This window comes from Bradyrhizobium sp. USDA 4541 (assembly GCF_024171085.1).
Classification (GTDB): Bacteria; Pseudomonadota; Alphaproteobacteria; order Rhizobiales; family Xanthobacteraceae; genus Bradyrhizobium; species Bradyrhizobium australafricanum.
Genome location: NZ_JALJZF010000001.1, coordinates 4,540,621 through 4,771,306, shown reverse-complemented (window position 1 = coordinate 4,771,306; position 230,686 = coordinate 4,540,621). Strand labels below are relative to the sequence as shown.

The following is a 230,686-nucleotide window of genomic DNA, read 5'->3' as shown; positions in this document are numbered from 1 at the left end:
GAGCGGCCGAGGAACGCGCCCGCGACATCGCCCGCGTGGTGGCGGAGACCGCAGGCGCCGGTTCGGCTGCGATCAGCAGGCAGTTCGAGGCGGTGCGCCTGGCGGCCGAGAACGAGCGTCAGCAGACCGTCGACGCCATGAACGACCTCTACCAGCAGAGCAACGCCGAGACCGATGCGATGTTCAAGGAATCGACGGAGAAGTTCTCCGCGATGGTCACGGCGATGAAGCAGATGGCGAGCGAGATGCATAACGAGCTCGAGGCCACCCGCAACGAGCTTCGCCGCGGCGTGCTCGAGATGCCGCAGGAGGCCGCCGAGAACACCGCGCAGATGCGCAAGGTGATCGTCGACCAGATCGAGGCGCTGGCCGAGCTGAACCGCATCGTCGCTCATCACGGCCGCGGACTCGACGTGGTCTCGACCAACCGCGCCAGCGTTCGCCACGAGGAGCCGGTGGTGGCTGCCGCCGGCGGCCGCGGCGATGTGCGCATGCGGGACAACGGCAACAGCGCCTCGACGCTGCCGCCGCCGGATCTCGGCATGGCGAGCTCGCGCCGCACCGAGGCCCCGTCGGTCAGCCCGGCAGGCTCCGACAACAACGGCGACGGCTGGCTGTCCGACCTGCTCAACCGCAGCGACGCACCGCCGCCTGCCCCGCAGAGCCGCGACGCCCAGCAGCGCCCGCGTCCGCAGCAGCAGCCGGTCAATCCGCTGGAGTCGCTGTCGCTCGACATCGGCCGGCTGATGGACCGCACGCTTGCGGCCGAGATGTGGGATCGCTACCAGCGCGGCGAGAACAAGGCGTTCTCCAAGCGCCTCTACACGCCGGCCGGCCAGAAGGCCTTCGATGAGGTGGCCCGCAAGTATCGCGCCGACCGCGGCTTCAAGCAGACGGTCGACCGCTACATCGCGGAGTTCGAGCGCCTGCTCGACGAAGTCGCCCGCGACGGCCGCGGCCAGCAGGAGCTGAGCAGCCACCTGACCTCGGAGACCGGGCTGGTCTACACCCTGCTCGCGCACGCCGCGGGACGGCTGGGGTAAGCCGGCAAAGTAAGCGTGTAGCGAATGGAAACGGAGGCCTCACGGCCTCCGTTTTGTTTTGGGTGGGATTGGAAAATTCGCGTCGACGAAGACTCGACAGGGTCATTCCGGGGCGATGCGAAGCATCGAGCCCGGAATCTCGAGATTCCGGTTCGGTCCTACGGACCGCCCCGGAATGACTGTGCGACCAGAGGGCAGCGAACCTGTTCGCCATTCGCCCTTTATTGCCGCCGCCGCGGCCCGGGCGCGGTCGCCGGAGCCGGCGCGGGCTCGGGTGCGGCGTTGTTGCTGCCGCCGAAGATCACCCGGCTCGGGTTGCGGTCGAAATTGTTCACGGCGCGGCTGATGTCGGACAGCGTCCTGCGGCCGTCGTTGATCAGGAGATTGGAGCGCTTGTCGAGATCCTCGGCGAGTTCGCGGATCGACTTCACCATCAGGTTCAGCTCGCTGCCATTGTTGCCGCCCGCGATCGCATTGAGGCCAAGCATCAGGCTGTCGGCCTTGCCCATCACGCCGTCGACCTTGAGCATGACGTTGTCGATCTTCTCGGAATTGCGCGCTAAGGCCTGGGTGAAGACCTCGAGATTCTTCAGTGAATTCTTCACCGACTGCTGATTGTCGGCGACGATGCGGTTGACGTTTTGCAGGGTGGCGCGGATCGCCTCGGTGACGTCCTGCAGCGCATTCGGGTCGGCGGTCAGAACCGGGATGCCATCCTCGTCCAGCGGCACCGGCGGGGCGGCCTCCTCGCCGCCCTTGAGCGAAATCGCGGCGACGCCGGTGAGGCCCTGGAACTCGAGACCGACCAGGGTGTCCTTGCGGAGCGGTGCGTTGTTCTCGATCATCGCCAGCGCAACCACGCGCCGCGGGTTGTCGAGCTTCACCGAGACCACTTCCCCTATCCGAATACCGTTAAAATTGACATTGCCGCCGTTGCGCAGGCCTGACGCGGGCCCTTCGAAGATCACCCGCAAGGGGCTGCGCTGCTTGGTGGTGTGGAGGCTCTGGAACCACAGCACGAAGCCGAATGCGGCGGCGATCACCGCCAGCGTGAAAGCCCCGATCAAGACGTAGTTCGCCCGCGTTTCCATCAATTACTCGCGTTAATCACTCTTGGGCCCTCGCGCAGCCGGCTGCGCTCGAGCCGGTCGAATTCCTGTTGGCGCATGATCTCGTCCGAAAATCGGCTCCAGGTTTCGGGATCATGGGCTAGGTGGTGTGGACTCTAAGGATTCCCTTTTGAGAGCAAATCAGATTCAAGGCTTCTTTTTGGGAGGCGGCCTTGGGTGTGATGGAGCGTTTGGTGTTGAGCGACGCGGCCTGGGAGCGCATGGCGCCGCTGATCATAGGCCGGCCCGATCAGAAGGGCTCGACCGGGCGGGACAACCGGATGTTCGTGGAAGGTGTGCTTTGGATCGTGCGTACGGGCTCTCCTTGGCGTGATCTTCCGGAGGCTTTTGGAGATTGGAACAGCGTGTTCCGGCGGTTCAGTCGATGGAGCCGCAAGGGTGTCTGGTGCCGCATCTTCGAGGCGATGTCCGAGGATCCGGACTTCGAATATCTGATCGTCGATTCCACCATTGTCCGGGCGCATCAGCACGCCGCCGGGGCGAAAAAAGGGGGTCTGAAGATCAAGCGATCGGGCGCTCGCGCGGCGGCCTGAGCACGAAGATACATATGGCCGTACGCGGCTTGGGATGCCCCGTGCGGTTCACGCTCACCGCGGGCCAGAAGGGCGATGCACCACAAGCCGCTGCATTAATCGAGGGGCTGCCCGCCGAGGTCGTCATCGCCGATACGGCTTATGACGCCGATCGTTTGCGCCAAGACATCGCCGCCAAAAAGGCGCTCGCCGTCATCCCCAACAACCCCTCGCGAGCCCTCAAATATCCGCTCGACAAACATCTCTATGCCCAGCGCCATCTCGTGGAATGCTGCTTCAGCAAGCTCAAGCAGTTCCGACGCGTCGCAACCCGCTTCGAAAAGACCGCCCGGAATTACCGGGCCGTCGTCACTCTCGCTGCCATCGTCCTATGGCTGCGATAAGTGTCCACACCACCTAGGCCACAACGGCACGGGCGCGCTTGCCGTTGAAATATTGCTGCAGCCATGGATGCTGCGACGCCTTCATGTCGGCGATCGATCCTGCAGCAATGATCTTACCGTTCCCTAAAACGGCGATACGGTCGCACGCGGTGTAAAGACTGTCGAGATCGTGGGTTACCATGAAAACGGTCAGCCCCAAAGTGCGCTGCAGGGTGCGCACCAGCTCGTCAAACTCGCCGGCGCCGATCGGATCGAGACCCGAGGTCGGCTCGTCGAGAAACACGAGCTCGGGATCGAGCGCGAGTGCGCGCGCCAGCGCGACGCGCTTGATCATGCCGCCCGACAATTCCGACGGATAACGATCGGCGACTTCCGGCTTCAGCCCGACCATCACGAGTTTTGCCACCATGATCTCGTCGAGCAGCCGCTGCGAGACGCGCAGATATTCGCGCGCCGGAAACTGGATGTTCTGGCGCACCGTGAGCGAGGAGAACAGCGCGCCCTGCTGGAACAGGATGCCCCAGCGGCGTTCGACGGCGCGGCGCTGCGAGGTGCTCGCGGCGTCGAGATCGACACCGAACACTTCGATGCGGCCGGCGACCTTCGGCACGAGCCCGATGATGGTGCGCGTCAGCACCGACTTGCCGGCGCCCGAGGGCCCGACGAAGCCGAGGATCTCGCCGCGCCTGACGTCGAGGTTGAGGCCGTCGAGCACCCGCGTGTTGCCGAATTGAACCGTGATGTCGCGGACCCGGATGATGGCGTCGTTGTCCTCTTCCGCCATGATCACATCCCGATCGAGGCGAAGAAGATCGCGAACACGCCGTCCATCACGATCACGAAGAAGATTCCTTTCACCACCGATGCGGTGGTGTGCTGTCCGAGCGACTCCGCCGAACCCTGTACCGCTAGGCCTTCGACGCAGGCGACGATACCGATCACCGCCGCCATGACCGGCGCCTTGACCATGCCGACGATGAAATGGTCGATCGATATGGCATCACGAAGGCGGAGCAGGAAGGCCTCCGGATCGACGCCGCCATAGAGCCAGGCCACCAGGCCGCCGCCATAGAGCGCGGCCATCGCGCCGAGGAAGGCCAGGATCGGCAGCGCCAGCACCAGCGCCAGCATGCGCGGCAGGATCAGGACCTCAATCGGATCGAAGCCCATAGTGCGCAGCGCGTCGATCTCCTCGCGCATCTTCATCGAGCCGAGCTCGGCGGTATAGGCCGAGCCTGAACGGCCCGCGACCATGATCGCGACCAGCAGCACGCCGATCTCGCGCAGCACCAAGACGCCCAGCATGTCGACCACGAAGATGTCGGCGCCGAACCTGCGGAAATGGAAGATGCCCTGCTGCGAGATGATGCAGCCGATCAGGAAGGTGATCAGCACCACGATCGGCACCGCGCGCCAGCACACCTGCTCGAGGTGATGCACCGTCGAGGTCAGGCGGAAGCTGCGCGGATGGATCAGCACCTTCCCGGCGGCTGCCAGCACCGCGCCGAGCATGTCGACGAGGCCGATGATGGTGCCGCCGATCCCGGCCACGGTGCGCCCGATCTGCCCGAGCATGCCTGAGATCGACAGCCGGTCGCTGACGACCCCGGGCGCGGGGCCGACGCGGCGGACCTCGTCGACCAGGCTGGAATAATTGGCCGACAGGCCCGCGATCTCGGCTTCGGCGGTGGCGTCGCTCAGGCTGCGGCGCAGCCGCTCGATCAGCCAGGCGCCGAAGGTGTCGAGGCTCGCGACCTGCGACACGTCGATGAAGATGTGCGGCCGGCTGCCGCGCAGCTTCTCCGCGTCGGAGACGATCCGCTCAAGCGCAGGAGCAAAGCGGGCCGTCCAGTTGCCTGCCGCGCACAACGCCAGTCCTTCGCCTTGGGCTATCCGCTCCAGTGTCGGGTCGCCGCTCACCTCTAACCCACCCCTCAAGCCGGCTGGCTGCCGCTAACGCTGATCTCCGGCGCTGCCGGATCGGCTTGTCGAATCTGTCGCTAAACAGCCATAGTTGGTTGCGCGTCGCAAGCTACGGTTCAGGAAATAGTAGACTTTAAAATGACTTCCACCCCTCCCGGAGCGATTTCCCTGAGCAGTCGGATCGAGCGCTGGCCGATCGCGGGGACCTTCACGATCAGCCGCGGCACCAAGACCGAGGCTGTCGTCGTGGTGGCCGAGGTGAGCCAGGGCGGCCTCACCGGCCGCGGCGAATGCGTACCCTACCCGCGCTATGGCGAAACGCCCGAGGCGACACTGCAGGCGATCCAGGCCCTACAGGCGCCACTCGCCAATGGCATGGACCGGATCGCCTTGCAGGCCGGGATGGCTGCCGGCGCCGCCCGCAATGCGCTGGATTGCGCGCTGGCGGACCTTGAGGCCAAACGCGCCGGCAAACGGATCTGGAACCTGCTCGGCCGGCCCGCGCCGGAGCCGCGGACCACCGCCTATACGATCTCGCTCGGGACATCAGAGGCGATGGCGGAGGCCACCGCGAAGGCCGCGCATCGTCAGTTGCTCAAGATCAAGCTCGGCGGCGAAGGCGACGGCGCGCGGATCGCCGCCGTGCGCAAGGCGGCGCCTCGATCCGAGCTGATCGTCGACGCCAACGAGGCCTGGACGGAGGACAACCTCGCCGCCAATCTCGCTGCCTGCGCCGATGCCGGCGTCACCCTGATCGAGCAGCCGCTGCCCGCGGGCAAGGACGCGGCGCTGGCGCGGATCAGGCGCCCGGTTGCGGTCTGCGCCGACGAGAGCGTGCATGACCGCGGCTCGCTCGCCGGCCTGCGCGGCCGCTACGACGCCGTCAACATCAAGCTCGACAAGACCGGCGGATTGACCGAAGCGCTGGCGATGGCGGACGCCGCCCGCGCGCACGGCTTCGAGATCATGATCGGCTGCATGGTCGCGACCTCGCTCGCGATGGCGCCGGCGATGCTGATCGCGCAAGCCGCGCGCTTCGTCGATCTCGACGGCCCGTTGCTGCTGGCGAAGGACCGCGACCACGGCCTGCCCTACGAGGGCAGCCTGGTCTATCCGCCCGACGCCGCACTCTGGGGCTAATCGGTGAGACGCTTGCGCGCCAGCCACATCACGAGCCCGCCCGTGGCCGCCATCGCGGCCATCATGTCGTAGACGCCGAGCCCGAAGCGCGCATAGACCATGCCGCTGACGATGGCCGTGGTGCTCGCGACAATGCCGCCGCAGGCGGTGAGATAGCCCTGCGCGCGCGCCATCACGTGAACCGGCACGTGATGCACCATCAGGCCCATGATGCCGACCTGGGTCAGGCCGAAGCTCAGTCCATGTCCGAGCTGCACAACTGCAAGCACCGCAAGCGGCGGGTCCTGCGCGGTGATCGCCCAGCGCGCCGCGGCACTGGCGGCCGCGATCATCACCAGCACAGCCGACGGCAGCGTGAAGCGCGGCGAGGCCGCAAACAGCACGATCTCGGCGATCACGCCGAGCACCCAGAGACACGCGATCGTCAGGCCGCTGAAGCCGGCCTGCTGCCAGGCAATCGATGCGAAGATATAATAGGCGCCGTGGCTGCCCTGGATCAGCGCCGAGGAGACGATGATAGCGAGGAAGGTGGGATTACGCAGCAGTTTTGGCGCGCCGGCCGCAGGTGTGGCGGCTGCCACCGGGCGGCCCAGCGGCCGCAGCGTCAACCCGACCAGCGCGCCGAGCACCGTCACGGCCGTGATGATCCAGATCAGGTCGACCTCCGCGACATAGCGGAGCAGGAAGCCGCTCAGCAGCGCGCTGACCGCGAAGGCGGCCGAGCCCCAGAGCCGCAGCGGTCCGTAGCTGAGGCCGAATTGCCTGACGCCGCGCAGCGCATAGGCGTCTGTGAGCGGCACCATTGGCGTCCAGACGCAGCAGGTCAGCGCATAGATCGCCAGCAGCACGAACGGCTGGTGCTGGGTGCCGATCACGGCAAAACCGAACGCCGTGGCGAATCCGGTGGCGATGATCGCCCCGCGCAGCATCTGGCGCCGCTCCGCCGCCGCAGTGACCAGCGGCAGCACGGTGAAGCGCGTCACCGGCGGCACCGCGGTGATGATGCCGATCCAGGTGGCGTCGATGCCGACCGCCTTCAGCCACACCGTGAAAAACGGCAGGTGAACCCCGGTCATGCCGAACAGCGTGGCATAGAATGCCGCAAGGCTGCGCGCGAATCGCCGCGATGCAACCTTTGCTGCAATGGGGATTTGTGATTCGGAAGACATCAATTCAATTGCGATTCGCGCGATATCGTGGTGATCGTTACCGTAACGCGCAGTGATTTGCGCGGAGAGATTGTGATGGCCGAAGAAGCATTCGCCCTGTCGCCGATATCCGCCCGCGCGGCCCTGCCGAGCGAGGAGGACTATGCCGCGATCAGCGCGGCCTTCATGGAGACCTCGCGGGGCCGCTGGTTCCTCGGCGAATACGCCAAGCGCAACCGCAATGCCGATACCCGCATGGTGCTCGATGCCGTGGCGCGGATCGAGGAAAGCCTCAGCGCGCAGCGGCAAGCCGCCGCGGCGGCGATCAGGGACGAGCAGCTGGCGCAGGCGCTGGCCGCCCTGCGCGGCGCGATCGAGGCCGCCCAGGCCTCCGCTATCGCCGCGCTCGACGGCATCAGCTTCGAGCAGAATCTCGCGCCGGTGCGCAAGGGCGTGCGGGTGATCAGGGAGATCTCCTGGCGGCTGCGCGAGATCGGCAATGACGGCCGGATCTGCGACATCATCGATTCGCAGGTCAGCGCGATCGAGGCCGGTGCTGCCGAGGTCTCGATGGACGACGCCAAGGCCGTGCTGGATGCCGCTTTCGCTGCGCTGGCCCGCCGCCTCAGCGAGTTCGATCCGGACAAGGCGGCGACGCCTGCGGCCGAGCCAGATGTGGCCGAGGCGTCGGTTGCGGAGCCGCCGGCAGCCGCCCCTGTACCGCCACCGGTGGCCGAAAGTGCAGCTCCCGATACGGCCGCTACGCCGCCAGCGCCGCCTCAGGAGGCCGCTGCGGCGCCGATCGTCGAAGCCGCGATTCCCGCCGCTGTGCCCGGCACTGAGGCCGCTACGGCCGTGATGCCGCAGCAGAGCGAAGCATGGCTCAAGGCTGAAGCCGCGCTGGCCGAAGCCGAAGCCGCGGAACTCGCCCGCGTCACCGACGAAGCGACGGCCGACGCCCACGACGAAGCGGTGCTCGACCTGATTGCGATGGAGATGGGCGCGCCCGATCCGATCGACGAAGAGGCGATCGCCGAGGAAATGCGCGCCGCCGAGGAGATGCGCGTCGCTGAGGCGATGGCGGCCGAGCCCGAAATGGTTGCGCCGGCCATTCAGCCCGAGCCTGCACCGGCGCCCGCGCCGAAGGTCAAGGTCGAGCCCGCACCGGTCGCTGTAGCGGCGGTTGCCGAAGCGGCAGCACCCGTGCCGCCGCCTCTCCCGCCCGTCGTTGAAGCGGCCCCTGCTGCAGCGGCGGTTTCGCTCGGCTCGACCATCATCGCCAGCGGCCTCCTGAAAAGGCCGAGCGTCGCGGCCAACGATCCACTCGCGCCGATCCGTCGCATGAGTCAGGCCGAGAAGATCGCGTTCTTCTCGTAAGGCGGTGGCGTTCGTCCCTCACATAGCGCAGAGCCATCGCATACGCACTTGCGACCTTCTGCAGCTCACATGTCTACGTCGTCATGGCCGGGCTTGTCCTAGCCATCCACATCTCCCTGCGGCACAAGCCCGGGCATGACGAGCTATGGAATGTGGGCAGATGGGCAATGCGAGGGCCTGCCGTCGCAGGGGCGCTTTGCCAAAATATCGAAAAAACAACCCCATGCAAAGTAACCGGCGGCCGCGCGCTCGAATACTGGATCCCCGCGGAGGACTTGCCGGCGTTCAATGCTGCGATTGTCGGTCCAATCGAGATCATCAGCCGCTTCCCTTGAGTCCACGGCTGGCGCGAACGACGCTTGCAACAAGCAGCTCGACGAATTGAAGCGGCTTTAGTGAACTCGCTCGCGTCCCGACAAAACCGAAATCGTCAACTCACAAGAGGAACTTGGGGCAAACTGCACGAACTCAGTTCTGGTGCGGGTCAAAATAGCCGAGCTAAGCCAATCCAAAAAAATTTTGCTGGCGCCCTTGAAACTGATTGCCGCTTTTCTAATTGGATTTCTGCCGCTTACGGCGGTGCCGGGCGCCAGGTCGGGCTCGGCAGAGCGAACAGGGCGCCGGACAGGTGTCTTGCACCGAATGTCTTGCGCTCCTTCGTACCCATCTTGCTCTCAGGAGGATTTGGCTATGAGGACGTACGATTTCACTCCCCTGTGGCGTTCGAGCATTGGATTCGACCGCCTCTTCGGTCTTCTCGACGAGACCCAGCATCGGTCCGAAGACACTTACCCGCCTTACAATATCGAGCGGCTCGGAGAGGACCGTTACCAGATCTCGGTGGCGCTGGCTGGCTTTAGTCAGGATGAGATTCTTGTGACGGCCGAGCAGAACGTCCTGACCGTGGAAGGTCGCAGGGGCGACAAGGACCAGCACGAATACCTCTATCAGGGTATCTCGGCGCGTCCGTTCAAGCGACAGTTCAACCTTGCCGACTACGTGCAAGTAAAGACGGCAACGTTCGACAACGGTCTGCTACGGATCGAGCTCGTGCGCGAAATCCCTGAGGCCATGAAGCCTCGGCGCATTGCCATCGGAAGTGGCGCTCCTGCCGGACAAATCACGCAGAAGGCGGCCTGAGCCCGCTTCATGATGTTGGGTCAAGTTACGCACGGACGATAGCCGTCCGTGCCGTGATCAGCTGCATGTCAAGGAGGATATCATGGGTATTCGGGATCTTGTTCCCTGGACGAAAGGTCAAGAACTCTCAACGGGACGTGAGGCGTTCGATCCGTTTCTCACGCTTCACCGCGAGATGAATCGCCTGTTCGATGACGCCTTCCGCGGCTTCGGCTCATTCGGTCGCGTCAACACTCCGTTGATGGAGGGCCAGTTTAACTGGCCACGCCTAGAACTGAATGAGACCGATAAGGAGGTCACGGTTTCCGCCGAACTCCCAGGCCTCAACGAAAAGGATGTTCGGGTTGAAATCACCAATGGCGTCCTTTCGATCCGGGGCGAGAGGAAAGCCGAACGCAGCGACGATTCAAAGTTCGTCAGCGAGCGGTACTACGGCGCTTTCGAGCGCCAGATTCCGCTAAATGGCGTCGAGGAAGACAAGGCGAAGGCCGACTTCAAGAACGGCGTCCTCACCGTGACGCTGCCGAAGTCTGAGCAGTCAAAGTCGAATGTCAAGCGTATCGCGATCAACAGCAACTGAAGCCAGAAGTCGGCGGCGCATAACCGTCGCCGACCTCTATCCCGGCCTCTATCAACCCCGTCTCTGGACGAAAGGAGAAAGCAGGAGACACTGCCATGAGCCAGGTCAATCGTAACGCCAACATCAATGAACCGCTTTTTCATTCAGTATCCCACTACAATTCACCGGGCGATGTATTGAATGACTCTGGGCTCTCGACGGACGAGAAGCGTGTCATCCTCTCGTCCTGGGCGTCGGATATGTACGTCGTCGAATCCCAACCGGCTCTTCGGGAGGTGCCCGGCATTCCGCACCGGTTGCGCCTTGCCGAGATCCTGGCGGCGCTGAAACGTCTGGACGACGAAAGTGATCCGCCGCCGCGCGCCGGTATGGCCATGCGGACACCTCGTTTCAGCAAGCCTGTATGTGCCGTTTCCGATTCCGAACGACATGCTGCGTCGAGGCGGCACGGCCCGCTGAGGATATCTCGCGCGAATGCTCGGTGGACCCGCGAAGCAAATGTACGGCGGTACCGAAGGCTGTTAGACACTCAACTGACGGACGCCGAACGTAGCTTCATCAAGCGGCGTCTTGTCGAGGAATTAAAAGGGTTGATCGCCTCCAAGAGCGAACATCATCATACAAACTGAAGCCCGGAGTCGACAGCGGACGATCGACAAGGCGGCGTGACTTCGACACTGTCCGATGAAAGGCGAGAGAGATGGCGGCAGATCCATTAGCCCAAGCAAAGATAGGCACGGAGGCCCTTGCGCTGTGTATCGCAGGGGTCTTGTGCGAACGCGATCCATCGCTCTTGTCTGGATTGCAGGAGAGTGCGAAGGCGCTTCATCGGATCCTCGATGATCGTGGAGATCATGAGGCGGCAGCAATGGTCAGCGCATTTAGCCGGGCGCTAACTGATCCGGCATTCAAGCGTCCTTCAAACTAAGCATGATCCGGAAAAGTGCGAAGCGGTTTTCCGAAAAGATCACGCTCAAACAAAGAGCTAAAGCGCGATGATGATTCAACCCAATCTCATCGCGCTCTAGCCAGCCGACTGATCACTTGCGGTCGGCCGTCATCGTGGCTGCCACTGCCAGGATTGAACTGGCAAAGACATTTCCAAACAAAAGAAGCCCAACGACGTTTCGATCTAGGCGCTAACGAGATTCGAACAACAACGCGGATCACCAACGCGCCCTGCCGCTGGCGCGCAAGCCCAATCTGCCGATCGAGCAGCCGTTCAAGCGCGTTCGCCTCGAGGTCAACTCAACGACCGACGGTCGGCATGCGCCGTGGGAAAGCTCGTCGCTGACTTCTGATTTCTATTTCTTCGGCGATACCGCGGCAGGCACACCAATCAGCCGGACGAGATCAGGTGACGGCCACACCGCCGTCCGTTCAAGTTCATCAAGCTCGCACTTCGGCCGAGTTGGCGGCGGCCATCGTGGCGGCTTCAGGCACTGATCCGTCGTGCAGCGCAACGAAACGGGGCAGAAGCGACCACCGCCCTGCCCGCGCCTCTTCTCAACATGCTGGCGTCAGGCGACGAGTTTCGCGAACAGGTCGGCGTCGACATTGCCGCCCGACAGCACGATGACGACGTTCTTGCCCTTGGCGTCGATCCGCCCGGCGAGCAGCGCGGCGAGCCCGACCGCGCCGCCGGGCTCGACCACGAGCTTGAGTTCGCGGTAGGCAAAGGCGACGGCAGCGCCGACCTCGTCGTCTGAGGCGCTGACGCCATTCGCGAGCAGCTTGCTGTTGATGGCGAAGGTCAGTTCGCCCGGCATCATCGCCATCAGCGCATCGCAGATGGTGCGCGGCGCAACCGCATGCGCCTCGCGATGGCCGACCTTGAGCGAAAGCGCATGATCGTCATAGCCCGCGGGCTCGGCGACGATCACCTGGGCCTGCGGATATTTCGCCTTCACAGCGGTCGCAACACCCGCGATCAATCCGCCACCTGAAGCCGGCGCGACCACGATGTCGGGCGTCAGTCCGAGCGCGGCCATGTCCTCGGCGATCTCACGGCCGGCGGTCCCCTGGCCCGCGATCACGAAGGGATCGTCGTAGGGGCGCACCAGGGTCGCGCCGCGCTTGCCGGCAATGCCGTTGGCGATCGCTTCGCGGTCGTCGCGATCGCGGTCGTAGAGCACGACTTCGGCGCCGTAGGATTTGGTGCGCTCGCGCTTGGTGATCGGCGAGTCCGCAGGCATCACGATGGTCGCCTGCATGTTGAGGATCTTGGCCGCCGCGGCAACGCCTTGGGCGTGGTTGCCCGAGGAGAACGCGACGACGCCGCCGCTCCGCTTGTCCTGCGGGATCGAGGCGAGCTTGTTGAAGGCGCCGCGAAACTTGAACGATCCGGTCCGCTGCAGCATTTCGGGCTTGAGGAAAACCTGGCTGCCGACGCGTTCGTTGAGAACGGGGAAGGTCAGGAGCGGCGTGCGCACCGCGAACGGCGCGACCACCCTTGCGGCGGCATCGATGTCCGCGGCAGCGACGGGTGGATTGAGAACGGTGTCCGTCATTCGCGATTTGTATCGCGGCGGGGCGCAGCCCGGCAAGACGATTTAGCGTGAGTTTGTCTAGTGCGAGATCGGCTGGCTGGCCGGCAGGGCCACAAAATGGTGCTCCTCGGCACCGAATTCGAGCGCCTCCCCCTCGCCGTCCGGCGGCGCGGGGCGGACGTTCATGCAGCGATCGATGAACACCCGGGCCGACGCCTGCCAGGTGTGGAGCGCGGCAAAATCGACGCAGGCCTGCCGCGGGATGCTGAGCGCCTCCAGGCAGGCATGGCGCAGATCCTCGTCGAGCACGCCGACCGGCGCCGCGCCGATCACGTCGCGGGGACCGGTGACCGGAAAAGCGGCAACCGGCAGGCCGCTCGCCAACGCCTCGAGCAAGACCAGACCGAACGTATCGGTCCGGCTCGGGAAAACGAACACATCGGCCGCGGCGTAGATCTCAGCCAATTCTTCCCCATGGCGGGCGCCAAGGAACACGGCATCCGGATATTTCCGCTCCAGCGCCGCCCGCGCCGGGCCGTCGCCGACCACGACCTTGGTTCCCGGCAGATCGAGATCGAGGAAGGCCTCGAGATTCTTCTCCACCGCCACCCGGCCGACGCTGAGATAGACCGGCTGCGGCAGGCAGAGATCGACGTCGCGCGGATGGAACAGTGAGGTATCGACGCCGCGCGACCACAGCACCACGTTGCGGAAGCCGCGCTGACGCAACTCGGCCGCCAGCGCCGGGGTCGCCGCCATCACCGCCCGGCTCGGCCTGTGGAACCAGCGCAGCGCCCGCCACACCCAGGCTTCGGGGACGGGCGTCCGCGCCGAGACGTATTCGGGGAAGCGGGTGTGGAAGCTCGTCGTGAACGGCAGGCCGCGCTTGCGGCAGTAGCGGCGAACCGCAAGCCCGATCGGGCCCTCGGTCGCGATATGTATGCTGTCGGGCTGCGCCGCCTCGATCAGACTTGCGACCTTGGCCCGGTAGGGCAGCGCCAGCCGGAGATCGCGATAGCTCGGCATCGCGAAGGTGCGGAACTCGTCCGGCGTCAGGAAGCTCACCTCGACGCCGAGCGATTTCGCCGCCTGTGCCATCATGGTCAGCGTGCGGACAACCCCGTTGACCTGGGGATGCCACGCATCGGTCGCGACCAGGATATGCGTCATGCAGCGCGTGCCGTCACTCGCGGAACCGGCGCGATCCGGCGCACCGGGTCGGTCCAGGTGATGATCTCGAAATGGCCGTCCTCATGCTCGGCGAGCGCGGTGCAACTCTCCACCCAGTCGCCGCAATTCATGTAGCGGATGCCGTGCTCGTCATGGATCGTCGCGTAGTGGATGTGGCCGCAGATCACGCCGTCGCAGCCGTGGCGCCGCGCCTCGCCGGCGAGCGTCGCCTCGAACGCGCCGATATAGTTCACCGCCTTCTTGACCTTCAGCTTGGCCCATTGCGACAGCGACCAGTACGGCACGCCGAACATCTTGCGGAAGAAGTTGACGAAGCGATTCATCTGGATCGCGAAATCGTAGGCCTTGTCGCCGAGATGGGCGAGCCAGCGCGCGTTCTGCACCACGAGATCGAAAATGTCGCCGTGGATCACGAGGTAGCGCTTGCCGTCGGCGCCGGTGTGAACGGTGTTCTCCACCACGTCGATGCCGCCGAAATGCGTGCCGTAATATTTGCGCAGGAACTCGTCGTGGTTGCCCGGGACGTAGATCACCTTGGCGCCCTTGCGCGCCTTGCGCAGCATCTTCTGCACGAAATCGTTATGGGTCTGCGGCCAGTACCAGTTCGACTTCAGCGCCCAGCCGTCGACGATATCACCAACGAGGTAGATCGTGTCGGCATCGTGAGCGCGGAGGAAGTCCAGCAGGCGGTCGGCTTGCGAACCGCGGGCTCCGAGATGGACATCGGAGATAAACAAAGTGCGAAAGTGCCGCTCGGGACTTTCTTCACTCAAGGAGTCACTTCCCATGCCTGTGCACCTAACAGATTCCTGTGACAAGGCGATGACGATCCCCGCGACCCGAGGCCCCACAAATAGTTAACGAGAATCAGCAGTACGCCGCTTCTCTGCGGATAACAGCAGCGTGCGACAATCTGGCGACATCAGGCTGTGGGGAAGAGGCGTTGTGTTGCCTGCACAGCGCGATGGAACAACGCGCGGTGCGTAGCCCGGATGAAGCGCAGCGCAATCCGGGAGACCGTTTCAGCGGTTGGCGCTTTCCCGGATTTCGCTGCGCTTCATCCGGGCTACAGAGCTACGAAGCTTCAGTAGTACTTGTGGAAGTGATGCACCGGCCCATGGCCGTGGCCGACGGCGAAGCGATCGGCTTCGGCGATCGCCTGCGTGATCCAGGCCTTGGCGTTGCGCACGGAGGTCTCCATGCTCTCGCCCCTCGCGAGCCCTGCTGCGATTGCCGAGGACAGCGAGCAGCCGGTGCCATGCGTATTGGCGGTCGCAATCCGCGGCGCAGCCAGCGCGATGCTGTGCTCGGCATCGATCAGATAGTCGATGCTCTCGGCGCCGTGCCCATGGCCGCCCTTGAGCAGCACCGCGCGACATCCCATTGCCAGCAATCGCTTGCCTTGTCGCTCGACGTCGGCCTCGCTTGAGGCAACCGGCTCGTTCAAGAGCGCCGCCGCTTCCGGCAGGTTCGGCGTGATCAGCGAGGCCAGCGGAAACAGCAGGACCTTCAGCGCATCGACCGCCTCGGCGGCAAGCAGCCGATCACCGGAGGTTGCGACCATCACCGGATCGAGCACGACATGGCGCGGCGCCCAGCGCCTCAGCCCACCGGCGATCACAGCGATCGTGTCGGCCTGTGCCACCATGCCGATCTTGACCGCGCCGACCTCGAGGTCGGAGAACACCGCATCGATCTGGGCGGTGACGAATGACGCGGGCACCGGATGGATGCCGCTGACCCCCATGGTGTTCTGCGCGGTCAGCGCCGTGATCGCGGCGGCGCCATAGACCCCGAGCGCGGCAAAGCTCTTGAGGTCGGCCTGGATGCCCGCCCCGCCCGAGGAGTCCGAGCCGGCAATGGTGAGCGCGACCGGCGTCATCTTGCAGCGCCAGTGGTTGATACGAATGAGACCATCACGAACAAGACCATGGCCTGTCCTAGCCCAGCCGCCGATCGGCAGCAAGTTCGCCTGACTTTACCGCAAGTTGGCCTCACCTTGACCCCCTGCCTCGCCCCCTTGCCTTGGCCGCCCGTTTTGGGCCTATAGTCGCGGAAATCCCCGGAGACGACTTTGATGGTTCCTTTCTTCGTCCAGATCAAATGCAAGCTCGGCCAGTCCTACACCGTCGCCAACGCACTGGCGGAGGCCGAGATTGCGTCCGAGATCTATTCCACCGCGGGCAACTACGACCTCCTGGTCAAGTTCTACGTCGACCACGACACCGACATCGGCCATTTCATCAACGAGAAGGTTCAGGTGATCCCGGGCATCCAGGACACCCTCACGATCATCACCTTCAAGGCGTTCGGCGCGAAGTAGGACGCGCCCGCGAGAGTATGATGAGATCAGGTCGAGCTTGAACGGCGTCGAAAGTTCACCTCTCCCTTGGGAGAGGTGAACCGAAACCGCGGCGAGCCGGTTCAACCAAACCCATCCCGCTTTACAATTCCTTCTCCTTCTTGACCGGCTTCGGCGGTCCCTCGACCGGCGGCAGCGACTTGATGTACTCGGCGATCGCGTCGCGGTCGGACGACGACAGTTGCGAGGTGTTGCGGATCACGCGCACCATCGACCCACCGGCCGAGTCGCCGTCCGGCGTCTGGCCGCTCTCGAGAAAATAGGCGATATCCTTCACACTCCAGTCCGAGATCCCCCTCGGCGTGATGTTGGGCACCCAGCCTTCGCCCTCCGGATTCGGACCACCGGCGAAGCGCTGCGCGGTGACGATGCCGCCGAGGACATTGCGCGGGCTGTGGCACTCGGCGCAATGGCCGAAGCTGTTGACGAGATAGGCGCCGCGGTACCAATGCGCCGAGCGACTTGCATCCGCGATGAACGGCTTGCCGTTCATGAACAGGAATTTCCAGACCCCGACATTGCGCCTGATGTTGAAGGGAAACGGCAAATCGTGGTCGCGCACCTTGCCGGCGACCGGCGGCAAGGTCTTCAGATAGGCGAACAGGTCGCGCACATCGCTGACCCTGGCGTGCTGATAGGACGGATACGGAAACGCCGGGAAATAGTGCGCGCCCGATGGCGAGGTGCCCTTCATGACCGCGGTGACGAAATCGGCCTCGCTCCAGCGGCCGATGCCGTCGTTCGGGTCGGGCGAGATGTTCGGCGCATAAAAGGTACCGAATGGCGAGGGGATCGCGAGCCCGCCGCCGAGCTTCGTGCGGTCGTCCTGCTTCGGCACGGCATGGCAGGAGGAACATCCCCCCGCATTGAACGTTGTGAGGCCATTGGCCAGGTCAGGCTGATAGGCAGGCAGCGCGTCGGCGGCAACGGTCGCGGGGATCGTCAGCCACCAGAACACGCCAAAGCCCATTACGCCGGCCAGAATCGCCAGGAGGAAAATTCGTCGCAGCATTCACCGATCCGTCATTGGTCGCGTCAATTCATGGACCAGTATGATGGCAACCAGTCGGACAAGCTCGCATCAAATTTGCCGCACCCACGATCATTTGGGGAATAAATCCGAAAAGCTGCTGTTTGAAGATTGCAACCATCCTGTGACGTCAAAGGGGAGAGAACCATGTCGAACAAGACCTTGCTTGCCACGCTGACGCTCGGCGCCGCCATCGCCTTCGCCGGTCCGGCCTTTGCCGAGAAGTTCACGGCGAAGCTGGATGGCAAGAGCGAAGTGCCGCCGAATACCAGCGCCGCCACCGGCACCGCCGACATCGACTACGATGCCGCCAGCAAGAAGCTGAGCTGGAAGCTGACCTATTCCGGCCTGTCGGGTCCGGCTACCGCCGCGCATTTCCACGGCCCCGCCGAGGCCGGCAAGAATTCCGGTGTCGCAGTCGCGATCCCGAACGCGACGTCGAGCCCGGTCGAAGGCAGCGCCACGCTGACCGACGCGCAGGCCGCCGATCTGCTCGCCGGCAAGTACTATGTCAACGTTCACACTGCGGCCAATCCGGGCGGCGAGATCCGCGGCCAGGTGACCAAATAACAAGTGACGAAGTAATCGTTCGCGACGCAACGCCAACAAGAAACGGCCGACACAAAAAGGGCGGACGCCCTAAAGCGTCCGCCCTTTTCGTTGATGGAATGGCGATCAGCCCTTCTTGACGCGATAGGTCTCGTGGCAGCCGCCGCACTGCTTGCCGATCACGCCCAGCTCGGCCTTCAGCGTATCGACGTCCTTGATCTTGCCCTTGGCATCGGTGACGACCTTCGCGAAGCTCGCGGACTGCTGCGCGAAGCCCGCCTTGTCTTCCCAGATTTTCGGCGAAGGGGCGTAATCGCCTTCCAGCTTGACGCCTTTCATGCTCTCGGGGAACAGCGTCGGAAGCTGCTTGGCGGTATCCTCGAACTGGGCCAGCGCGGCATTGACGGTCGCCTGGTCGTAGGGCTTTTCGCCCTTGATGATCGCCGACAGCGCAGCCGCATTCTTGCCATTGTCCTTCATCATGGCCTGGGTCTTCTTGACTTGATCCTGCTGTGCAACGACTGCACCGGCACCGAACGCCAGCACCGCAGCAACGACGACAATCCGCTTCATCGGCAAAACCCCTCAATTCCGCTCTGTCCCGGTCCGCGATCTGCGGCCGGCCTGGTTTGCAAAACACCGCAGGCGGAATCTTCATTCCGCCTGCGACAATTTTTCAGAGATTATGGCGGCGCTGCGCCTCGCGGATCGCGATCCAGACCCGTTCCGGCGTGGCGGGCATGTCGATGTGGTCGATCTTGTACTCGCGATGCAGCCCCTCGACGATCGCGTTGACGACCGCCGGGCACGAGCCGATCGCGCCGGCCTCGCCCGCGCCCTTCACGCCCATTGGGTTGGTCGTGCAAGGCACGTTATGGGTCTCGAACACGAAGGACGGCCCGTCGGAGGCGCGCGGCAGCGCATAGTCCATGAAGGTGCCGGTGACGAGCTGACCATCGGTCGGGCTGTACACCGCCTGCTCCATCAGCGCCTGCCCGATGCCCTGCATCGCGCCGCCGTGAACCTGGCCGGCGAGCATCAGCGGATTGAGCGTGACGCCGAAATCGTCGACGATGACGTAGCTGACGATCTTGATGATGCCGGTTGAGGGATCGATCTCGACCTCGGCGAGATGGGTGCCGTTCGGATAGGTGCCGTCGGCGCTGGCGAAGGTCGCGCTGGCATTCATCTTCGACGTATCGCCGCCCGGACGTTTGGCGAGATCGGCAAAGCTGATCGAGCGGTCTGTGCCGGCGATGCGGATGCGGCCGTCGGCGAATTCGAGGTCGCCGGCGCCGGCTTCCAGCGCCTGCGCCGCGAGCTCCTTCAGCTTGTTGCCGAGATCATGCGTCGCCCGCTGCACGCTGACGCCGCCGGACGGAATCGATGCCGAGCCGCCGGTGCCGAGGCCGGTCGCGATCTTGTCGGTATCGCCCTGCAGCACATGGACGCGCTCGGGCGGCACGCCGAACTGCTCGGCGACGATCTGCGCATAGGCGGTCTGGTGGCCCTGCCCGCTCGACTGCGTGCCGATCAGGATCGAGATGTCGCCGTTGGGATCGAGCGCCACATTGGCGGTCTCCTCGCCCATCGTGCCGCAGACCTCGACATAGCTTGCCATGCCGATGCCCCGCACCAGGCCCTCCTTCCTGGCGGCCTTGGCGCGCTTCGGAAATTCCTTCCAGTTGGCAATCTCCATCGCGCGCTTCATATGCGCGACGAAGTCGCCGGAGTCGTAGACCTTGCCGGTCGCGGTCGTGTAGGGCAGCGACTTCGGCGGAATGAAGTTCTTCCGCCGGATGGCGTCCGGCGTCATGCCGAGCTTGCGCGCAGCGGCATCGACGAGGCGCTCGATGACATAGGCGGCCTCCGGGCGGCCGGCGCCGCGATAGGCATCGACCGGCACCGTGTTGGTGAATACGGTGCGGACCCGGCAGTGGAAGGCCTGGATGTCATAGAGGCCCGGCAGCATGCCGGCGCCGCCATGCGGGATGTAGGGCGCGAAGGTCGAGAGGTAGGCGCCCATGTCGCCCATCAGGTCGACATCCATGCCGAGGAATTTGCCGTCCTCGGCGAGCGCCATCTTCGCGGTGGTGAGATTGTCGCGGCCCTGCGCGTCGCCCATGAAATGGTCGGAGCGCTCGGCCGTCCATTTGATGCTCTTCTTGAGCTTGCGCGCGGCCACCGAGATCAGCGCATATTCGCGATAGGGAAACAGCTTGGTGCCGAAGCCGCCGCCGACATCCGGGCAGATCACCCGCATGTTCTCCTTCGGCATCTTCAGGACCATGTCGCAGAGGATCTCGCGCAGGCGGTGGCTGCCCTGGCTGCCGATCGTCAGCGTCAGATGATCCTTCTTGGCGTCGTATTCGGCGACCGCGGCGCGCGTCTCCATAAAATTTGTGATGACGCGCGGATTGACGATGGTGATCTCGGCCACCGCATGCGCCTTGGCGAACGCGTCCTCGGCGGCCTTCTTGTCGCCGATCGAGACGTCGAACAGCACATTGCCAGGCTTGTCCGGCCAGACCTGCGGCGCGTCCTTCTTCACCGCATTGACGAGGCCGACCGCCGCCGGCAGCGGCGTCCATTTGACGTCGATCGCCTCGATCGCGTCACGGGCATGATCGACGGTGTCGGCGACCACAAAGGCCACCGCGTCGCCGACATGGCGCACCTCGTCCTTGGCGAGGATCGGATAAGGCGGTGCGGTGAACGGATCGGTTTCGAGATTGAACAGGCACGGCAGGCCGCCGAGTTCGGCGACGTCGGCGGCGGTCAGGATCAGCGCCACGCCGGGCATGCCGCGGGCCTTGCCGGCATCGATCGTGTAGGTCGCGTGCGCGTGCGGCGAGCGCAGCATCAGCGCGTGCAATGCGGGAGACGGTGCAACGTCGTCGGTGTAGCGGCCCTTGCCGCGAATCAGAGCGTCGTCCTCCTTGCGCCGCACACTTTGTCCGACGCCGAATTTGATGGGAGCTGCCATCGTCTCTCCAATTGCCTTGGTGTGTTTTGCGCATATTGGCGTGGTTGTCGCCGAAGCGCAAACCGCTTTCCGCCGCGCGCGGCGCTATCACACAGCGGCCTCCTATGCATTTGATTTGACAGGTAAAACTATACGCGGCGGAGCGCGAACAGCCAGCCGCGGCCGAACAGCATGAGGATCAGGAGGGCGTAGACGAAGACGCCGACCGCAATCAGCAGCAGCAGGATCAGTTCGTCGCGAAAGATCTGCATCGGCGCGAACCACACATAAGCGAAATGCGAGGTCAGCCACAGTGCGACCGCGAGCAGCACGCCGCACAGCGCGAAGGTGCCGAACGAGCGGATCAGCGCCCGATCGAGCGCGAGGTAGCCGCGGCGCACGGCAAACGTCAGCACCAGCAGCAGATTGACCCAGGCCCCGACCGCGGTCGCGAGCGCGAGGCCGACCTGCGCCAGCGAGCCGACCAGCGCGATCTTCAGCGCGACGTTGACCGCGACCCCGGTCAGCGCCGCTTTCACCGGCGTTGCGGTGTCCTTGCGAGCGTAGAAGGTCGCGACCGCGCTGCGGATCATCACGAAGGGAATGAGCCCCACCGCATAGGCCGCGAGCGTGGCCCCGGCGCTTGCCGCATCGGCCTTGGAGAACGCGCCGCGGGCGAACATCGCGCGCATGATCGGATCGGCGACCGTCAGGAACGCCGCCACGAACGGCACCGAGAACAGCAGCGTGAAATCGAAGGCGCGGCGCTGCGCCGCCATCGCGCCGGCGTGATCGTCGGCGCTCAGGCGCCGCGACATCTCCGGCAGCAGCACGGTGCCGATCGCGATCCCGATCACGCCGATCGGCAATTGATTGAGGCGGTCGGCATAATACAGCGCCGACAGCGCGCCGGCGGGCAGGAAGGTCGCGATGATGGTGTCGGCGAACAGCGCCACCTGGGTGCCCATCGAGCCCAGCGTCGCCGGTCCCAGCGCGCGAAAGAAGCCGCGGACGTCCTCGTCGAGCCTCAAGGGCGCGAACCGCGGCAGGCCGCCATGGCGCGCGAGGTCGCCGGCGAGCAGGAAGAATTGCAGGAAGCCCGAGATCAGGACGCCCCAGGCCGCGGCATGGCCCGCGCTCGGGAAGAACGCCGCAAGCGCCAGCGTCATCATCATGGCGAGGTTGAGGAAGATCGGCGCCGCGGCGGCGCTGGCGAAGCGATGCATCACGTTGAGCATGCCGCCATAAAGCGTCACCAGCGTGATCAGCAGCAGATAGGGAAACGTGATCCGCGTCAGCTCGATCGCGAGCTTGCGCTGCGCCGCGTCCTCGGTGAAGCCCGGCGCGAGGATGCTCATCGCCTGCGGCATGAACGCCATCGCCACCGCCAGCAGGATCACCTGCGAGGCGAACAGCAGCGTGAAGATGCGGTCGGCGAACAGCCGCGCCGACGCTTCGCCCTTCTCGCCATGGACATGGGCATAGGCCGGCACGAAGGCGGCGTTGAAGGCGCCTTCGGCGAAGATCGCGCGGAAATGGTTGGGCAGCCGCAGCGCCACGAAGAAGGCGTCGGCAACCGGCCCGGCACCGAGGATCGCCGCGAGCATGATGTCGCGCGCGAACCCGGTGACCCGCGATAGCAGGGTATAGCCGCCGACGGTGAAGATGCGTCCAAGCATGCGCTGCTTCTAGCGCATGATTGCGGTCTGAAAAAGTTTCCTATCAGGCTGAAAGCGCGCTGCGCACAGCCGCGATGACGCGGTCCTGGGCCGCCTCGTCGAGATAGGCGTGCATCGGCAGGCTGATGACGTCGTCGGAGAGGCTTTCGCTGATCGCTAGGCCGCCGTCGGCGACCGGGAAATCACGGTAAGCGGTCTGCTGGTGCATCGACTTCGTGTAGTAGATCGCCGTCGGAATGCCTTGGGTCTTCAGCGTCGAGGCAAAGGCATCGCGGTCGGCCCCTTTCGGCAGGCGGATTGTGTATTGCGCCCACACCGAGGTGCAACCTGGCGCAAGGCGAGGCACGGTCACGATATTGCCGAGTCCGCGCGCGTAGCGCTCCGCCACTTGGTTGCGTGCCACGATCTCGTCGTCAAAAATCTTCAGCTTCTCGAGCAGGATCGCGGCCTGCATGGTATCGAGCCGCCCGGTGAGGCCGAGGCGGACATTGTCATATTTGTCCGACCCTTGCCCGTGCACACGGATGCTGCGTAGCGCGTTCGCAAGTTCGTCGTCATTGGTAAAGATCGCGCCGCCATCGCCGAAACAGCCGAGCGGCTTTGCCGGGAAGAAACTGGTCGCGGTCGCAAGCCCGAAGGTGCCGAGCTTGCGGCCCTTGTAACTCGCGCCAAAGCCCTGGGCGGCGTCGTCGAGCACGAACAGGCCTTCGGCTTCGGCAACCGCAGCCACCGCGTCATGATCGGCGCTCTGGCCGAACAAATCCACTGGAATGACACCAACCGGCTTTAGGCCACGCGACATCGCGGTGGCGACCCCGCGCTTGAGCGAATTGATATCGATATTGAATGTCGTCTCGTCCACATCGACGAAGAGGGGTGTCGCGCCGGTGAGCGCCACCGCTTCGCCGGTCGCGCAGAACGTGAAAGACGGGCACAGCACGGCGTCACCCGGCCCGACATTCTTCGCCATCAGGACCATCAAGAGCGCGTCAGTGCCGCTGGAACAGCTCACCACATGCTTTGCGCCGCTATAGTCCGCCAGCGCCTTCTCCAGCGCGGTCACTTCCGGGCCATTGACGAATTGGCAATGGTTGAGCACGCGGGCGACTGCATCATCGACCGATTTGCCGAGCCGCTGGCGCTGCGCGGCAATGTCTATGAAGGGAACAGGCTCTGGACGCATGTGCTGGTTCATGAAGCTTTCGCGCGTGTTTTCAAGTTGCAATTAGCTGGCAACGCGGCGCGGCCCCTTGCGCATCGTCGAGGCGGCGGGCCTGGCGGGTGATTCCAGGCAGCGGATCGCGATCTCGAGGCTCGCCACGCCCTCGTCGCCGGACACCGCCGGCAGCTTGCCGCCGCGTACGGCGTCGAGGAAGGCGATCAGTTCGGCGCGCAGCGGCTCGTCATGCCCGACCGGCAGGTGACGCATCGAATAGCTGCCGTCCGGCTTGAAGCCGAAACATTCGGTGACCTGACGCGTGAGCAGATCGCCCATCACATACTTGCCGCGGGTTGCGACCGTCACGTTGCGCGCCTTGAACGGCGTCAGCCAGTTGGTGTTGATGTGGGCGAGCACGCCGGAAGCGGTGCGGAACTGCAGCAGCGCGATATCCTCGCGCTCGGCGACGGCGCTCGAGAGCTGCGGCTGCACCTCGACGATGTCGGACTCGGTGAACCAGCGGATCAGGTCGATGTCGTGCACGGCAAGATCGATCACGACGCCGACATTGGACATTCGCGGCGGGAACGGGCCGACCCGAGTGATGCCGATCGACAGGATGTCCTCGCCCGAGATCGCCTTCTTGATCGCGGCGACCGCCGGATTGAAACGCTCGACATGGCCGACCATCAGTGTGACGCCGGCCCGCTCGGCGGCCGCAACGATCTCGCGGCCCTCTTCGACCGTGGATGCGACCGGCTTCTCGACCAGGATGTGAATGTTGCGCGCGATGCAGGCGAGCGCGATCTCGTGATGCAGATGGGTGGGAGCTGCGATCGTCACCGCATCGATGCCCTCGGCGAACAGCTGATCGAGGCTTTCGAAGGCGCGGCAGCCGACCAGGTCGATGGCGCGGGTGCGATGTTCCGGCAGCGGATCGACGATGCCGATCAACAGCACCCCGGGCAGTCCGGCCAGCACGCGGGCATGGTTGCTGCCCATCACGCCGGCGCCGATCACGCCGACGCGCAATGCGCGGCCGATATCGGCCTTCGCGCCGGCTGCGGACACTTTTGCATTCATATCGTAGACCCCAAGTAACGTTCTGGCGGTTGTCCCGGCTTCTCAGGGAGCCATCCCGGCTCCGAGAGAATCAGCACCAAGGCCCCTCTGCCCGATCCGCGCCTTTGGCGCAAATCACGACCCGCTTCGTTGGCAGCCGCTATAGCACGGCGTCACAAATGTGGCGAATGCCAACGGCGAAATCCGGACACGTTTTGATTCAAAGAGTTACATCGCCCGCGACTCGATCTTGAGCGCGGGGCCCGTTCGCCTCAGGTGCGCCGATAGTCATCCTCGATGCGGATGATGTCGTCCTCGCCAAGATAGCTGCCGGTCTGCACCTCGATCAGCTCGAGCTGGATCTTGCCCGGGTTCTCCAGCCGGTGCACCGCGCCGATCGGGATGTAGATCGATTCGTTCTCGTGCACCGTCTTGATCAGCTCGTTGACGGTGACCTGCGCGGTGCCGCGCACCACGATCCAGTGCTCGGAGCGGTGATGGTGCTTCTGCAGGGACAGCCGTCCGCCGGGCTTGACGACGATACGCTTGACCTGGTGGCGATCGCCATTGTCGACCGACTGATAGGAGCCCCAGGGGCGATGCACCTTGATGTGATTCTCGGTCACCTCCGGCGCCGCCACTTTCAATTTCGCGACCAGCCGCTTCAGCCCGTTGGCGTCCTTCTGGCGTGACACCAGCACGGCGTCCTGGGTCGCGACCACGACGAGATCGTCGACGCCTTCGAGCGCAACCAGCGCCCGGTCGGTTGAGACGTTACAATTGCGGGAGTCCTCGAACACCGCAGTGCCGCGCGCAGCGTTGCCGAGGCTGTCCTTGTCCGACAGCTCCCAGACCTGGCGCCACGAGCCGATGTCGGACCAGCCGCACGCCACCGGCACCACCGCGGCACGCGATGTCTTCTCCATGACCGCGTAATCGATCGAGATCGCCTTTGCCGCGCCGAAGGCCTGCGCATCGAGCTTGACGAAGCCGAGATCGCGCGCCGCCGACGCAACCGACTGCTCCACCGAGGCCACGCTGTCCGCATCGACATTGCGGTACTCGTCGAGCAGCACGCCGGCGCGGAACATGAAGTTGCCGCTGTTCCAGAGATAACCCGCATCGATATAGCCCGCCGCCGTCGCGGCATCCGGCTTCTCGACGAATTTCGCCACCGCGCGCACCTCGCCGGCGACCACCTCACCCGGGTTGATGTAGCCGTATTCGGTGGCCGGCCGCTCCGGCTTGACGCCGAACGTCACGATGCGGCCGGCGTCCGCAGCCACCAATCCGCCGCGGCACGCGGCGACGAAGGCCGCGGTGTCCCGCACAAGATGGTCGGCGGCCAGCGCCAGCACGATCGCTTCGCTGTCGCGGCTCTGCGCGAACGTCGCACCGGCCGCAATCGCCGGCCCCGAGTCGCGGCGCATCGGCTCGAGCAGCACGTCGGCCTCGCGGCCGATCTCGGCCAGCTGCTCCAGCACCATGAAGCGATAGGCCTCGTTGGTGATCACGATCGGACGCTCGAACAGGTCGGCGTCGGAAACCCGCAGCAGCGTCTCCTGGAAGGTCGAGCGGGCCCCGAACAGCGACAGGAACTGTTTCGGATGCACCTCGCGTGACGCCGGCCACAATCGCGTGCCTGCGCCGCCGCACATGATCAGGGGAATAATTCGTCGATCCATCGATGCCTCAAATCCTGTCGTGCAAGTCCTGTCGTATCCGCCTGCGGACGACACACCAAATCGGCCCGGGCTGTCGCGGCCGGCGGCCCTGTCGCCTCGGAAGCACTATCCAAGCAGTAGCACGCGCCCCCCGCGCGTCTGGTCGGATTTTACCGGTAACGTAAACCCCCGGTGAGTGGCCGGCCGTCCCCCGTTCCGGCCTCTTTAGCCACCCCTTCGCGCCTGCCGCAATAGGGACCAGTACGGGTATTGCCAGATCGGCGCGGAAACCATACCAAGGCGGCGAATTTGGGCGCGCGAAAGCGTTTTGCGCTGTTTTTGACACATTCTGAAACCTGGCAGCCGAACGGAAATGCGCCGAATCCTGCTTTCGACCGTCAAGATCCTGATCTCGGCAGCGCTGCTCTATTTCTCGCTGCGCAAGGTCAATCTGTACGACCTTGCCTTTCGTATCCAGGTCGAGAGCCTGGGCTGGCTCGGCCTCGCGATCGCGGTCACGTTCCTGCAGATCTTCCTCGGGGTGTTGCGCTGGCGGGAGATCAGCGTGGAGTGCGGAGCCCCGCTGGAGACAGGCCAGGCCATGCGCTTCAACGTGATCGGCACCTTCTTCAACCAGACACTGCCGTCCTCGATCGGCGGCGACGCGGTCCGGCTTTGGCTCGTCGCGCACGCCGGTGCGGGCTGGCGCGCAGCCACCTATTCGATTTTCGTCGACCGCGCGATCGGGCTGATCGCCCTCGCCGTCGTCATCGCCGCCACCCTGCCCTGGAGCTATCGGCTGATTTCTGATTCCCACGGCTGGATGGCGTTGCTGCTTCTCGACCTCGCCGCACTCGCGGCCGGATTTGGCTTCCTGCTGATCGGCGTGTTGCCTTGGGTCTGGCTGAAGCAATGGTGGGCGACGCATCACATCCACGCCTGCGCGGTCATCGCGAACCGGGTGTTGTTCAGCCGCAAGCGCGGATTGAGGGTCGCAATTCTCTCGATCGCCATTCACGTCGTGACCGTCGTGATCGCCTGGTGCGTGGTGAAATCGATCACCGCGCCCGTCACCTTCGGCCAGATCTTCCAGTTGTTGCCGCCGGTGATGCTGATCACGATGATGCCGATCTCGATCGCAGGCTGGGGCGTACGCGAGGCCACGATGGCGCTGGCCTTCGGCTACGCCGGATTGATCGCCAATGAAGGCGTCAACATCTCGCTGTTATTCGGCGCGGTATCGTTCGTGGTTGGCGTGTTTGGCGGCCTGGTCTGGATCCTGAGCCCGGAAAAGGCCGCCAAGGGCACAAAACCGATCGAAGTCCCGGGATCGCAATCGCGAGTCCCGGGATCGCAATAGCCGGACCAGAATGAGCGCTTTCGAAATCCTCCTGTCATTGATCGCGGCGGTTCTGGCTGCGTCGATCTCGGCTGTCCTGATCCAGGCGACGCGGCCGCTGCTGCTGCGTGTGGCGCTGGCGAAGCCGAATGCGCGCTCGTCGCACCGTATTCCAACGCCGCAGGGTGCCGGCATCGCGGTCACGGCGGCGACGCTGCTGGCGGGCGGAATCGTCATCGTCCTGGCCGGATCGCAGAACCTGACGATTCCCTTCATCGTCTTCGCGGCCTGCCTGTTCATCGCGGTGGTGGGTTTTGCCGACGACATCCGCTCGCTGCCCGTCGTCCCGCGGCTGCTGCTGCAGGCCGCCGCCGTTGCGGCCGTGGTGTTTTCCGCGCCTGATGGTCTCAGACTGGTTCCGGCCGGCCCGGTCTGGCTCGAACGCGGCCTGCTGCTGATCGCCGGCCTTTGGTTCGTGAACCTCGTCAACTTCATGGACGGGCTCGACCTGATGACCGCGGCCGAGGCCGTGCCGATCACCGTGGCGATCGCCCTGCTCGGCAGCTTCGGCTATCTCCCCGCAGCTCCCGCGCTGGTCGCGGCGGCGCTGTGCGGCGCGCTGCTCGGCTTCGCGCCGTTCAACCGACCAGTCGCAAGGATATTCCTCGGCGATGTCGGCAGCCTGCCGATCGGCCTGCTGCTCGGCTGGTGCCTGCTCGAGCTCGCCCTGCACCGGCAGTTCGCCGCCGCGCTGCTGCTGCCACTGTACTATTTGACGGATGCGACGGTCACGCTGTTTCGCCGCATGGCGCGGCGCGAGCCATTCTGGGCCGCGCATCGCTCGCACTTCTACCAGCGCGCGACCGACAATAGATTCACGGTGTGGCGCGTCGTCGGCGAGGTGTTTGCGCTTAACGCGGTGCTGGCGCTGCTCGCATTCACCTCGGTCGCCCTCAATTCGCTCACTGCGGACATCGCGCTGCTGCTGGCCGGCGCGCTCGCCGTCGCCTGGCAGCTGCGGCGGTTCTCCCGACCGCTCTGATCGCCTCAGCTGTCCATTTGACGCAGCGCGCGCCGCAGCCCCTCGTCGAGGCTGATCGGCTGCTGCCATCCGGTGCCCGCGATCTTGGAAAGATCAAGCTCGAGCGAGGCGAACAGGCTGTCATAGGCTTCCTTGCGGCCGCTGATCCCGAGCGCCATCTTCAACAGCAGCGGCGGCAGCCAAAACAGACGCGGCGAGGTGTCCGCCGCCCGGGCCAGACGCTCGACGAATTCCCGCGTCGAGACCTGCTCGCGGTCAGCCACCAGGAACACGTCGAAATCATCTCCCGGGTGCGACAACCGGTGCAAGATGAACGACGCGAGGTTTTCCGCCGACAGGAACGCGCGGCGATTCTTCACATAAGCGAGCGGCAGCGGCAAGCCATTGAGCACCGCGCGCTTGAGCAGGGCGAAATTTCCCTTCGCACCGGCCCCGTAGATTAGCGGCGGCCTGATGACGGTCACCCTCATGCCGCTGCCCGGCACAATTTCCTTCAAGCCGACCTCGGCGGCCGCCTTCGAGTTTCCGTAGAGGCCGCGCGGCGTCAGGACATCGTCCTCGCGAAACGGAGGACGCCCGTAATTGCTGCGCCCATGCACCAGGATCGTGCTGACGAAAATGAAATCGCGAATGCCCGCAGCGACCGCGGACCGCGCCAAATGCAGCGTGCCCTCGATATTGACGTTGCGATAGAGCTCTATCGCGCGTTCGTCGGACTGCTGATGAACGCGGGCCGCAAGATGCACAACCGCCTCCACCCCGTCGAGCGCGGCGCGCCAATCGGTGGCGGGACTGAGCGAGCCGATCATCACGTCGTTTGCATCGCGCGGTGGAGTTCGCACCGCGCGTCGCACCACCCAGCCGCCGCGCGCCAGCGCGGGCACCACATGGCGGCCGACAAAGCCGCTGGCGCCCGTGACCAGAACCGTCCGGTGACCATTATTCATACCGTCCGCTCCACATCGCGATTGGATAGCAGCTCCCGGACCAGCGCAGCGTAGCTCGCGAGCGCCCGCTCGGGACTGAAGTTCCGCGCGGTCGCGACGGCGCGCTCGGCCATCGCGGCGTCCCGCGATCGCGACGCCTGGCGGATGGCTTCGGCGAGTTGATCGGGCCTTCCCGGCGTGACGACCCAACCGAGCCGGTTTTCGCTGACGGTGAGCGCAGCCTCGGCCTCGGGCTCGGAGACGAGAATGACGGGCCGGCCGGCAGCGAGCAGATTGTAGAACCGGCTCGGCACCGACACGCCGGCGACGTCCTTGCGATAGGGAATGAGCCAGACGTCCGCGCTGGAGAGCAGCGCATCCAGCTCGCTGTCCGCGACGCGGTCGACCAGCGTGACGTTGGCAAGCCGCGCGGTGGCCCGGAGCTCCTTGAGCCGCGCGAAGCCGATGCCCCATCCCGAGAGCAGAAAATGGATCTCGCCTTCGTCACGCAACAGCCGCGCGGCCTCGAACACGATGTCCGGATCGTGGGTGAAGCCGAGATTGCCGGACAGCCCGACGACGAAGCGCGCGGCGATGGCCTTGCGAAACGGATTGTCGGGGCTCACGGGACGGTTGCCGGGCGCGAGCGTGGCCCAGTTCGGGATGAACCTGATCTTGTCCTGTGTCATTCCGCCATAGCGCAGCAGCAGCTTCTCGGCGTCGCGGCCGATCACGATGACAGCGTTCAGGGCCCGGAACATCAGCGCGTTGATCGCGCGCATCGCCCGCGCGACCAGCGAGGACGGCCGCAGCAGCCCGGCCATCACGAGCACATCGGGAAACAGGTCGTGCAGGATCAGCGCCGACTTGGCCCCCTTCAACCTTGCCGCGGCGGCAACCGCATAGGGCAGCGCGAAGGGAGCGGTCACCGTCAACGCCACATCACCCCGCTTCAGGCGCGACAACAGCGCAAAAAAGATCCGGCCGGTGAACAGCGCCTCAGCCAGCGCGCGCTTGATCAGCGCCGCCTTTCCAGGCAGCCAGTTCCTGATCTCGACGACGGCGGGACGCCCGGGCGCCGGCGCCCGCGCCGAGCCCGGCATCCCGGAGACCACCATCACCTCCGACTCCTGCGCGATCCGTTCGGCGATCGCAGACATGATCGCGGCGGTCGTGCTGTGGTCCGGCGGATAGTGCTGGCTGACGACCACGACTTTTCGAGAACTACGCATCAATGGCTTTCGAAACGGTCCTGTCTCGGCGTCCGCAGAACGGCGCGGTCAGGCGGCATTCGATCCGAACTCGGGCACGGCGTCCTGAAGGACGGCGCGGATGGTCACACGGTCATCTCTCTCGATCGCATCCTCCAGCGCCGCGAGCCACTTGCGCAGCGTCGACATCGGAGGCTGGTTCGGCTTGGCCGCCATGACGCCGGCGACCCCGATCTCGAGCGTCGGCTCCTGGCTTGCGAACAGGATCTCGTTCAGCCGCTCGCCGGGGCGGATGCCGCTGAATACGATCTCGACGTCGACGCCGGGTTGCAGGCCCGACAGACGGATCATCCGCTCGGCGAGATCGACGATCTTCACCGGTTGCCCCATGTTCAGCACATAGACCGAGACGTCAGGCCGCGCCGGCGTCACGGCGTGCGTCGCCGCGGTGATCACGAGATCGCAGGCCTCGCGGATCGTCATGAAGTAGCGAACCATGTCCGGATGGGTCACCGTGATCGGTCCGCCGGCCTCGATCTGCGCCTTGAATTTCGGCACCACCGATCCGTTGGACGCCAGCACATTGCCGAACCGCACCGAGATCAGCCGCATGTGCGGCTTGCCCTTTGCCTCTGTCATCAGGTCATGGTCCAGCGCCTGGCAATACATCTCGGCGAACCGCTTGGTCAGGCCCAGCATCGACACCGGCTCGATCGCCTTGTCGGTCGAGATCATCACCATCGCGCTCGCGCCCGCGGCATGCGCGGCGTCGGCCACGTTCACCGACCCGAAGATGTTGGTCTTGACCCCTTCGCTCCAGTCGCGCTCCAGGATCGGCACATGCTTGAGCGCCGCGGCATGGAACACGATGTCGGGCTTGAACTCGCTCATCAACCGCGTGATGCGCTCGCGATCCCGGATATCGGCGATCCGGCCCTCGATCTCGGGGCCGGAGTCGCGCGCGGACAGCGCCTCGGTAACCGCATAGAGCGCCGGCTCGGAATTCTCCACGACCAGGAGGCGCGCGGCGCCGAAGGTCGCGACCCGTTCGCAGATTTCGGCACCGATCGAGCCGCCGCCGCCGGTCACGATGACCGACTTGCCCCTCACCAGCGTCTCGAGCCGCGCGTAGTCGATCTTCTGGCTTGGGCGCAGCAGCAGGTCCTCGACGGCGACGTTGGTCAGTCGCGGCGCGTCGCCGCCCTCCAGCGACGGCAGGCGACTGACCATCACGCCGAGCCGCCTGGCGCGCATCAGCACGCTTTCCGGATGCGCTTCGGGTTCGAAGGCCGACGGTGTCATGACCACGCGCTTGATCGGCCGCTGGCGGGTCTCGAAATCCCGAATCACGGCCTCGATGTCGTCGACGCCGCCGACCACGGGAATATTGCGGATCATCTGGCCGCGGTCCGCGTCCGACGGCGAGAGCACGCCGACCGGCCAGAGCCGCTTGATGGCACCATTCTCGATGCCGCGCAGCACGACTTCGGCATCGGCCGTACGTCCGACCAGCAGCGCCGGCGCGGCGTTGTCGGATCGGGCATGCAGCCGCGTGCGCGAATAACGGAAATAACGGTAGCCGAGGCGCAACGCGCTCAGCGCGAACACCTCGAGGAAGAAGAACAGGATGATCGTGACCCGGCCGAGGAACACCGGGCTTTGCGAATTCGTTCCGGTGAAGAAGTAGACGTAGTCCAGCACGACCAGTGCCAGCGTCAGCACGGATGCGACCCGCAGGATATTCACCGCGTCCGGCAGCGAGGTGAAGCGCCATTTCGCCGTGGTCAGATTGGAGAAATAGCTGACGAAAATGCTGAACAGCACGAACCAGGGCAGAATCAGCAGCAGATGCGGCAGTCGATCGGTAAGGAGGCTGCCCTCAAAACGCAGATAGAAGCTCGCCAGCAACGCAAACGTCGTCGCGAGCGCGTCATGCAGCAAAATCAGGAAGTTGCGCAGGGTAAATTGTGAAAGACGCGTCATCTAACGGACGGGTTGCCGGAAACTGGGAGTTTGCGGTGAGACATTTGGCAGGCTGATAGCGTATCTGCAGCGCCCTTGCCAGCGATCATGGACGAGCAGGAGGTTCGGGTTCCATATCGGCCCCCAATTGCCCCTTCAACGCCATGCCGCCCGCGACCCCGACACCCAGCACATACATCCAGCCTTCGTGAAAGTCGAAGATGTGTGAATTAAACAACGAACTCGTAATATTCTGTACTACGACGAGAAGCCCGATCCAGTTGACGAGACCGTCGCCGCGGAACAGCAAGAGGTGCAGCAGCCACATCGCATACAGGATCGCCACACCCACAATGCCCCACTGCACGGCGACGTTCAACGTTTGATTGTGAGGGTTGCCGATCACTTCGCCTGAGGCCTGGGTCACACCACCCGTTGCCACGCGCTCGAATAGGCCCCGGGTCGCTCCGGTGCCATGGCCGATGACCGGGGCCTCGGCGAAGAAGCCGAGCGACTTTCGCCAGAATTCGAGCCGCAGACCGACCGAGGTCGGCTCGTTGCGCTCCATGTAGAGCTTGTAGTCGCGCTGGAATGAATCGGCCGTCCAGCGCAATTGCGGCGAGCCATACCACGCCACCACGGCTAACGCGGCGGTCGCGCAAAGGATCAGGACGATGCTGCGCCAGCGCAGATGGAGCAGCGCAAACACCGCGAACATAATCGGAACCGTCACCAATGCAGTCCGCGACACCACCACCATCGCCATGTTGGCGAACAGGCTGAGCGCAATCGCAATCAGCAACATGGCCGGCAGGATGCGTTTGGCCCGCAGCAGCATCACGACCGGATAGGCCAGCGCGACCGCGCACAAGGTGAATTCCTGGCTCTGGTCGATGTAGTTCTTGACGAAAACTCCCTGCTCACCCGGCGCAGGCGCCCTCAGCGCGAGGTGCGGATAGGCAAGCACCAGCCAGGACATCAGCATCAACAGCGTGCAGGAGACCAGGAAAGCGACGAACACCCAGGTCCCGCGGGCCGAGCGCTGAAAATGATAGAGCAGGACCGGCAGCACGAGGAGCTTTGCGGTCGGCCCGACCGCGTAGAATCGCGCGCCCCAGGCCGCGTCCGACCAGAGCGTGCCGACAAGCGCGAGGCAAAACAACGCGACTGGCGCCAGGCAGATCGGCCGCTTCAGCAGCGCCCAGAACGCCTTCAGATCGACCGTCGGCGCAATCGCGATCAGCAGCACCACGCCGAAGATGCCGACCAGCGAGGTCGACCACGGCAGCGACAGCGCGATCAGGACCGCGACCACATCGGTCGCGGTCTGCCAGCGCGCCGGATCGCGCCAGGCCGGACACGCCGCGGCGCCTGCCGGGGATGCCATGCTTGCGCTCACGCCTTGCCCTCACGGGCCCGCGCAACCAGCGACGTCGTGCTGTGGCCGGGCAGGATCTCGACCAGCACCACCTCGCCGCCGGCGGCTTCGACGATCTCGTGGCCGACCACCTGCTCGCGGGTATAGTCGCCGCCCTTGACCAGCACGCTCGGCCGCACCTGCGTGATCAGATTGATCGGGGTGTCCTCCTCGAAGATCGCGACGAGGTCGACGGCTTCCAGCGCCGCCAGCACCTCGGCGCGGGCGCGCTCGTCCTGCACCGGACGCCCCTCGCCCTTCAGCCGCTTCACCGAGGCGTCGTTGTTCAGCCCGACGACGAGGCGATCACAGGCGCCGCGCGCGGCGGTCAGCACCTTGACGTGGCCGGGGTGCAGGATGTCGAAGCAGCCATTGGTGAAGCCGATGCGCAGATCCTGCCTGCGCCACTCCTCGAGGCATGCATCGATGTCGCCGCCGGCCGGGACGATCTTCTCCTCGGCCGCCAGCGAAGCGTGCGGCAGGATCCTTCGGCGCAATTCGGCGGACTTGACGATCGCGGTACCGGTCTTGCCGACCGCAACCGCCGCCGCCGCGCTCGCGATCCGCAGCGCGCCCTCCCAGTCGGCGCCGCCCGCCAGCGCCAGCGCCAGCGCCGCGGCAACGGTATCGCCGGCGCCGGAGACGTCGCGTACCTTGACCGGCAGCGCCGGCACATGGATCGACTCGCCGCCCCGCGTCACCAGCGTCATGCCGCGCTCGCCCTGCGTCACCAGCATCGCCTCGCAATCCGCGAGGTACATCGCATCGGGCGCGGCCTGCGCGATGCTGCCCTGGCTGTCGGCGCGGCTGCGGGTCGCCTCGGCGAATTCCTTGCGGTTCGGCGTCAGCACGGTCGCGCCGCGATAGATCGCGAGATTGGCGCTCTTGGGGTCGACGATGACGCGCTTTTGCGCCTGGCGCGCCGCGTCGATCACGTTGCGGATCACGCGCGCGGTGAGCACGCCCTTGGCGTAGTCCGACAGCAGCACGATGTCGGCCCGCGCAAGCCGCGGCAGGATCGCGTCGATCAACTGCTGCTCGATGGCCGGCGCGGCCGGCGCGGCGAACTCCCAGTCGGAGCGCAGCATGTGGGTCGAAAATTGCTCGGAGACGAAGCGCACCTTGCGCGTGGTCGGACGCGCGGCGTCGCGCACCAGCACGGTCTCGATGGCGGGCTCCTTCGCCAGCGCTTCGGCCAGCACCGCGCCGGCGGCGTCCTCGCCGATCAGGCCGACGAAGATGCAGCGCCCGCCAAGCGCGGCGATGTTGCGCGCGACGTTGCCGGCGCCGCCGATATTGGTCTCGCTGCGCCTGACCGCGATCACCGGGGCCGGCGCCTCCGGCGAGATCCGCGACACCTCGCCGTAGACGAACTCGTCGAGCATGAGGTCGCCGACGCACAGCACGGTCTGGCCGGACATCGCACGCGAGATCGCTTCAAAATCGAACATCAGTCACCGTCATCCGCTCTAGCGATAGCGATCCGCGCGGTCGAGAAAGCCCTTCACATAGGCCCCGACTGCGTCTTCCAGGCGGGTGAAACCGCCATTGTATCCAGCGCGCCCGAGACGATCGACGACGCTCTGGGTGAAGTACTGGTAGCTGCCGCGAATCTGCTCGGGCATGTCGACATACTGGATGTTCGGCTGCAGCCCGAGCGCGCCATAGGCCGAGACGATCAGGTCCTTGAAGCTGCGCGCCTTGCCGGTACCGACATTGAACAGCCCGGAGACCCGCGGCGTCGCGATCAGCCACATCATCACCCGCACGACGTCGTCCACATAGATGAAGTCGCGACGCTGATCGCCGTCCGCGATGCCCTCGCGATGCGACTTGAACAGCTGCACGACGCGGCCCGCCTTGATGTCGTCGAAGCGGCGCGCGAGCACGCTCATCATCGGGCCCTTGTGATATTCATTAGGGCCGAACACGTTGAAGAATTTCAGCCCGGCCCATTGCGGCGGCAGAGGCTCGCCCTTCGCCGCGCGCTCGGCGACCGCAAGGTCGAACAGGTTCTTGCTCCAGCCGTACAGGTTCATCGGCCGCAACCGCTTCAGCGCCTCGACCGATGCGTCATCGTCAAACCCCCGTTCGCCGTCACCATAGGTCGCGGCCGAGGAGGCATAGATGAACGGCGTGGCATTTGCCGTGCACCAGTCGAGCAGCCGCATCGAGAGACGGAAATTGGTCTCGATCACCAGGTCGCCGTCGGTTGCCGTGGTCTCGGAGATGGCGCCGAGATGGATCACGGCGGTGAGCCGCCGCCCCTTCAGCCAGTCGCCAAGCTCGGCCGGCGGAACGACATCGGCAAGCTGGCGCTTGGCCAGGTTCCGCCACTTGCCATCCTGCCCAAGCAGATCGCAGACCGCGACGTCGCTGCGCCCGGCGTCGTTCAACGCGGCCACGACGTTCGATCCGATAAAACCGGCGCCCCCGGTTACCAGAAACATGATGAAATCCCGCCAGATTCCTTTGCAGCCGTCAGCTTTGCCCCACTCCCGCGTCGCAGGCAACGACGGCTTTACCTCTCATCGCGAACCGGTTACCGACTTGGCCGCACCCGATCGGCCTTGGCCTATTTAGAAATGAATATTGATTCAATATCTGATATCGAAACACAGGATACCGGGGATACCAGACCTATCCTCGTCGTGCCCTATGTTTGGATCGGCGATTTCGTGCGCGGCCACACCGTGGTCAGGGTGCTCCGCAAGCGTTGGCCGAACCGGCCGATCGACCTTCTGACGTCCAGGCTTTGCGCCCCTTTGGTCGATTATATGCCCGATGTTCGCGCCGGGATCGTGTCTGACCTGCCGCGCAGCCGGCTGGCGCTGGCCCAGCAGCAGGCCCTCGCGGCCGAGCTTCGCCGACGGAACTACGCCACCGCGCTGGTGCTGCCGCGGACCTGGAAGGCCGCTCTCGCGCCGGCGCTGGCGGGCATCCCGGAACGGGTCGGCTTCTTTGGCGAGGTGCGATTCGGCCTGATCAACGCGATGCGATGGGGTGAAAAGCAGCAGCCGCGCTTCATCGACAAGAACGCGATCCTGGCACTGCCTGACGGCACTGCCCGCCCGCCGGAATGGCCGGTGCCGCAGCTTCGGGTTCCCACGGACGAAATCGAACGCTGGCGGCAGGCTAACGGCCTCGGCCGCGGTCCCGCCATCGCGCTCGGCCCCGGCTCGGTCGGCGCCTCGAAACGCTGGACCTATTATCCGGAGGCCGCGCGGCTGTTCGCCGAACATGGCTTCGACGTCTGGGTGGTCGGCGGCCCCGGCGAGAAGGCGCTGGCGCAGGAGATCGCGGCCGTCGGCGGCGCGCGGGTCCGCGACCTCACCGGCAGCGATCTGCGCAACGGCATCGTTGCGATGGCCGCGGCCAGCGTCGCTGTGACCAACGACTCCGGCCTGATGCACATCGCCGCCGCAATCGGCACGCCGACCATGGGCATCTTCGGCCCGACCGATCCTTATCTCTGGGCGCCCCTCAACGGCCTCGCCGCGACGGTGCTACAGACCAGGAGCAAGCTGTCGTGCCAGCCCTGCCAGCGCACGGTCTGCACCATGAACGATCATCGCTGCATGCGCGACATCGCCCCCGAAGAGGTCGTGGAGATTGCGCAGCGCGTGCTGGCTCAGGTCAGCGCGCGGTAGACCTTGGCGATCGCGTTCGCCTCGGCATCGAGGCTGAACTTATCCACAACTCGTTGCCGCGCCCGCGCCCCCATCGCCGCGGCCGTAGCCGGATCGCGCATCAAGGGCTCCAGCGCGGCCACCAGCGCATCGGCGTCGCCAGGCGGCGTCAGCACGCCGGTGACGCCGTCCTCGACGACGAACTCGGCGGCGCCCGCGCGCGCTGCCACCAGCGCCGCGCCCGCAGACATCGCCTCGATCAGGGTCAGGCCGAAACCTTCATTGCGCGAGGTGAAGGCGTAGATCGTCAGCCGCTGATACCAGCGCATGACGTCCTCGATGGGCAGTTCGCCCGTGATGATGATGCGCGATTGCAGGCCGGCGGCCCCGATCTTCCGCTTCAGCTCGTTGGCAAAGGCGAGTTGCTCCGGCACCACGGCGCCGACAATGACGGCGGTGAAATCGGGATAGCGCGGCAGCAGCCTGCACATCGCCTCGACGAAGACGTCGCTGCCCTTCTGCGCGCGCACCCGCCCGAAACAGCCGATCGCATAGCGTCCCGGCAATCCGCTCTCGGCGAAGGCGCTCGCGCGATCGGCCGGCGGCGCATAGCGGTCGGTGTCGACGCCGTGCATCACCACTGTCGCGTCGCGCTTCAGATAGGAGGCCGACAGCGGACTGGTGGCGATGATCGCATCCATGTTGCGAATCAGCCAGCGCGTCAGCCAGGTGTGATGGCGCTGCGCGGCCGAGGTGAAGATCAGTTTCAGCGGCCAGCCGAGCGCGCGCAGCGCGAGCCCGACGATCATCTCGTCGTTGCGCCGCGCATGCCAGATCAGCGGCGATGCGCGCCGCCACAGGTGCAGGAGATCGGCGAATCCGATCGCGTCGATGCCGTCGGGCCGATGCGAGCCGAGCCAGGCTGCGCGAAGCATCTTGGCGAGCTTCGGCGCGACCATGCGGTTGGTCGCGGTGACACCCGAATAGCGTCGGTGCAGATTGGGCACGATGAGCTCGAGCTCGCCGGCAGGTGTGTTCTCGATCGGCACTCAAGTCTCCGTTTCGTGCCTGTTCCTATACGCAACATTAAGCATAGTGGCCAGTTCGGCCGCGGCGAAACCCCCTCTTCACCGCACTCCCGCTAGCATCACCGGTTAAAGAACATCGGGAGAGCTCTATCCATGACCGTGCTCGTGACCGGCGGCGCCGGCTATATCGGAAGTCACATGGTTCATGCGCTGGTCGATGCCGGCGAGAGCGTCGTCGTGGTCGACAACCTTTCCACCGGCTTCTCCGCGTTCCTGCCCGAAGGCGTGCCGCTGTTCATCGGCGATGCCGGCGACGAAAATCTCGTCGAGGGCGTGATCGCCCAGCACGGCATCGACAGCATCATCCATTTCGCGGGCTCCGTCGTGGTGCCGGACTCGATGCGCGATCCGCTCGGCTACTACCGCAACAACACCATGACGACGCGCAGCCTGCTCAACGCGGCGGTGAAGGGCGGCGTCAGCCGCTTCATCTTCTCCTCGACCGCGGCCGTCTACGGCAACCCGGACCAGGTGCCGGTGCCGGAGATCGCACCGACGCGTCCGCTATCGCCCTACGGTTCGTCGAAGCTGATGACCGAGATCATGCTGCACGACGTCGCATCCGCTCACGGCATGAGCTACGTCGTGCTGCGCTACTTCAACGTCGCAGGCGCCGACCCGAAGGGCCGCGTCGGCCTTGCCACCATCGGCGCCACCCATCTGCTCAAGATCGCGGTCGAGGCCGCGACCGGCCAGCGCGCCAAGATCGACGTGTTCGGCACCGACTATCCGACCCAGGACGGCAGCTGCATCCGAGACTTCATCCATGTCAGCGACCTCGTCGAGGCGCACCGCTCGGCGCTGTCCTATCTGCGCGCCGGCGGGCAATCGGTGACGATGAATTGCGGTTATGGCCGCGGCTATTCCGTGCTCGAGACGATCGAGGCGGTGCGCCGGGTCTCGATGCGCAACTTCGCGGTCGCCTACGCCGCGCGCCGGCCCGGCGACATCATGACCATGGTGGCCGACACGACAAGGATCCGCTCGCTGCTCGACTGGACGCCGCGCTTCGACGATCTCGAGACCATCGCGAGCCACGCGCTGGCCTGGGAGGAGAAGCTGTTCCGGGAGCGCGCGGGCTCCGCGCGACAGGCGGAATCGGCCTAAAAAACAAACCGTTATCAAGCAGTTATTGTGCTTGAAAAAGCCCCGCCAAGCGGGCAAGGAGGTCCCGCAACCCTGACGGCCGGCGCTGCCCGCCGTCAATGGAACGCGGATGGCCCAGTTTCCAAAGAAAATTACCGACGATCCCTATGGCGCGGCGATCCTGATTCGCCGCCTCGTCATGGAACAAGGGATTACCTATTGGCGGCGCTATCTGACGGCGTTCGCCCTGATGGCCGTTGCGGCCGGCTCGACGGCCGGCGCCACCTACGTGCTCGGCCAGGTGATCAACCAGGCCTATGTCGACAAGAACATCCCCGGCATCGCGATGTTCGCCGGGATCACGGTGGTGTTGCTGTTCATCAAGGGCGTGGCGACCTACGGCCACATGGTGATCCTGAACAAGATCTCCAACGCCATCCTCGCCAGCAACCAGCGGCAGCTATTCGCCAAGCTGATGAGCGAGAGCATCGGCTTCTTCTCGCAGCGGCACTCGTCGGAATTCCTGGCGCGGCTGACCGCCGGCGCCAAGTCGATCACCGACGTACTCAACATGCTGGTCAATGCGATCGGCCGCGACTTCCTGATGCTGATCAGCATGGTCGCCGTCATGGTCTGGCAGGACCCGCTGATGTCGTTCATCGGGCTCGTGGCGGTGCCGCCGGCGATGCTGATGCTGCGCAGGCTGGTGAAGCGGATCAAGGGGCTCGCCTACAACCAGTTCACCGGCACCGCCGACATCATGGAGACGATGCAGGAATCGCTGCAGGGCATCCGCACCGTGAAGGCGTTCACGCTGGAAGGCGCCATGCAGCAGCGGATCGACGAGCACATCGCAACCGTCGAGAGCAATGCCAACAAGATGGCGCGCGTCGCCAACCGTTCCAATCCGCTGATGGAAATGCTCGGCGGCTTCGCGGTCGCCGGCTGCCTGATGTATGGCGGCTACAGCGTGGTGGCGCTCGGTTCCACGCCGGGCCAGTTCTTCACGTTCCTGACCGCCTTCCTGATGGCGACCGAGCCGGCCAAGCGGCTGGCGCGGCTCAACATCGATCTCAACAGCCAGCTGGTCGGCGCGCGGATGCTGCTCGAGGTGGTCGATAGCCCGGCGAGCGAACAGTCCGATGACGGCAAGCCGGCGCTGAAACTCTCCGACGCGCGGATCGAACTGCGCGACGTCAGCTTCGCCTATCGGCCGGGCGAGCCGGTGCTGAACCGCATGAGCTTCGTGGCCGAGCCCGGCAAAGTGACTGCGCTGGTCGGCCCCTCCGGCGGCGGCAAATCGACCGTGCTGGCCTTGCTGCTGCGCTTCTACGAGACGCGCGAGGGCGACATCCTGATCGACGGACAGCCGATCTCGTCAGTGTCTCGCAAGTCGCTGCGGCAGCAGACCGCCTATGTCGGACAGGACGTCTATCTGTTCCGCGATACCATCCGTGCCAACATCGCCTTCGGCAAGCAGGGCGCCAGCGAGCAAGAGATCGTCGACGCCGCCAAGGCCGCCTGCGCGCACGACTTCATCATGAGCTTCCCGCTCGGCTACGACACGCCGGTCGGCGAGCACGGCACCCAGCTGTCCGGCGGGCAACGCCAGCGCATCGCGGTCGCCCGCGCGCTGATCAAGAACGCGCCGATCATCCTGCTCGACGAGGCCACCGCCGCGCTCGACTCGGAGTCCGAAAAGCAGGTGCAGGAAGCGATCGAGCATCTCTGCCAGGGCCGCACCACGATCGTGATCGCGCACCGCCTGCACACCATCATGCATGCCGACGCGATCCTGGTGGTCGAGGGCGGCGAGATCGTCGAGCGCGGACGGCACGAGGAGCTGCTGCGCCGCGGCGGCCGCTACGCCTCGTTTTTCCGCCTGCAGCACCACCACGACCCGTCGCCGCTGGCGCTGGCGCCGATCAGCGCCACCGGCTAGGGCGTCTCACCCCTTCGGGGCCATGCCTGCGCGCAGCACGCGCAGGACATTGCCGCCCATGACCTTGCGGATGTCGTCCTCCGAGAACCCGCGCGACATCAGCGCCTGGGTCACGGCTACGATCTCGCTGGCATCGAAGCCCGTGGTGGTCGAGCCGTCGAAATCCGAGCCGAGGCCGACATGGTCGATTCCGACCAGGTCGCGGACATACGCGATCGCCCGCGCCACGTTGTTCGGATCGAGCGAGCAGACCGCGCCTTGCCAGAAACCGATGCCGACCACGCCGCCGGTCCGCGCGACGCCGCGGACTTCGTCGTCGGTGAGGTTGCGGTTGACCTTGCAGGTCGCCTGAACGCCGCCGTGGCTCGAGACCACCGGACGCGTCGCCATCGCCAGCACCTCGGCGACCGCCGCGTGGCTCGCATGCGCGAGGTCGACGATCATGCCCATCGCCTCCATCCGCTGCACCACCTGCCGGCCGAGCGGCGTCAGCCCGCCCTTTGCGACGCCGTGCATTGAGCCTGCGACATCATTATCGAAGAAATGCGCGAGACCGGCCATTCTGAATCCGGCGGCATAGAGCACGTCGAGATTGGCGATGTTGCCCTCGATGTCCTGCAAACCTTCGATCGAAAGCATGCCGCCAACCACCGTCGCGCCGCTTTTGCGGTCGGCGAGCAGGCGGTCGAGGTCGGCCGGCGTTGCGATCAGGCGCAGCCGCCCGGCGGACTGTTCGGCGAAGCTCCGCAGTTTCTCGGCATGCCACAGCGAGCGCTGCAGCAACGAGAACCACGTCCGCGGCGGCTGCAGATCGATGATGGCGAGGTTGGTGATAGTGTCGGTATCGGCGCCGTTGGCATCATAGTTCTGGCCCTTGGGCGACTTGGTGACAGACGAGAACACCTGCAGCGCGTAGTGTCCCTCGATCAGGCGCGGCAGATCGATATGGCCGCGATCGGATCGCGCGATCAGGTCACGCTTCCACAGCAGGCTGTCCGCATGCATGTCCGCCACGTCGAGCGTCGCCTGCAAGGCCGTTGCGGCGGGCGTGATATCCTGCGCCACGCGCTGGACCCTGTTCTGCGCCCGGTCGATCCGCTCCGGGGCGACCGTGAAAAACCGAACGGCGGCGGCGATCAGGGCCACAACGATCAGCACCACGCCGATCGAAAGCCATTTCCTCATGGGCCCCACCGCCATTGTCGACCAAAGGCGGCCGCGCTCGGCGGAAAGCTGGCCTCACCTCTGCGCCGGATGCAGCCGCGGCCACTAGCCCTGAGCGGCGTAAGCGCGTAAATACCGCCCGCGCTCCCTCCTTCAACCCTCCGGGACCCGTTCATGAACGCCGCATCCACCGTCATTCCGCTTCCCCCGCAGCCCTCGCTTCCCGTCGTCGGTGAATCCGGCACCTATCCGGTCCGCCGCATCTGGTGCGTTGGCCGCAACTATCTCGAGCATATCAGGGAGATGGGCAATGACGAGCGCGCGCCGCCGTTCTTCTTCGGCAAGCATGCCGACATGCTGGTGCCCGACGGCGCGACCATCCCCTATCCGCCGCTGACCAAGGACCTGCATCACGAGGTCGAGCTGGTGGTGGCGATGAAGAGTGGCGGGCTGAACATTCCCGCCGACAAGGCGCTCGAGCATGTCTACGGCTATGCCGTCGGCATCGACCTGACCCGCCGCGACCTGCAGATCGCCTCGCGCAAGAAGGAGCGGCCCTGGGAGATCGGCAAGTCGTTCGACTATTCCGCGCCCTGCTCGGCGATCCAGCCGGCCGCGAAGATCGGCCACCCGACCGCGGGCAAGATCTGGCTCACCGTCAACGGCAAGGAAGCGCAGAAGGGCGACCTCACCGAGCTGATCTGGAACGTGCCTGAGATCATCTGGCAGCTCTCGCAGCAGGTGAAGCTCGCCGCCGGCGACATCATCATGACCGGCACGCCCGCCGGCGTCTCGCAGCTGCAGGTGGGCGACAAGCTCGAATGCGGTGTCGACGGCGTCGGCAAGCTCGCGGTGACGATCGGCAAGCCGGAATAACCGCCTCAGCAGACGAGGCAAGGCCCAAAGCCCCGGACCTCGAGTCCGGGGCTTTTTGCTGTGCGCGGTCAGCGCATCGTGCCGGGCATGCAGGGCGGCTCGGTGAACGGGGCGGTCGCGAACGATCCGACCTTCGGCGCGCGCACACAATCGGTGGTCTTGCTGCTGACCGTCGTTGTCGTCATCGAAGCATTGGCGCGCCGCACCGCAGCGTTGTTGCCGGCGGCCGACGCCTGCGCCGAACAGGCGGCTGCGGCAACCAGCGCAAGCGCCGCGAAGGTCAATTTGGTCATGGGATTTCTCCGTACGGTGGGTGAAGCCGACCTAGCTCGGCTCCTGTGATCAAGGACCGCGAGCGCCCGGAAATTATTTCATCACGCGCGATCACCGCGCCGCGAGCGCCTGATCACTTCAGATGGAGCGGGGAATACCGGAACGACCGGGGCACTCCATGTCATCAAGGCCGCGCGCAAACGCGGCGATGACGGCATGGAGATTTTCATGATCGATCTTCGACGACCCGGCGTACGGCTTGGCTTGGCTGCGATTATGTCCGCGACGATGGCGACCGCTTGCTTCGCACAGGCAGCGGTCCAGCAGCCCCGCGCCTACGCGTCAAACGAAACCGCGAGCAGGCCGTGGTCGGCGCCGGTCGGCCATCGCCAGCCGCGCGCCGCCGATATTCCGGCGACGACATCGACATCGCAGCAGATGATCGATCAGGAGGACGCGATCGTCGACCGCAAGATCAAGGGCATTTGCCGCGGCTGCTAGAGCATGATCCGGAAAAGTGCGAAGCGGTTTTCCGAGCAGGTCATGCTTAAAGACAAGGAGCCACACCTCGGTCTCGCCAGCGGCGGATCCTACTGCCTTTCGGCGGCCTGCGGCGCCGCCGGGCCGAGATGCGTCTTCTCGTACTCGAGCCACAGTTCGAGCAGCGCCATGAATGCCACCACCGCGCCGGCGGCGATGGCAAAATGCATCGCGCGGGTATGCGTGAAGCCGAGCAGCCAGGGCGAGACGATCAGCCAGCATCCGACGGCCAGGTTGATCCATTGTTCCCAGATCGAGAACGCGACGATCGCCGCCAGAGACATGATCGCGATCGCCGCGCCGCTGATCCTGAGATCGATCGCCGCCGTCGGATTGGCCCGCACGAACAGCCACGGCGCAGCGAGCAGGAAAATCGCTGCGATGAGGTTATAGAGATCGAGCGCGGATTCTTTTCGCCACTTCATCATCGATTGCTCCCTTGCTACTCAAACCCGCTGCTGATGCGCCTCGGGCGCATTGATGTCCCTGCCCGTGTAGTCGGTCATCATCGCGGTCGCGACCAGCGTGATGATTGCGCAAGCCGCGATATAGGCCGCGATCGCGGTCGCCGAATGGAACGTGCCGAACAGCCAGGTCGCGATCAGCGGTGCCGGACCGCCGGCGATCACGGAAGCAAGCTGATAGCCGAGCGAGGCGCCGCTGTAGCGCAGGCGACCAGTAAAGCTCTCTGCGATCAGGGCCGCCTGCGGGCCGTACTGCATGTCGTGCGGAATCAGCGACAGGAAGATCGCAAGGAAGATGATCGTTTCCGATCCGGTGTTAAGCATCGCGAAATAGATGAAGCCGAACACGCCGGTCACGGCAGCGCCGATCATGTACATGTTCTTGCGGCCGATCTGATCGGAGATGTGCCCGCACAGCGGGATCGAGACGAACGACAGCACCGAGGCCGCGAGCACCGCGGTCAGCAGGAAGTCACGCGAGACGTGCAGCGTTCCGACGCCGTAGGAGAACACGAAGGCGGTGAAGATGTAGAACGGCGCCTGCTCGGACATCCGCGCGAAGGCGGACAGCAGGATCTCCTTCGGATGATCGCGGATCACCGTCAGCATCGGCGTGCGGTCGAGCTGACGCTCGGCCAGCAGCTTGCTGAACACAGGCGTTTCCAGAATGCCGAGCCGGATGTAGAGGCCGACACCGACCAGGACGATGCTGAGCGCGAACGGAATGCGCCAGCCCCACGCCAGGAACTGGTCGCCCGACATCTGGCTGAAAGCCAGCACCGCGAGATTGGCGAGGAACAGTCCGCAGGGCACGCCGAATTGCGGCCATGACGCGATCAGGCCGCGGGAGCGATCGTTGCGCGCCCATTCCATCGACATCAGCACCGAGCCGCCCCATTCGCCGCCGACGCCGACGCCCTGGATGAAGCGCAACACGGTCAGGATCACCGCGCCCCAGATGCCGATGCTGGAATAGGTCGGCACCAATGCGACCGCCGCGGTCGCCAGTCCCATCAACAGCAGCGTCGCGATCAGCGTCGACTTGCGGCCGATGCGGTCGCCATAGTGCCCGAAGATCGCAGCCCCGATCGGCCGCGCGACGAAGCCGACCGCATAGATGGCGAAGGCCTCGAGCGTGCCGACCCAGGGATCGGAATGCGGAAAGAACAGTTTTGCGAAAACCAGGCCGGTGACGGTGCTGTAGAGAAAGAAGTCATACCACTCGATCGCGGTCCCGACGGTAGAGGCGATCACCGCACGGCGCATCTGCAGCTGATGCTCGGATGGTGTGAGCCGGTTGGCGTCGAGGCCGGGGGTCGGACCAAGCATTGGGCCAAATCTTGCCATGGAGGTGTCTCCCTCGCAGGCCCCCGGACGGATATTGACTGTGGTTTGTTTGAGCACAAACGATAAGGCGCGCCGGAAAGTTCCACCGGAACGGACCGTCGAGGCTTGAACTTTAGTCGGCCTTCAGTCGGCCACGGCGAGCGACGGATCGCAACGCGTCGAGGGCGTCGTCCGCCACCGCTCGCCCACCGGCGGACCATGCTTCGCATATGGCTGCCGGATGCGCCCGGCAGCCGCCGGGCGGCTTCGTCAATCCACCGCGCTTCGTCTCATGACAGCCCGAGCGCCCGCCCGTCGCTGCGTGGATCATGCGCCCCGGTGATGCTTCCGTCAGCGTCGATCCGGATCGCACCCGGATGTCCTGCGAGCGGGCTCTGGGCTGGTATCGGACTGATTTCGTGGCCGCGCCCGGCGAGCGCCTTGAACACCTCTTCACCGGCATCCTTCTCCAGCTTCAAGCTGTCGCGCGCATCGGAGAACGTCTTGCCGAGCAGGAAGCGCGGTCGCGACAGCGCGGTGAGCGGATCCATGTTGTAGTCAATCAGCCTGGTCAGCACCGCCGCGAGCGTCTGCGGCTGGCCGTCGGCTCCCTGCGTGCCGTACAGCAGATGCGGCCGTCCGCCCTTGAGATAGATTCCCGGATTGAGCGTGTGGAACGGCCGCTTGCCTGGCTTGAGGCAGTTGGGGCTCGCCGGGTCGAGGTTGAACGAGGCACCGCGGTTGTGCCAGATGATGCCGGTGTCGCCGGCCACCATGCCGCTTCCCCAATCGTAGTAGACGGTTTGCAGCATGCTGACGCAATTGCCGTCCCGGTCGGTCGCGGCGAGATAAACCGTGTCGCCCTTCTTGAACACGTGCGGCCACGGCATCGCCTTCTCGAGGTTGATCGCCTTCGCGCGCGCGTCGAGGTAGCTCGCCGAGAGCAGCTGATTGACCGGAACGTCGACGAATTCCGGATCGCCGATGTAGCGGCTGCGGTCGATGAAGGCCTGCTTCACCGCTTCGACCAGCAGGTGATAGTAGTCCGCGCTCCCTTCCGGATATTTCGCGAGCTCGAAGCGGTCGAGGATACCCATGATCTCGAGTGTCGTGAGACCCTGCGTCGGCGGGCGCAGCCCGAGCAGCTCGCCGCCGCGATAGCCGACGCGCAACGGCGTCTCGTCGCGCGCGCGGCAGCGTGCCAGATCGTCGGCGGTCAGCGGCGAGCCGATCTGCTTCAGTCCGGCCGCAATGTGCGCGGCGAGCTTTCCTTCGTAGAAATCACGCCCGCCATTTGCCGCCAGCATCTCCAGCGATTTCGCGAGTTCAGGCTGGACCAGCGGCTCGCCGATTTCAGGCATCCGGCCGGCGGGCATGAAGATGCGCTGGATGTCGGGCCAGTCCTTCAGGTTCTTCGCTTCCATGTCCTGCCAGAAGCGCTGCGACGGCGTGACCGGGAAGCCCTTGCCGGCGTATTCGATCGGGCGCTCGAACAGCGACGCCCAGCTCTGCTTTCCGGCCCAGGACTTGCGGCTGAAATCGAACGCCTGGTCCCAGACGTCGACGGTCGTGGCCGCGGTCAGCGCCGACCCAGGCCCCCGGATCGGGACCGAGCCGCTGTAGTTCGGCAGGTTGAGCGCAGCCTGACCTGCACCGGACAGCGTCCGGACATTTCCCTTGCGGTCGCTGATCACCATGAAGCTGTCGCCGCCGAGGCCGCTGAAATGCGGATAGGTCACGCACAGCGTGGCACCGATGGCGATGACCGCCTCGATCGCATTGCCGCCCTTGCGCAGCACCTCGAGCCCTGCCTGCGTGGCGAGCTCGTGCGGGCTCGTCACCATGCCAGTCTTCGATCGCGCCAGCGCGCCCGTATTGTCGAGGGCCCGGAGCGGTCGCGGCGCCGCCGCGGCGACCGCCGCGAGCATGGACCCGATCAGCAACTCCCTGCGCGACATGCCAAGATTGGCCATTCGACTTCCCTCCCCGTTTCCTCGTTGTGTCGATGTTGTGCGATCGCGGGCTGCGGACACCGCGACGTCCAAATCCCCGAAGCACCGCCACTGGCATTTGGCATACCAAGATTGAAGAAAATTCTTACTTCGGTCAAGCCCGTTGAGAAGGCGTAAGCGAGGTCGAGCCCATCCTGACCCGATCATGATGGTCATAAAATCGATGCGGGGCCGCGCGCGGCCCGGAGGATCGCCCCGCGCCGACGCGCCGAGCTCTAAGCCCGATCGCTGCGGCGGTACGGCACGTAGCGCGGCGTCCAGACCTTGGCGTGAATCCGCGCCTCGACCTGGTCGATCGGAACGTTGCTCGCCAATCCCTCCTTGTGCGCCTGCAGCGCGACCGCAAGCGCCACGGTCTGCGAGACGTCGCGCAACGCGCTGACCGGCGGCAGCAGATTGTGCTTCGGGTTGTCGCGCGCCGGCGAGACGCTGGCCAGCGCCTTGGCGGCGGCCATGAACATGCCGTCGCTGACCCGGCTGGCACCGACCGCGAGCGCGCCGACGCCGACCCCCGGGAAGATGTAGGAGTTGTTGGTCTGGTCGACCTTGAAGCGCGCGCCGTCGCGCATGATCGGCGGGAACGGGCTGCCGACACCGATCAACGCCCGCCCCTCGGTCCACGCCTCGATATCGACCGGCGTCGCCTCCTCGCGCGAGGTCGGGTTGGACAGCGGGAAGATCACCGGCCGCTTGTTGCACTCGGCCATCGCGCGGACGATCGGTTCGGAGAACGCGCCGGCCTGGCCGGAAACGCCGATCAGCACGGTCGGCCTGGCATTGCGCACGACGTCGAGCAGCGCGATCTTGTCGGGATGGCTGAGCTGCCAGCCCGCGATCGCCTGCCTGTCCTGCACGAACGGAAGCTGGAACGGGGCGAGCCCGCCCATAGCCTCGAGCAGCAGCCCGTCGCGGTCGACCATGAAGAAGCGCTTCGCCGCCTCGCTCTCCGACAGGCCGGCATCGACCATCGCGGCGCGGATCAGGCTGGCGATGCCGCAGCCGGCCGAGCCTGCGCCCAGCACGGCGACGCGCTGCTCGGTGAGCGGCACGCCGGTGACGTTGATCGCGGAGAGCAAGGCGCCGGTCGCCACCGCCGCGGTGCCCTGAATGTCGTCGTTGAAGGTCAGGAGCCGGTCGCGATAGCGCTCGAGCATGCGCGTCGCGTTGCTCTTGGCGAAATCCTCCCACTGCAGCAGGACGCGCGGCCAGCGCTTCACCACCGCCGCGACGAAAGCCTCGATGAAGTCGTCATAGGCCTGGCCGCGGACGCGCTCGTTGCGCCAGCCGACATAGAGCGGATCGGCGAGGCAATCGGGATTGTCGGTGCCGACGTCGAGCATGATCGGCAGCGTCGTCGCCGGATGCAGGCCGCCGCAGCCGGTATAGAGCGCGAGCTTGCCGATCGGGATGCCCATGCCGCCGGCGCCCTGGTCGCCGAGGCCGAGGATGCGCTCGCCGTCGGTCACCACGATCGCCTCGACGTGATCGAAGCGCGGATGGGCGAAAATGCGGTCGATCCGGTGCTGATGTGGGATGCTGAGGAACAGCCCGCGCGGCTTGCGGAACAGCCGACTGAATTTTTGGCAGCCCTCGCCGACGGTCGGCGTGTAGACGATCGGCAACAGCTCTTCCAGGTTGCCGACCAGGAGCGCGTAGAACAGCGTCTCGTTGGTGTCCTGCAGCTCGCGCAGAAAGGCATAGCGCTCGATGTCGGTCTCAAAACCGCGCAGCGCCTCGAGGCGGCGCGAGACCTGCTCGTCCAGCGTCAAAATATTGGGCGGCAACAGGCCATGCAGGTCGAACGCCTCGCGCTCGGCCTCGGAGAACGCTGTGCCCTTGTTCAGCTGCGGATCGGCCAGCAGCTCGTAGCCGCTCAGCGCAGTGGTCGCAAAAGCTCCTGATGACTCCGACATGGCAAGGTCCCCTCAATGCGAAACGCCAGATCGACGTTATCACGCCCACGTAACGGATCGGAGCGCGAAGGCGCGCCGCCGCGCAAAGTTGAACGGCCCCGACGCTGCGGCTGCACCTCCTGATCGACACCAACATACCTTGGTATAGCCCGCCTGATTCCTTGTGATGGCCCGTGCTTACGCCCGTACAGTTGAGCGATGGCGAGAGATTTTTACACTCGCGGCTACTCCAACGTGATCAGGATCACTGCTCCGAGCCGTCAATCGCAAGACTGTCACGCGTGGCAGGTGTCGACTGGAACGCGGGTTTCGAGGACCACTCAGATGATCGTCAACATTCAGAAGCTGAACGGCCTGTGGCACCTGATCGTCGGGTCGTGCAAGATCCGAACTCCGTTCCTGGAGACCCAGGACAGGGAGTGGGTCGTCGCCTATGCCAGGCGAATTTACCCTGGCGCCAAGGTTTTCGAGCGCGACTGACGCTGTTCCGCCTCACAGCTCTCGTCCCAGACAAAAAGCCCCGGAGCATGCTTCGGGGCTTTTGCTTCCAACGCGGCAACGCCGCCGCGGTCAGTGCAGCGCCGACATCACGATCAGGCCGAGGATCAGCGCGGTCGCGGAATATTTGAGCGTGTAGTACACGTTCCGATTCCACTCCTTCACCTTGCGGCTGGCGAGATGGATCTCGTAGAGCTTGCCGAACACCTTGTTCAGCGCGCCGACGTGCTCGCCGTCAACGTTCTGGGTCGCCGACGCCTTGACGATGTTGTGGCTGACCCAGCGGTTCATCGCCGTCATGAAGCCGAACTTCATCGGGCGCTCGACGTCGCAGAACAGGATGATGCGGTTGACGTCGGTCTTGTTCTCGGCACTGTGGATGAAGGTTTCGTCGAACATGAAGGCCTCGCCGTCGCGCCAGACGCATTCGACGCCGTCGACGAGGATGCGGCACTGGTTCGAGTTCGGCGTCACGAGGCCGAGGTGATAGCGCAGCGAGCCGGCGAAGGGATCGCGGTGCGCCCCGAGCTTACCGCCCGGCGGCAGCATCGCGAACATCGCGCCATGCACGTTCGGAATCGAGTTGAGCAGCTCCACCGTCTTCGGGCACAGCGTCCGCGCCGACGGCAGGAAGTCGTCGTACCATTTCAGATAGAAGCGCTTCCAGCCGCTCTTGAAGAAGGAGTAGAAGCCCCAGTCGTTGTTCTTGGCCGCGGCACGGATGAAGCCTTCGTCGAACAGGCGCGTGGCCTCGTCGCGGATCGTCTCCCAATTGTCGGAGAGCTTCTTGAGCTCGGGAAACTGCTCGACCGGAATCACCGGCGTGTTGGGCACGGCGGAGCCGGCATACATCAGCACATTGTAGGGCGCGAGGTAGGTCGAGTGATCGCCGAGCTGGCGAGCGAAGCGCAACCGATGCTTGCCGCGGAAGTGGACGTAGAGCGTAGAGGCCACCAGCACGTAAAGAATGACGAGCTGCGGCGCGAAGAGCTGTCTCAACATGATCCGTCTATGATCGCTGCCCGCCGACGCCCTTCATGCCCCGCCCCGCAGGAGCCTTGCCCTTCACGGGTGGCCCAGTCCGGGCGGCGAAACGCGTCGCCGTCCGCGAAAATTCCCCTGTTTCATAGTGACTTGGCACTGCGGCGCGGTCTGGCAAATGAGCCGGACTCGTTGCCGCGGTGCCGTCCCGGACGACCCAATGTAAGCGTTCGCTCACCAAATGTGAAGCATCGCGCCGCACTGGTGCCAACCTTGTGACACTATTCACACACCTAATTCGCCATTGACAAACTGATTAGACAATTCCTAATCCTGAGTGACCCGCCGAAGAGCGCGGACATCCAAAGGGAGGAATGATGAGACAGTTTCTGGCGGCAGCCCTTGTCGCGGCGATGACCACGGCCGCTCACGCCCAGGTTTCCGATGACGTCGTGCGCATCGGCGTGCTGACCGACCTGTCGAGCTGGGGACGCGACAATTCGGGCCCGGGCTCGGTCGAGGCGGCCAGGATGGCGGTCGAGGAATTCGGCCCCACCGTGCTCGGTAAGCCGATCGAGATCATCTCCGCCGACCACCAGATGAAGACCGATGTCGGCGTGCAGGTCGTGCGCGGCTGGTTCGACAACGGCAAGGTCGACGCGGTCGTCGACATCCCGAATTCCGGTATCGCGATCGCCGTGCACAACATGGTGCGCGAGCGCAACAAGATCGCGCTCTTGTCCGGTCCCGGCGCGAGCTCGCTGACCGACGAACTGTGCAGCTCCAACACGGTGCATTTCGCCTACGACACCTACGCGCTCTCCAAGGTGACGGCCTCGGCCGTGATCAAGGAAGGCGGCAAGTCCTGGTTCTTCGTCACCGCGGATTACGCCTTCGGCCAGCAGCTCGAGAAGGACGCGACGCGCTTCATCAACGAGATGGGCGGCAAGGTGCTCGGCAGCGTCAAGCATCCGACCAACACCGCCGACTTCTCCTCCTTTGCGCTGCAGGCGCAGAGCTCGAAGGCCGACGTGGTGGCGTTCGCCAATGCCGGCCAGGACACCGACAATTCGATCAAGCAGTCCGGCGAGTTCGGCCTCGTGCAGGGCGGCCAGAAGCTGGTCGGGCTCTTGATGTTCGATACCGACGTGCATGCGATCGGCCTCAACGCCGCGCAGGGCACCTACATGACGACGGCGTCATACTGGAACATGGACGAGAAGACGCGCGCCTGGTCGAAGAAGTTCTACGCCCGCGCCAATGTGATGCCGACCATGATCCAGACCGGCGTCTACGGCTCGGTGCTGCATTATCTCAAGGCGATCCAGGCCGCCGGCACCGACGATCCGAAGGCGGCGATGGCCAAGATGCGCGAGCTGCCGATCGAGGACACCTTCGTGCATGGCGGCAAGCTGCGCGAGGACGGCCGCGTGATCCGCGACATGTATCTGGCGAAGGTGAAGAAGCCTTCGGAGTCCAAGGAGCCGTGGGATTATCTCGACATCGTCAAGACGGTGAAGGGCGACGATGCCTATCGTCCGATCTCCGAGTCGAAGTGCCCGCTGCTCAAGAAATAGGATCGATCGCGTGGCCAACGAACGAACCCAGGAAACGTATCATTGCGACGCGCTGGTCGTCGGCTCCGGCTGCGCCGGGCTGTCGGCGGCGGTCACCGCCGGCCATCACGGCCTCAAGGTCCTGGTGGTCGAAAAGGAGCCGCGATTCGGCGGCACCACCGCGCGCTCCGGCGGCTGGCTGTGGATCCCCGGCACCTCGCTGGCCAAGGCCTGGGGCATCGAGGAGAGCCCCGATCAGGCCAAAACCTATCTGCGCCACGAGGCCGGCAACAGCTTTGATGCCGCGCGCGTCGATGCGTTCCTGACCGAAGGGCCGAAGGCGGTCGAATTCTTCACCACCAGCACCGCGGTGCGCTTCGACATGCCGCTGACCTTCCCGGACTATCATGCGGAAGCGCCGGGCGGCGCGCAGGGCGGCCGCTCGATGGTGACGCGGCCGTTCGACGCCCACGAGCTCGGCGACGCCCTTAAGAATCTCGGCAGCCCCCTGCCCGAGCTCACCGTGTTCGGCATGATGCTCGGCTCCGGCAAGGAGATTGTGCATTTCATGCGCGCGACGAGATCGCTGACCTCGGCGGCCTATGTCGCCAAACGGCTGTCGAAGCACGCCATCGACGTGATGCGCAACGGCCGCGGCATGACGCTGACCAACGGCAACGCGCTCGCCGGACGGCTGGCGAAATCCGCCTTCGACCTCAAGATCCCGCTTTGGCTCAACTCGCCGGTGCGCGAATTGATCGTCGAGAACGGCGCGGTGCGCGGCGCGGTCGTCGTGCGTGAAGGGCGCACGATCCGCGTCAACGCCAAGCGTGGCGTGGTGCTCGCCTGCGGCGGCTTCCCGCATGACGTCGCGCGACGGCAGAAGATGTTTCCGCACGCCCCCACTGGAAAAGAGCATTATTCGCCGGGCCCGACCGGCAACACCGGCGACGGCTTGCGCCTTGCGGAATCCGCCGGCGGCCGCGTCGACGACTCGCTGCCGAACGCCGCGGCCTGGGTGCCGGTCTCGGTCACGACGCGCAAGGACGGCTCGAAGGGCGTGATGCCGCATTTCATCGATCGCGCCAAGCCGGGCGTGATCGCGGTGATGGCCGATGGCAGGCGCTTTGCCAATGAAGGCAATTCCTACCACGACTTCGTGCAGGCGATGATCAAGGCGGCGAAGCCCGGCGAGGAGATCGCGGCGCATCTCATTTGCGATCACGAGACGCTGCGCAAATACGGCCTCGGCTGCGTGCCGCCGCGCCCGATGCCGCTCGGCCATCATCTGAAGACCGGCTATCTCAAGCGCGGCGCGACGCTGGCGGAGCTCGCCGCGCAGGCCGGCATCGACGCCAAGGCGCTCGAGGCGACCGTCGCGAAGTTCAACACCACCGCGGCGGAGGGACGCGATCCCGCCTTCGGCAAGGGCTCGCGCGCCTATAACCGCTACCAGGGCGATGCGCTGCACGGGCCCAATCCCTGCATCGCGCCGATCCAGCACGGGCCGTTCTACGCCATCAAGATGGTGATCGGCGATCTCGGCACCTATGCCGGCATAAGGACCGATGCCAATGCCCGCGCGCTCGACGCCGACGGCCGGCCGATCGTCGGCCTCTATGCCGCCGGCAACGACATGGCGAGCATCATGGGCGGCAACTATCCCGGCGCCGGCATCACACTCGGGCCTGCGCTGACCTTCGGCTACATCGCGGGCAGGCACATCGCCGGCGTGGCGGCGGAAGGAAGCGCGCCATGAGCGCAATGGCGACTCTGCTCGCAGGCAAGCGCGCGCTGGTGACCGGCGCTGCGCACGGCAACGGTCGCGCCATCGCGCTTGGCCTCGCGGCGCATGGCGCGGACGTTGTAGTGACCGACATCGATCGCGCCGGCGCCGAGCAAACCGCGGCCGACATTCGCCAGCACGGCCGCGCGGCATGGCCGTTCGAGCTCGATGTCACCGATGCGGAGGCGTGCTCCGCGCTGGCGCAGCGTGCGGCGCGCGAGGTCGGGCCGATCGCGATCCTGGTCAACAATGCCGGCATCATCATCCGTGAGGGCATCGGCTCGCCCCGTGCACGCGAGAATTGGCGGCGGGTGCTCGACGTCAACCTGACCGGCACATTCAACGTCACCCACGCCTTCCTGTCGGCATTGCGCGAGACGCGCGGCACGATCATCAATCTCGGCTCGATCGCGTCCTTCCTCGGCGTTGCCGATACGCTGGGCTATGCGCCGTCCAAGGGGGGCGTCAAGCTCCTCACCCAGGCGCTCGCCCGCGAGCTTGCCGCCGACGGCATTCGTGTCAATGCGATCGCGCCCGGCGTGATCGAAACGGCGATGACCGAAGCGACCCGCAACGACCCTGGCCGGCTCGCCGGATTTCTGGGCCGCACACCGCTCGGCCGCGTCGGGCAGCCGGAGGAGCTGGTCGGCCCGGTGGTGTTCCTCGCATCGGAGCTGGCATCTTATGTGAACGGCGTGACCATGCCGGTCGACGGAGGGTTTCTCGCCGTATAAGCACATTGTCGGAGCTGGCAGGGCCACATGACGAGAGAGAGCCGCGGCATACAGTCGATCGAGGTCGGCGGAGAATTGCTCCGCGCGCTGGCCCGCAGCGGCGAACCGATGATGCTGCGCGATCTCGCCCGCGAAGCCGGCATGCCGCCGGCCAAGGCGCATCCCTATCTCGTCAGCTTTTCCCGCATCGGCCTGATCGAGCAGGACGAGACCACTGGCCGTTACGAGATCGGGGCGCTGGCGCTCGAGCTCGGCCTGATCAGCCTGCGCCGGCAGTCGGCGGTACGGATCGCAACGCCGCGGATCGCAGCGCTCGCCGACAGCATCAATCACGCGGTGTCGCTGTCGGTCTGGGGCACCCACGGTGCGACCGTGGTGCGGCTCGAGGAGCCGAGCCATCCGGTGCATATCGCGATGCGCGTCGGATCGGTGGTGGCGCTGCTCGAGACCGCGACCGGCCGCGCCTTCGCCGCCTTCATGCCGCCGAACGCGATCAGGACTGCGCTCGACAGTGGCCTCGATCGCCTCGGCGTCGGCTACAATCCGAAGCGTCCGCCGGCGGACGCGAAGACGGCCGATATCCTCGCCGAGGTCCGCAGCCGCGGGCTGGCGCGGGCGATCGGCGATCCCTTGCCCGGCGTCAACGCCTTCGCCGCGCCGGTGTTCGATCACGCCCGCCACGTCGCGCTGGTCATCACAGCGATGGGCCCGGAGGGCACCTTCGACGCCAGCTGGGACAGCGCAATTGCAACTGCGCTGCGCGATTGTGCGGGCGAGATCTCACGGCAACTGGGGCACGGCACAGCGCCGGCGACCGAAAGACCGTGACCTAAACACGCTCGTCCGGCTCCCTCCTCGCGCGCAAGTGACCACTGAGTTGCCCTACATGGCAAGTCCTCCGGTGCTTATCCGGAGCACAACTCAGTGTATGATGTGTCCGTCTCACCCGATCGAGGGGGGCTGCGCATCGTCACGGATGTTACGCTGAGATGCGGTTGACGCCCGAGCGCGCGTAGTGGCTGGTGTCTTCAAAGCGCGCAGCGCCTTTACGAAAGAAAGTACGTCCGATCGGCGCATCAAGCTAACATCGAACCAGATTTAAGACTTGCGGCAAAACTCTCCGAATCGGCGCGCGGCACTCCAGCCTCCACGACCTCCCGGGATACTGCGCGGCTGCATCCAACAGCGAAACACGACACCGACCGGTGACGAAATGACACGATTGATGAAATCAGCGACCATCACCAGGTTCATGAGCGAGCTGTGCTGCCGTTCACTCATGCTCTGTTCAAGCTATTTAGATTAGGACTGCGAACGGATCGGGAAGCAATATCGATACGTCCGCAGCCAGAGACGGTGCTTCATCAGGTTCTTCCAGTAAACTCGTCCGCGTGACCAATATATAGCCGACTCGCTCACAGCTTGCAGAGGTATTGACGTCCATTCGTATTTGGATCGGATCCGTCGCTAGACGACAAGAAGAGCGCTCCACCCCAATGCGAATATGCGCCTCGCCCAATTTTCTGGATCGTGTCATGAGCTGAGTGGGGTGGTCCAAGGAGCTTACCATCCTCGAACAATGCGAGGCTAGAACTTATGGGGCTCGTACTGTCGTCACCCCGCGGAAGATAATCCGGCAGTGTCGCACCCCACATTAAGCCGCCGTTGCTCGCAAACGACTCGATACGAAACTCGGTCGGTTTACCGGACTCGATCCGGCGACCGTTCTCAATCTCGAAGGGACTGAACCACTCGATCGCGTCGGATAGATGGCGTTGACCTGTAAATTTCCGGCCGTACAGGCTTTGGATTGGGATTGCCCAATCGAGGGAATCGGGACGCTTGCGGGCGACGAGCATGTGGAAGGCGATTCTTTGGTCGAAGGTGCCGATAAGGCCTTCGCCGTACGAGCCGAGCAGGGCTGGTTTAACGAGCCAGCGCGGCGACTGCGGAGAGAAGTGAAGCGAAATCGAGTTGAGCAGGTCGAATTTCGCCGCCGCATAATAGTCAAGCATGAGCGTAGGGCTGAATTGATAGAAGCCATGGTCAACGCAATTGCTCATCGGCAAGATATGGACGGCAAGGCCGCCGGGACGCAGCATGCGCGAGATGTTGGTGAGCGCGTTCGGAACGTGAAAGACGTGCTCCAGCGTCCCGCCGTTAAGCACCACGCCGAAGCGGCCGATCAATTCAGGTGGAAGACTTTCATTGTTTAGATCAAACTCGAAATCGGCGCCCTCGTATTTGCTGATGTCGATGCTTGACAGATCATTTAGCCCTCCGCACATTTGAAAATAACGAGCCGCGCTCATAGGGCGATCGGCGGATGCCCATAGCGAAACCTTCTCTATGGCTTTAGTAAAGGCCTTCTCTGAGAAGCCGCAGTCCATCACACCAAGCGTTGCGACCGGCCCGTTGGCATGGTGTGCCAAAAGCCACCCGCGCAATAGGACTGCAACGTTGAGCGCCAAACCCATGATGATGCCTCACTTTGGAGGGGCAGCGCATTTGCCTCCCCTACTGACTAGCCGATTGCGGGGCAAGAGCCGCAGGGCAAGTAGCTCTGTAACCCGAGAGAGCCGACCCTAGCAACCCGAGCCTTGGCAGGCCATCTCTGATTTCCCGAATCCGAAAAGGACCTTATTGCACGGCCCATTTTGGTATGACCGGTCCTCGACCGGTGCACGGGCGATCAGTCAAATTGCGTGCGGCATCCCAGCTTGATGCACGAGCCTGCCTAGCAAAAAGCCCCGGGCGAGGCCGGGGCTCTTCACGTGATCGATTGCTGCGGGCGCGGATCAGTAGCGGTAGTGATCCGATTTGTACGGACCTTCCTGCTTCACGCCGATATAGTCGGCCTGATCCTTGCGCAGCTCGGTCAGCTTGACGCCGATCTTGGCGAGGTGCAAGCGGGCGACCTTCTCGTCGAGCGTCTTCGGCAGCACGTAGACCTTCTTGGCGTACTTGCCGTCCTTGTTGTTGGCGAACAGCTCGATCTGCGCCAGCGTCTGGTTGGTGAAGGACGCCGACATCACGAAGGACGGATGGCCCATCGCATTGCCGAGGTTCACGAGGCGGCCTTCCGACAGCATGATGATGCGGTGCTTGTCGGGGAATTCGATCTCGTCGACCTGCGGCTTGATGTTGGTCCACTTCAGATTGCGAAGGCTCGCGATCTGAATCTCGTTGTCGAAGTGACCGATGTTGCAGACGATGGCGCGATCCTTCATCGCGCGCATGTGCTCGATGGTGATGATGTCCTTGTTGCCGGTGGCGGTGACGAAGATGTCGGCGCGCGGCGCCGCGTCTTCCATGGTCACGACCTCATAGCCTTCCATCGCCGCCTGCAGCGCGCAGATCGGATCGACCTCGGAGACCATGACGCGGCAGCCGGCCTGGCGCAGCGAGGCGGCCGAGCCCTTGCCGACGTCGCCGAAGCCGGCAACCATCGCGACCTTGCCCGACAGCATCACGTCGGTGCCGCGGCGGATGCCGTCGACCAGCGACTCGCGGCAGCCATAGAGGTTGTCGAACTTCGATTTGGTGACGCTGTCGTTGACGTTGATCGCCGGGAACAGGAGCGTGCCCTTGTTCGCCATCTCGTAGAGGCGATGCACGCCCGTGGTGGTCTCCTCCGAGACGCCCTTGATGTTCTTGGCGATCTCGGCGAAGCAGCCCTTCGGCTTCTCCTTCAAGAGGCGCTTGACCAGCGCGTAGAAGATTTCCTCTTCCTCGGAGCCCGGCTTGTCGAGGAAGGCGGTGTCGCCCTGCTCGGCGCGGTAGCCGGCATGCACCAGCATGGTGGCGTCGCCGCCATCATCGAGGATCATGTTGGGCGTGCCGCCGCCGTGCCAGTCGAACAGCTTGGCTGTGTAGTCCCAGTACTCGGTCAGCGTCTCGCCCTTGACGGCGAACACCGGAATGCCGGCCGCGGCGATCGCGGCGGCGGCGTGATCCTGGGTCGAATAGATGTTGCAGGAGACCCAGCGGATGTCGGCGCCGAGCGCAGCGAGCGTTTCGATCAGCACTGCGGTCTGGATCGTCATGTGCAGCGAGCCCGCGATGCGCGCGCCCTTCAGCGGTTGCTTGGGGCCGAACTCCTCGCGGGTGGCCATCAGGCCGGGCATCTCGGTCTCGGCCAGCGAGATCTCCTTGCGGCCGAAATCGGCGAGCGCAATGTCCTTGACGATGTAGTCGGTGAAGCCGGGCTTCGTGGGGGCGTTCATTTGAGCGTCCTGTTGTTGAACTGGTCGTTCCGGGGCGCCTCGAAGAGGCGAACCCGGAATCTCGAGGTGATGATTAGGGATTCCGGGTTCGCTCGCTCCCGCGGGCGCCCCGGAATGACGCAAGTATCAGAGCGCGCGCTTCAGCTGCTCGACGAGATCGGTCTTCTCCCAGGAGAAGCCGCCCTCATTGTCGGGCGTGCGGCCGAAATGACCGTAGGCCGAGGTGCGCGCGTAGATCGGGCGGTTGAGATCGAGATGGCTGCGGATGCCGCGCGGCGTCAGATCCATCGCCTTGGCCGCCGCCTTCTCGAGCTGATCCTCCGACACCTTACCGGTGCCGTGGGTGTCGATGTAGATCGACAGCGGACGCGCCACGCCGATGGCATAGGCGAGCTGCAGCGTGCAGCGCTCGGCAAGACCGGCCGCGACGATGTTCTTGGCGACATAGCGCGCGGCATAGGCGGCCGAGCGGTCGACCTTGGTCGGATCCTTGCCGGAGAACGCGCCGCCGCCATGCGGAGCCGCGCCGCCATAGGTGTCGACGATGATCTTGCGGCCGGTCAGGCCGGAGTCGCCGTCGGGACCGCCGATGAAGAACTTGCCGGTCGGATTGATGTGCCAGATCGTCTTGTCGGTGATCCACTCCTTCGGCAGCGCCTCGCGGACGTAGGGCTCGACGATGTCGCGGATCTGCTTGGACGACAGGTCCTCGACCAGATGCTGGTGCGAGACCACGATCTCGCGGACGCCGACCGGCTTGCCGTTCTCGTACTGCACCGTGACCTGGCTCTTGGAGTCCGGACCCAGCACCTTCTCGCGGCCGGAGTGGCGCGCTTCGGAGATCAGCCGCAGGATCTTGTGGGCGTAGAAGATCGGCGCCGGCATCAGGTCCGGCGTCTCGTTGGTGGCGTAACCGAACATGATGCCCTGGTCGCCGGCACCCTCTTCCTTGACCTCGCCCGGTTGCAGCGCGTCGACGCCCTGCGCGATGTCGGCCGACTGCGGATGCAGCAGGATCTCGATGTCGCAGTTCTTCCAGTGGAAGCCGTCCTGCTCGTAGCCGATGTCCTTGATTGCAGAGCGAACCACGCTCTCGATGTGGTCGTTGGTGACCGAGCTCGGGCCGCGCGTTTCGCCGGCGATCACCACCTTGTTGGTGGTCGCGAGCGTCTCGCACGCCGCGCGGATCTGCCACGGGTCGATGCCCGCTTTCGGTCCCTCGCGATAGAACAGATCGACGATCTCATCCGAAATACGATCACAGACCTTGTCCGGATGGCCTTCCGAGACCGACTCGCTGGTGAACAGGTAAGACGCGCGCATCAAGCAAACCCCTTGTTAAGTCGAAGTCCGACGTTGGTTGGTGAATATGTCCCCGGCATGTCAGTCTCGTCGCCGCGAGATGACGTAGGATTCGTCGTAGAACCACAGCCCGTTGTGTTTGCGGAGAACTTCGCGCGTGGCCTCGAGAGCTCGTCCGTTTTCGGTCGTTTCGGTCAACCGCTCATCTTCGATCTGCGCGACATACACCGCCGCATTCCACGCAGCAAAGGCCGTCGAGGTTCCGATCGAGCCGGTTACCTCATTGGGCAGCGCTTCCATATCATATCGGAAGATCGAACGGTTATCGGCGTAGGCGTTGAAGTTCAGCTCGCGGCCGGCGGAGCCCAGTTCGTATTTCACCGCGCGCAGTATCTCATGGCGGCTGACGGCGAAAGGATTTTCTCCGGGCCAGACGGCTTGAATTATTTCAAGCCCGGGATCGCCGCCGTGGGAGTGGATTCCTATCAGCCGCCCGCCGCCGCGCAGCGCGCGGGCCAGCGGCGCGATAATCCGCTTGGCGCGGAAGTTCACCGAGGATTTGGCACGGTAAGGTTGCGAGGCGATCACAAGATCGAAATTGGCTTCGGTGCGGCCGGCCCGCGGAATGATGGAATCGAGCAGGAACCGGTGATCGTCCCGGTACAGGACCAGCGCCACCGGCCGCTCATAGATCGGCATCGCATTGCCGGGGCTGAGATTGGCGCGCCAGTTCTGCTCCAGAAACGGACCGAGTTCGGCGATCTGGGCCTCGAACTCACCCGAGGAAGCGCCTCGCAGGGCCACCTCGTGCCAGATCATGCTGGCGGCCGCCGCGGAGTTCTTGGGCGTCAGCCACGGCGCCTCGGCGTAATACATGTTGGTGAACACGAAGACGCTGGCCGGATGCTCGAACAGGCGGTCGGGGACCTTGTCGAGGGTGAGGCGGACGTCCTCGAGGCTCAGTTCCTTGCCGGCGACATAGAACGGCATATGTGGGAAGCGGCCATGCATGGCGCGCAGGACCCGGGCCAGTACCGTGCCGTCGCCCATCCCGGCATCGAACACCCGCAGCGCCGGCGGCCGCGGGTGGATGGCCGCCAATTCCAGCGCAACCCGGTCGGCGATCACCCGCTTCTCGCTGCAGGTGTGGACGAACAGCAAATAGCGCTGGCGGTTCTCGAAGAACCGGAAATTGCCCCGCGGATCGCGCTTTTCCGGCGGCACCACGAGGCCGCGCGGCGGCGCCACGCCGCCCGGCGTCGAGGTCGCGATGAAGGCGTTGATACGGTCGAGCGTATCGATGGTGATGCGCTTGCCCTCCCGCAGCCGGTACACCAGCTTGCCGTCATTGACGGCGCGGCGGCCGAACGTCGTCTCCGCCATGTCGGAGCGGCGGCAGAAATCCGTGATCTGGCTGAGGATTTCGTCGTTCTTCATGGCGCCTTGGGTGGGCAGCGGCGAGTGGGACGAGAGTGGGCAGAAATGATGACTGGCAGCGTCTTATCACCATTTTCCCACCAGTTGAACCCCCTCTGCTGCCCGATCACCAAACAGTCATGGACCGTCCCTGGACCGGTCTCTTGGACCGCCGTGCCGTCATCGATCGCCATGACGGCCTTACCCGGATGACCGATGCGCCGCCTGCTCCTGATCCCCACCCTCCTTACCGCTTTGCTCTGGTCGGCGCCCTGTTTCGCCCAGGCGCGCTCCCAGCTCGGTCCGCTCTGCACGACCGAGACCACGCCGGCCGACCAGATGATCGACGCCTGCACCAAGATCATCGCTTTGAAGGTGCTTTCCGGCGAGAAGCTCGCGACCATCTATTTCTGGCGCGCGGTCGGCTGGAACAAGAAGGGCAACTACGCCCAGGTGATATCCGACGCCACCGAGGCGCTGCGCCTCAAGCCCAGCACCGCCGTCTACAATTTGCGCGGCTCAGCCTATTTCGACAAAGGCGAGTACGACATCGCGATCGCCGACTTCAACGATGCGCTGCGCCTGGGGCCGCCGAGCGGCATCATCTTTCACAACCGCGGCAACGCCTTTCGCAGCAAGGGCGACTATGCCAAGGCGATCGCCGACTATGACGCCGCGATCAAGGCCGGTCCGAAGTCAGCCTTCTCCTATCAGAACCGCGGCGCCTCGAAGCGGGCGCTCGGCGATCTCGACGGCGCGCTCGCCGACATCAACGAGGCGGTCAGGATCGACCCGTCGCTGCCGCAGCCGCTGATCAGCCGCGCCGTGATCTGGCGCGCCAAGGGCGAGATCGAGCGCGCGATTGCGGACACGACGGAAGCGATCCGGCTCGCCAAAGCCAAGGCGCCCGTCAACGTCATGACGCCGCCCGGCAGCGTGCTGATCTCGGCCTATACCCAGCGCGGCCTCAGCTATGAAGCGAAGGGTGATGCTGCGCATGCCAAGGAAGATTACGCCTCGGTGCTCGAAGGCGTGGCATCCGATGCCGGCAGCAAGGCCAACCAGGCCACCGCGAAGGTACGGCTCGCGCTGCTCAAGGAGGCCGACGCGGCACCGCGCAAGACCGCGGCAGCGCCGGCCGCCGAGAGCAGCCCGGCCGCGCCACCGGCCGCTTCCGTCAAGACACCGGCACCGGCGCCGCCCGCCGCGGCGGCCCCGGCGGCAGCAACCGGCCGGCGCGTCGCGCTGGTGATCGGCAACGGCGCCTATGCGCATGTCAAGGCGCTGCCCAATCCGCCCAACGATGCGCGCGCGATCGCCAGGAGCCTGCGCGACATCGGCTTCACCGTCTCCGAGGGGCTAGATCTCGATCGCGGCACGATGCAGAAGACGATCCACGATTTCCTGCGCGAGGCGGCGCGCTCGCAGATCGCCGTGGTCTACTATGCCGGTCACGGCGTGCAGGTCGACGGCCGCAACTATCTCGTGCCGGTCGACATCGAGCTAAGCCGGGCAGCCGCGCCACCGACGCGATGGTCGACATGGACACCATCATGGCCGGGCTCGACGACCAGATCCGCACCAACATCCTGATCCTCGATGCCTGCCGCAACAATCCGATGGCGCCGCAGCTGGCCTCCGCCGGTCCAAGCCGCGGCATCGAAGCGGGCTCCGGCCTCGCCGCGCCCGCCTCGCTCGGATCGGGCTCGACGCTCGGCGCCGGCACGCTGATCGCGTTTGCGACCGCGCCGGGCCAAGTCGCGCTCGACGGCGAAGGCGCCAACAGCCCGTTCTCGGCGGCGCTGTCGCGCCACGTCGGCACGCCCGGCCTCGAGGTACAGCAGATGCTGACCCGGGTCCGCGCCGAGGTCGTCGCCGCGACCAAGGGCAAGCAGGTGCCGTGGTCGAACTCGTCGCTGCTCGGTGAGGTCTATCTGGCGGAGCAGTGAGGGTGCGACGCGACAGCGTCACTCCGGGCGACGCGCAGCGTCGAACCTCAGGGGCGCGATTATGCCCCGGGGAATCTCGAGATTCCGGGTCTGGTGCTCGCGCACCATCCCGGAATGACGCTAGGACCGATCGACATTCATTGCATCCAGATCATTGCGGCAGCGAGATGGATGAAGCCGGTAAAGTTGTCAGATCGCCTGTCATAACGGGTTGCCAAGCGTCGGAAGTGTTTGAGCTGGCAAAAGCAGCGCTCGATGCGGTTGCGCTGTTTGTATGCGTCGGCGTCGTGCGGAATGATGATCCTGCGGGTGCGGTTTGACGGGATCACCGCCGTTGCGCCGATTTCCGCGATGATCGCACGCAGGGCGTTGCTGTCATAGGCCTTGTCGGCGAGCACGGCATCGCCGCTCTGGCCGTGGAGCAGTGCGGGCGCCTGGGTGATGTCACTAACTTGCCCAGCCGTGACGATGAAGCGGAGCGGACGGCCGAGCGCATCAGCCAGCATGTGGATCTTGGTGGTCAGTCCACCTCGGGAACGCCCCAGCGCCTGATCTTTGGCCCCCCTTTTCCGCTCGTCGCCTGCTGGTGGGCGCGAACGATGGTGCTGTCGATCATCAGATACTGGTTGTCGCGATCGGCGGTCAGAGCAGCGAACACGCGCTCCCAGACGCCGGCATGGCACCAGCGGCTGAAGCGCTGATGCACCGTTTTCCACTTGCCGTACCGTTCCGGCAGGTCGCTCCAGTGTGCGCCCGATCGCAAAACCCACAAACATCCGTTGACGAACAGTCGATTGTCCGCAGCCGTACGTCCCGGGTCGCCAGCTTTCCCCGGCAGCAGTGGCGCAATCCTCGCCCATTGCGCCTCCGTCAGCTCATATCGTTTCGCCGCCACCATCTGCTCCGTGTCTCGAATCACGGAACTCTATGAATCAGCGATCAAACCGCTTGGGAATCCTGAATGTCGATCGGTCCTAGCGCGTCACTTCCCCCACACTTCGTTCGCGACCTCGACCGCGAGCCGCAGCTTGGCCCACTGCTCTTCCTCGGAGAGGATGTTGCCTTCTTCAGTCGAGGCAAAGCCGCATTGCGGCGACACTGCGAGCTGCTCGATCGGGGCAAATTTGGATGCCTCTTCCAGCCGCCGCTTGATGTCGTCCTTCTTCTCGAGCTCGCCGAACTTCGAGGTGATGACGCCGACCACCACGACCTTGTTGCCCTTGGGCAGGAAGCGCAGCGGCTCGAAGCCACCGGCGCGGTCGGAATCATATTCGAGGAAATAGCCGTCGTAATTGGTGCCGGCGAGCAGCGTCTCGCCGACCGGCTCGTAACCGCCGGAGGAGATCCAGGTCGAACGGAAATTGCCGCGGCATACATGGGTCGTGATCACCATGTCGGACGGACGGTCGGCGATCGCGTAGTTGATGACGCGGGCGTAGATCTCCTGCAGGCCGTCCGGATTATCGCCGCGGTCGCGCGACTTCTGCAATTCCTCCTGCGAGCACAGATAGGCCCACACCGTGTCGTCGAACTGCAAATAGCGGCAACCGGCATCGTAGAACGCCTTGACCGCCTTGCGGTAGGTCTTGCCGAGGTCCTGATAGAATTCCTCGAGGTCCGGATAGACCTCCTTCGAGATCAGCTTGCGGCCGCCGCGGAAATGCAGCACCGCCGGCGAGGGGATCGTCATCTTCGGCGTGACGTGCGCCTGGTCGGCGTACTTCTTCAGGAACCCGAAGTGATCGAGCATCGGGTGATGATCGGAGAAATCCAGCTTGCCGATCACCCTGATGGCGTCGTGCCGGGTCTGCACGCCGGCGAACTGGATGCCCATGTCGGGATGGAACAGCTCGCAGCCGGTCAGATGGCTGAGGAAATCGAAGTGCCACCAGGAGCGGCGGAACTCGCCGTCGGTCGCAAGCTTCAGGCCGACCGAGGCCTGCTTGTGCACAACCTTCTCGATCTCCATGTCCTCGACCTTGCGCAGCTCGTCGGCGGAAATCTCGCCCTTTTCCAATCTGGCGCGGGCCTCCTTGATCTTCGGCGGCCGTAACAGGCTGCCGACCTCGTCGGCGCGGAACGGAGGCTTGGTTCGCTGCATGGTCAACTCCCGGACGTTTCTAACGTGCCTTCTAATGTGCCTTGGCCCCGGAGACGCCGAGGTGGCGCTCGAGGACGGAGGGATCGGCTTTCAGCGCGCTGCTTGCGGCATCATGCACGATCGTGCCGCGTTCCAATATCACAACGCGGTCGGCCAGCCCCAGAATCTTTTGCGCGTTCTGCTCGACGATGATCGAGCAGATGCCGCCTGAGCGCGTGATGGTTCCGATCGCCCTTAACAATTCCTCAACGATGATCGGCGCGAGGCCTTCGGTCGGCTCGTCGAGCAGCAGCACTTTCGGATTCAGGGTCAGCGCGCGGCCGATCGCCAGCATCTGCTGCTCGCCGCCGGACAGCTGGTTGCCGAAATTGCGTCGCCGCTCCTTCAGCCGCGGAAACATCTCGTAAACCCGCTCGACCGTCCACGGCCCGGGCTGCGCCACCGCGGTCATGTTCTCTTCCACCGTCAGCGAGCGGAAGATGTTGCGCTCCTGCGGCACCCAGCCGATCCCGGCGCGGGCGCGCTGGTCGGGCCGCATCGCCGTGATGTCGCGGCCTGCGAGCGCGACGCTGCCGCCGAAGCGCCTGACGATGCCGACGATCGAATTGATCAGCGTGGTCTTGCCGGTGCCGTTGCGGCCGAGCAGTGCGAGCACCTGGCCCTCCGTAAGCGCCAGCGACATGTCGGGCAGCACCACCGCCTCGCCGTATCCGGCACGCAGGCCCTGGATCGAAAGAAGCTCAGGCATCGGCGGCCTCGCCGAGATAGACCGCCCTCACCTGCGGATCGCGCGCGACCTCGTCGGGCGCGCCCTCGGTGAGCAGGCCGCCATTGACCAGCACAGAGATGCGGTCGGCGAAGGAGAATACGAGGTCCATGTCGTGCTCGATCAGCAGCACGGCGACGTCGCGCGGCAATGCCGCCACCGCCGCCAGGATGTCGTGGCGCTCGCTCTCGGGCACGCCGGCCGCGGGCTCGTCGAGCAGCAGCACCCGCGGCTTGGCGGCGATCGCGACCGCGATCTCGAGCAGTCGCTGCTTGCCATAGGGCAAGGTCGAGGTGAGTTCCGTCATCACGTCGAGCAGATGGAAGCGCGACAGGATCTCGGCGATCTCGGCATTGACGTCGCTCCGGGTCCCCATCCGCCGCCACCAGTCGCCGCCGCGGCCCATCCGTTCGGAGACCGCAAGCCCGATGGTCTCGAGCGGGGTCAGGTCGGGATAGAGCTGGTTGATCTGGAAGGTGCGCGACAGCCCGCGCAGCACCCGCTTGTGGACGGACAGGCCGGTGATGTCGCTGCCTTCGAGGAGAATGCGCCCGCTGTTCGGCGTCAGCACGCCGGTCAGCTGATTGATCACAGTGGTCTTGCCCGCGCCGTTCGGCCCGATCAGCGCGTGGCGCGCGCCCTGCATCACCTTGAGCGAAAGATCGCGGGTGACGCGAAGAGCGCCGAAGGATTTTTCGAGGCCGCGTGTTTCCAGCGCGATCGTCATGACGCGTCGCTCTCCGGCACGGCAACGGCGGCCTTGCGGCCGGCGAACTGGCGGATGATCAGGTTGGGCACGAACAGCACCCAGCGATGGATGCGCGCGCGGCCGACCAGCACGATCACGACCAGCACGAGGCCGATCCAGAACAGCCAGTATTGCGGGGTGATGCTCTGAAACAACTCCTGCAGCATCTTGAACACGACGGCGCCGATGAGGCCGCCATAGAGATAGCCGGTGCCGCCGATCACGAGCACCAGCATCAGGTCGGCCGAGCGCTCGAAGGAAAACACGTCGAGCGAGGCAAGCGCCGTGGTCTGGGTGAACAGCGCGCCGGCGATCCCGGCATAGAAGGCGGCAAGCGTATAGACCGCGATCAGGCGGCGGTTGACCGGCACGCCGATCGCGGCCGCGCGCAGCGGATTGTTCCGGATCGCGCGCAGCGACAGGCCGAACGGCGAATGCACAATGCGTCGGGCGAGCAGGAACAGGATGAACAGCACGATCAGCGAATAGAAGAACCCGGTCTTGCCGAACATGTCGAAGGTGAACAGACCGAGGATCGGCTGCATCTCGATGCCTTGCAGCCCGTCAGTGCCGCCGGTGATGTTCGAGAAGCGTTCGGCGAGCGCTTCCAGCAGCAACGCGATGCCGAGCGTCACCATCAGCCGCGTCAGGTCGACGCCGCGGATGACCAGGAAGCTGGTCAGGAAGCCAAGAACCGCCGCAACCAGACCGGCGGCGACCAGCGCGATCACGGGCTCGTTGATGATGCCGTGCAGCGCCAGCAAGCCGGCCGAATAGGCGCCGACGCCGAAGAAGGCCGCGTGGCCGAGCGAAACGATCCCGGCGTAGCCGAGGATCAGGTCGAGCGACAGCGCGAACAAACCGAGCCGTACGATGTCGGTCATGATCAAATAGCGCGACGGGAACACGAAGGCGCAGGCGAGCGCCAGCGCCCAGAACGCGACCTCGCTGACCCGCCAGCGGGCGCTGGCCATCGCGTGAGTGGAAACGTCTGATAGCGCCGTCATGAGCGCCTCACCGCGCAGCGGTGCGGCCGAACAGGCCGTTCGGACGCCAGAGCAGGATCACGATCATGACGGTGTTGATCACGAACGGACCGAGCTTGGGCACGTAATACTTGCTGGCGACATCGGCGATGCCAAGCAGCAGCGACGCCAGGAACGGACCGGTGATCGAGGACGAGCCCCCGACGGTGACGACGATCAGGAAGTAGATCATGAATTTCAGCGGGAAATACGGATCGAGCCCGAGGATCTCCGTACTCAGCGCACCGCCGAGGCCGGCGAGGCCGCAGCCGAAGGCAAAGGTGAAGGCGAACACCTGCGGCACGTTGATGCCGAGCCCGATCGCAGCGCGCGAATCGTCGACCGCGGCGCGCAGCCGGCTGCCGAACCGGGTCTTGGCGAGGATCAGTTGCAGCGCCAGCGTGAGCAGGCCGCAGATCACCACGATCATCAGCCGGTAACGGCCGATGCCGACGCCGAACAGGTCGATCTGGCCTTCCAGCGCCGCCGGCAGCTTGATGAACACCCGCGACGATCCCATGATGTAGTCGACCGCCGCGACCGACATGAACACCAGGCCGATCGAGAACAGCACCTGGTCGAGATGGCTGCGGCTATAGAGATGGCGGTACAGCGTGCGCTCTAGCGCGATGCCGATCACCGCGCTGCCGACAAAGGCGAGCGGCAGGCCTGCGAAGAACGGCCAGCCGGAATTGTTCACCAGCACGGCGCAGATATAGCCGCCTGCCATGGCGAAGGCGCCATGCGCGAGATTGACGAAATTCATCAACCCGAGCGTCACCGCAAGCCCGCAGGCGAGCACGAACAGCAGCATGCCGTAGGCGACGCCGTCGAACAGGTTGGTGAGGATAGAGGCCATGGAAAGAGGAGGAATCCCGATATTTACGCGCCATTCCGGGCCAGCGCGCATGCACTGAACCCGGAATCTTTTTCACCAATTTCGAGATCCCGGGTTCGCGCTAATGCGCGCCCCGGGATGACGCACTTTCGCGCGTTACTTCTTGGTCTTGCCGGAATCCTTGACGGCCTCGAAGGCCGCGAATTCGACATTGTAGAGCTCGCCGTCGACCTTCTCGACCTTGCGAATATAGATGTTCTGCACGATGTCGCGGGTTTCCGGATCGATCGAGATCGGGCCGCGCGGGCTCTCCCACTTCATGCCCTTCATCGCCTCGATCAGCTTGTCGCCATCGGTCGTACCATTGGTCTTCTTGAGCGCCTCATAGATCAGATGGATGCCATCATAGCCGCTGACCGCCATGAAGCCGGGGCGGTTGCCGAACGCCTTCTTGTAGGCGGCGACGAACTCCTTGTTCATCGCGGACGGATGCGCGGCCGAATAGAGATGCGCCGTCACCGCGCCGAGCGCGGCATCGCCCATGTTGTTGAGCAGATCGTCATCCATGACGTCGCCGGGTCCGATCACCCTGATGCCGCTCTTGTCGAGCCCGCGCTCGGCATATTGCTTCATGAAGTTGCCGCCCTGCCCGGCCGGCACGAATACGAACATCGCGTCGGGCTTGGAATCCTTCATGCGCTGCAGGAACGGCGCGAAGTCCGGATTGGCGAGCGGGACCTTGACCTCTTCGACGATCTCGCCGCCGCCGGCGGTGAAGTGCTGCTTGAAGAAGGTCAGCGCATCGTTGCCGGGCGCGTAGTCGGAGGTCAGCGTCGCGACCTTCTTGATGCCGTTCTTTACCGCCCAGTCGCCGATGATGGTGGAGGACTGCGCCAGCGTGAAGCTGGTACGCACGATATAGGGCGAACGCTCGGTGATGATGGAGGTGCCGGCCGCCATCACGACTTCCGGGATCTTGGCCTGCGTCGCCAGCGGCGCCGCGGCGAGCGCCGCGGGCGTCACGCCGAAGCCGGCGATGAAATTGACCTTGTCGTTGACGATCAGTTCCTGCGCGAGCCGCTTGGTGTTGTCCGGCACCGCGGCGTCGTCCTTCAGGATGATCTCGATCTTCTTGCCGGCGACGGTGTCGCCCTTCTGCTGCATGTAGAGCTTGATGGCGTTATCGATCTGCTTGCCGGTCGACGCCTGACCACCGGTCATCGGCAGGATCAGCCCGATCTTGACGACGTCGCCCGCCCACGCCGGCACGCTGGCACACAACCCGGGAAGCACGGCGGAAGCGGCGCCCCACAGCAACATTTTGCGACGATTGAACATCGACATCCCCCTCCCCCTTTTGATCTTCGGCGCTGAGCTTTAGTTCCGGTTGTTGGCTTATCTTAACCCAACCATGTCACCGCCAAGCCGCAACGCGACAAGGCGTCTCCCCGTGCCCTCTGTCAATCGGACGATGGATGTGTGCCGCGCGGGACGCGATCGGACCCAACTCAGAAGATGGTATTAAAATACCAAGAACGCCACGAAACTCAATGCCCAAGAACCGCTCACGCGCCACCAGAGCACCTTGGCGGCCCCGATTCATTTGTACGATCGTGCAAACAGCGCCGCGATGTCAACAAACAAGCACAATTGCAGCCGAACGGTCGCGCCCAAGATCATCATCCATAAAGACCAAGGCTGTATCCTGCCTCACATGCCGATCTTCTCGCGCCCTATCTCTGTCCTGACTGCCCTCGCGTTCGCGGCCTGTACGCTCGGAGGATGCGGCACCGTGAACCGGAAGCTCTCGGCCGGCATGGCCGACTACATTCCGGCCTGGGCCGGCGGCCTGCCCGCCGACGCGCCGCCGCGGGCAGGTACTCCCGAATACGACAAGTTCATGCAGGAGCGGGAGCGCAAGCGCCTGATGCCTGCGGCCGAGCGCGGCGATGACGCCAAGCCGGCAACGCCACCGCAGAACGCTGCCCACTGAGCGTACGGCCGGACCAGGACAGGCACCGGGTTGTGCCGTGCACGGGATAAGCGACAGCCCGACAGACTAGCTGGAGCGATCCTCGCGGATGATTTCGCCGCGGTAGCCGAACTCCACCATGTGGACAGTGACGTAGTCGTCGCCGACGAACGCGGTCCGCAGGACTCCGGCAATTCGGCGACGGTCAGCACCTCGGCGAATACTAGATAGCTGTCGTGGTTCGGCGCAGCGAGGGTCATGGGAACGCCCGCACCGAACCGCCCGGCACGATGTGGCAGTGACCGAAGAAGATGTGCCTGATCTTGCTCCGTTGCTTCGTGACGATCGATCGGAACCTGCATCATCGAGCAGGCCGATCCGGTCCACCGGCGCGATGCGGGTCGGGAATAGATTGTGATGCATGACCAGGAAGAACGGGCCGTCATGCTCCGATAGCTGGCGTTCCAGCCAGGCCGGCCGCGCCGGGCAAAAGCTGCCGGCTGCCGTCTGCAGGTCGTAGGTGTCAAGCAGCAGGCAGCGGCCGAACGAGGTGTCGTGAACGCCTTGCGCGAACCCGTCCGCGTCGGCGCATTTGGGAAACACGCTGAGACACCTCTCGCTATGATCATGATTGCCGATGCAGGGCCGCACCGGGATTGGGAACCCGTTCAGGCGTTCGCGCGGCAAGTGATAGTCAGCGAGCTCGCCGATACCCGAAAGATCGCCCGAGATCACCATCAGCTCGGCGTCGCGGTGATCGGCAATCACCTGATCCAGCGCGCTCGAAGTTCTGCATGGGATCACGGCCAAAGATCGTTCTCCCCGACGTCGTCAAAGGATGTCGCTCATGTGGATGAGTTTCATGCAGCACCTCGATGCAGGGCGACACCCTAGCCGTCAAAGCGCGACAACCGGGGTGAACGCGGATCAATCCACGAATACCACGGTCTTGCGTCCGTTGAGGATGACGCGATCGGCGAGATGGTAGCGGATCGCGCGCGCCAGCACCCGGCGCTCGATGTCGCGCCCCTTGCGCACGAGATCCTCAGGCGTATCGCGATGGCTGATGCGCTCGACGTCCTGATCGATGATCGGGCCTTCGTCGAGATCGCTCGTGACGTAATGCGCGGTGGCGCCGATCAGCTTGACGCCGCGCTCATGGGCCTGGTGGTAGGGCTTGGCGCCCTTGAAGCCCGGCAGGAAGGAATGATGTATGTTGATGCAGCGACCCGACAGCCGCGCCGACATCTCGTCCGACAGGATCTGCATGTAGCGGGCCAGCACCACGAGATCGGTCTTGGTGTCCTGGGCCAGCTTCCACACCGCGTCTTCCTGCTGCCGCTTGGCCTCCTTGGTCACCGGCAGATGATGGAACGGGATATCGCCGAAATCGAGCGAGCCATAGGTCTCGCGCGGATGGTTGGAGACGATCGCGGTCGGAATCATCTCGAGCTCGCCGGTGCGCCATCGGTAGAGGATGTCGACCAGGCAGTGATCGGATTTCGACACCAATAGCATCACCCGGCGGCGGCTGGCGCGGTCGCGCATCTGCCATTCCATCCCGAAACGTTCGGCGATCGCGGCAAAGCCGGTCTGCAGCGCCGCGAGCTCGACCGCGAGGTCGGCCGCGGTGAACACCACGCGCATGAAGAACTTGCCGGTCTCCACATCATCGAACTGTTGGGCGTCCAGGATGTTCTGGCCGTTATGGGCGAGAAACGTCGAGACCGCCGAGACGATCCCTGGACGGTCCGGACACGACAGGGTCAAAACGAACTGATGGTCGGGCATGCCAATTGACCAAAGCTTGAGCAGATTGATGGAACGGTCATTTTCGGCCCCCGTCTACACCGCAGGCGGCCTTGCGCCAATCCCGGCGCGGGGGTCAAATCGAACAAATGACGACAATGTTTGTTAGGATCCATCATGGCTGAACGGCTGAACGGCTACCGCATCCTGATCCTCGAGACGCGCGAGGAGGCGCAGTTTTCCCGCCTGCTCGCCGAACAGGGCGCCGACGTGCTGCAATGCCCGATGTTCACGATCCACGATGCGCCTGATCCGGTGCCGATCGAGGCCTGGATTCGCCGCGCCATCGAACGGCCGCTCGACGACCTCGTGCTGATGACCGGCGAAGGCCTGCGCCGGCTGATGAAAGTCGTGCGCCGGATCGGCGTCGAGCGGGAGTTTGTCGATAGCCTCGCCAAGGCGCGCAAATTCGCCCGTGGCCCCAAACCCGGCCGGGCACTGCGCGAGATCGGCCTGGAACCGCAAATGACGACCGAGAAGCCGACCTCCGAAGGCGTCGCCGGGATGCTGTCGAAGCTCGACCTGACCGGCCATCGGCTCGGCCTGCAGCTCTATCCGGACAAGGATCACGCCAGCCTGATCGGCGCGATCAAGGCACAGGGCGCCGAGGTCGATACGGTGCTGCCCTACGTCTATGATGCGCAGGCCGCCGACGCCAACATCGTCACCGCGATCGAGGAGATGGCGCAGGGCCGCATCGACGCGATCGCTCTGACCAATCTCGGCCAGGTCCGCCGCCTGATCGAGGTGGCACGGGCGCGCGGTTGCGAGGACAGGTTACGCGAGGGGTTCGAGCGTACGCGGATCGCGTCGGTCGGACCGGCCGTATCGGACGAACTCAAGTCCCAAGGCCTGCGCACCGACATCTACCCGGCCGAAGACGCCTTCTTCATGCGGCCGCTGATATCGGCGATGGCGGCGGCGCTTTCAAAGAATCCGCCGCGCGCGACGGCGCGAAGCTAGAGCCTTTTCCGTTCCGATCGAATCGGAACGGAGTTCTAGATTCTAGTTTTGACGCGCTTTCTTCACGCGAACCGGCGTCCACTTCGCTCGAAAACGCTCTAATCAACCTTGGCGCCGGCGAACTTGACCACCTTGCCCCATTTCTCGGTCTCGTCGGCCACCAGTCTGCCGAAGTCGGCAGCCGAGCCCGGCAGCATGATCGCGCCGATCTCGGTAAAGCGCGCCTTGGCCTTGGGATCGGCGAGGATTTCATTGACGGCCTTGTTGAGCCTGTCGACGATTTCAGGCGGCGTGTTCTTCGGCGCCGCGAGGCCGTACCAGGCGCTCGCCTCGTAACCCGGCAGGAAGTCGCCGACCGGCGGCAGGTCCGGAAGCACGTCCGAACGGGTCGTGCTGGTGACCGCCAGTCCGCGCAGCTTGCCGGATTTGACGTGCTCGGCGCAGGTCGGAAGATTGTCGAACATCACCTGCATCACGCCGGACAGCATGTCGGTGAGCGCCGGCGCGCCGCCCCGGTAGGGCACGTGCTGCATGTTGATGCCGGTCAGCATCTTGAACAGTTCGCCCGACATGTGGATCGTCGAACCGTTGCCTGAGGACGCCATGTTGAGCTTGCCGGGATTGGCCTTTGCATAGGCGATCAATTCGGGAATCGACTTGATCGGCAGCGAGGGATGCACCACCACGACGTTGGGAAAGCGAATGATGCCCGCGATCGGCTCCATCTCGCGCATGAAATCGAACGGCAGCTTCTGGTAGAGCGTCGCGTTGATCGCATTGGCCGGCGCGACCAGCAGCAGCGTGTAGCCGTCGGGCGCCGCGCGCAGCGCCTGCTCGGTGGCGATGTTGGTCCCGCCGCCCGGCCGGTTCTCGACAATGAAGGATTGCCCGAGCTTTTCCGACAGCCACTGTCCCATCAGGCGCGCCGTCAGGTCCGCCGAACCGCCGGGCGTATAGCCGATCACGAGGCGAACCGGCCGCGCCGGATAGGCCTCGGCATTCGCATTCCCAAATGTGAGCGGAAGCGCAGCCGTAGCGGCTGCAAGTTGCAGGAACTGGCGGCGTAGAACCTTCATAATGTCTCCTCCGACGCACTGGCGGCTCTTGCGGCACGCTTGGGCACGGGCATCCTAGCCGCGCGGCGTCGCCAAGCCGACAGATATTCTCGGTCGGAGGGCGGGAGGTTCACCGCGTCACTTCGTCTCGCGCAGATAGGCCTGGTACGCGAGGGCGATGCCATCCTCGAGCGAGGTGGTGGCGCGCCAGCCGAGCCTCGCCAGCCGGCCGACGTCGAGCAGCTTGCGCGGCGTGCCGTCCGGGCGCGACGTGTCGAAGCTGATCTCGCCGCGATAGCCGACGGCGGCCGCGACGACGCGCGCGAACTCGGCGATGGTGATGTCCTCGCCGGTGCCGATATTGACCAGCTCGGGCGAGGAATAGGTCTTCATCAGATGGACGCAGGCGTCGGCGAGATCGTCGACATAGAGGAATTCGCGGCGCGGCGTGCCGGTGCCCCACACCGCGACGTTGCCGGCGCCCGAAACCTTGGCCTCGTGGAAGCGGCGGATCAGCGCGGCGACGACGTGGCTGTATTCGGGGTGATAATTGTCGCCGGGGCCGTAGAGATTGGTGGGCATCACGCTGATGAAATCGGCGCCGTACTGGCTGCGATAGGCCTCGGCCATCTTGATGCCGGCGATCTTGGCGATGGCATAGGGCTCGTTGGTCGGCTCCAGCGGGCCGGTCAGCATCGAATCCTCGCGCAGCGGCTGCGGCGCCAGGCGCGGATAGATGCAGGACGAGCCGAAGAACATCAGCTTCTCGCAGCCATTGGCGTGCGCTGCCTGGATCACGTTGCTCGATATCGCCAGATTGTCGTAGAGGAATTCGGCCCGCAGCGTGTTGTTGGCGACGATGCCGCCGACCTTGGCCGCGGCGAGGAACACGGCCTGCGGCCGCTTCGCGGCAAACCAGGCGTTGACCGCGGTTTGGTCGCGCAAATCGACCTCGTTGCGCGACACCGTCAGGAGATCGGACTCCTCGCGCGCCAGCCGGCGCATCAGCGCCGAGCCGACCATGCCGCGATGGCCGGCGACGAAGACCGTCTTGCCCTTCAGCTCAAAGGCCGTGCTTGCCATTGGCCGCGTCCTGCCTGGCCTCGACGAGATCGCTGGCGACCATTTCCTTCACCAGCTGCGCGAACGGCGTCTTCGGCGTCCAGCCGAGCTTGGCGCGCGCCTTGCTTGCGTCGCCGATCAGAAGATCGACCTCGGTCGGGCGGAAATAGGTCGGATCGATCTGCACCAGGGTGTTGCCGGACGCCTTGTCGACACCGATCTCCTCGACGCCCTTGCCGCGCCATTCGATGCTGCGGCCGACCTCGGCAAACGCCAGCTCGACGAACTCGCGGACCGACCGCGTCTCGCCGGTCGCGAGCACGAAGTCGCCGGGCTCGTCGACCTGCAGGATCCTGTGCATGCCTTCGACATAGTCGCGGGCGTGGCCCCAGTCGCGCTTGGCGTCGAGATTGCCCAGATAGAGCTTGTTCTCGAGGCCGACCTCGATGCGGGCGACGGCGCGGGTGATCTTGCGCGTCACGAAGGTCTCGCCGCGGATCGGGCTCTCATGGTTGAACAGGATGCCGTTGCTGGCGAACATGCCATAGGCCTCGCGGTAGTTCACCGTGATCCAGTAGCCGTAGAGCTTGGCGACGCCATAGGGCGAGCGCGGATAGAACGGCGTGGTCTCCTTTTGCGGCACCTCCTGCACGAGCCCGTAAAGCTCCGAGGTCGAGGCCTGGTAGAACCGCGTTTCCTTTTCCATGCCGAGGATGCGAATCGCCTCCAGCAGCCGCAGCACGCCGATCGCGTCGGCGTTGGCGGTGTATTCCGGGCTCTCGAAACTGACCTGGACGTGGCTCTGGGCGGCGAGGTTATAGATCTCGGTCGGCCGGATCTGCTGCACCAGGCGGATCAGATTGGTCGAATCCGTCATGTCGCCGTAGTGCATCACGAACGGCACGTTGCCGGCATGCGGATCCTGGTAGAGATGGTCGACGCGCGCGGTGTTGAACGAGGACGACCGCCGCTTGATCCCGTGCACGGTGTAGCCGAGACCGAGCAGATATTCGGCGAGATACGCGCCGTCCTGCCCGGTCACGCCGGTGATCAGCGCAACGCGCCGCTTTGAATCCTGAGCCGCCGAATCTTTAACCGCCATGTCATCTCCAGAGAGCGCGAAAACCGCGCGATCCCGACGAGGCCGGTCTGTAGCATCCAGCCTGCCCCAAGTCTAATGGCTTAATCGTTTGAAATCAGGACTTTAGGACAGCGAAAACGGCTCAATGCGCCCGGAACCCGTCACTCGCCGTAGTGCCGCAGCCGGTCGAGGTTGAGGATGGTCACCCCGCCATATTCGAGCCGCAACAGCCCTTCCCGCTCAAGCCGCTTCAGGCACTGGTTGGCATTCTGCCGGGAGATTCCCGACAGCGCCCCGATCTCCTCCTGGGTGATCTCAAGGTGCAGCGTCAGATCGGGATAGAGAATCGGATTGAACAGCGAGGCGATCGAGCGCGCCAGCCGTGCCGTGGCGTCCAGCGTGCGGCCATATTCGAGCAGCGCAATGAACTGGCCGAGCCGCTCATTGAGCGAGCCGACCAGGAACCGGTTGAAGCCGACACTATTCTCGAACAGCCAGACGAAGGTCCGGCGATCCATCATCGCGAGGCGCGTGTCGCGCAGCGCGACCACATCGTAGCGCCGGGGCTCATTCTTGAGCACGGTCCCCTCGCCGAACCACGCGCCTGCGGTGAGACCCGCGAAACTCGCCGCCTTGCCACCGCGCGAGACGATGCCCATGCGCGCCAGGCCGGTGACGATGCCGGTCCAGTACTGAAAATTGTCGCCGCGCATGAAGATGAATTCGTTGGCGCGATAGGATTTCTCGGAAATGCCGGCGCGCGCGATTTCGATTTCTTGCTCGCTCAGTTCGCGCGACCAGGCCGCGATGCGCCTCAAGTAATCAGCAGCAATCATTCTAGCGACGGCGTCCTACCCGAAGAGACTGCAACGATATTGCACCGCAGCAACGCCGTGCACGAAGCCAGGGACCCGAGGCCTGGAATGCCAGCGAAAATTCCTGACCAAATGTCGGGCACATGACAATTCAACCTATCGCTTTCTCGTATTCAGAGCCACCTCGCGTAACGTCGCGCAGCTCCTTGATGGATCGCTGAAGGCGGACGACGCGAGGGACGGGCTTGCAGGCGGGTGCGGCGTTACCGCGCATGACGCAGGCGATCGGGTCAAGCGATGCTCCCGAACGCCGGCATCATTAGTCGGATGGTCTCCCTTCGGCGGCCCATGTAAGATCGAAGAGTAAGATCGAAGCGAAGATAAAGAGCGCGCCAAAGCGCCCGTATCTGGAGGGAACAGGGTGGCTAATAGTCTCGAGGTGCGCGGAGTCTCATTGCGCTTTGGCGGCGTCGGCGCGCTGACCGAGGTGAGCTTCGGCGTCAACGAGGGCGAGCTGTTCTCCATCATCGGCCCGAACGGCGCCGGCAAGACCTCGATCGTCAACTGTATCTCCGGCCGCTACCGGCCGACCGAAGGCCAGCTGTTCTATCGCGGCCAGGACATTACCGGCCTCAACCCGAACGCGCGGCCCCGGCTCGGCATCGGCCGGACCTTCCAGAATCTCGCGCTGTTTCACCACATGAGCGTGCTCGACAACATCATGGTCGGCCGCCATCACCTCCTGAAGAACAACTTCATCACGGGATCGCTGTACTGGCTGACCGGCGCGCGCCGCGAGGAGCTCGAGCACCGGCGCAAGGTCGAGGAGATCATCGACTTCCTCGATCTGCAATCGGTGCGCAAGGCGACCGCCGGCACCCTGCCCTACGGCCTGCGCAAGCGCGTCGAGCTCGCCCGCGCGATGGCGCTCGAGCCGCAACTGATCCTGCTCGACGAGCCGATGGCCGGCATGAACTTCGAAGAGAAGGAAGACATGGCGCGCTACATCGTCGATCTCAACGAAGAGTTCGGCATGACGGTGATGATGATCGAGCACGACATGGGCGTCGTGATGGACATCTCCCACCGCGTCATGGTGCTCGACTTCGGCCGCAAGATCGCCGAGGGCGATCCGGCCACCGTGCTCGCCGATCCCCATGTCAAGCGCGCCTATCTCGGCGAAGAGGATGAGGCGCTGGTCGATCCCGACGACAAGCCGGCGGTGCAGGAGAGCGCGGCATGATGGACTATGCCGGTCGCGCCGCGCAGGCCGACACCTTTCCCAAGATGCTGCGCCTCAACGCCAAGGAGCATGGCAGCGAGATCGCGCTGCGCGAGAAGGATTTCGGGCTGTGGCGCGAATTCACCTGGAACGACTACCAGACCCGCACCCATGATTTCGCGCTCGGCATGGTCGAGCTCGGGCTTGGCCGCGGCGACGTGATCGGCATCATCGGCGACAACCGGCCGGACTGGGTCGCCGCCGAGATCGCGGCCCACGCGATCGGCGCGATGAGCCTCGGTCTTTATCGCGACGTGCTGGACGAGGAAGCCGCCTATCTCCTGACCTATGGCGAGGCCAAGCTGGTCTTCGCCGAGGACGAGGAACAGGTCGACAAGCTGCTCGGCCTGGCCGATCGCGTGCCCCACCTCAAGCACATCGTCTATTCCGACCCGCGCGGCATGCGCAAATACGACGATCCGCGATTGATGGAGGCGAGCAAGCTCGTTGCGCTGGGCCGCGACCGCGCCGCGCGCGAGCCTGGGCTCTACGAGCGACTGGTCGACACTACGAAGGGCGAGGACGTCGCGATCCTCTGCACCACCTCGGGCACGACGGCCAACCCGAAGCTTGCGATGCTCTCGGCCGGGCGCGTGCTGCGGCACTGCGCGACCTATCTCGCCTTCGATCCGAAGGGGCCGGACGACGAATATGTCTCGGTGCTGCCGCTGCCCTGGATCATGGAACAGATCTACGCGCTAGGCAAAGGGCTGCTCTCCCGGATGAAGGTCAACTTCGTCGAAGAGCCCGACACCATGATGCACGATTTCCGCGAAATCGCGCCGACCTTCGTGCTGTTCGCGCCGCGGGTTTGGGAATCGATCGCGGCCGACGTCCGCGCCGGGGTGATGGACGCCTCGCCGTTCAAGCAGCGGCTCTATGACCTCGGCATGAAGACCGGGCTGGCGGCGCTTGCCGAGGGCAAGCGTTCTGTGTTCGCCGACCAGCTCTTGTTCCGTGCGCTGCGCGACCGGCTCGGCTTCACGCGGCTGCGCTCGGCGGCGACCGGCGGCGCGGCGCTCGGACCGGATACCTTCAAGTTCTTCCAGGCGATGGGCGTGCCGCTGCGCACGCTGTACGGCCAGACCGAGCTGCTCGGCGCCTACACGCTGCATCCCGAAGGCAAGGTCGATCCCGACACCACCGGCGTGCCGATGGCCGACAACATCGAGATCCGCATCGACAATGCCGACGTCAACGGCGTCGGCGAGATCGTGGTGCGGCATCCCAACATGTTCCATGGCTATTACAAGAACCTCGAAGCATCGGTCGCCGACATCAAGGACGGCTGGATGCATTCGGGCGATGCCGGCTACTACAACGACAACCGGCAGCTTGTCGTGATCGACCGCATCAAGGATCTCGCAGAGACCTCGCGCGGCGAGCGCTTCTCGCCGCAATATATCGAGAACAAGCTGAAGTTCTCGCCCTATGTCGCCGAGGCGGTGGTGCTCGGCGCCGGCCGCGACGCGCTCGCCGCGATGATCTGCATCCGCTACTCGATCATCTCGAAATGGGCGGAGAAGAACCGGATCTCGTTCACGACCTACACCGACCTGTCCTCGCGGCCCGAAGTCTATGCGCTGCTGAAGAAAGAGGTCGAGACGGTCAATGCCACCCTGCCGTCGGCGCAACGCATCTCGCGCTTCCTGCTGCTCTACAAGGAGCTCGATGCCGACGACGGCGAGCTGACCCGGACCCGAAAAGTCCGCCGCGGCGTCATCAATGAGAAATACGCCGACATCATCGATGCGATCTACCGCGGCAAGGCCAGCATCCCCGTCGACACCGTGATCCGCTTCCAGGACGGCTCGACCCAGCGCGTCCGCACCACGCTCGAGGTCGTCGATCTCGGCCGCGCCGTGCTCGCGGAGGCCGCGGAATGAGACCGTCGATGATAGCAAGCTCGATCGTCATGCGCGGGCTTGACCCGCGCATCCATCCTCTTCGCGAGGACGGCTTTCTTGCGCGATGGATCGCCGGGTCAAGCCAGGCGATGACGAGCCACAAATTCGGCGAGACCCCATGAACACCCAGTTCCTGATTCAGCTGATCGTCAACGGCCTCGTGGTCGGCACGCTGTATGGCGTGGTCGCAATGTCGTTCGTGCTGATCTACAAGGCGACACAGGTCGTGAACTTCGCGCAGGGCGAATTGCTGCTGGTCGGCGCCTGGGTGTGCTGGGCGCTGCTGACGAAGTATCAGGTGCCGTTCTGGGTCGGCATGCCGATCACGCTGGTCTTCATGTTCATCTTCGGCATCGCGATCCAGGTCGTGATCCTGCGCCCGATGATCGGTGAGCCGATCATCTCCGTGATCATGGTGACGATCGGCCTGTCGACGGTGTTCCAGGCCGCGCTGAAGTGGATCTTCGGCGTCAACCCGCAGCCGTTCCCGCGCGTGTTTCAGAGCCAGTCAGTCAGCCTGTTCGGGCTGCAGATCCAGACCGTCTATGTCATGAGCCTCGTGGTCTCGCTCGCCATGATGGTCGGCATGGCCTGGTTCTTCCGCGCCTCCAAATATGGCCTTGCGATGCGCGCCACCGCCTTCAACCAGCAGGTCGCGCAGTCACTCGGCATTTCCGTCAAGAGCGTGTTCGCGATGGCGTGGGCGATCTCGGCCACGGTCTCGGCGGTCGCCGGTGTCGTGGTCGCGGTGGTCAACGGCGTGTCGTCCGGCCTCTCCGCCTACGGCATCAAGGTGTTTCCGGCCGCGATCCTGGGCGGGCTCGACTCGGTCGGCGGCGCCGTGCTCGGCGGCATCATCATCGGGCTGTTGGAAAACGTCGCCCAGTATGTCGACAGCCAGTACCTGCACTGGGGCAATCTCTACGAGATCGCGCCGTTCTACGTCCTGATCATCATTCTGATGATCAAGCCGTACGGCCTGTTCGGCACCAAGGATATTGAGCGGGTCTGATCAATGGCGACAAGCACACTCATCCCCTCGGGCGATTTCCGCACCAGCTATGCGGCCGACACCACGATCTTCCCGACCGCGACCAGCCGCAATTTCGCGATCCTCGGCATCGTGCTCGCCTGCTTCGCGCCGATGCTGCTGTCCAACTACCTGCTCTCGATCGCGATCCAGATCGGCATCTTCGCGATCGCGGCCCTCGGCCTCAACGTCCTGGTCGGCTTCACCGGCCAGATCTCGATCGGCCACGCCGCGTTCTTCCTGTTCGGCGCGTTTACCTCGGCCTACATTTCCAACAACGCGCCGATCCCGGTGTTCTTCGCCATTCCCCTCGCCGGCGTCGTCACGGCACTGGTCGGGCTGATCTTCGGCGTGCCGGCGGCGCGGCTGAAGGGACTCTATCTCGTGATCGCAACGCTCGCCGCGCAGTACATCCTGCTCGACTTCTTCTCGCGCGCCGAATGGTTCTCGGGCGGCTCGGTGCCCGCCAGCGCCAACCCGTTCTCGATCTTCGGCTACACCCTGCGCGGCGACCGCCAGTATTTCTACGTCGTGCTCGCCTACATGGTGGTCAGCTATTTGCTCGTCACCAATCTGATGCGCACCCGCGACGGCCGCGCGCTGGTCGCGATCCGCGATCACTATCTCTCCGCCGAGATCATGGGCATCAACCTCACCAAGTACCGGACGCTGTCGTTCGGGCTTGCCGCCTTCTTTGCCGGCATCGCCGGCGCGCTCTACGCACACTATCAGCTCGTGGTCTCGCAGGAAGGCTTTGGCATCGAGCGCTCGGTGCTGTTCCTCGCCATGGTCATCATCGGCGGCACCGGCTCGGTGATGGGCACGCTGATGGGCACGGCCTTCGTGGTGCTGCTGCCGGAATCGATGGAATGGCTGAGCGCCTGGCTGAAGGGCGGCGCCATCGACAAGGCGCTGCAGCTCAACAACAACATCACCTTCCTGCGCGAGATCGCGATCGGCCTGATCATCATCGGTTTCTTGATGTTCGAGCCGGACGGCCTCGCGCATCGCTGGCGGCAGATCAAGGCTTACTGGAAGCTCTACCCGTTCTCGCATTGACGCAAGGCACGGAACGCAACTCAAAATTCGGTTCAACGAATAGGCAGGAGGAAAGAAAAAATGACGATTAGATCCCTTTTGAGCTCGGTCTCCGTTGCGCTGCTGATCAGCAGCGCGGCCACCACCGCGCAGGCGCAGATCGCCATCGGCCATCTGCAGGACCTCTCGGGCGGCACGTCCGACGTCGGCACCCCCTATGGCCAGGGCGTCGCGGACACCTTCGCCTGGGTGAACAAGAACGGCGGCATCGGCGGCAAGCAGCTCAATGTCGACAGCAACGACTATGGCTACCAGGTGCCGCGCGCCATCGCGCTGTACAAGAAGTGGTCGGCGCCCGACGGCAAGGTCGCGGCGATCATGGGCTGGGGCACGGCGGATACCGAAGCCCTCACCGGCTTCCTGGCGCAGGACAAGATCCCGGACATCTCCGGCTCCTACGCCGCCGCGCTGACCGATCCGGAAGGCACCAGCGGCAAGGCCAAGCCCGCACCCTACAATTTCTTCTACGGCCCGAGCTATTCGGACTCGATGCGCGCGATGCTGACCTGGGCCGCGGAGGACTGGAAGGCCAAGGGCAAGCCCGGCAAGCCGAAATTCGTCCACATGGGCGCCAACCATCCGTATCCGAACGCACCGAAGGCGGCTGGTGAAGCGCTGGCGACCGAGCTCGGCTTCGAGGTGCTGCCGCCGCTGGTGTTCGCGCTGTCGCCCGGCGACTACTCGGCGCAGTGTCTCAGCCTGAAGAGCTCGGGCGCAAATTATGCCTATCTCGGCAACACGGCGGCCTCCAACATCTCGGTGCTGAAGGCCTGCAAGACCGCCGGCGTCGATGTCCAGTTCCTCGGCAATGTCTGGGGCATGGACGAGAACGCGGCCAAGACCGCCGGCGATGCGGCCGACGGCGTGATCTTCCCGCTCCGCACGGCGGTGAGTTGGGGCGGCAACGCGCCCGGCATGAAGACGGTGATGGAAATCTCCAAGATGTCCGACCCGTCCGGCAAGGTCTATCGGCCGGTGCATTACATCGCCGCGGTCTGCAGCGCGCTCTATCTGAAGGAAGCGCTCGACTGGGCCGCCAAGAACGGCGGCGCCACCGGCGAGAACGTCGCCAAGGGCTTCTACCAGAAGAAGGATTGGGTGCCGGCCGGCATGGACGGCGTCTGCAATCCGTCGACCTGGACCGAAAAGGATCACCGCCCGACCACGAAGGTCGACCTGTATCGCTCGAAGGTCTCGGGCGCGACCGATGGCGACATCAACGACCTGATGGGCAAGGGCACGATCAAGCTCGAGAAGGTGAAGACCGTCGACCTGCCGCGCAAGCCCGAATGGTTTGGGTGGTGAGGCGGCAGCCGAACACGTCCACACATCGTCATGCGCGGGCTCGACCCGCGCATCCATCAAGCGAAGACGTATTCCGATCGATGGATTGCCGGGTCAAAGGCGAGCGGAAGCGACGCCGTCCTTCTGACGGCTATGCTCGGCAATGATGTCGAAGGGTAACACAGGCCATGAACGAAACCCTCGAAGCCACCCGCCCGGGGCCGACGGCAGTCCCGCCGCCGCCGCTGCTCAGCGTCAACAACATCGAGGTCGTCTATGACGACGTCATCCTGGTGTTGCGCGGCCTCAGCCTCGAGGTGCCGAAGGGCGCGATCGTGGCGCTGCTCGGTGCCAACGGCGCCGGCAAGTCGACCACGCTGAAGGCGATCTCCGGCCTGCTCAAGACCGAGGACGGCGAGGTCACCCGCGGCGAAATCCTGTTCGAGGGCCAGCGCATCAACGGCATCGATCCGGACAAGATCGTCCGCCGCGGCATCTTCCAGGTGATGGAAGGCCGCCGCATCGTCGCCGATATGACGTCGCTGGAGAACCTGCGGCTTGGCGCCTTCACCCGGCGCGACGGCGAGGTCTCCGATGACATCGACATGGTGTTCAAGTATTTCCCGCGCCTGAAGGAGCGCACCGGCCTCGCCGGCTATCTCTCCGGCGGCGAGCAGCAGATGCTCGCGATCGGCCGCGCGCTGATGGCGCGCCCGAAGATGATCCTGATGGACGAGCCGTCGATGGGGCTATCGCCTCTGCTCGTCAAGGAAGTGTTCGCGATCATCAAGGAGATCAACCGCGACCTCGGCGTCACGATCCTCCTGGTCGAGCAGAATGCGCGCGCCGCGCTCTCGGTCGCGAGCCATGGCTACATCATGGAACAGGGCAAGGTCGTGCTCGACGGCTCCGCCGACGAGCTGCGCGACAATGAGGACGTCAAGGAATTCTACCTCGGCGGCGCCGGCGACCAGCGCAAGAGCTTCAAGAACCTGAAGAGCTTCAAGCGGCGCAAGCGCTGGCTGTGAGGATAGCGAGCGTTTTCGGGCGGAGTTGCGTGTGCAGAAAACGCGTCAGACCAGGAAGGCGGTTCTATCCGAGCACCTGCTCGGCTTCAGTGACCGCGCAAAGCACATGATAGAACGACGACGCCGGGATCGTGGCGACCAGCGAATTGCCGTCGCGGTCGAACTGATCGTACCAGCCGCCGGCCACGGCATGGCCGAGATAGTGCCGCTCGAGCAGCACCAGCGCCGCACGCACCTCGTCCGCCGCGCCGGCTTCGCCCGACTCGGCTTGCGCGATCCACGCCTTCGCCAGCTCGCTCTGCGGCCACAGCCGCCGTGTGTAGCGGCGGATATTGCCCTCTGCGTCGCCCTCGTCGACCAGGCAGCCGGTGGCCGCATCGCGATAGCGCAGCGCCGACGCCAGCAGCTCGCCGCGCGGGCGCCCGGTCGGGCAGCCGGTGATGCGCTCGAATCCCTTCAGCAGCCAGACCCATTCCGCGAGGTGTCCAGGCTCGACGCTGACCGGCGGGATCTTCGACCAGTCCTCCTCGAAATATTCGCCGAGGGTGCGCGTCTGCTTGTCGTAGAGGTTGGCGAGGAACAGCGCGAAGAAATCGCCGGCGCGGTTCTGGAACGACAAATCGTGGGTCGCGTCGAAGCAGGCGATCATCGCCTCGAACAGATGCATCTGCGGGTTCTGCCGGCGCGGCATCGAGGGCGGCAGGCCCTCGTGGAAGCCGCCATGGGGCGAGCGCAGCTGGGTATCGAGGAACGACAGCAGCGCGTCGATCTCGGCGCGGATCTGGGCGTCCTGGTCGAGGCCGTAGACGGTCGCGAGCGCGAGCAACACGAAGGCGTGGCTGTAGGTGTCGCGCAGCGGATCGTGCACGCCGCCCTCCGCGGTCAGGCTGTAGACGAAGCCGGGCCGGCCGTCCGGCGCCTTGGCCTTGGCCAGCAGGTAGTCCAGCCCCTTCAGCGCGATCGCGCGTCCTTCCGGATACCAGCCGAGCTGGGCCGCCTTGGCGTAGCAATAGATCTGGCGGGCCTGCACCATGATCCGGCGCGGGGCGGCGCGGTCCGCTGTCCCGTCCTGGTGCAGCCGGTCGACAAAGCCGCCGGCGCTGCTGTCCCAGCCTGCGGTCGACCACAGCGGCAGGGCCTGGTCGACGATGCGGCGCTTCAGCCTCGCGACGACGTCGGCGGCCCCGTCCGCCGCAACGCTCTCTGCCTCAGCCATTGTGCTCCCTGGAACCGTCCCAATGTCAGCGGTCATCGTCTGATAGCACGGGCGGACCGGCACGCAACCCGCGCACAGCCTCTCAAGGACCTGCCATGACCGACCATTACGACGCCCTTGAAACGCTCGATCCGGCCGAGCGCGAGGCCGCGTTGTTCGCCCGGCTGCCCGAGGTGCTGCGCAAGGCGATGGCGGCGCCGGCCTATGCCAACCTGTTGAGGGGCACCGACCCCGCCTCCATCACCAGCCGGGAGGCGCTGGCCGGGCTGCCGGTGCTGCGCAAGTCGGAACTGCCGGCCCTGCACAAGGCCGCCCCGCCGTTCGGCGGCTTCGTGGCCGACACGCCTGGCTCGTTCGCTCGGCTGTTCACCTCGCCCGGACCGATCTTCGAGCCCGAGGGCCGTCAGGCGGACCCCTGGCGCGGCGCCCGGGCGCTCTTTGCGGCGGGCTTTCGCGAGGGGGATGTGGTGCTGAACACCTTCAGCTATCACCTCACCCCCGGCGGCTTCATCTTCGACGCCGCGGCGCGGGCGCTCGGCTGCGCGGTGATCCCGGCAGGCCCCGGCAATACCGAGCAGCAATTCGAGCTGATCGAGGCCTATCGCCCGATCGGCTATAGCGGCACCCCGGACTTCCTGAAGATCCTGCTCGACGCCGCCGCTACCGCCGGCCGCGATGTGTCCTCGATCAAGCGCGCGCTGGTCTCAGGCGCGGCATTTCCGAAATCATTGCAGGAGGAGATTAAGTCGCGCGGCGTCGAGGCTTACCAGGCCTTCGGTACTGCCGATCTCGGCTTGATCGCGTTCGAGACGGCGGCGCGCGAGGGAATGACGGTCAACGAGGACCTGATCCTGGAGATCGTCAAGCCCGGCACCGGCGATCCGGTTGCGCCGGGGGACGTCGGCGAGATCGTGGTGACCTCGCTCGATCCGCACCATCCCTGGATTCGCCTCGCGCTCGGCGATCTGACCGCCGCCCTGACCGGCCCAAGCCGCTGCGGACGCACCAACATGCGAATCAAGGGCTGGATGGGCCGCGCCGACCAGACCACCAAGGTGAAGGGGATGTTCGTGCGACCCGACCAGATCGCGGAGATCGGCAAGCGCCATCCCGAGCTCGGACGGCTGCGCCTTGTCGTCACGCGCGCCGGCGAGGCCGACGCCATGACGCTGAGGGCCGAATGCGCCTCGGCGGCGGATGCCCTGCAGAGCGAGGTCGCGGCAACGCTGCGTGCCGTGACAAAGCTCGGCGGCACCGTCGAGCTGGTCGGCACCGGCTCGCTGCCAAACGACGGCAAGGTGATTGCAGACGAGCGTTAGGCCTTGAGATCACCCGGCGTTTGATCAGTCCGCATTTGTCGCGCGCGGCGTTGTGAACTATTGAGCTAGCTCGTGCCCCGTGGAGATGGACGGATCATCACCTCATGAGCAGCGCTTCCGGAGATCAGCCGCGAAAGCCGGCCGTCTTCTTCGATCGGGACGGCGTCCTGAACCAGGACATCGGTTACCTGTTTGAAAGCCACAGGCTGGTCTGGATCGACGGCGCGCGCGAGGCGGTCAAGGCGGTCAACGACATGGGGTATTTTGCGTTCGTCGTAACCAACCAGTCAGGCGTCGCAAGGGGTCTCTACGAGGAGACACATGTCCAGGAGCTTCACGGCTGGATGGCCGATGAGCTTCGCAGGATCGGCGCGCATATCGACGCCTTTGAATACTGCCCGTTCCATCCTGAAGGGACGGTTGAACGATATCGGCAGGTCAGCCACCGGCGCAAACCGTCGCCGGGCATGATCAATGATCTGCTGGAACGCTTTCCGGTCGACCTCGAACGCAGCTTCCTGGTCGGCGATCAGCCGACGGATCTCGAGGCGGCACGAGCGGCCGGGCTGAAGAGCTACCTGTTCTCAGGCTCCAATCTGGAAAAGTTCCTGAGGCCTCTGCTGCTCGGGAGCTGAAGACCACAGCGTCAAGCGCGTGGCCGCGCGATCGCGGTCAGAACTTCCGGATCAGCTCAATCACCTCGTCCTGCTGCCGGCGCGTGATCTCGGCGAACATCGGCAGCGAGAGAATCCGGCCCTGATCGCGATGCGCGTTAGGGAACTGCTCCGGCCGATGATCGAACCGCGCATAGGCCGGCAGGAACGGCAGCGCAGTGGGATAGTTGATGGCGGTCTGCACGCCATTGGCGTTGAGATGAGCGGCGAGCGCGTCGCGGCGCGGATGCCTGATCGTGTAGAGGTGATAGACGTGGCTGCGCGCCGGCGCGACTTCGGGCACCACGACATCCTCGATCTGATTGAGGCCGGCATCATAGATCTCGGCGGCGGCCTGCCGGGCCTCGGTCCAGGCGGCAAGATGCGGCAGCTTGGCCGAGAGGATCGCGGCCTGCATGCCGTCGAGCCGGCTGTTGATGCCTTCGATGTGGTGCTGGTGCTTCACCAGTCCACCATGGCGCGCCAGCATGGCCATCTGCTCGGCGAGCGCCGCGTCGTTGGTGACGACCGCGCCGGCATCGCCCATCGCGCCGAGATTCTTGCCTGGATAGAAGGAATAGGTCGCGGCCTCGCCGAAGGTGCCGACCATGCGGCCCTTGTAGCGCGCGAGATGGGCTTGGGCGCAATCCTCGATCACCCACAGCTTGTGCTTCTGCGCGATCGCCATGATCGCGTCCATATCCGCGGGCTGGCCATAGAGATGCACCGGGATGATGCCGACCGTGCGCGGCGTGATGGCGGCCTCAATGGCCGCCGGATCGATCGTGAACGTCGCCTCGTCGGTGTCGCAGAAGACGACGGTGGCACCGGAGTGGGTGATCATCGCAGCGGTCGAGATCCAGGAATGCGCCGTCGTGATCACCTCGTCGCCCGGCTTCACCTTCAGCGCGCGCATGGCGAGGTAAAGCGCGTCGGTGCCGTTGGCGCAGGACACGCAATGAGCGACCTCGGCCGCCGCCGCAAATTCGCGCTCGAAGGCGTCGACATAGCTGCCGCGAATGAAGGCGTTGTCACGGATCACGCCGGCGATCGCAGCGTCGATCTCGCCCTTGATGGACTGGTATTGCAGTTGCAGGTCGGCATACGGCACCGCCATCGATATTCCCCTATTGCCCTATTGGCTTGTCAGCAGCCGGCGCGCCGGATTGCCGGCATAGGTGCCAGGCGTCGTGATGTGCTTGGTCACCACCGATCCGGCGCCGATGACGACGTCGTCGACGATCCTGACCGGCATGATCGTCGCATTGGAGCCGATCGACACCCGGTTGCCGATCACCGTCTCGCGCCACAGCTCCTTGCGTCCACGCGCCGGGCCGCCGGTGGAGAACGTGTCGTTGACGAACATCACACCGTGCCCGATGAAACAATCCTCGCCGATGGTGACGAGCTCGCAGACGAAGGCATGCGACTGCACGCGGGTGCGCGCCCCGACGATCACGCCCTTCTGGATTTCGGTGAAGGGGCCAACGAAGCAGTCGTCGCCGAGCTTGCAGCCATAGAGGTTGCAGGGCTCGACGATCTTGACGCGTTCGCCGAACGCGACATCGCGCACGTTGGCCTGATGCACGTCCGGCCGGTTCACGAAACGACGCCCAGCCGGCTTAGCCGTGGCGTGAAGCGCAGCGCGACTTCCTCGCCGGTCTCGATCGACTCGTAGAGGGCCGAGATCAGCTCCAGGCTCTTGCGGCCCTCGAGCCCGTCGACCAGCGCGGCGCGCTGGTTCTCGAGGCAATCGACCACATGGTGATAATAGGCCTGATGGCCGAAGCCGTAGACGTTGGGCGGGTTGACCGAGAACTTCTCCACGACGTCCTTGTCGGACGGCAGCTCGTCGACAAAGCGCCAGTGCCGGATCTGGTTGACCGCAAAGCCCGAAATCTCGACCGTGCCCTTTTCGCCCAGGATCGACAGCGAGCCCTCGAGATCGGTCGGGCGCGCCGCGGTGGTCGCCTCGATGATCCCGAGCGCGCCGTTGCGGAACTTCAGCGTTGCGACGGCCGTATCTTCGGTTTCGATGTTGGCCAGCGCCGTTGCCGCGCGCGCATGCACGCTCACGACGTCGCCGAAGAACCACTCTAGCATGTCGACATGGTGGCTCGCCTGATTGGTCAGCACGCCGCCGTCATAGGCCCAGGTGCCGCGCCAATCGTCCTGGTCGTAATAGGCCTGGTCGCGGCACCAGCGCACCCTGACCGTCCCCAGGATGAGCTTGCCGAAGCGGCCGGCGTCGAGCGCCTCGCGCGCCTTGACTACCGGCACGTTGAAGCGGTTCTGCTTGACGATGAACATCTTGACGCCGGCCTGGTCGCAGGCCCGGATCATGTCGTCGGCGTCCTGCAGACGCAGCGCCATCGGCTTCTCGACCACGACGTGCTTGCCGGCCCTCGCGCAGGCGATCACATGCGCGGGGTGCTGACCGCTCGGCGTCAGCACGGCGATGGCATCGATGTCCTTCCGCGCCAGGAATTCGTCCATGTCGTAATGGGCCGCAACGCCGAACTTCCCGGCAACCGCATCGGCGCGCGCGCGGATCGGATCGCAGACCGCGACCAGGCTCGCTCCTTCGATGTGATTGCCACCCAGGAGATCCGAGTGACGCTTGGCGATACGCCCGCACCCGAGCAGGCCAAATCTGATCATGCAACAGGCCCTGTCTTGTCTCGTGGCTGGCCAGTGCAACCAGCCGAAGAGCCGAGGGAACAAGCGGCCTTGCGAGCCGCACGGTAGCGTTCCATTACCCAGAAAACCCGGGATAAAGCAAGGCCATGCGCCGATCAGGTGGCGGACGGCACGCCGATTCCGCCATGTTCGTCGCCGGGCAGTGGGGAGCAAGCCCGATCCGCGCCGACGCCCGAATGTCGGCTCCCTGTCAAACCTTGTGGTACTCGCGGTACCACTTGATAAATCGCGCGATCCCATCCTCGATGCTGGTCGCAGGCCGAAATCCGATGTCCCGCGCCAGATCTTCAATGTCTGCATAGGTCGCCGGCACATCGCCGGGCTGCATCGGAAGCAGTTCCCTGATTGCTTTCCGGCCGAGCTCCTTCTCCAGCAGAGAGACGACGTGCAAGAGCTCCTCGGGGTTATTGTTGCCGATATTGTAGATCTTCCAGGGCGCCCTGCTGCTCGAAGGATCGGGCGTGGCTGTGGGGGGGATTGATTGCCCCTGAGGTGGCCGCGCCATGAGGCGGATGATCGCTTCGGCGATATCGTCAACAAAAGTGAAGTCACGGCGCATATCACCGTTGTTGAACAATTTGATCGGCGTTTCACTCAAAATCGCTTTCGCGAAAATGAACATGGCCATATCCGGGCGGCCCCACGGACCATAGACCGTGAAGAACCGCAGGCCGGTAGCAGGGATGCCGTACAGATGGCTGTACGAGTGCGCCATCAACTCATTGGCCTTCTTTGACGCGGCGTACAGGCTGATCGGATGGTCGACATTGTCATGCACCGAGAAGGGCAGTTTTGTATTGCTGCCGTAGACCGATGACGATGATGCAAACAGCAAGTGTCCGCACCCGTTGTGGCGACATCCTTCAAGAATATTGATGAAGCCTTCCAGGTTTGCATCCACATAGGCATGTGGATGCTCCAGCGAGTAGCGCACGCCGGCTTGGGCGGCGAGATGGACAACGACAGGAAAACGATACGCGGCAAAGAGCGACTTGATACCCGCGCGATCAGTCAAATCGAGCTTCACAAAAGTGAAGTTCGGGTCGCGCTTCAGGATCTCGAGACGTGCTTCCTTCAGTTGAGGATCGTAATAGTCGTTGACGATGTCCAGGCCGACGACCTTGCGGCCCGCCGCCAAGAGGCGCTGGGCAACATGAAAGCCAATGAACCCGGCAGCTCCAGTGACCAGTGGTGTATCGTGCGACATCGCTTTCTCAGCCATTGTTCTATAGCCGCCAGAGCTCGATGCCGGCGGGAGCTACGCTACGGTCGAGCTTCGCTTTGACATCCAGAATGAGGCCCGTGCCGCCATCCAATAGGCGCTGAAAGAGCGGCCAGCCACCGGCGAGATAGCTATCATGCGCGACGGCCAGGATAACCGCATCCGCCGGGCGCAGGTCATCGAGATCAGTCAGCGTCAGCCCATATTCATGGCTTGCATCCTCCGCATTCGCGAGAGGATCGTGCACCTGAACGTGAATACCAAATGTCTCAAGCTCACGAATGATGTCGACCACACGGGAGTTGCGCGTATCCGGGACATTTTCCTTGAAGGTCAGGCCAAGTACCGTGACGGTGCTTTTGCCCCCCTTGCCCTTCCCGCGAAGCAGCATTCGAACACATTCACGCGCAATGCGCTGACCCATGCCGTCATTGATCCGGCGACCGGCCAGAATCACCTCCGGATGGTAGCCCGCCCGCTCGGCACGAAAAGTCAGATAGTAGGGGTCGACGCCGATGCAGTGGCCGCCAACGAGGCCGGGCTGAAACGGCAGAAAATTCCATTTTGTGCCCGCGGCCGCCAAAACGTCGCCAGTGTCGATATTCAGCACCTGAAAGATCAGCGATAGCTCGTTCATAAACGCGATGTTCAGATCGCGCTGCGTGTTCTCGATGACCTTGGCAGCCTCGGCCACCTTGATGGAAGGTGCGCGATGGATGCCGGCCGTTACGACGGACCCATAGACATTAGCAACGATGTCGAGCGTTTTCGGATCCTGAGCAGAGACGACCTTCATGATGGTCTCGAAACGGTGCAGTTTGTCACCGGGATTGATCCGCTCGGGAGAGTACCCGACCGTGAAGTCCACGCCCGGCTTCAAATGGGAGACCTCGGCCAGGATGGGGATACATTCCTCCTCGATCGCGCCCGGATAAACCGTCGATTCGTAGACGACGATGTCACCCTTCTTGAGCGCACCGCCGACCGTGCGCGATGCGGCAATCATTGCCCCCAAATCCGGCCGGTGCGCATCGTCGATTGGCGTCGGCACAGTGACGATGAAGAAATCCGAGTCCCGGATGGCCACCGAATCCACGGAGAACGTCAGCGACGGATGGCGAAGATCTTCGGCGTCGACTTCACGCGTACGGTCATATCCCTTGCTGAGCTCGGCAACACGGCTGCGGTCCACGTCAAAACCAACGACGGGTATTCTTTTGCGGGCGAAGGCAACCGCAACGGGAAGGCCGACATAGCCCAACCCAATAACTGCAATCTTTCGGAAATGTGACATAAAGGAAGTTCCGGCTCAGGCGTACCATCGAGGCCGGTTGTTTAGCCGCCATACAGCCGACGTCGCAAGAGCGAAAGTCCTTAAGATACCAAGGATTCTGCCGCAAAAGATGAGCGCTATTGCCAGGGCGACCTAAAGAGAATACGAAGGCGTATTAACCTCTGAGCTTCGTCGACCCAATACCGGCGTCGCCAACTTTGCCTTATCCGGTTCCCTCGGGATAACCTTCGCGCCTATTGGTTCGCGCCTGAGCCAGGTCATCAACCGTGGATGCCGTCTTATTGTCGTGGTTTAGATGCGATATGAGCTAATTCTGCTGGACGGGCAATCTTCCTGGCTCGGCCCCTGCCCGCTGACCGATTTGCAAGCCTTCCAGTAGGGCACGATGTGCGGAATCGCCGGATTTCTCGCGGACCCCAGCAGTCGGACATCGGTCGAACAGCTTAAATCCATCGCCGACGCCATGGACGTCAGCCTGGAACATCGCGGTCCCGACGACCACGGCATATGGGTCGATGCCGAAGCTGGTGTTGCCCTCGTTCACCGCCGCCTGTCGATCGTGGATCTTTCGCCCGCCGGACACCAGCCCATGCACTCGGCCGATGGCCGCTTCGTGATGGTCTACAATGGCGAGGTCTACAGCCACCTTCCAATCCGAGCCGAGATCGAAGCGACCGGCCACCGTTTTCGCGGACACTCGGACACCGAGGTCCTGCTCGAATCGTTCGCGCGATACGGAATCCGCGCCACGGCTGACCGACTGATCGGCATGTTTGCGATCGCGATCTGGGACAGGCAAGAGCGAACCCTGAAGCTCATTCGCGATCGACTCGGCATCAAACCGATCTATTGGGCCAAGGTCGGCGGGCTGTTCATGTTCGGCTCGGAGCTCAAGGCGCTGCGCCGGCATCCGGGATGGACGCCGCGGATCGAACCGGCGGCGGTCGCCTCGTTCATGCGACACAACTATATTCCGGCTCCGCACACCATCTATCGGGATGTCTACAAACTCGAGCCGGGGACTATTCTGACCCTGGAATTCGGCCGCGAACAACAAATTGATAAGTTCTGGGATGCCCGGCAGGTGGCTCTCGACGGCCTGAGCAACCCGCTCTCCGGAGACGAGGCGTCGCTGGTCGAACAACTCGAGACGCTTCTTGTCGATGCCATCCGCAAGCGAACGATGGCGGACGTGCCGCTCGGCGCATTCCTTTCCGGCGGAATCGATTCATCGACCGTCGTCGCGTTGATGAAGGCCGCAAACGTCGGACCGGTAAAGACGTTCTCGATCGGCTTTGAGCAAAAGGCCTTTAACGAGGCACCTCACGCCGCTGCGATCGCCAAGCATCTCGGAACCGAGCACACCGAACTCATCGCAACCTCGCAGCAAGCGCTCGAGGTCGTACCGAAGCTTTCCGAAATCTTCGACGAGCCGTTCGCTGACTCGTCACAGATTCCGACCTACCTGGTTTCGGCGATGACACGCAAGCACGTCACCGTCGCACTTTCGGGCGATGGCGGCGACGAACTCTTCTCGGGCTACAATCGATATCAGCTGACCCGGCGTTCCTGGAGGATGCTTTCGCTGGTGCCGACCCCCGCGCGAAAGGCACTCGCAGCGGGCCTGACTTCGGTAAGCTCGGAGCGATGGAACGCGATTTTCGACTACCTTCCGGAGCACAGCTATCCACGACTGCCGGGCGACAAGCTTCATAAATTCGCGAACGTGCTCGGGTTGAACGATGCCGATGAGCTGTACAGAAAGCTGATCAGCCATTGGGACCCGGATAGCATTGCGCCCGGCGTGGCGGAAGCCCGTGGGGTCTTGTGGGACAATTCCGTACGGACCGACTTTCCGAACTTGCTCGATCGAATGCAATTCCTCGACTCGGTGACCTATCTTCCCGACGATATCCTGACGAAGGTCGATCGTGCGAGCATGGCGGTCGCTCTTGAAGCGAGAGTGCCGCTGCTCGATCACCGCGTTGTCGAAATGGCCTGGCGGCTCCCGCACTCCGTCAAGATCCGGCGCGGCGTCAGCAAATGGCTGTTACGTCAGGTTCTGTACCGTCACGTCCCGAGAAATCTCGTCGAGCGTCCAAAGATGGGCTTTTCTGTTCCACTCGACGAATGGCTGCGCGGGCCGTTGCGGCAGTGGGCGGAAAATCTGCTTTCCGAGAAGCGGTTGCGGGAGACGGATTTCTTCGACGTCGCGCTCATTCGCCGGCACTGGACCGAGCATCTGTCGCGCAAGCGCAACTGGCAATACGCGCTCTGGGACGTCTTGATGTTCGAAGCCTGGCGTGAACGGTGGGGATAGATTACTTCGAAAGCCGGATGCTCGGGATATCATTCGGAATCTTGCCCTCCAGCAAGCCGCGATAAAGATCCTCATAGCGCGACACACAAGCATCCAGGCTGAAGGTCTTTTCAGCCCGGTCTGCCGCCTTCATGCCCATTCTGGCGCGCAATGCCCCGTCCGCGGAGAGAAGAAGTATTGCCTTGCTCATCGCTTTGGGATCACGCGGCGGCACGATGAACCCGGTTTCTCCGTTGATATTCGCCTCGGGATTTCCTCCCACGTCGGTTGCGATCACCGGAAGTCCGGCCGCCATGCTCTCGAGCACCGCGTTCGAGAACCCCTCCTCGTGCGAGGACAGAACACCGATGTCCGCGCCACACAGGAGATCAGGCACGTCGCTTCTTGAATCGAGAAAGAGCACGTTGTCGGCTATTTTGAGATTCGTCGCTTGCTCACGCAGCGCCCCGCCGATTCCGTCGTCGCGCCCCACCACTAAGAGCCTCCAGCCGGCGGGCAAATGAGGGCAAGCCATCGAAAAGGCCACGAGCAAATCCTGATGTCCTTTGTAAGGGATGAGGTTTGCCACCATAATGAAAACAAGCGCGTCTTGATCGATTTCGAGGGAGGCACGCACGCCCTGCCGCACCATCGAAGACTTTTGATACTTTGCGAAATCGATGCCGTTGTAGATCAGGCCGAGCCGATCTGCCTGGACGTTTTCGTCATCATGCAGTTGGCGCACCACGCTGTTTGAATTGCCGAGAATGGCCGTCATATGGGGATGCAGCCAGCCTTCGATCGCAGGACTAAAGCGAATGTTGCGCTGATAGTAATTGAGGCTTCGTCGGCTCATGATCCGAACGGGAACGCGAGCCAGAATCGACGCCGGAGCCCCCAGGATGTATGCCCCAGGCAAAAAGAAATGAGCGATTGCCGGACGAAATCGGCGCATGACCCGGCAAAGCCAGAGTACCGTCTCAGCGAGACGCACGAAGCTTCGTATCCGAGACGCGCCGCCGGAACGCCGCGCGACCGGACGGGCTATCACCTCGAAGCCGGCCGCCTCCAGACCGTCTGCGAGCTTGCCTCTTTCGGTCATGCAACAAACGACCGGCTTCCATCGGCCGCGATCAAGTCTCGGGATGATCTGTGCCAGATGCCGCTCGGCTCCCCCGACATCGAGGGAGCCGATCACGTATATGATCGGGAGTGGGCTCATTGTCTGAAAATCAATGACATCCTCGCCGCGACCGCGAACGCCTTGTCGCGATCCCATGCGGCAGAGCACGTAGCATCGTTCCTCTACGCATTCCGAACAAACAGGAATTCGGAATTTGCTTCGCCGGTTGCGATCTTCTCGAGCTTGAAGCCCATCTTCTCGACAAAATCGATGGCGTCCTTGTCGTAGACGAACTCCATGGGCCAGCCGCCGAGCCAATCGCGGATGTCGGTAAACTTGTTCATGCCGCGCATTTTCTTGTATTCCCGCACCCGCCGCAGGAACGCGGGCAAATTGCGCGGATCTCGGTACATCTCGAAACGCCAGACGTACCAACCGTCCATGAGCCTGCGCCGCAGCCAACCGGAAGCAACGTATCGGCGCTTCACATCAAGCCAGAACTCCGGAGTCGGGTCTTTCTGCACGTCGGCCGAGTAGAGTGCGATGTAGAACAGTCCTCCCGGCTTCACTCGGCTGGCTGCATTTTGAATCGCATGCCAGACCTCGCCCGTGTGATGCAGCACACCCCACGAATAGACCAGATCGTAGAGCGGCAATTTGGCGACGTAGGCATCGTCGAGAACCGACCCCTGCTCCGCGGTCCAATTGGCAGGGTTGCCAGCTTGCGACTGGACAAATTTGCTGGCCCGGACCGAATCCGGATCATAGTCGAAGCCGTCCACCCGGGCGGCGCCTGCATCCAGCATGGCAATCGAATGCAGCCCGCTGCCACAGCCAATATCGATAACCGTCAGGCCATTGAGATCGGAACGCCCCATGAACTGAAGGATATGACGCTTCGAAGTCTGAACCTTCTCCGCGTCAAAATTCTTCTGAATGAAGTCATGCCAATTCTTTCCGAACTCGAAGCGCTTCTCTTCTACCTGGTCCATCAAATTGTCCTCTGGAATCCGTTTAACCATACACCGCGAGCGTTTCATCGATCGCACGCTGAACCCCGAAGCGCTTGAACGCGAACTCAGGACCATCTTTCGCCGCGGCTTCTCGCCAGTGGCCGTCTCGCAAAAGGCGCACGATTTGGCAAGCACTCGATGCCGCGTCCCAGCCTTGGAGAACCCACCCTGACTTGCCGTGATTGACAGCCTCTGGCGCGCCGCCGGCGGGCGTCGTCACGGCGGGCACCCCCAGGAACTGCGCTTCGACCAAAACGTTCGGAAGCCCCTCCGCACGGGAGGTCAGAAGCATCAGGTCCATGCTGGCAATAGCGGCCATCGACTCCTTCAGATGGCCCGCGAAAAACACGGTTCCTGCCAAATCGTCAGCAGCCGCGCGAGCCTCCATGACCGCGCGCAAAGGTCCATCTCCAACGATCAGAAAGCGCACATCAGGCAGTTCCCGGCGGATGAGCGCTGCGATCTCCAGCCACAGCATGGGGCACTTTTCCTCGGTGAAGCGCATCACGGTCCCCACAACCTGCGCGCCGGGTTCAATCCCGACGCGCTGTCGGAGCTTGGCGCAATCCGCCTTGTACCCCGCCAGCTCGGACTCATCAAAGGCATAACCATTGCGGACAACGCCAATCGAGTCCTTGGCCAATCCAAGCCACGCCTCGTAAGCCCTCGCGCCGGCCGCACTGTTGTTGATCATCTTGACACCCGGCTGACGCGCGAGCCAGCGGTAGCTTTCACGCATGTATGGCTGATGAAAAACGAAATTGATCGGCGGCAAACTACGTTGCGAGATGATGATCTTTGGCACGCCGGTCAGCACCGCCGCGATACCCCCTTTGATGTTGACTTCGTCGAGCCACAGATGGGCAATCTCGGGGTTCTGCGCCGCCAATGTCTTGGCATAGAGGGCCACGTCGTCCCGCAGTTCCGGCGGTAAGGCATCGACGACGGCCCGCCGCGCCGGTTCGAGGTTGCTGTCCACCTCAGTGCCGATGACGCTGGCTGCAATATCCCTGGACTCCAGCTCCGGCAGAAAAAACCTGCTGACTGGGGAGGATAGATTGACGCATGCCACGCGGATGCTTGGCTTCCGGCCTTCGCGAAGCCCCCGCGCCGTGACCACCAATTGGCGCTCTGCACCGCCTGGGCCAAGCGTGCCGATCATCATCGTCACACCGTGCTGCTGCGCAATCGATCTCCCCGCGGCCGAGACACCTTGCCTCTCCAGCTGGATACCGAACTGCCTGAGCGCGCGACGATGTCGTCCATCAGGCATCGCCAGGACGAGCTTGAGAATTCCACGCTCGACCCGCTCCACCATGCTGAGTTCTGCCGGATCGCGCGCCAACAAGGGACGACAGCGAGCCATCTTCGACCAAGCGAACAAATACGCATCTTTGAACGTGACGGTTGGAGGTCGACGCGGCCGGTACTGCCGAATACGAGCCATCTTCGACCAGGCGAACAAATACGCATCTTTGAACGTGACGGTTGGAGGTCGACGCGGCCGGTACTGCCGAATAAATGCAATCGTGCGGTGCGGCAGATTGCGACGGACCGCCGCGGCGAATGCCCTCGCCACGATTTTTGGACCCATTGCAAACATGGAAGAAACGGTCCGCGCCGGCGGCCGCCATGCAGCATTGCCCTTCGATGTCGCTTGTTCCTCCTTGCCCACGTTCTTCGCCCCCTAGACAAATGGCCTGGCCGGCCCCCGTTCAAATCTTGCGGTCATGGGTTTGCTCGATCCTGCTTAATACGCACGATGGGTTCGGCACTACCTTCGGCCCGGTCGCCCGCTCACGATCGATAGATCCAGGACGGGAGCTTGGCTGCAAACCACCGCAGCGCCCAAGGTCGTTGCGGTCGATCTGCCTTCTCCACAACAGGATCAGCCGACGGACCCGCCTCAACAACCTCGCTATCAACTGCCGAACCGACCGCAATTTCATCGCGGGCGGCCAGCATCCCGTCGGTCATGAGCTCTATATTAAAAGAAGTCTTGACCTGTCGCGGGGCCAGTTGCGCAGCTTTTTCTCTCCAGCGCAAGTTGCCTAGCAAGTCAACGATAGTATCAGCCATAACCCGCGCTGTCGCATCGGGCTTGAATATCTGCCCCGTCTTGCCATCCAGCACAGCCTCGGGAGCGCCTCCAGCGGAGGTCGTAGCGACGGGAACCCCAAGGGCCTGAGCTTCGAGAATGACGTTTGGAAGACCCTCGATACGAGACGCCAGAAAGAACAGGTCCATTGCTGCGATTGCCGCGGCCGGGCGCAGTTCCAGATCGGCAAATATCAATGCGCCGGTCAACCCAAGCTGCTCGGCGCGAGCGCGAACATCATCGAACCGCGCACCATTGCCCACCAGCAGGAAGCGCACATTCGGCATCTTCTCACGTATCATCGCAGCGACATCGAGCCAGAGGAACGGACGTTTCTCCGTCATCATCCTGAAGACACCGCCAACAATCAGCATCTTCTCATCGATGCCCAACGCGGCTCGGTATTGTTTTCTCAGGACCTTGGGTGCAGCATCATTGTCGAGGTCAATTCCGTTGTGCACGACCTTGATCGCTCCCTCTGGGAGCTCCAGCCACGCGGCATACGCGCGCGCACCAGCATGGCTGTTATTTAGCATCTGCAGGTTCGGTTGCTCTGCCAAGAACCGATAACAATCACGATGGTACCCGTGATAGTAAGGGAAATTGTAGGATGGCATATTGCGAAAGCAGAGCAATGTTCGGGGGATCTGCAGTACGGTCGCTGCAATGCCTCCTTTGATGCACACTTCGTCCATCCAGAGATACACCGTCTCGGGATTTACACCCGAGAGAACGTCGTAGTAGGCCCTTACGTCAGCGAGCTCCGGCGACAACACTTCAAATGGATCGGGATCCGCCGTCTTCCCGGATCCGGTCGGAGATTTGGCGGCAGAGAAGCCGTCGATGATTTTGACGCCCGCCTTCTGCAGCCTGGCTCTGAAGAAATTCTCCCGTTCCGTCGCCGGCGGATGGACGAGCGCCACAGTAACTGAATCAATCCCTCTCGATACGATCTGTTCGACCAAGGCGACCATTTGCCGTTCGGCGCCACCCGGGCCCAACGAACCAATGATCATCAGGATTCCACTGCGATGCGGCGACGCCTTTGCCGACGCGCTCGACATCGCCTGCGCAGCAAGGGCCTGAAAGGCCGTTAATTGCTCCTGATAGTCGGTCGCTCGCCCCTTCTGCCCAATGTACAGAAGTCGATTCCCCGCCCCAGCCTGAGTTGGCTTGTTCTGGCGCATGTTCTCAAGCCAATCCGGCAGAGGATCAACGAGCGGCTTTCCGCTCCAGAAGGCATCGTTCGGGACAAAGATGTTGTCGTCGAACCCCACCTGATGCGTCACCACCTCATCGAAGCCGAACCGGGAGAGAAGCGCTTTCAGTGACGATTGATCGAGTGAGCGAACGTGCTGCCAGCGATGGAACAGCAAATTGCTGACTGGACAGTACGCCATGTCCAAATCGAGATCTTCGTTGTTGGGCGTCGTGATGACCAACACGCCCCCGGGCCGCACAAAGCGCGCCAGACGATCGAGCGTGACGTCCATGACCTCGTCCAGAACATGCTCGATGACCTCGGACATGATTACGACATCAAAGGTCTCCGTCGAGTCGTCGCCCACGACGCCCAGGAATCCATCGAAATTCTCCAGCGCACGCTGCAGATTTGCCGCGCGTCCTTTCGACGGCTCGTATCCCGCCACGGTCAGGCCCCGCTGGGCCATGAAGCGAAGAAGGTGGCCATCGCCGGCACCGAAATCGAGAATGCGTCCGTGCTTTGGAAGTATGTGATCAATAGCCGTAATGACACTACGGCCGCCAAGCTTCGCGAAACTGAGTTCGGTCAGCCGGGTTTGCCCCACATTGTCCCAGAACCGGTTGACCAGTTCGGGGGTCCACTTCAAGCGTTCCGCAGCCATGTCAGAGCTTTCTCACCATTGTACGAAGCAGTTAAGCCCCACCCTACTGCTTGATCGTGAAGGCCTGCCCCGTTGGCAAAAGCGCGAGATTCTCGGCCTTCGATTCGAAGAATTCGTCAGCTGCTTGTTTCGCACCTGGGCATGATTTGAACCCGTGGTCATCAAGCAGGATAATGCCACCCGCAACCATGCGAGGATAGAAGAACTGAAGCGAGTCGAGCGTGGGCTGGTAGAGATCGACATCGACGTGCACAAAGCGAAACCTGCAGTCGGCCGCTTCGGCAAATCGCGTGGGAATCCAGCCCTTGTAAATCCGATAGTTGTCGAACTCTCGCAAGCTCTGCGTCAACTCATCTTCGGCCGCGGTCAGAGAGCCCTTTCGCCAGTACGTGCCATCGACGGAAGCCGGCTCGGACAACCCCTCGAAACTGTCGAAGAGATGAATCAACATCGGTATCTTCCTGAAGGCCTGGCACAGCAAGTAGGCCGTAGCGCCCCTGTACGTGCCGCATTCGGCGGCATCGCCTTCGAGATGAAGCACGAGCTTCAGCAACTCGTTCATCGCATATTTGCGATCAAGCGAATGCCAGTTCCCTACATCCATGAACCTCATGTAGTAGGCAAGGAATGCTTCATCCTCGAGGAATATCCGAGCAAATTCGGAGAATTTGAACTTCGGATAGATGGCTGTCGTCAGCGCCTCCGCCGAAAGATAGCGTTCGAATTCGGAGGATTGAAACTCCAGCCCACGCTTCAAGAGCGTAAGGAGCTGAACAGCCTTGTCCGGCGCAAGGCTCTCGATCTCCGCCGCCAGCCGCGCAGCATCAGAACTGTAGACCGGGGCCGGAGCGGGTTGCACCGGGGCCGCGCTCTCGGTCTTCGCGCGCTGTCCCAGCAACGGCGCCATTATTCGCTTCAACATCCTGCGACAGCTCCGCTTACCCGGGCGACATCCTCTTGTTCAGAGGAGATCACGATTTCACTCTCCAGATTGACCAAGGCTGTCGTGAAAGCCCCTTTTGTGCCAACAACCCGGAATTGAATGGCATCCTCGACGAAATCGATTTTTGCACCATCGTGGAGATGCGCGGCGCCGAGCGTCAGAAAGAAGTCGCCCGCCGCCAACCACATCGTGCAATCGCACGCTATCGTCAGAACATCACCGGCACGGGCTTGCCACGCCACGCCATGGCTGGTCAGGTTGGTTGCCCCCCATACGACAGTTCCCCTGCGGTCCTTGATTGCAAAACCACAGGACAGTGCCGGAATGTCCGCATCGCACCGAAACCGCATCGAAAAGCGATAGTTACTTCCACTCTGAAGGAGCGTTGCGCGCCGTCCGTGCTCATCGAATACCCCCCAATCGAGCAAACGCCCCTCACCCGATCCATATCGAACCTTCGGCGCGATCTCCTCCGCCGGCAGCTCGGAATCGTCGGCATTCTCGACGGTTCTTTGACTGATCGCGTTCTCCAGCCCCGGCGACGGCGCCTCTTCGGCCGCGGTCGCCGTGCTCGCTTCCGATTTGCCAAACAGCAGATTGTGATAGACCACCGATATCGGCCCGGCCTCGCCTTCCGCGAAGACTCGTCCGCCTTCCAGAATCAGGGCGCGATCGCAGAAAGTCGTAATCGTGTTGGTATCATGGGACACGAGCAAGATCGTCGCGTTCTTCTGCTTCAGCCGCTGGATCCAGCCGAAGCACTTCATTTGAAACCGCGCGTCGCCAACCGATAGAGCTTCGTCAACGATCAGGATATCAGGCTCGACGCTGATCGCCGTGGCGAACGTGAGACGCGCCTGCATCCCGGTCGAATAGGTCTTGAATGGCTGGTCGATCACGTCCCGCAACTCGCTAAATTCGATGATCGAATCGAGCTTGCGTTCGATTTCCGCCTTGGGCATGCCGAGGCACAGCCCACCCATGAAAATGTTCTCTCGGCCGGTGTAGTCCGGGTGAAAGCCGGTTCCCAGTTCGAGGATGGCGGTGATCCGGCCGTTGACGTCCAAATCACCCGACGAGCGCTCGAGTGTTCCAGCGATGATCTTGAGCAGCGTCGATTTTCCGGCCCCATTGCGCCCAAGAATTCCGACAATCTCTCCACGCTTGAGATCGAGATCGACGGCCTGAAGGGCCACGCGCTCGGTGTGGCGCGGAACGCGGCGAATAACTTCCACCAGCGGATCGATTGCATGCTCATAGACGCGGTACGCCTTTCGCAGCCCGCGCGCACGGATGGCGATTTCGGATCCGGTCATAGCGCGTCACCAAAGCCGTGCTGCAGGCGAGAGAATACCGCGTAGCCGATTGCCAGGCAGGAGACCGCCCCAAAGGGAAAAACAATCCAAGCCGCCGGATGTTGAAAGGCTCCGAAATAGAGCGCGTCCTGCCAGCACCAAACCTGGTAGCTGAACGGATTGAAATGGAAAACCCAATTCATCCAGCTCGGCGTCACATACGGGTTGAACAAGATGGGTTGTGCGAACAGGTTGACCGCACAGAAGATCGTCACGATGTCGCGCAAATCGCGAAAGAAGATACCGAGGGCCGATAGCATGAGAGCAACGCCGGTCATCGCAATGAGTTGGATCGCAATCAGGAACGGGACGGCCAGAACCATGAAGGTCAGGGTTCCGCTGACCGCAGCGTAGCCGATCGTGAACAGAAGCGCGATTGAGTATGGAAGCGCCGAAGCGATCGCAGTCTTGATCGGCAATACCACGACCGGAAAAATGATCTGCTTCACGAGGCTTGCATGAGCGGTCAATATCGTGGTGGAGCGCGCCAGCAAATCCTGAAACGCCAGCCAGGAGACTATTCCGATCAAGACATTGACGGCAAAATCGGGATGCCCGCCGCTGCTACCGACGCGGGTCGGGAATACGTAGGCGAACAGGAGCGAGTACATCAGCATGAGCAGCAGCGGATGGCCATAAGCCCACAGTGCGCCCAGCAGCTGTCCGGTGTGACGATCACGCAACTCACGCTTCACGAGTTCAGCAACGAGCTCGCGGTGTCCGTACACCGAACCAAGAAGTGACTGCGCCGCGATCACAGCGAGACCTCCGGATTGGCCGACAGCCACGCTTGCGCCATCAAGACATTCCACAGCGGATAGGCCCAGTTCGCGCCAGCCAGATGCGCTTGCCATCGCTCTCGGATCGGTGCGGGAGTGAACAATTCCTGGTCCTTCAATCTTTTCTCAGCCAACAATTCTTCCGCCCAGTCCCTCAGCGGTCCCCTCAGCCACTCCGCCAGCGGCACGCCAAATCCCATCTTTGGACGGTCAAGCAGTGCACGCGGGACACGGCGATAGAGCACCTCGCGCAACGCCCATTTGGCAACGCCATCGCGATACTTCATATGCCTTGGAAGGGTCCAGGAGAATTCCACGACCCGGTGATCCAGTAGCGGAACCCGCGCTTCGAGGCCGACGATCATGCTGGCGCGATCGACCTTCGTCAGAATGTCGTCAGGTAGATAGGTGAGAGTGTCGATAAGCATCATCCGGTCGAGAAAATTCGGAACGCTGGCCGGGAGATGCGTATCCCAAAGCACCCCCTTGGTCTCGGAAGCTCCGATCACCAGATCGTCCGGCGTGTGCCAATGGCTCAGCATCCCGCGATAGAGCGTGTCGGGATCACCCTCGAGAATGGCCGGGGCGTACCGTTCAACCTTCGAACCAAGACCGTTTATCCGCCAGCGGCCCGGCAGCACCTCGCCGATCTGATCCAAGGCACGCCTTGGAACAGCACGGAGACCTCGAGCCAACACATTGCGCAAAGCCCCTGGGGCGGGGCTGGCGACCTTTCGCATATCCAGCGCGTAGGCATAGCGGGAGTAGCCCGCGAACAATTCATCGCCACCATCTCCCGAAAGCACGACCTTAACATGCTGACGGGTCAGCTCGCACACCAAGGCGGTCGGCAGTTGAGAGGAGTCGGCGAACGGTTCGTCGTACCATTGCGGGAGATGCTCAACCATATCCAAGGCATGCGAGGCATCAGCATACAATTCGGTGTGGTCAGTTCCGAGATGGCGCGCGACCTCGCGCGCAAAGGGCGCCTCGTCAAATCCCTTCTCCGCAAAACCGATCGAGAATGTATTGATCTTTCGATCTGCGGTCTCTGCCATCAGCGCAGTCACGAGCGAGGAGTCTATCCCTCCCGACAACAGCGAACCAATCGGCACGTCGGCAACCAGCCGGCGCCTCACCGCATCGGACAGCAGAGCATCAAGGCGATTGATCGCCTCGCCCTCGTCGATTTTCGATTTGCCGCCTACCGACGTCTCAACGAGGCCTCTGAGATTCCAGAAACACTCAGTCGAAACTTCGCCGCCAAGCTTGGTCTTGAGCATGGTGCCCGGTTCAAGCTTGTAGGTATCCTTATAGATCGTAAAAGGCGCCGGGATATAGTTGTGGCGCATGAACGAAGCCATCGCGTTGCGATCCAGGGCTGGCGCCCAGCCCGGAACAGCGCGCAGCGCTTTCAATTCCGAGCCGAAGGTCAGCACCCCGTCAATTACGCTCCAGTAAAGCGGCTTGATTCCAAGGCGGTCGCGCACAAGAGTCAGATCGCCAGTCTGCTTGTCATAGAGCGCGATGGCGAACATGCCGATCAGGCGCGGCACCACGTTTTCGATGCCCCATTCCGCGCAGGCCTCGAGGATAATTTCAGTATCCGAGTGACCTTTGAGCCGACGATTGGTCCGCTCAAGATCGGCCGCAATCTCGTTATGGGAGTAAACCTCACCATTGTAGACGATGACGAACCGCCCACATCCCGACGTCATCGGTTGAGCGCCCGTGGGGGTCAAATCACGGATCGCCAGACGTCGGTGACCGAAGCCCACACCTCGTTCGCTGTCGAGCCAAGTGCCGCGCGAATCCGGCCCACGATATGCAAGGCTATCGGTCATTTCGTCGAGGACCCGCTGCGATAGAGGCCCGCGGCCGCCTGGCCGAAGTCGCATGAAACCCGCAATGCCGCACATTACTGCGCCCCTCTCCCCCTGGCCGTAGACACTGTTCAGATCACTGAAAAAAGCAGAGCAGCAAGGAACGTGTATTTGACGCAATCATTGCGCTGCATCCTGATGCTCCCGGTGATTCAAGCCCAGCAAGCTTGGAGCCAGTACACGGCCTGGTCCGTAGAGGCGTACCGCTTCATCGAAAGCCCGACTGGGATTGGCTACATCGGTGATCATCACAGCATCAAATGGAATGGCAACACGATCGTAGCCAGCAACGACCTGGACCCCGACGAAACGCGTGTCGCCTGCATTTTCATCAACAATTGCGACGATCGAGACACCGCAATCGACAGCCGACAGCATGGCAATCTCGGCCAAGTCCGACCTTCCACAAAGCACCAGATTCTGGAAATGCTGCGCCTTCGCCAATTGAAGGACCTGCGCACAATCGGCCTTGGCCTGACGAAAAAACGAGAAAGAGGACGACAGATATTCCACGGTCAGGCGCGATTTCTCAGCGAAGCCCTTTGGCGTCAGGTAATAGGCGTAGCGACGCGCCGGCGCCTGGCTGACTTTGACAAGGCCCTTCTTGATGCATCGCTTGAGGTAGGCGTTAACGAGGCCAAGCGCGATACCAAGCTCCTCCGCAATGCGGCGCTGCGATTGCGCGCCATCATCGACGGAATTCAGCAAATTAAGGACGATCCGTTCATCCTCCCCGCTAGAATCCGGCAACGTGTGGTCCATTGAGACTCCCCCTCCGCCGGCGACAGATAGTCCGTTCATGCCGTGAACGTCAAGTCGAACGTTCACGATGTGAACAATTCAATCCATTGAATTTGTTGAAGAATTTTATGGCTAGCTAATTGAGCCTGCAAATTGGCATGTTCGGACGGGCGCCTTTTCTTAGCCTGGATGCAAATGCCCACTCACTACGGCGTACCGATAGTATTCGCTCGGCGCTGCCACCGGCCGCGTTCGAACGCCGCCAAATGGACTGACCATACCCCTGCCCCCAGTAGTTGCGTTCGATGAATAACATTCCAGAGTGCGCTGACCGCAATGTCGACGAACAACGACGCCTCGGAATGAGCGGTCACCACATCCGATAGGTGCCTGTACTGGGCGGTTGGAGCTTGCGCAAATCAAGAGCAACCGCGTCGAATCGTCCGCGCAGCAGCAGCCGGCTGCTGTGATAGACCCAGGCGGCACAAGCAGCGCATCGCTCGAACTTCGTACCCATCTGATGATGTTGCACCCGAACCATGCGGCAGGCCGCCGCACTGCTGGTGGACGTGCGTCATCCCGTGGTATGACTGCGGCCCTTCGTGACGTTGGCGACGATGCTGATGGCCTACTTGCGGTCCTGCCGCTCCCTTCGAGACGACACAGATTTTTCATGCTCCCGATTACCCATGACATCCGGGCTTCCGACAATCCTGCTTCGACTGATCAATGAATCCCCTAGAAATCAAGCTGAAGGGTCGCATCCTCTACATCGCTAACGAGGACTGGGCGTTCTTGCTCAATCGCCTGCCAATGGCGCGGGCAGCGCGTGACGCCGGCCTTGAGGTTCATGTGGCGACCAATGTAAGCAGCGGCGCCGCCTCCATCAAGGCGGAGGACTTTGTACTTCACCAGATCCCCTTCCAACGTGGTCAACGGGCGATGCTCACGGCTGCTGCGGCGCTGAAAGCTATCCGGGAGGTGGAGCGCGCGATCAAGCCAAGCATCGTGCACCATTCCGGGGTGCAATGCTGCGTCTTTGGTTCGCTGGCTGCGCTCGACCGGGGATTCCCCGTCGTCAATGCGATCACCGGGCTCGGCTATATCTTCACGTCATCGAGTTCGCAGTCACGTCTGCTGAAGCGCGTCCTGACCCGACTGCTGCCTTGGCTGCTCAATCGAAATCGCAGCTACACAATCGTGCAAAATCCCGACGACCGCGAGGCGCTGATGGCGCTCGGTGCCAAGCCCGACCGCATGACGTTGATTCCGGGATCTGGCGTTGATGATGAATCATTGCAGCCGCTACCTGAGCCGGCAGGCCCGATCACGATCGGATTCGCGGGGCGGCTGCTGGTCGACAAAGGCATCCGCACTCTGGTTCGCGCCCACGGTCTACTGCGCGATCAAGGACACGATATCAACCTTATCATCGCAGGAAATCCTGACCCGGCGAATCCATCGTCCGTGTCACACGAAGAGATCGAAGCCTGGATCGCACGACCGGGCATCACGTGGCTCGGGCACATCGACAACATCGCCTCGCTGTGGCGCGCTTCACACATCGCGGCATTGCCTTCGTATCGTGAAGGGCTTCCGGGATCGTTGATGGAAGCAGCCGCCTGCGGCAGGCCCCTGATTGCGACGGACACGCCTGGCTGCCGCGAGATTGTGCTTGCTGATCAAACCGGCCTCTTGGTACCACTCGAGGACCCAATAGCCCTGGCAAGCGCAATTCTGCGGCTTGCTGAAGCGCCTGAGTTGCGGGCGAGGTTCGGTGCTGCGGCGAGACGACGCGTGTCGGAGCGATTCTCTGCAAGGATCATCGGCTACACGATCACTCAGCTCTACGGTGACATATTGGCGCGCAGTGAGACACCACTGACCGCTTCGAACGCCCGAACCGATCGATAACCGCGACCTCGCCGATCGCGGCCCACTGAACAAGCGAACTGACGCAGCCGGCGTCAAAGCGATGTCCCTCACTGGCTGCGGCCAACGTGTCGTGCCGTGCTTGATATCACCACTATTCTCCGGGCTCCAGCGCCGGCGGCCGGCCTGTGAATGCGGCAGTTGCCAAGGAAATCTCATGAACTCCTCCATGGGACTCGCCCACAGAAACGCCCGCGCAAGCGGAGGCTGGCTGAATTGCTTTGCTGCTCGTTCGACAATTGGCGACTTGTCAACCTGCTTCCTAGTGTTTACAGGACAACGCAATCGTCAAGCACGACCAGAGAGTTCCGCTCTGGAAGCAACTCGGCTCACTCGAAATCTTGGGTGCCTTCGGTCCTGGGACCAGCCATACCTGTGATGACCGGGAGAGCCCAAGCGAACGAAGCAAGCACGGCGTCGCCGCGGAATTGCGGCGCGGTTCGTTGATCCGGCCCAGCCGCGCAGCGGCGCCGGCCGAACTCAAGATACGCTGCACCATGTTCGCAAGGCTCCGCATCCGCGAAAGATGACGAACGTCATCACGGCAATTGTTGGCAATTGTTGCTTCGTTGAGATAACAGAGGCTTACTCTTGGCACCAAGCAGGTTAAGTTCTCGAATCTTCGAATCCGCAGGCCGCCAGCCACACTCACCGGCCGCGTATGACCTGCAACGGGACTGGCAGCATGAATACGAACGAGATCGCGGTAGCGGGCAAGATTTCAACGCGCGTGAGCTTGGGCGTATTGATCAGCTTCCATATCGTCGCCTGCTGCATCTCGCTCGGCTATCTCAGCCGCAGCTACGGCAACTTCCATATTTTTTATGATGCCGAACTGCTCAACGGGGCGATTGCAACGATCGCCGCGTTTGCTGCTCTCTCCTACCTTTTCCTCCTCGTTCCATTCAGCTTTGGTTATTTTCTCAGCTTTTATTTTTACACCATGATCCTTGGATACCTCTGGCTAAATTGTTTCTCCCGCTTCGAGTACAATCACTGGCTCAGCGGAGCCTCTGCCGTCGCGTCCATGATAGCATTCATGGCGCCATCACTCCTCGTGACATCTCCGATCCGACGAGTGTTCACGATTAGCGAAACAACCTTCTACCGCGCATTGACAATTATCTTGGCAGTCGGCGTGGCCACGATCCTGATAGCCGCAAGCTATAGCTTCAAAATGGTCTCGCTCGGGCAGATGTACGACTTCCGCGACAAGATCAACATGCCCTCCCCGCTCGTCTACTGCATTGGCGTCGTTTCGAACGCCCTGTTGCCCTTCACCTTTGCCTGCTTTGTGGAGCGGCGGAATTACTGGCGAGCTGGACTGACGCTTGTCCTATTGCTGCTTGTCTACCCAATCACGCTCAACAAGATCGCGTTCTTCACACCAGTGTGGCTTCTGGCCATGGCTGTACTGACGCGCCTGCTCGATTGCCGAATTGCAGTTGTGCTCTCGCTATTCGTACCGCTGATTATCGGCGTCGTCTTGTACGCCATCCTCGGCATAAGCGACACGCGCTATCTCGATATCGTCAATCTTCGAATGATTGCTACGCCTTCAAATGCGATGGATATCTACAACGACTTCTTCTTCAACCACCCTCTCACATCCTTCTGCCAGATTACATTTGTCAAAACCCTCGTCTCTTGTCCCTATCCGGTTCAGTTGGGAGAAGTGATGCAGCAGGCCTACCGGCTCGGTAATTTCAATGCCTCCCTTTTCGCGACCGAAGGGATCGCTTCGGTCGGCGTTCTCCTGGCGCCGATCCCGGTTTTGGCATGCGGACTTGTAATCGCTCTCGTCAATCGATTTTCCTCGGGCCTTCCTCCTCGCTTCGTCCTTGTATCTGGTGCGATCCTTCCTCAGATCCTCTTGAACGTGCCATTCACGACAACCCTCCTCTCTCACGGCGCCGCCGTACTTTTTCTGCTATGGTATCTGACGCCGCGCTCAGTCTTTGCATCGCAGAGTGGGTCTGTCGCCGTCGAGAGGAAGCTTGAAGAGCACCTCGCATGACCATCAAGCGGTCGATGTTGGTTAGCGATCGCATTTGGTGCGAGCCAACACTGCATTTTGCCCTGATCCACGCCGCATCCTGATCTGCAAACTGGACACGACATGTCGAAGCGATTTCAGCGGAGGCTCGTTCTCGCGACCATTTTTGGAGCGATCTTATACATTCCGCTCGGGCTCTACCTCGATACGCTTCCGCCTTGGCGTGAGCCGGACCCGGGCCTCATCCGCCCGCCATTCAAACATTTTGGCGGCAACGCTTGGCAATATCTGACACTTATCCCAGGCGCCGTCTCGGACAGCAATGAGGCACCCAGTCGGTCTCGGCTTGAAGTGACAGAAGATCGTCACGCTCTCGGACCAGCTCATACGACGCACGTCGATATCGCCGAGAAAGGAAACGGACGATACTCTCATTGGCAATCGTCCTTGATTTTCTCGACGAGCGACAACAGCGACCCGAATACAAACGGGCGAGCCTACCGAGTCATTGATCCAGACGCGAAGGACCCCTTCGTTTCGCTCCGAATTCCTCATCGTCCAAGTTTGTTGAGCCGGCTATTCCCATCGAGGTTCGATCACTGAACCGCTCGCCCCTCCAACTTGCGCGTTTTGCATATGGAAGCAGATATTCACGAGCGGTCAGAACACGAGGTGACCAAGAAGCGGATCGAGCGATCTTTGACCGAACACCAAAAGCAGCGCACGGAGCCAGCAAGATCAGTCCTATTGCGATTGCATTGGCATAGTGGAAAACGACGTCCTGCATGTTCTCAATGTGCAAAACGTACTCGGGATTCAAATAGTCCTCATTGTCGGATCGACTCGATACGTAGCGGTAGATCTCGTTGGCGTTCGCCCAACCTGCTTTTGTGTACTTCGCGGCAATCTCCGCTCGCAAGACGCCGCGCCGCACGTCGTACCTGTAAGCCGAAATCCCATAGTCTGGATCAACCAGGTAGTCGTGCCCACCGGCAGCAAACTTTACGAGCACATGGCCACCGACACCAAACGCCCACGCTTGAATTCCATTTTTGCGAAGAATCTCGGAAGTGATCACTGCGCGCTGGCCACAGAAGCCGCATATCAGCGTACGTTTCCGAAGAAGGCCCTCGCTCCAAATTAGGCTCGCGTCGATTAGTGCTAACTGAGCAAGAGTTGCAGAAAGAACACGCTCAATCGGTGTCAACGAGAAGTCGCCCGGTTCGCAGTTGTAGCTAGTGTAGTGCACCGCGAGCGCGATCCGGTTCGCGTAGGCGACATCGTCGGTCTCAGAAGGACGTCGGATGAGTTCGGCGTCCGGAATCTCGCTAAGTGTGCGCCCGCTCACATAGTCGTATCCGGGTACACCAACTTGCCTGCCTCGCGATTGCCTAGGCAGAAGCTGCGAAGCAGAGACGGCCACCAGCAAGATAGCGACGACGGTCCGCAGCAGGGTCGGCCTTCTGAGCCTCGGCAGGGTCCTCAGCCAGTTCATCGCCGGCGACGCTCTTTGTTGGGGGCGCTCTTAAGCTCCGTACTGCACCCGCATGAGACGCAAGACGCTTCTTGTGCTTGAACACATTATTTTCAAACGGTGAAAGCGTGAATAGCTCAATTGAGCTATTCACCGTGCAGAATTGGCCAGCCAGAAACCTACAGAAACACTGGTGCAATCTGAAACCCAAGAACCACATTGGCTAACCAGGTGACGGAGCGCTTGGTGACTCTGCCGGCGCGCTTGGAAAATCGTGGAGGGCTAGCAGGCAGCAAGGATTGCTGCCGAGCGCAACTCAAATATCAATCGATGAAGGGCAAGCTATCTTCCTGAATTGCGAAGCTCAGCAGCGTCTATGGCCGGCTCGGCGATCATGGTGGTCGCTTATGAGGTAGCGTGGGGTCACGTCTTGCCGCCCCCAGGAAGCTGGCCTTCAACTCACGGCGGTTTGCCGGATAGCGTCCGAAAAGCTTCGCGCGAACGCACGGACATTGTCGTCCTGATGCGGGACAATGTTTCGTACCGTCGGAGGGCTATTCATCTCCGAAATCTGCATCAGATGATCCGCCAGCGCGACCGGGTCATCGACGCCGAAATAGCGGGCGGCACCTGAGGTCTGCTCGCGGTGCACGTCGATATCCGACAGGATCACTGGAACGCCAAACGACTTCGCCTCCTCGACGGTCGTGCTCCAGCCCTCGAAGCGCGATGGGTTGATCAGGGCTGTTGAAGCGCGCAGCAGCGCGTAGACATGCGGCAGCGGGATAACGCCAAGGTGGCGGAACTGCGCTTCAAGGCCGCGTTTTTGGATCTCGGAGTTTACCAGATCATAGTAGCCCGGCTCGCGCCGGTCTTCCTTGCTGCCGGATGCACAGATCACCACGTCGATCGCCCGCCCCTTCAGGATCGTCAAGGCGTCGACGACGAGCTGGTGGTTCTTGTGGCGATAAAACTGATTGGGCAGGTAGAAATAGTTCGCTGGCAGATTATATTCCGCGATTACGTCCGACGGGTCGGTGTTCAGGAACGCGGCCGGTGGCTGGGTCGCGAAGCGAACGACGCAGACCTTGTTTCTTGCGCCTGGATAGTAGGCCTTGAAATCACGCAGCGCGCTCTCGCTGCTCAGCATGATGGTTCGGCCCGAGGCGATTTGCATGCGAAAGCCAAGCTCGCGGCGCCAGCGTGCCGTCGTTGGAAACAGTTGCGGCAGCGAGCGGTGCTGCAGATCCGGAATCCACGCCACTGCCGGATGCGCGAGCCGCCAACCAAAGAAACGTGCCGATTCGACGACGACATCAATCCCGGCGCCTCGAAACGCCGCCGCGGCTCCCCGATCCAGACCGATCCCGAGTGCCGCGGCCAACCCTGGCTGTCCATCGAATGCCTCCGATCGAACGACCTCGACACCCGGTATTGCGGCAAGCTCCGCGAGCTCATTCTCCTCGGCCCTGTTCCCGGCAAAGACGATCGGAACAAATTCGCCGGGCAGAAACCTGGCAAGCGCCGCAAACAGATTGCGCTGATAATTGTAGCCGCCGGCCCATAGCCGTCGCGAAATGTGACTGAACGCGAACCGCAATGGGCGCGGCGTCACGAAGCTTGGCCCTTGAACCACGCCACGTAATCGGCAAGGCCCTGATCGAGCGAAACGCGCCAATCGAACCCGACCTGACGCAGCATTGCATCGTCGGCCAACAGGCTCACGGGATCACCGGGCCGGCTCACTCCGGAGTGCCGCACAACGGTGTTGCTGCCCCACTGCCGGATAAGGCCGGCGGCGATATCGGCAACGCTGGTCCCTCGGCCTGAACCGCCATTGATGACCCGGAAGCTCTCTTGCGACGGGTCCGCGACGCTCGCAAGCAGCCTCGCGACATCGCGCACGTCGGTCCAGTCGCGGATTTCGTTGCCCGTCCCGCCGAGCGTGAGCACCTGCTCCCTCGCTTCCAGCCGTGAGCAGATGTCCCAGAGCAATTGTTTGCGCAAATTGGGGCCATAGACCGAGAACAGCCGCACGATGGTGCAGCGGATGCCAAACGACTGCGCGTAGCTCCGGCACAATTGCTCCATCATGAACTTGTGCTGCCCATAGGGCGACATCGGAGTCGGGATGACACTTTCAGGGATTGGGCCAAAATGGTCGGCGCCATAAACGGCCGCACTCGACGCCGCGATCACTGCGCAGTTCGGCGCGGATCCGCGTAGCCATTCGAGCAGCCGCGCCGTGCTCACGACAGTCCGCGAGAAATCCTCGAATGGGCGTTCGATCGAGACGCCGACGGACGATGCGCCGGCCAGATGAAAGACGTGCGTCGGCAGCCCGTGCGCAGCCGCAAGCGCGTTAAGATTGGCCGCGTCGATTTCACCATTGGTCCAGCTCGCCAAGCCAAGCCGCCGGGCTTCCGCTGCGTCAAGCGCCCCGTGTCCGACGCCATGCACCGCACGGTCCGCCCCCGCCAACGCGTGCGCGAGATAGCGGCCGATGAATCCTTTCGCGCCTGTAACCCAGACGATCATCCTCAGGCCTTGCGACAGACAAAGGAGTAGAGCCGGCCCGGCCGATTGTCGAAACGTTCGGCCATCGATAGCAGCGAGATAAAGATCGAGCGTGACCCGAGCGCGGTTCGCCACAGCGGCGCCACTGGAATCTTCTGCGTCAGCTTCGTCACGATCGCCGTCCTCAGGCTCTCCAGCGTATAGGGAAACAGGTTGATCGGGCTTTGGAGCGGCGCCAGTGTGTCGACCGAGGAAAATCCTGCGGTGGCCAGCGCGCCGGTGTAGCGATCGAGCAGGAAGGCATGCTCGCCGCCGTAAAGGTGGTGCAACGGATGCTGTGCAAGGAACTGCGGAAGATCGGCCTCCTTGCTGATGACGTGCTCGCGCGCCGCGATCATCATGCCGCCGGGGCGCAGCACGCGAAACATCTCCCGGCACGCGCCCTCGAGATCGCGCGTGTGATGCAGCACGGCCCGGGCAAAGACGAGATCGAACGTCGCATCGGCGAACGGCAACCGCTCGGAAAACTCCTCAACCACCTGGATCGGCAATTGCGCCTGTTGCGCCAGCCCCCGGATCGCCGCAGCCCCCACGATTGCGCTGGGATCCGGCTCGAGCGCCGTCACGGCAAAGCCGCTTCGGGCAAGCGCGTAGCTTGCAATGCCACGGCCGGCGCCGACGTCGAGTGCGGTGCCGGTCCGGCCAGCCAGCAGCGCGGCGACCGCCTGCCACTCGGAGCTCAGGAAATAGCGTTCAGCAGCGCCAGCCAGGGGATCGTCGTAAAATGCGTCGAGCACAAGCTGGCCCTGGTCGGGCTGATTGCGCAGCCAGACGACCGCTTCCTCCCAGGTGGCAAACTTGCGCTCACCGCTCATCGGGGCCAAGCTCCCTTACCTGCACGGCCGGATTGCCCGCCACGATCGAAAACGCTGCGACGTCCTTCGTCACGACCGCGCCGGCCGCGACGATAGCGCCCTGCCCGACCGTCACTCCGCGCAACACCATCGCACCCGCTCCGATCCAAGCGTCATCGCCAATTCTAACCGGGCTCTCGTTAAGCGAGATATCGCTCGGATGCCCACGCGTGAAAATCTGCTGGACCTGCCGGTGCCGCTCCGCCGCGCGCAGCGGATGCGTGAGATTGTCGAAGACATTTGCCGAATGCGAGATCAAAACGCGGTTGCCGATCTCGATCGAGGCAGCAGACCAGATCCGGGTTCCCTCTCCGACGTAGCACCACTCGCCGATTCTCAGCTCGCCACCGTGCGCGAAGGTCATCAACTCCCCGCGGATGATGCTATTTTCGCCAATGACAATCCGATCGCTGTCGCGACGAGTGTTGCGGATGCGCGCAGTCCGCATCAATTTCGCGCCCGCTCCAAGCCGGCACGTCGCACGCCCCACCAGCCGCTGCAGGCAATAGTCGAGATTCATTTGCTCAGCTCGATCTACGCAAAGGCGTCAGCATGGTTTGCTCTCTCGTCGAACGCCCGCGTGCGGGTCAAACGGACTTGCATCGGAAACATCGCCTCCCACCGCCGCGTAACCTGTACAATGCGGCAGGGCAAGCGGGACGGCCACCCTGCACCGTCTAGCACGGCTCAATCCGCGCGACGAGATCGATAAACTGGGCCCATTGCGAGGCCTTGCTGTAGGTCTCCTGCACGCGGCGCCGGCCGGAACCAGCGATCCCGGCCCATTGCGGCCAATCCTGCAGGCTGCTTGAAATCGTGGCGGCGGCCTTTTCCGGCGCGTCGTAGGTACGCATCGTGACCCCGTCCCGCATCGCCTCCGGATAATTACCGGCATCCGACACCAGCAGCGACCCGCACCCCATCGCCTCGAAGCAGCGCATGTTGCCGCGATCGTTGCCGGCCATGTCGATTGCACCGTTGAGCACGATCTTCGCCGATCCGAACAGCTCGTAGAGGTCCCGGCCGAACAGCGGCATCCTTGCGATTCGCGCGATGGCGTCGGGGCGGCGGTGCTTCCCCAGCGGCAGCAATCGCCCGACCGCGCTCTCGGCAAGCCGTGTCAGCCGCGAGGCATCGAGGCAGAACACGATGTTGCGATTGGTCGCCAGGGCGGCGACCTGTTCGAGGGTCCTGCCCCGCGCGCTATGATGCCGCGAATATCCCCCGACAAACGCCACGTCGATCGGCCGTTCGCCGTGGCCGTACTGCTCCATGACGGGGTCGATCGCGGGAAAGAAGAGCTCCGCCCGGCACCCCTTGCTGCGCCACGCCTCGAGGATCGAGGGGAAGTTTCCAAGCACCGCGCCATAGGCGGTGAGATCAGCATTTCCGGAAGGCGCGGCGCGCCAGCACAGCGTCTTCTTCACGCAGCCGGGAAGCTTGGCGACAAACGCACTCGGATAGCGCACCGGATCGAGATTGTAGAACACCTCGGTTCTATGATGCTCGATCTGCGCGAGCAGAATGGCCTCGAGCGTCGGCGATTCCTTCATGCCCTGCTCACGCGCCCACTGGCGCTGCAGCACTTCGTCGTCGCCATTCGTGAAGAAGGCTTCAGCTGCGCCGTCGAGCACGGGCTTGAGAAAATGCGCGGCGCCAAACCGATCGTGCAGAAACACGTCGCGGCGCGCGTCGAAACTTGACGCCTTTGCCGCGAGCTGGTTCAGCCTCGGCAAATAGGACGGATAGAGACCGCTATTCTGGAACAGACGCATTGGTTACGCGGACCTTGCCAACATCCATTTCATGTTCAGATAAGGCCAGATCCGGCCGACACTCTTCCAATCCCAGCTCTGCGACGCCGTCAAGCGGCCGACCGCCTTTCGAAGGGGCGTTTCGTCGACGAACTCGGCAAATGCCGGAACATTCCGCTCGAGCAGCTCTGCTGTCCAGCCCGCCAATGGCCCGTTCAGCCATTCCGGCATCGGCGAGTTGAAGCCTACCTTGCGGCGCGCGGTGCGGATGCTTTCGGGCATCAGGTTCGCCATCGCCTGCCGCGCCACCACCTTGGTCTGGCCGTCTGCCGACTTGCTCGTTTCCGGCAGCGCCATCGTGTAGGTGACCAACCGCCAGTCCATGAACGGCATGCGGACCTCGATCCCGTGCGCCATCGAGAGCCGGTCGAAATTGCGCAGGATGGTGGGCAGCGTGGTCGAATGGAACATGCGGTAGAGGCGCCGGTTCAACGCACCCCATGTATCAGGCAATTCGTCATCCTCGGCGACCAGCGGCAGCGGCGCGGGCGCGGCCGTAGCGCCTCCGCGCAGGAAGTAGTGCCCCTCGCGCCTGATCATCTGCGCGCGCAGGAAGTCGATGCCGCGTTGCGCCAGCTGCGATCGTGAGGTGAGCGCGGCTGCTGCGTTCCGGATCCGGAATGCGGCCGACTGTCCCTCCTGCAGGTAGGCGCCCATCAATTCGTCCGCGCCGTGGCCGTCGAGTGACACGGTGACGTTCTGGCGCCGGAGTTCGCGATAGATCAACCACGGCGCGCTCGGCAGTCCGATATAGACGTCGTCATTGTCGTCGAGGATGCGGTCAAGGTCGGTGAGCGCGTCGGAGCGCCCGATCTCGAGGAAGCTCGGTGCCACCTCGGCCCACGCGGCCGCTTCCTCCGCCATCGGCCGCTCGTCATTGCTGGCGCCGGGAAAGGTCGCGACAAAGGCGTGCCGCCAGGCGGTCGAGTCACGCGGCCCCATGCCGGCTTTCTCATGGGTCGCCATGGCGCAGATCACCGCGGACGAATCGAAGCCGCCGGACAGGCAGGTCCCGATCGGAACGTCGCTGCGCATCCGCAGCGCGACGGAATCCTGAAACAGGTCGCGAAAGCGCTCGACGCGCGCGGTCTCGGTGTCCGGGATTGCCGGCAGATGGTCCACGGTTCGCCACCAGCGGCGCACCTGCACACGCCCCTGGCGCAACCACATGCAGTGGCCGCCCTGCAGGCGGCGCAGTTGCGCGAACAGCGTCCGCTCGCTGCCTTCGATCCCGAACGGATCAAGCAACAGCCGCCGCGCCACGTCGACATCGAGCGACGTCTCAACCAGCCCACTCCGCGCCAGCGCGCGCTGCTCGGACGCGAACACGAACCGCTCGGATGAAAACGCATACAGCATCGGCTTGATGCCGAAGCGATCGCGCGCCAGGAACAAATCATCCGTGGCCGTGTCGTAGATCGCCAGCGCCCACATGCCGTTGAAGCGCAGCAGCATGTCCTCGCCCCACGCCTGCCAGGCGGCGAGGATCACTTCGGTATCGGACTGGCTGCGAAAGGCTGCGCCCTTCGCCTCGAGTTCGCGGCGCAATTCGAGGAAGTTGTAGATCTCGCCATTGTAGACGATCACATGGCGGCCGTCGCCTGATGCCATTGGCTGATAGCCACCCTCGCCTGGATCGATGATGGCGAGCCGGCGATGGCCGAAGGCGACGTTTCGCTTGGCATTGAACCAGGTGCCCTCGCCGAACGGACCGCGATGCGCGATCAAATTGGTGAGCCGCGAGATGTCAGCCGGCTCCACGGGAGCGCCGCGCAGATTGACGATGCCTGCGATACCGCACATGTCTAGACGGCCTTGAAGGGCAAGAAGCGAGTGATGATGACGTGGAGATCGCGCCAGCAGACGGCGCGGTAGGGACCCAGTTGCGACACGGCAACGGCGGCAACAAAGATCGCCGCCGCCGACATACCGTACAGCGACACCACATACCACCATGACGGCGCCTGGTCGAATGGCACATGGCCGAGCTGCGAGCGCAGCGCCAGCGCAACGGCGATCCCCGTCCCGAGCGGGATCAGGACGAAATGCAGCATCCGTGACCACATCCCCGAAAGCCTGAAGGTACGCCGCAACAGCAGCACCGTGATCACCATCTGCGCAACCATCCCGACACAGGAACTCCAGCCGGCCGCCTGCCAGCCGAAATACGGCAGCGCAATGGCGCTGGTCGCCAGCGTGAAGATGCCCGTGACGAGCGAGATCAGCGCGTTGGAACTGGAGCGCCCCTGCGACAGCAGATAGAACGCAAACACATTGGCGCTGGACCCCAATATTCCGCTGATCGCAAGCACCACCAGCACCAGCTGGGCCTCGGCGGCGACCTCGGCGCCGGTCCATCGATGCAGCAATGCGCCTGCGACCGGGATCAGGCCACCCAGCGCGCTCGCGGCAAGCACATTGAGAATCCAGGACGAGCGAAGCAGGAGGTCGACCTTGCGATCGTCATCCTCTCTCTGCAGGGTGCTGAAGAACGGGAACAAGATCTCGCCGATCTTCAGCACACCGATATAGACAGCCTCCTCCAGCCGCTGCGCGACGCTGTAGAAACCGACGAATTGCGGTTGCAGCAGCGCGCCGAGCAGATAACGGTCCGCCTGGCCTGCGAACAGCGCGCCGCTTTGCGCCACGACCTGCCAGCCGCCAAGCTTCACCAGTGCACGCAACGCGCCGCGATCGAGCTCCGGCCGTGCCAGCCAGTCACTGATTGCGCGTCGCGACCAGGCGACGACCATCAGGAGATTGGTTGCAAAGCCCAAGGCCTGACAGCCGATGAAGGTCGAGGCGCGCGGTGCGTGCGGGATCAGCAGCAGCATCGACATCGTCGTCACCACCGTGCCCGTGATGCTGATCGACGCGATCCGCCGATAGTCCTGACGCGCCGTGAACAGCGAGAGGAAGACGGCGAACAGGCACTGGAACAGCCAACCGGCGCCCGCCAATGCGAAGGCGAGCCCGAGGTCGTCGGCGGCCGGGCCGCCGAGGTGGAATCCCAGCCGTGCGAGCGGCGCGCCGGCAAAGGCAAGCAACGCCGCGATCAGGCCGCCAAGGACGATGGCAAGCGCGAAAGCAGTCGCGAAAAATCGCCGCGCCTGGTCGTGGTCGGACGGTTCCAGCCTTTGCGCGAGTTCCCGCGCCGTCGAAAGGCCGAGCGCATTGCTGAACATCAGCGCCGGCGCGACACAGGCCGTCACCAGACCCGCAACGCCGAACGCGGCGAGACCGAGCCGGAAAATCACGAACGGCAGGATCGCGAGGTTCAGCAGCACCGCAACCGCGAAGGCGGTCGCGTTCCATGCCGAGTTACCGAGCAGATGGGATGGACCCTTTTTCACCGCCATGCCCGCTTTCGGTCCATCGCTCCGATACGCCTCAAGTGCCTCTTCCGTAAGGGCAAAACCCATTCGGCATGACGACGGGCTAGCAGCCGGCGCGGTGATTGTCGAGGGTTGGCAGACGGCGGGGAGCCGTGGGACCAGGCCAGGGCCGCAGCAAAGGCACGAGCCGATCTCCACGGAACCATGGCTGGTTGCTTGCGGCCTGGCTTGTCGTTCAAGCAACAATTGGAAAGGCCTGTCTAAATTCTAAAGCAGATAAGCACAGACCCAAAGCCGCCCGTTCAAACAAGAGGTATCTAAATGCCCTTTCCGCCACATCCCGAGCCTGTCGGGCTTCGGCATGCTCGATCTGACCCAGGCACGTTCCGGGCTCACTGCGTGCGCCAGCTCGAGCACCGTCATCACGCGGCGGGCCTGCGCGCGTGACGAAGGTCTCTCGGCCGCCGCGCAAGGACCGCCGTGAGGCCGTAGAGGCCGCCGGATGATGCAGAGATAGAACGAGAAGTGACCGGGTTCGAGCCCGGTCGCATCCCAGGACGCGCCTGTACGCCAATTGTCGTAGCCGCGCGCTGACGCGAGCGCGCGCAGCAGAACGGCCATCGGCCTAACGGCAGGTCAAGCTGGCGAAGCGCCTCAAGCCCAACCGCTCATCGAGGGGCTCTCAGCCAATGTGCTGACGGCGATGCGACCTACGATTCGGATGCGTTGCGATCCGCCATCGGCGCAAAAGGCACACAAGCCATCGTGCCCCCTCATGGGCAATCAAACATCCGTTCAACAAGCCTCTCCATGCCGAGCGTCACGTGATCGAACGCTGCTTCTCAAAACTGCAGCGGTTCAGACGCATCGCAACGCGCTACGAAAAACCTCCCGAAATTACTTCGCCATCTTAACGATCGCTACCGCTCCGCTCTGGCTAAGGCAACTGTCCACACGGCCTAATGGACAATGAAGTAGCCCGTGTTCAGGTCGGCCATACGTACGTTGGTTGTATCCCGCCCCATGACGGCATCATGAAAATCGCTCCCTAACTCGGACATGGCGTGGGATTGATCGCTCGGCGTTTCGTGCAAGAGCTCCATCAGCTGTTTACAGGTAGTAACCAAAGAAAATCCATCAGGTGCGACAATTTCCGCGCTTCCGGCATTCACTACACCGCCCCCATCGATGTCCCGGTGAAATACGAAACTATCATTGCTAGCTGCGATCCAGGCCCCTTGCGATGCAGGACATGGAGTCACCGATGTCTGGCCGGTTACAGCAATCATAAGCGTGGAAATGCCAATCACTCCGTTGCCATCCAAGTGCTGTTGGACATTTGGCTCCAAGTGTTCCAGCGCGGCGCTACTTCCGGACACCACACCAATAGTATCGGAGATAGCGTTGCCGCTGCTGTCCGTGTTCCAAACGGTATGCCGATCGGCGCCCGAAACTTTCCAAGCAATTTCATATCCGTTTGCCGTCTGCTCCGCCCCGGTCGGCGTCCAGGCTCCGACCTGAGTGGATGCAGCAAAAGGCGTCCCGGCATGTTTGACTGATGGGCCCGTACCGCCGCTGACCGCATCGAGAAAATAGTAGCTGCCGATCTGGTCCAGTTTGGTCGAGCCGGCGGCTTCGACCACGGTTACGCTCGCCGCAGGTATGCCGCTCACGCCGTCGGCGTTGAGGTCCTGATGGAAGCTGCTCTCAAATGCTTCAAGGATTGTACTGCTTCCTGAGACAACCGCGGTCGCAGAGGAGACATAGTTGCCGTTGCTGTCGGCGTTCCAGACCAAGTACTGATCCGAACCGATCACCTTCCACGCAATCTGATATCCGTTTGCCGTCTGCTCCGCCCCGATCGGCGTCCAGGCTCCGACCTGAGTGGATGCATCAAAAGGCGTCCCGGCATATTTGACTGATGGGCCCGTACCGCCGCTGACCGCATCGAGAAAATAGTAGCTGCCGATCTGGTCCAGTTTGGTCGAGCCGGCGGCTTCGACCACGGTTACGCTCGCCGCAGGTATGCCGCTCACGCCGTCGGCGTTGAGGTCCTGATGGAAGCTGCTCTCAAATGCTTCAAGGATTGTACTGCTTCCTGAGACAACCGCGGTCGCAGAGGAGACATAGTTGCCGTTGCTGTCGGCGTTCCAGACCAAGTACTGATCCGAACCGATCACCTTCCACGCAATCTGATATCCGCTTGCCGTCTGCTCCGCCCCGATCGGCGTCCAGGCTCCGACCTGAGTGGATGCATCAAAAGGCGTCCCGGCATATTTGACTGATGGGCCCGTACCGCCGCTGACCGCATCGAGAAAATAGTAGCTGCCGACCTGGTCCAGTTTGGTCGAGCCGGCGGCTTCGACCACGGTTACGCTCGCCGCAGGTATGCCGCTCACGCCGTCGGCGTTGAGGTCCTGATGGAAGCTGCTCTCAAATGCTTCAAGGATTGTACTGCTTCCTGAGACAACCGCGGTCGCAGAGGAGACATAGTTGCCGTTGCTGTCGGCGTTCCAGACCAAGTACTGATCCGAACCGATCACCTTCCACGCAATCTGATATCCGTTTGCCGTCTGCTCCGCCCCGATCGGCGTCCAGGCTCCGACCTGAGTGGATGCATCAAAAGGCGTCCCGGCATATTTGACTGATGGGCCCGTACCGCCGCTGACCGGATCGAGAAAATAGTTGCTGCCGATCTGGTCCAGTTTGGTCGAGCCCGCGGCTTCGATGACGATCGGCGGGATCACCGAGGAGCCCGCGATCGTGCGATCGGCAAACTGGAAATACTCAACGCCAGTGACGTCATCAATGCCCTCCGGTGAACCGGCGCGCTGGTCGCTTATCGTGAAGGTCTGCGAACTTGCGTTGTAGCTAACTGTGTAGTTCGCCCTGTTGCCCAAATACACAGCGGTGTCGGTGCCGGAGCCGCCGAAGATGGTGTCGTTGCCGCCGCCGCCGGTGATCGTATCGTTGCCCGAGCCGCCGTTCAGGACGTTGCCAATTGCGTTGCCCAAGATCGTGTCGTTGCCGGACCCGCCGTTGGCATTGTCGATGTAGGAACGCGCGTCGCCGTTATAGAGATAGGCGTTGTAGACGTTGCCCGATGCGTAATGGCCATCGCCGAGATAGGCTAGTTGAACGGAGGAGAATACCGACGACGCACCGGGGTTGAGGTTGATGCTCAGGTTCGTCGTGTAGTTCGACAGATCGTAGGTGTCGACGCCGCCGCCGTCCCACACAGTCTCGTAGATCCGGTTGGCCGAGCCGCCGACGCCCCCGCCGGGCGCGAGCTGCCCGACACCGTTGATGAACTCCTGCCCCGTGGTCGGATTCCAGGTGTAGACAGTGTTGCTGCTCTGGGTCGTGAAGTTCGCGCCGTACATCGTCTGGAGCGCGAGGATATCGTTGGCCATAAAGGTCTGAGGATATCCATAGGCCTCATTGGTGTAGCCGCTCGTCGCGGACGCCCCGACATAGCTGCGATAGCTCATGACCGTGTATTCGCTGTCGTCATGTGCGCTCGGCACGGCCACGTTGGCAACTCCGCCGGTCTCCTGGCTGTGCTTGAGACCAACGGCGTGGCCGAGTTCGTGGAGCGCGGTCGTGAAATAGTAGTTGCCAAGCTTGGCGAGCGAGTAATTGTATTGGGTCCCGAACCAGATGTCGCCGCCGGACGCATAATTGCCGGGGTAGTAGGCGTAGGAAGTCGGGTTAGCCGACGGCGATTGCGCGATCATGATGTCGGCGCCGTTCGTGCCCGCGTATTGGATGTTGGCGTTGGCGTAGCCGTTGATCAATCCAATGGCGTAGTTGACCGCAGCCTGCATTTGGGTCGGCGCCGAGGCAAAGCCCGACGTGGTCGGCTCGCTGCTGCCGCCAGCGTACGGATTGGCGTAGTCGCTGGGCGAATCCGGGAAACTATAGGTTATCGGGCCCGACCATTTGTAGCCCGACAGCAGGCCGTCTATGTCGGCGTCGTTGGTCTTGGTGACCGTGACAGCGGTAGCCAAAGGGAAACTCCGAAGCAGCAAGCCCATCCGATGCGAGGCGTTAACAGATGATTCTAGCTAGAGAGTTGAACGTTTGGTTTAAATGCGGCGAGAGCGCCCGGACCTCTGCCATAATGCGCGGTTAGCTATCAAACCCCGTACTCATACGAGGCGCAAGCAAGAACCTCGGTTCCCGCGGCGCCGGTAATTTGCAGGGTTTCATGAAACGATCTTCACTCGCGGCCGGCCTGTTTGGCGCCCTTGCGGCGCTCGCCGGATACAATCACACGCCCTTCGGAGGACTGCCCGTCATGGTGGAGAAGGCCAATGCGGATGACAGCGGCAAGGCGGGACGCTCGCCCACCATGCCAATGGCCCGCGATCCTGCTGCCGCGGTGGCCGAGGAATACGAAGCCGCCCGCCGGAAAGGAACGCGGGAGGCCTTTGAGCTTTTCATTGCGCGCTACGGCGATGACCCGCTGGCCGAGAAGGCGCGCTTGGAACTGAAGCGCCTGTCGCGCTGATCCCTTCACGCAGCGCAGCAAACCGCGCCAGCCATTGCATTTCGACAGGCGGCATCCGCGCTGGCCCAGACTTGCCGCAGGGTCTTTCGGCGCTATGGTAGGCCCGCAATCTGTCCCGGAGCCCTTTCACAATGCCCTTTCCGCATGCCTCGGAAGCCCTGTCGCGTTTAACCGTGCTCGATCTGACCCGGGTCCGCTCCGGGCCGACCTGCGTGCGGCAGCTCGCGGATTGGGGCGCCAATGTCATCAAGATCGACGCGCTGACCGAGGATGCCGGTGGCGAGCAGCCGGGCGGCCCCCGGCGGGGTTCCGACTTTCAGAATCTGCACCGCAACAAGCGGGCCATGACGCTGAACCTGAAAGACGAGCGCGGGCTCGCCGTGTTCAAGCGCCTCGCCGCCAAGGCCGACGTCGTGGTCGAGAATTTCCGCCCCGACGTGAAGAAGAAGCTCGGCATCGACTATGAGAGCCTCGCCGCGATCAACCCGCGCATCGTCTATGGCAGCATCTCCGGCTTCGGCCAGGACGGCCCCTATCACAAGCGGCCGGGCTTCGATCAGATCGCGCAGGGCATGGGCGGCTTGATGTCGGTGACCGGCGCGCCCGGCGGCGGACCGATGCGGGTCGGCATTCCCGTCGCCGACCTCACGGCGGGCCTGTTCTGCGCCATGGGCATTCTCACCGCGCTCCTCGAGCGCGAGGTCTCCGGCAAGGGCCAGTGGGTGCAGACCTCGCTGCTCCAGGCACAGATCTTCATGCTCGACTTCCAGGCCGCACGCTGGCTGATGGAGAGAGAGGTGGCCAAGCAGGCCGGCAACAACCACCCGACCAGCATCCCGACCGGCGTGTTCAAGACCTCGGACGGCTACATCAACATCGCCACCACGGGCGGGCGGATCTGGGAGCGTTGCGCGCAGGCGATCGGTGCGCCGGAGCTCTTTGGCCATCCCGACTACGCGACGGCCTCTGCCCGCTCAAAAAACCGCGACGCGCTCAACGCCGAGATCGAGAGGTGCACCGTGACGAAGTCGACCGAGACCTGGGTCCGCGAGCTCAACGAGGCCGGCGTGCCCTGCGGGCCGATCTATGCCATCGACCAGATGTTCGAGGACGCGCAGGTCAAGCATCTCGGGATCGCGCAAGACGTGCCGAACGATGAAGACCGCCCCATCCGCCTGGTCGGCCAGCCCGTGACGCTGTCGCGCACGCCGAGCAAGATGGTGGTGCGGCCGCCGGAATTCGGCGAACAGACCGACGAGGTGCTGAAAGAATTCGGCTTCGGCTCCGACGAGATTGCCAAGCTCAGGGACGCCAAGGTGGTGTGAGCCAGGTCAGAAACAACAATGCCCGGCAAGATTGTCGGGCATCGAAGGGAGTTCGCGCTGCGCAGCTCAGTATTTTGCAACGACCGGTGTTGGAGTGAACGCATAGTTGAAGCCGACACGCAGAATATGATTGTGGAAAGCTGACGTCCGCCTGGTTAGCGGCTCCGACGAAGTAAGTCTTACTTCCGAAATGCGTATTCGAGCTTCGCCGACCAATTCCGGGTGAACTTGCGCTCGACGTCCGATCGAACCGACTCGGGTATCGGTGCTACTCACCGCCGCACCGATTGAAAAGCTGAACGCGCCGAACGGAGTCGTGCCGCCGAGATCCGCCCCGAAGACTTGGATCCCAAGGTTGACCGCGGACGAATACTTGAGCTCCCCAACAGCGAGACCACCGGTCGCATACCAGAGAGTCTGCGGACTAGATAGAAATCACCATTTGAAAAAGATAAGAAGTCCCACAAGAATCCAGAGGGGAGAGAAACTGAACAACAACGATGCCCAATAATAAAACTCTTTTCGAGTAGTCGCACGCCCACTCATACTCTTACTCCCGCTCACCGATTCACCGTAAAAATACGGTAGTGACCGCCTCCGCCAAGGGATAGGAGTCCTTATATTCAAAAAACTCTTTCACCGCTATTATGTTCGAGCTGCCGTCGACGTTGGTCGACGCCTTACCATTGGCTGGCCTGCATGATAACTTGGCTCATTCTCGCGGCAATTTCGATTTTGATCCTCGCACTGTGCGTCCGGGCGACATATCGATTTGCCTTTCGCGAGGGCCGCGAGCAGGGTTTGTCGGAGTCGTTTCAACTCTACGGAGGTACCCGGCGGGCACTCGACAAGGCTCCCCCACAGCGAGATCCTGATTGAGGTGTCGTTCTCTAAAATTTCACGGTATGTCATACAGCGCTGGTGGCGACCGGCTCACACCGTTCGCTTTTGCTGCTGTGGTCTACCTGATCGCCTTGCTGCCCTCGATTGCCGTCATTGCGCATCTTCTGCCTCGGGCAAGGAAACTGTTCATGACAATTTCTACGCGAGCTATCGTTACTGCTGCCGTCGTTATTAATATCATCTCGATTGGCTTCTCTGAGGTGCAGCGAAGGCAATTGGGCTCGACAGCGATAGATGCCACACTCGAGCTGCGTCGAATTGAGCAACAGCGGCTAGCCCAGCAGAGCATTGAGTTGGACCGAACCTACAAATTGGTTGCAGAGGTCAACAATCGCATTAGCATGATCCAAGCTCAATTGCTCGGCCTTCAGGCGAGGGCGCAAGCCGTAAATGATGCCAAATAGCTATCAAGTGAGTGCCCTGCTTTTTGATTGGGAGAAGATGGTTCCGGCTCTCATGATCGCCGCGGGCCTCGCGCTGGTGCTGATAGGGTCTATTGCCGCGGCCCGGCACAAGCGATCGGAGAAGACTTGGGAAGACGGGGAAGCTGCAGCGCCGCGCCCCCGGATGGCGCCACTGCCGCGCCTGCTATCCACTCAACGGGACCGGGGCGAGTAAATTGCCATTTTTTCCCGTTCTCGTAATTTCACGGAGATGCTTCTCTAAGTTGCATCGTGTTACGAGCAATCCGGGCCGGATACGGGACCACCGGCGCAGGTGTTGATAGACCAAAGTTATTGTTGTTCAAGGGGTGGAAAACAATGCCTTCATTCAAGCTGCTCGCGCCATTTTTCCTTATCTACGCGCTGGGCATACTGGCCACGGCGGGGCACTTCTACCGCAAGCACGAAGGACGCTTAGGTGCACGCCAGACCTTGTGCGTACTCTTTTGGCCGGCTTGGTGGTTCCTGGAGCATAGTGTCCGAGAGACTATTGACGTCATTTCAGACGCGACCATAGGAACGGACGAGCGAGCGACACTTTCGTTCGGAGTTGGATTATTTGCGGCAGGACAATTTTTGTTTTCTAATTGGGAAATGTGCAGTGGGCTAACATGCACCGGCGTTCTACTGAAAAGCTCTGCCATGCTCTTCCCGCCGGTCGGCGCAATGTATCTGACTTGGCTTATCGCGCAGCTTGCATAGCACTCAGATGACGACACGGATCATGAACACGCCTGAAGAACTTCGGGGCAGACCATTTTCAGGGCACTTGATCCGACGATTCAAAGCCTTTCGTCTACGGACCACTCTGGAAATCCCGTGCCCCCCCCTCTTCAGGACGTGACGACGCGGATACTGAAACTCAACAAATGGCACGCGCTCGCCGCGGTGCTGATCATGTACATCCCGATCGGGCTCTATCTGGACACTCTACCGCCCACCGATCCAACAATCATGTACGGGCCGTTCGAGTACTATGGCGGCTACGCTTGGCGCTACCAGCCATCCGTTTCGCGAGCAATAGCCGATACCGCTGAAGCACCCCATCAATCGCGACTTGAACTGACCGAGGATGGCCGTCCCCTCGGGCCGGCCCACTGCGCGGACATCGAAATTGGAGACATAGGACACGGTCGGTTTTCCTACCGGAAGGATGATTGGGTTTTTCTCTATTTCTCGACAAGCGACAACAGTAATCCAAACACAAATGGCCGCATATATCGCGCCGTAGAACCGGCAGATGTTGACCCGTTCCAGTCGATTAGAATTCCTCCGCGTAAGCCCTGGATCTTCTGGCTGCTAGAAAAGATCCATTTTCATTCTTGAAGGTCAATATCGAAGCGAAGCACTAACGGCACCGCTAGAAGCGCGTATTATGGCGCAAACGCCACAAGCCAAAGAATCGTGTCACCCCGGCGGGAGCACTTGGCCTAGTTCAAATTTGAAGTCGGCTTGTTTTGAGACGAGCGATTTGACCGGATCAACAATACTATTGTCAGAGCAACCATCAGAGCCAGTACCGGCAGACCAATCGTCAGCACGGCGAAAACCGCCGGGTTGACAGTACCGAACAGCCACATAGCGCCTATTACCAACTCAACCGCGGCCATTCGCGTAGCCGAGCCCATTGTATTGCTCGACCATCGTCAATGTGCCGCCGATCGACCAATCCTTGTTCTTCCCCGCCCGCGGCGCGCAGTTGACCAGCGCATCAATGGCAGCCTCTTCCCACGACGAGAACGGCCCTCTCCCCGCCGGCACATGCGTTGAGACCTTGTTCCATGGATCGCCTTGGGCGAGAGAACCGGACCAGTCCTGCGAACTCTCCCGCTCGTGGGCGACCGAGATGAAGGCCCAGGGAACTCCGGTCTTCACCTCGACAGCTTGGTAACGAGCCTTCGCCTCCCGGAGCGACAAGCCGCTTCGCCACGCCGGTAAAGTTCCGGATCAGCTTGGCTTTGGCCCAGCGAGCCTCATTCGCCGCCTTCAAGGCTGCGAGGTCGGTCATTGATGCACCTGTCAAAGAAAAAGCCGCTCGAAAGGCGGCTTGGTGTGTCTTAGTGGTCACGCTCAGCGCTTGCTCGGGCGGGTTGTGCCGAGTAAGTTGCCGCACCCAGTTAGGAACGGGCGGGCACTAATCTTGAAATACCGCGCTGACATCGATGGCTTGCGATCCATCGCCGTACTGTCTGTGTTGGCCTTCCATTACAATTTAGCTCTGGCGGGCGGCTTTACTGGCGTCGATGTTTTCTTCGTAATCAGCGGGTTCCTGATAACGCAGCAACTCGCTGGCGAGATCGCGAACGGAACCTTCTCTATCCTCAACTTCTACGACCGTCGCATTCGACGCATCGTGCCTGCGCTTGCCGTCGTACTGCTGACGACTCTGTGGCTCGGCAAGTTCCTGCTGTTGCCAGGCGACTACAAGGCGACAGCTGCGAGCGCGGCCTACGCGGCGTTCGGCGCCTCAAACTTCTTCTTCCTGTTCAACACGAGCTATTTCGATCAGACCTCGGAGCTGATGCCGCTCCTGCACACATGGTCGCTCGGCGTCGAGGAACAATTCTATCTTGCGTGGCCTATTCTGCTCGCCGCATTCGCCCCAGCGGTCAGGAATCGCACCGTTGCGTTCGGCATCGGAGCTGTGGCCGCGCTCGGCTTCGTGACTAGTCTGTTTTGGCTCGGCGCCGATTCTAAGGGCGCATTCTATTTGGTACTGCCGCGGGCGTGGGAGCTTGCACTCGGCGCGCTGCTGGTGTTCCTGACTCCTCTTTCGCAACGCCTCGGCGCCGTGGCAATCGCGACAGGCCTCGCGTTGATTGGCGCCGGCTTTGTCTTCGCCCACGCCGACGCGTTCCCCGGCGCAGCAGCATTATATCCGTGCGCTGGTGCCGCGCTCGTAATCTGGCCGCGCCGGAACGAACCATGGCTCAGCCATTGGCTCGGCAAGCTGCGCCCGATCGGGCTGATTTCCTACAGTCTGTATCTCTGGCACTGGCCGGTGTGGGTGCTGTTTCGCCACTACATCAACAACGGAGAGCCCAGCCGCCTTGAGGCAGTCGCGCTCGCCGGCATCTCGATCGCCTTGGCAGTCCTTTCATTCCGCTTCGTTGAGAAGCCTTTCCGACAACGCCGATGGTCGCCGACTCGCACCGTGCAAACCGGCCTCGCGACCGGCGCGGCTGTCTTCTGCTTCGGCATGTACGTGCACAGTGCTGATGGGCTTCCGGAGCGCATGTCGCCCGCCATCTACCCTCTACGCAGCCTAGATGCGATGTGGGGATGGGACTGCCCCAAGTACGAACAACTCCCGCAACTAAACGGCCAATACTGCTCCTTCGGCCACGAGTGGGCGACTGCAAAGACGAAAGCCCTTCTGTGGGGCGATAGTCACGCTGGGCATCTAGCGCCGGTAGTTCAGGCCGCGGCTCAGCCCAACGAAGGAATTTTGCTGTACACGAACTGCCCCGCCTCCTTTGGTGGCCGTGTTCAGCGCCTAGACTTCGAGGGCTTCCCGAATTTTGCCGAATATTGTACTGACCAGCGCAAGCGAGCCATTCGACTGTTGCGCGATGATCCATCTATCAACCTTGTGATCCTGGCTTCTTCTTGGAGCCCGATGTCACATCAGATGATCGGCGATGCCAATCTGAGCCCAGAAAAGAGAATATCTCTGGTCGCCTCAGGACTTGAGGACTTGATCGATGAGACCTCAATTCCAGGCCGCCGCTTTCTCCTTGTCGGCAGCGTCCCGCAACTCAACAAGGACCCTGTTCCGTGTGCAGTGAACTCGCTGTCCGGTCTCTTACGACGGCCATGTAACCTTGACGCAACAACTGTCGGCTTTATGAAAACGTACACGATTCAAACCGACCGGATGCTAGAGGGTATCGCAAAAAGACACGCCAATGTGACTACTCTTATCCCACGAGACGCGATGTGCGATTCCGTTAGTTGCAAAACCTACATCAACGATGAATTTATCTACCGCGATGCAAGCCATATCAGGCGCAATCTGGAGCCGGAAACCCTGCATGAACTCGCAGGGCTAATCGGCCTTCCTGCCGCTCTCAACAACCAGATTAGCTCCGCATCTCAAGATTAGATATATCCCTTCGCACTCCACGCAACGAGAACCGTTGAAGCGCCAGGGTTATTGATCTGGAAACCCGTTGTCGAAATTGACGCAGCATTGATCGGCACCGCGGTTCCACCGTACGCATCCGGCCAGCACCCCGGGCAGTCGCGCCGGTCTGCCGCGGCGCCTCAGGCAGCAGCCGCTTGGGACTGTTGGGTCGCCTTCCAATTCCACGGGAGCAGGTCGGCGACTCTGTTGAGGGGGTGATCTGGAAGCCTGGCCAACACGTCAGCGAGCCAGGCTTGCGGATCAACGTCGTTCATCTTGCAGGTTTCGATCAGGGTATAGACAGCGGCGGCACGATTGCCGCTAGCATCTGAACCGGCGAAGGTCCAATTTCGTCTTCCGACAGCCACACCGCGTAACGCTCGTTCGGCAGCGTTGTTCGAGAGGCAGATGCGGCCATCGTCCAGGAAGCGGGTGAACGCCGCCCAGCGGTTGAGCAGGTAGTTGATCGCCTTTGCAGTATCGTTGCCTGATGAGAGCAAGGTTCGCTGCTGGCGCATCCAGATTTCGGGATCGGCGACGATCGGCCTCGACTTATCACGACGTGCCGCAAGCCGCTGTTCCGGCGTTTGGCCGTTGATGGTGCGCTCGATCTCGAACAGGATATCGATGCGCCGCACCGCCTCGCTGGCAATCGGCGCCTCTCCAGATTTCGCCAGGTCGAAGAACTTTCTGCGGCCGTGGCTCCAACACGCCGCTTCCAGGATCGGAGCCGGCTTCCTTTGGGCCTTGTAGAGCTGGTTATATCCATCAAAGGCGTCGGCCTGCATAAGGCCGACGTAGCCGGCAAGATGGCTTTGCGGATGCTCTCCAGCCCGGTTGCGTGAGTAGTAGAACAAGGCCGCCGGCGGATCCGTGCCGCCAAACGGCCGGTCATCGCGAACATAAGTCCAGATCCGGCCGGTAACCGTCTTAAGCTTGGCCAGTACCGGCACCGTCGGGTGAGTAGGCCGGAGGGATCTCACCTCCAGCACCGGGTCACCGGAGGCGGTCGCCCGCCCCCGGTTCCCACAGAACGTGGCGTGCGGATTTCCCGCACCGACGCTCTTCGACAGTTGGTTCACAGCACTGCAAGCGCTTGCAGCTCCCGATAAGGGAGGCGCAGCTTAGGCTTCAGCAACGGTGTCCGTTCTTTGATTTGGTTGAAGGCGTCCCAAGTGAGGCGTCGGCCTGCCCAGCTGCGGCTGCGCAGCATTCCGCGCCAGTAACGCTCCACGGCCCGATAGACTTTTACGAGGCTCCGGAGATTTCCGGCGACGCCGTAATAGCCATAGTGGCCGCGCAGGACGAGGTTGATTTCATCGGCCTGGTCACTGATCTTGTAATGCCGTATTTGCCGCATCAGCTCCTGCAGAGACATAAGGCTGCGCTTTAGCCGAGATTTCTCGGTGCGCATCCCAACCTTGAAGTTGCCTTTTTGGTTTCGCGTGCAATAGAGCGTCAGCCCCAGAAAGTAGATTGTTTCCGGGCGGTTTCTGCCGCGTTTGCCCGCATGTCTTTGCGCGAACCGACCAAACTCGACCAACTTGGTCTTGGTCGGCTCTAGAGTGAGGCCGAACTTCCCCAACCGAAGACGCAAGGCCTCCTGTACGCGGGTGGCGTCCGATCGATATTGGAAGCAGATCACAAAGTCGTCGATATAGCGCACCAGTCGGGCTTCGCCCCGCAACCGACCCTTCACCACGCGTTCGAACCAGAGGTCGAGAACGTAATGAAGGTAGAGGTTGCTCAAAAGCACACTGATCGATCCGCCTTGTGGCGTTCCTTGTTCGCTCGGGTGCACCGCTCCGTCTTCCAGGATGCCCGCTTTCAACCAGCGCCGGATCAAGCTGATCAGGCGCGGATCACCGACTCGATGTTCGACAAACCGGAGGACCCGATCATGATCGAGACTCCCGAAGAAGTTCTTCAAATCCGCCTCCAACACCCAGCTGATCATGCCGCCGGCGATCACCTCATTGAGGGTCGCCAAGGCATGATGGGCGCTGAGCTTCGGCCTGCCGCCGAACGAGCAGGGTAAGAAGTCCTGCTCGTAATAGCGGCCAGCACCTCAGCCGTGCTGCGCTGGAGCGCCCGGTCGGCGACAGTTGGAACCCCGAGGGGGCGCTTCTCCGTCTTACCGGGCTTGGGGATATAGACCCGCCGAATGTTCGGCGCCCGATATCCCTGGCGATGGATGGATTGGAGCATTGGCCCTATCCAGTCCTCGAAGCTCTCCTTCGCCGCCTCCACCGTCTGTCCGTCCACCCCGGCGGCGGAGCGCTTCGGAATCTGTAATAGATTCTTTTGCACTCGGTCGCGCGTGATGTGATGGGCCAACGAGGTGAAGCGAAGATTTGTCTCGCGCCGAGCTTTCACTGCTATTTGTTCAAGTTTCGTTTCCATGGTCAGCTGATCTTCTCTTTGCATAGAAGGCCGTAACTCCCGTTGAATGGAGCCCATGTCGCCCAAGAACAATTCAACTACCGCTGACCGCTTCCCCATGTGGCCGGCTCTCCCGTCCTCGGAGTACTATCGGTCAGTCTGACTTCCACCCGGTCGTCAGACCCTTCTCACCTCAGCGGCTTGGCAGGTCTTACAAGCTTGTGCTTGAACCGGATGGATCTCCCTTGTTCACGCTGCTTCCTTTGATTGCATGCTGGCGGTACGAACCCCGGGAGCACCTCTGACCGCTCGCGTTGTCGCGGCCTGCGGTTCCGCCTTCCCCTTTGAGAGACAGGGTCGGCTACTCCGATCACGTTCGATTTCGGGGCTATTTTCCCGTTCACTTCATTCCGGCCTACAACCTCCCTGTCTACGCTTCGCAACGGCCGTTACCGGACGCCACGCAAGACTCGGTTCGCGGCTGCTCGCTAGGCTTTGCCGCGGCCGTCATCTCAGACGGCAGACTTCAACGCGCTTGCAAGGCGCAACTCTCGCAGAACCGGGCGTGAGACTCTCGCCTCACCCGGCTCCCATCAGGCAAGCTTTCCGCCATCGCCGAGCTGCCAATGCACAAAGAGCCTGCGCTTCTCACGCGCGATCTTCTCCAGGAAGAGACGCGCGCGCCCTAAACGGTGATGGAAGCGCTTCTACTTTCGCTTCAGCCAAATAGCTAACGTCTGGTTGATGTAGCGTGCCAAAGGATAAAGCGCTGAGCGCGTGTATCCCATAATAAGCGATCCACCTGTCGCGCGGCGATCAGGATGGAAGAGCGCGTCAATCAAGGAGAGAGAGTTTCGCCGGGCTCGTGACGTAGGGAGGGCGTAGCCCGACCGGAGTTACGAGCCCGGCGTCGGCGCGATCCACGAGGGACCGCGCCGATTGGTGATCGCGGCCGGCAGGTTATGCAAGTGGTTCTTCCGCCAAGAGGAATCACTCGCTTGCCCGGCCGACACATCACAGATCACCAAATGAGGCTCTACATGAAGTACCGTCAGACCGATAGCCCGCCAGTGGCGGCGGCCAAGGCGTCGTTCAGTGCGTCGACCGGTTATCGGATCGAGAGAGATCCCGACGTCCATCGCAAAAGAAAGCTCCTCGCGGCCGACGACGGCCGGATCCGTTGAGCGAGGTGTTCGAGACCGAGATCGTCCCGATCCTGAAGTCGGCACCTGGCTTACGCCCGGTCCCGGTCTTCGAGGAGATGCTCCGACGTCATCCGGATCTCGGCACTCGTATCCGTCGCACCCTGGAGCGTCGGATCCGCGCCTGGCGGGCGATCCACGGCGAGGAGCAGGAGGTGATCTTCCGCCAAACCCACGAGCCTGGCCAATAATTCATACAGGAGATGAGTTATGTTTCGTGTGGGGCAGAAGGTGGTTCGGTTTAGTGGTGGCCCAGGCTGCGTCATCACCAACCATCTGAGCAGGAAGGACTATACGTATCCACAGCTTGTCTGGCCGGCATCGCGCAGCGGCAACATTTGGAACCAATGACGAGGCGCCTGGATAAGACTATGGCGACATAAGAGAACTGGGACACTGATCTAATTCAGTTCTCATGGTGTCTCCGTTTTGCTCCGCTGCCTCCAACTGACACGGCCGACCAAACCATCGATCAAGGGCCAAAACAGCAGCACGATTGCCAACGTCGTGATCGAGCCGACCAGTCCGTTCGACCAGAACACCTTCATGTCGCCGCCGGAGCCGATCATCGAAAGGCGGAACGCATCCTCGGCGCGGTTGCCGAGCACCAATGCGAGGGTGAACGGCGCGAGCGGGATCCCGATCTTCTTGAAGACATAGCCGACGACGCCGAAGCCCAGCATGAGCCAGATATCGAACATCGCGTTCTGGATCGCATAGGCGCCGATCGCGCAGGACACCACGATCATCGGGGCTACGGCCGCGAACGGCACGCGCAGGATCGAAGCGAAGATCGGCACCGTGGTCAGCACAAGCACCAGGCCGACGACATTGCCGAGATACATCGAGGCGATCAGGCCCCAGACGAAATCCTTGTGCTCGACGAACAGCAGCGGCCCCGGGTTGAGGCCCCACACCATCAGGCCGCCGAGCAGGATCGCAGCAGTCCCCGAGCCGGGAATGCCGAGCGCCAGCATCGGCAACAAGGCCGAGGTGCCTGAGGCATGCGCGGCGGTCTCCGGCGCGAATACGCCCTCGATCCGGCCCTTGCCAAAGCTCTCCTGATCCTTGGCGAAGCGCTTGGCGAGGTTGTAGCCCATGAAGGAGGCCGCGATCGCGCCGCCCGGCGTGATGCCGAGCCAGCAGCCGATCACCGACGAGCGCAGCAGCGTCACCCAGTATTTAGGTAGGTCCTTCCACACCGAGAGCACGACGCGCAGGCTGATGCCGGCGGCGTGTCCGCGCAGCGCGAGGCGCTCCTCCATCGTGAGCAGGATCTCGCTGATGCCGAACAGGCCGATGACCGCGACAAGGAAGTTGATGCCGCGCAAGAGCTCCGCGGAGCCGAACGTCATGCGCAGCTGCCCGGACACCGTATCCATGCCGACGCCGGCGAGCAGCAGCCCGAGCGACATCGAGATGACAGTCTTGTGCTTGGCTTCGCGGCCGAGGCCGACGAAGGAACAGAAGGTCAGGAGATAGACGGCGAAGAATTCCGGCGGGCCGAACCTCAGCGCAAACGACGAGATCATCGGCGCCAGGAAGGTGATCAGCAGCACCGCGACCAGCGAACCGACGAAAGACGAGGTGAACGCCGCGGTGAGCGCTTCGGCCGCCCTGCCCTGCTGCGCCATCGGATAGCCGTCGAAGGTGGTCGCGACCGACCAGGCCTCGCCCGGAATATTGAACAGGATCGAGGTGATGGCGCCGCCGAACAGCGCGCCCCAGTAGATGCACGACAGCATCACGATGGCGGAGGTCGGATCCATCGTGAAGGTCAGCGGCAGTAGGATCGCGACGCCGTTGGGGCCCCCAAGCCCGGGCAGCACGCCGACGAAGATGCCGAGCACCAGTCCGACCATCATCAACAGCAGCGTCTTCCACGTCAAAAGGACGGCAAAGCCGTGCAGCAGGAGACCGAAAGCTTCCATGGTTCGACTCGGTTCGCTAGCGGCCGAGAGCCGCTTCGAGCGGCCCCTTTGGCATGATGACGTCGAACGCGACGTCGAACGTTATGAACATCGCGGCGGTGAAGACGAAGGCGGTCAGCAGTGACTTCCACAGCGCGATCTTGCCGACGAGGCGCATGAAGCCAGCGATCAAGAGAAAGCTCGCGACGTAGAGGCCGAGATATTGGGTGGCGAGGCAGAACAGCAATGTCGGCACGAACACCGCCATCACCCGGCGAAGCTGGGCCCGGGTGACAAAGGTCTCGGCGGCTTCCCGGCGCGAAAGAAAGGCGGCGCCGAGACCATAAAGGCTCGCACCGCCGAGGATGACCGAGAGGTAGAACGGAAAATAGCCCGGCTGCGGCCCAGTCGAGTCCCACGACGCACCGGTGCGCCAATTGTCCCAGCCGAGCACCACGGCGAGCGCAAGCAGAAGCAGCGACACGACGACGTCGACGACGCCGGTGCTGACGACCGCCGGCGAGTTATCTTCAGGTGCGGTCGGATCGTCGACGACGATCTCAAGTTCGGTATTGGACATGGATGAGACGGTCTGGGTTGCGAGGGCAACGATTGGGATAGCGTGCAGATGCAACCACCGTCAATGCAGCCTTCAGTTAAACGGTGGAACGTTCGGGAAAGGCGCTCGCAAGTGCAGCACGCTCCGGCTTGAGAACGCCGCGCTCGGTGATCAATCCGGTCACCAGCCGCGCCGGCGTGACGTCGAAGCCGAAATTGGCCACCGACGAGCCGTCCGGAACCACGCGCACGGTCTCGATCCGGCCATCCGCCGTGCGTCCCGTGAGGTGCGTCACCTCAGCGGCCGCGCGCTGCTCGATCGGAATCTGCCTGACACCGTCATCGATACTAAAGTCGATGGTCGGCGACGGCAGCGCAACATAGAACGGCACGCTGTTGTCGCGGGCCGCGAGCGCTTTCAGATAGGTCCCGATCTTGTTGCAGACATCGCCATTGGCGGCGACGCGATCGGTCCCGACGATCGCGAGATCGACCATGCGATGCTGCATCAGATGGCCACCGGTGTTGTCGGGGATCACGGTGTGTGGCACGCCGTGGTGCCCGAGTTCCCAGGCGGTGAGCGAAGCGCCCTGATTGCGCGGCCGGGTCTCGTCGACCCAGACATGGACCGGAATGCCGCGATCGTGCGCCTGATAGATCGGCGATGTCGCCGTTCCCCAATCCACGGTTGCAAGCCATCCGGCGTTGCAATGCGTCAGGACGTTCACCACCTCGCCCGCCTTCTTGGTCGCGGCGATCGTCTCGATCAGACCGAACCCGTGACGGCCGATCTCGCGGTTGATCTCGACGTCCTCATCGGCGATCTCGCGCGCGCGGGCATAGGCCGCCTCGGCGCGGGCCGAAGCCGCGAGCGGCGCCAGCGCGCGGTGCATCTCGTCAACAGCCCATTTCAGATTGACCGCGGTCGGCCGGGTCGCCAGGAACATCCTGCCGGCGCGCTCGAGCGCCGCGTCGGAGGCATCGGCGCGCATCGCAAGCGCCATGCCATAGGCTGCGGTTGCGCCGATCAGCGGCGCGCCGCGGACCAGCATCGAGCGGATCGCCTCGCCGGCCTCGTCCGCGGTGGTGAGTTTGGCGACGATGAATTCATGCGGCAACCGGCGCTGATCGATCGCGCCGACCGACCAGCCGTCGGGCTCGAGCCAGATGCTGCGAAAATGTCGTCCATCGACTTTCATGTCCTACGCCCTTCGCGTCGCGCGCTCGCTGGAGGACTTGCTCACGACCGCAGCACCCGTCCGGCGACGGCATCGAGCTTGGCCAGCAGCTGCGGATCGCGGGCCGCGGGCGCCGTGATCAGCGCGGTATCCAGCACCCGATCCGAACCGACCGGACACGGCTCGTGCTCGCGCGGGAAATCCCGCGCCAGCCGCGCGACCAGCGCCTTTGCCTTCTCGGCGTTCGAATTCAGCACACGGATGATATCCTGCACCGTCACGGCATCATGCGCCGGATGCCAGCAATCGAAATCGGTGACCATCGCCACGCTGGCGTAGCAGATCTCGGCCTCGCGGGCGAGCTTGGCTTCCGGCATGTTGGTCATGCCGATCACCGAATAGCCCTGCGCCTTGTAGGTCAGGCTTTCGGCGAGCGAGGAGAACTGCGGCCCCTCCATGCAGAGGTAGGTGCCGCCGCGGGCGAACGCGATGTCTTCGGCCTCGGCAGCGGCGGCGAGATGGCTTGCCAGCAACGGCGACACCGGATGCGCCATCGAGACATGCGCGACGCAGCCCTTGCCGAAGAACGAGCTCTCGCGCTTGTGGGTGCGATCGACGAACTGGTCGACCAATACGAACGTGCCCGGCGGCAGCTCTTCCTTGAACGAGCCGCACGCGGACAGCGCGACGAGGTCGGTGACCCCCGCCCGCTTCAGCACGTCGATATTGGCGCGATAGTTGATGTCGGACGGCGACAGCGCGTGTCCATGGCCGTGGCGCGGCAGGAACACGATCGGGAGTCCCGCCATCTCGCCGCGGCGGAGCGGCGCGGACGGCTCGCCCCAAGGGCTTGTGATCGCCTCCTCGCGGACATTTTCCAGGCCCGGCAGATCGTAGATGCCGGATCCACCGATGATCCCTAACACGGCTTTGGTCATGATCGCTCCTCACGGTCCCGCACGGCGCCGGAGGGGTGACCCAGCCCGATCGGGCTCGCCGGACGTTCGGCCATATTGCGGCGCAGTAATCACTGCACGGCTGCCGCTTGCAAGGCAATTCCAAGCTAACAGGAAAGCAGCCGGCCCAGGCACCCGAAGGGTGAACCCGGAATCTCGCGATTCCCCGATGCGCAATTGCGCATCTGAGGTTCGCTGCTTCGCATCGCCCCGGAATGACGGCGAATCCGCTATTTTGCGACGAACCCTGCCGCATTCATCAGCGAGGCATTCTGCTTGTCGTCATCCTCGAGGAACTCGACCATGTCCTTGCCGGTGAGGAAGATCGGCTTCAGCGCCTGCTTCTCCATGTAGTCCTTGTATTCAGCCGTCTGCGTCACCTTCTGAAACAGGTCGACATAGAACGCCTGCTGCTCCTGCGTGACCTTGCCCGGCAGGAACATCGCGCGCAGCATCAGGTACTGCACGTCGAGCCCCTCCTCCTTGCAGGTCGGGATGTCGTTCCAGGATTGCGTGTCGGTGACCTTGCTCTTGTAGGAGATCCGCTCCTTGTCGAACACGCAGAGCGCGCGAACCTGTCCGGCGCGCCAGACTTCGAGGTTCTCGCTGGGATTGTTGACGTTGGACTCGGTGTGGCCGCCGACCAGCTGGGTCGCGGCCTCGCCGCCGGACTTGTACGGCAGGTAGGAGAATTTTGCGCCGGTCTTCTGCTCCATGAACACGGTCAGCACGTGATCCTCACGCTTGGAGCCGGTGCCGCCCATCTTGAACGGCGCACTGGCCGCCTTCGCGGCAGCGACGAACTCCTTCACGGTCTTCGGACCGGAGGCGTTGTCCCACAGCACGAACTGGTCGAGTGCGATCACCGACACCGGGGTGAGGTCGCGCCAGTTGAACGGAATCTTAGCCGACAGCGGCAGCATGTAGATCAGCGAATAGGCGATCAGCACCTTGTTGGGATCACCCTCGCTGGACTTCATGTACATCAGCGCTTCCGCACCCGACGCGCCGCCCTTCAGCGATACCACCATCGGCTGCTTCATCAGATTGTTCTTCTGGATCGCCGCCTGCATCATGCGCGCCATCTGGTCTGAGGCGCCGCCGGCACCGGCCGCGACCACGATTTCGACCGGCTTGCTCGGCTCCCAGCCGGCAAAGGCCGGCGTGCTCAGCAAGAGGGCCGCGATTGCAGCCGTGGTTTTTACAATCTGTCCCACGTGTTTCTTCCCTATCTATTTGTTCGGCTTGGTAAAACCTGCGAGGTGCCGGGCTCGCGTCATTGTGCCGAGAATGAAGGTGAGTTCAAGCAGCGAACTGCCGCATGGCCTATGACTTTGGAATGAGGTGGGGACGCTCAGGACCAACAATCAAAACAGCGCGGAGTCTGTCTCGGGCCCATGCTTTCTGACAACGGGGATCAATGCGAAAAGCGCGCTTTCCGCCAGGAATCCAGGACGACCGTTACTTCCCTTTGAAGTTGGGCGCGCGCTTGTTGAGGAAGGCGTCCATGCCCTCGCGGAAATCCTCGCTCATATAGGCGCGCAGGATCAGGTCCTCGCCCTCCTCGCGCGACAGCGTGCGGCGGATGCGGCGCACCGCTTCCTTGGTCACTTCGAGCGTGATCGGCGCATGGCCGGCGACAAGCTTCGCCGTCTCGTTGGCGCGGCGCTGCAACGTCTCCACATCGGGGACGACTTCATTCAACAGCCCGAGCGCCAGCGCTTCGGGTGCCTCGACGAGGCGCGCCTTGAAGATCAGATCCTTGGTGCGCGCCGGACCGATCAGCGAGACCAGCCGCGAGATGTTGGACATCGAGAGGCAGTTGCCGAGCGTGCGGGCGATCGGAAAGCCGATCCGCGTCGCCTCGGTGCCGATCCGGATATCGCAACAGGCGGCGATGCCGGCACCGCCGCCGGTGCAGGCGCCGGCGATCGCCGCGATCACGGGCACACGGCACTGCTCGAGCGTACCCAGCACGCGGTCGATCCGCGCCTCATAGTCCAGCGCATCCTGCGCGGTCTTGAACGCGCGGAACTGCGAGATGTCGGTGCCCGAGGCGAACGCCTTGTCGCCGGCGCCGGTCATGATCAGTGCCTTGATGGAGTGATCCTGATTGATGTTCTCGCAGATCGCCGCCATCTGCTCGTACATCGCAAAGGTCAGCGCATTGCGCGCCTGCGGGCGGTTGAACGTGATGCGCGCGATCCCGTCCTCGACGGAATAGATCAGGTCTTCGGTCGAAATGACGGGCGCGTTCATGTCTCGCTCTTTCTGTTGTTTGCGATTCGATTTCAGGCGACAGGCTTTTCAAGCGACAGCCTTCGACTGCGCGGCGTCGTGACCCTTCAGGACCTCCATCGCCGCCAGCACGCCGCCGCCGCGATGCGGCACCTTGGCCAGATCAAGGCCCATCTCGACGCCGGATAGCGTGCCCATCAGCATCAGGTCGTTGAAGTGCCCGATATGCCCGATCCGGAACACCTTGCCCTTGACCTTGTTGAGGCCGGTGCCGAGCGACATGTCGAAATTCTCCAGCACGACCTTGCGGAAGTGGTCGGCGTCGTGGCCGTCAGGCACCCGCACCGCGGTCAGCGCCGGCGAGTGTGCACCCTGCTCCTGGCACTGTGTCTCGAGGCCCCAGACCTTGATCGCCGCGCGCGTCGCCTCGCTGTGGCGCTTGTGGCGGGCGAAGACGTTCTCGAGGCCCTCTTCCTCCAGCATATTCACGGCCTCGCGCAGGCCGAACAGGAGGTTGGTGGCGGGCGTATAGGGCCAGGTGCCGGCCTTGTTGATGTTGATGACTTCCTGCCAATCCCAATAGGAGCGCATGCCCGGATTGGCCTTGGCCACGGCGAGCGCCTTCTCCGACACGGCATTAAAGCCGAGGCCGGGCGGCAGCATCAGGCCCTTCTGGGAGCCGGCGATGGAGACATCGATGCCCCAGGCATCATGCTCATATTCCAACGAGCCGAGGCCGGAGATGGTGTCGACCATCAAGAGTGCCGGATGCTTCAGCGTGTCGAGGATCTTGCGGACGTCGCGCGGATAGGTGACGCAGGCGGTCGAGGTCTCGTTATGGACCACGCAGACCGCCTTGATCTTGTGCGCCTTGTCGGCGGACAGCCTCGCCTCGATCTGCTCGAGGTCGGCGCCGTGGCGCCAGTCGCCCGAGATGAAATCGACGTCGAGCTTGAACTTGTCGGCAATGCCATGCCACAGCACCGCGAACTGGCCGGTCTCGCACATCAGGACCTTGTCGCCGGGCTGCAGCGTGTTGACGATCGCAGCCTCCCAGGCGCCGGTCCCCGACGACGGGTAGATGATCACGGGTTGCTTGGTGCGGAACACGCGCTGCATCGCAGAAAGCACGGCAAAACCGATCTCGGCAAACTCGGGACCGCGATGGTCCATGGTCGGCATATCCATGGCCCGCAGCACCCGGTCCGGCACGTTGGTCGGTCCCGGAATCTGCAGAAAATGCCTTCCAGTATGCACGGTCATGAGCGTCTTTCCCGGTCTCGTCTTGGTCGTGGTGAGCCGCTCGCATATCACTATTCGCCGGGTTTGTCCTAGGCCCGGCGGGGGTCCGTCATGCATATCTGACGGCGCTCCGCCGGGCCGGCAGCGCCTCATTCGGCGGCTACCACCTTGCCCGGCACCACCGATTCGTTCGTCTCCTCGAACGGCCTTTCGGGATGCATCAGAAACGCCGAGAAGCCGCCGACCAGCAGCAGTCCCATCGACATCAGGAACGGCAGGTACCAGTTTCCGGTGGCGTCGATGACGAAGCCGGCGACCAGCGGCGAGACGATGGCCGCGAAGGCCGAGCCGGTGTTCATGATCCCGGCGGCGGTGCCGGAATATTTCGCCGCGATGTCCATCGGGATCGACCACATCGGCCCGATCACGAGTTCGGCGCAGAAGAAGCCGGCCGACAGGCAGAGCGCCACCAGCGTGATGTCGTGGACGAACAGGATCGGCATCAGCGACAGCAGCGCGCCGGCGAAGCCCACGACCGTCACGCTGAGTCGCGCCAGCCGTATATTGCCGGTGCGCTCGAGAATGCGATCGGAGATGACGCCGCCGATGCTGTCCCCGACGACGCCGGCAAAGAACACGCCGGATGCGAACAGCGCCGAGTTCTTCAGATCAAGGCTGTAGTTGTTTTTGAAGAACAGCGGCAGCCAGTTGAGATAGAGCCACAGGCACCAGCCGTAGCAGAAATAGGTCAGCGTCACCGGCCACATCCGCTGCAGCAGCGGTCCCCACGGCACCTTCGGCCGCTCGCCTTTCGGCCGCGGCGGCAAGGTCGCAAGCTCGGCCGCGGTGATCGAGCCATGGTCCCGCGGCTCGTTGCGGAAGTACCAGACCCACGCAACGCCCCAGATCAGACTGACAAAGCCAAGCACGACGAACGCGCCGCGCCAGGTCAGCCAGAGGATCAGCAGCGCGACCACCGGCGGAGTGATGGCATTGCCGAGCCGCGCGAATGAATGCGTCAGGCCTTGCGCGAAACCGCGGCGGTTCGCCGGCGTCCAGTACTGCATCGCGCGCGTCGCGGTCGGAAACGTCGCGCCTTCGCCGAACCCCAGCGCGAAACGCGCGACGAACAGCGCGGCAAGGCCATGGACAAAGCCGGTCATGATGGTCGCCGCGGCCCAGATCATGCCGCACCAGAACAAGGTCTGGCGCGGCCCGAAGCGATCGCCGACCCAGCCGCCGATCACCTGGAACAGCAGGTATGGATAGGCAAAGGCCGAGAACACCAGGCCGAGTTCGGTGTTGGACAGGCCGAGCTCCTTCTGGATCTCGCCGGCCGCGGTGCCGATGTTCACCCGGTCCACATAGGTGATGAAATACATCACGCAGAGCATGGCCAACACGACATGGGTGGCCTTGAACCGAAGCCTCATATCCCCTCCCCCGCGATTTTTTTGAGTTTGTTGAGGCGCTGGCTGCTAGGTGCCGACGACTTTCAGATGCGGCGGTGTATTGCGCTGGTCGCGCTGTTCGAGAAGCTTCATCGCCGCCTCGACGCCGCCCGAGCGGTGCGGCACACCGGCGACCGACAATCCCATCTCGACTCCCGTCAGCGCGCCAAGCAGCGTCAGCTCGTTGCACTCGCCGAGATGACCGATGCGGAACACCTTGCCTGCGACCTTCGACAGGCCGGCACCGAGCGACATGTTGAAATTGTCGAGCACGACCTTGCGGAACTGATCGGCATCATGTCCGGGCGGCATCATCACCGCGGTCAGCACCGGCGAGAATTCCGAGGGCTCCTGGCACAGCACCTCGAGCCCCCACTGATTGACGGCGGCGCGCGTGGCGGCGGCCAGCCGCAGATGGCGGGCGAACACGTTGTCGAGCCCCTCCTCCAGCAACATCGCGATCGCCTCGCGCAGCCCGTAGAGCAGATTCGTCGCCGGCGTATAGGGGAAGAAGCCCTTGGCGTTCGGCTTTAGCATTTCCTCCCAGTCGAAATAAGAGCGCGGCATCTTATTGGTGCGCGACGCGGCGCGCGCCTTCTCCGAGATGGCGTTGAAGCCAAGGCCGGGCGGCAGCATGAAGCCCTTCTGCGAGCAGCTGACGCTGACGTCGACCTTCCACTCGTCGTGCCGGTAATCGACCGAGCCGAGTGAGGAAATGGTGTCGACCATCAGGAGCGCCGGATGCGCGGTGCGGTCGATGGCAGTACGGATGTCCGCGATCCGGCTGGTCGCACCGGTCGAGGTCTCGTTGTGGACGACCATCACCGCCTTGATGCTGTGCGCGGTGTCGGCGGCAAGCCTTGCTTCGATCTGCGCGGGGTCCGCGCCGCGGCGCCAGTCGCCGGGTATGAAATCCACCTCGATGCCGAAGCGGCCGGCCATCTGCCGCCACAGTGTGGCGAAGTGGCCGGTCTCGACCATCAGGACCGTGTCGCCCGGCGACAGGGTGTTGACGATCGCGGCCTCCCAGGCGCCGGTCCCGGACGACGGGAAGATCACCACCGGCCCTTTGGTCTGAAACACCTTCTGGCTGCCCTCGAGCACGGCACGGCCGAGCGCGGCGAATTCGGCGCTGCGGTGGTCGATGACCGGCATGTCCATCGCCCGAAGAATGCGATCCGGGACCGGGCTTGGCCCTGGAATCTGCAGAAAATGGCGCCCTTGATGCATGAGAACCTCCCAATCGCCGGATTTCGGCTCCTCGGAGAGCTATTTTGCATTCATTTTTTGTCTTTTCAATCCAATTTTGGTATTCGATCGAGAGCATCGACGCGACCGCGCCGGCAAATTATTGTTCAGAATATGAAATCCGCGATTCCCGAAGCCGGGGTTCCAATCACCCCGCCCGCCGCCGGCAATGGCAGCGACCGCCAGGAGGCCTCGCTACACGGCGAGATCCTGCTGCGGCTCCGCGACTATGTGGTGGAGGGCAACATTCCCGAGGGCGCCCGCGTTCCAGAGCGCCAGCTCTGCGAGATGCTGGGGATCTCAAGGACGCCGCTGCGCGAGGCACTCAAGGTGCTGGCCGCCGAGGGCCTGATCGAGCTCTTGCCCAACCGCGGCGCGCGGGTGCGCCGGCTCAGCCCGCGCGACCTCGAGGAACTGTTCGACGTCATGGCCGGGCTCGAGAGCCTCGCCGGACGGCTGGCATGCGAGATCATCACCGACGAGGAAATCGTCGCGATCGAGCGCCTGCACTACGAGATGTACGGTCATTATCTGCATCGCGATATGCACGGCTATTTCCAGACCAACCAGCAAATCCACGAGAGCATTGTTGCGGCCGCGCGCAACGAGACGCTGAAGGCGACCTACGCCAACTTCGCCGGCCGGATCCGCCGCGTGCGCTATTCCGCCAATTTCGCCCGCAAGCGGCAGCGCTGGGCCGAGGCGATGCGCGAGCACGAGGCGATCCTCGATGCGCTGCGCCGGCGCGCGGCAAGCGAGCTCAGCGACATCCTGTTCCAGCACCTGCGCAACAAGCGGGCCGCCGCCATCGATCACCTCGCGGAGGGGCCGGACAGCGGCCTGGAGACAACGCCCCAGAACGACTGAAGGGGCCGGGACAAGGATGATTGGAGGGCAGCCATCCTTGCCCATTATGAATTCATAATATAATTCTCACGTCGAGAGAATGCATAATCCATGAGCAATCAACGTGGCGTCATGGATCACATCGGATCTGGGATGAAGAACGCCTCCTCGCTCGAACAGCGCCTGCGGTCCGAACTGGCCGGCGACGTCTTTTTCGACGCCTTCAACCGCGGCCGCTACGCGACCGACGCCTCGTTCTACCAGATCATGCCGGCCGGCGTGGTGGTGCCGCGAACCGTCGACGAGGCATTGCGGGCGCTTGCGATCGTCCGCGACGCCGGGCGGATCGTCACCCCGCGCGGCGGCGGCACCTCGCAATGCGGCCAGACCGTCAATGACGGCATCGTGGTCGACCTGTCCAAGCACCTGAATCGGGTCCTCTCGCTCGACGTCGAGCATCGGACCTGCGTGGTCGAGCCCGGCATCGTGCTCGACGATCTCAACCGCCAGCTCAGGAAGCACGGGCTGTGGTTTCCGGTCGACGTCTCGACTGCATCGCGCGCCACGATCGGCGGCATGGCCGGCAACAATTCCTGCGGCGGCCGTTCGCTGCGCTACGGCACGATGCGCGATAACACGCTGTCGATGGATGCCGCGCTCGCCGACGGCACGCTGCTGCATTTCGGCGAGGTGCCGCGCGACCTGACGCGGGTCAATCCGTCCGACAGCGGATTGAAGCTGTTTCGCGACATGCTCGATCTCGGCGAGCGCGAGGCGCTCGAGATCGCCGACAAATTCCCCAAGGTGCAGCGCCGCGTCGGCGGCTATAATCTCGACGCGCTGGCGCCGCGCAACGCGCCGAACAACCTGGCGCATCTGTTGGTCGGCTCGGAGGGCACCCTTGCCTTCACGACGCAGGTCGAACTCAAGCTGTGGCCTGTGATCCGCAACAAGGCGCTCGGCGTCTGCCATTTCGGCAGCTTCTACGAGGCGATGGACGCGGCCCAGCATCTGGTCAAGCTGCGGCCCATTGCCGTGGAGCTGGTCGATCGCACCATGATTGCGCTCGGCCGCGAGATCGCGATGTTCCAGCCGATCATCTCGGCAGCCGTGCGCGGCGATCCGGACGCCATCCTGGTGGTCGAGTTCGCCGAAGAGGACCAGGCCGACAACCTCACCCGTCTCAAGCAGCTCGGCGAGCTGATGGCCGACCTCGGCTTCGGCTGGGACAAGCCGCAGCGCAAATGGGGCGGCGTGGTCGAGATCGTCGAGCCCGCGCTGCAGACCGGCATCGCCGATTTCCGTGCCGCCGGCCTCAACGTCATGATGTCGATGAAGCAGGAGGGCAAGCCGGTCTCGTTCGTCGAGGATTGCGCGGTGCCGCTGCCGCATCTCGCCGACTACACCGAGCGGCTCAATGCCGTGTTCGCCAGGCACGGCACCCGCGGCACGATGTATGCGCATGCCTCCGAAGGCTGCCTGCATGTGCGCCCGGTGCTCAATCTCAAGCTCGAGAAGGACGTCAAGGCGATGCGCGCCATTGCCGAGGAAGCCTTCGCGATGGTGCGCGAATACAAGGGCTCGCATTCCGGCGAGCACGGCGACGGCCTGGTGCGCTCGGAATTCCACGAAGCGATGTTCGGGCAGCGCATCGTGGCCGACTTCCGCGAGGTCAAGCGACGCTTCGATCCGACCAACACGCTCAACCCGGGCAAGATCGTCGATCCGCCCAGGATGGACGACCGTTCGCTGTTTCGTTTTTCGCCGGATTATCGCGTCGGCGAATTGAAGACGGCGCTGGACTGGTCGGCCTATCCCGGCGCCGGCCGCGGTTTCCAGGGCGCCGTCGAGATGTGCAACAACAACGGCGCCTGCCGCAAGCTCGAAGGCGGCGTGATGTGCCCGTCTTATCGTGCCACGCGTAACGAGAAGGACGTCACCCGCGGCCGCGCCAATACGCTGCGGCTCGCGATCTCGGGCCAGCTGGGTGCGGACGCGCTCGCCTCCGACGAGATGATGGAGACGCTGAAGCTCTGCGTTTCCTGCAAGGCGTGCCGCCATGAATGCCCGACCGGCGTCGATATGGCCAAGATGAAGATCGAGGTGCTGGCCGCGCGCGCTGCGACGCATGGTCTAACGCTGCGCGACCGGCTGGTCGGCTATCTGCCGCGCTACGTCGATCTCGCCTCGCGCTTTGCGCCGATCGCGAACTGGCGCAACCGCAGCCCACTGTTGCGCAGCCTGTTCGAGAGGCTCGCCGGGATCAGCGCCAAGCGCGCGCTGCCGGCGTTTCGCCGCGACACCTTCCGGCCGGACGCCGAGGTGCTGGGTCCAGCCGACGGCCGCGAAGTGGTGCTGTTCGCCGATACATTCAACCGCGGCTATGAGCGGGAAAATCTCGACGCCGCGATCGAAGTCCTGGTCGCCGGCGGCTATCGCGTGCATCTGCCGAGGCCATCGGACGGCGGACGGCCGCCGTGCTGCGGGCGAACCTTCCTGTCGGCCGGACTGGTGGAGCAGGCCCGCGCCGAGCTTGACCGGCTGGTTGCGACCTACGTCCCGTTCGCGGCCCGCGGCGTGCCGATCATTGGTCTCGAGCCAAGCTGCCTGCTGACCTTGCGCGACGAGCTGCTGTCGCTGCGTTCGGATGAGGCCGCCAAGACCGTCAGTGCGCACGCGCTGCTGTTCGAGGAATTTCTGGTGCGCGAGGCCGAGGCCGGGCGGCTCGCTTTGCCGCTCGGCGCGGTCGCCGGCAAGGCCGTGGTGCACGGTCATTGCCACCAAAAATCCTTCGGCGCGTTCAAGCCGGTGGAGAAGGTGCTGCGCTTGGTGCCGGGCCTCGATGTCAAGACCATCGAGTCGAGTTGCTGCGGCATGGCCGGCGCGTTCGGCTATGGCGCCGAAACCTACCAGGCCTCGATCGAGATGGCCGAACTGTCGCTGCTGCCGGCTGTCAGAGGCGCCGATCAGGACACGCTGATCGTGGCTGACGGGACCTCATGCCGGCACCAGATCAAGGACGGCAGCGGCCGCACGCCGCTGCATGTCGCCAGCGTATTGGCGATGAGCCTGAAACGTGCGAAATCGAATTCCGACAGATTGTTACCGACAAAGGAAGAGGCCTATGGCTGAGCTCACTCTCGAAACTGCCCGCAAGATTCTGGATGCCGCGCTGGCCAAGGGGGTCGAGAAGAAGTTCAAGCCGCTGGTCGTCACCATCCTCGACGCGCGCGGCGCGGTGAAGGTGACGGCGGCACAGGACGGCACCAGCCTGATGCGGGCCGAGATCGCCCATGGCAAGGCCTATGGCGCGCTGGCGCTCGGGATGGGATCGCGGGCGCTGTTTCAGCGCGCCCAGGAGCAGGCCTATTTCGTCGACGCCGTGAACACGCTGGCGCAGGGCCGGATGGTGCCGGTCCCCGGCGGTGTCCTGATCATGGACGGCACTACCCTGCTCGGCGCCGTCGGCGTCAGCGGCGACACCTCGGACAATGACGAGATCTGCGCCGTCGCGGGCATCGAAGCTGCCGGCCTGAAGGCCAACATCGGATGACAACAACTGTTTGGTCTTCGCCGCTCTCGCCGCTTGGTTCAAACAAGTACAGCTTCAATTTTAGGACGATGACCGACCGGATCGTCAATCCGGTTCCACGGGAGAAGTCCTTCCCGCCGCCGGGAATCTCCGCGCACCAATGACCTATCCACAGGGGCTGCGATGCGAGGCCCGATCCGATCGGATAGACTTGCGAGCTACCAAACAAGCTCAATGTTCTCAGACGGCCCAATATGACCGTTCAACCGACTCTTGCCGACATCGCCGGCATGCTGGAGCAGTCACCCGATTACCGGGTGCTGCGGCGGCTGGTTCCCCGCTCCGAATTTGCTCCAAGCGACGGGCAATCGACCAAGATCGCAATCCTGCTCGATGTCGAAACCACCGGACTAGATACGGCCAAAGACGAGATCATCGAGCTCGGGATGGTCAAGTTCACCTATCTGTCCGACGGAAGGATCGGCCGGGTCATCGATACTTTCAGTTGCTTCAATCAGCCGTCGATCGCAATTCCCATCGAGATCACTGCGCTGACCGGTATCACCGACGAGATGGTCAGGGACCACGGCCTCGATAAGGAGCGCATCAACGCCTTCGTCTCCGATGCGGTCGTGGTCATCGCCCACAATGCCGGCTTCGACCGCAAGTTCATGGAGCGCTATGCACCCCTGTTCACGCACAAGGCCTGGGCCTGCTCGGTGAGCGAGGTCGAATGGCGCGGCCTTGGCTTCGAGGGATCGCGCCTGTCCTATCTCCTGATGAAAGCCGGGCTGTTTCACGAGGCGCACCGGGCGGTCGACGATTGCCTGGCGCTGCTCGAAATCCTCGCCATGACCCTGCCCCAGCTCGATCGCACCGTGCTCTCCCTGCTGCTCGAGCGAGCCCGCCGCAAGACGATCCGGATCTGGGCTGAGCAGTCGCCGTTCGAGCTCAAGGACGAGCTCAAGCGCCGCGGCTATCGCTGGAGCGACGGCGCCGATGGCCGGCCGCGGTCCTGGTACATTGACGTCGATGAGCCCAATCAGACAGCCGAGATCGAATATCTGCAGAGCACGATCTATCAAAAGGAAGTTGAGGTGCGGATCCAGACACTCACCGCATTCGACCGCTTTTCGGCGAGGGCATAGGGCGCTTTCGAGCGCAAAAAACGCTCCAGCCCGAACGTTGACCATGTGGGAGTTACCAGGCGAAGCGTTATCGGATGCCCTTCCAGGGGCCGCCGGCGCCTTGGGTGGCAGCAACGGCTTCGGTCGATGTCCGGCGCGCAACGGGCTTCGCTGCTGGAGGGCGTGCCGGGGTGGCAGGAGCCACCGCCTGCGAAAGATCCGTCAGTGCCAACATAAGGCCCCGCAAGCTCGCCATTATCGTGATGGGCTTGCCAACTCGCTCGAACACGATCGTGGCGCGGTCCTCACGTCCCAGCAACGAGATCAAAGCGGCGTCCGCAGGAAACGTTGCGGCGCATAGCGCCTGGTCGCAGATCAGCGGCTTGATGACGCGCGTGAAGCCGCCAAAGGAGACTGTGACACCGACCTCCACACTGCTGTCGCGTGGCAGCATGATCAGCGCCATTGATCGTCCATCCTTGGTGAGCGCGATACGCCAGTTCAATCGCGCGGCATCACCGTGCGAGATCGTTTCCAGATAACAGACGCGCCGCGCGTTGCGGACCTCATCGCAAACCTGGATCCAATCGAGGAAAGGCCTGATCGTGCGGGTGTAGTCGCCCGCCGCGGCCGGTTTTCCTGGCGCGAAGACGCTCGCCCACTCGAATCCAAGCGAAGTTGCCTTTGTCGGCTCGGATACAATGCTGGCAGGGGCCGCTCCAGTCAGGCTCGAAGGCCGGGGTACAGGGTCGGACGCGATCGCCGCCGACAAGCCGGCCAAGGCCAATGGCAAGAGCCAAGCAGCAACACGAGGCAAGCGTGATCTGGGCATGGCTTGTTTCCGGATTGATGGCGGCGGATTCGAGCGACAATGGTGCTGCGCCGAGGAGGTCAGAATCTGACGCCGATTGAGCCGGAAGCTCCAACGTCGCCCGTGTCCGGCGTGTAGGACACACTTGCCTTGAGGCGCACCGCATCACTCGCGCGGTAGGCAAGGCCTCCCGCCAATGAGACTGAGTCCCGGAAGGCGCCGACCGCGATTGCTACGGAGCGGTCGCCTTTGGCCTCATCCGAGAACGCAAGTCCCGCCGCTGCCATCGCTGCCGAACCAGCCGCTCGCGCGCGCCGGTCCACCGCGGCCACCTTTCGATCTGTATACATCCGGTCTTCAGTGCCCAGCGCGGCGAGACCATCATTCAGTTGCTTCAGGTTGGTCGCATCGTTCGCCGCGGTACCCGCGGCCACATTGTGCAGTGCTACAGCGCCGGGAGAGCCGCCCTGCAAAGTTACCGAATTCAGGCGATGACCGTCTGCTGCGACGTCATATCGGATGCTGTTCATAGACGCAGCATTCAAGGCAGAGGCGACGTCATGATAGGTGCTCCCGAGGATCGTATACGAGGGCTGCGACACGGTTCCGTCGGAATTGACGTGCGAGCCCCCGCCAAGCCAGGTCGCGACCGAATCGGCTGACCGGTACAGCTGCTGCCCCGTGAGCGCATCAGACGATTGCGCTGAGACAATGCCATTTGTGATGCCCGTCAAGGTCCGACGGCCGTCGCTGCCGGTCAGATCGACGAGCTTGCCACCCGTCTTGGCAGCTATGGTCACGGCCGCTGTTGGGTCCCTCTGCCGGACCAGCCCGACCGCGCCGCTTCCGATGTCGTTGATCATGGAGGAGCTCATCGTGGCAATCTGCTGCTCGATCGTTTCGAGCGCGCCGCCGACATTGGTGGAGGGCATTCCATTCACGAGTGTCGAAAAGTGAGTAACCTGTCCGGTCGTGGGGTCAAAGATGGCCCCTCCTCCGAAGGTCGAAGCTGTCGATCTGCCGAGATTATCATTATTGGACGTGACAATGTCCTTCGGACTTGGAGGTTGGATCACCGGCTGCGGCGTCGACACCGGCTGCGGGGCCGGGATCGATTGTGCAGTCGCGGGTGGGGCCGGCACCGGCACCGGCTTCTGTTCGGCGCAGTCCAGTTCGCCGCCCATCGCCTTCCACTGCTGCCTGAGCTGGTCTGTGCAGCCGCCGGGCGGCCGAAATTTCTGCACTGCCGGTGTTACCACGCCGTGTTGGACCTGCGCCATTGCCGGTGCAGAAAGCCAAATAGCCACCCCCGACAGGAACAGGGCGGATCCCAATACCGGTCTCAACATGTCACGATCTCCTTTCGCGTGAAGAATTACAAATGCGGCTGAGCTCGGCGCACATGGCCGCGAAGTCACGTCGCCGAGCGCTCGCGCTCTACAGCGCGGCGCGGCCTTGACCGCTCATGTGATGGGCAGTTCGCCAAGCAGCTCGTGCGCCATAAGCAATTGCGAAACGTTTGGGGTTATCCGTCGAACCGCAGCGCATTTGATCGATCCGGCGATCGACCATTCAGTCTGAGCGTCGCCTCGACGATTGACGCGTGCGCGATTGAGAGAAATCGCAGGATTGAGCGCGGGACAAATCGTCCGCGCGCCGCGCGAGATCGCTTCCAAGCTAAGTGAATAGAACTCATCGCCATCCTCACTGAAAAGGGCAAGGAATGCCCTTCGATGGGGATGATTAGAGAGAGCAGAATTTTACTGATTGCAACGAGACGTCGATGTCGGTCGTAGATTGGCGTAGAAAGAGAAGCGATTGGCAGAGGGCCGGTCGATTCAATATCGACAATACCGTTTTTAGGCCGAGCATTGGCCGTCCGAACTCAAGAGCAAACGTAAGCCCCCCTCGAGGACCTCGTATCAGTCATCGTCGGACGCCGCGTGCCGTAGGTTTGCTCAAGCTGATAGCGATAGCTCAGCACCAATCTCCTCGGCGCGAGCGAGCGGGTCGACGACGACTTCATGCACGGTCCCGATTTGGTGGGCACGCGGTCCCGTCACGGTCAACCTCAGAAGAATCATCTCGACCGCCTCGGCCTCACCAATGATCCCGGGCAAGCGTTTCGTGCCGCTCGCCGCAATGGCTTTGCATCCGGTACGATACGCGGATCGGCCGAGCAAATGCCGTCGACCTCTTTGATGATTTCGCAGCGCTCGGCTTTCAGTGCCGCCGCCATCGCAACGGCCGCGGTGTCGCCGCCGCCCCGACCGAGCGTGGTGATTCCCTGATCGCCGGGTTAACACTCAGCGCGCTCTTTGCGTCGGCCCGCAATCTTAAGGGAATGTCGCTGCTTGCATGCTCGTGGTCGCATTCTGACCGGCGCGGTAGATGCGGCCCTGTCTGTTGGCCAGCATCTCCGCAAACGTCCGCCCACTGAGGTTTGCCTCACCCATGATTTCTCTTCGGGATCCGCCCCTTCCGCTAACCACCTTTCGGGCATTAACGCCCACGGCTAGCAAGATGATAGGCTGAACACCCGCATGTGCAGCCACAAGGATTTCGGCACCGGTTCCGTCGACGGAAAATCGTTACAGCCGAATTAGCTCAGTGGCAGAAATTGGGGGAGCGGCTGCGGGTCACCGCACGTGCCCCAGCCAATCCGGGTCTACCAGAACCGGCCCCTCGACACCAGCGCTCCGACGCATCGCGGCCAGCGCCTCGTCGCAACGATGCAAGAAGCCTGCAAGCGCCATGCTGCTCCCCAGCGGATGCGGAGCCGCGATGCGCTCAAGTGGCCATCCGGCACGCCGCAAGATACGCTCCAGCCTGGTGTCCGTGACGGTTACAATAGCCTCGGCATTCGCGATTTGCAGGTACTCGATCATCGCGGCGAACAGCATGAGGGTCGCACGATTGAGACCGTTCCGCGCAAGCTCGCCCGCCTGATTGGCGTCAATGCAATACCGAGAGCTCTCCAGCACCTTCTCGTTGCGCGGCGCCGGCCGACCACCGAGCAGACTTGGAAACGTGTCGGCGAGCATTGTCGGGCCGGTGGTCGGAAGCAGGCGAACACTTCCCACAACGTTACGTTCTTCCGATATGCACAGCAGATAGACGGGCTTGAGCACATCGTAAATATCGAGCTCAAACTCGCCTGACACGGAGACATTCCAATCAAGGCGATCTTTGAACACACGCCGACGCAACCGGAACATCGCCTTCAGAAGATCGAGATGCTGGCCAAACCGGGAACAACTTAGCGCAATAACGTACATGGGTGACCTCCTGCTTGACGGGAGCGGTCACCAAATCAAAGCGTCGCAGCGGCTTCGCCTGTCGAATTTTGCGGGTCGAGGCCATGGAAATGACGTCGCGGCGAACCGGAGCATGGGTGCAACGGCCAGCAAACATGGGTCCTGACTGCGAACAGGTACATCAATAACCTCGGTCACCACCGAGCGGTGGTAGCCGGCGAGCTCGATCAGGGCAACAGGCCCCGGCGCAGCGCTTCCGCCACGCATTGCGCGATCGATGCTGCGTCAAGTTTGCGGCGCGCGTTTTCGAGATGGAAGACCACGGTGCGCGGCGCCGTCCCGACCAGCAACGCTATGTCGGCGACGGTCTTTCCCCGCGACGCCCATGCGAGACACTGCCGCTCGCGCAGCGTCAAAACCGTCTTGATGAGCGGTGCCTCGGCGCCAACAGTGAGCTTCGCCGTCACGTGGGTATCGAAATAGAGCCCAACGAGCTGAATGACGTCCCGGACTTCCGCAATCAATTGCTCGCTTTGGGCAGCCGATTCGCCGGTTGCGAGCGTAAATGCGGCCATTCGTCCGAAGCCGCCTCTGATCGGCACCGTGACGCCAGAGTTGATGCCAAACGTCATGGCTTCATCGAAGAACCGGCGCTGCTCGGGCGTACCCATTGCCTGCGGGCTCCCGCCTCCCCAGTTAAAGACATCATGCTCGCGGCGCGCCCGCCGCACCACCGGATCCAGATCCTGATAACGAAGATCGAAATACCGCCCGGTCCAGGATTTCGGATAAGAGGAGATTAGCGTCGGTACATTGTCGCTCAAGCGCAGATAGGCGAACCATTCGAAGCCCAGCCGCTCCGTGATCCGCCTCGCGACACGCTCGAAGTCGGCCGCGCCATTGGCCATCTGGATGGCGTCGACGAACTCCTGAAACCAATGCTCTATCCGCCTCATGGTTTGCTGCTCGTATGTGGCGCAGAGTTGAGCGCGCAGTGTGGACCCGTACCGACAAGCGCCGCGCGGCCGAGCGCCGTTCCTGCAGGATTGCGTGGGCACCGCCTGCAACCTGCAACGGCGCCGCGCGCGCCAGCTTCGCGGGGCTCGATAAGCGTCCAAAGCCATGGGACCAAGCGCGGAATACCGCAACCGGGAGAGTTGGACACCCGCTTCAGCCCAGTTGCATCATGCCCAGTAAAGACAGCAAACGGTTGCTTCATCCTACAATCACGGGAGCCTCATAGAAATTGACCGACGGGTAGATCGAGATCGATGGTCGCATTCGTGAAAATCGACCCTAGACCGCGGGCCTTCGTCGAAAGGAGCCGCATGAGGACAACTTTTTTCAAGGTCGCGCTGGAAAGTGCTTCCTCATCCCGGCTACCAATCAACACGACATCCGGAACGACGGGCCAGGCGCCCGCCCGTTCGTAGAACTGCGCCAATGGTGGATCGCATGTGAAGAGGCCGATATCTGCACTGCTTCGCTCAATACATCGGGTTGCTGCAGCAACGGTGCGCAAACCCAGATGTCGCCCCCGATAGGCGGGGTCCGTCATCACGTGGCTCAAGCCGGTGATGCTGAATGTGTGCACACCATGCCGGATTGTCTTGCTGACCACGGCCGCATAGCTGATGACCCTGCCGTCGTCCGCGCAGATGTAGAACGAGAGTGCATCGAGAGCCGGATCGTGAAGAGGCGCTGGATCTGCGTCCTGCTCCGGTTCCGCGTAGACGCGACACTGCAGCAAGTCGAATTCCTTCCGCAGCGCGCGAGAAGCTCGATTGTAGGCGATCACCTCGACAGCCATCGTCGGATTTGGGGCGAACGTCGCTTGCCCGCCTCCACCGCATGAGTCGGTTCGACGATCGCCTTTGGTCACAGACGCTTGTGGCGCCGATTCGGACGGCTTGTGTGACACGGTCTTCCTCCTTCCATCTCTCGAGCGGTGGCGTTCCAGGCGTCAGAACGCGCACGTCTCTCCGGACTTCGACTACACGACAGCGATCGCCGGGTTGAGCGACCAACTCTTTTATGCGAACACCCGGTTCGCCACGGCATTCTTCCTGATAAAATCCCAGTCGTAGGACACGCCGAGGCCCGGCCCGGTCGGTACCGGCACGCATCCGTCCTGGCCCACGCAATCGAGCTGATCGCTATAGCCGCAGGTAAAGACCGGAGCGATCACGTTGGGGCATTCCGGTCCGACGAGGGCGAGCTCATAATAGTTGCTGTTGCGCATGGCCGACATCAGGTGGCGGTGTGCTGGGCCACATGCATGTATTTCGACATCGAGGCCAAACGCTTCGCCAAGACGGGCTACGCGCAGCGCCCCCGTGATCCCGTGATCGTACTCCGGATCGACACGCAGAAAGTCCGTCCCTCCCGCAACGATGAAGTCTGCCTTGGGTTCGATACCTCTCACATATTCCGTGAGGAGTAACGGCGTTGTGATCTGGCCTGGCAGATCCGAGCGAATACCCGTGATGAGGGCGCCGGGAATGACTGTCCCGGCCTGGACCACGTAGGGTGACGCTGCCCTCGTGACCCGATCCGGGCTCGTGGTGCGGCGGTCGACTGGAGCATTGACGAAGGTGAGCTTTCGCTCCTGCTCGTTCCGCGGGCCTGCCTCGTCATTGTTGAATGCTGTCGTCGTCGGTGCGGTACCGCGGCCGTCTGCCTGTACCGAAGTGGCGGCCGGCTGTTCCCGGATATTGGTTGACGCAAACAGACGGCTGACGCGCGCCGCCTCGGTCTCCTGCTCCCGGCGCTGCTGCTCCTGGTCAGGCACGGCCGCGGCGGTTACTGGCAATTGCCCCTGAGCGGAAAGGATCGGCCTGCCGAGATCGCCGGGGAGAGGCGGGCCGAGTTGCGGCACCTGGCGCTGAACGGCCGAATAATCGCGCGGCAGCGTCCCAAGACCTTCGGCAACGTTGTGGTGCTCGGTGCCATAAGGCTCATCGGACGTTGGGCTAACGGATCTGTTCTTCTGCAGTGCCCACACTGTAGCCCCGCCAACGATGGCCAGCCCGAGCGCACTTGCTGTCGCCAGGACTTTTCGCGAAAGCCGCGTGACGCGCGGGTATTCGGGCCTCAGTCGGAAACCCCTCACCAGTTCATCTGACGTTCGTTCCCCGGCGGATGATGCACCGTCCTGATTCTGGGTCATCATGACGACGGCCTCCCTTCAGTCCGGACAATTCTGACCTTCTGCTGGTGCTCGCCTCCCAAACGCAATTCAGCAGCCGCGAACAGCCGATCGACGATCAACACGTTATTGTAAGCGCGGTAGTTGACGATTTCGGTGTTGCCGTCGGCACCGAGCACAAACAGCGGCGGCATCTCGCCCTGAACGATCCCCCGCGGGAACTCGACATAGACTTTCCGGCCGTCGTCGTAAGCCACAAGGGGACGCCAGGGCGGGCTGTCACCTTCGATGGCGTAGCGAAAGCGGCGTTGCGACGCGTCGGGCAGAACCGGCGTCGGCGGTGCCGATCGCGCCTTGCCTTGCCTCTCTTCCGGATAGTACCAGGCAACCGAGGGCATATAGGGTTTTTCTCGGGAGCGGAGTTCGATCAAATACGTCCGCCGGGCGGTATTGATGACGAGGTTCGTTTCGATCGAGGCGCGCGTCGGTTTGACGAGGACGTGAACACGTCGCGTTTCCCCGCTGCCGCTCTCCGTGTCGCCGACCACCCAGCGCACCGTGTCGCCTGCGGCGATTGGCCCGCTGCCTGTCAGCAGCTCCCCCTCCTCCAGCGCGATGTCGGTAATCTGTCCCGGTGCTGCGTAGACCTGGTAGAGCGCCCCGGGACTAAAGCTGTAAATCTGCGCCGCATTGAAATACCCCGTCCTGCGGGGTTCAACCCGGGCCGCGCTGTTCGCCGTCTCGATTCTGCTGACCGGCTCGGCCTCTTCCTTCGCCCCTGACTTGCCGCCAAGCGCCGGCTTCCAGGATGGCGGAACGTGGAGCGGCCAGGGCCGCTCACTGTTCGGTGCTGGCGCTGCAGGTAATGGCGGCACATCGGCGTCGTAGGTGATTTCGGGCGGGATGAATGTCGAGCAACCACCCAGCATGCAGCTGAGAATAACCATCACGGAGACGAGACCGCTTGTTTGCAATGCGGCTCTGAAACCGGTTGCCTGAGTATCGACGATTTTCCAGCTCATTGCCCCAGCTCCTTCGACCAGTTGATCGAATTCACGTAGATACCGAGCGGGTTTTTGCGCAGCCGATCGGCATCGTGCGGCGTCCGGATGACCACCGACAGAATGGCGGTCCACCGCTCGGTCGAGGCTAGCGATCCGTTGTCGTAAGCGCGCTGCACCCACGCCACCCGAAAACTGTCCGGTGATGCGCGGATGACGCTTGAGACCTCGATTGAGACCTGCGCCTTGCCGAGCTTCGCGAAGGGATCGTTGCTCCGCGCATATTCGTTGAGTGCCGCAGCGCCGCGATCAGTCGTGAAGTCATAGGCGCGGAGCCAATTCTGCCGCAGGACGATTGCGTCGGATGGCAGGCCACGAACGTCCTCGATGAAGCGTGCCAGATGATAGGCGATCTGCGGATCGGTCGGGTCGTACTCCGAATTGGCCGGAGCAACTCTCTGGGCCTGACCGAGTTGATCGACCTCTACGATCCAGGGCGTGATTGTGCCCTGCGTCGACTGCAAGATCAGGCCTCCGCCAAGGCCACACGACAGAATGAGACAGCCAAAGGCCATCATCCTCCAGTTCCTGGCCTGGACGCGCGCCGTCCCGATTCGCTCATCCCAGACCTGCGCCGCCTTCTGATACGGTGTCACCGGCTCGGGTGTGCGCCCGTAATGAACGGAAGATCGTTTGAACATCACCACTTTCCCCGAAAGAAACAGAATTCAGATTCCGGCCCCCTGCTGAACCGAAGTCGGCGGTCGTTCACCGCCCTCCCTCGGAGACATCGACCGAGCTCCCGGCACCGCCGTGATCGCCGGATCGAACAGCGTGGCTCGCGGCGGATACGCCGTGGCTGATGGTTTGCGCCCGCTTCATGCGCTGTGCCCATGCGGGCGGATGCTCGGTCAAGCCCTGCGATGCCTGAGAGCCGGACTGAGCGCCGCCGCCAGCTGCGCCCGCGACCCGACGCAGCGGACTCGCGGCGGCCGATAGGCCAGCCTCGGCAACGCCGGCCACGCCGCCGCTGCGGTAGGCCGCAGCTGCGCCGCTTGCGATCGCGCTGCCACCGCGCACAGCGCCTGCGACCGCTCCCCCGGCAAGCCCGGCTCCGCCCGCGGCGAGGCCTGCTCCAGCGGCAGCGATGCCGCCGGCAGCAAGACCGGTCCCAACCGCAGCGCCGGCTCCGAGTTGCGGCCCGCCAGATACGAGCCCGTTGGCAATACCGGGTCCAAAGATGCCAAGACCCAGGAGCGACAACGCCGCCAGCACCAGCGTCATGGCATCTTCGATGGTCGGCTGCCCGCCGTTGAAGCCGGAGGTGAACTGCGCGAACAGGGTCGAGCCGATGCCGACAATGACGGCCAGTACCAGGACCTTGATGCCTGATGAGACGATATTGCCGAGAACCCGTTCGGCGGCAAACGCGGTCTTGCCGAATAGGCCGAACGGGATCAGCACAAAGCCAGCCAGCGTCGTCAGCTTGAACTCGATCAAGGTGACAAACAGCTGGATTGCCAGAATGAAGAAAGCGAGCAGGACGACCGCCCAGGCGAACAGCAGAACGACGATCTGGACGAAATTTTCGAAGAAGCTGATGTAGCCCATCAGATTCGAGATCGACTCGAGGATCGGCCGGCCCGCATCGAGACCCACCTGCGCGATCTTGCCAGGGCGAACGAAATCGCCTGCGGAAAGGCTCGTGCCTGAGACCTTCAGCCCAAGGCCAGCGAAGCTTTCGAAAACGATGCGCGCAAGATTGTTCCAGTTGCCGATCAGATAGGCGAAGACACCGACGAACAGCGTCTTCTTGACCAGCCGCGCGATGACATCGTCCTCCGAGCCCCAGCTCCAGAACAGGGCTGCAATCGTAATGTCGATCGCAGCCAGCGTGGTCGCAAGATATCCGACCTCGCCGCCGACAAGGCCAAAGCCGTTGTCGATATAGCGGGTGAAGGTTTCGAGGAACTGGTCGATAACTCCGGTGCCCGTCATTGATCGCCCTCTCCCGATATCCCGATGGAGGGATAGGCTTGTGGAATCCGACCCTGGTCCTTGGGCGCCAATTGCTGTGACGAACCGCCTGGATCCCCATCCGCGCCACGCACCGGCCCGGCCTTTTGACCGAAGAACCGCCGGCGGTTTTCAGCCCAAAGTCTTCGGCAACGCTCAAACTCCGTCGCTTGCTCTGGCGTCACGGTACGGCAACGGGCGAGATCAGGAGAGAAGGCTCCTGTCATCTGCGCATCCGCCTGCGTCTGCGCTGCGTCCTTGTCGGCTCCGCGCAATTGAATCGCACAGGCGGCAGCGACGAGCGTTGCTCCCAGTGCCATGGAGGCCGGAAGCCACTTGGTGACACGGATGCCCATCAGTGAAACATCTGCACATTGGAGGATTGATAACCCTGGCCCGGCGTCAGGAAGCGCCGGAGCTGCTCACGTCCCTGGTCCTGCGCGGCGGCGCGTTGGGCGGACTCCAGAGCCTGGGCCCTGCCCTGCGATGCGATAGTTGCAGTGAGATCGGCAAGCTGCTGTGCCTGAAGCGCAAGGATCTGATTGCCGGCCTGGGTTGCCTGAAGGGCGCCGCTCGCACTCTGGCTTGAGGTCACCAGGGCCGCGCTCTGGATCCGGTTGGTATCGAGATTACCGACGACGCCGGCTTGCACGCGAAGGGCGTCCTGAAGGGCTGCCACCGAGTTCTGCCAACGTCCTTGCGCACCGGCGATCAGCGCAGCATTGGCCTGGCTCCCTGTTGCCGGCGCATAGCTGGTGGCGAAGGCCCGATCGATCTGCTGCACGTCATAGGCAATGCGCTGGGCCTGAGCTAGGAGCTGCTGGGTGCGCTGGATCGATGACTGAAGCTGCTGCAGCGAGGAGTATGGCAAGCTCGCCAGGTTCCTTGTCTGATTGACCAGCATCTGCGCCTCGTTCTGCAACGAGGTGATCTGATTGTTGATCTGCTGCAGCTCGCGCGCAGCGGTCAGAACATTCTGAACGTAGTTGTTGGGATCGAAGACGATCAGTGCCAGCGCTGGCCTGCTGGCCACCAGTGACAAGGCAACGATACTGGCGGCCAGGAACGAGCGATAACGGCTCATTGCGACTTCTCCAGATTCTTGAGGTTGGGAATGAGATCCGCGGCCCAGCCCACGCCGCGGTGGTGCAGCCAGGCCAACACAAAATCCTCGCGACCATGCTCGGCGAGCACCCGGTCGATTGCGGCCTGGTCGGACCTGGTGGAGACAGCGGCAAAGGCGAGCGCGACCTCGCCAAGGCCGAGCTCGAACATCCGGTTGCCCCGGCGGGACTGGCAGTAGTAGTCGCGCTTCGGGGTGGCGCGGCTCAAGAGCTCGATCTGCCGATCATTGAGCCCGAAGCGGCGATAGATCGCCGTGATCTGGGGTTCGAGCGCCCGTTCATTTGGCAGCAGCAGGCGCGTCGGGCAGCTCTCGATGATGGCGGGCGCGATTGCCGAGCCGTCGATGTCCGACAGCGACTGGGTGGCGAACACAACGGAGGCATTCTTCTTCCGCAGCGTCTTCAGCCATTCGCGAAGCTGACCGGCGAAATCCGCATCATCCAGCGCAAGCCAGCCTTCATCGACAATGATGAGCGTGGGCCGGCCGTCGAGACGATCACCAATCCGGTGAAAGAGATACGTCAGCACAGCTGGCGCGGCACCGGTGCCGATCAATCCTTCGGTCTCGAATGCCTGGACAGAAGCTTCGCCAGGGCGCTCGAACTCGGCATCGAGCAGGCCGCCATAAGGTCCGCCCAGACAATAGGGTTGCAGGGCGCGCTTGAGAGCCGTCGACTGGAGCAGAACCGACAGGCCCGTCAGCGTCCGCTCCTGGACCGGCGCCGACGCAAGGGACGTCAGCGCCGACCACAGATAGTCCTTCGCATCCGGTGTGATCTCGACCTTTTCCCGCGCCAGGATGGCCGCTACCCATTCCGTAGCCCAGGCCCTCTCCGATGAGTCGTTGATCCAGAGCAGCGGCTGCAGGGCGATACGCTCGGCCGCATCATGAGACAGGGCTCCGCCCAGATCGTGCCAGTCGCCGCCCATTGCGATCGCGGCCGCGCGAATGGAGCCGCCGAAATCAAACGCGAACACCCGGGAATTGCGGTAACGGCGAAATTGCAATGCCATCAGTGCCAGCAGCACCGACTTGCCGGCGCCGGTCGGCCCGACCACAAGCGTATGGCCGACGTCCCCGACATGAAGCGAGAACCGGAACGGGGTCGCGCCTTCGGTCCTGCCATGGAGCAGCGGTGGCGCATCGAGGTGATGATCCCTCGCCTCTCCCGCCCACACTGCCGATAGCGGAATCATGTGCGCGAGGTTGAGCGTCGAGACCGGCGGCTGCCGGACGTTGGCGTAGACATGTCCAGGCAGGCTGCCGAGCCACGCTTCGGCCGCATTGACCGTCTCGGTCATGCAGGTAAAATCGCGGCCCTGGATGATCTTTTCGACCAAGCGAAGTTTCTCGTCGGCCGCGCGCGGATCGGTGTCCCAGACCGTTACCGACGCCGTGACAAAGGCCTGGCCGATCTGATCTGACCCCAGATCCTGAAGCGCGGCGTCGGCATCCATTGCCTTGTTGTGGGCATCGGTGTCGAGCAGCGATGACGCCTCGTTGGTCATCACCTCGTTCAGGATTGCGGCAATCGATTTCCGTTTGGCGAACCACTGACGCCGGATCCTGGTCAGGAGCCTTGTGGCCTCCAGCCTGTCGAGCATGATGGCCCGGGTCGACCAGCGATACGGGAACGCGAGGCGGTTCAGGTCGTCGAGAATCCCGGGCGTGGTCGCTGTCGGAAATCCAACCACGGTCAGAACGCGCAAGCTGGCTTCCCCCAGCGTCAGCTCGAGACCTGCGGTCAGCGGCTGGTCTGCGAGCAACGCATCGAGATACATCGGGATTTCGGGCACGCGGACCCGATGCCGATTGGTCGAGATGGTTGAATGGAGGTAGGTCAACGTCCCGGCATCATCGAGCCAGCCGCAGTCCGGCATAAATCCTTCGAGGAGTTGCAGCACCCGGTCGGTGCGATCGACAAAAGCCCGCAGCACCTCGCGCGCGTCAGCTGTTTCGGCGGGATCGCGCCCCTCATACAGAAATCGCTCGGCACGCGCCGCATCCTCTGGCGGGGGCAGATACACGAACGTCAGGAAGTAGCCGGATTCGTAGTGAACGCCCTCCTCCTCGAACTGTGCCCGGCGCTCGGCATCAACCAGCGCGGATGCCACATCCGGAAAGGAGCATGAGGGATAGGCTCCAGCCGCATGGCGCTGCGCCTCGACGAAGACGGCCCAGCCCGAGCCCAGGCGGCGCAAGGCGTTGTTGAGGCGGCCGGCGATAGCCACGAGTTCGGCGGGTACGGCGCTTTCGAGATCCGGCCCGCGGAATCCGGCGGTCCGCTGCAACGAGCCGTCCTTGTTCAGGATGACGCTCTCGCCGACCAGAGCTGCCCAGGGCAGGAAATCGGCAAGACGGGTGCTGGACCGGCGATACTCGGAAAGATTCATCATGGAGCGAGCTCAAACGCAAAGATGTCCGGGAACACGAAGGTGGCGGCGCACGACCTCAACGAAGGCCGGATCGCGTTTGGCGGCCCAGACCGCTGCCAAGTGGCCGATGAACCAGAGGAGAAGGCCGGCAATCCAGAGCCGCAGGCCAAGCCCAACTGCGACGGCAAGCGTTCCATTCACGATCGCAACCGACCGCGGTGCACCGCCCATCAGGATCGGTTCGGTCAGCGAGCGATGCACGGGCGCGACAAAGCCTGCGACGAGTTGATCCATCAGACCACCAGCCCGCCGCCAAAGGAGAAGAACGAGAGGAAGAAGCTCGATGCCGCAAAGGCGATCGACAGCCCGAATACGATCTGGATCATCCTGCGAAAACCGCCGGACGTATCGCCAAAAGCAAGCGTCAGCCCCGTGACGATGATGATGATCACGGCGATGATCTTCGCGACCGGTCCCTCCACCGATTGCAGGATCTGATTAAGCGGCTGCTCCCAGGGCATGTTGGAGCCGGCTGCCCAGGCTGGCGCAGTCGCGAACAGGACCGTTGCCGTTACAGCCACCGGGAGCGCACGCGGTGGAAGCGAGATTCGAAAGCTCATATGAGATCTCCTGCTGGTGAGAGGCTGTAGTCGCCGGTTGCTCCGAGCCCGTCGACGCGCGCGAGCTCGGCGAGGCGACGGTCGGCGCCGCGGCCGGAAAGCACGGCAATGATGTTGATGGTCTCGGCAATCAGGGCGCGCGGTACCGTGATGACAGCTTCCTGGATCAGCTGCTCCAGTCGCCGCAGCGCGCCGAGCGCGGTACCGGCGTGAATGGTGCCAATGCCGCCGGGGTGACCAGTGCCCCAGGCCTTGAGTAGGTCGAGCGCTTCGGCGCCGCGGACCTCGCCTATCGGAATGCGATCCGGCCGCAAGCGGAGCGACGACCGCACGAGATCCGAGAGCGAGACCACCCCGTCCTTGGTGCGCAGCGCAACCAAATTCGGCGCCTTGCACTGCAGTTCCCGAGTATCCTCGATCAGCACCACGCGATCGCTGGTCTTGGCGACTTCCGCAAGAAGCGCATTGGTGAGCGTCGTTTTGCCCGTTGAGGTGCCGCCCGCGACCAGGATGTTCCTCCGCGCGGCCACCGCCCGCCGCAGTGCTTCGGCCTGGTCTGAGGTCATGATGCGCGAGGCCGCATAGTCATCGAGTGTAAATACGGCGACTGCAGGTTTGCGAATTGCGAAGGCGGGCGCAGCCACGACAGGCGGCAACAGACCTTCAAACCGTTCTCCAGTTTCAGGCAATTCTGCAGAAATGCGCGGCGATGCGGCGTGGACCTCGCTGCCGACATGGTGCGCCACCAGGCGAATGATGCGCTCGCCATCGGCGGCCGAGAGCTGCTCGCCGGTTTCCGACAGTCCGCTCGCCAGCCGGTCGATCCATAGCCGACCATCCGGGTTCAACATCACCTCGATGACCGCAGTGTCGTCGAGATAGCGCGCGATCGCGGGCCCCAGCGCGCTGCGGAGCATGCGTGCGCCGCGCGAAACCGCCTCCGACTGAAAGGACTGGAATGTCACTGCCACACCCATCTATCGAGGACGGATTAGACCGCGCCCTCAGATGGGGATGGATAGAAGAGCCACCACTCCCTTCGTGCAACAAGGCGCTCGCGACGATCGTAGCGTAGCGTGGAAAAAGAAAACCCTGCGGAAGCCATGAGGTCGATCAGAGACGGGACCATGCCCTCCAATCGGCCGGACGCATTGGCGCGGAGACACAACCTGATCGACGCAGGTCGGGCGATCGCGGCAGTCTGCAACCGCGTTGCGCACCACCGGATACCCCTCAGCATTGCCGGCGCCGAAGCAACCTCTTGCCCCTGAACTCCCGCAGGCGTCATCGCGAGGATCTTGCGTGCGCCGCGTCAACGCATCGAGAGAGAGAGAGAGAGAGAGAGAGAGAGAGAGAGAGAGACACACATGACCGAGTCTACGAGAGTTCGCTTCGGTCAGGTAATTGCCCGGCAAAGGCTGCGACGACGCGCCCCGTATTGAAGCGGGAAAGAGCTGGCAAGCCGAAGACTTCAGCGGACGCAAGGCCCGCACATAGCCCAAGCCAGGGGCACGGGGCGATCGCCGGCGTCCGGCAGTCGGGGCCGCCATCTGTGGAGCCTGACCATTAACAGCAGAACCCGCCTGACGTGCGCCAGCCGGGGCTATTAGGCCTGAGCAGCACATCAGACGGGACCACCACGTTGGGAACGTGGGGGATGCCAACGGAGCGAGACTACTTGTTTACGAAAGCGGGCGGTTGATCAAATAAGGGTGCTTACCGATCAAATCAGGACCAAACTGGCTCCCGCCGCCGCGCCTGGCGCTACGTCGGAGATTGGTCGATATTGGGTGCGCGAGTGACGCCGTTTGCGCTCCAGGCAGTTTTCTACGCCAAGCAGACGGTGGTGACACAGCTCGAGTCGAGCCGTCGATGGCGTCATAGCCAGCCCACGGAAGAGAGTTGCGCAAGCGCGCTCTTGCTATTGTTCAGCTTCACATTAGGTCCTGCAAGGTAGCGAACCGTGGCGGGACTCCACCGACGGCGAACGGTAGGTGCCCCACACTGCTCGAACCGCAAGCACAGACGCGCTAAACTCTCCATCGTCCTGATCAGGCATTAAGTTCCAGCCGCCCGCACCACCAGGCGGTTCGACACCCGCGAAAGGAGCTGAGCATGAAGGGCGACAAGACGGCTATCGAATACCTCAATAGAGCGCTGCGTCACGAGCTCACTGCGGTGACCGTATTTTCCCGGTGAAGTCGATGATGTTGACTGGGGTTCACTTCATTGGTCACCTTGACCTCCTCGGAGTCGACCGATGAAATGAACGAACGTTGCCCGGACGGGAGTCTGAGGAGTGGGATCGCCGGTACATCAAAGCGCGAAGACGCCGAGACGGCTGGCACTCGGCCTATTGTTGCTGTTTGCGTTCACGATTCTTGGCTTCAGCGGGCTGTACTTTGTGGGCGATTTGTCGAGATATCAGGAAGCTATCTCAAAAAGTGACGCCTATGTTGCCATGCGCGACGTGAGCAATCCTGAACAACTGGATCAAGCTCTAAAGCGACATCCCTCGAACGTGATTCTGAAAATGATCGCACTCGCAAACCTGGATGCGATCGAGATGAATGCTGCCGCTCGAAGGCTACTAACCGGCGCCGAGCAAAAGGAACTCCCGAAAGCAATCGATCCGACTTTCAGCCGCAGTGATCTAGACGCAATTCTTCGCGATCTGAAGGCCGCCGAGGGTCGTATCGCTACCTTTGAGCCCCGCTATATCGCTCTCGCAAAATTCGAGCGCGACAAACTGGAAGACGAGGCCCGCTCACTCCTTGTTGGAAACGACACAATTCGCAGATTCATGAGCATGATCGATGCGCAGCACACCGAAACAATTGCCGTAGCGGCCGAATTGTCGACCGCATACGCCGAATATTACAAGACCTATGACAAGTGTGTAACGCTCCTGCTGAGGGAATTTGGCATCTACAAAGTGAAAGACGGTCAGTTCGTGTTCCCGTTTCAAATGACTGCAGACAACTACAATCGTGCAGCGGCGGCAATGATCGCTGCCGCAAAACGCATTGCCGAGCTGGACGATGAACTGACCGCCCTGAGGCCCCTCCAGTTGAACAGATGGAAGGCCTTCGTTGAACAATAATTGAGAGGAAGCAGTGGTGCTGCTGCATCGATCGGATCTACCGACCCAATATCCGTCCCTTTTTCAACGCTTGGCCGTTCGACTGCTTTCTGGGTTGAACGCTTCCAGAGTGGTTTAAGCGTCCGAGGGATCCGTTAAGGATATGACGGCCGCCCAGGCTAATCCTCCTCCCGATTCGAACTTCGTAGCGCCGATCATCAACGAGCACACTAGACCATCCACCTCGGCTAGCGCGTTTGCTCATGAACCCGCTCCGCAGTTTGGGCGGGATCACCGCTGTTCTTGAAGAATCGGTACTCCGAGTTCATCGAAACGAAAGAGCTGAAACGCCCGCTGACCGTTGAAGTCGAGCACTCTCAAATCATCAGTCTCGTGAAGATCGCTCTCAACGGCTTGGAAATGCCCGCCGTAGCGCTCCCTGGCGAGTGGCACGGGAACCTCAAATGCGACGAACTTGCCAATTCCCTTGTGCTTGAGCTTCTCGAGAAGCTCCTGATCGTGTACGGACTCGTGCGACGTGAGAATGAGCAGAGGACCGCTCGCCGTTAGCAGCAAAAGCGCTTTCATCGGATCCTCCTTCGCGGTTGGACTGATTTCATGGATGTCCAGTCCGGATACTCCCAGTATAAGCCGGTTCACCGCTCATAACGATTCCACAGTGGACGTGATCTGCACTGTTTGGACCGTCCTGGGTCCTGAGATGCTCGGTCGCATCGAGGCCGGTGACGTGCGGCCCAGGGCTCGCTATTCCGCCATTCCCTGCCAGCTGGCGCTGACGAGCGATCGAATGATTACGTTCGCTTCAGAGATGGCCGAATACCAACTCCCCACCGCCTCCGAGGTTGTCTAACTGAGCTCGTCTGGAAGTGGCATGCCTGGAATGACGCGATTGGACCATCGCGGAAGCAGGCCCTAGTCCAGCAGCGGCCCTATATGCTTTGATGCGCAGGACCGGAATTGAGATGCAAAGGTGGCCAGATGTATATGTTCGTTAGAAAGTACACCAAGGTTCGTTCGGTTGCGGATGCTGCCCGCCGCGCGAAGAGCGGCATCGGCCAGATCCTGAAGGATTCGCCCGGATTTAAATCTTATTATGTATTGGATGGGGGCCAAGGCGTTGGTGTCGCTGTGATGATATTCGAGGACCGCGAAAGCGCCAATGCGGCGAACGAAAAGGTCCTGCAGTTTGTTCAAGCAAGCATGCATGACCTTCATCTTGGCGCGCCCGAAATTATCGCAGGGGAAGTCTTGGTGAACATAGAATCTGATGCGTAGTTGATCGCAAGCGCCGCTAATCAGCGAGGGGAGCGAGCATGGCGTCAAGAAGCTGCTTTGGCGTTCGGCAAAACGTTTCAATGTCACTGCACATGTATGGCCGGCATATCAATTGCACGAGCCGCTCAGAGTTCGATGTGGAGCTAAGGCGCGAGAAGCCATACGTGCTGAAGGTCGTTGTCGACGAGCACGCGCGGACTTAGTCTTTTTCGTCAGGCGGGAGCGTCGGCACGTCCGCTGCTGACCCAAACGCGAAGGCCGGACCACCTCTGAGGTCGTTCGGTCATCGGGCCAGACCGGAAGTGGTTCGCCCAGCGACCGGCACGATTCGTGTCCGACATATAACCAGTACAGAAAAGCCAGGCGGCGATGCTGGGCCTCTCTTTCTTTGAACGCTGAACTTTGGACCTAGAAGTCCACACCACCCATGCCGCCCATGCCACCACCCCCTGGCATGCCGCCGGGTGCGTTCTTCTTCGGCAGCTCGGCGACCATGGCTTCCGTGGTGATTAGGAGTGCCGCGATGGAGGCGGCGTTCTGGATCGCGGTGCGCACGACCTTGGTCGGGTCGATGATGCCCTTCTTGACGAGGTCGGCATAGTCGCCGGTCTGGCCGTCGAAGCCGTAATTGTAGGTCTTGTTCTCCAGGATCTTGCCGACGATGACCGAACCGTCTTCACCGGCGTTGATCGCGATCTGGCGAGCGGGAGCCGACAGCGCCTTGCGCACGATCTCGACGCCGGTCTTCTGGTCGTCGTTCTTGGTGCGCAGGCCCTTGAGCTGCTCGGAGGCACGGAGCAGGGCGACGCCGCCGCCCGGGAGGATGCCTTCCTCGACAGCCGCACGGGTCGCATGCATCGCGTCATCAACGCGATCCTTGCGCTCCTTCACCTCGACCTCGGTCGCGCCGCCGACGCGGATCACCGCGACGCCGCCCGCGAGCTTGGCGAGACGCTCCTGCAGCTTCTCACGGTCGTAGTCCGAGGTGGTCTCCTCGATCTGCGCCTTGATCTGGGCAACGCGGGCGTCGATGTCGGCCTTCTTGCCGGCACCGTTGACGATCGTGGTGTTCTCCTTGTCGATCATCACCTTCTTGGCGCGACCGAGCATCTGCAGCGTGACGTTCTCGAGCTTGATGCCGAGGTCTTCCGAGATGGCCTGACCGCCGGTCAGGATCGCGATGTCCTGCAGCATGGCCTTGCGGCGATCGCCGAAGCCCGGAGCCTTGACGGCCGCGACCTTCAGGCCGCCACGCAGGCGGTTGACGACGAGGGTGGCGAGAGCTTCGCCTTCGACGTCTTCGGCGACGATGACCAGCGGCTTGCCGCTCTGTACCACGGCCTCGAGCAGCGGCAGCAGCTCGTTCAGCGAGGAGAGCTTCTTCTCGTTGATCAGGATATAGGCATCGTCCAACTCGGCACGCATCTTGTCGGCGTTGGTGACGAAATAGGGCGAGATGTAGCCGCGGTCGAACTGCATGCCCTCGACGACGTCGAGCTCGGTCTCGAGCGACTTGGCTTCCTCGACCGTGATCACGCCCTCGTTGCCGACCTTCTTCATGGCGTCGGCGAGGAACTTGCCGATCTCGGCATCGCCGTTGGCCGAAATGGTGCCGACCTGGGCGATCTCCTCGTTCGAGGTGACCTTCTTCGAGTTCTTCTGAAGGTCGGCGACCACGGCTTCCACCGCCATGTCGATACCGCGCTTCAAATCCATCGGGTTCATGCCGGCGGCGACCGACTTGGCGCCTTCCTTCACGATCGCGGCCGCGAGCACGGTCGCGGTGGTGGTGCCGTCACCGGCCGCGTCAGCGGACTTGGAGGCGACTTCGCGCACCATCTGGGCGCCCATGTTCTCGAACTTGTCCTCGAGCTCGATCTCTTTGGCGACAGCGACGCCGTCCTTGGTGATGCGGGGAGCGCCGAACGACCTCTCGAGCACCACGTTGCGGCCCTTCGGACCGAGGGTGACCTTCACCGCATTGGCAAGGATATCGACGCCGCGCAGCATCCGGTCGCGGGCATCGACGCCGAATTTGAGTTCTTTGGCTGACATGTCTGTCTCCCCTGAGTTGATCTCTGCTCCTCGTCCTGAAGTGCGTGCTCTTGAAGTGGGCGTCTCGAAGAACGAGACAGTTGGCTCTTGGCTCATCTTTCGAGACGCCGGCAGCGCCTGCTCCTCAAGGGAGCGGGCGTACGGCTTAAGCGGCCTTCTTGCTGGCGGAGGTGCCAGTAAGAACACCCATGATGTCGCTCTCCTTCATGATCAACAGCTCCTTGCCGTCGATCTTGACTTCGGTGCCCGACCATTTGCCGAACAGCACGCGGTCGCCGACCTGAAGGTCAATCGGGATCAGCTTGCCGCTCTCGTCGCGGCCGCCGGGGCCGACGGCGATCACTTCGCCCTGCGAGGGCTTTTCCTTGGCCGTGTCGGGAACGATGATGCCGCCAGCGGTCTTCTCTTCGGCGTCGATGCGCTTGACCACGACGCGGTCGTGAAGCGGACGGAATTTCATGTGATCCTCCCTGGCCTTGTGCACAACTCGGGATTGGCACCCACAATGAGCGAGTGCTAATCGCAGCTCACTTATACCTGTGACAGTTGGGCGCAAGAGCGTCCGCCTGTGATATTTGGCTGCAACTTTGCTCTCGGAGGGGAATGCCGGCGACGATCGCTGCCGGGCGAAGCAATAGGCCGCCAGCAGTGTCTATGTCCGATCTGGGCCCTCGCGACTTATTGCACCGCCACACGACTTCGGTGCGGACGGGACTAAACGGACACGCCATCGTCGCGCACCCACAAATTCTCAGGTACAGACCTAGGAGTGTGCCTGGCCCGAATGATCGTCGCCACCGAGATCCTCCGCAATCTCCTGCAGCAGCTTCGGTCCCCTGGCGAGCCTGCGGCCAAGTGCGGTGACGAAGGAATCGTAGCGTTCACCTCCCTTGGCGCGCGCGGCTTGCGCGGCCGGCTCCGGCAATGCCGGGGTCGTGGTCAACCAGAACCGGACGAATACGGCAAGCGTCTCGACCGCGATGCCGACGTCGCGCTCAAGCCGGATCATGCGGCGATCGAGCTGGTCGAGGCGCTTCGCGATCACCGCTTCCCGTCGTTCGGCCGCATCCGGAGACAGAAAGGAGGCGATCGCGGCCTCAGCGATCAGCGATTGAGGTTGGTCTCGGCGCGCGGCATAGTCCGTCAGCGCCGTCATAACGGCCGGGTCGAGGTAGACCGAAATCTGGACCTTCTTCTTGCGGACGGTCATGGCGGTCACAGCTCCGTGCCATCGCCGGAGTCCAGCGAGACCTGCCGCGCTACGCCTTGCATGATCCGGGTTATGCGGCTGTTGCGGACGGCCTCATCGTCCGCATCATCGACGGGATCGGCTTCGAACTCGTTCTCGATCGGCGCCCTCCTCTCGACCAGCGTCACGCGGCTGAGCTCGGGCTGCTGGCGGCGTTCGGATCCGGTCGGATCGTCATCTTCGGTCGCGGTCGTCGAGCCGGCATTGCCGATTTCCGCTTTCGGCGGCAATGGCCGGCCCGTCCAGTCATTCGGCCGCCCCTGGTTGGGAATAGTGAGTGCCGGCACCGGCAGAATGCGTTGCAGGAGGCGCGCGTCGTCGTAATAGCGCGCCTTCTTCGCCCGGATCGGCGAAGCGCCCGCAACCATGACGATCTCGTCCGTCGGTGGCAGTTGCATGACTTCGCCTGGGGTGAGCAGCGGCCGGGCCGTTTCCTGCCGGGAGACCATCAAATGACCAAGCCACGGGTTTAGTCGGTGGCCGGCATAGTTCTTCATGGCGCGCATTTCGGTCGCGGTACCCAAGGCATCGGAGACACGCCTGGCGGTGCGCTCGTCGTTGGTGGCGAAGCTGACGCGGACATGGCAGTTGTCGAGGATCGAATTGTTCGGGCCGTACGCCTTCTCGATCTGGTTCAGCGATTGGGCAATCAGAAAGCCCTTCAGTCCATATCCTGCCATGAACGCCAGCGCCGACTCGAAGAAATCCAGCCGCCCCAACGCGGGAAACTCATCGAGCATCAGGAGCAGCCGGTGGCGCTTTGCCTTGGCCTGCAGGTCCTCCGTGAGACGCCGGCCGATCTGGTTGAGGATCAGACGGATCAGCGGCTTGGTCCGGTTGATGTCGGAGGGCGGCACGACGAGGTAGAGGGTCGCCGGTTGCTGGTCGCCCACGATGTCGGTGATGCGCCAATCGCAGCGCCGGGTCACCGCGGCGACGATGGGATCACGGTAGAGCCCGAGGAACGACATGGCGGTCGACAGCACGCCCGACCGTTCGTTGTCGGACTTGTTGAGCAGCTCGCGCGCTGCGCTAGCGATGACGGGATGTGGACCGGCTTCGCCGAGATGCGCGGTCTTCATCATCGCGACAAGCGTCGATTCGATCGACCGCTTCGGATTAGAGAGGAACACGGCGACGCCCGCCAGCGTCTTGTCCTCTTCGGCATAGAGGACATGGAGGATGGCGCCGACCAGCAGCGCGTGACTGGTCTTCTCCCAATGGTTCCGCTTCTCCAGGCTCCCCTCGGGATCGACCAGGATGTCGGCGATGTTCTGGACGTCGCGGACCTCCCATTCGCCGCGGCGAACCTCGAGCAGCGGATTATACGCCGCTGACTTCGGATTGGTCGGGTCGAACAATAGGACCCGCCCATGTTTTGCGCGGAAGCCCGCGGTCAGCTGCCAGTTCTCGCCCTTGATATCGTGAACGATCGCCGAGCCCGGCCAGGTCAGGAGCGAGGGCACGACCAGGCCGACGCCCTTGCCCGAACGGGTCGGGGCGAAGCACAGCACATGCTCCGGCCCGTCATGACGGAGATAGTCACGCTCGTAGCGGCCGAGCACCACCCCATCGGCGCCAAGGAGCCCGGCCGCCTTCACTTCCCCCGTCTTGGCCCAGCGGGCAGAGCCGTAGGTCTCGACGTTCTTCGCCTCGCGCGCCCGCCAGACCGACATGCCGATGGCGGCAACGATCGAGATGAATCCGCCCGAGGCCGCGATGAACGCGCCGCGCACGAAGATGTCGGGCGCATAGGCGTCGTAGAAGAACCACCACCAGAAAAACGCCGGCGGATAATAGATCGGCCAGCCAAAGACGCTGAACCATGGGGTGCCCAACTGCCCCTGAAATCCGAGCTGCCAGGCGACATATTCCGTCGCACCCCAGGTCGTCAGAAGCACGATCGCGAGCACGGTCAGGATCTGTCCCCAGAGGATGGTGGTCGCGGACATGGCGTTGGTCCTTTCTGCGCGATCTACAGTCCAAGTCCCCGCTTTCGGCCAAAGCTCCAGTCGATGCCACCGTCGTTGCGCATCGTTCCGGTGACGTGGCGGCCGAGCTGTTTCTCGAGCGAGGGCGTCCAGGGCACGAGCTGGAAGCCGAGTCCGTCGTCGATCATGGCGAAGCGGCCGGAGGCGAGCGTGAAGCGCCGGCGGTAGCTGCCGGCGACATGGTCGCCGCTGCCGGCTTGATGGAATGGCTGGCCGGTTCGGGACGCGAGCCTATCGCCCAAGGCCTCCAGCTCCCGGCAACGCAAGGTGTCGATCAGGTTGCGCGAGAAGATGATGCGCTGGCCCCGCCGCTCGGCATAACCGCGTTCGACCAAATGCTCGGCGCGCCGCTCCATGGCCTGCCGCACCTCGGCGCCGAAGCCGCCATCCGAAAGCGCGGCCGGCGTGCGAGCGACCGCCTGCCGGTCGAGCCAAGTCGCCCCCGATGCCGAGACCTGCGCAGCGAGGTTGAGATCCGACCGGACGGCGAGCGCCACGCGGCGACGTCCTTGCGGGTCGTCGAACTTGCGCAGCTCGACGATTGCGCCCGGCGCGCCGTCGCCGGCGGCGTCGAGATCGGGCAACCTCAAGTGATGGGTTCGCCCGTCCACGCCGTCGACCACGGCATAGGCCGTGCCCTTCAGCTCGTCGTCGAGGCCGCGATCGACCAGCCGGCCGATGATCGGCGCATCGAGGCTTTCAGCCGCGAGCACATAACTCGCCGCGCCGCGCTCAATGCCGCGTTCGGCTAATGCCCGGTGCATGCGCCTGATGATGTCATCGCGCTCCTCCAAATCGCGTAGCGTGGTCTCCGCCCGGTCGCGGATCACCCACTGGCCTGGATCGACCTGATCGGCGAGGCCGAGGGATTCGAGCTTGCGCAAGCGACCGACCTTCAAGGCGTGATATTCGTCCGGCTGCCGCTCGCGATGGGGCGCGAGATCGATGACGCCGGTGGACCAACCATCGCGCACAAGCTGACTATCCAGCTTGGTCCAGCGTTCGGCTTCAACCTGGCGCTCGAGATTGCGACGGATGTCGAGCTCGGTGCGCGGACCGAGTTCCTGGGTGACCAGATCCTGCGCGCGGGCACGCATTCCCTCCCTGATGTAGTCGCGCGAGATCACGAGGTCCTGGCCATCGTCACCCCGGCCGCGGAGGATGACGTGAACGTGGGGATTGTCGGTGTTCCAATGATCGACACCGCCCCAATCGAGCTTCGTGCCGAGATCCGTGGCCACCTGGCCCATCAGCTCGCAGGCGAAGGATTTAAGGTCCGCCAAGTCCACCGCGTCCTCGGGCGACACGATGAAACGGAAGTGATGACGGTCGCCCTCGCACCGCGCGGCGAAGCCACGGCCATCAGCGTCCTCGGTCTGCGGCCCGAACAGGCGCGCCTTGCCCCCGTCGCGGGTCACCCCCTCACGACGGAGATAATTGAGGTGCGCGGCGAGCGGCGCGGCGCGCGCGGTATGACGGACGACGCGGGTCTTGATTACGACGAGGCGCGAGCGTCCCGTCAGCAGATGGTTGGCCTGCACGCTGGCGACCCGGCCGCGTCCAAAGCGCGACCGGTTGCCCGGGATGATTCGGCCCGAGCGGGACACCTGCCCGCCGGCCTTCTGCGCCGCTGCGATCGCCTGCGCAATAAAGGGCCGCGCCCGCTGCGAAGTGGATGAGCGGATGCGGCCGGTGCGGATGCGAAACTCCCGATCATCGGCCATCGTCGACCTCGGCAATGTGCGAAAGATCGCAGAACGTCAGAGAGTTGCGTGCGGGGCGCACATTGCGGTCGGCGCGAGCACCTTGCGCGGAAGGCGGAGAACTCCGAACAACACGACGAACCGACCGAGGCGCACATTGCGCTCTTTTATCTCGCAGTCGTCCCGTCGTACTTTTCCACGGCTCCCGGGTTTCCGCCAACTCCCCTCTAGCGCACCCCAGCGCTCGCCGGTTCACGTAGATGCTCATCGCATGTCTCCGGCTTCCGATTTCGCGATGAACAGGCCAGTCCCCCTAGGAATCATCGACGACAGGACGCGAGCGCCCGACGAAGCGAGAGCGCTGCTCGCGACGAATCCAGCCTGCCGCCGATCTGGAATGCTATTGCGTTCCGATCGCGCGACGAAGAACGGTGCGGCGGTCCAGGAGAACTGGCCACCGGACCGACCAGAAGCGTACCCAATTCCCAGCAAGCTCGCGAGATTCGTGACATAGGCTTGCGTCTCGGCTGGCAAGGAAACACCGGCGAGGTGCTTTTCGTAACGTGCTGGTCCGGCGTTGTATGCTGCAAACGCGCCGGGCACCCCGTAGCGGTCGCTCAGCTCATGCAGATACGCCGTGCCAGCCAGGATATTGTCGCGCGCGTCGTAGGGATCGTTGCCGAGGCTGTACCGATGGCTTAGGTCAGCCCATGTCCCCGGCATGATTTGCATCAGCCCCATTGCGCCCTTCGGCGATTTGGCGCGCACGTTTCCAGCGCTCTCCAGCCGGATGATTGACCTGATCCAGCGCGCAGGCACGACGAATCTTTGCGAAGCCTGTGCAATGAAGGGAGCAAATGCGTTGTCGCCATGATCGTTCACTGACGGGAGCGCCGATTGCTCCGCGGCGAGAGCGGCACAGCTCCAAACCGTCAGGGCGAAAAGCAGCGTTCCGACAGGCCGAAAACACGCTCCCGACAGACGGAAGCACGCCGTCGTGCTCGCGCCCATCCAGGGTAAAGCTGCTTCGCGCCGGCCGTTGGGCCGCCCTGGACCGCCGCTGCGCGCAATAACCGCGCGATCCTTGGTCGGGACGGAGGAATGGCCCGGCAACTGATCGAACAGAGCAGTGGCAGAACGGAAGCACCAGCAAGGCACGCTCACTCCTCCCACGTCCACACGGGCAGTGCACGGCCAATGACCGCCGACGCAGGCAAAAATCCGAAGTATCGGCCGTCCAGAGAGTCGCTTGACTGCCAATTCATGAGAAAGAGCTCACCGTCGCCGACCACGGCGCATCCTTCCCACTTCGGCAGCAGTCGCCCGCGTCCGTCACGATCCCTCGCCTCGCCCACCACAATCTCGTCGACAGAAATTGCAAGCCCGCTTCTGCAGACCGTCTGCCCTGGAAGCGCCAGCACCCGCTTGAGCATTGGGACGCCTCCGGGCAAATACCCATTCAGGTCCAAAAAGGTCGCAAGCGGCTCGGGCGGCCGAACCGCAACCAATTCCGTGACGAAGAAGTCGCCCGCTGGCTCCAGGCGATAGAGTCCGATCGGCACGCTCGTGGAAGCATTCCAGATGTAGAGCGGATTCGACCCCAGAGCGACCGGAGCAACAAGTGTGGCGACACCGCAAACCGTCGCGATCAGCGCCTTTGAGCTGGGCGTCATCGCACGAACCTCTGCCGATGCAGCCAGGCCCGATGACGCCCTTTTGTGTACGCGCGTGGCGTCTCGTTGACAGAGAGGCGGTTATGAACGTGATGCCAATGGTCGGGGGCGGCATCCGCCGGATCGATCCCAAGTCCCTCGACAACGTCGATCAGTTGCAGCACGCGCTCGACCTTGGGCGAGCCCGACAACCGCAGCAAACTCTCGCCGCCTGGCTTGACATAGGGGACCGTCGAGCAGCGCTCGCCTGGAGCGACCGCGCGCAGGATGTCGATGCGCGAAATGACTGTTCCGAAGTCGTTGGATGTCCAGCGAACGAGGGCGAAGATGCTGCCCGGAGCAAATGACAGCACGCGGCGGTGTCGGTCGATCATCCTGTCTTCGACGGCGCGACCGAACCGAATCCGATTTTCGATACGCTTTTCGAGCCAAAAGACTTCGACTTGGGTGAGATCGTTCATGCCCGCGCTCCGTGATTCACAAACCGGGTTTCTGATCGGAAACCTGTCGAGACCGGCCTTCAGCCGGTCATAGTCTCGCGCACCGGTTCCGCGGCCGACAAACGTCAGGCTCTCGTAAGGCGTTGCAGTCATCAGGCGTGAGGTCTTCAAGCCTGCGTCGCGTCCTTCGACGATCTGGGAAGCCGCCCAGATCAGGATGTCCGCATCCCTGATGGTCGCCATGCCGTGTTCCGGCACGGCCTCGTCGCGAATGGAGATTGCGCCCGCGCGGAAATCGATTGGCACGATGCGCTTTGTTTTGGCGAGCGAGAACAACGGATAAGCCATCAGATCCTGCGCGTCGCGTGACACGAGATCGCCGGGCTGCGCCCGAAAGAGCTCAAGCTCGTCGCGCTCGGAGCGATGTGTGCGCCGCATTGTCACTGTCCTCACGCTGACGTCAGCGACGTTCCTGGCCCGCATACGGGCGCAGCGTCGGGTGCTTCTTGGCCGGCGGTACAGTCCCTTTGCCCGGATCAGACGTCGACGTTTTGGCGCCGAGGTCGGCCCAGGCTTTCAGGTCGTCCAACGCGTAAACGACGCGCCCGCCGATCTTCCGATACATTGGCCCCGTGCCGTATGTGCGGTGCTTTTCCAGCGTGCGACCGGAGAGGCCAAGGTAGCGTGCGGCCTCCGGTGTACGCAGGAAGCGCGGCGGCAGGCCGGCCATTGGATCGGACATTTGAGAACTCCAGGGTGACAGCACGGAGCCGATTTCGGCGCCGGCGTGTGTGCGGTCATCATGGAGAAGCGCGATGTCGGAGGGGGATGCCGAAGATTGAGGGGGCGATTTTCGATACCCCAGGCGGGTTATGCTATTTGCCCGTGCGCCCGCGCCGCAGAACTTGGCGATAACCGCCGCGCACCAGTGCGAGGCCGGTTTGCACCAGGCGAACGGTCCGGTTGCGCAGATCGTGCGTTTTCCAGGCGCGGTCTGGGATGCGCTTCTTGCCGAACAATGCTTCTGCGATGGCGCGATACGTGCCGCCGTCCCCACGCGCATCGAGCGCGCGAAGCGCCGCGCTCAACCGCTCGCGTCGCTGTTTGGATAACTCGTGAAAGGCGGGACCTGGCGCACGCCCGCTCATGGTTCGCCACAGCCGTCGCGCAGCGTACGCCCGCGCGTCGAAGTCGCCGTCGAACGACAACTCGACGACGTAGTGGGCAGCTACGCTTGGCGCTTCTCTTGACCAAACGCGGTGTTCCACCGCGCCGATGCGCAGCACCGCATGCCAGCCGTCGGCTGCACAGCGAACCTTGCCAGCTGCGAGATCAATCAACGGATGAGACGCTGCGTCACGGTCAATGGACGACGTCATTGCGATCGGAACGACGGTCGGCAGAACCTCGGGCGCCCAAAAGATCGTCTGCTCCGTAAACGACCTCAGCGGGTCATGGGCGAAAGCAGATGCCCCATTTCCTCCTGAACTCGGGTGTCACCTCGCCATCCGGGCTGTTGGCGATCATCGCTTCGTACTCGCGTCTATAATCCGCGTTGCGACGAAGACATTCCCAAGCGATGTCGGTGATCTCTGCATCCTGAAGACTATTGTAGGATTCCGGCGACCGCCATTCGAACTCAGGCATTGCTTCCACCCGCATGCACGCAGCTAACAAGGATTGCGGTGCAATAATCGTGAACGGGCGAGTTGCAGGAAGTCCCTAGTTTGGCACCACGTGGTGCTCCCAGATGACCACGCTTCGGCGGGAGAAGGCGATTTCTCAAGGAATGCCTTGGTCAATGAATTTCTTCTAGTTCAACCCAGTGCCACGCAACAGACGTCCATGTTCGGTCATCCACTTCGCGCGCGCGAGGTGACTCTGGTATGCGTTGCGCGCCCGGTCCGGCTCACACTCCGGATCGATATGCAGGACGATTCGAGCGACTTCCCGCCAGTCTGCACCCTCACCCTCGGCTTGTAGAAGACGAATGTACGTCACAACGTGCTCCTCATCGTAAGATGTCGGCACTGGCCCGGCGGGAGCCAGGTCTGCCACGTTAGGATCGAGCGGAGGGATCTGCATGATCTTACGGTCGCGGAGTTTACTGTCTAAGGATTCATAGGGCCGCACTTTGTTAAGTATATCGAGGTGCAATATACTGAACAAGCGGCATCTTTGCCCGCATGGATTTGCGGGAGACATTCGCCACTAACTTGCGTCGTCTACGCAATGCGAGGGGATGGTCTCAAGACGAACTTGCTTTGGAGGCTGAGATAAGCCGGAGCTATCTGAGCCAGCTTGAGAAGGGCGTATACTATGTCAGCATAAAGGTCATTGGTCGCCTTGCCGATAAGCTCGATGTCGAGCCTGATGAGTTCCTAAAACGGACGGCAAAGAGAGGTCGCGCTAAATAGGCGTGGCCCAACTCGCGAACCGAGCCAAAGACTCGGCGAGCGCCGGGCGCAAGTGCGCGTAGTCACCGCCGATCCGGCTGCGTACCCCCGCATGCCAGCCGTCGGCTGCGCGCCGAACCTGGCCAGCTGCGAGATCAATCAACGGATGAGACGCTGCGTCACTGCCAATGGGCGACGCGGTCATTTCGATCGGAACGACGGTCGGCAGAACCTTGGGCGCCCAAAAGGCCGTCTGTTGCTTGAATGACCTCAACAGGTCATCGGCGAAAGCAGATGCCCCATCTCCTCTTGAATTCGGGCGTCACTTCGTCATCCGGGCCGTTGGCGATCATCGCTTCGTAGTCGCGTCGGTAGTCCATGCTGCGACAAAGACATTCCCAGGCGATGTCGGTGATTTCGGCGTCCTGTAGGCTTTTGTAGGATTCCGGCGACCGCCAGTCGAAGTCAGGCATTGCGTTCGTCTCATTGCACGCAACTAACATGGATTGTGGTACAATAGTTGTGATCGAATGGGTTGCGGGAAGCCCCTAGTTTGGCTCCACGTGGTGCTGCCGAATGACACGTGTTGGCTGAAGAAGCCGATTTCCGAATGGATGTTTGGTCGATGGGCTTCTTCTAATTCGACCGCGTGCCCCGTAGGAGACGCCCCTGTTCGGTCATCCACTTAGCGCGCGCAAGATGACTCTGGTATGCGTTCCGCGCGCGGTCCGGCTCACGCTCTGGGTCGACGTGCAGCACTATTCGAGCGACTTCTCGCCAGTCCGCGCCCTCGCTGTCGGCCTGCAGGAGGCGGATGTACGTTACAACGTGCTGTTCATCGTAAGATGTCAGCGCTGGCCCGGCTGGAGCTAAGTCAGCTATATCAGGATCGAGCGGCGGTGTTTGCATAAGTCCTTCCAAAAGCTTGCGCTGTGGCCCCAATAGTTTGGAGCGAGTGTCGTTGAAAGCTGCCCCCTGGTTGCATTCAGCCGACGCCAGAACACCCGGCGGGAACTGCACAGCAGTATAGCGCCTCATTCTTTTGTCGAAAATACTCCGTGGTGAAATACTCTGCAAGACGATGCCCTCCCGGGCATGAACATCCGCGAAGTACTGGCTCTCAATCTGAGAAAACTCCGCCAGGCAAAGAGCCTGTCGCAAGAGGAGCTGGCACACCGCGCGGATGTTGATCGGACCTACATTAGCGCTCTAGAACGAAGTCTCTACGCAGCCAGTATCGATGTTGTCGATAACTTGGCCCAAGTATTGGGCGTTGAGGCGGCGGATCTTCTTAAGCGTCCTTTGCCGTCGAAAAAGGGCCGCGGTTGATAGAGGCGTAAGATCTGAAAGATATAATACCGTGATATGCCGCGAGCCGGGCCGGAGGCCCGGCGAGCGCCGGACGCGGACACGCGTCGCCGCCGATCCGACAAGTCGGATCGGCGGCGGCGCATCATGGATCGAGCGAAGCCGCGCAACCGGCGCCCGGTTACGCGGCCCAGTTCTTCAGATTGCGCCCTCCATCAAGCGCCTTGCTTTGCCTTCCAGCTCAAGGCGCTTGTCCTGATGGACCTTGCTGCGAGCAAACGCAGTAATGCCCTGTACGAAATCGAACATGCTTTCCGGCTTGCGATTTTCCTCGCCCAGAACGGTTTCGATGATTTTCGAGGCCTCGGATTTGGATGCTCTTCCTGCCTTCCCGCAAAGCGGCAACATAGATGGAAAAGGCCCCGCCTCGGAAGAGGCGGGGCCGATGACCCCTATGGGATCAGTCGCCGTTGCGGCGCGACCAGATCAGGGTGAAGCCCTCGTCGCCGTCGACCTTCACCAGCGAGGCGTAGATCGGGGCCGGAAAGCTCGGATCGTCGAGCTTGACCGAGAGGTATTCGCGATCGCTGTCGCGGGCGGTCTTCTTCCAGGCGGCGCCGAACTCGGTCACACCGGCAAAGATGCGGTAGTCGGGCGCCTTGTCATTATCCTTCTCGGATGCGGCGAACCGTGCCTTGATGTTCAGCGTCAGCGTCTTGATGAAGCCGACGTAGCCGTTGTCCGAAGCGGTGAAGGTGCCGATAGTAGCCATAGTACTCTCCGTTGGTTGCTCGGGCCGCGCCCATCGCGGCCTCGATGGCGATCCCTGGCCCGGGGAGCGATCGGCCCGCAGCCGTCAGGCCCGCAGCGCCAGCGGAGGACGGCGACAAGCCTGCTTTTTTGTCTCCCGCGAGGAATGCCGCCCACTTCGCGGCAGGGGAAAAAAGCAGGCGTAGCCGTTGCGGGAAGGCGATCGAGGCCTTGGCCGTCCCTCGGGCCTGATCAGCCCATTCGAGGTTGCGTTGGACGCGCGCCATGAACGAACTGACGAAGACAACCATGGCGGCCGACACCGACACAGCACAAGGACCCAGGCTGGAGATCGGACATATGCTGACGGTGACGCATTAACGGCAAGGAAGGCGCACCTGGGAAAACGCCAGCGAACCCAATCGCATCCGCAGCGTACGGGATCGAAGGCAAAGGCGGAGTTGGTCGCCAGAAAGCGATCTCGATGTTCGCAGTCATCACACGAACAAGGCATCCGACCTCAATGCTGCTGATTGACCAGCGCGACACTGCATTCCCTTGGCCTGCCGCGTACCTATGCGGAACTTCGCGGGGTTGTCGCCGGGTCGCAATGACGGTGCCGCCAGGGCCGCGGGCGACAGCGCCGTCGTGGGAACGTGTCGTTCGCATGTTCTTTCGATCTGGCCGTCTTCAAACTCCAGGGGAGTAGCTGCTCTGGAGATGACGCCTTCGAAAGAGCAGCGCACCTGCGGCACGCTCGGCATCGCCGGCCAATGGCCTATTCCAGCAGGGACTGGATCGCCAGATTGGCATGCGGAGCAGCCAGTGAATAATTTTCACATAAATAACAATTTTTGAGTATTTTTCATGGAATGCTCAGACTCTAATGATTTTGGAGCTTTCAGCGAAGAAAATTCAGGAATTGAGAGTATTTTTCATGGGATCTAGCAAAAATGCACGATTTTCAGGGCAAGTGAGCGTTTTTCATGACCGGCGGCTCCCCGAGACAGCGGTTCCGGTCGGCTACGCCGCCCTGATCGACGCCTATGATCTGCCCGTCCCGGTTCCCCGGACGCTTTCGGCGATCGGCACCAGGCATCGCATTATTGAAAAGGACCACTGGCACATCTATACGCCGCGCCACGCGCCCGAGGCCTCGCTTGAGGGGCATCTGACCTTTGCGCTCAAATACGAGGGCTTGGATCTCGCCCTCCTGAAGCGGCTTTTCCTCGCCGTCAAGGACGAAGACGTCGCCGAAATTGTGCGGCAGAAGCCTACAGGGATCTACACGCGCCGCATCTGGTTCTTGTACGAGTGGCTGCTCGGTCATGAGCTGAGGTTGCCTGCCGCAGACAAGGTCTCGTATGTGGATGCTGTCGACACCGACATCCAGTTCGCAGGTGCGCCGCAGAATTCGGCCCGGCATCGTGTCCGCAACAACCTTCCCGGCACGCCGGAATTTTGTCCGCTCGTCTTCAAGACATCTGCGCTGAACGAATTCATCGCGCAGGACTGGGAAGATCGCGCGCGCGCCGTCGTGAGCCAAGTGCCGAAGGATCTGCTCGCCCGCACGGCCGCCTTCCTTCTGCTGAAGGACTCGAAGTCCAGCTACGTGATAGAAGGCGAAAGGCCGCCGCAGGATCGAATCCAGCGATGGGGCCGCGCTATTGGGGAAGCTGGTCGCGCACCGCTCGACGAGCAGGAGTTTTATCGCCTGCAGCGCCTCCTGATCGGGGACGAACGTTTCGTCAAGCTCGGCTTTCGCAAGGATGGCGGCTTCGTCGGCGAGCACGACCGCGACACCCAACGCCCCATTCCGGACCATATCAGCGCGCGGCATGAAGACATCGCATCGCTCATGGCCGGATTGATCGCTTTCGACCACAGCGCCGAGAATGACCTCGATGCCGTTATCGCGGCGGCCGTGCTCGCATTCGGGTTCGTCTATATCCACCCATTTGAGGACGGCAACGGGCGCATTCATCGCTATCTGATGCATCATGTTCTCGCACGTCGGGGGTTCAACCCGGCGGGCGTGCATTTTCCTGTGTCCTCGGCCATCCTCGATCGGATCGCCGAGTACAAGAGCGTGCTTGGGAGCTATTCGGGCAGGCTGCTTTCCTGCATCCAGTGGGAGGCAACGCCAAGGGGCAACGTCAGGGTTCTCAACGATACGGCAGATTTCTACCGATTCTTCGATGCGACACCGCACGCGGAGTTTCTGTACGCCTGCGTGCGTCAGACGATTGAGCGGGATCTTCCGGACGAAACCAACTTCCTTGTCAGCTTCGATATGTTCCGCGCCGGCATCGAGAACATGATCGACATGCCGGAGCGGACACTGAACAATCTATTCGGCTTCCTCAGACAAAATCAGGGCAAGCTGTCGAAGCGCGCAAGAGAGGATGAATTCGCTGCGCTTACGGAGGACGAGGTCTCAAAGATAGAACAACTATATGCAGATTCGTTCGGCCAAACCGGAGAGTAACTGATGGTACATCAGATTAGATTCGGAGGCGCGGCTTGCGAAGAATATCTCTATCCAGCTCGACATCTCGATCCGAGCGATTCTCGATCTGGCGCTGGCAAAGGAAGACACTCGTCACCGAGTCGAGGCGGGTATCTTATGGAGTCAATCATAACTGCAGCGAAGAATGAGAGGGGCACGAGAGCAAAGGTCAGCCAGAAAAGCACCGAGCCCAATGACCTTGAGGATAAATCCAGGGGCCAGCATGGTGGCGGTCTCGCACTCAAAGATGACCGATTATGCCTTCCACCATCACGGCGCATTTCGACACATAGATCCAAACGCGAGACAAGAACCATTTCGCATGAAGTTCGCTTCGATGAGCGGGCTATCGACCTCTCGCGTTGCTTGCGCGAACCGATTTTCGGCAAGAGTCGAGTAAGACGGCGCTCACGCGCCGTCCTTGCCGAATTTCCAGACCGGAATCCCGAGTTTCTTCGCCTTGTCGGCGAGGTTATCCTGTATGCCGGTCCCCGGAAAGCACATGATTCCCATCGGCATGACTGCCAGCATGGCGTCGTTGCGTTTGAATGGTGCAGCCTTGGCATGCTTCGTCCAGTCCGGTTTGAAGGTGATCTGCGACACCCTGCGATTGCTGGCCCATTTTGCAGCGATCAATTCAGCCCCCTTCGGCGAGCCGCCGTGAAGCAGCACCATGTCGGGATACTTCGCGTGGACCTTGTCGAGCCGGCCCCAGACGAGCGAAACGTCGTTGAAATCGAGTCCGCCGGTAAGGGCGATCTTGGGCCCCGATGGCGGCATCGCCAGGGTTTCTGCGCGATGCTTGGCGGCTAGGAAGTCGCGGCTGTCGATCATCGCGGCAGTGGGCGTGCGATGGCTGACCAGTGATCCGGCGCGAGGCCGCCAGGGCGAGCCAGTGTGAAGCTCAAATTGCTCAGTAGCCAGGTCGCGGAACAGCTCCATGGCGTTGCGGCGTTCGACCAGTGAAATGCCGTCGGCGGTCAGCCTTTCGAGCTCAACAGATCGCACTTCCGAGCCGTTCTGCTCGCGTTGGCTCCTCTGCTGCGCCTGCTCATTGTCGTCGAGCCCGTGCTCGATACGGCCCACCGCGCGATGTAAGAGATTGACGGTCGACCAGAGCAGGCCTTCCAGATCGGGCTCAAGTCGGGTGTCGCTTAAAGTTGCCACGAAGGCGTCGAAGATATCGGCGACGGCGCCTGCGATCGCTTTACCTTCGGGCAACGGCCTCGGGTCGGGCTCGCCGTGGAACGGACGGTACCCGTAAAGCTGAAGTTCACTAAGAATGCGGTCGGTCGGTGATGAGTTATGTCGGGGTTCGAACTCGATGTCGTCATGGTCGGTCGTCATGGTGAGAGGTCCTTTGCCGGATCAGCCGCACCCATCGCGGCCTTCGTGGCGATCACCAGACGGCACGCGGTCCGAGCCAGAACCCCGGAGGCCTAAGCCGAGGGCGCCGAAGCGGAGCGGAGGATGGCCAAAACCCGGCTATTTTGCTTCGCGATGCAAAGGCCCGCAGGGCCGGCGGAAAATAGCCGGGCGCGGCCATTGCCGGGTCGGTGCGCTTGCTGTCCGATCGCCCTCTAGAAGGCTGGGGGCGACCGCTTCCAGCGACACCGAACTTGAGCCGATCGGCATGAAGGCATCGGGACCGAACTCGCCGCCGCTATCCCCGCTTGCTCGCAGCTAAAGACAAGAAGCGGACGGCGTCCTCTGGAACGAGTTGCTCGCACAACGTTGCTCGAAATTCCACGGCGGCCATGGCGCGTAGATCATCGTTGAAATCGTCGAGCCTCGGCGACAAAGTGAGCGCTTCAATGCCTGCGGCCTCGGCGCGGGTCGTCAGGCTCGTCGCCGCGACTCTTCCGGCCGCATCCGCATCGCGAGCGATATAGAGCCGCCGCAGCGACGGCGGGAGGAGGATGCCGGCAAGGTGATTGGCCGAAAGGGCTGCCACCATCGGCATGGTCGGCAATACGCAGCGAAGCGACAGCATGGTCTCGATCCCCTCGCCCGCCACCAGGACGTCATCAAGCGTGCCAAAGCGCACTGCGTTGCCCAAGAGATTACCCAATGCGCGTCGCGGCGTATCGACGAGTGCCAAGCTGCGCCCCGAGGGATGAAGCCAGGTGCGGTGTACGCCTGTGATTTGCCCCTTGAGATCGGTCACTCGGGCAATCATCGCCGGGCCGACCTCGATCTGCGAGTCTTCGTTGGGCCGATAATAGCATCGCGCATGGAAACGGAGCGCGCCTTCGTCATGGACGGGTTCGATACCGCGTTCTCGCAAGTAAAGTTGGGCGATGGTCCGATCAATCGGCTGCGACTTGGCAAACAGGCGACGAGCGGCCTCCGCGGATCTGGCTCGGATCGCCCCGCGACCAGGAATCGATGTCGGTTGGGGATTGGGCCTCGGCATACCGAGAAATCGTCGCGCCTCTTTCGCCACATCACGAAAATGAACCAATCCGCAGCTTTGCCGAATGATGTCGAGAAGGTCACCATGCTCTCCGGTGGCGGCATCCGTCCACTTGCCTGCAAGTCCCTGGAGCGTTTCGTTCAACCGTACGAACAGGGATCGACCGGGAGTGTTTCTGCAGTCTCCCACCACCCAATAACGTCCTTGGCGTCGGCCATTGGACAGATAGTGTCGACAAACCGCCTCGGCATCACGCGACAGGCGATGCGCCAACTCGGAAGCATCAGGCAACCTTCTATCTTCGGAAATATCACCGGAGCGAAACGGCTTTGCTCTTTCGGAAGTCTCTGTCATCTGAGTTCACCACGACGAGCGACCGAGAGCCTCTCTCTCGGCCTCCAACCCGTCATGGCGTTTCTCGCGCGCCTCTTCCTCTCGTCCGTCAGCAGGGCCTCATGACGCCACCTCCTCATTCGCGCCGGCCTGGCTGGTCGATGGGACCGCCGTGATTTCAGGAAGGAAGCCGAGCAGATAGTCAGCGGCCTTGCTCGCCTGCGACGCTGCTCGCAGAATCGCGCGGTTATCCTCACGCAGAACCTCGAGCCACGAACCGATATAATCAGCGTGCCGCACGGTGGGCGCGATGCCAAGTGATGTGCAGCAGAATGCGGCACAGAGTTCGGCGATCAATTCCTCGAAAGCGTATCTCTTGGTGTCAAAGGAACCGCCAAGGTCGCGATCGAGGCGGGAAGCATGGCCGCTAGCGTGGCCAAGCTCATGGAGCGCCGTGCGGTGCCAGTTGATCGGCTCGAAAAAGGCCGCTGGCGGCGGCACCTGGACGTAGTCCTCCACCGGTGCATAGAACGCTCGAGTGCCTCCGATGCGAAAATCGATACCACTCGCTCTGATCAACGCCTCGACCGTCGGCTCGATCATGCCAGGTCGCCACGGCGGTGCCGTGGTCGCAATTTCCGCTGGGAGTACGCATTGATCGGTATTGAAGACGGTAAAGCGCTTCAGGAATGGAACAGCGTGCGCCTCCTCGCCGGTCTCGGACACACGGCGCTTTTCATCAGATGGTACGAAGCGATCGGCATAAACGACAGTAGTACCCTGCTCGCCTTTGCGCACATGGCCACCGATTGCAAGCGCCTGACGATAGGTCAGCCAGCGTTGGCTTGAAAATCGGCGCTCCCGGGCTGCACTCCAGAGTATTAGTATATTAACTCCGCTATAGGGACGATGTGACGCGGCATTCTCGGGCATGGCTAGCGGCGCCGTCCCAGCCCCAGCGTCCCAAGGCTGAACCCAGGGTACATGGCCGGCCTCCAGTTCGGCGATGATTCTGTTGGTAATTTCGTCATGCAGGCTCACCCGGTTCTGGCTGGCGCGCACCGAGGGATGATATTTGGACATCGTGGGCCTCCGCGACGGGCGCCGCGAGCCTCTCTCGCAACTTTCAACCCGTCACGGCCTCTAGCGGCCGCACTCTCCCTCTCTATGTTCGTTTTCGCGCTTGCGCGGCGCAGGTTGGTGTCTCCGGTGCCTCCATCGCGTCAGGGATGGAAGCCCGAAGGGTGAAAACCGGGCGAAGCCCGGGGTTTCAGCGCAGCCGACAGCCCGGCCCGAAAGGGCGACGCCCAGCCGGACCGACACAAGAGGATTCATCGTCAGTCAGTCTGCAGTACGTAGCGCTCGGTACTCATGCTCTGACCCACATTCCAATCTGTCCCCCGAGAAGGATCTCCTCGATTGGAGCAGCTACCGTCAGACGGTCCCGCCATTCCGACAAAGGAGCACTTGTTAAGAGGCCCAAACGTCGGATCAGCGATAGGACTTGTCGGAATTCGAACTGACAGCCCGCAAGAATCATATGCCTCTCAACGAGCGGATTATCCGCGCGCGCCGCCGAAATTTCTCTCGACGAATTGCCATCGAGCATTTTTCAGAACCTCAAGCAGGGCCTCAATGACTTGAGGCGCCGCTGAATACTGGCTCAATCGATGCCCGGCACCTTTTCGCACTCTAGGCCCGCCGATTACCGCACCAATTGTTGATGGCTCTTTTCCTCGCAGCCTTCTCGTGCTCCGAGAGAGCATCCATGTGACTGGAGGGCGGCATGCCAGAAGGCCACAAGGTAGCGGCGAATTTGACTTTGAATATCCGGTTTCGTGCTTTCCGAGGCGTTGCACGAATAAGGACCCTCTCCAGGGATGATGACGCCATTCTACTGAATTCGGCACCGAGATCGTTGCAGCATTGACGCGCGAGCTAACGCCTATGACATCCCGCTCCGCTCTTCCTGCTCGTTATCCACCCATCGGCGCCTGGCCTGCACTCATGCTCGCCGACATGGCCGCCGCCTATTTGGATCTCGCAAATAGCCATGAACTCGCGCGAGCCGTAGGCCGCGGCGAGGCGCCGCCTCCAATCGGCTATCGTGGAATTGGGCGGGCGCGGCAACCGGTCTGGTCAAGGGCCGCGATTGATGATTTTGCCGCGCCCCGTAGAACTACCAATTTGGACAGATCAGAAGGCGAGGATTTGGCCTCCCTGGCAAGACGTTAAGGTCGCGCTGCAATGAAGCTTCCGCGCTACTGCAGGCTAAAGTCATTGAAGAATGGTCGACGCGGATATTTCTTCGAGCCGCCAACCTGGGCTCGCAATGAAGGCTGCCCTGTCACAGCTGAAGCACTGGGAGAAGACTATGCAACCGCTCTCAACAGAACCAAGAATATTCTGCTGCCTGCCTTCGACAGCTGGCGTTCGGGCGGATTGACCGACATGGTCCCGGCGTCTCCCGTGCCTGGCACTTTTGATTGGCTTGTCGGCGTATTCAAAGCCAACCACCGATGGCGTGAAATCGATTTCAAGACCCAACGCTTATACGACCAAGGCCTGGCGCTATTCGCCAACCACGAATTGAACGACGGTAGCCGCGCGGGCTCGAAACAGATTGCTGATTTTTCCAAAGCATTTGTCGATGCGGTTTATGCAAATCTGCTCGTCGTTCAATACAACGACGCGGATGGAAACATCGTCAAGCGCGAACGTCGGCGTTTCGCAAACGCTGCCATGACCGCATGCAGGCGCGCCTGGTTCGTTGGTCAGCGCGCCCAGGAAACGAAAGTGCCAGCCATCAACCCATTCTCGCGGATGGGCTTAAAATCGCGGGCTCCTGGTCAGGCCGTGCGAGAGACGCCTACCGCGACCTGGGAAGAGCTTGTCGCCTTCAGGCAAGCCGCAAAGAGACTGGGGTACCACTCGATCGCAACTGCTGCATTGCTGACCTGGGAGTGGCTGCAGCGCGAGGAACATATATTCGGAGTCTTCGAAATCGAGCACTATCGACCGAAAGAACGCCCCAACAGCGTGAGGATTATGCACCCAAAGAATGGCGAAGAAGCCTGGTGGCCTTTGGTCGATGAGAACAGTGTGCTGCTCTTCCCCGAGTTGATGGCGGAGCTTGATGCTCTCAAAGACTCAGTCGCTTCAGGACTGGCGTTTCGCCGCGATCATGCTCATCGCAGGTCGCCTACTCCTCTGCCGTGGATCACCGAGCGCAAGGATCTGCGCTACCTTCGGCATGTCGTTAAAAAGATAATCATAGCAGCGGGACTTCGGAACGAGCTCTCATTTACGTCCTTTCGCCACGGCGGCTTCACCGAAGGCGCAGACAGCGATCTTACGGACGCTGAACTGCGTGCCGCCGGCCGCCATCGCTCGAGACTACAACTACCCACCTACGCCAAACGCACGCGGAAGCAATTGATCGTGGCCGCCAAGAAGCGCCGCGAGGAGCGAGCCAGGACGACCCTCTTGTCAGAAGGCGTGCTCGCTCCTCATTCTTCAATCGTTTCGAGCAATCGACACGCTTGATTTTCATAAGTCACGCCGGCGCGAGATACCGGGCGGAAGACCAGGATTAGGTTTCCACCTAACGCCCGGTCCATGTCGGCTTGCGCTTCTCGCCGAAGGCCTTGAGGCCTTCCTTGGCGTCCTCGGTCATCGCGAGCAGCGCGATCTGGCTTTCGGTGTAGGCGATGCTTTCATCGAACGACATCGAGGCGATCGCCCGCATCGCGTATTTGCCGCGACGGATCGCCGTCGGCGACTTGTCGGCGATGCGGCCGATCAGCCAATCGACCTTGGCGTCGAGCTCGGCCGCCGGCACAACGTAGTTGAGAAGACCCGCAGCCTTGGCCGTCGCGGCGTCGAACGGCTCGCCGGTCAGCGCCCATTCGTTGACGAGGCGGGCGGGCGCGATCGACTGCAGCAGGCTCAGCACCTGCATCGGAAACACGCCGACCTTCACCTCAGGCAGACCGAAGATCACGCCATCGCCGGCGACCGCCATGTCGGTCATGCACAACAGTCCCATGCCGCCGGCCATGCAGACGCCGCCGACCCGCGCGATCGCAGGCTTGGTCGCGTTCTGCGACAGCCGCAACAGGTCGGCATAATCGACATTAGGGCGCGAGAAATCCATCGAGAACGCCGCGCCGCTGTTCTGCAGATCGGCGCCGGCGCAGAACGCCTTGTCACCCGCGCCGGTCAGCACGATGACGCGGACGTCCTTGTCGTCATGCGCCTCGCGATAGCCCTTGGCGATACCCGCGATCACAGCGGCATTGAGCGCGTTGCGCTTGTCCGGGCGGTTGATGGTGATCCAGAACGCCTGCCCGCGCTTTTCGAGAAGAACGCTGTTGTCGGTCATGTTTCCTGCCTGTTTTTCTTGGCCAATGTGCCGGTGTCAGCCGACATTTGCGGCAGGATCGGCGCCGACTGCAAGCAGGATTTATGCGCCGGTCGATGCCTTCCGGACCCAGACCTTGTTGTCGTGGAACGCGGCGCCGCCGAGCGGCGCGACGGCCTCCGCCCCGGTCAGCATGTTGATGCCACGCCCGCCGATATGGGACTTGTTCGGATGGATCGACTCGGCGATCAGCACGCCGCGGCGAACGCCGTCGAACAGTTTCGCGGTCAGCGTGGTCTCGCCGCGCGTGTTGCCGAGCGTCACCGCGTCGCCATCGGCGATCAAGAGATCAGCCGCATCGTCGGGATGGATCATCACGGTCGGCGCGCCCTCGCGGGCCTGCGACGACGGCGTTTCGTTGAAGCTGGTGTTGAGGAAGCTGCGGGACGGCGAGGTCGCAAGCCGGAACGGATGCTGCGCATCCGCCTCCTCAATGATGGTCCAGTGGTCGGGCAGCGAGGGCATCTTGTCCCACGCCCCCATCAGCCCGCCGGTGCCAACGGGCACCTTGCCCCAATCGACCTTGAAGTGGAACTTCTTGTCGGCATGAGCGAAGCCGTCGAGATAATGCGAGGTGTGGAAATCAGGCTGCAGGTCGCGCCAGATATCGGCCTCCAGCGCCTCGATCGTGCCGTGGCCGCTCTTCTTCAACGTCGCATCGATCAGCTGGCGCGGCGTCATGTCGAAGCCGGGATGCACGGCATTGAGCCGGCGGCCCAGCCCCTGCATCACCTCATGATTGGAACGGCACTCGCCGGGCGGATCGATCAGCTTCGGGCCGACCGAGATGTGCTGATGACCGCCGCCGTAATAGAGGTCGTCGTGCTCCATAAACATCGTTGCCGGCAGCACGATATCGGCCATCTGCGCCGTCTCGGTCATGAACTGCTCGTGCACCGCGACGAACAGATCCTCGCGGGCAAAGCCCCGGCGCACCAGCGCCTGCTCGGGCGCCACCGTCATTGGGTTGGTGTTCTGGATCAGCATTGCCTTGACCGGGCCGCCGCCGCGCAGCGCTTCGGGATCGCCGGTGAGGATGCGGCCGATCTTGGACTGATCGAGCACCCGCGTCGAGGGATCGATCGCGTCGTGGCCTTCGATGATCGACTCGTCGAAACGCCAGATTGCGGCGTTGTTGAAGAACGCGCCGCCGCCCTCATATTGCCAGGCACCGGTGACCGCGGGGATGCACGAGGCAGCGTGCATCTGGGCGGCACCGTTGCGGCTGCGGGTGAAGCCGTAGCCAAGACGGAAGAACGAGCGCTTGGTCTGTCCGACCAGCCGCGCGAACGCCTCGATCTCGTCGACCGGCACGCCCGAGATCGCTGAAGCCCATTCCGGCGTGCGCGTCTTCAGATGCGCCTCCAACTCGTCCGGGCAGTCGGTATAGCGCGCAAGATAATCGCGATCGGCAAATCCCTCGCGGAACAGCACATGCATCACAGCGCAGGCGAACGCGCCGTCCGTCCCCGGCCGCAGCAGGATCTTGATGTCGGCTTGCTTCATGGTCTCGTTGTTGTAGACGTCGACCGCCGCGATCTTCGCGCCGCGCTCCTTGCGCGCGCGGGATGCATGCGTCATCACATTGACCTGGGTGTTCACCGGATTGGTGCCCCAGATCACGACGAGGTCGGAGACGCCCATCTCGCGCGGATCGACGCCGGCGATCTTGCCGGTCCCGGCGGCAAAGCCGATGCGCGCGATGGTTGCGCAGATCGTGCCGTAGAAGCGCGAATACTTCTTCACATGCGACAGACGGTTGAGGCCGTCGCGCATCACGAGCCCCATGGTGCCGGCGTAGTAATAGGGCCAGACCGACTCGGCGCCGAACTCCCGCTCGGCCGCATCGAACCGCGCCGCGATCTCATCCAGCGCCTCGTCCCAGGCGATCCGCGCGAACTGGCCCGAGCCCTTCGGGCCGGTCCGGCGCAGCGGATACATCAGCCGTTCGGCATGATGAATCCGCTCGGCATAACGCGCGACCTTGGCGCAGACCACGCCGGCCGTATAGGTCTGCTGTTTGGAGCCCCTGACGCGACCGATCGAGCGTCCCTCGATCACCTCGACGTCGAGCGCACATGCCGACGGGCAGTCGTGCGGACAGGTGGAATGGCGGATGTCGACCTTGGCATGCTGGTTCATGGCCAAATTGGTAACATCAAATGCCGCCTCCGCCGAGGGGCATTATTGACCCAGCCGGCGCGAAATCTGCTCACGTGCCATGCGACAGGCGCCGGGACGGGCAGCTATTGGCCTGAGCCGTCCCATCAGACGCGGAAGATGCGGGTGTAGTGCGATTTGATCGATTCCCCTTCCCGCTCTACCGCCACCGGATCGTCCTTCATCGTCTTGATGTCCTTTAGCGGCCTGCGTCCAGCCTTCTCCTTGGCCTGTGCATGGACGGACCTGAGGCCGCCGATCTCGACATTGAGCTGCTGGCCCTCACGCCCGAGCGCGAAGGACTGGAACAGCCTGGCGGCATTCGGATGCGGAGCGTCCTTGAAGATCCCGTTCGGGCCGACGATGATCGGCGACCCCTCGGTGGCATAGACCGGCTCGACCGGGCGGCCGGCCTCCTTCATCTGAAAGATGTTGTATTCGTTGCCGTCGGCCATCACAGCACGCTCGCCGAGATCGAGCTTCTTGGGTGGATCCGTCGAGGATTGCACCTGCATGATGTTCTGCTTGGCGAGTTGCTCGAAAAAGCTCCAGCCGAGATCGCGCTGCATCTGATAGGTCGCGGTCATGATGGTGCCGCTATAGCCGGGATGCGCCTTCACGATTTTGCCCTTCCATTTCGGATCGAGCAGATCGGCAAAGCTCGTGGGCGCCTCCTCGGCCTTCACGAGATTGGTGTTGTAGGCAATGATCGAAAGCCAGACCCGGAAGCTTGCGAATTGCCCGTCCGCGTCGCGATGCTCCTCGGGATAGTATTTTGCGACCTCCTCCGGAACATAGGGCGCGAGAATGCCGTCGCGCTTCCACACGATGAAATGCGCGGCGTCGGACGAGTTGACGACGTCGACGGCATGAATGTTGCTGGAATATTCCTGGCCGACCCGCTGGAACACGCGCTCCGCGCCGGTGCGTTCGACGCGCACCGTGATATCGGGATATTTCGCTTCGAACGCCCTCGCCAGCTTCTCCGCGACCGGCAGATCGGTGGAGGTGTAATAGACGACCTGTCCCTCTTTCTTCGCTGCCTCGATCAGCGTCGGCGTCACCGGTTCCGCCGGTGGCGCGGCGGCCGTCACGCGCGTTGAAAGGGCGGCCCCGGTGAGCATGGCGCCCGAGCCCTTCAGCATGTCGCGGCGCGATAGCCCAGGATGTTTCCTCATATGATTCCCCGCACGCGATGGCGAAGTTGTACACCGTCCTCCCGCTCTTATTCCAATGCGCGAAAACGGAGTCTGTCGTCGACAGAGGCTTCAGGTTGCAGCTAGACTTCTGATCAAGAAACAAGACTAAAGTTGGGGGATTCAGTCAATGGCAAGCCTGCGATACGCCTTGGTGTTTGTCGCGGCGTTGCTGACCGTGTCCATGTCAGGCTCATATGCTGACGCCGAAGACTATCCCGCGCGGCCGGTCAGGATCATCGTTCCCTTCGGTCCCGGCGGTCCGGCCGACGTCGTCGCGCGACAGATCGGCGGCATCTTGCAGGAAAGCCTCGGCCAGCCCTTCGTGGTGGAGAACCGCACCGGCGCCGGCGGCGTGATCGGCACCCTCGAGGTCGCCAAGGCGCCGGCCGACGGCTACACCCTCCTGATGATGTCGAACACCCAGACTGCGAACGAATCGCTGGTGCCGCAGCGCAAATATGCGCTGATGCGCGACCTGACGCCGATCGCGTCGTTGAATACCTCGGATCTCGTGATCGTGGTCCACCCCGCCGTGCAGGCAAAGACCTTGCAGGAGTTCATCGCCCTCGCAAAGGCGCAGCCCGGACAGCTGAACTATGCCTCGTCAGGTCAGGGTACGCCGTATCACATGGCGGGCGAGCTGTTCAAAGCCATGGCCGGCATCGACGTCGTGCACGTGCCCTACCGCAACAGCGGCGAAGCCCGCGGCGGCGTCATCGGCGGCCAGGTCCAGATGATGATCGATGCCGTTCCGGCGATGGCGCCGAATGTCGCCGAAAATCAGGTGCGCGCGCTCGCAACGACCGGCAAGATTCGTTCGACGGTGCTGCCCAACGTTCCGACGGTGACCGAGGCGGGCGTGTCCGGCTATGAGGCAACGATCTGGCTCGGCCTGATGGCCCCGGCGGACACGCCGACGCCGATCATCGACAAGCTCAACGCGGCAGTGAACGCCGCAATCAAGCGGCCAGAGGTCGAGAAGCTCTGGGCCGCGCAGGGCGCGGCGCCGATGACCATGACGCCGGCGGCGTTCGACGCATTCCTGCGCGCCGATATCGTGAAGTGGGCAGACGTCGTCAAGAGATTGGACAAGCCCCAATAGGCACGCACCGGCGAGTCCGCGAGTGAAGGAACAGTGCGCATGAAGACGTTGAACATCCTGAGCGGCGGGGCGGCGCTGGGCCTGGTGCGCAGCCTCGCGCCAGCGTTTGAAGCTGAGACCGGGCTCAGCATTGCCGGCGATTTTGGCGCGGTCGGCGCCATGGCCGACAAGTTACGCACTGGCGCTGCAACCGACATTGTCATCCTGACCGCCGCTCTGATCGCGAAGCTGGCCGACGAAGGGCTGGTTTTGCGCAGCTCGATCACGGACATCGGCCGGGTTGAAACCGCCCTCGCCGTCCGGGCCGGCGATCCGTCGGTCACCGCCGACGACGCGGCCAGCCTGCGCGCGGCATTGCTCGCGGCGGACGCGATCTTCGTGCCCGATACGAAGGTGTCGACGGCCGGAATTCATGTCGGCAGGGTGCTCGCGCAGCTGGACATCGCTGATGTCGTCGCGGACCGCCTGAAGATCTTTCCAAACGGTACGACGGCCATGCGACATCTGGCCGAATCCGGAGATCGGCGGCCGATCGGCTGTACGCAATCGACCGAGATCATCAGCACCAAGGGCATCGTGCTGTCGGGCAGCCTGCCGCCGGAGTGCGGGCTCGCGACGATGTATACGGCGGCCATTCCGACACAGGCATCGTCGGCGTCGCAGGCGCAACGCCTGATCGCATTGCTGACGTCGCCGGAAACATCTGCGCTACGCAGCCAGACTGGCTTTGTTTCTGGCCTGACGTCGTAGATGAGCCCAGACCACCTAAAGTGCGATGAAATATGTTCAAGCGTTATCGCTAGGTCGACAGAATGCATCAGCACGATGCATCGCTTATGGATGCATAAGAGGACCTGCAAATTCGCTGCAATCACATTCTTAAGAAGAATTGCGTCGTCGACATCCAGAGGTAATTGTCGTGTCGTTGCCAACCTGGTTCTCGGTCGGAAGCGATCCAAGGGAAGAGATTGCTGAATTGACGAACGTCGAGCTTGTCGATCCCCAGCGCGAAGTTCGTGATCGTGTGCTGCACAGGCACGGACGCGTTCGGCGCGAACAAGAACTGATCCTGCCCCGCGCCTGCCCGTGAGCGCTCCGCTCTTGCTGAAGCGCCACATGAAAGCAGTCTTCGGGTCACCCTGCACGCTGCTCGCGTTGATACAGTAGTCATTGGTTGCAGAGCGATAGCCAACGAATCCCAGATGGATCCTATTTGCGGCCGCCGCAGCCCCCACAACAAGAGCGCGAAGCCGCAACGACCACTGTCCGGTCATCGGCCTCAAGTACGGATGCTGCCGATTGGATTCGACTAACCATAATTAAAGACCGAAACCAACGGGCGCCGACGGCTGCGGAGCGCGAAGCAAACAAAGCATTCAAAACTGTCAGGCCGACGGAAGCCATGACGGATTACGCCAAAGCGCAAAAAGCGATCCACGATAATCGGGAGCGCCTAAAAGCCGAACGGCTGGCGCGGGAGGCCGAAGCGGCCAACTGCACCAAAGGAGGTTGAGCGTCCCATGTGGACGATCACGGACGACCAAAGTTTGTGGCGGGTGATATGGCCCTGCACTTTCGCCGAGTCGATACTGAACTGGAGATATGGATCGCAAGCAGCGGCGACTGTTCATTCGTCATCAGCAACGAGAGTGTCAAACGCCATCCGGAACTGCCCCCCTTTGCGTCATGAAGAACTGCCCCCACCGTCTGGATTATGATCTCGGTTGAAGGTTGTTTCCGACGTTAATGGGCCGGAGGGAGGCGGAGCCGACCGGAGCCGTCACCGTCGGGCGGCGGCTTGATGAGGCCGCTCATGCGCTTGGCGCGGAGACGATAGCTGTCGCCGCGGATCGTCAGCACGTGGCTGTGGTGCAGGAGTCGATCGAGGATGGCGACCACGGGATCGGCGAACACGGTGCCCCATTCGGCAACGCTGCGGTTCGACGTGATTAGCATGGCGCCGGTTTCGTAGCGGCGGCAAGGACGACGCGATCGGTGGGCTAGGAACATGGCCGCGTCTCCGGAGTTGCCATTGGCGTGAATAAATAAGGGAGGGAAGCGAGATGGGACGAGGCGTTTTGCTTTGGCTTTTGGGCGTGCCAATTCCTGTGATCATCCTGCTGTGGTTGTTTTCTGGGCACTGACTACGGCGTAATTGCCGAGCGACGTACACCAACGCGGTCTGCCGGCGCAGCTAATTAGGATCCATTTCGGGCGGCACGTCGAGCGATCGAATGATCGAGCCCTGCCTTTCAAGGCCGTGCAATTAAATCAAGATCGGATAGGCACATCCCGTCGTGCTATCGCTGCGCCTAGCCGGACATTGTGGGAGCGCCGATAATCTTTGCAGAGAACAATGTGCGAGTTGCGCCTGTTTGTCGCATTTTGCCGAGCGTGATTTTGGTCGGATCGTCCTTCATACGCGTGATTTCACCGCTCGCTGCGCCCCGCGATCCCGCAAGCGTTAGCGCAAGGATGGCAGCTTGGCGCACAAGACGTCGGTCAAAACCCATCATTGCACTCGCACCGGCGATGCGGGCCAATAAGATTTCAGCCATCGCCTATCCGTCAAAACATGGCGGCTGGAAGAGCGGGAGCTTCTGCATGCCTCCGCCGCAGTAATCCGTTTGGAAGATGAACCATGGCACCCACGCCGGCTGCGCGTATTTTAAACTTGGCAGTGTTGTCGTAATTTCATGCCAATGCCATGCCGATCAACCGAAAGCTGCTGGAAATCCCGCCCGAGGTCGCACACCGGTTCGCCGCGGACATGAAGGGTTATCACGCAGAACAGGACAACATCTAACGCGATCGGGTCGCGGTCGGCACGAAGCATATGCTGCTGGGGCAGATGCCGTGGGGCACCAAGCTGCGGGTTGACCGAGGTCAAGGATTATTTGAGTTGATGCGATGAAAACTGTCTGGATCTACACGGACACGGCCAAGAAAATCGGCGACGAGGACCACATCAAGGTCTTCGCTTCGATCGAGGCCGCCGAGAAATGGTTCGAGGAAAACGCCCCCGAGGGCGTGGCATTTGAGTACGCTGTCCTGGAGTGAAAATGGCAAAGGCCTTGCTGCTCTCATTGCAATTGCCGCATTGGCTGATAATCGCAGGGGCCGCGCTGATAGCGGTCGGCCTGATTGGCCTTGTGATTAGCCGCCGGCGCCGGACCAATGTCCAGGACGAAGCAACCACAGAGCCAAGTTCCGAGCCACGCCCCCAACTGTCACCGCTGCCGGATCTTCTTAACTCACGACCACGAAAGGATCGGCGTGAGATCTAAGGGTCGCACGAGCGAAAAAGATGGAGGTGTGGCAGGATCACTGGCTTGTAGCTAGCCACCGTCGGCGCATAGTCAACAAATGATCGAGCAGCGACCAGCTTTCATGGCTTGCAAAAATCCCGGCCCCGGCTGGAGGATCGACATTCTGTGGCCCGATGGCGAAACGGAAGTCATCAAGGGTTTTACTACTGAGCACGACGCCGCGAAGTGGATTTCAGAGCACTCGAAGACGTGGCAAGAAATCCCTGACCAACCGCGCTAGAGCGGTTCGCTGGCGTCCACTCATCGCGACGTCTAGCGGCTTCTCAGCGTGCGACGGCCCGATTGATCGAGGCACGCCCTGACGTCCGTCATTTCGCGTCGCCGCTTTGGCTTCAAAAGAGCGGACCCTGCTTTTGCGTCGGAATGAAGCCTCGTCCGCGTCGGTAGAGGTTTCTCGCTCGGACCTCCCTCCCCTATTGAGCAAGCCGGCGTTCGCGCGCTCGGCGGCGCATCCGTCCACGGATCGCGACCTTAACGTTAAACCGAAAAACGATGAGCGCGCCCAGCGTGGCAGTCTCTGAGATATTTCATTCTCTCTTCGTCAAAAGCCAATTTCAAAGTTCAGCGATTTGAATCGATGATCCTGGAATTCGGTATCGTGACCACGATCGTGGGATCTATGCTCGCCTTGTATGCAAGCCGGCGTCGTTCGATCATCCTGGAGGCGTGCGCAGGCGTGCTGCTGATTGCTGGCCTTAGCTGCCTTGGCGCGGGGCTCCCGCGTGTTTGACCGCTTCGCAGACTGGAGCGCGCCGCGCTCAAACCGTCTGATATGCCTTCGTGGCCTGGGCCCGAGCGCTAGATGCTCTGGGAATTCCGATGGAGCTATTTCTTTGACGCAGGACCATATTTCGCAATCCGGACAACTGGCGAGCGTCGCAGCTCTGACGCCGAAGGCGGTTGACTTGCTAAATCTTCAAAAGAGGATTTCCGCTGTCCGGTTCGGTTAGGATCGCGGTGTCACTCGATGGCTGCGAGGCGGATACCTTCGACGAGAAGCACATAACCGTCAGGCCGCATCCACGGTCGCTTTTCCGGCCAGCGCTCTAGCTGCTCCAGCGACTGGGCGCGCCTCGTCAAACGCCCAAGATAAGCGGCGCGGCAATGCATTGGAAGGTAACTACATAACCCGGATGCAGGCGAGCAGCTTGGCGCATTGCCTGCAGCGCAGGCCCGTGGAAGGAACTGCAAGAGCCCACGCCAGATCAACCAAAGCCACATCAGCAGATCGTGCGGGCTGGCACGGATCGCCTGCTACAATCTTTCGAGTGCTCTCTCTCGATATCCGCCGCCCCTCAGCAACCTCTATTACTTTCCGCGCGTGGAACAAAAACATCGGCAGGAGGAACGGGCCTCAGCGAGGATACCGAGCTTGCCGCTTTCCCCGGATTCCTACGGACGCGTTAACCACTTGCTGTTCGCAGCCTAAGCAACTCGTTAACAGGGAGGTGCGATTATGCGGTCTTTGAGCGGAGAAATAGTGAAATGCCCAAGGGCATGGTCAAGCTGTTTAAGGAAGACAAAGGCTTCGGATTCATAAAGCCGGATACCGGTGGGGAAGATATCTTCTTCCATGTCACGTCCCTTCTGCCTGGAGTAACACCTAGGCCAGGTGATCGTGTTACTTTCGAACTCGGGGTTGATCGAAGAACCGGACGTAGCCGGGCCGACAAGGTTATGATGGGCTAAGACCCTCACTCCAATGCGAACAACCGATCTGCGCAAAAATCGAAAGTCTCTACCAAAATTTGCCGCACCCATTTCACGACTCGGGGATGCGCACCCTTCTCTCCCATGAGTGCGCATGGGCAGCCCCGCCCGCACAAGACCTTGATTTCATTTCGGATAACACGCCCCTAAAAACGCAAGATTTGGCAGTTCGGACCACATCAAGCTGACGATCGGCTGTCCTCCGAACGCGCAATGAGGCCGCGCCAGCGAAGTCGCGCGGTGAGCCCGTCAAGAGGGACGGGTTTGAAGTTCGGTCACTCAGCGCCGCTCGAATCGTGACTGATCACGAGTTCATAACCCGGCAGGGTCTGCCGGCTGACGACATGGCGCAGGTCGTACGCAAACTGTTTGAGCAGCGAGAGCAGCCATTCTTCGTCGGCGACTGCTATTCCTGGCGGCTGGGTGGACCGGTCGTGGCCGAGACATTTCCGCAGTTCGCGCAGAAGCCGGTCGAGGTGAAGCAGAGTTCGTGAGCCGCTAGCGCTCGCGCCAGGCGCGCATCAGCTGATCGGAGAACGGCTTGAAGAGGTAAGACATCACTGTGCGCTGCCCGGTCTGAATAAAGGCTTCGACTGGCATGCCCGCGATCAGCTTCACGTCGCCGAGGCGGGCCATCTCCGCCTCCGTCACCGCAATGCGGGTGACATAGAAACTGGTTCCAGTCTTTTGGTCGTTCGTGACATCAGCGGACACGTGGTTCACTTCACCGTTGAGCTGCGGCGTGGTCCGCTGGTTGAAGGCGGTGAAGCGCAGCAGCACCGGCTGGCCGACCGATACGCGATCGATCTCATGCGGGGCGATGCGCACTTCGACGACCAGCAGGTCGTGGGCGGGGACGATCAGCATGATCGGCTCGCCGGCGGTGACGACGCCGCCTATCGTGTGCAGCGCGAGCTGCTGCACGGTGCCATCCTGCGGCGCCCGGATATCGATGCGCTTGAGCTGATCGTCGGCGGCCACCCGCTTCTCGACCAGTTCCGAGGTCTTCGCGCGAATCTCGGCAAGCTCCTTTCCCACCTCGGTGCGGAGATCCTGATCGACCTGAATGATTTGCAGCGCGGTCTCGGTGATCCGGCCCCTCGCTTCGGCGATGGAGGCGACCAGAGCGCCGCGTTCGCCGTGCAGGCGCACCGCATCGCGCTCAAGTGTGGTCACGCGCGTGATCTGGACCAGGTTCTTGCGCCACAGATCGCGCACGCCGACGAGCTCCTGGTCGACAAACCTCGTCTCGCCGTCTTTCGCGGCGATCTGCTCTTCCAAACCGCCGATCTGCTCTCGCAATTGGCCGATGCGCTCGTTGAGCTGGGCCTTCTTGCCTGCTCGGGCGGTGCCGCGGAGCTCGAACAGCTTGTGCTCGCCGACGAGCACGCGCGCCACATCCGTGTCGGAGATACGCGCGATAAGGTCCGCCGGAAAGTCGACGCGCTTTTGGTCGTCGCGCTCCGCCTCGAGCCGGGCCTGGCGCGCCGCTAGCTCGTCGAGGCTCTTGAGAATGACCAGAAGGTTGGCCCGCGTCACCGTCTCGTCGAGGCGCAGCAGCACGTCTCCAGCCTTCACCCTCGAGCCCTCTCGGACATTGAGTTCGCCCACCACGCCGCCAGTCGGGTGCTGCACCTTCTTGCTGTAGCTGTCGACCACCAGCGTACCTGCGCCGATGACGGCGCCCGCGAGTTCCGTCGTGGCAGCCCAGCCGCCGACGGCGCCGGCGAGAAGGATGACACCCACCAGTCCCGCGCCGAGGTGCCGGCGGATCGAGAGCGGCACGACGTTGACCGGCTCGCGGTTCATGGGCTCGCTCCCTCGCTCACGACCTTGAGCGGTACCGGAGCCGGCCGCGGCTGCATCATCTTGGCCAGCAGCGCATCCTTCGGCCCGAGCGCCTGCACACGTCCCTGCGACATCACCATCAACTGGTCGACGCCGGAAAGCGCGCTGGTTCGGTGCGCGACGACGATGACAATGCCGCCGCGTGCGCGCACGCCCATGATGGCTTGCGTCAGGGCCTGGTCGCCCTCCATGTCCAGGTTGGAGTTGGGCTCATCGAGAACCACCAGGAACGGATCGCGGTATAGCGCACGGGCGAGCGCGATGCGCTGGCGCTGCCCGGCCGAGAGCGCCGCTCCAGCCTCGCCGATCTGCGTGTCGTAGCCATCAGGCAGTTGCAGGATTGTTTCATGCACACCGGCCGCTGTCGCGGCGGCGATGGTCGCCGGCACGTCGGGTTCGGGATCAAATCGGGCGATGTTCTGGGCCACCGTGCCGGCGAACAGCTCGACATCCTGTGGCAGATAGCCGATGTGCCTGCCGAGTGCTTCCGAATTCCATTGTTCGAGGGCGGCACCGTCGAGCCGCACCTTGCCGCTTGCCGGTATCCACACACCGACGATGGCGCGCACCAGCGATGATTTACCCGACGCACTCGGGCCGACAATCCCTAGCCCTTGTCCGGGCTTTAGCGTGAAGGAAACCTCGAGCACCACCGCGCGCCGATCGCCCGGCGGCGCCACGGAGATGGTCTCGACCGCGAGGCCCTTGCACGGCGGCGGCAGCGGAGTCTTCTCCGACTCGTCCGGGAGCTGCGCCCAGTATTGCTGCAGACGTTTCCAGCTCTGCCGGGCGGCGACCAGGCTTTTCCAGTGCGCGATGGCGAGCTCGACCGGAGCGAGCGCGCGCGACGTGAGGATGGCGCCGGCAATGATGATCCCGCCACTCGCCTCCTGTCGGATGACCAGATAGCCACCGACGCCGAGCACCGCCGATTGCAAGGCCATGCGCAGCACCTTGGAGGCGGAGCCGAAGCCGCCGGCGATGTCGGCGGCGCGCCTCTGGCTGGCCATGTAACCGTCGTTGGCCGCCGCCCAACGCGCGGCGAGGCGCCCACGCATGCCCATGGCGTGCAACACCTCGGCATTGCGGCGGCTGGCCTCGGCCAGGGCATTGCGCTGTGCTACCCGCCCGGTGATGTCCCTGGCGTGCGCACGCGTCAGCCGATCGGTGACTAGCGTCAGCAAAACGAGCAGCAGCGCGCCGATCAACGCGGTGAGCCCCAGCAGCGGGTGGAACAGGTAACAGATTGTGAGATAGAACGGGATCCACGGCAGGTCGAACAACGCGGTCGGCCCGAGCCCCGAGAGATAGCTGCGGACCTGATCGAGGTCGCGCATCGGCTGCAGCCCGTCGCCGCTGATGCGCGCCCGCAGCGGCCAGCGGGCAACAATGTCATAAGCCCGCTCCGAGAATGCGCGATCGAGCCAGTCGCCGATGCGGATCAGGATGCGCCCGCGCAAGATGTCAAGGAATGCATGGAAGAGGTAGAGGCCGCAGGCCAGGACGACGAGGCCCACGAGCGTCGGCACGCTGTGGCTCGGCACCACGCGGTCATAGACTTCCAGCATGAAGAATGAACTGGTGAGATATAGCACGTTCAGCATGGCCGTGATCAAGCCGATGCCGATCAGCACGCCGCGGCAGGCCCGGAGCAGCGACGGAAGATCGTGTGCGGTCGGTGACCCGTCGTGATCGCCGGCGGGAGCAGGCCGCGCGCGCCCCCGCCGCCTTCGCGCCAGCCGGAGAAGGATGATTGCCGCCACGATAGGCAGCGCCGCGCGGAGCATGAAATCGCGCGGCCCGTCGAGAGCCGGGCCGAACCAGGCTTGCGCGTTGGCGGCGACTTGAGACCAGCACTCCGAGAGAATGTCCAACACGCGTATCGATTCCTAGGGGCTCTCGACCTCAAGAGACTTTGGCGCGGAGGCGCATCCATGTCGGATGCGTCTCCGCGCGACGGAACTAGGCCAACGGCCAGTGGCTCACGGTCGTCGAGTCCGGGTTGTCCACCAGCACGTTGAAGGTGGCCTTGGCGGTATCGCCATCGGCGTCGGTGTTGACGATCCGGAACTGGATGTCCTGATCGTTCACCGGGGCGGCCACCTGGGTGGTGAAGTTGATGATGCGGACACCCGCATTGGTGTCGACCGGGGTGAAGAAGAACCGGATGTAGCCGGTCGAGAATGTTTCTCCGGCGGCATCGTGATTGCTGCCGGGCACGATAGTATTGCCCAAGTCCGCAACGGTGACGTGGACGTTGCCTTGCTTGAGACCGCTGATGGTTGGGTTCTCGTAGTCGATCAAATCGCCGGCGGAGTTGAACAGCCAATACTCCGCCTTGATGCTGGTGACGTTGCCGATTCCCGCCACGTCGAAGGCCAGATTCTTGAGGTTGAGGCCGCTGCCTTCATTGAAGAAGAAGCCCTCGTTCATGTTGATCTGCGACGCCTGCCCGTTCTTCACTCCGAATCCGATATTGTCGGGGTTGAGGTCGTCGGCCGGGTTCGAGGTGCCGAGATCCGCGGTCAGCAACTGGGCCTGGGTTTGCAGTCCGAGGGCACCTGTATCGGCGGCGGGGAACAGCAGTCCGTTGAAGACGATGTTGTGGCCGCCGCTGGTGCTGACATTGAGCGTCTCGACCGGGCTCCCCGACTTGATGGCGCTGAAGTTGAGCGTCTCCGGCGGGTTGGCGAGCGTCTGCAGCACCGTGAAGGTGTAACCTGTGTCGGATACGCTCAGCTGGTAGACACCGTTGCCGCCGGAATCCTTGTAGGTCAGGACTGTATGATCGGTGTTGTATGACTGCGTGAGCCCAGTGATGGCAGCGGCGGCATCGATCGTGACCTTGGCCCCGTCGGCGCCGTCGGGTGACGTGAACGAGTCCGATCCCGAGGAGCCGGCAGTGAAGCCGACGGCCGGATGCTGGGCGTCCTGCCCGGAGAGGCTCTGCACCCCGCTGAGGCTTGGACCATCGTCGAGCAGCTGGAACTTGTTTCCGATGTTAGCCGCCGCGGCGGCGCTCGTGTCACCGTCCTTGTCGGTGGCAGTGGCCGAGAGCGTGATCAGGTCCGCGGCCATGCTGGCGCTGGCTTCGGAACTGTCGCCGACCGCCCCATCAGTGCTGGTGGTGTCGGCGGTCGCTTCCTTGACGGCCCGAAACTCCGAGAACGTGACGGTTCCTGCCGAATCGACGTGAACACCGAAAACGAGATCACCACCCGAGCTCGTCTTGCCGACAACGTCCCCGGTGACGATGTTGTGGCTGGGGTCGTTGGCACTCGCAATGCTGAGCAGAACAGCCTGTCCAGACAGCGAATCGACCAGCCCGGAATCGACATTGGCAGACTTGACGCCGAGCGTATAGCCGCCGACGGATCCAGCCCCGTCGGCGCCGTAATTGGGCGTGAACAGGCCGCTGAAGCTGCCAGACGTGCTGGTGTTCGCCGGGGTGGGGGTTGAGCCGGCCGCGAGATAGCTCTCGTCGAGCTGCAGCGCGGTGGCGGTGCCGTTCGCAAGCAGAGTCGGACCGTCATCCTCAAACAACAGGTTGCCGCCGACGCCGGTGTGCTCCGTCCCACTGGTCGTGTTCGCCACAGTGAATAAGAAATTGCCGAGATCGAAGGTGACGTTGGAGCCGGCCCCGCTCACCGGTTGATTGTTCTTGACCACGAAGCGGTCCATGTGACTGCTTTCCGCGACCGTGAATTCGACGGTGTAATCGTCCTTCAGGCCGGAAATGATGTAGGATCCGTCACTCTGCTGAGTGGGATTGTTGATGGTTTGGACCACGGTCGTTTTGGTCAGGTCCGAATACACCTTGATCGAGGTGATTGGCAGCTTGGTCTGGTTGCCGCTCAAACCGTCGGCACCGAGGTTCGTCGTTGAGAAAAAGGCTGCGTTTTGAGCGTCCGCCGTATCGTCGAGGGCCCACAGTTTCAGGCTTGTGGTGGTGTCCGCGTTGCCCGGATTCACCTGTACCAGCGAAAAGCTCGCCTTAACGACCGAGGTAACGTGCTTCTCAGTGTTAGCATCCGAGCCGTCACTGTAGCTGAGCGCGGCTTGATCATGCACGTCCGTACTGGTTAGCGGGAAGTGCGGATAGTTCACGTGATCAACCAAGTCGACTCGCAGCCCCTCCCCGGGATCGATGTGCTGCGCATTGTTGCCCAAGCCGGTTGTAGAGACATTGACCGTTGACCCCGGCAGCAAGCCGCTGACGATGATATCGGGATCGTTGGTGTCCGTCCCTGCGGTCACAGTCTGCTCGATCGCCGCCCAGGCGTCCTGCCCGGAGGGCACGTTGCCGAAATTGCTGAAGCCGACTTCCGTCGTTGTTGTGAAGAAGGCCTTGACATCGACAAGGCCGGAAAGGTTAAGCGTATCGGCGTCGTCGATCCCGCTGGTGTTGGTGTGCTTCAGCGCCTCGTACTGGATGGTCCAGACGTTGCCGCCTGTCACGTTGCCGGAGGTGATGGTCTCGTCCAGCACGATAGCGAAGGCGACGGTGCCTGTGGAACTGGCTTGCCAGGTCTGGCCACCGTCCGACGTTGTGCCCTCGCGCCCGAGCAGGATGTGGCTGTTGGAATCGGTGTAGAGGAAGACCTGCGCGCCGTCGCCGGTGGCGAAAATCTGGGTCGGCGTGCCGTTGGTGATCGTCCCCCCCGTGGAGTTCGAGAATTGCAGGTCGGTGACGGTGGTCGTGCCGAGCTGGATGAAATCGGTGCCGGCACTGCCGATCGTCCGCGCCGCAGCTTGCGGAAACACCACGCTCGTATCACCCGACTCTTCGCCGGTGGAGCCAGCCACAATGCCCAGACTGGTCTTGAGAGCCGCGCTCATGTTCGCAAGCAGGAAAGACCAGGCAACTTCGTTGTCGGGCCCCGCCTGAACACCCGTGTCATTGTCAGTGCCACTGGTCTGCAAGCTCGCGGCTTCGTCGATGATGAGATTGCCGTTGATGGTCAATACTGATGCCATGATTTCCTCCCTTCGAAAGGCGGCGCTCGTTCGTACCTTCTTCGGAACAGGCGGTCGCCGCCCCGGGCTCGCAATCGCCCGACGGTTTCGCTGCAAAACAATGCGCAATCCAAGCGTCAGCTCTTCGGCGATCTGTGGCGCTCGCCGGGAGGGGACGTCAGTTTCTGGAAGTCCATTAAGATGGGACGCAGCGGAAGCCTGTCGTTACTTCGCGCACGCCCCTCCAACGCTGCCTGAATGATCAGACGCGGAGAGAAGTACCTGCAATCGAATGATCAGATGTTTTTGCACGCTATTCTCCCTCGATCTGCTGCAAATTGCTGCGAACGCAAGTGGAGAAGCAAACACCGTCCAACAATTTCGAGGCCATGCCTCCCAATGGAACTTTGCCAGTAAAGGAGTGAGAAAATTCAAGGTAAAGGGTGAAGAAGCAGTACCACCTATGGGGTAACGCGCATCCCGCACACCTATTTTGATAGGACAATGACAATATCGCCCTTTACGTGTGGACACGGCGGGGATGCTGCCAAGAGCGTGCGGACAAGCCGGCGCGATGATCATGCAAGAAGTGCTCTGGAAGCTGGGCCGGAAGGTCAGCTCCTAACGCTGGACGGCTCCTCCACAGGCACGAGAGTGCCAAGGAGTGGGCGCCGTTTGAGGTTCCCACGATTCGGACTAGCAGCCTATGCAGTCAATTTCGACGATCGGTCTGGATATCGCGAAGTCGGTCTTCCAAGTGCACGGCGTTGATGCAGCCGGCCAGGTGGTCATACGCCGACAGTTGAAGCGCCGGCACGTCCTGACATTTTTCCAGAAGCTGCCGCCACGCCTGGTGGGGATCGAGGCTTGCGCATCATTGCATCATTGGTCACGCGAGCTTGCGGACGATGGGGCATGCGGTGCGGTTGATGGCTCAGGCCTATGTGAAGCCCTACGTCAAGCGGCAGAGCCTTTCGCTCGATCCGGGACCGGGTAGTAAGACGGCATGTGATCGAAGCCGTCGAGGCGATGGCGGATCGCCGCGAGGCTCCCGACGACAATGCCGACACGGTGAACATCGCGGACAACCAAGATCGAGCCACCATCCGGCCAGAACGCGGCCATGAAGGCGAACAATGATCGCGATGTCAGCAGCGGCGAGGCAGCGCGATCTCGGCCTGGTTGACCCCTATCCCCAAGGTCGAGATCGCACCTTCGTAATGCCAGGATCAGTTGTCGTACCATTCACTGGAATTCCCCGCGTGTTCTTTGCGTCGCTCGAGGCTGAAACGGCGGTGGCGGCATGAGTATGTTTCTTGTTTTCGGACATGCCTTCAACGCGTCCATTGAGCCGAAGATCGTGCATCTTCTGCACGATCGCGAGGCCTTTAAGAAGGCATTCGTGGCTGGGTTTGAGGAGGCAGCTGCTGCCGGATTTGATGCCGTGGATAAATTGCCGGTCGTGCTCGATGACACGCTGATCAGAACAACCTTCCAAGTGCTGGAAGATAAGTTCAATCGATCAAACGACACATCGGAGCGGCGTAAAATCGTCGCCGAAATACTAAATCTGGCAGAGTTGGCAAAATGATCGCCCCTCGACATCGAATTGCGCGCCCTCTTGCTGCCCGAATCGGAGCCGCTCATGGCGCGGCCGGAAACTCACACTTCGGCATGTCCTGACGGCCCGGCCCACCCCAGAGCTACCCCAAAGGCCGGGCCGCTTTTTTCTAATTTTCAGCAGGAATATTACAGCGCATTGGGGCGCACGACTTCGCCCACCGATCATATCCCATCTCAAAGCTAATGTTGCCGCGGAACGCAGCCGACCAACAGTGGTGTCGGGCTGGACCATTTCCGCTATTCACGACTTAGGGAATACGCCAGCGCGGAGCGCAAGTCCCTGATGCTTCTCCGCCAACTCCGAATATCAGGGACCGCGTAGTTTGCGCCGGTTTGCGGGAACGGCTTGGTATGATCCAAAACGATTTAGCAATCTACGGCTTCAGAGCACTGCTCATGCTCTCTCTGCTTGAGGGACGAGTTGGATTTTCCGAGCTACGACTGAGCATTGTTGCTGCGTCCGGCATGACCTTTGTCAGTACCGCTGTTTCTCACACTATCGGCGTCTATCAGGCGGGACCACGGGCCACGGCTGGGACCTTGGTTAGAAAAAACGAGTTGGGCTTCAAGAGGGGTCTAAGAAAAATTCTGGGTTCGATGCAAAAATTTCTGCGTCGGGCGCTTACCAGGCACCTAGAAGAGGGAGCCCCACCACGGTGCGCCCCGAATCCCTATTTTTGAAATGCGTGGGAGCGCTTCAGGCGGCGTCGCGAATCTCCGTGTCTTCGGCGAACGAGCTGGCGTCAGCACACGCGTCTTCTGATGCCTTTGTAGTTAATGACGTTGAACGCAGGCGAGCAGTTTCAAATGCGGAGATATGTCGTGCCGCGCAGTTGGCTCCTGCCGCGGCCATGCTATTCGCGCCATCAGACAAAGAATGAATGGCGTTAGCATCGTACAGTCAAGCGCCTGAGCCGAAAGTGTGCTTACCGTTCCTTCGAATGTTGTCTGGACTTTTCAGACAGGCTCCTCCTGCCAGCATCGCGGACTGTACCTTTTCAAATGACCGTTGCTCGATTTGGCGGACACGCTCGCGCGATATTTCGTACTCCAAGGCGAGCGCTTCGAGCTTCGGGGGATCTTCACTCAAATAGCGTGCTGTGAAGATATGCCTTTCACGGGGGCTTAGCTTCTCAATGGCTGCTGTCAATGCTTGGCGCCGTTGAGCCAGTTCCTGGTGCTCGGCCAACGTCACGTCATGAGTAGGCGACGGATCTACCAGTCGTTCGAGGGCATCGCCGACGTCGCCGGCATCGTTGTGTCGTAAATTCAGGGACAGGTCGCCACGCAGGCGACGGTCCATATTCACGACTTCACGTTCGGGTACCTTGAGGTGAGTGGCGATCGTCTTGACCTGTTCTGGCCTCAGATCCCCGTCCTCCAAGGCGGCGATCGCACTCTTCGATTGCCTCAGTTTGAAGAATAACTTCTTCTGGGCAGCGTTCGCCGTGATCTTCACCAGCGACCAGGAGCGAAGAACAAAATCCTGGATCGTTGCCTTGATCCACCACATGGCATAGGTGGAAAGGCGGATGCCCCGCTCCGGATCGAATCGCCGCACGGCCTGCATCAGGCCGACATTGCCCTCGGAAATGATATCGGCAATGGGTAGGCCATAACCTCGATATCGCATGGCGATTTTCGCAACGAGACGCAGGTGGCTTGTCACCAGGCGATAAGCCGCTTCACGATCGCCGTGGTTTCGCCATCGCCGACCAAGGGTGGTCTCTTCCTCCTGAGTGAGAATCGGAAATTGTCTAATTTCCGTTAAATACTTCGTCAGCCCGGTGCCGAGCGACGGCAATTTCTGAGAGACAGTTTGAGACATTTCCCCCTCGCAGCGCTCAACAAATTCCCGCCTCTGCCGCGCTCGTCAGAGTCGCGGCAGAGCAACAAAAGCATCGGTCTACAGGGCGGGACTATCGTCCGCCTCATGGCTGCCAAAACGTCGGCCTTTTCGGTTGGAACCATCGGTCCTTCGATCCGAATCGGACTCCAGAAGGCACAGGGCATCCACGATGTCGTCGAAGCTCACGGCTCCATCGATTGTCTGGTTCAATTCTGGATCGTCTTTCACGGCGCAAGCATCCGCGGCCCAAAGCGATAGAATGGCCCGTTTCTCGTACGATGTGAGGTCGAAATCTTCGACAACGTCCATTGGATGAGCGAACGCCTCGGCTGGATGCAGCAGCCCGGCCATCTCCAGGTTCGTTGTTCGTCGGCGATCCGTCTGCAGCGAGAGGCGATCGGGAAACGTCTCGTGCAAAAGAGCCTCCACGGAACGCTGCTCTTCGCTCATCCGGCGTGCGATATACGCTCGCTCCAGGTCCGACAGCCGCGTCTCGAGGAGCCTGCGGTAGCGCCGAATATTGGCGCAATGGGCACGCAGGCGTTCAAGATTTCCCTCGATCATCATTCGTCCCCTTCCGGCTCAGGCGGCCAAGGCACGCTCGGTTGAGCGCAACCGACAAGGCTTTCCACCCGGAGGATTCCGGGGTCCGCCGTCGAGTTCGCACAGGGCCTCGAGGATTTCGTCGATCGATACGGGCTTCTTCAGTCCGGCGGGCGAGCGGAGCGACGGGCATGATGTTATCGCCGATGCGTCGGACGCCCAGGATGCCAGAATTGCCCGCTTCTCGGCCGTCGTCAGGCCGGCGTGGCACACGACATCCCTGGGATGTTCGAAAGCGGTGCCGGGATGCAGGAGCGCGTTGAAGTCAAACACGTTGTCGTCAGCGGTCGTCGGCCGCATGGTATCCTCCTTTGCATTGACGACGAGCTGCAGCCGCGCGAAGCCTCGCGCGGCGCCGGTCGGAGCCTGCTTAGGCTGCCTTGGCTTCCAATTTCTGGACATTGTCGGCCGATACGCCGTTGATTGCGATACGGCGCGGCTTCATGGCTTCCGGAATTTCCCGGACCAGCTCGATCTTGAGTAAGCCGTTGTCGAATGCGGCGCTCTTGACCTGAACGTAATCCGCCAGGTTGAACTGCCGCTTGAAGCTGCGGGTGGAGATGCCGCGATAGAGAAAATCGCGCTCAGCCTTCTCCGACTTGCTGCCCTCAATGGTGATCACGTTCTGTTCGGCCGTGATCGCGATCTCGTTGGGCGCAAAACCTGCAACCGCCAACGAAATCTGGTAGCGGTCCTCAGACAGCCGTTCGATATTGTAGGGCGGATAGTTGTCCTCGCCGGCCCGCTGGGCCATTTCCGCGAGGTCAAAAAGGCGATCGAAGCCAATGGTCGAACGCCAAAGGGGCGAGAAATCATAAGTGCGCATAGCCAAATCCTCCAAAGAGCAAGATGGTTACGAGCGGCACCGGACACGACCGGTGCCCGTCTCAACGGCCGGACCCCTGAGGCGCCCGGACACCACCGTTCGGTGGCGACAAAAAAATTAGCAAAGTCGTTTTTGGTTTCAAGAGGGGGCCAAAAATTTTTTAGGGCTTTTGGTCCCCAGTAACCTGACCTGACGTCCGTTTCGTTAACAAGCGAGTTATGCACCCGGGCCCGCAATTCGGACAGCGCGGTTGAGGCGCAGGTTCGCCGTCCTCGAGCGCCAGGGAAGCTGCGTGACCCATAGACGGGCCGCGCGTGGAGCATTAGCTCACTTGGGGGGCAGTCCCTTCCAGGTCGGACGGAAGACGAAGGACGTTGGGTTCATTGCTGTCTGGCAACAGCAGCGTGTCCATCTTGAACAGCGGCGGGCTCGGTTTCCAGCTCATCCACTGCATCGAATCCAGATAGGGGATGGGCGGAAGCGGCAGAAGGTGGTTCGCGCGCTCGGGGATCTGTCTTGGGGGACCGTCCAGGCCCCAGGCACCCACCGGGAGCAGCATTGCCGCATAAGCGAACGCGCCCGCAATCATCATTCGGGCCCGGCGGGCTGAAGTCTCAGCACGAGCGGAAAGGGTATCATTTCCTGTCATCTCATCCTCCTAATTTCGGCAAGCCGATCCAAGCGATGGTGAGAAGGCTGAGGGCGAACATGAGCCAATGCATTACAGCCGCCCCGCCGTTGGGTGGTGGAGATTGCATGCGCCTGCTCATCTGAAGCTCCTTGGTGCTACCGTTGCTTTCTCGTGGTGGATCGGATGAGCCCGGCCGTCGCCGACCGGGCTCAGGGTTGATCAGAAGTCCATGGACGGCGCGGCAGGCGCCGTCTCCGCCTTCTTCGGCTTGTCGGCCACCAGGGCCTCCGTCGTGATGAGCAAGGCGGCGACTGAAGCCGCGTCCTGCAGCGCGGTGCGGACGACCTTGGCAGGATCGATCACGCCCGCTTTGACCATGTCCTGGTACTCTCCCGTGGCTGCGTTGAAGCCCCAATTGTAGTCGGCGTTCTCGATCAGCTTGCCGACGACGAGCGAGCCGTCTTCACCGGCGTTCTGGACGATCTGCCGGGCAGGAACCTGGATGGCGCGACGCACGATATCGATGCCGGCCTTCTGATCTGCATTAGAAGCTTTGAGACCATCGAGCGCCTTCAACGCGCGCAGGAGCGCCACGCCGCCTCCGGGCAGGATACCCTCCTCGACCGCGGCGCGCGTTGCGTGCATTGCATCGTCGACGCGATCCTTTTTCTCCTTGACTTCGACCTCGGTGGCACCGCCGACGCGGATCACGGCGACGCCGCCAGCGAGTTTCGCCAAACGCTCCTGGAGTTTCTCGCGATCGTAGTCGGAGGTAGTCTCCTCGATCTGCGCCTTGATCTGGGTGACGCGGGCCTCGATGTCCTTCTTGGCGCCTGCGCCGTTGACGATGGTCGTGTTCTCCTTGTCGATGACGACCTTCGTGGCGCGCCCGAGCATGTTGAGGGTTACGTTCTCGAGCTTGATTCCGAGATCCTCCGATATCGCCGTTCCGCCGCTGAGGATCGCAATGTCCTCGAGCATGGCCTTGCGGCGGTCGCCGAACCCGGGCGCCTTGACGGCTGCCACTTTCAAGCCACCGCGGAGCCGATTGACGACAAGAGTCGCGAGTGCTTCGCCCTCGACGTCCTCGGCGACGATGAGCAGTGGCTTGCCCGACTGCACCACCGCCTCCAGTAGCGGCAGCATGGTCTGGAGCCCGGAGAGCTTTTTCTCGTGGATCAAGATGTAGGGATCCTCGAGCTCGACCCGCATCTTCTCTGCGTTGGTCACGAAGTAGGGCGAGACATAACCGCGATCGAACTGCATGCCTTCGACCACTTCGAGCTCGGTATCGAGGCTCTTGGCTTCCTCCACGGTGATCACGCCCTCATTGCCGACCTTCTGCATGGCATCGGCAAGGAAACGGCCGATCTCGGTGTCGCCGTTGGCGGAAATGGTGCCGATCTGCGCGATTTCCTCGTTGGAGGTGACCTTCTTGGCATGCACCTGCAGGTCCTTGACGATGACTTCAACCGCTAGATCGATACCGCGCTTGAGGTCCATCGGGTTCATGCCGGCGGCGACCGATTTTGCGCCTTCCTTGACGATGGCTTGGGCTAGCACGGTCGCCGTCGTGGTACCGTCACCGGCGAGGTCGTTTGTCTTCGAGGCGACTTCGCGCACCATCTGTGCGCCCATGTTCTCGAACTTGTCTTCGAGCTCGATTTCCTTGGCAACAGTGACGCCATCCTTGGTGATGCGCGGGGCGCCGAAGGATTTTTCGATGACGACGTTGCGTCCCTTGGGACCAAGCGTCACCTTGACCGCATTGGCGAGCGTATCGACGCCGCGCAGCATCCGCTCGCGGGCCTCAGTTGAGAATTTCACGTCTTTGGCAGCCATATTATCTGCTCCTTTCTCGAATGACTGTCAGCTTCCAGCTTGCTCAGGCGGCCTTCTTGAGCGAGCCGGCTTTGTCGACCACGCCCAGAAGATCGCTTTCCTTCATGATGAGGTAGTCCTGGCCCTCGATTTTCACTTCGGTGCCGGACCACTTGCCGAAAAGCACGCGGTCGCCGGGACCAACGTCGAGCGGCACCAATTGTCCTTGCTCATTCCGACCGCCAGGGCCCGCGGCGACGATTTCGCCTTCCTGCGGTTTCTCCTTTGCGGTGTCGGGAATGATGATGCCGCCAGCGGTCTTTTCTTCGGCATCAATGCGGCGCACGAGCACGCGGTCGTGCAATGGACGGAAATGCATGCACATCCTCCTGATTAGGTCAGCGATGTCAAAAATCCGGGTCCGGAAACCGGCCCCCGGGCGGAAGCGACTTAGGTAACGGACAAAATCCGTTCAAGAGCTTCTACGAAAATTTTGGCGGCTCATCCGAACGATGCACTGAGGGCTCTTGAACAGTCGACTTGAGTCAACCAGTTAATCGCCGCCACCGCCCCCGGAGGACGGGGCGATAAACGCGTGTGCTACCGGAGAGAAATGATGCGATACTTGCGTGGGCTTGCGCGACTCGGGCTCGGTTCGACGCTGGCATTAACCCTTTCCGGACCGCCAGTTCTCGCCCAAATTCCAGACGTTAACACCGGCCGCGTGCCAACCCTTGCGCCGTTGGTCAAGGAGGTGACGCCGAGCGTCGTCAACATCTCGGTGCAGGGACGCGTGCGCGAGGACAATCCGCTGTACCAGGATCCGTTTTTCCGGGAGTTCTTCGACGTTCCGAAGCAGCTGGAGAAGGAAATCAACGCCACCGGATCGGGCGTGATTGTCGACGCCCAGCGCGGCTATGTATTGACGGCAAACCACGTTGTTGCCAACGCGACCGCGGTGCAAATCAGAACCAAGGATGGCCGAAAGTTTGCCGGTCGCGTGGTCGGCCGCGATGCGCCGACCGATATCGCGCTACTACAGGTCAAGGGGCCCGTCGGATTGAAAGCCATCGCGCTGGGCGACAGCGACGCGCTTCAGGTCGGCGACTTCGTCATTGCGGTGGGCAATCCCTTCGGCCTGGGCCAGACCGTCACGTCAGGCCTTGTCAGCGCGCTCGGGCGCACCGGCCTTGGTAAGCACGGCTATGAAGACTTCATCCAGACTGATGCTGCGATCAACCCCGGCAACTCCGGTGGCGGCTTGATCAATCTGCGCGGCGAACTCGTTGGCATCAACACGGCGATCATCTCTCCGGGAGGCGGCAATGTGGGAATTGGCTTTGCGGTACCCATCAGCATGGCCCGCAAGGTGATGGAGCAGCTCGCGCAGACAGGGCGGGTCGAGCGTGGCCGCATCGGCGTTGCGCTGGAGGATCTCGAGGCGCCCGCTGCGGGTGTGACGCAGGGTGCCCGTGTCAAGGAGGTCAGCCCCGGCTCGCCCGCAGAGCGCGCGGGCCTTCGCCGAGGCGACATCATTCTGAAGGCCAACGAAATCCCGATCCGCAGCGCCACGCAAATGCGCAACCTCATCGGGCTGAGCGCGGTCGGTCAGCAAGTGCGGCTGACTATTGAGCGAGAGCGCGCCACAGAGAGCGTCACGGTCGAGGTCGCACCGTTGGCCGAGCCCAAGCCGAGAGGGCGCGGGCCGGGGTGACGAATGTCTGCATATGGTCGATTCCGTTGAAAAAGGCTGGCAGTATTTCGTTTTAGTAGCTCCGCCGCGACGTGGCCGAACTGCTCTACCGACCCTATGCGAGCCTCCGGGTGGGCATCGGGATCAGCTTGGCCATCTTTCGAAGGTTTGTGGGCGGTGGCTGCGAGGATGAACTCGTCGCGCGCGCCGTTTGGACCTCGCAAACGCAAACGGTCGAGCTTGAGAATGCGCTTGAGGTGCGCGAACAACGTCTCGATTTTCTTGCGGAGCCGGCGCGAGGTGCCTCCCTCCCACGATCTCGCGATCTGGCGCGCCATGTCGCGAGCGCCCTCGTAGATTGAGCGCGGCACTCTCCGTGAAGCCTGTTTGGGGCAACACCGAGCCTTCAATGCGCATCGATCACAATCGCGCTTGCTGGCGAGGTAAAGCATGGTGGCACCATCATTCACCAACGTTCCCGTCGTGGTAAGAACTTTGCCACCAGGGCAACGATAGATGTCCCCAGCATGGTCATAGGTGAAGTCTTCGCGCGAGAAGATCCCGTCTGTGCGGGGCCGACTTGTCGAAGACTGTAACGTGCGGCTTGATGCCGTGCTCATAGACTAGCCAGGCGAGCATCTCGGCCGAGCCATAGCCGCTGTCGCCGAGGAGCCGGCTCGGATAGAGATCAAAGCGCTCCAGCGAGCGCTCAATCATGCGCTTAGCGGTCAATATCTCCGCCTGCCGGATTGCCGTCGTTGCCTCAACATCGACGATGATCGCGTTCTCGATGTCGACCAGGTAGTTCGTCGAATAGGAGAAAAACGCTTGGCCGCCGCGCGCCCCGTCCAGCGCGCTGCCGGATCGGAGAGCGATATGAACTTCGGGGTGACCTCGGTCGCGGCTCCGAAAGCTGCATAGCCAGACGCTCATCGATTGCTCGACCGGCAGCATGCGGCAGAAGTCCCTTATCGCCTTCGATCCCCTTCTGCCGATTGGCATCGGCCTTGATCAGGCTCGCATCAACTGCAAATCCTTCACCGCCGACCAGTCGCTCCTCGATGCAGCGGCACAAGACGCTCTCGAACACGTGACGGAAGAGGTCGCTCTCCCGGAAGCGGCCATGCCTGTTCTTGGAGAATGTCGAGTGATCCGGCACCGCCCCATCCAGACCGAGCCGGCAGAACCACCGATAGGCCAGATTGAGGTGGACCTCATCGCACAGCCGCCGCTCCGATCGGATCCCGAAGCAGTAACCGATCAAGAGTATCCGGATCATCAGCTCGGGATCGATCGAAGGTCGGCCGATGCTGCTGTAGAAAGGCGCCAGCTCCTGCCTGACCCGTTCAAGGTTGACAAACCTGTCGATCGACCGGAGCAAGTGGTCGGCGAGGATATGCCTTTCGAGCGAGAACTCATAGAACAACGCAGCCTGGTCGAGTTGCCGATGTCCCATCATGATCTTCAGTCCTGCCAATTAGACAGACTGAATCACTGATACTTCTGCGTCGCAACAGCCGCCATTTTCAACAGAATCGGCCATAAGCAAAAGTTGTAGCGGCGAGAGCAGCGAAGCTCGATTGGCATCTCACGTCGGAACGGCGATTTCGCAAACCAGCCCTTCCGCGCGCCAGTCAAACAGCACCTTCCCGCCAAGTGGATTGATCGTCCCTTCGATGAGCCGACTACCAAAACCCTTACGTTGGGGCGCCTTTACCCTCGGTCCGCCCAGTTCGGTCCAGCGGAGCACCAGCTGTCCATCCTCGGCGCGCGACCAGGCCAATTCTATCCGGCCTCTTGTGTTGGATAGCGCTCCATACTTGATAGCATTGGTTGCTAACTCATGCAGGACAACAGCAATCGCCTGCGCAGCGATGGGTTCTAACACCGTCTGCAGCCCCTCCATCACAATCCGCTTCTGGTGACTCTCTTCGAGGTAAGGGGCAAACTCCTGCTTGGCGATCGCCGAGACTTCGGCTCCTATCCACCGCGTTTCAACAAACAGCGAGTGAACATTTGCCATCGCTTGGATGCGCCCGCTGATCACTTCCTTGAGGCCCTCGGAGGTGTCGGACTGAGAAAGGTTGATAATTGCCTGTACGTTAGAAAGGATGTTCTTGCTTCGATGCTCCGCCTCGCGAGCCAGAATGCTAATCTGCTCCTGAGTTCGCTTCTGCTGGGTAATATCTCTAGCAATTTTTGATGCGCCGACGATGTTGCCGTGGGCGTCTTTGACAGGAGAAACAGTTAGCGAAACGATGATTGAGCTACCATCCCGACGTCGCCGGACAGTCTCGAAATGGTCGATGCGCTCACCTCGTCGAATGCGGGTTAAAATCTCCCGTTCTTCGCTGAGCCGGTCTTGCGGAATCACGAGTGTAATGGGCTGACCAATAGCCTCCGTGGCCGAGTAACCGAAAATGCGCTCGGCCGCCTTGTTCCAACTCGTAATAATGCCATCTAGATTCTTGCTCACAATTCCATCGTCGCTGGACTCGACGATGGAGGCCAGAAGATTGGCCAATCGCTCAGCGCGCTCCAGAGCCCGCTCGCTGGCCAACGGCTTGAGTTGAAATCCCGACTCGTTTTTAGGCCCCAATGGCCGCTCCCCGAAACCCAGATGCTGCACCGCCGTTGGTGCCCAATCATAACACCAAATGCAAAGAGCTGCGACGTTTCCGCTGGGTCAAAAGCCGCCCTTGGCGGTCAGACCGGGCGACTTCCGCTTTATGACCGCAAGCCAACGTTTATGAGTACACGCCTCAGATCGAGCACTTTGCGATGTTCACGTGCGCTAAAGGGCCGCGACTGCTGCCCCCCTCGATGTGCTAGCTTCACACGGAAGCGAGCGGGGGACGTGGCTATCAAGGATAGGCCATGGTTGACCAAGGACAATGGCAAGTAGCTGGAAATGCCGCTGAGACATACGAGGACGCCCTTGTTCCGGCTGTCTTCGCACCTTGGGCACCGCTCGTAGTTGCACTCGCAGACCCGCGAGCAGGTGAGCGCGTATTGGACGTCGCATGCGGTACCGGCGTGGTGGCGCGGCTCGCCGCGCAGCGAGTAGGCCCCGCCGGGAGCGTGACCGGTCTCGACCTGAATCCCGGTATGCTGGCGGTCGCCGCCTCAATCGCAGCTGCCCGCCCGACCACAAGCGCACCGATCACGTGGCAAGAGGCCAGCGCGACGAACATGCCTCTGCCTGCGGGGACATTCGATGTCGTGTACTGCCAATTGGGACTCCAGTTCTTTCCAGATCGACCCGCCGCACTGCGCGAGATGTATCGCGTGCTGGTACCTGGCGGCCGCCTCGGCTTTATGGTGTGGCAGGACATCCAATACAGTCCTGGGTTCAGCGCCTTAGCCGGTGCGCTTTCGCGGCACGTCAGCACTGAGGCGGCGAGCATAATGCGCGCTCCTTTTGCGCTCGCCGATGCCAAACAGCTACGCGCGCTTGTGGCTGCGGAAGGTTTCAGCGACATAACGATTGAGTCGGCTGCAGGAACCGTTCGTTTTCCGTCAGTTTCGCGGTTCGTGCAGGACTATGTGCGCGGATCGCCGCTCTCAGGCCATGTGGCCAAAGTCTCGGATGAAACCCGTAGGGTCTTGGTCAGCGAGGTAGAAGACGCGCTGACGTCTCATGTCGCCGATGATGGGTTAAAGTTTCCGATAAAGGCACACCTCGCCAGTGCGGTGAAGGGAGCATAGTGGTCGGACATAGCCGATATTCAAATGAAGGTTTCGCTGGCGCTTGCGGGTTGGGGACGACGTCCGGGATGGTCAAAAGCCGACCACGACGCCCCGCTCGACTTTGGTCGGCTTCCCTCCCGGCTGCGGACATTGGGGCATTCTAAGAAAGGTCGGTAGCGTCCACTGCCCACGATCCGCCTGCTTCACGAAGCGCCTCATCAGCTTCCCCCCACACAATGACCAGGGAATCTTAGAAAAGCATCGACGTTTTCACACGGCCAGGGCCACAAGACGAGCCCATGCGGTCAGGGCTGCGAGTCTGCTCTGCCTCAAGGGCGGACATCCCGGATTTATGAGTGCGTGCGTAGAGCGCGATGCGATCAGGTTGAATGGTCATAGCGAAGTCGGTGGGCTCCCGCTCGCAAGGAGTGCAGCGCGGCGGTCGAGAGACCGATTCAACCCGACCTCATCATGCTCCAGCAGGCCGTCGTCACGCCCGCGGTTCGCCGAGCGCGTGCATCAGCCGGTTGGTCTAGCCAAACAGCGCCGCCGACAACACCAGATCGAGCTATTCCAGCGTTTGAACGGCCTTGCCGAAATCAGTGCGAACATTACCCTGCCTACTAGCGCTCCCGCAAAGTTTCCTGCCGATAGCGGCGGAGCGGCGACAACAGATAGCTCAGGATGGTCCGCGATCCCGTCTTGATCTCCACCGTGACGGCCATGCCGGGCGACAGATTGACCATTCTGTCGTCGATCTGCATTTGGGTAGAATCGAGCGAGATTCGCGCGCTGTAGTTCAGTTCCTGGCCTTTCAGCTCGCTGCTCTCGCGTGCCGTACCCAGCGCCCGATCGCCGGCGCGATCCTGCGGGCGGTCGCGGATCACGGCGTCCTGTGACACCGACAGCACCTCGCCATGCAACAGGCCGTAGCGGGTGAAATTGAAAGTATCGACCTTGATTTCGGCTTGTTGTCCGGCATGGATGAAGCCGATATCGCCGTTCGACACCATGGCCTCGATCTCGAGCCGGCTCTCGCTCGGCACCACCACAAGCAGCTGCTGCGCCGGCGTCACTACGCCGCCAACGGTGTGAACCGCAAGCTGCTGCACCACGCCGTCCACCGGCGCCGTCAACTGCTGCAGCTTCGTTCTTTGCTCGGCCTTGATCAGGTCCTGGGTGAGCCCACTCGCTTTCTGTTCGGCCTTGGCGAGGTCGTCGGAGATCGTGTGCCGATACTCCGCTGCCACTTGGCTGCGCGTCTCGCGAATCGCTGCGATGGCCGCTTCCGTCTCGTGCAAGCGACTGGTCTGAACCACGAGTTCCTCCTGCTGCTCGACCAGGAGCTGGAACACCTCGAAATAGGTCAGCTTCGAGCCCAGTTCCTTCTCCACAAGCATCTTGCGGATATCGACGCGTGATTGAATGACCGGAATGATGGTCTCCAGCTTGTGGATCGTCGCCCCTGTCGTGGCCAGTTCAGCTTCCTTCTGAGCTTGCTGTCGCGCGAGCGCGGCGATCTTGGCGCGATGCTCCGTCACCTGATTGAGCAGCAGCTGACGCTGCGTGTTGATCAGCTCCGGATCTACGCCGGCCGACGGCATGAAATCGGCCGCTGGATTCTCCGAAAGCGCCGCGCGCAAACGTTCGATATTGAGCCGCTCGGCAAGGAGGTCGTTGCGCAGATGATCTCGCTCCGCCTCGTTCGCGGTCGGATCGAGCTCGATCAGGACATCGCCGGCCCTGACCACCTGGCCGTCCTGTACCCGAATGGAGCGCACGACGGCGGTCTCGAACGGCTGGATGATCTTGACGCGACTGCTGGGAAGGACTTTTCCCGTGGCCGACGCGACAATATCGATCGTGCCCCACCAGGCCCAAGCCAGAGCCAGGCAGAACAAGACGACGATCGTACTGCCGATCGTGCGACCGAGCGGCGATGGCGGCGTCTCCACGATTTCAAGCGCGGCGGGGAGAAACGCCAGCTCATCGCGGCGCCTCCCTCGCGGACTGCGGAACGCGATCACGTGTTGCGTTGACGGTTTAGGCGCCGCGAGTTCAGCCGACCTCATGGAATCCTCCCTGCAGCCGATGCAGCGACGCATAGCGGCCGCCGGTCTTGATCAATGTGTCGTGGCTGCCATCCTCGACCAGGCGGCCGCGATCGAGCGTCACGATGCGGTCCGCCGTCCGCACGGTCGACAGCCGGTGCGCGATCACCAGCACGGTCCGCCCGTTGGCGATATCCTTCATGTTCTGTTGAATGATTCGTTCGCTCTCATAGTCCAGCGCGCTGGTCGCTTCGTCGAAGATCAGGATGCGCGGGTCGGTGACGAGGGCCCGCGCAATGGCGATCCGCTGGCGCTGGCCGCCGGATAGAGTCGAACCGCGTTCGCCCACCATGGTGTCATAGCCTTCTGCGAGTTCGAGGATGAATTCATGCGCGCCTGCAAGCCGCGCCGCCGCGATCACGCGCTCCATCGGCATCGCCGGATCGGCAAGCGCGATGTTGTCGCGCACCGAGCGGTTGAACAGCATGTTTTCCTGCAGCACGACGCCGATCTGGCGGTGCAGCCAGGTGGGCTCGGCCATCGCGAGATCCATTCCGTCGACCAGCACGCGTCCGCGTTCCGGAACGTAAAGCCGCTGGACCAGCTTGGCGAACGTGCTCTTGCCGGACCCGGAAGGTCCGACAACGCCGACGATCTGGCCTGCCGGCACCTCGAACGAGACGTCGCGCAGGACTTCCTGCCCGTCCACGCGATAGCGGAACGAGACGTGGTCGAACTTGATGTCCCCCCGAATCGCCGGCAGCCGCGCCCGCGCCGCCGAATAGGTCGGCTCGGCGGCGGTGTTAAGAATATCACCGAGCCGTGCGATCGACAGGCGCGTCTGGTGGAAATCCTGCCAGAGCTGAGCAAGACGCAGCACCGGCGTACTCACCCTGCCGGCGAGGATATTGAAGGCGACCAGCTCGCCCACGGAAAGGCTGCCGTCGATCACGAGCCTTGCGCCACAGTAGAGGATACTTGCGGTGACGAGTTTGCTGACGAGCTGCACCGTCTGGCTTACACTGTTGCCGAGGCTCAGGACCCGGAAACTCGCAGCCACATAGCCCGCCAGCTGCTCTTCCCAGCGCCGCTGCATCTGCGGCTCGACCGCCATGGCCTTGACCGTCTCGATCCCGGTGACGCTCTCGACCAGGAAGGCCTGGTTCTCGGCGCCGCGGCGGAATTTCTCGTCCAGCCGCTGCCGGAACAGCGGCGTCGCTCCGGCGGAGATCGCGATATAGAATGGGAACGAGCCCAGCACGATCCAGCTGAGCAGCGGCGAGTAGAAGAACATCACGCCGACGAAGACGAAGGTGAAGAACAGGTCGATGAGCAGCGTCAGCGCCGAACTGGTGAGGAAGCTCCGGATGTTTTCCAGCTCGCGAACTCTGGCCACCGAATCGCCGACGCGACGCGCCTGAAAATAGGCCATCGGCAAAGCCAGCAATTGCCGAAACAGCCGTGCGCCGAGTTCGACGTCGATGCGGTTGGTGGTGTGCGCGAACAAATAGGTCCTCAGAATTCCCAGCACGGTCTCGAAAGCCGAGATCGTCACCAGCCCGAGCACGAGGACATCGAGCGTGCTCAGCGATCGATGCACCAGCACCTTGTCGATAACCACCTGGAAGAACAGCGGCGAAGCCAGGCCGAGCAGTTGCAGGAAGAATGAGGCAACCAGCACTTCACCCAGCAGATGCCGGTATTTCTGGATCGCGGCGACGAACCAGCTGATGTCGAATCGCCGCGCCATGTCGGACAATCCGGCACGTCGGGTCATCAGGATCAGCTGCCCATCCCAGATGGCGAGGAGTTCGTCCCGTGACATCAATGCTGGCCGAGGCGCAAGCGGCGACTGCACCAGCACCCGGTCCGCATCTGCCTTGGCAAGGAGAAGGAATCCGCCATCGCGCAGGGACGCGATGGCGGGCAAGGGCGTGCTGCCGAGCCGTGACCAATCGGTTCGGTAGGCACGGGCCTTGAGGCCGAGATCCCTGGCGCAGCGGAGCATATCCGCTGCGCCGATCCTGTCCGTTCCCAGCCGATGCCCGATCTGTCCGGCATCGGCCGCAACGCCCTGGAGATGCAGCAGCGTTACGAGGATTTCGAGACCCGGGTCGGTCGGTCTCGCACCATTGGTTTCGATGCTCATGGTTGTTCTCCAGGACGACGCCGTCGGCCTCAGGCGGCGTGCGGCTGAGCGAGCTGCGGCTGCTGGCTCAACGGCGGCTCGGCGACGGGCATCGCGCCGTGATCCGCTCCCGCCGAGACGAAGCTCGACGCCATGAACTGGCCGAGCAGGCTCGCGCTTGCCGCCGCCGTATGCGCGAGGCCTGGCGCCGCGCCCGGGATCACGACGTTGTGTCCCGCACCGCCATCGAGGACATTCTGCGGGCTGCCGCCGAGCAGAATGTCATCGTCCGCGCCGCCACTGAGGATCTCGCTGCCGTTCCCGCCGATCAGGACATCGTCGCCGCCGCCGCCATTGGCAGTGAGCAGGATGCCGTTGCGCAGTCCGGAAGCCGAGATCACATCGTCGCCGCCGAGGCCGTTGATGACGAGACGGTCGCCGGCGCCGACATTGGAGATGGTCACGTCCGTCGCAAGTCCCGTCACCGTGATGACGCCGTTGCTTTCCGTGACATTGATCGCGTCGTCACCGTTGGTCGCATTGAGCACAACCGTGTCCGGCTGCGCGTCATTACCGCCGAGGTCGATGTTGACCTGACTGACGCTGGTGCCGGTCAGGTCGTTGACGGTGATGGTGTCCGCACCAGCTAGCGCATTGACATCGATGGTCTCGATGCCGGCGAGGTTCATCGAGACCGTGCCGACGTCGCGGGTTAGGGTGGCGCCGCTGCCCTTGGCCGAGACGGTCATGTTCTC

193 protein-coding genes and 10 pseudogenes (2 of these 203 running past the window's edge) are annotated in these 230,686 nt (G+C 62.7%); 64 read left to right on the top strand and 139 right to left on the bottom strand.

Going from position 1 to position 230,686, the window contains the following annotated elements; all coding sequences use genetic code 11:
- Positions 1–1,043 carry the 3' portion of a negative regulator of septation ring formation gene (locus tag J2R80_RS22380; RefSeq protein ID WP_253639436.1) on the top strand. Its footprint begins 4,975 nt before the window's first position, so the window shows 1,043 of its 6,018 coding nt (coding positions 4,976–6,018); its start codon lies off the left edge, out of view; its stop codon occupies positions 1,041–1,043.
- Positions 1,044–1,264: 221 nt separating this feature from the next.
- On the opposite strand, the gene J2R80_RS22375 is transcribed toward J2R80_RS22380, so the two are convergent.
- The gene (locus tag J2R80_RS22375) at positions 1,265–2,134 is read right to left on the bottom strand and encodes an MlaD family protein (RefSeq protein ID WP_028341638.1); all 870 of its coding nucleotides are present in this window, start codon (positions 2,132–2,134) and stop codon (positions 1,265–1,267) included.
- A gap of 191 nt (positions 2,135–2,325) precedes the next feature.
- Here J2R80_RS22375 and J2R80_RS22370 point away from each other — a divergent pair.
- Positions 2,326–3,089 (top strand): IS5 family transposase gene (locus tag J2R80_RS22370; protein WP_141343516.1). Its coding sequence is split into 2 segments (ribosomal slippage): positions 2,326–2,661 and positions 2,664–3,089, totalling 762 coding nucleotides; the frame shifts between segments, so codons are not numbered across the junction.
- Positions 3,090–3,102: 13 nt separating this feature from the next.
- Here J2R80_RS22370 and J2R80_RS22365 read toward each other — a convergent pair.
- Both J2R80_RS22365 and J2R80_RS22360 read right to left on the bottom strand, forming a co-directional pair.
- Complete coding sequence (locus J2R80_RS22365) at positions 3,103–3,873, bottom strand: ABC transporter ATP-binding protein (RefSeq protein WP_028338275.1); 771 nt, start codon at positions 3,871–3,873, stop codon at positions 3,103–3,105.
- 2 nt (positions 3,874–3,875) lie between these two features.
- Positions 3,876–5,009, bottom strand: a complete 1,134-nt coding sequence (locus J2R80_RS22360; protein ID WP_253639435.1) for an ABC transporter permease — start codon at positions 5,007–5,009, stop codon at positions 3,876–3,878.
- 141 nt (positions 5,010–5,150) lie between these two features.
- Here J2R80_RS22360 and dgcA point away from each other — a divergent pair, with 141 nt between their 5' ends.
- The gene (gene dgcA / locus J2R80_RS22355) at positions 5,151–6,152 is read left to right on the top strand and encodes an N-acetyl-D-Glu racemase DgcA (protein ID WP_253639434.1); all 1,002 of its coding nucleotides are present in this window, start codon (positions 5,151–5,153) and stop codon (positions 6,150–6,152) included.
- Here dgcA and J2R80_RS22350 read toward each other — a convergent pair.
- Positions 6,149–7,321 (bottom strand): MFS transporter, encoded by a 1,173-nt coding sequence (locus tag J2R80_RS22350; protein ID WP_253639433.1) that lies wholly within the window; start codon positions 7,319–7,321, stop codon positions 6,149–6,151. The genes dgcA and J2R80_RS22350 overlap by 4 nt on opposite strands.
- Before the next feature lie 75 nt (positions 7,322–7,396).
- On the opposite strand from J2R80_RS22350, the gene J2R80_RS22345 reads away from it, so the two are divergent.
- From J2R80_RS22345 to J2R80_RS22325, 4 genes are all read left to right on the top strand, one after another.
- Positions 7,397–8,677: a hypothetical protein gene (locus J2R80_RS22345; protein ID WP_253639432.1), complete on the top strand. Its 1,281-nt coding sequence runs from the start codon at positions 7,397–7,399 to the stop codon at positions 8,675–8,677.
- 690 nt (positions 8,678–9,367) lie between these two features.
- Positions 9,368–9,817 (top strand): Hsp20 family protein, encoded by a 450-nt coding sequence (locus J2R80_RS22335; RefSeq protein ID WP_076825732.1) that lies wholly within the window; start codon positions 9,368–9,370, stop codon positions 9,815–9,817.
- Positions 9,818–9,899: 82 nt separating this feature from the next.
- Positions 9,900–10,397, top strand: a complete 498-nt coding sequence (locus J2R80_RS22330; RefSeq protein ID WP_200844452.1) for an Hsp20/alpha crystallin family protein — start codon at positions 9,900–9,902, stop codon at positions 10,395–10,397.
- 95 nt (positions 10,398–10,492) lie between these two features.
- Positions 10,493–11,026 carry a hypothetical protein gene (locus J2R80_RS22325; RefSeq protein WP_253639431.1) on the top strand — a complete coding sequence of 178 codons (534 nt, stop codon included), beginning with the start codon at positions 10,493–10,495 and terminating at the stop codon, positions 11,024–11,026.
- Between the two features lie 891 nt (positions 11,027–11,917).
- Here J2R80_RS22325 and J2R80_RS22315 read toward each other — a convergent pair.
- From J2R80_RS22315 to thiD, 4 genes are all read right to left on the bottom strand, one after another.
- Complete coding sequence (locus tag J2R80_RS22315) at positions 11,918–12,907, bottom strand: threonine/serine dehydratase (RefSeq protein WP_076825738.1); 990 nt, start codon at positions 12,905–12,907, stop codon at positions 11,918–11,920.
- Between the two features lie 57 nt (positions 12,908–12,964).
- Positions 12,965–14,056 carry a glycosyltransferase family 1 protein gene (locus J2R80_RS22310; protein WP_253639430.1) on the bottom strand — a complete coding sequence of 364 codons (1,092 nt, stop codon included), beginning with the start codon at positions 14,054–14,056 and terminating at the stop codon, positions 12,965–12,967.
- Positions 14,053–14,865 (bottom strand): UDP-2,3-diacylglucosamine diphosphatase, encoded by an 813-nt coding sequence (locus tag J2R80_RS22305; protein ID WP_141340705.1) that lies wholly within the window; start codon positions 14,863–14,865, stop codon positions 14,053–14,055. The genes J2R80_RS22310 and J2R80_RS22305 overlap by 4 nt, the downstream gene beginning before the upstream one ends.
- 296 nt (positions 14,866–15,161) lie before the next feature.
- Positions 15,162–15,959, bottom strand: a complete 798-nt coding sequence (thiD, locus tag J2R80_RS22300) for a bifunctional hydroxymethylpyrimidine kinase/phosphomethylpyrimidine kinase (RefSeq protein WP_253639429.1) — start codon at positions 15,957–15,959, stop codon at positions 15,162–15,164.
- A 195-nt stretch (positions 15,960–16,154) separates the two neighbouring features.
- On the opposite strand from thiD, the gene J2R80_RS22295 reads away from it, so the two are divergent.
- The gene (locus tag J2R80_RS22295) at positions 16,155–16,400 is read left to right on the top strand and encodes an Lrp/AsnC ligand binding domain-containing protein (RefSeq protein WP_016845986.1); all 246 of its coding nucleotides are present in this window, start codon (positions 16,155–16,157) and stop codon (positions 16,398–16,400) included.
- A 121-nt stretch (positions 16,401–16,521) separates the two neighbouring features.
- On the opposite strand, the gene J2R80_RS22290 is transcribed toward J2R80_RS22295, so the two are convergent.
- Positions 16,522–17,451, bottom strand: a complete 930-nt coding sequence (locus J2R80_RS22290; RefSeq protein ID WP_253639428.1) for a cytochrome c — start codon at positions 17,449–17,451, stop codon at positions 16,522–16,524.
- Positions 17,452–17,616: 165 nt separating this feature from the next.
- On the opposite strand from J2R80_RS22290, the gene J2R80_RS22285 reads away from it, so the two are divergent.
- Positions 17,617–18,039, top strand: coding sequence for a CHRD domain-containing protein (locus J2R80_RS22285; RefSeq protein ID WP_076825748.1), 423 nt, complete (start codon positions 17,617–17,619; stop codon positions 18,037–18,039).
- Between the two features lie 105 nt (positions 18,040–18,144).
- On the opposite strand, the gene J2R80_RS22280 is transcribed toward J2R80_RS22285, so the two are convergent.
- The 6 genes from J2R80_RS22280 to J2R80_RS22255 form a co-directional block, all read right to left on the bottom strand.
- Positions 18,145–18,591: a cytochrome c gene (locus tag J2R80_RS22280; protein WP_253639427.1), complete on the bottom strand. Its 447-nt coding sequence runs from the start codon at positions 18,589–18,591 to the stop codon at positions 18,145–18,147.
- A gap of 103 nt (positions 18,592–18,694) precedes the next feature.
- Positions 18,695–21,004: a xanthine dehydrogenase family protein molybdopterin-binding subunit gene (locus J2R80_RS22275; RefSeq protein ID WP_141340700.1), complete on the bottom strand. Its 2,310-nt coding sequence runs from the start codon at positions 21,002–21,004 to the stop codon at positions 18,695–18,697.
- A 128-nt stretch (positions 21,005–21,132) separates the two neighbouring features.
- Positions 21,133–22,662, bottom strand: a complete 1,530-nt coding sequence (gene murJ / locus J2R80_RS22270; protein WP_253639426.1) for a murein biosynthesis integral membrane protein MurJ — start codon at positions 22,660–22,662, stop codon at positions 21,133–21,135.
- 43 nt (positions 22,663–22,705) lie between these two features.
- Positions 22,706–23,857 carry a DegT/DnrJ/EryC1/StrS aminotransferase family protein gene (locus J2R80_RS22265; RefSeq protein WP_225644525.1) on the bottom strand — a complete coding sequence of 384 codons (1,152 nt, stop codon included), beginning with the start codon at positions 23,855–23,857 and terminating at the stop codon, positions 22,706–22,708.
- A 30-nt stretch (positions 23,858–23,887) separates the two neighbouring features.
- On the bottom strand, positions 23,888–24,904 hold the full coding sequence (locus J2R80_RS22260; RefSeq protein WP_253639425.1) for a Gfo/Idh/MocA family protein: 1,017 nt from the start codon (positions 24,902–24,904) through the stop codon (positions 23,888–23,890).
- A gap of 251 nt (positions 24,905–25,155) precedes the next feature.
- Positions 25,156–26,568, bottom strand: coding sequence for a mannose-1-phosphate guanylyltransferase/mannose-6-phosphate isomerase (locus J2R80_RS22255; RefSeq protein ID WP_141340697.1), 1,413 nt, complete (start codon positions 26,566–26,568; stop codon positions 25,156–25,158).
- A gap of 352 nt (positions 26,569–26,920) precedes the next feature.
- Here J2R80_RS22255 and J2R80_RS22250 point away from each other — a divergent pair, with 352 nt between their 5' ends.
- Both J2R80_RS22250 and J2R80_RS22245 read left to right on the top strand, forming a co-directional pair.
- Complete coding sequence (locus J2R80_RS22250; RefSeq protein WP_253639424.1) at positions 26,921–27,907, top strand: lysylphosphatidylglycerol synthase transmembrane domain-containing protein; 987 nt, start codon at positions 26,921–26,923, stop codon at positions 27,905–27,907.
- Positions 27,908–27,917: 10 nt separating this feature from the next.
- Positions 27,918–28,928: a glycosyl transferase gene (locus J2R80_RS22245; RefSeq protein ID WP_225644519.1), complete on the top strand. Its 1,011-nt coding sequence runs from the start codon at positions 27,918–27,920 to the stop codon at positions 28,926–28,928.
- 5 nt (positions 28,929–28,933) lie between these two features.
- Here the strand turns inward: J2R80_RS22245 and J2R80_RS22240 are convergent, their stop codons facing one another.
- The 6 genes from J2R80_RS22240 to rfaD form a co-directional block, all read right to left on the bottom strand.
- Positions 28,934–29,875 (bottom strand): NAD-dependent epimerase/dehydratase family protein, encoded by a 942-nt coding sequence (locus J2R80_RS22240; protein ID WP_253639423.1) that lies wholly within the window; start codon positions 29,873–29,875, stop codon positions 28,934–28,936.
- Positions 29,872–31,086, bottom strand: coding sequence for a glycosyltransferase family 4 protein (locus J2R80_RS22235; protein WP_253639422.1), 1,215 nt, complete (start codon positions 31,084–31,086; stop codon positions 29,872–29,874). Before J2R80_RS22235 ends, J2R80_RS22240 begins: the two co-directional genes overlap by 4 nt.
- A 48-nt stretch (positions 31,087–31,134) precedes the next feature.
- Entirely contained in the window at positions 31,135–33,048 is a 1,914-nt protein-coding gene (locus J2R80_RS22230; protein WP_028338296.1) for a nucleoside-diphosphate sugar epimerase/dehydratase, read from the bottom strand.
- Positions 33,049–33,133: 85 nt separating this feature from the next.
- Positions 33,134–34,414 carry an O-antigen ligase gene (locus J2R80_RS22225; protein WP_253639421.1) on the bottom strand — a complete coding sequence of 427 codons (1,281 nt, stop codon included), beginning with the start codon at positions 34,412–34,414 and terminating at the stop codon, positions 33,134–33,136.
- An 8-nt stretch (positions 34,415–34,422) separates the two neighbouring features.
- Positions 34,423–35,895: a D-glycero-beta-D-manno-heptose-7-phosphate kinase gene (gene rfaE1, locus J2R80_RS22220; protein ID WP_253639420.1), complete on the bottom strand. Its 1,473-nt coding sequence runs from the start codon at positions 35,893–35,895 to the stop codon at positions 34,423–34,425.
- Positions 35,896–35,913: 18 nt separating this feature from the next.
- Complete coding sequence (gene rfaD, locus J2R80_RS22215; protein WP_253639419.1) at positions 35,914–36,894, bottom strand: ADP-glyceromanno-heptose 6-epimerase; 981 nt, start codon at positions 36,892–36,894, stop codon at positions 35,914–35,916.
- A gap of 135 nt (positions 36,895–37,029) precedes the next feature.
- On the opposite strand from rfaD, the gene waaF reads away from it, so the two are divergent.
- Complete coding sequence (gene waaF, locus J2R80_RS22210; protein ID WP_253639418.1) at positions 37,030–38,094, top strand: lipopolysaccharide heptosyltransferase II; 1,065 nt, start codon at positions 37,030–37,032, stop codon at positions 38,092–38,094.
- Here waaF and J2R80_RS22205 read toward each other — a convergent pair.
- Positions 38,076–39,116 carry a glycosyltransferase family 4 protein gene (locus J2R80_RS22205; RefSeq protein WP_253641017.1) on the bottom strand — a complete coding sequence of 347 codons (1,041 nt, stop codon included), beginning with the start codon at positions 39,114–39,116 and terminating at the stop codon, positions 38,076–38,078. The genes waaF and J2R80_RS22205 overlap by 19 nt on opposite strands.
- A 138-nt stretch (positions 39,117–39,254) precedes the next feature.
- Here J2R80_RS22205 and galE point away from each other — a divergent pair, with 138 nt between their 5' ends.
- Positions 39,255–40,268: a UDP-glucose 4-epimerase GalE gene (gene galE / locus J2R80_RS22200; protein ID WP_253639417.1), complete on the top strand. Its 1,014-nt coding sequence runs from the start codon at positions 39,255–39,257 to the stop codon at positions 40,266–40,268.
- 109 nt (positions 40,269–40,377) lie between these two features.
- A complete protein-coding gene (locus J2R80_RS22195) occupies positions 40,378–42,189 on the top strand; it encodes an ABC transporter ATP-binding protein (protein WP_253639416.1) in 1,812 nt (603 codons plus the stop codon).
- Positions 42,190–42,195: 6 nt separating this feature from the next.
- Here the strand turns inward: J2R80_RS22195 and J2R80_RS22190 are convergent, their stop codons facing one another.
- Positions 42,196–43,374, bottom strand: a complete 1,179-nt coding sequence (locus J2R80_RS22190; RefSeq protein WP_253639415.1) for a dipeptidase — start codon at positions 43,372–43,374, stop codon at positions 42,196–42,198.
- Between the two features lie 153 nt (positions 43,375–43,527).
- Between J2R80_RS22190 and J2R80_RS22185 the strand changes: the two genes are divergently transcribed.
- Entirely contained in the window at positions 43,528–44,229 is a 702-nt protein-coding gene (locus J2R80_RS22185) for a fumarylacetoacetate hydrolase family protein (RefSeq protein ID WP_028341609.1), read from the top strand.
- 68 nt (positions 44,230–44,297) lie between these two features.
- Here J2R80_RS22185 and J2R80_RS22180 read toward each other — a convergent pair whose 3' ends face one another.
- Positions 44,298–44,522, bottom strand: a complete 225-nt coding sequence (locus tag J2R80_RS22180; RefSeq protein WP_253639414.1) for a hypothetical protein — start codon at positions 44,520–44,522, stop codon at positions 44,298–44,300.
- 208 nt (positions 44,523–44,730) lie between these two features.
- On the opposite strand from J2R80_RS22180, the gene J2R80_RS22175 reads away from it, so the two are divergent.
- Positions 44,731–45,003 (top strand): hypothetical protein, encoded by a 273-nt coding sequence (locus J2R80_RS22175; RefSeq protein ID WP_253639413.1) that lies wholly within the window; start codon positions 44,731–44,733, stop codon positions 45,001–45,003.
- Positions 45,004–45,092: 89 nt separating this feature from the next.
- On the opposite strand, the gene J2R80_RS22170 is transcribed toward J2R80_RS22175, so the two are convergent.
- From J2R80_RS22170 to J2R80_RS22155, 4 genes are all read right to left on the bottom strand, one after another.
- Positions 45,093–45,467: an SPW repeat protein gene (locus tag J2R80_RS22170; RefSeq protein WP_253639412.1), complete on the bottom strand. Its 375-nt coding sequence runs from the start codon at positions 45,465–45,467 to the stop codon at positions 45,093–45,095.
- Positions 45,468–45,488: 21 nt separating this feature from the next.
- Positions 45,489–46,853 (bottom strand): MFS transporter, encoded by a 1,365-nt coding sequence (locus J2R80_RS22165; RefSeq protein ID WP_253589825.1) that lies wholly within the window; start codon positions 46,851–46,853, stop codon positions 45,489–45,491.
- A gap of 269 nt (positions 46,854–47,122) precedes the next feature.
- The gene (gene ggt, locus J2R80_RS22160; RefSeq protein ID WP_375162603.1) at positions 47,123–48,805 is read right to left on the bottom strand and encodes a gamma-glutamyltransferase; all 1,683 of its coding nucleotides are present in this window, start codon (positions 48,803–48,805) and stop codon (positions 47,123–47,125) included.
- A gap of 254 nt (positions 48,806–49,059) precedes the next feature.
- Complete coding sequence (locus J2R80_RS22155; protein ID WP_253639411.1) at positions 49,060–50,757, bottom strand: NAD-dependent malic enzyme; 1,698 nt, start codon at positions 50,755–50,757, stop codon at positions 49,060–49,062.
- 324 nt (positions 50,758–51,081) lie between these two features.
- On the opposite strand from J2R80_RS22155, the gene J2R80_RS22150 reads away from it, so the two are divergent.
- Positions 51,082–51,237 carry a hypothetical protein gene (locus J2R80_RS22150; protein ID WP_016843659.1) on the top strand — a complete coding sequence of 52 codons (156 nt, stop codon included), beginning with the start codon at positions 51,082–51,084 and terminating at the stop codon, positions 51,235–51,237.
- Between the two features lie 90 nt (positions 51,238–51,327).
- Here the strand turns inward: J2R80_RS22150 and J2R80_RS22145 are convergent, their stop codons facing one another.
- Positions 51,328–52,257 (bottom strand): aspartyl/asparaginyl beta-hydroxylase domain-containing protein, encoded by a 930-nt coding sequence (locus J2R80_RS22145; protein ID WP_141342913.1) that lies wholly within the window; start codon positions 52,255–52,257, stop codon positions 51,328–51,330.
- 353 nt (positions 52,258–52,610) lie between these two features.
- Between J2R80_RS22145 and J2R80_RS22140 the strand changes: the two genes are divergently transcribed.
- From J2R80_RS22140 to J2R80_RS22125, 4 genes are read left to right on the top strand one after another with little or no spacing between them, the layout of a single operon-like run.
- Positions 52,611–53,813 (top strand): ABC transporter substrate-binding protein, encoded by a 1,203-nt coding sequence (locus J2R80_RS22140; protein ID WP_375162602.1) that lies wholly within the window; start codon positions 52,611–52,613, stop codon positions 53,811–53,813.
- A 10-nt stretch (positions 53,814–53,823) separates the two neighbouring features.
- A complete protein-coding gene (locus J2R80_RS22135) occupies positions 53,824–55,551 on the top strand; it encodes an FAD-dependent oxidoreductase (protein ID WP_253639410.1) in 1,728 nt (575 codons plus the stop codon).
- On the top strand, positions 55,548–56,312 hold the full coding sequence (locus J2R80_RS22130) for an SDR family NAD(P)-dependent oxidoreductase (protein ID WP_225644482.1): 765 nt from the start codon (positions 55,548–55,550) through the stop codon (positions 56,310–56,312). The genes J2R80_RS22135 and J2R80_RS22130 overlap by 4 nt, the downstream gene beginning before the upstream one ends.
- Positions 56,313–56,339: 27 nt before the next feature.
- Positions 56,340–57,140: an IclR family transcriptional regulator gene (locus J2R80_RS22125; protein ID WP_225644480.1), complete on the top strand. Its 801-nt coding sequence runs from the start codon at positions 56,340–56,342 to the stop codon at positions 57,138–57,140.
- A 587-nt stretch (positions 57,141–57,727) separates the two neighbouring features.
- On the opposite strand, the gene J2R80_RS22120 is transcribed toward J2R80_RS22125, so the two are convergent.
- From J2R80_RS22120 to J2R80_RS22105, 4 genes are all read right to left on the bottom strand, one after another.
- A complete protein-coding gene (locus tag J2R80_RS22120) occupies positions 57,728–58,789 on the bottom strand; it encodes a methyltransferase domain-containing protein (RefSeq protein WP_051376449.1) in 1,062 nt (353 codons plus the stop codon).
- Positions 58,790–59,110: 321 nt separating this feature from the next.
- Positions 59,111–60,538, bottom strand: coding sequence for an adenosylhomocysteinase (gene ahcY / locus J2R80_RS22115; protein ID WP_253639409.1), 1,428 nt, complete (start codon positions 60,536–60,538; stop codon positions 59,111–59,113).
- A gap of 126 nt (positions 60,539–60,664) precedes the next feature.
- On the bottom strand, positions 60,665–61,861 hold the full coding sequence (metK, locus tag J2R80_RS22110; RefSeq protein WP_253639408.1) for a methionine adenosyltransferase: 1,197 nt from the start codon (positions 61,859–61,861) through the stop codon (positions 60,665–60,667).
- 60 nt (positions 61,862–61,921) lie between these two features.
- Complete coding sequence (locus J2R80_RS22105; protein ID WP_253639407.1) at positions 61,922–63,277, bottom strand: hypothetical protein; 1,356 nt, start codon at positions 63,275–63,277, stop codon at positions 61,922–61,924.
- A gap of 195 nt (positions 63,278–63,472) precedes the next feature.
- Here J2R80_RS22105 and J2R80_RS22100 point away from each other — a divergent pair.
- Positions 63,473–65,205, top strand: a pseudogene (locus J2R80_RS22100) (caspase family protein).
- Positions 65,206–65,342: 137 nt separating this feature from the next.
- Here the strand turns inward: J2R80_RS22100 and J2R80_RS22095 are convergent.
- The 7 genes and pseudogenes from J2R80_RS22095 to J2R80_RS22065 all read right to left on the bottom strand — a co-directional run bounded on the left by J2R80_RS22095 (position 65,343) and on the right by J2R80_RS22065 (position 72,021).
- A pseudogene (locus J2R80_RS22095) lies at positions 65,343–66,103 on the bottom strand (IS5 family transposase).
- An 84-nt stretch (positions 66,104–66,187) separates the two neighbouring features.
- Entirely contained in the window at positions 66,188–67,306 is a 1,119-nt protein-coding gene (locus tag J2R80_RS22090; protein ID WP_253639406.1) for a cobalamin-independent methionine synthase II family protein, read from the bottom strand.
- A gap of 31 nt (positions 67,307–67,337) precedes the next feature.
- On the bottom strand, positions 67,338–68,054 hold the full coding sequence (locus J2R80_RS22085) for an ABC transporter ATP-binding protein (protein WP_253639405.1): 717 nt from the start codon (positions 68,052–68,054) through the stop codon (positions 67,338–67,340).
- Positions 68,047–68,799, bottom strand: coding sequence for an ABC transporter ATP-binding protein (locus tag J2R80_RS22080; RefSeq protein ID WP_253639404.1), 753 nt, complete (start codon positions 68,797–68,799; stop codon positions 68,047–68,049). The genes J2R80_RS22085 and J2R80_RS22080 overlap by 8 nt, the downstream gene beginning before the upstream one ends.
- Positions 68,796–69,827: a branched-chain amino acid ABC transporter permease gene (locus J2R80_RS22075; protein WP_225644459.1), complete on the bottom strand. Its 1,032-nt coding sequence runs from the start codon at positions 69,825–69,827 to the stop codon at positions 68,796–68,798. Before J2R80_RS22075 ends, J2R80_RS22080 begins: the two co-directional genes overlap by 4 nt.
- A gap of 7 nt (positions 69,828–69,834) precedes the next feature.
- Positions 69,835–70,704, bottom strand: a complete 870-nt coding sequence (locus J2R80_RS22070; protein ID WP_253639403.1) for a branched-chain amino acid ABC transporter permease — start codon at positions 70,702–70,704, stop codon at positions 69,835–69,837.
- A gap of 135 nt (positions 70,705–70,839) precedes the next feature.
- Complete coding sequence (locus J2R80_RS22065; RefSeq protein WP_253639402.1) at positions 70,840–72,021, bottom strand: ABC transporter substrate-binding protein; 1,182 nt, start codon at positions 72,019–72,021, stop codon at positions 70,840–70,842.
- Between the two features lie 376 nt (positions 72,022–72,397).
- Here J2R80_RS22065 and J2R80_RS22060 point away from each other — a divergent pair, with 376 nt between their 5' ends.
- Complete coding sequence (locus J2R80_RS22060; protein WP_253641015.1) at positions 72,398–72,676, top strand: hypothetical protein; 279 nt, start codon at positions 72,398–72,400, stop codon at positions 72,674–72,676.
- Between the two features lie 66 nt (positions 72,677–72,742).
- Here J2R80_RS22060 and J2R80_RS22055 read toward each other — a convergent pair whose 3' ends face one another.
- Positions 72,743–73,423, bottom strand: a complete 681-nt coding sequence (locus tag J2R80_RS22055; protein ID WP_253639401.1) for a phosphodiesterase — start codon at positions 73,421–73,423, stop codon at positions 72,743–72,745.
- 159 nt (positions 73,424–73,582) lie between these two features.
- On the bottom strand, positions 73,583–74,446 hold the full coding sequence (gene purU, locus J2R80_RS22050) for a formyltetrahydrofolate deformylase (RefSeq protein WP_253639400.1): 864 nt from the start codon (positions 74,444–74,446) through the stop codon (positions 73,583–73,585).
- A gap of 135 nt (positions 74,447–74,581) precedes the next feature.
- Here purU and J2R80_RS22045 point away from each other — a divergent pair, with 135 nt between their 5' ends.
- Positions 74,582–75,427, top strand: a complete 846-nt coding sequence (locus J2R80_RS22045) for a uroporphyrinogen-III synthase (protein WP_253639399.1) — start codon at positions 74,582–74,584, stop codon at positions 75,425–75,427.
- A 98-nt stretch (positions 75,428–75,525) separates the two neighbouring features.
- On the opposite strand, the gene J2R80_RS22040 is transcribed toward J2R80_RS22045, so the two are convergent.
- The 4 genes from J2R80_RS22040 to J2R80_RS22025 form a co-directional block, all read right to left on the bottom strand.
- A complete protein-coding gene (locus tag J2R80_RS22040; RefSeq protein ID WP_253639398.1) occupies positions 75,526–76,503 on the bottom strand; it encodes a tripartite tricarboxylate transporter substrate binding protein in 978 nt (325 codons plus the stop codon).
- A gap of 117 nt (positions 76,504–76,620) precedes the next feature.
- Entirely contained in the window at positions 76,621–77,565 is a 945-nt protein-coding gene (locus J2R80_RS22035; protein WP_305884548.1) for a GDP-L-fucose synthase, read from the bottom strand.
- A complete protein-coding gene (gene gmd / locus J2R80_RS22030; protein WP_253607808.1) occupies positions 77,546–78,646 on the bottom strand; it encodes a GDP-mannose 4,6-dehydratase in 1,101 nt (366 codons plus the stop codon). The genes J2R80_RS22035 and gmd overlap by 20 nt, the downstream gene beginning before the upstream one ends.
- Positions 78,647–78,786: 140 nt before the next feature.
- Positions 78,787–79,461, bottom strand: coding sequence for a Crp/Fnr family transcriptional regulator (locus tag J2R80_RS22025; RefSeq protein WP_028343069.1), 675 nt, complete (start codon positions 79,459–79,461; stop codon positions 78,787–78,789).
- A 400-nt stretch (positions 79,462–79,861) separates the two neighbouring features.
- On the opposite strand from J2R80_RS22025, the gene J2R80_RS22020 reads away from it, so the two are divergent.
- From J2R80_RS22020 to J2R80_RS21995, 6 genes are all read left to right on the top strand, one after another.
- Positions 79,862–80,683 carry an ABC transporter ATP-binding protein gene (locus J2R80_RS22020; protein WP_253639397.1) on the top strand — a complete coding sequence of 274 codons (822 nt, stop codon included), beginning with the start codon at positions 79,862–79,864 and terminating at the stop codon, positions 80,681–80,683.
- Positions 80,680–82,608: a long-chain fatty acid--CoA ligase gene (locus J2R80_RS22015; RefSeq protein WP_253639396.1), complete on the top strand. Its 1,929-nt coding sequence runs from the start codon at positions 80,680–80,682 to the stop codon at positions 82,606–82,608. Before J2R80_RS22020 ends, J2R80_RS22015 begins: the two co-directional genes overlap by 4 nt.
- A gap of 139 nt (positions 82,609–82,747) precedes the next feature.
- The gene (locus J2R80_RS22010) at positions 82,748–83,641 is read left to right on the top strand and encodes a branched-chain amino acid ABC transporter permease (RefSeq protein WP_253639395.1); all 894 of its coding nucleotides are present in this window, start codon (positions 82,748–82,750) and stop codon (positions 83,639–83,641) included.
- 3 nt (positions 83,642–83,644) lie between these two features.
- Positions 83,645–84,718: a branched-chain amino acid ABC transporter permease gene (locus tag J2R80_RS22005; protein WP_016847992.1), complete on the top strand. Its 1,074-nt coding sequence runs from the start codon at positions 83,645–83,647 to the stop codon at positions 84,716–84,718.
- A gap of 60 nt (positions 84,719–84,778) precedes the next feature.
- Positions 84,779–86,062, top strand: a complete 1,284-nt coding sequence (locus J2R80_RS22000; RefSeq protein ID WP_141343005.1) for an ABC transporter substrate-binding protein — start codon at positions 84,779–84,781, stop codon at positions 86,060–86,062.
- A gap of 167 nt (positions 86,063–86,229) precedes the next feature.
- Complete coding sequence (locus tag J2R80_RS21995) at positions 86,230–87,069, top strand: ABC transporter ATP-binding protein (RefSeq protein WP_038380790.1); 840 nt, start codon at positions 86,230–86,232, stop codon at positions 87,067–87,069.
- Positions 87,070–87,133: 64 nt separating this feature from the next.
- Here J2R80_RS21995 and J2R80_RS21990 read toward each other — a convergent pair whose 3' ends face one another.
- Positions 87,134–88,285: an AGE family epimerase/isomerase gene (locus J2R80_RS21990; RefSeq protein ID WP_253639394.1), complete on the bottom strand. Its 1,152-nt coding sequence runs from the start codon at positions 88,283–88,285 to the stop codon at positions 87,134–87,136.
- A 95-nt stretch (positions 88,286–88,380) separates the two neighbouring features.
- Between J2R80_RS21990 and J2R80_RS21985 the strand changes: the two genes are divergently transcribed.
- On the top strand, positions 88,381–89,604 hold the full coding sequence (locus tag J2R80_RS21985) for a phenylacetate--CoA ligase family protein (RefSeq protein ID WP_253639393.1): 1,224 nt from the start codon (positions 88,381–88,383) through the stop codon (positions 89,602–89,604).
- Positions 89,605–89,708: 104 nt separating this feature from the next.
- Positions 89,709–90,239: an HAD family hydrolase gene (locus J2R80_RS21980; RefSeq protein WP_253639392.1), complete on the top strand. Its 531-nt coding sequence runs from the start codon at positions 89,709–89,711 to the stop codon at positions 90,237–90,239.
- Positions 90,240–90,276: 37 nt separating this feature from the next.
- On the opposite strand, the gene J2R80_RS21975 is transcribed toward J2R80_RS21980, so the two are convergent.
- From J2R80_RS21975 to J2R80_RS21955, 5 genes are all read right to left on the bottom strand, one after another.
- The gene (locus J2R80_RS21975; protein ID WP_253607802.1) at positions 90,277–91,374 is read right to left on the bottom strand and encodes a DegT/DnrJ/EryC1/StrS aminotransferase family protein; all 1,098 of its coding nucleotides are present in this window, start codon (positions 91,372–91,374) and stop codon (positions 90,277–90,279) included.
- Positions 91,375–91,392: 18 nt separating this feature from the next.
- Positions 91,393–91,860, bottom strand: a complete 468-nt coding sequence (locus J2R80_RS21970) for an acyltransferase (protein WP_253607801.1) — start codon at positions 91,858–91,860, stop codon at positions 91,393–91,395.
- Positions 91,857–92,918, bottom strand: a complete 1,062-nt coding sequence (locus J2R80_RS21965) for a Gfo/Idh/MocA family protein (protein WP_253639391.1) — start codon at positions 92,916–92,918, stop codon at positions 91,857–91,859. Before J2R80_RS21965 ends, J2R80_RS21970 begins: the two co-directional genes overlap by 4 nt.
- Before the next feature lie 229 nt (positions 92,919–93,147).
- Entirely contained in the window at positions 93,148–94,164 is a 1,017-nt protein-coding gene (locus tag J2R80_RS21960) for an NAD-dependent epimerase (RefSeq protein ID WP_253641013.1), read from the bottom strand.
- A gap of 19 nt (positions 94,165–94,183) precedes the next feature.
- Positions 94,184–95,473, bottom strand: coding sequence for a nucleotide sugar dehydrogenase (locus J2R80_RS21955; protein WP_028338351.1), 1,290 nt, complete (start codon positions 95,471–95,473; stop codon positions 94,184–94,186).
- 385 nt (positions 95,474–95,858) lie between these two features.
- Here J2R80_RS21955 and asnB (J2R80_RS21950) point away from each other — a divergent pair, with 385 nt between their 5' ends.
- Positions 95,859–97,793: an asparagine synthase (glutamine-hydrolyzing) gene (gene asnB, locus J2R80_RS21950; protein ID WP_253639390.1), complete on the top strand. Its 1,935-nt coding sequence runs from the start codon at positions 95,859–95,861 to the stop codon at positions 97,791–97,793.
- Position 97,794: 1 nt separating this feature from the next.
- Here the strand turns inward: asnB (J2R80_RS21950) and J2R80_RS21945 are convergent, their stop codons facing one another.
- From J2R80_RS21945 to J2R80_RS21905, 9 genes are all read right to left on the bottom strand, one after another.
- On the bottom strand, positions 97,795–98,970 hold the full coding sequence (locus J2R80_RS21945) for a glycosyltransferase (RefSeq protein ID WP_253607799.1): 1,176 nt from the start codon (positions 98,968–98,970) through the stop codon (positions 97,795–97,797).
- Positions 98,971–99,077: 107 nt separating this feature from the next.
- On the bottom strand, positions 99,078–99,887 hold the full coding sequence (locus J2R80_RS21940) for a bifunctional 2-polyprenyl-6-hydroxyphenol methylase/3-demethylubiquinol 3-O-methyltransferase UbiG (RefSeq protein ID WP_016847978.1): 810 nt from the start codon (positions 99,885–99,887) through the stop codon (positions 99,078–99,080).
- A gap of 22 nt (positions 99,888–99,909) precedes the next feature.
- Entirely contained in the window at positions 99,910–101,583 is a 1,674-nt protein-coding gene (locus J2R80_RS43495) for a glycosyltransferase (protein WP_253639389.1), read from the bottom strand.
- Between the two features lie 122 nt (positions 101,584–101,705).
- Entirely contained in the window at positions 101,706–103,871 is a 2,166-nt protein-coding gene (locus J2R80_RS21930) for a methyltransferase domain-containing protein (RefSeq protein WP_253639388.1), read from the bottom strand.
- A 43-nt stretch (positions 103,872–103,914) separates the two neighbouring features.
- The gene (locus J2R80_RS21925) at positions 103,915–104,778 is read right to left on the bottom strand and encodes a TylF/MycF/NovP-related O-methyltransferase (RefSeq protein ID WP_253607796.1); all 864 of its coding nucleotides are present in this window, start codon (positions 104,776–104,778) and stop codon (positions 103,915–103,917) included.
- Between the two features lie 8 nt (positions 104,779–104,786).
- Positions 104,787–106,130: an ABC transporter ATP-binding protein gene (locus J2R80_RS21920; protein ID WP_253607795.1), complete on the bottom strand. Its 1,344-nt coding sequence runs from the start codon at positions 106,128–106,130 to the stop codon at positions 104,787–104,789.
- A complete protein-coding gene (locus tag J2R80_RS21915) occupies positions 106,127–106,927 on the bottom strand; it encodes an ABC transporter permease (RefSeq protein WP_253607794.1) in 801 nt (266 codons plus the stop codon). Before J2R80_RS21915 ends, J2R80_RS21920 begins: the two co-directional genes overlap by 4 nt.
- Entirely contained in the window at positions 106,924–108,867 is a 1,944-nt protein-coding gene (asnB, locus tag J2R80_RS21910; protein ID WP_256527859.1) for an asparagine synthase (glutamine-hydrolyzing), read from the bottom strand. Before asnB (J2R80_RS21910) ends, J2R80_RS21915 begins: the two co-directional genes overlap by 4 nt.
- An 84-nt stretch (positions 108,868–108,951) precedes the next feature.
- A complete protein-coding gene (locus J2R80_RS21905; protein WP_253607793.1) occupies positions 108,952–109,593 on the bottom strand; it encodes a winged helix-turn-helix transcriptional regulator in 642 nt (213 codons plus the stop codon).
- Positions 109,594–110,301: 708 nt separating this feature from the next.
- Here J2R80_RS21905 and J2R80_RS21900 point away from each other — a divergent pair.
- Together J2R80_RS21900 and J2R80_RS21895 are read left to right on the top strand one after the other, a co-directional pair.
- Positions 110,302–111,486: a glycosyltransferase family 4 protein gene (locus tag J2R80_RS21900; RefSeq protein WP_253607792.1), complete on the top strand. Its 1,185-nt coding sequence runs from the start codon at positions 110,302–110,304 to the stop codon at positions 111,484–111,486.
- Between the two features lie 703 nt (positions 111,487–112,189).
- Positions 112,190–113,521: a hypothetical protein gene (locus tag J2R80_RS21895; protein WP_253607791.1), complete on the top strand. Its 1,332-nt coding sequence runs from the start codon at positions 112,190–112,192 to the stop codon at positions 113,519–113,521.
- 484 nt (positions 113,522–114,005) lie between these two features.
- Here J2R80_RS21895 and J2R80_RS21890 read toward each other — a convergent pair whose 3' ends face one another.
- The 10 genes and pseudogenes from J2R80_RS21890 to J2R80_RS21845 form a co-directional block, all read right to left on the bottom strand.
- A complete protein-coding gene (locus J2R80_RS21890) occupies positions 114,006–114,995 on the bottom strand; it encodes a hypothetical protein (RefSeq protein ID WP_253639387.1) in 990 nt (329 codons plus the stop codon).
- A gap of 433 nt (positions 114,996–115,428) precedes the next feature.
- Complete coding sequence (locus tag J2R80_RS21885) at positions 115,429–116,589, bottom strand: glycosyltransferase family 1 protein (protein WP_253589792.1); 1,161 nt, start codon at positions 116,587–116,589, stop codon at positions 115,429–115,431.
- Positions 116,586–117,512, bottom strand: a complete 927-nt coding sequence (locus tag J2R80_RS21880) for an NAD(P)-dependent oxidoreductase (RefSeq protein WP_253589791.1) — start codon at positions 117,510–117,512, stop codon at positions 116,586–116,588. The genes J2R80_RS21885 and J2R80_RS21880 overlap by 4 nt, the downstream gene beginning before the upstream one ends.
- Positions 117,513–117,514: 2 nt before the next feature.
- Positions 117,515–118,366, bottom strand: coding sequence for a class I SAM-dependent methyltransferase (locus J2R80_RS21875; protein ID WP_253589790.1), 852 nt, complete (start codon positions 118,364–118,366; stop codon positions 117,515–117,517).
- Entirely contained in the window at positions 118,356–118,925 is a 570-nt protein-coding gene (locus J2R80_RS21870) for a DapH/DapD/GlmU-related protein (protein ID WP_253589789.1), read from the bottom strand. Before J2R80_RS21870 ends, J2R80_RS21875 begins: the two co-directional genes overlap by 11 nt.
- A gap of 157 nt (positions 118,926–119,082) precedes the next feature.
- Positions 119,083–120,180, bottom strand: a complete 1,098-nt coding sequence (locus J2R80_RS21865; RefSeq protein WP_253639386.1) for a glycosyltransferase — start codon at positions 120,178–120,180, stop codon at positions 119,083–119,085.
- A 3-nt stretch (positions 120,181–120,183) separates the two neighbouring features.
- Complete coding sequence (asnB, locus tag J2R80_RS21860; RefSeq protein ID WP_253639385.1) at positions 120,184–122,022, bottom strand: asparagine synthase (glutamine-hydrolyzing); 1,839 nt, start codon at positions 122,020–122,022, stop codon at positions 120,184–120,186.
- 2 nt (positions 122,023–122,024) lie between these two features.
- On the bottom strand, positions 122,025–123,578 hold the full coding sequence (locus J2R80_RS21855) for a lipopolysaccharide biosynthesis protein (protein WP_253639384.1): 1,554 nt from the start codon (positions 123,576–123,578) through the stop codon (positions 122,025–122,027).
- A gap of 477 nt (positions 123,579–124,055) precedes the next feature.
- Positions 124,056–124,136 (bottom strand): annotated as a pseudogene (locus tag J2R80_RS21850) (tripartite tricarboxylate transporter TctB family protein); the annotation flags it as partial.
- Positions 124,137–124,513: 377 nt separating this feature from the next.
- Positions 124,514–127,564: a M10 family metallopeptidase C-terminal domain-containing protein gene (locus J2R80_RS21845; protein WP_253639383.1), complete on the bottom strand. Its 3,051-nt coding sequence runs from the start codon at positions 127,562–127,564 to the stop codon at positions 124,514–124,516.
- Positions 127,565–127,764: 200 nt separating this feature from the next.
- Between J2R80_RS21845 and J2R80_RS21840 the strand changes: the two genes are divergently transcribed.
- The 5 genes from J2R80_RS21840 (at position 127,765) to J2R80_RS21820 (ending at position 132,064) form a co-directional block, all read left to right on the top strand.
- Positions 127,765–128,067 carry a hypothetical protein gene (locus J2R80_RS21840; RefSeq protein WP_253607785.1) on the top strand — a complete coding sequence of 101 codons (303 nt, stop codon included), beginning with the start codon at positions 127,765–127,767 and terminating at the stop codon, positions 128,065–128,067.
- 131 nt (positions 128,068–128,198) lie between these two features.
- Positions 128,199–129,392, top strand: coding sequence for a CaiB/BaiF CoA-transferase family protein (locus J2R80_RS21835; protein WP_229158105.1), 1,194 nt, complete (start codon positions 128,199–128,201; stop codon positions 129,390–129,392).
- Positions 129,393–130,297: 905 nt separating this feature from the next.
- A complete protein-coding gene (locus J2R80_RS21830; RefSeq protein WP_253607784.1) occupies positions 130,298–130,699 on the top strand; it encodes a hypothetical protein in 402 nt (133 codons plus the stop codon).
- 357 nt (positions 130,700–131,056) lie between these two features.
- Positions 131,057–131,440, top strand: a complete 384-nt coding sequence (locus J2R80_RS21825; protein WP_253607783.1) for a hypothetical protein — start codon at positions 131,057–131,059, stop codon at positions 131,438–131,440.
- A gap of 117 nt (positions 131,441–131,557) precedes the next feature.
- On the top strand, positions 131,558–132,064 hold the full coding sequence (locus J2R80_RS21820) for a hypothetical protein (RefSeq protein ID WP_253607782.1): 507 nt from the start codon (positions 131,558–131,560) through the stop codon (positions 132,062–132,064).
- Positions 132,065–132,334: 270 nt separating this feature from the next.
- Here J2R80_RS21820 and J2R80_RS21815 read toward each other — a convergent pair whose 3' ends face one another.
- The gene (locus tag J2R80_RS21815; protein ID WP_253639382.1) at positions 132,335–132,655 is read right to left on the bottom strand and encodes a hypothetical protein; all 321 of its coding nucleotides are present in this window, start codon (positions 132,653–132,655) and stop codon (positions 132,335–132,337) included.
- Positions 132,656–132,878: 223 nt separating this feature from the next.
- Between J2R80_RS21815 and J2R80_RS21810 the strand changes: the two genes are divergently transcribed.
- Positions 132,879–134,843 (top strand): SGNH hydrolase domain-containing protein, encoded by a 1,965-nt coding sequence (locus J2R80_RS21810; RefSeq protein ID WP_253639381.1) that lies wholly within the window; start codon positions 132,879–132,881, stop codon positions 134,841–134,843.
- A 161-nt stretch (positions 134,844–135,004) separates the two neighbouring features.
- On the opposite strand, the pseudogene J2R80_RS21805 reads toward J2R80_RS21810, so the two are convergent.
- A pseudogene (locus tag J2R80_RS21805) lies at positions 135,005–135,820 on the bottom strand (IS66 family transposase); the annotation flags it as partial.
- A gap of 122 nt (positions 135,821–135,942) precedes the next feature.
- Entirely contained in the window at positions 135,943–136,854 is a 912-nt protein-coding gene (locus J2R80_RS21800) for a reverse transcriptase domain-containing protein (RefSeq protein WP_253639380.1), read from the bottom strand.
- A gap of 1,354 nt (positions 136,855–138,208) precedes the next feature.
- On the opposite strand from J2R80_RS21800, the pseudogene J2R80_RS21795 reads away from it, so the two are divergent.
- Positions 138,209–138,636: pseudogene (locus J2R80_RS21795) on the top strand (IS21 family transposase); the annotation flags it as partial.
- Between the two features lie 225 nt (positions 138,637–138,861).
- Here J2R80_RS21795 and J2R80_RS21790 read toward each other — a convergent pair.
- From J2R80_RS21790 to J2R80_RS21750, 9 genes are all read right to left on the bottom strand, one after another.
- Complete coding sequence (locus J2R80_RS21790; protein WP_212058627.1) at positions 138,862–140,379, bottom strand: tripartite tricarboxylate transporter permease; 1,518 nt, start codon at positions 140,377–140,379, stop codon at positions 138,862–138,864.
- Positions 140,380–140,395: 16 nt separating this feature from the next.
- On the bottom strand, positions 140,396–140,938 hold the full coding sequence (locus tag J2R80_RS21785) for a tripartite tricarboxylate transporter TctB family protein (protein WP_229158109.1): 543 nt from the start codon (positions 140,936–140,938) through the stop codon (positions 140,396–140,398).
- A gap of 76 nt (positions 140,939–141,014) precedes the next feature.
- Complete coding sequence (gene mtnA, locus J2R80_RS21780) at positions 141,015–142,115, bottom strand: S-methyl-5-thioribose-1-phosphate isomerase (RefSeq protein ID WP_253639379.1); 1,101 nt, start codon at positions 142,113–142,115, stop codon at positions 141,015–141,017.
- A gap of 41 nt (positions 142,116–142,156) precedes the next feature.
- Complete coding sequence (locus tag J2R80_RS21775; protein WP_253639378.1) at positions 142,157–143,032, bottom strand: S-methyl-5'-thioadenosine phosphorylase; 876 nt, start codon at positions 143,030–143,032, stop codon at positions 142,157–142,159.
- Positions 143,033–143,280: 248 nt separating this feature from the next.
- On the bottom strand, positions 143,281–144,258 hold the full coding sequence (locus J2R80_RS21770) for a Bug family tripartite tricarboxylate transporter substrate binding protein (protein WP_375162658.1): 978 nt from the start codon (positions 144,256–144,258) through the stop codon (positions 143,281–143,283).
- Between the two features lie 253 nt (positions 144,259–144,511).
- Positions 144,512–145,309 (bottom strand): enoyl-CoA hydratase/isomerase family protein, encoded by a 798-nt coding sequence (locus J2R80_RS21765; RefSeq protein WP_253639376.1) that lies wholly within the window; start codon positions 145,307–145,309, stop codon positions 144,512–144,514.
- A gap of 48 nt (positions 145,310–145,357) precedes the next feature.
- Entirely contained in the window at positions 145,358–146,551 is a 1,194-nt protein-coding gene (locus J2R80_RS21760; protein WP_225647024.1) for an alanine--glyoxylate aminotransferase family protein, read from the bottom strand.
- Between the two features lie 128 nt (positions 146,552–146,679).
- Positions 146,680–147,963 (bottom strand): MFS transporter, encoded by a 1,284-nt coding sequence (locus tag J2R80_RS21755; RefSeq protein WP_253639375.1) that lies wholly within the window; start codon positions 147,961–147,963, stop codon positions 146,680–146,682.
- A 45-nt stretch (positions 147,964–148,008) separates the two neighbouring features.
- Positions 148,009–149,211 (bottom strand): alanine--glyoxylate aminotransferase family protein, encoded by a 1,203-nt coding sequence (locus J2R80_RS21750; RefSeq protein ID WP_225647022.1) that lies wholly within the window; start codon positions 149,209–149,211, stop codon positions 148,009–148,011.
- 132 nt (positions 149,212–149,343) lie between these two features.
- On the opposite strand from J2R80_RS21750, the gene J2R80_RS21745 reads away from it, so the two are divergent.
- From J2R80_RS21745 to J2R80_RS21730, 4 genes are all read left to right on the top strand, one after another.
- On the top strand, positions 149,344–150,096 hold the full coding sequence (locus tag J2R80_RS21745) for a GntR family transcriptional regulator (protein ID WP_075968269.1): 753 nt from the start codon (positions 149,344–149,346) through the stop codon (positions 150,094–150,096).
- A gap of 132 nt (positions 150,097–150,228) precedes the next feature.
- On the top strand, positions 150,229–153,207 hold the full coding sequence (locus J2R80_RS21740; RefSeq protein WP_253641011.1) for an FAD-binding and (Fe-S)-binding domain-containing protein: 2,979 nt from the start codon (positions 150,229–150,231) through the stop codon (positions 153,205–153,207).
- Positions 153,200–153,628 carry a heme-binding protein gene (locus tag J2R80_RS21735; RefSeq protein ID WP_253639374.1) on the top strand — a complete coding sequence of 143 codons (429 nt, stop codon included), beginning with the start codon at positions 153,200–153,202 and terminating at the stop codon, positions 153,626–153,628. The genes J2R80_RS21740 and J2R80_RS21735 overlap by 8 nt, the downstream gene beginning before the upstream one ends.
- Positions 153,629–153,861: 233 nt before the next feature.
- The gene (locus J2R80_RS21730) at positions 153,862–154,755 is read left to right on the top strand and encodes a 3'-5' exonuclease (RefSeq protein WP_253639373.1); all 894 of its coding nucleotides are present in this window, start codon (positions 153,862–153,864) and stop codon (positions 154,753–154,755) included.
- Between the two features lie 67 nt (positions 154,756–154,822).
- Here J2R80_RS21730 and J2R80_RS21725 read toward each other — a convergent pair whose 3' ends face one another.
- The 16 genes and pseudogenes from J2R80_RS21725 to trbB all read right to left on the bottom strand — a co-directional run bounded on the left by J2R80_RS21725 (position 154,823) and on the right by trbB (position 170,005).
- Entirely contained in the window at positions 154,823–155,566 is a 744-nt protein-coding gene (locus tag J2R80_RS21725; protein ID WP_253639372.1) for an invasion associated locus B family protein, read from the bottom strand.
- Positions 155,567–155,625: 59 nt separating this feature from the next.
- Positions 155,626–156,894, bottom strand: a complete 1,269-nt coding sequence (locus tag J2R80_RS21720; RefSeq protein ID WP_253639371.1) for a YadA-like family protein — start codon at positions 156,892–156,894, stop codon at positions 155,626–155,628.
- A gap of 791 nt (positions 156,895–157,685) precedes the next feature.
- Positions 157,686–157,829: pseudogene (locus tag J2R80_RS21715) on the bottom strand (aspartate kinase); the annotation flags it as partial.
- Positions 157,830–158,184: 355 nt separating this feature from the next.
- Complete coding sequence (locus J2R80_RS21710; RefSeq protein WP_253639370.1) at positions 158,185–158,823, bottom strand: acyl-homoserine-lactone synthase; 639 nt, start codon at positions 158,821–158,823, stop codon at positions 158,185–158,187.
- Positions 158,824–159,029: 206 nt separating this feature from the next.
- Positions 159,030–159,758, bottom strand: a complete 729-nt coding sequence (locus J2R80_RS21705; RefSeq protein ID WP_253639369.1) for an autoinducer binding domain-containing protein — start codon at positions 159,756–159,758, stop codon at positions 159,030–159,032.
- A 281-nt stretch (positions 159,759–160,039) separates the two neighbouring features.
- Complete coding sequence (locus J2R80_RS21700; protein WP_253639368.1) at positions 160,040–160,612, bottom strand: GNAT family N-acetyltransferase; 573 nt, start codon at positions 160,610–160,612, stop codon at positions 160,040–160,042.
- A gap of 222 nt (positions 160,613–160,834) precedes the next feature.
- Positions 160,835–161,974: an enolase C-terminal domain-like protein gene (locus tag J2R80_RS21695; RefSeq protein ID WP_375162601.1), complete on the bottom strand. Its 1,140-nt coding sequence runs from the start codon at positions 161,972–161,974 to the stop codon at positions 160,835–160,837.
- Positions 161,971–162,897 (bottom strand): P-type conjugative transfer protein TrbG, encoded by a 927-nt coding sequence (gene trbG / locus J2R80_RS21690; RefSeq protein ID WP_253641009.1) that lies wholly within the window; start codon positions 162,895–162,897, stop codon positions 161,971–161,973. Before trbG ends, J2R80_RS21695 begins: the two co-directional genes overlap by 4 nt.
- Positions 162,898–162,968: 71 nt before the next feature.
- On the bottom strand, positions 162,969–163,652 hold the full coding sequence (trbF, locus tag J2R80_RS21685; RefSeq protein ID WP_253639367.1) for a conjugal transfer protein TrbF: 684 nt from the start codon (positions 163,650–163,652) through the stop codon (positions 162,969–162,971).
- A 67-nt stretch (positions 163,653–163,719) separates the two neighbouring features.
- Positions 163,720–164,949 (bottom strand): P-type conjugative transfer protein TrbL, encoded by a 1,230-nt coding sequence (gene trbL / locus J2R80_RS21680; RefSeq protein WP_253639366.1) that lies wholly within the window; start codon positions 164,947–164,949, stop codon positions 163,720–163,722.
- Entirely contained in the window at positions 164,946–165,323 is a 378-nt protein-coding gene (gene trbK-alt, locus J2R80_RS21675) for a putative entry exclusion protein TrbK-alt (protein WP_253639365.1), read from the bottom strand. The genes trbL and trbK-alt overlap by 4 nt, the downstream gene beginning before the upstream one ends.
- The gene (trbJ, locus tag J2R80_RS21670) at positions 165,323–166,051 is read right to left on the bottom strand and encodes a P-type conjugative transfer protein TrbJ (RefSeq protein WP_253639364.1); all 729 of its coding nucleotides are present in this window, start codon (positions 166,049–166,051) and stop codon (positions 165,323–165,325) included. The genes trbK-alt and trbJ overlap by 1 nt, the downstream gene beginning before the upstream one ends.
- Positions 166,048–168,489: a conjugal transfer protein TrbE gene (gene trbE / locus J2R80_RS21665; RefSeq protein ID WP_253639363.1), complete on the bottom strand. Its 2,442-nt coding sequence runs from the start codon at positions 168,487–168,489 to the stop codon at positions 166,048–166,050. The genes trbJ and trbE overlap by 4 nt, the downstream gene beginning before the upstream one ends.
- A gap of 9 nt (positions 168,490–168,498) precedes the next feature.
- On the bottom strand, positions 168,499–168,762 hold the full coding sequence (locus J2R80_RS21660; protein WP_168859221.1) for a VirB3 family type IV secretion system protein: 264 nt from the start codon (positions 168,760–168,762) through the stop codon (positions 168,499–168,501).
- Positions 168,762–169,088, bottom strand: coding sequence for a TrbC/VirB2 family protein (locus J2R80_RS21655; protein ID WP_253639362.1), 327 nt, complete (start codon positions 169,086–169,088; stop codon positions 168,762–168,764). The genes J2R80_RS21660 and J2R80_RS21655 overlap by 1 nt, the downstream gene beginning before the upstream one ends.
- A complete protein-coding gene (gene trbB, locus J2R80_RS21650) occupies positions 169,085–170,005 on the bottom strand; it encodes a P-type conjugative transfer ATPase TrbB (RefSeq protein ID WP_210263076.1) in 921 nt (306 codons plus the stop codon). The genes J2R80_RS21655 and trbB overlap by 4 nt, the downstream gene beginning before the upstream one ends.
- Positions 170,006–171,387: 1,382 nt before the next feature.
- Between trbB and J2R80_RS21645 the strand changes: the two genes are divergently transcribed.
- Entirely contained in the window at positions 171,388–172,191 is an 804-nt protein-coding gene (locus J2R80_RS21645; protein WP_253639361.1) for a hypothetical protein, read from the top strand.
- 270 nt (positions 172,192–172,461) lie between these two features.
- On the opposite strand, the gene J2R80_RS21640 is transcribed toward J2R80_RS21645, so the two are convergent.
- Positions 172,462–172,758, bottom strand: a complete 297-nt coding sequence (locus J2R80_RS21640) for a cytosolic protein (protein WP_069275481.1) — start codon at positions 172,756–172,758, stop codon at positions 172,462–172,464.
- 411 nt (positions 172,759–173,169) lie between these two features.
- On the opposite strand from J2R80_RS21640, the gene J2R80_RS21635 reads away from it, so the two are divergent.
- Positions 173,170–173,466, top strand: a complete 297-nt coding sequence (locus tag J2R80_RS21635; RefSeq protein ID WP_141341221.1) for a hypothetical protein — start codon at positions 173,170–173,172, stop codon at positions 173,464–173,466.
- Between the two features lie 408 nt (positions 173,467–173,874).
- Here J2R80_RS21635 and groL (J2R80_RS21630) read toward each other — a convergent pair whose 3' ends face one another.
- From groL (J2R80_RS21630) to J2R80_RS21575, 12 genes are all read right to left on the bottom strand, one after another.
- Positions 173,875–175,521 carry a chaperonin GroEL gene (gene groL / locus J2R80_RS21630; RefSeq protein WP_253639360.1) on the bottom strand — a complete coding sequence of 549 codons (1,647 nt, stop codon included), beginning with the start codon at positions 175,519–175,521 and terminating at the stop codon, positions 173,875–173,877.
- A gap of 145 nt (positions 175,522–175,666) precedes the next feature.
- A complete protein-coding gene (groES, locus tag J2R80_RS21625) occupies positions 175,667–175,981 on the bottom strand; it encodes a co-chaperone GroES (protein ID WP_141341691.1) in 315 nt (104 codons plus the stop codon).
- Positions 175,982–176,284: 303 nt separating this feature from the next.
- On the bottom strand, positions 176,285–176,731 hold the full coding sequence (locus tag J2R80_RS21620; RefSeq protein ID WP_225646989.1) for a CopG family transcriptional regulator: 447 nt from the start codon (positions 176,729–176,731) through the stop codon (positions 176,285–176,287).
- A 5-nt stretch (positions 176,732–176,736) separates the two neighbouring features.
- Entirely contained in the window at positions 176,737–178,722 is a 1,986-nt protein-coding gene (locus tag J2R80_RS21615; RefSeq protein ID WP_253639359.1) for a conjugal transfer protein TraG, read from the bottom strand.
- 23 nt (positions 178,723–178,745) lie between these two features.
- Positions 178,746–180,485 carry a VirD2 family relaxase/mobilization nuclease gene (locus tag J2R80_RS21610; protein ID WP_253639358.1) on the bottom strand — a complete coding sequence of 580 codons (1,740 nt, stop codon included), beginning with the start codon at positions 180,483–180,485 and terminating at the stop codon, positions 178,746–178,748.
- Between the two features lie 243 nt (positions 180,486–180,728).
- Positions 180,729–181,346: a lytic transglycosylase domain-containing protein gene (locus J2R80_RS21605; protein WP_225646986.1), complete on the bottom strand. Its 618-nt coding sequence runs from the start codon at positions 181,344–181,346 to the stop codon at positions 180,729–180,731.
- Positions 181,347–181,624: 278 nt separating this feature from the next.
- Complete coding sequence (locus J2R80_RS21600; RefSeq protein WP_253639357.1) at positions 181,625–182,137, bottom strand: S26 family signal peptidase; 513 nt, start codon at positions 182,135–182,137, stop codon at positions 181,625–181,627.
- Complete coding sequence (locus J2R80_RS21595) at positions 182,134–183,015, bottom strand: DUF2840 domain-containing protein (RefSeq protein WP_253639356.1); 882 nt, start codon at positions 183,013–183,015, stop codon at positions 182,134–182,136. The genes J2R80_RS21600 and J2R80_RS21595 overlap by 4 nt, the downstream gene beginning before the upstream one ends.
- 22 nt (positions 183,016–183,037) lie before the next feature.
- A complete protein-coding gene (locus J2R80_RS21590; RefSeq protein ID WP_253639355.1) occupies positions 183,038–183,319 on the bottom strand; it encodes an AlpA family transcriptional regulator in 282 nt (93 codons plus the stop codon).
- A 133-nt stretch (positions 183,320–183,452) separates the two neighbouring features.
- Positions 183,453–183,956 carry a DUF2285 domain-containing protein gene (locus J2R80_RS21585; protein ID WP_253639354.1) on the bottom strand — a complete coding sequence of 168 codons (504 nt, stop codon included), beginning with the start codon at positions 183,954–183,956 and terminating at the stop codon, positions 183,453–183,455.
- Between the two features lie 73 nt (positions 183,957–184,029).
- Complete coding sequence (locus J2R80_RS21580; RefSeq protein ID WP_253639353.1) at positions 184,030–184,224, bottom strand: transcriptional regulator domain-containing protein; 195 nt, start codon at positions 184,222–184,224, stop codon at positions 184,030–184,032.
- Between the two features lie 165 nt (positions 184,225–184,389).
- Entirely contained in the window at positions 184,390–184,662 is a 273-nt protein-coding gene (locus tag J2R80_RS21575) for a DUF2285 domain-containing protein (RefSeq protein WP_253641008.1), read from the bottom strand.
- A gap of 101 nt (positions 184,663–184,763) precedes the next feature.
- Between J2R80_RS21575 and J2R80_RS21570 the strand changes: the two genes are divergently transcribed.
- Positions 184,764–184,994 (top strand): helix-turn-helix domain-containing protein, encoded by a 231-nt coding sequence (locus J2R80_RS21570; protein WP_168855976.1) that lies wholly within the window; start codon positions 184,764–184,766, stop codon positions 184,992–184,994.
- Positions 184,995–185,251: 257 nt separating this feature from the next.
- Here the strand turns inward: J2R80_RS21570 and J2R80_RS21565 are convergent, their stop codons facing one another.
- Entirely contained in the window at positions 185,252–185,446 is a 195-nt protein-coding gene (locus tag J2R80_RS21565) for a transcriptional regulator domain-containing protein (RefSeq protein WP_253639352.1), read from the bottom strand.
- 163 nt (positions 185,447–185,609) lie between these two features.
- Positions 185,610–185,882, bottom strand: a complete 273-nt coding sequence (locus tag J2R80_RS21560) for a DUF2285 domain-containing protein (RefSeq protein ID WP_253641007.1) — start codon at positions 185,880–185,882, stop codon at positions 185,610–185,612.
- Between the two features lie 186 nt (positions 185,883–186,068).
- Here J2R80_RS21560 and J2R80_RS21555 point away from each other — a divergent pair, with 186 nt between their 5' ends.
- The gene (locus tag J2R80_RS21555) at positions 186,069–186,302 is read left to right on the top strand and encodes a helix-turn-helix domain-containing protein (protein WP_092089923.1); all 234 of its coding nucleotides are present in this window, start codon (positions 186,069–186,071) and stop codon (positions 186,300–186,302) included.
- Positions 186,303–186,479: 177 nt separating this feature from the next.
- On the opposite strand, the pseudogene J2R80_RS21550 reads toward J2R80_RS21555, so the two are convergent.
- Both J2R80_RS21550 and J2R80_RS21545 read right to left on the bottom strand, forming a co-directional pair.
- Positions 186,480–186,656 (bottom strand): annotated as a pseudogene (locus tag J2R80_RS21550) (DUF932 domain-containing protein); the annotation flags it as partial.
- A gap of 85 nt (positions 186,657–186,741) precedes the next feature.
- Positions 186,742–187,053 (bottom strand): DUF736 domain-containing protein, encoded by a 312-nt coding sequence (locus tag J2R80_RS21545; protein ID WP_141341719.1) that lies wholly within the window; start codon positions 187,051–187,053, stop codon positions 186,742–186,744.
- A gap of 915 nt (positions 187,054–187,968) precedes the next feature.
- Here J2R80_RS21545 and J2R80_RS21540 point away from each other — a divergent pair.
- Positions 187,969–189,519 (top strand): Fic family protein, encoded by a 1,551-nt coding sequence (locus J2R80_RS21540; RefSeq protein ID WP_253641006.1) that lies wholly within the window; start codon positions 187,969–187,971, stop codon positions 189,517–189,519.
- A gap of 429 nt (positions 189,520–189,948) precedes the next feature.
- Here the strand turns inward: J2R80_RS21540 and J2R80_RS21535 are convergent, their stop codons facing one another.
- From J2R80_RS21535 to J2R80_RS21525, 3 genes are all read right to left on the bottom strand, one after another.
- Complete coding sequence (locus tag J2R80_RS21535; RefSeq protein ID WP_253639351.1) at positions 189,949–190,887, bottom strand: DUF2493 domain-containing protein; 939 nt, start codon at positions 190,885–190,887, stop codon at positions 189,949–189,951.
- A gap of 316 nt (positions 190,888–191,203) precedes the next feature.
- Positions 191,204–192,310: a toprim domain-containing protein gene (locus tag J2R80_RS21530; RefSeq protein ID WP_375162600.1), complete on the bottom strand. Its 1,107-nt coding sequence runs from the start codon at positions 192,308–192,310 to the stop codon at positions 191,204–191,206.
- A gap of 99 nt (positions 192,311–192,409) precedes the next feature.
- Complete coding sequence (locus tag J2R80_RS21525; protein WP_253639350.1) at positions 192,410–193,372, bottom strand: ArdC family protein; 963 nt, start codon at positions 193,370–193,372, stop codon at positions 192,410–192,412.
- Between the two features lie 1,164 nt (positions 193,373–194,536).
- Between J2R80_RS21525 and J2R80_RS21520 the strand changes: the two genes are divergently transcribed.
- Positions 194,537–195,835 carry a hypothetical protein gene (locus J2R80_RS21520; protein WP_253639349.1) on the top strand — a complete coding sequence of 433 codons (1,299 nt, stop codon included), beginning with the start codon at positions 194,537–194,539 and terminating at the stop codon, positions 195,833–195,835.
- 58 nt (positions 195,836–195,893) lie between these two features.
- Here the strand turns inward: J2R80_RS21520 and J2R80_RS21515 are convergent, their stop codons facing one another.
- The 3 genes from J2R80_RS21515 to J2R80_RS21505 form a co-directional block, all read right to left on the bottom strand.
- A complete protein-coding gene (locus J2R80_RS21515; RefSeq protein WP_253639348.1) occupies positions 195,894–196,673 on the bottom strand; it encodes an enoyl-CoA hydratase/isomerase family protein in 780 nt (259 codons plus the stop codon).
- 81 nt (positions 196,674–196,754) lie between these two features.
- Entirely contained in the window at positions 196,755–198,854 is a 2,100-nt protein-coding gene (locus tag J2R80_RS21510) for a molybdopterin oxidoreductase family protein (RefSeq protein ID WP_253639347.1), read from the bottom strand.
- A gap of 125 nt (positions 198,855–198,979) precedes the next feature.
- Positions 198,980–200,050: an ABC transporter substrate-binding protein gene (locus tag J2R80_RS21505; RefSeq protein ID WP_253639346.1), complete on the bottom strand. Its 1,071-nt coding sequence runs from the start codon at positions 200,048–200,050 to the stop codon at positions 198,980–198,982.
- Between the two features lie 202 nt (positions 200,051–200,252).
- On the opposite strand from J2R80_RS21505, the gene J2R80_RS21500 reads away from it, so the two are divergent.
- The 4 genes from J2R80_RS21500 (at position 200,253) to J2R80_RS43750 (ending at position 202,686) form a co-directional block, all read left to right on the top strand.
- The gene (locus tag J2R80_RS21500) at positions 200,253–201,173 is read left to right on the top strand and encodes a tripartite tricarboxylate transporter substrate binding protein (protein ID WP_375162657.1); all 921 of its coding nucleotides are present in this window, start codon (positions 200,253–200,255) and stop codon (positions 201,171–201,173) included.
- 39 nt (positions 201,174–201,212) lie between these two features.
- Entirely contained in the window at positions 201,213–201,923 is a 711-nt protein-coding gene (locus J2R80_RS21495) for a substrate-binding domain-containing protein (protein WP_253639344.1), read from the top strand.
- Between the two features lie 169 nt (positions 201,924–202,092).
- Positions 202,093–202,263 carry a hypothetical protein gene (locus tag J2R80_RS21490; protein WP_253589765.1) on the top strand — a complete coding sequence of 57 codons (171 nt, stop codon included), beginning with the start codon at positions 202,093–202,095 and terminating at the stop codon, positions 202,261–202,263.
- Between the two features lie 225 nt (positions 202,264–202,488).
- Positions 202,489–202,686 carry a hypothetical protein gene (locus J2R80_RS43750; RefSeq protein WP_253641004.1) on the top strand — a complete coding sequence of 66 codons (198 nt, stop codon included), beginning with the start codon at positions 202,489–202,491 and terminating at the stop codon, positions 202,684–202,686.
- A 199-nt stretch (positions 202,687–202,885) separates the two neighbouring features.
- Here J2R80_RS43750 and J2R80_RS21480 read toward each other — a convergent pair.
- Positions 202,886–203,150, bottom strand: a pseudogene (locus J2R80_RS21480) (ATP-binding protein); the annotation flags it as partial.
- A gap of 335 nt (positions 203,151–203,485) precedes the next feature.
- Entirely contained in the window at positions 203,486–203,731 is a 246-nt protein-coding gene (locus J2R80_RS21475; protein WP_141341745.1) for a hypothetical protein, read from the bottom strand.
- Between the two features lie 352 nt (positions 203,732–204,083).
- Between J2R80_RS21475 and J2R80_RS21470 the strand changes: the two genes are divergently transcribed.
- The 3 genes from J2R80_RS21470 to J2R80_RS21460 all read left to right on the top strand — a co-directional run bounded on the left by J2R80_RS21470 (position 204,084) and on the right by J2R80_RS21460 (position 206,706).
- A complete protein-coding gene (locus J2R80_RS21470; protein WP_168856000.1) occupies positions 204,084–204,233 on the top strand; it encodes a hypothetical protein in 150 nt (49 codons plus the stop codon).
- Between the two features lie 1,754 nt (positions 204,234–205,987).
- Entirely contained in the window at positions 205,988–206,191 is a 204-nt protein-coding gene (locus J2R80_RS21465) for a cold-shock protein (RefSeq protein ID WP_038383590.1), read from the top strand.
- 365 nt (positions 206,192–206,556) lie between these two features.
- Positions 206,557–206,706: a hypothetical protein gene (locus J2R80_RS21460; RefSeq protein WP_253589764.1), complete on the top strand. Its 150-nt coding sequence runs from the start codon at positions 206,557–206,559 to the stop codon at positions 206,704–206,706.
- 4 nt (positions 206,707–206,710) lie between these two features.
- On the opposite strand, the gene J2R80_RS21455 is transcribed toward J2R80_RS21460, so the two are convergent.
- From J2R80_RS21455 to J2R80_RS21445, 3 genes are all read right to left on the bottom strand, one after another.
- Positions 206,711–208,021, bottom strand: coding sequence for an HlyD family type I secretion periplasmic adaptor subunit (locus J2R80_RS21455; RefSeq protein WP_141341773.1), 1,311 nt, complete (start codon positions 208,019–208,021; stop codon positions 206,711–206,713).
- Positions 208,018–209,934, bottom strand: coding sequence for a type I secretion system permease/ATPase (locus tag J2R80_RS21450; RefSeq protein WP_253641003.1), 1,917 nt, complete (start codon positions 209,932–209,934; stop codon positions 208,018–208,020). The genes J2R80_RS21455 and J2R80_RS21450 overlap by 4 nt, the downstream gene beginning before the upstream one ends.
- 88 nt (positions 209,935–210,022) lie before the next feature.
- The gene (locus J2R80_RS21445; protein ID WP_253589763.1) at positions 210,023–213,037 is read right to left on the bottom strand and encodes a DUF5801 repeats-in-toxin domain-containing protein; all 3,015 of its coding nucleotides are present in this window, start codon (positions 213,035–213,037) and stop codon (positions 210,023–210,025) included.
- Positions 213,038–213,722: 685 nt separating this feature from the next.
- Here J2R80_RS21445 and J2R80_RS21440 point away from each other — a divergent pair.
- The 3 genes and pseudogenes from J2R80_RS21440 to J2R80_RS21435 all read left to right on the top strand — a co-directional run.
- Positions 213,723–213,981: pseudogene (locus tag J2R80_RS21440) on the top strand (IS110 family transposase); the annotation flags it as partial.
- A 43-nt stretch (positions 213,982–214,024) separates the two neighbouring features.
- Positions 214,025–214,156, top strand: coding sequence for a hypothetical protein (locus tag J2R80_RS43290; RefSeq protein WP_256528152.1), 132 nt, complete (start codon positions 214,025–214,027; stop codon positions 214,154–214,156).
- A gap of 163 nt (positions 214,157–214,319) precedes the next feature.
- Entirely contained in the window at positions 214,320–214,607 is a 288-nt protein-coding gene (locus J2R80_RS21435) for a hypothetical protein (protein ID WP_253589762.1), read from the top strand.
- Between the two features lie 933 nt (positions 214,608–215,540).
- Here J2R80_RS21435 and rpoH read toward each other — a convergent pair.
- From rpoH to groES (J2R80_RS21400), 7 genes are all read right to left on the bottom strand, one after another.
- Positions 215,541–216,467, bottom strand: coding sequence for an RNA polymerase sigma factor RpoH (rpoH, locus tag J2R80_RS21430; RefSeq protein ID WP_253639343.1), 927 nt, complete (start codon positions 216,465–216,467; stop codon positions 215,541–215,543).
- 78 nt (positions 216,468–216,545) lie between these two features.
- A complete protein-coding gene (locus tag J2R80_RS21425; protein WP_200844541.1) occupies positions 216,546–217,055 on the bottom strand; it encodes a hypothetical protein in 510 nt (169 codons plus the stop codon).
- Positions 217,056–217,070: 15 nt separating this feature from the next.
- The gene (locus J2R80_RS21420) at positions 217,071–217,391 is read right to left on the bottom strand and encodes a hypothetical protein (RefSeq protein ID WP_141341757.1); all 321 of its coding nucleotides are present in this window, start codon (positions 217,389–217,391) and stop codon (positions 217,071–217,073) included.
- 70 nt (positions 217,392–217,461) lie between these two features.
- Positions 217,462–217,917, bottom strand: a complete 456-nt coding sequence (locus tag J2R80_RS21415) for an Hsp20 family protein (RefSeq protein WP_018272795.1) — start codon at positions 217,915–217,917, stop codon at positions 217,462–217,464.
- A gap of 322 nt (positions 217,918–218,239) precedes the next feature.
- Positions 218,240–218,566, bottom strand: coding sequence for a hypothetical protein (locus J2R80_RS21410; protein ID WP_253639342.1), 327 nt, complete (start codon positions 218,564–218,566; stop codon positions 218,240–218,242).
- Positions 218,567–218,767: 201 nt separating this feature from the next.
- Positions 218,768–220,390 carry a chaperonin GroEL gene (groL, locus tag J2R80_RS21405; RefSeq protein WP_253639341.1) on the bottom strand — a complete coding sequence of 541 codons (1,623 nt, stop codon included), beginning with the start codon at positions 220,388–220,390 and terminating at the stop codon, positions 218,768–218,770.
- 43 nt (positions 220,391–220,433) lie between these two features.
- Positions 220,434–220,748 carry a co-chaperone GroES gene (groES, locus tag J2R80_RS21400; RefSeq protein WP_168856006.1) on the bottom strand — a complete coding sequence of 105 codons (315 nt, stop codon included), beginning with the start codon at positions 220,746–220,748 and terminating at the stop codon, positions 220,434–220,436.
- Between the two features lie 237 nt (positions 220,749–220,985).
- On the opposite strand from groES (J2R80_RS21400), the gene J2R80_RS21395 reads away from it, so the two are divergent.
- On the top strand, positions 220,986–222,083 hold the full coding sequence (locus tag J2R80_RS21395) for a trypsin-like peptidase domain-containing protein (protein WP_253639340.1): 1,098 nt from the start codon (positions 220,986–220,988) through the stop codon (positions 222,081–222,083).
- 94 nt (positions 222,084–222,177) lie between these two features.
- On the opposite strand, the pseudogene J2R80_RS21390 reads toward J2R80_RS21395, so the two are convergent.
- Positions 222,178–223,521, bottom strand: a pseudogene (locus J2R80_RS21390) (transposase).
- A 129-nt stretch (positions 223,522–223,650) separates the two neighbouring features.
- A complete protein-coding gene (locus tag J2R80_RS21385) occupies positions 223,651–224,586 on the bottom strand; it encodes a PAS domain S-box protein (protein WP_233475395.1) in 936 nt (311 codons plus the stop codon).
- Between the two features lie 353 nt (positions 224,587–224,939).
- Between J2R80_RS21385 and J2R80_RS21380 the strand changes: the two genes are divergently transcribed.
- Complete coding sequence (locus J2R80_RS21380) at positions 224,940–225,770, top strand: methyltransferase domain-containing protein (protein ID WP_063790114.1); 831 nt, start codon at positions 224,940–224,942, stop codon at positions 225,768–225,770.
- Positions 225,771–226,375: 605 nt separating this feature from the next.
- On the opposite strand, the gene J2R80_RS21375 is transcribed toward J2R80_RS21380, so the two are convergent.
- The 3 genes in view from J2R80_RS21375 to J2R80_RS21365 are tightly spaced (at most 29 nt apart) and all read right to left on the bottom strand, a layout consistent with a single transcriptional unit that may run on beyond the window.
- Positions 226,376–227,824, bottom strand: coding sequence for an HlyD family type I secretion periplasmic adaptor subunit (locus J2R80_RS21375; protein WP_253639339.1), 1,449 nt, complete (start codon positions 227,822–227,824; stop codon positions 226,376–226,378).
- Positions 227,811–229,952, bottom strand: a complete 2,142-nt coding sequence (locus J2R80_RS21370) for a type I secretion system permease/ATPase (RefSeq protein ID WP_253639338.1) — start codon at positions 229,950–229,952, stop codon at positions 227,811–227,813. Before J2R80_RS21370 ends, J2R80_RS21375 begins: the two co-directional genes overlap by 14 nt.
- Before the next feature lie 29 nt (positions 229,953–229,981).
- A protein-coding gene (locus J2R80_RS21365; protein WP_141343215.1) for a calcium-binding protein crosses the window boundary here: on the bottom strand, positions 229,982–230,686 show its final stretch. It continues 909 nt past the right edge of the window; the window shows 705 of its 1,614 coding nt (coding positions 910–1,614); the start codon falls outside the window, past its right edge; its stop codon occupies positions 229,982–229,984.

Excerpts from the sequence above, each read along its gene's own strand:
- J2R80_RS21720 (WP_253639371.1), bottom strand. The coding sequence starts at position 156,894 with ATGTTGAGACCGGTATTGGGATCCGCCCTGTTCCTGTCGGGGGTGGCT.
- trbL (WP_253639366.1), bottom strand. The coding sequence starts at position 164,949 with ATGACGGGCACCGGAGTTATCGACCAGTTCCTCGAAACCTTCACCCGC.
- J2R80_RS22285 (WP_076825748.1), top strand. The coding sequence starts at position 17,617 with ATGTCGAACAAGACCTTGCTTGCCACGCTGACGCTCGGCGCCGCCATC.
- J2R80_RS22120 (WP_051376449.1), bottom strand. The coding sequence starts at position 58,789 with ATGGGTTTGGCGCTCAACGTTGCAGTCCTATTGCGCGGGTGGCTTTTG.
- J2R80_RS22010 (WP_253639395.1), top strand. The coding sequence starts at position 82,748 with ATGAACACCCAGTTCCTGATTCAGCTGATCGTCAACGGCCTCGTGGTC.
- J2R80_RS21900 (WP_253607792.1), top strand. The coding sequence starts at position 110,302 with ATGAATCCCCTAGAAATCAAGCTGAAGGGTCGCATCCTCTACATCGCT.
- groL (WP_253639341.1), bottom strand. The coding sequence starts at position 220,390 with ATGGCTGCCAAAGACGTGAAATTCTCAACTGAGGCCCGCGAGCGGATG.
- J2R80_RS21835 (WP_229158105.1), top strand. The coding sequence starts at position 128,199 with ATGCCCTTTCCGCATGCCTCGGAAGCCCTGTCGCGTTTAACCGTGCTC.
- J2R80_RS21425 (WP_200844541.1), bottom strand. The coding sequence starts at position 217,055 with ATGATGATCGAGGGAAATCTTGAACGCCTGCGTGCCCATTGCGCCAAT.
- J2R80_RS21620 (WP_225646989.1), bottom strand. The coding sequence starts at position 176,731 with ATGACCGTCCGCAAGAAGAAGGTCCAGATTTCGGTCTACCTCGACCCG.
- J2R80_RS21585 (WP_253639354.1), bottom strand. The coding sequence starts at position 183,956 with ATGACGTCGTCCATTGACCGTGACGCAGCGTCTCATCCGTTGATTGAT.
- asnB (WP_256527859.1), bottom strand. The coding sequence starts at position 108,867 with ATGTGCGGCATTGCGGGTTTCATGCGACTTCGGCCAGGCGGCCGCGGG.
- J2R80_RS21830 (WP_253607784.1), top strand. The coding sequence starts at position 130,298 with ATGTCATACAGCGCTGGTGGCGACCGGCTCACACCGTTCGCTTTTGCT.
- J2R80_RS21955 (WP_028338351.1), bottom strand. The coding sequence starts at position 95,473 with ATGTCACATTTCCGAAAGATTGCAGTTATTGGGTTGGGCTATGTCGGC.
- J2R80_RS22345 (WP_253639432.1), top strand. The coding sequence starts at position 7,397 with ATGGCCGAAGAAGCATTCGCCCTGTCGCCGATATCCGCCCGCGCGGCC.
- dgcA (WP_253639434.1), top strand. The coding sequence starts at position 5,151 with ATGACTTCCACCCCTCCCGGAGCGATTTCCCTGAGCAGTCGGATCGAG.
- J2R80_RS22145 (WP_141342913.1), bottom strand. The coding sequence starts at position 52,257 with ATGTTGAGACAGCTCTTCGCGCCGCAGCTCGTCATTCTTTACGTGCTG.
- J2R80_RS21435 (WP_253589762.1), top strand. The coding sequence starts at position 214,320 with ATGAGTATGTTTCTTGTTTTCGGACATGCCTTCAACGCGTCCATTGAG.
- J2R80_RS22060 (WP_253641015.1), top strand. The coding sequence starts at position 72,398 with ATGCCGATCTTCTCGCGCCCTATCTCTGTCCTGACTGCCCTCGCGTTC.
- J2R80_RS21635 (WP_141341221.1), top strand. The coding sequence starts at position 173,170 with ATGTATATGTTCGTTAGAAAGTACACCAAGGTTCGTTCGGTTGCGGAT.
- J2R80_RS22310 (WP_253639430.1), bottom strand. The coding sequence starts at position 14,056 with ATGACGCATATCCTGGTCGCGACCGATGCGTGGCATCCCCAGGTCAAC.
- trbG (WP_253641009.1), bottom strand. The coding sequence starts at position 162,897 with ATGGTTATTCTCAGCTGCATGCTGGGTGGTTGCTCGACATTCATCCCG.
- J2R80_RS21510 (WP_253639347.1), bottom strand. The coding sequence starts at position 198,854 with ATGAACCAGCATGCCAAGGTCGACATCCGCCATTCCACCTGTCCGCAC.
- J2R80_RS21420 (WP_141341757.1), bottom strand. The coding sequence starts at position 217,391 with ATGCGGCCGACGACCGCTGACGACAACGTGTTTGACTTCAACGCGCTC.
- J2R80_RS21380 (WP_063790114.1), top strand. The coding sequence starts at position 224,940 with ATGGTTGACCAAGGACAATGGCAAGTAGCTGGAAATGCCGCTGAGACA.
- J2R80_RS21825 (WP_253607783.1), top strand. The coding sequence starts at position 131,057 with ATGCCTTCATTCAAGCTGCTCGCGCCATTTTTCCTTATCTACGCGCTG.
- J2R80_RS21880 (WP_253589791.1), bottom strand. The coding sequence starts at position 117,512 with ATGATCGTCTGGGTTACAGGCGCGAAAGGATTCATCGGCCGCTATCTC.
- thiD (WP_253639429.1), bottom strand. The coding sequence starts at position 15,959 with ATGACGCCGGTCGCGCTCACCATTGCCGGCTCGGACTCCTCGGGCGGG.
- J2R80_RS21640 (WP_069275481.1), bottom strand. The coding sequence starts at position 172,758 with ATGAAAGCGCTTTTGCTGCTAACGGCGAGCGGTCCTCTGCTCATTCTC.
- J2R80_RS21465 (WP_038383590.1), top strand. The coding sequence starts at position 205,988 with ATGCCCAAGGGCATGGTCAAGCTGTTTAAGGAAGACAAAGGCTTCGGA.
- J2R80_RS21410 (WP_253639342.1), bottom strand. The coding sequence starts at position 218,566 with ATGACAGGAAATGATACCCTTTCCGCTCGTGCTGAGACTTCAGCCCGC.
- J2R80_RS21505 (WP_253639346.1), bottom strand. The coding sequence starts at position 200,050 with ATGAGGAAACATCCTGGGCTATCGCGCCGCGACATGCTGAAGGGCTCG.
- gmd (WP_253607808.1), bottom strand. The coding sequence starts at position 78,646 with ATGGCGGTTAAAGATTCGGCGGCTCAGGATTCAAAGCGGCGCGTTGCG.
- J2R80_RS22225 (WP_253639421.1), bottom strand. The coding sequence starts at position 34,414 with ATGGCATCCCCGGCAGGCGCCGCGGCGTGTCCGGCCTGGCGCGATCCG.
- J2R80_RS21765 (WP_253639376.1), bottom strand. The coding sequence starts at position 145,309 with ATGAACGCGCCCGTCATTTCGACCGAAGACCTGATCTATTCCGTCGAG.
- J2R80_RS21525 (WP_253639350.1), bottom strand. The coding sequence starts at position 193,372 with ATGTCCAAATATCATCCCTCGGTGCGCGCCAGCCAGAACCGGGTGAGC.
- J2R80_RS22180 (WP_253639414.1), bottom strand. The coding sequence starts at position 44,522 with ATGACCAAATTGACCTTCGCGGCGCTTGCGCTGGTTGCCGCAGCCGCC.
- J2R80_RS21540 (WP_253641006.1), top strand. The coding sequence starts at position 187,969 with ATGGGATCTAGCAAAAATGCACGATTTTCAGGGCAAGTGAGCGTTTTT.
- J2R80_RS21535 (WP_253639351.1), bottom strand. The coding sequence starts at position 190,887 with ATGACGACCGACCATGACGACATCGAGTTCGAACCCCGACATAACTCA.
- J2R80_RS21890 (WP_253639387.1), bottom strand. The coding sequence starts at position 114,995 with ATGAACTGGCTGAGGACCCTGCCGAGGCTCAGAAGGCCGACCCTGCTG.
- J2R80_RS22240 (WP_253639423.1), bottom strand. The coding sequence starts at position 29,875 with ATGAATAATGGTCACCGGACGGTTCTGGTCACGGGCGCCAGCGGCTTT.
- J2R80_RS22315 (WP_076825738.1), bottom strand. The coding sequence starts at position 12,907 with ATGACGGACACCGTTCTCAATCCACCCGTCGCTGCCGCGGACATCGAT.
- J2R80_RS21565 (WP_253639352.1), bottom strand. The coding sequence starts at position 185,446 with ATGCCTGACTTCGACTGGCGGTCGCCGGAATCCTACAAAAGCCTACAG.
- J2R80_RS22080 (WP_253639404.1), bottom strand. The coding sequence starts at position 68,799 with ATGACGATCGCGCTGGAAACACGCGGCCTCGAAAAATCCTTCGGCGCT.
- J2R80_RS21735 (WP_253639374.1), top strand. The coding sequence starts at position 153,200 with ATGGCTGAGCTCACTCTCGAAACTGCCCGCAAGATTCTGGATGCCGCG.
- J2R80_RS21750 (WP_225647022.1), bottom strand. The coding sequence starts at position 149,211 with ATGCATCAAGGGCGCCATTTTCTGCAGATTCCAGGGCCAAGCCCGGTC.
- J2R80_RS21700 (WP_253639368.1), bottom strand. The coding sequence starts at position 160,612 with ATGGCTGTCGAGGTGATCGCCTACAATCGAGCTTCTCGCGCGCTGCGG.
- J2R80_RS21595 (WP_253639356.1), bottom strand. The coding sequence starts at position 183,015 with ATGCGGCGCACACATCGCTCCGAGCGCGACGAGCTTGAGCTCTTTCGG.
- J2R80_RS21710 (WP_253639370.1), bottom strand. The coding sequence starts at position 158,823 with ATGTACGTTATTGCGCTAAGTTGTTCCCGGTTTGGCCAGCATCTCGAT.
- J2R80_RS22085 (WP_253639405.1), bottom strand. The coding sequence starts at position 68,054 with ATGCCTGAGCTTCTTTCGATCCAGGGCCTGCGTGCCGGATACGGCGAG.
- J2R80_RS21600 (WP_253639357.1), bottom strand. The coding sequence starts at position 182,137 with ATGACGCCCAGCTCAAAGGCGCTGATCGCGACGGTTTGCGGTGTCGCC.
- J2R80_RS21840 (WP_253607785.1), top strand. The coding sequence starts at position 127,765 with ATGAAACGATCTTCACTCGCGGCCGGCCTGTTTGGCGCCCTTGCGGCG.
- J2R80_RS22325 (WP_253639431.1), top strand. The coding sequence starts at position 10,493 with ATGAGCCAGGTCAATCGTAACGCCAACATCAATGAACCGCTTTTTCAT.
- J2R80_RS22185 (WP_028341609.1), top strand. The coding sequence starts at position 43,528 with ATGAACGCCGCATCCACCGTCATTCCGCTTCCCCCGCAGCCCTCGCTT.
- J2R80_RS21470 (WP_168856000.1), top strand. The coding sequence starts at position 204,084 with ATGAAAACTGTCTGGATCTACACGGACACGGCCAAGAAAATCGGCGAC.
- J2R80_RS21930 (WP_253639388.1), bottom strand. The coding sequence starts at position 103,871 with ATGGCTGCGGAACGCTTGAAGTGGACCCCCGAACTGGTCAACCGGTTC.
- J2R80_RS22025 (WP_028343069.1), bottom strand. The coding sequence starts at position 79,461 with ATGATTGCTGCTGATTACTTGAGGCGCATCGCGGCCTGGTCGCGCGAA.
- J2R80_RS21995 (WP_038380790.1), top strand. The coding sequence starts at position 86,230 with ATGAACGAAACCCTCGAAGCCACCCGCCCGGGGCCGACGGCAGTCCCG.
- J2R80_RS21660 (WP_168859221.1), bottom strand. The coding sequence starts at position 168,762 with ATGGATCAACTCGTCGCAGGCTTTGTCGCGCCCGTGCATCGCTCGCTG.
- trbJ (WP_253639364.1), bottom strand. The coding sequence starts at position 166,051 with ATGAGCCGTTATCGCTCGTTCCTGGCCGCCAGTATCGTTGCCTTGTCA.
- J2R80_RS21475 (WP_141341745.1), bottom strand. The coding sequence starts at position 203,731 with ATGGCTGAAATCTTATTGGCCCGCATCGCCGGTGCGAGTGCAATGATG.
- J2R80_RS21445 (WP_253589763.1), bottom strand. The coding sequence starts at position 213,037 with ATGGCATCAGTATTGACCATCAACGGCAATCTCATCATCGACGAAGCC.
- J2R80_RS21575 (WP_253641008.1), bottom strand. The coding sequence starts at position 184,662 with ATGCAGATCCCTCCGCTCGATCCTAACGTGGCAGACCTGGCTCCCGCC.
- groL (WP_253639360.1), bottom strand. The coding sequence starts at position 175,521 with ATGTCAGCCAAAGAACTCAAATTCGGCGTCGATGCCCGCGACCGGATG.
- J2R80_RS22330 (WP_200844452.1), top strand. The coding sequence starts at position 9,900 with ATGGGTATTCGGGATCTTGTTCCCTGGACGAAAGGTCAAGAACTCTCA.
- J2R80_RS21895 (WP_253607791.1), top strand. The coding sequence starts at position 112,190 with ATGAATACGAACGAGATCGCGGTAGCGGGCAAGATTTCAACGCGCGTG.
- J2R80_RS22250 (WP_253639424.1), top strand. The coding sequence starts at position 26,921 with ATGCGCCGAATCCTGCTTTCGACCGTCAAGATCCTGATCTCGGCAGCG.
- J2R80_RS21455 (WP_141341773.1), bottom strand. The coding sequence starts at position 208,021 with ATGAACCGCGAGCCGGTCAACGTCGTGCCGCTCTCGATCCGCCGGCAC.
- J2R80_RS22070 (WP_253639403.1), bottom strand. The coding sequence starts at position 70,704 with ATGGCCTCTATCCTCACCAACCTGTTCGACGGCGTCGCCTACGGCATG.
- J2R80_RS21415 (WP_018272795.1), bottom strand. The coding sequence starts at position 217,917 with ATGCGCACTTATGATTTCTCGCCCCTTTGGCGTTCGACCATTGGCTTC.
- J2R80_RS22075 (WP_225644459.1), bottom strand. The coding sequence starts at position 69,827 with ATGACGGCGCTATCAGACGTTTCCACTCACGCGATGGCCAGCGCCCGC.
- ggt (WP_375162603.1), bottom strand. The coding sequence starts at position 48,805 with ATGGCCAATCTTGGCATGTCGCGCAGGGAGTTGCTGATCGGGTCCATG.
- J2R80_RS21775 (WP_253639378.1), bottom strand. The coding sequence starts at position 143,032 with ATGACCAAAGCCGTGTTAGGGATCATCGGTGGATCCGGCATCTACGAT.
- J2R80_RS22005 (WP_016847992.1), top strand. The coding sequence starts at position 83,645 with ATGGCGACAAGCACACTCATCCCCTCGGGCGATTTCCGCACCAGCTAT.
- groES (WP_168856006.1), bottom strand. The coding sequence starts at position 220,748 with ATGCATTTCCGTCCATTGCACGACCGCGTGCTCGTGCGCCGCATTGAT.
- J2R80_RS21875 (WP_253589790.1), bottom strand. The coding sequence starts at position 118,366 with ATGAGCGGTGAGCGCAAGTTTGCCACCTGGGAGGAAGCGGTCGTCTGG.
- asnB (WP_253639390.1), top strand. The coding sequence starts at position 95,859 with ATGTGCGGAATCGCCGGATTTCTCGCGGACCCCAGCAGTCGGACATCG.
- J2R80_RS21740 (WP_253641011.1), top strand. The coding sequence starts at position 150,229 with ATGAAGAACGCCTCCTCGCTCGAACAGCGCCTGCGGTCCGAACTGGCC.
- J2R80_RS22350 (WP_253639433.1), bottom strand. The coding sequence starts at position 7,321 with ATGTCTTCCGAATCACAAATCCCCATTGCAGCAAAGGTTGCATCGCGG.
- J2R80_RS22175 (WP_253639413.1), top strand. The coding sequence starts at position 44,731 with ATGATCGATCTTCGACGACCCGGCGTACGGCTTGGCTTGGCTGCGATT.
- J2R80_RS21515 (WP_253639348.1), bottom strand. The coding sequence starts at position 196,673 with ATGACCGACAACAGCGTTCTTCTCGAAAAGCGCGGGCAGGCGTTCTGG.
- J2R80_RS21925 (WP_253607796.1), bottom strand. The coding sequence starts at position 104,778 with ATGGCGCCGTTGCTGGGACAGCGCGCGAAGACCGAGAGCGCGGCCCCG.
- J2R80_RS22255 (WP_141340697.1), bottom strand. The coding sequence starts at position 26,568 with ATGGATCGACGAATTATTCCCCTGATCATGTGCGGCGGCGCAGGCACG.
- J2R80_RS22335 (WP_076825732.1), top strand. The coding sequence starts at position 9,368 with ATGAGGACGTACGATTTCACTCCCCTGTGGCGTTCGAGCATTGGATTC.
- J2R80_RS22140 (WP_375162602.1), top strand. The coding sequence starts at position 52,611 with ATGATGAGACAGTTTCTGGCGGCAGCCCTTGTCGCGGCGATGACCACG.
- J2R80_RS21545 (WP_141341719.1), bottom strand. The coding sequence starts at position 187,053 with ATGGCTACTATCGGCACCTTCACCGCTTCGGACAACGGCTACGTCGGC.
- J2R80_RS21855 (WP_253639384.1), bottom strand. The coding sequence starts at position 123,578 with ATGGCGGTGAAAAAGGGTCCATCCCATCTGCTCGGTAACTCGGCATGG.
- trbE (WP_253639363.1), bottom strand. The coding sequence starts at position 168,489 with ATGATGAATCTTTCCGAGTATCGCCGGTCCAGCACCCGTCTTGCCGAT.
- J2R80_RS21460 (WP_253589764.1), top strand. The coding sequence starts at position 206,557 with ATGGCGCAGGTCGTACGCAAACTGTTTGAGCAGCGAGAGCAGCCATTC.
- J2R80_RS21965 (WP_253639391.1), bottom strand. The coding sequence starts at position 92,918 with ATGATCAGATTTGGCCTGCTCGGGTGCGGGCGTATCGCCAAGCGTCAC.
- murJ (WP_253639426.1), bottom strand. The coding sequence starts at position 22,662 with ATGCTTGGACGCATCTTCACCGTCGGCGGCTATACCCTGCTATCGCGG.
- J2R80_RS21530 (WP_375162600.1), bottom strand. The coding sequence starts at position 192,310 with ATGACAGAGACTTCCGAAAGAGCAAAGCCGTTTCGCTCCGGTGATATT.
- J2R80_RS22065 (WP_253639402.1), bottom strand. The coding sequence starts at position 72,021 with ATGTTCAATCGTCGCAAAATGTTGCTGTGGGGCGCCGCTTCCGCCGTG.
- J2R80_RS21790 (WP_212058627.1), bottom strand. The coding sequence starts at position 140,379 with ATGGAAGCTTTCGGTCTCCTGCTGCACGGCTTTGCCGTCCTTTTGACG.
- J2R80_RS22125 (WP_225644480.1), top strand. The coding sequence starts at position 56,340 with ATGACGAGAGAGAGCCGCGGCATACAGTCGATCGAGGTCGGCGGAGAA.
- J2R80_RS22045 (WP_253639399.1), top strand. The coding sequence starts at position 74,582 with ATGGCTGAACGGCTGAACGGCTACCGCATCCTGATCCTCGAGACGCGC.
- J2R80_RS21985 (WP_253639393.1), top strand. The coding sequence starts at position 88,381 with ATGACCGACCATTACGACGCCCTTGAAACGCTCGATCCGGCCGAGCGC.
- J2R80_RS22015 (WP_253639396.1), top strand. The coding sequence starts at position 80,680 with ATGATGGACTATGCCGGTCGCGCCGCGCAGGCCGACACCTTTCCCAAG.
- trbF (WP_253639367.1), bottom strand. The coding sequence starts at position 163,652 with ATGTTCAAACGATCTTCCGTTCATTACGGGCGCACACCCGAGCCGGTG.
- asnB (WP_253639385.1), bottom strand. The coding sequence starts at position 122,022 with ATGTGCGGTATCGCAGGCATCGTCAATCTGCGCGGCGCTCCCGTGGAG.
- J2R80_RS22155 (WP_253639411.1), bottom strand. The coding sequence starts at position 50,757 with ATGTCGGAGTCATCAGGAGCTTTTGCGACCACTGCGCTGAGCGGCTAC.
- trbK-alt (WP_253639365.1), bottom strand. The coding sequence starts at position 165,323 with ATGGGCATCCGTGTCACCAAGTGGCTTCCGGCCTCCATGGCACTGGGA.
- J2R80_RS22195 (WP_253639416.1), top strand. The coding sequence starts at position 40,378 with ATGGCCCAGTTTCCAAAGAAAATTACCGACGATCCCTATGGCGCGGCG.
- J2R80_RS21960 (WP_253641013.1), bottom strand. The coding sequence starts at position 94,164 with ATGTCGCACGATACACCACTGGTCACTGGAGCTGCCGGGTTCATTGGC.
- J2R80_RS22105 (WP_253639407.1), bottom strand. The coding sequence starts at position 63,277 with ATGAAGAACGACGAAATCCTCAGCCAGATCACGGATTTCTGCCGCCGC.
- J2R80_RS22275 (WP_141340700.1), bottom strand. The coding sequence starts at position 21,004 with ATGGCAGCTCCCATCAAATTCGGCGTCGGACAAAGTGTGCGGCGCAAG.
- mtnA (WP_253639379.1), bottom strand. The coding sequence starts at position 142,115 with ATGAAAGTCGATGGACGACATTTTCGCAGCATCTGGCTCGAGCCCGAC.
- J2R80_RS21495 (WP_253639344.1), top strand. The coding sequence starts at position 201,213 with ATGAAGACGTTGAACATCCTGAGCGGCGGGGCGGCGCTGGGCCTGGTG.
- groES (WP_141341691.1), bottom strand. The coding sequence starts at position 175,981 with ATGAAATTCCGTCCGCTTCACGACCGCGTCGTGGTCAAGCGCATCGAC.
- J2R80_RS22365 (WP_028338275.1), bottom strand. The coding sequence starts at position 3,873 with ATGGCGGAAGAGGACAACGACGCCATCATCCGGGTCCGCGACATCACG.
- J2R80_RS21865 (WP_253639386.1), bottom strand. The coding sequence starts at position 120,180 with ATGCGTCTGTTCCAGAATAGCGGTCTCTATCCGTCCTATTTGCCGAGG.
- J2R80_RS22040 (WP_253639398.1), bottom strand. The coding sequence starts at position 76,503 with ATGAAGGTTCTACGCCGCCAGTTCCTGCAACTTGCAGCCGCTACGGCT.
- J2R80_RS21695 (WP_375162601.1), bottom strand. The coding sequence starts at position 161,974 with ATGATGACCCAGAATCAGGACGGTGCATCATCCGCCGGGGAACGAACG.
- J2R80_RS22000 (WP_141343005.1), top strand. The coding sequence starts at position 84,779 with ATGACGATTAGATCCCTTTTGAGCTCGGTCTCCGTTGCGCTGCTGATC.
- rpoH (WP_253639343.1), bottom strand. The coding sequence starts at position 216,467 with ATGTCTCAAACTGTCTCTCAGAAATTGCCGTCGCTCGGCACCGGGCTG.
- J2R80_RS21570 (WP_168855976.1), top strand. The coding sequence starts at position 184,764 with ATGGATTTGCGGGAGACATTCGCCACTAACTTGCGTCGTCTACGCAAT.
- J2R80_RS21975 (WP_253607802.1), bottom strand. The coding sequence starts at position 91,374 with ATGGCGGTGCCGTATGCCGACCTGCAACTGCAATACCAGTCCATCAAG.
- J2R80_RS21520 (WP_253639349.1), top strand. The coding sequence starts at position 194,537 with ATGAAGCTTCCGCGCTACTGCAGGCTAAAGTCATTGAAGAATGGTCGA.
- J2R80_RS22090 (WP_253639406.1), bottom strand. The coding sequence starts at position 67,306 with ATGCAGCGAACCAAGCCTCCGTTCCGCGCCGACGAGGTCGGCAGCCTG.
- J2R80_RS22130 (WP_225644482.1), top strand. The coding sequence starts at position 55,548 with ATGAGCGCAATGGCGACTCTGCTCGCAGGCAAGCGCGCGCTGGTGACC.
- waaF (WP_253639418.1), top strand. The coding sequence starts at position 37,030 with ATGAATATTGATTCAATATCTGATATCGAAACACAGGATACCGGGGAT.
- J2R80_RS21905 (WP_253607793.1), bottom strand. The coding sequence starts at position 109,593 with ATGGACCACACGTTGCCGGATTCTAGCGGGGAGGATGAACGGATCGTC.
- J2R80_RS22305 (WP_141340705.1), bottom strand. The coding sequence starts at position 14,865 with ATGGGAAGTGACTCCTTGAGTGAAGAAAGTCCCGAGCGGCACTTTCGC.
- J2R80_RS21610 (WP_253639358.1), bottom strand. The coding sequence starts at position 180,485 with ATGGCCGATGATCGGGAGTTTCGCATCCGCACCGGCCGCATCCGCTCA.
- J2R80_RS22260 (WP_253639425.1), bottom strand. The coding sequence starts at position 24,904 with ATGAATGCAAAAGTGTCCGCAGCCGGCGCGAAGGCCGATATCGGCCGC.
- trbB (WP_210263076.1), bottom strand. The coding sequence starts at position 170,005 with ATGCTCCGCAGCGCGCTGGGGCCCGCGATCGCGCGCTATCTCGACGAC.
- J2R80_RS21920 (WP_253607795.1), bottom strand. The coding sequence starts at position 106,130 with ATGACCGGATCCGAAATCGCCATCCGTGCGCGCGGGCTGCGAAAGGCG.
- rfaD (WP_253639419.1), bottom strand. The coding sequence starts at position 36,894 with ATGTTTCTGGTAACCGGGGGCGCCGGTTTTATCGGATCGAACGTCGTG.
- J2R80_RS21705 (WP_253639369.1), bottom strand. The coding sequence starts at position 159,758 with ATGAGGCGGATAGAGCATTGGTTTCAGGAGTTCGTCGACGCCATCCAG.
- J2R80_RS22290 (WP_253639428.1), bottom strand. The coding sequence starts at position 17,451 with ATGCTGCGACGAATTTTCCTCCTGGCGATTCTGGCCGGCGTAATGGGC.
- J2R80_RS22280 (WP_253639427.1), bottom strand. The coding sequence starts at position 18,591 with ATGAAGCGGATTGTCGTCGTTGCTGCGGTGCTGGCGTTCGGTGCCGGT.
- ahcY (WP_253639409.1), bottom strand. The coding sequence starts at position 60,538 with ATGAACGCCCCCACGAAGCCCGGCTTCACCGACTACATCGTCAAGGAC.
- J2R80_RS21940 (WP_016847978.1), bottom strand. The coding sequence starts at position 99,887 with ATGGACCAGGTAGAAGAGAAGCGCTTCGAGTTCGGAAAGAATTGGCAT.
- J2R80_RS22245 (WP_225644519.1), top strand. The coding sequence starts at position 27,918 with ATGAGCGCTTTCGAAATCCTCCTGTCATTGATCGCGGCGGTTCTGGCT.
- J2R80_RS21370 (WP_253639338.1), bottom strand. The coding sequence starts at position 229,952 with ATGAGCATCGAAACCAATGGTGCGAGACCGACCGACCCGGGTCTCGAA.
- J2R80_RS21560 (WP_253641007.1), bottom strand. The coding sequence starts at position 185,882 with ATGCAAACACCGCCGCTCGATCCTGATATAGCTGACTTAGCTCCAGCC.
- purU (WP_253639400.1), bottom strand. The coding sequence starts at position 74,446 with ATGCCCGACCATCAGTTCGTTTTGACCCTGTCGTGTCCGGACCGTCCA.
- J2R80_RS22230 (WP_028338296.1), bottom strand. The coding sequence starts at position 33,048 with ATGACGCGTCTTTCACAATTTACCCTGCGCAACTTCCTGATTTTGCTG.
- J2R80_RS22265 (WP_225644525.1), bottom strand. The coding sequence starts at position 23,857 with ATGAACCAGCACATGCGTCCAGAGCCTGTTCCCTTCATAGACATTGCC.
- J2R80_RS22165 (WP_253589825.1), bottom strand. The coding sequence starts at position 46,853 with ATGGCAAGATTTGGCCCAATGCTTGGTCCGACCCCCGGCCTCGACGCC.
- J2R80_RS22375 (WP_028341638.1), bottom strand. The coding sequence starts at position 2,134 with ATGGAAACGCGGGCGAACTACGTCTTGATCGGGGCTTTCACGCTGGCG.
- J2R80_RS21980 (WP_253639392.1), top strand. The coding sequence starts at position 89,709 with ATGAGCAGCGCTTCCGGAGATCAGCCGCGAAAGCCGGCCGTCTTCTTC.
- J2R80_RS22170 (WP_253639412.1), bottom strand. The coding sequence starts at position 45,467 with ATGAAGTGGCGAAAAGAATCCGCGCTCGATCTCTATAACCTCATCGCA.
- J2R80_RS21580 (WP_253639353.1), bottom strand. The coding sequence starts at position 184,224 with ATGCCTGAGTTCGAATGGCGGTCGCCGGAATCCTACAATAGTCTTCAG.
- J2R80_RS21760 (WP_225647024.1), bottom strand. The coding sequence starts at position 146,551 with ATGACCGTGCATACTGGAAGGCATTTTCTGCAGATTCCGGGACCGACC.
- J2R80_RS21730 (WP_253639373.1), top strand. The coding sequence starts at position 153,862 with ATGACCGTTCAACCGACTCTTGCCGACATCGCCGGCATGCTGGAGCAG.
- J2R80_RS21375 (WP_253639339.1), bottom strand. The coding sequence starts at position 227,824 with ATGAGGTCGGCTGAACTCGCGGCGCCTAAACCGTCAACGCAACACGTG.
- metK (WP_253639408.1), bottom strand. The coding sequence starts at position 61,861 with ATGCGCGCGTCTTACCTGTTCACCAGCGAGTCGGTCTCGGAAGGCCAT.
- J2R80_RS21615 (WP_253639359.1), bottom strand. The coding sequence starts at position 178,722 with ATGTCCGCGACCACCATCCTCTGGGGACAGATCCTGACCGTGCTCGCG.
- J2R80_RS21990 (WP_253639394.1), bottom strand. The coding sequence starts at position 88,285 with ATGGCTGAGGCAGAGAGCGTTGCGGCGGACGGGGCCGCCGACGTCGTC.
- J2R80_RS21745 (WP_075968269.1), top strand. The coding sequence starts at position 149,344 with ATGAAATCCGCGATTCCCGAAGCCGGGGTTCCAATCACCCCGCCCGCC.
- rfaE1 (WP_253639420.1), bottom strand. The coding sequence starts at position 35,895 with ATGTTCGATTTTGAAGCGATCTCGCGTGCGATGTCCGGCCAGACCGTG.
- J2R80_RS22150 (WP_016843659.1), top strand. The coding sequence starts at position 51,082 with ATGATCGTCAACATTCAGAAGCTGAACGGCCTGTGGCACCTGATCGTC.
- J2R80_RS21785 (WP_229158109.1), bottom strand. The coding sequence starts at position 140,938 with ATGTCCAATACCGAACTTGAGATCGTCGTCGACGATCCGACCGCACCT.
- J2R80_RS21655 (WP_253639362.1), bottom strand. The coding sequence starts at position 169,088 with ATGAGCTTTCGAATCTCGCTTCCACCGCGTGCGCTCCCGGTGGCTGTA.
- J2R80_RS21555 (WP_092089923.1), top strand. The coding sequence starts at position 186,069 with ATGAACATCCGCGAAGTACTGGCTCTCAATCTGAGAAAACTCCGCCAG.
- J2R80_RS22190 (WP_253639415.1), bottom strand. The coding sequence starts at position 43,374 with ATGAGGAAATGGCTTTCGATCGGCGTGGTGCTGATCGTTGTGGCCCTG.
- J2R80_RS22295 (WP_016845986.1), top strand. The coding sequence starts at position 16,155 with ATGGTTCCTTTCTTCGTCCAGATCAAATGCAAGCTCGGCCAGTCCTAC.
- J2R80_RS21395 (WP_253639340.1), top strand. The coding sequence starts at position 220,986 with ATGCGATACTTGCGTGGGCTTGCGCGACTCGGGCTCGGTTCGACGCTG.
- J2R80_RS21870 (WP_253589789.1), bottom strand. The coding sequence starts at position 118,925 with ATGAATCTCGACTATTGCCTGCAGCGGCTGGTGGGGCGTGCGACGTGC.
- J2R80_RS21500 (WP_375162657.1), top strand. The coding sequence starts at position 200,253 with ATGTCAGGCTCATATGCTGACGCCGAAGACTATCCCGCGCGGCCGGTC.
- J2R80_RS21590 (WP_253639355.1), bottom strand. The coding sequence starts at position 183,319 with ATGTCCGATCCAATGGCCGGCCTGCCGCCGCGCTTCCTGCGTACACCG.
- J2R80_RS22235 (WP_253639422.1), bottom strand. The coding sequence starts at position 31,086 with ATGCGTAGTTCTCGAAAAGTCGTGGTCGTCAGCCAGCACTATCCGCCG.
- J2R80_RS21755 (WP_253639375.1), bottom strand. The coding sequence starts at position 147,963 with ATGAGGCTTCGGTTCAAGGCCACCCATGTCGTGTTGGCCATGCTCTGC.
- J2R80_RS22035 (WP_305884548.1), bottom strand. The coding sequence starts at position 77,565 with ATGGCAAGCACGGCCTTTGAGCTGAAGGGCAAGACGGTCTTCGTCGCC.
- galE (WP_253639417.1), top strand. The coding sequence starts at position 39,255 with ATGACCGTGCTCGTGACCGGCGGCGCCGGCTATATCGGAAGTCACATG.
- J2R80_RS21725 (WP_253639372.1), bottom strand. The coding sequence starts at position 155,566 with ATGCCCAGATCACGCTTGCCTCGTGTTGCTGCTTGGCTCTTGCCATTG.